This window comes from Curtobacterium sp. NPDC090223, assembly GCF_044746585.1.
Classification (GTDB): domain Bacteria; phylum Actinomycetota; class Actinomycetes; order Actinomycetales; family Microbacteriaceae; genus Curtobacterium.
This window is the reverse complement of record NZ_JBIVCN010000005.1, coordinates 225,405-451,328: the sequence shown is the minus strand read 5'-3', so window position 1 is coordinate 451,328 and position 225,924 is coordinate 225,405. Positions and strand designations below refer to the sequence as shown.

Sequence of the window (225,924 nt, the reverse complement as noted above, 5' to 3'; positions counted from 1 at the left end):
TCGCCGTCGTCATCGTCGGCTTCGCGCTGCGCGTCAACGCGCTCCTCGTCGTCACCGTCGCGGGCATCGTGACGGCGGCCATCGGCGGCATCGGCCCCGTCGGCATCCTCGATGCCTTCGGCAACGGGTTCGCCTCCAGCCGGTCCGTCACGACCTTCGCCCTCGTGCTGCCCGTCATCGGCCTGATCGAGCGCTACGGCCTGCAGGACCAGGCGAAGCGGCTCATCGCGAAGCTCGGCAAGCTCACGACCGGCCGGATCCTGGCCGCGTACCTCGCCGTGCGGCAGATCACCGCCGCCGTCGGCCTCACGAGCATCGGTGGCCCGGCGCAGACCGTCCGACCGCTCGTCCACCCCATGGCCGAGGGCGCCGCCATCAAGAAGTACGGGCGCCTCGACGACCGGATGCGCGAGAAGATCAAGGGCTTCTCGGCGTCGTCGGACACCGTCGGGGTGTTCTTCGGTGAGGACGTCTTCGTCGCGGTGGGGTCGATCCTGCTCATCACGACGTTCGTCGACTCGACGTACGACCTGGCGCTCGAGCCGATCGACCTCGCGCTCTGGGCGATCCCGACGGGCGTCGCCGCGCTCCTGGTCCACGGCACGCGGCTCCTGCTGTTCGACCGCCGGCTCGACAAGATGGCCGCCGACGTCCGCGAACCCGCCACGGCAGGAGCACCGGCATGATCACCAGCGAATGGCTCTACTGGCTCATCGGCGCGTTCTTCATCGCCGTCGCGGTCCTCATCGTCACCGACACCACGCACGCCAAGCGCCTCGGCAACGCGGCGTTCTGGGGCATCCTCGGCCTGTCCTTCTTCTACGGCACGTTCGTCGCCGCGAAGACCGCTCCGGCGTGGGCGCTCGGCGTCGCCGTCCTGGTCATGGTGGCGCTCGCCGGGCTCGGCTTCACGGGGACGACGGCGCGGGGCGGCGCACCGAGTCGCACCCGGGTCGCGAGCATCCCCGGCGCGGGCACGGGCGCCGAGACCGGTCCCGCGGAGCCGACGGGCGTGACCGCACGACCGAGCAGCGGGGGTGCCAGCACCAGCGTCCTCGCGACCACGACGGCGGACGAGCGCGCGACGTTCGCCAGCCGCTTCGGCAACCGCCTGTTCATCCCCGCGCTCGTCGTGCCGGTGGTCGCCGTGCTCGTCGCGACCCTGGGCCCGCTCGTCTCCTTCCGCGGGAAGCCGCTCCTGGCCGAAGGCAGCGCGACGCTGACCGGCCTCGGCATCGGCTCGGTCCTCGCGGTGGTCGTCGCCGTGTTCATCCTGCGCCCGCCGAAGGTCGCCACCCCGATCCGCGAAGGCGGCCGGCTCCTGCAGGCGATCGGCTGGGCAGCCCTCCTGCCGCAGATGCTCTCGACCCTCGGCATCGTCTTCACCCAGGCCGGCGTGGGGGACGCCGTCGGGACGATCATCAAGTCGGTCCTGCCCGGCGGTTCGCTCCTGGCGGCGGTCGTCGTCTACTGCCTCGGCATGGCGCTGTTCACGATCATCATGGGCAACGCGTTCGCCGCGTTCCCGATCATGACCGCCGCGATCGGCTGGCCGGTCCTGGTGCAGGGCTTCGACGGCAACCCCGCTGCGATCTTCGCCATCGGGATGCTCGCCGGCTTCTGCGGCACCCTGGTCACGCCGATGGCCGCGAACTTCAACCTCGTGCCGGCCGCGCTCCTGGAGATGCGCGACAAGTACGGCCCGATCAAGGCGCAGATCCCGACCGCCGCCATCCTGCTCGTCGTCAACACCGGAGTCATGTACCTTGTCGCATTCTGATCTCGCACGCGCCGCCTGGGCTGACCGCTTCGCGGCCGTCGCCGCCGACAACACCACCCGCGAGTACCCCTACGCCGCGCACCACACCACCTCTGGTCCGGACGACCGCGCGCTGCCCGTCGAGCTCCACCCGGCCTTCGCCACCTCCTACGACTGGCATTCGTCGGTCCACATGCACTGGCTCGCCGCGCGGTTGGTCGCGTTCGGGCTGACGCCCACCCTGGAGGCCCGGCTCGTCCCCGTCCTGCAGGCCCACCTGAGCGCGGACCACCTCGCGACGGAAGCCGCCTACCTCCGGCAGACCCCGCACTACGAGCGTCCGTACGGCTGGGCATGGCTGATGCGGCTCGCGGCCGAGGTCACCACGTCAGAGGTCCCCGCGATCCGGGCACTCGCGCCCGGGTTCGTCCCGGTGGTCGACGTACTGGAGGACCTCGTCACCCGGTGGGTCTCGGGCGCAGCGCACGCGGTCCGGCACGGGGTGCACGCGAACTCCGCGTTCGGGCTGCTGCTCGTGCTCGAGGCCGCTCGTTCCCTCGGCCGGGACGACCTGGCGGCGACGATCGAGCGCACGGCCCGAGCCTGGTTCGGCGACGACACCGGATGGCCCTTCGCCTGGGAGCGCAGCGGCCACGACTTCCTGTCCGCCGGGCTCGCCGAGGCCGATCTGATGCGCGCGGTGCTGCCGGCGGCGGAGTTCGCACCATGGGCTCGGGGCTTCTTCGCCGAGGTCCGCTCCGGAGACTCGGTCCTGAGCTCCACCGTGGTCGTGGACGAGAACGACCCGCAGCAGGTGCACCTCTTCGGCCTCGACCTCTCCCGTGCCGGTTCGGCGCGACGGATCGCGGACGCGCTGGCGGGCTCGGACAGCGCCGAGCTCGTCGGTCTGCTCGATGACGCTGCCGACCGTCTGCTCGCGTCCGGCCTCGAAGCGAGCGTCGGCGAGGAGTACTACTCCACGCACTGGCTCGCGAGCTTCGCGTGGGACGCGATGGAGGCCCGGGAGCACTCGCGCTGAGCCTGCCGCCGCCGCAAGATGGACCATGGCCAGCGCACAGGACGACATCGTCGAACTCGTGGAGTACGCGTCGCAGCGGCTCGCGGACCGGATGACGACCCTCGACGACGACGAGTGGGCGTGGGAACCGATCCCCGGCAACGCCGAGGTCACGATCCGCTGGCGTCTCGACCACATCGCCCACACGCTCGGTGAGGAACGGAACTGGGCCTGGCTCGGGGCCGACCCGGCGGGCGCGCCGGCACTGGCGCCCTCGACCTCGGCGGCGACCGCGCTGGCCGCCGTGGAACTCGCGACCGAACGCTTCCTCGGACTGGCTCGCGGGCTCGGCGTGGCGGCCGACGAGCCGATCGGTGCCGTGGCCGGACCGTACGGCGACAGCTCGAAGCGGTCGCTCGTGCTGCACGTCGTCGACGAGCTGGTGCACCACGCGGCCGAGGCTGCGCTGCTCCGCGACCTCTACCTCGCCCGCGCAGTCCTGCTCTCGCAGTAACCGCCGTTCTTGCAGATGTGGCAGAAAAACCTGCCAATATGAGCACATTCTGGCATGATTTGGTACCAGGAGGTCGTCATGGTCCAGCGCACATCACCTCGTCGCCGCCGTCAGCTCGTGGCCTTCGGAGAGAACATCAGGCGATGGCGAGCCGTGAACGGTCTGTCGGCAGCGGAACTCGCTGAGCGGGCGGCGGTGACCAGGCAGACCCTGCGGGCGATCGAGGCGGGCGAGGGTGGCCGGATCGATTCGCTGTTCGCCGTGTTGGGTGCGCTCGGTATCGCGGACGCCGCGATCGACGGGATCGATCCCTATCGGAACGAAGCGGCTCGAGCGCGGATCGACGACCTGCTGAGCAGCGGTGGCGTGCTGTGACCGCCCATGAGGTCGAGGTCTGGACCACCGATGCGGCGGGGGACCGGAGGGTCGGGACCCTGCGCCCGTCCTTCATGGGAGGGCGCGCGCTCGCATCGTCGTCGTTCGAGTACGACGAGCCGTGGCTGCGGGGTGGTGGTTGGCGGATCTCGCCGGACCTTCCCCTCCGATGGGGGCGGACCTACGCCGCTGAGAACCAGACCCTGCCCGGGGCGTTCAGCGATGCGGCACCGGACGACTGGGGTCAGAAGATCATCCGGGCGGACAACGCGCGGCGGCGCCAGCACGACGACGCGCTCCCCGCTCGCCTCGGCGAGTTCGACTACCTCCTGGGTGTTGCTGATCACACACGGATCGGGGCACTGCGGTTCCGCGACGACGGTGGATGGCTCTCGAGTGAGGCCGGAGTCGCGAACCTGCACGACCTGCAGCGGATCGTCGACACGGCACAGCGGTACGAGGACGACGAGGCGACGGACGAGGACATCGCCTACCTCAACGACGTGGCGACGTCCCCAGGCGGCGCGCGACCGAAGGCGAACGTCGTCACAGGCGACGGCCGCCTTGCGATCGCCAAGCTGCCGCACTCCAAAGACGGCCGTTTCGACGTCGAGCGCTGGGAAGGTGTCGCCCTCTCCATCGCTGCAGCGGCGGGTCTGCGTACCCCGCGGTGGTCGATCGCGCCGTCGGGAGCAGGCAGGGCAGTCCTCGTGTCCGAGCGGTTCGACCGCGACGGTGGCGGCGTTCGTCTCGGCTACATGTCGGGCCGCACCGCGCTCGGCCTCGGAACTCACGACAACGGCTCTCGTGAGACCTACGAGGACTTCGCGGACACGATCGCGGAATGGAGTGTCGAGCCGGTCGCGGACCTGCAGGAGATGTTCGGGCGCATCGCGCTGACCGTGCTGATCAACAACGTCGACGATCACTGGCGGAACCACGCGTTCCTCCACGACGGAACCGGATGGCGACTGTCACCGCTCTTCGACGTCAACCCGAGTCGACAACGAGGCGTGATCGACTCGCGAAGGATCAGTGACAAGGACGATCCCACCGACCGTCAGCTGTCCCATCTCATCGAGGTCGCAGGAGCGTTCCGGCTCAGATCCGCACCGGCTCGCGACGTTGTGCGTCGCGTCGCACGGGCAGTCACGCTGTGGGACGCAGAAGCACAGGCCCTCGGGATCGGAGCGGACGAGCGGGGCGCACTCCAGAGCGTCTTCGAAACGCCGCAGCTCGACTGGGCGCTCGCGCTCTGAACAGCAGACGGACCCGATTCGTCAGGGGAGCGTGATCGTCCGCTCGAACGTGCGCGTCACGGGTGGCTCGGCGAGGATCGCGGCGAGCGCCTCGGCGCGGCCCTCCGGCGTCGCCCGCCACGCGACGTAGGCGTCGTGCGCGGCGGTCGACTCCCAGACCTCGAGGACGACGAGCCGGTCCTGGTCGGCGTCGTCGACCAGGACCTCGAGTGACTCGTTGCCCGGGAACGCGGCGGTCTGCGCGAGCGTCTCGCGGATGGCGGACTCGATGGTCTCGGCGGCGAGGTCGTCGCGGAGTCGGACCTCGAGGAACACGGTCGTTGCCATGGGGAACACCTTTCTCAGGGGGCGATGTCGCAGTAGGTGATGCGGAAACGGACGACGTCGCCCGGGCGGAGCTGGGCGGCGCGATCGACGGACTCGGGGGTGAGGACGGCGACGACGGGGTAGCCGCCGGTCACCGGGTGGTCGGCGAGGAACAGCACGGGGAAGCCGTCCGGAGGGACCTGCAGGGAGCCGGTCTCGACGCCCTCGCTCGGGAGCTCGTGCGTGACGGTGCGGACGAGCGGCGACGAGGCCGTGGTGCGCACCCCGACGCGATCGCTGTCCGCGCTGACGTGGTGGTCCTGCCCGGTGAGGGTCGCACGCCACTCCGGGGTGAACCAGTCGTCGCGGGGGCCGGGCGTCACGTCGAGGACGACGGGCTCCCACGGCCACGGCTCGAGCGGTGGCGGGACCGCGTCGACGATCGGCCACGTGTCGGCGTCCGCCCCGACGGGGAGCACGTCGTCGATCGTCAGGGGAGCCGGGCCGAGCTGCGCGAGGGAGTCCCACGAGCGGCTGCCGAGCACGGGCTCGACCGCGAAGCCACCCCGGACGGCGAGGTACGCACGGAGCCGGGTGGCCGGGACGCCGACGCGCAGGGTGTCGCCGGGCTCCAGCGCGATGACCTCGTAGGAGGCGCAACCGCGGACCCGACCATCCGCCTGCTCGACCTCGACCGGGCACTCGGCCCCGGTGACGGCGGCGACCACGTGCGAGTCGGAACGGAGCGCGACGGAGCCGAGCACGGCCTCCAGGACGGCTGCTCCGGGACGGTTGCCGACCATGCGGTTGGCGAGCGCGGCGGATGCCCGGTCGGCTGGACCGGCCGCGCCCAGGCCCATGTCGCTGAAACCGGGCCGACCGAGGTCCTGCGTCGTCGCGCCGAACCCGACCTGCACCACGGTGAGTGCGCTCATGCGTCGGCCTCGACGAAGCGGATCCGGGTGCCGGCCGGGGCCAGCGCGGGCGGGTCCTGGTCGAGCGACCACATCGCGACGTCGGTGCGGCCGATGAGCTGCCAGCCACCGGGGGAGGTCCGCGGGTAGACCGCGCTGAACTCGCCGGCCAGTGCGACGGCACCGCTCGGGACGGCGGTGCGCGAGGTGGTGCGGCGGGGCAGGTGGAGTGGCGTCGCAGTGCCGGTCAGGTAGCTGAACCCGGGGGCGAAGCCGCAGAACGCGCTCGTCCAGACCTGGCCCGTGTGCCAGGCGACGAGTTCCTCGCGGGACATGCCGGTGACCGACGTGACGGCGTCGAGGTCGTCGCCGTCGTACGTCACGGGGACGACGACCGGGCCGGCGGCATCCGGGTCGACGGCATCCGGGTCGGCGGCATCCGGGACGACCGCGGACGGCGCCGGGACGACGGACGCCAGGGCGGCCCGGAGCCGGGCCGCGTCCGTGTGGGCGGGGTCGTAGCGGACGAGCAGTGTCCTCGCGCCGGAGACGACCTCCGTCACGCCCGGCAGGCCGTGTGTGGGCAGGCCCCTGCGGAACGCGACGACTGCGTCGAGCGAGTCGAAGGTGGCCAGCAGTGCGGCACCGCCGGCGGGACGGACGTCCGGCGTCACGGCGCGGCCGGTCCCGCAAGGTCGGCGGGCGCGAAGGGCGCGATCGTGATTCCGGCTTCGGTCAGCAGCATGCGGATCGCTCGCGCCATCGCGACGGCGGAGGGAGAGTCGCCGTGCACGCAGACCGAGTCGGCCCGGACCCGGACCTCGGAGCCGTCGACGGCGGTTGCGACGCCGTCGGTGACCATGCGCAGGACGCGCGATGCGACCTGGTCCGGGTCGTGCAGGACCGATCCGGGGCGGCTGCGGGCGACGAGCGACCCGTCGGGTTCGTAAGCGCGGTCGGCGAAGGCCTCGCTGACGGCGCGGAGCCCGTGGCGCTCGGCAGCCCGCAGGAGCTCGGAGTCGGGCAGCGCGAGCACCGCCAGGGTCGGGTCGACGTCGGCGATCGCCCGGGTGACGGCCTCGGCCTGGACCGGGTCGGCGCAGGCGGTGTTGTAGAGCGCGCCGTGCGGCTTGACGTACGTGACGCGCGTGCCGGCGACGTGCGCGGTCGCGAGCATCGCGCCGAGCTGGTGGACGACGTCGGCGTGGAGTTCGTCCGGCGTGACGGAGACCGGACGGCGACCGAAGCCGGCGAGGTCGCGGTAGGCGACGTGTGCCCCGACCGCGACGCCACGGTCCGCTGCTGCTCGGCAGGTCGCGAGCATGATCGTCGGGTCGCCGGCGTGGAAGCCGCAGGCGATGTTGGCGCTCGAGACGACGTCGAGCATCGCGGTGTCGTCGCCCGTCGTCCAGACGCCGTAGCCCTCACCGAGGTCGCTGTTCAGGTCGATCGTCGTCACGAGGACTCCTGTCGTCGTCGGGCCGCTCCGGGTTGTTCAACAATCTACCGGCGTTGGATGCCGTTGCGGAAGCCCCGCACCTCGGGTGCCGACTCAGACCGCCCGGGCGCCCGCCCACTCGCGGACGCGCACCAGGCCTTCGCGACGCCAGCGCCAGTACGGCGCGAACTTCGTCCCGTCGTCGACGTACGCCGGGCGGAAGACCCAGAGCGCGGTCCGTCGTTCGCGACCGTCCGGACTCCGCCACTCGACCGTGCAGTCGTCGAGCACGGTGGTGATGGCGCTCTTCGGGATCGTCGTCGAGGCGAAGAAACCGGTGTAACGGAGTTCGTCCACGTCCAGGACGACCGCCACGCGGATTGCGCGGACGGTGAGCACGATCCCGGCGATCGCGAGCAGGCCGCCGAGGACGACACAGAAGACGCGTGCGCTCGACCCCGGCACGACGAAGAGGAGCGGCGAGCTCAAGCCCATGAGCGCGAGCACCGCGCCCATCACGAGGTTCGCGATGCGCTCCCACCGCGAGGCGCGGAGCACCTCGACCGTGGGTTGCTGCATGGCTCGGAGCCTACGCGTGTGCTTCACTGAGCCATGGTCAGCTCACTGGTGCTCGCGTCCTGCGCCACCGCCCACCCGGACTGTGAGGACACGTTCTCCACCGACGGGACGGGGATGGTCGTCGTCATCGTGGTGGTGGTCGCCGTGATCGTCCTGTTCGGGGTGGTGCTGCTCGGGAACGGCCGCGGTCGCCGCTGACGGTCGGAGTGCTCAGTCGCGGTCGAGCGCTGCCGTCAGCTTGTCGAGCACTCCCGCCGCCCGCGCGAGCACCTCGCGTTCCGCCGGCGTGAGCGCCGACTCCGCGGCGGTCAGGATGCGCGTCGACCGTCGGGTGCGTGACTCGTCGATCATCGCGCGCCCGGCGTCGGTCAGGGTCACGAGCACCCCGCGCGCATCGGCCGGGTCCGGGGCGCGCTCGACGAGCCCCAGTGCCTCGAGATCCGCGACCGTCACCCGCATGCTCTGGTGCCGGACGCGGCGCAGTCGGGCCAGTGCCGCGATGCTGTACGCGCCGTCGCGTGCGAGGAACCCGAGCACCTCGATCTGCCCCTCCGGCGTCGTCTCGGAGCGCCGGATCGCGCGGACGCTCTCGCCGATGGCGCGGCGGAGCTCGTTGGCATCGTCGAGGCCGAACGTCCGAGGGGTGTCCACACGAGGAACTGTACAGGTTCCCTGTGGAGATTTGTACAGTGCAGCTGTATGGTTCGGAGTCATGGAACTCACGAAGTACACCCACGCCACCGTCGTGCTCACCAAGGACGGCACCTCCCTGGTGATCGACCCGGGCGCGTACACGCCGAACTCCGCCGACCTGGTCGCCGCCACCACCGCGGTCCTCGTCACGCACGACCACCCCGACCACTTCGACGCGTCGATCCTCTCGGCAGCGCTCGACGCCCGGCCCGAGCTCCGCGTCTGGGCACCGGCGAGCGTCGCCGCCGAGCTCGGCTCCCACGACGGGCGCGTCACGACCGTCGCCCCGGGTGACACGTTCGAGGCCGCCGGCTTCGCCGTGCAGGTCGTCGGCGGTGACCACGCGGTCATCCACGCGGACATCCCGCTGATGAGCAACGTCGGCTACGTCGTCGACGGCGCGGTCTACCACCCGGGTGACGCCTACTTCGTGCCCGAGGTCGCCGTGGATACCCTCCTGGTCCCGACCTCCGGTCCGTGGGCGAAGCTCGGTGAGCTCGTCGACTTCGTGCGCGCCGTGCACCCCTCCCGCGCGGTGCAGATCCACGACCTCATGCTCAGCGACGTCGGCCGCGGCTCCTTCGCCCAGTTCACCGGGCAGCTCACCGACACCGAGCTGGTCACGCTGGCCGACGGCGAGTCGGTCACCGTCTGAGACGTGGCGACTGACGCAACGGGAGGCCCGGTGCCAGCTGGCACCGGGCCTCCCGTTGCGTCAGGTGGTCACCGGAGCACCTTGCCGGGGCCGAGCTCGATCGGCGCGGCGAGGCCGCCGTCGATCGTGACGGCCGTGTCGGCCGCGATGCGGTCGGTCGTCGGCAGCCACGGCCGACCGGGCGCGACGAGCACCAGGAGGCCGTGGACGTCCCCGACGGCGGCGAAGGCCGGCGACGGTGCCGCTGCGTACGGAGCGACGCCGTTCCGCCCGAGTTCCGCGGCCGTCCGGAGCACGTCGGTGGTGACCACGCCGACCTCGCTCACGCCGGTGATGCTCGACACGGTGAAGGGGCCGTCGTGGTCCGGTGTCAGGTCACGGCGTTCGATGAACTCGAGCACCTGTCCGTCGGGCCCGTCGAAGTACACCGAGCGGGAGTTCCACCCGGCCGGTCCCGCGAACTCGCGGACGCCGTCGCGGGTCAGCACCGCGGCCCGCTCACCGATCCAGCGGTCCGCCTGGTCGAACGAGCCGGTCGGGATCGTGAACGCCAGGTGGTGGTCGCCGTCGAAGTCCGCCTCCACGTGGACGACCTCGGTGTGCCCGACGCGGACCCGGACCGCGGCGTCATCTTGCGCGACCCGGGCGTCGAGGGCCTGCCAGAACGCGGCGACGGCGTCGAGGGAGCGGGTGGGGAGGGTGACCGTGGTGATGCGCATGCCGGGATTCAACGACCTCAACCGTCGTTGAGGTCAAGGGCAGACCGATCCGTCCTGCGCACCCCGGCCGACATCGCGTGACGGCGACGTATCCTGGCTGCGGAAGCAACGAGGGTTCCGGCAGGGTCCTGCGCGCGGTCTCACCTCCCGTGTCAGGACGTGGACCCCGAGCACGAGCGCAGCATGGCCGAACACATCATCGAGTACGTCGCCCGAGACCGAACGGGCATCACCGCCGTCATCACCGAGACCGGCGTCGTCGACGTCGACACCGTGATCCGCAACATCCACTCCGGGCACTCGGGGTACTTCGTGCGCGCGGGGGACTGGCGCCGGGCTCCGGTCCGCAGCCTGTCGGTGCTCGGCAGCGCCTACCTCTTCGCGAACTGGGACGGTTCGAAGCGGAACAACCTGCACGACGTCGCGTTCCCCGCGCCGCAGCGCGCCGTGCGGCCCGTCCGGCAGCGACGGTGGTCCGGCTTCCTGAGCGCGCTGCTCGGGCAGTCCGCCCGGTAGCCGACCACGCACGGAGGCCCGCCTTCGCGTCGTGACGCGGGGCGGGCCTCCAGGCTGGCGGGTCGGCAGGACCCTACTTCGTGACCTCGTCGAAGTCGGTGACCCCCGACGCGACCGCGGCCGCGCGGCGGGCGCGCATCGACGGCGCGACGAGCGCTGCGAGCACCGCGAGGACGGCGACGCCGGTGCAGGCCCAGAAGCCGATCGTGAACGCGTCGTCGGTGGGCAGCCCCTGCGGCGTGCTGTGCGAGGTGATCAGCGCCGCGATGACCGCGGTGCCGACGCTCGAGCCGATGGTCCGGACGACGGTGTTCGCGCTGATGGCCTCACCGGTCTGGTTCGCCGGGACGCTCTCGATGATCGCGTTCGAGCACGCTGCGAGCGCCAGGCCGATGCCGATGCCGGTCAGGATGCCGGAGGCGACGACCTGCCAGAGCTCACCGTGGGCGATCGCGGGGAGCAGGAACGCTGCGACGATCGCGACGCCACCGATGAGCATCGGCGGCTTCGGCCCGACCTTGCGGACGAGGATGCCCGCGATCGGCCCGGCGATGATCATCATCACGACGGTCGGCAGCAGGAAGAGCCCGGCCTCGGTGACGTCCTTGCCGAAGCCGTAGCCGACCGCGGTGGGGAGCTGCAGGAGCGTCGGGACGAGCACGAAGGTGCCGAACATCGCGAAACCGAAGACGAGCGCGACGACGTGGGCGGTCCAGACGCCGCGGACCCCGAAGAGCCGCACGTCGATGAGGGGCTCGGCGACACGGAGTTCGACGAACACGAACGCGATCAGCGCGATGCCGCCGAGGATCAGCAGCCCGATGGTCTTGCCGTCGCCCCAGCCCCAGGTCTCGCCCTCGCTGATGGCCAGCAGGATCGCCACGAGCGAGACCGCGAGGACGAACGTGCCGGCCATGTCGAGGCGGCCGGGCTTGCGCACCGGGGACTCCGGCATGCCGAAGACCGCGCCGAGCAGGGCGATGACGACCAGCACGGCCGGAAGCCAGAACAGCCAGTGCCACGACAGGTGCTCGACGATCGGGCCGGCGGCGACGATGCCGACACCGGCGCCGATGCCGAAGATCGCGGAGAGCAGACCGATCGTCACGCTCACCTTCTCCTTCGGCAGTTCGTCGCGGACGATGCCGATCGAGAGCGGCATCACCGCGCCGGCGGCACCCTGCAGCGCCCGGGCGACGATGAGCGTGCCGAGGTTCGGTGCGAGCGCGGCGAGCACGGCCCCGACGAGCAGGATCGAGAGGACCACGATGAGGACCTTGCGCTTGCCGATCATGTCGCCGAGACGACCGAGGATCGGTGTCAGCACCGAGGCGGAGAGCAGGTACGCGGTGAGCACCCAGCTCGCGGCGCTCGTGGTGGCGCCGAGGTCCTTGCCGATCGTCGACAGGGCCGGCGCGACGAGGGACTGCAGGACCGCGAACGACAGGCCACCCAGGGACAGGTAGACGATGATCGCCGTGCTGTTCGGACGGCGGCCGTCCGTCGTCGGGTGGGAACCCGTGCGGGGGTTCTCCGTGGTGGTGGTCATCGTGCTCCGCTTCGATGTAAACGATTGCTGACTTGTCGAGGGTACGCGGATCCGGCCAGATGTCAACACTTGCTTACATCACGGTGCGGGCCGGTACGCTTCGGGCATGAGCAAGGACGCCGCGGCCACACGCATGCTCCTCGTGCAGGCCGCCAGGCGACGCTTCGCCTTCGACGGGTACCGGGCGACGACCGTGCGGGACATCGCCGCGGACGCCGGGGTCAACGTGGCCTTGATCAACCGGTACTTCGTGTCGAAGGAGGGGCTGTTCCGCGCGTGCCTCGACCGCGTGGTGCGGGACCTCGGCGCCGAGGAGTCGCCCACGACGGTCGGTCTCGACCGGGCGCTCGGTGACCTGATCGGGCACATCGTGCGGTCGCCGACGGACGAGGACTCGATGCAGCTCATGCTGCTGCTGCGGTCCTCGGGGGACGACGGCGCTGATGCGATCCGCCGTGAGACGCTCCGTCGGTACGCCGAGCGGTTGGCGGTCGTCGTGGGGGGCTCGGTCACCGAGGACCTGTTGCTCCGCGCCGAGATCGCGCTGTCCGTGGTGCTCGGGATGACGATGCTGCGGACCTCGACGCGGGTGGAGCCGCTGGCCACCGCGTCCGAGGCCGAGGTCGCCGGCCCACTCGAGGACGCGCTGCGCGCGCTGCTCGCGGGGCGCGGGTGACGGGGCCGTTTCGCGCGTAGGAAGGTGAATCGCGCGTAGGTGGTCGTTCCTTTCGACCTCCTGCGCGCGATTCACCTTTCCAGAGCGCGTGGCATGGGTGGGAACGCGCGTGGGTGCCGGACGGGAGGACCGGGTCGGGCTGGCACCGAGCCTCCAGGCCGGTGGGTGGCGGGGCAGGCGAGCCAGGCGGGCCAGGCGGGCCAGGCGGGTCGGGCGGGTCGGGCGGGTCGGGAGGGTCAGGCGGGTCGGGCGGTCAGGCCGCGAAGCGGCGGGCGGCCGTCAGGCCGACCAAGGACACGACCGCGACCACGAGGGCGAACACGACGCCCGCGGCGACGAGCCCGATGCCGGCGGCGAGGAGTCCGGCGCCGATCGCGGGGATCGAGATCGACAGGTAGGCGAGGACGAAGTAGGAGGTCGTCGCCTCGGTCCGGCGGGACGCGTCGGTCGCGCCGGTGATCGCGCGGAGTCCGGTCATGAACAGCAGGCCCTGGCCGACACCGGCGAGGACCGAGGACTCGACGAGCAGCGCCAGCGACGTGGCGAGGAGTGACCAGACCAGCACGCCCATGCCCGCGGCCAGGGCGACGGCGCCGATGACGATGAGGGTGCGGTCGGCGAGGCCCCGCAGGGCGATCTGCGCCGCGGCCGACGCCCCGAACAGCGCGAAGACGACGACCCCGACCACGAACGGGGAGTCGACGCCGAGCACCTGGCCCATGAAGTTCGGCGCGACCGAGGAGTACAGGCCACAGACCGCGAAGCCGACCACGGCGCCGACGGCCGACGCGGCGAAGACCCCGCGGCTCTCCGGCGGGATGCCCGGCAGCTGCAACCGGATGCGGGAGCGGTCGGGGGTGACCGGGTCCCGCACGGCCAGCATCGCGACCCCCGCGACGACGAGCAGGACGGCGTGCACGACGTACGGCGCGCGGAGCGGCCACGGGGTCACCGTGGCGATCGCACCGGCGAGGAACATCCCGATCCCGAGTCCGCCGATGTTCGCCGCGGTCGCCAGCGCGCTCGCCAGGCCCTTGCGGCGCTCCGGTGCGTTCTCGAGCACGGTGACGGTGCCGGTGGCGGTGAAGACGCCCGCGGACAGCCCGGACAGGACCCGCGCGGCGAAGAGCATCCACTCGGCGGTGCCGATCGCGAACACCACGGCCGACGCCAGCGAGAACACGATCCCGGCGAGGAGCACCGGACGGCGGCCGATCGCGTCGGACAGACGCCCGCCGAGGACCAGCGCGAGGATCACGCCGCCCGCGTACACGGCGAACAGCACGGTCGTGGTCGTGCTGCCGAACCCGAACCGGGACTCGTAGGTCGGGTAGAGCGGCGTGGGGATCGTCGTCCCGATCATCACGACCGCGAACACGTAGGTCGCCGCGACGAGGGACCAGCCGGTGGCGGGACGAGCACTGGTAGCGGTTCCGGCGGTCATGCCGTCAACGGTAGTCGCGGGTAGCCTGGTCCCGACGGACGGAGGAACACGTCATGAGCGAGTTCACCGCCGCTGCGAGCGCGTTGCAGGGAGCCCCGGACGGGGCCGACCTGTGCCGACCGTTCCTCGCCGTCTTCGACGTGTCCGGCGTCGGTGTCTCCACACTCGGTGCGCCCCTCGGGTCCGGCACCGTCTGCGCGAGCGACGCCGTCGCGGAACGGGTCGACGAGATCCAGCTCGACCTCGGCGAGGGACCGTGCTGGGAAGCCCTCAGCATCGGGCGTCCGGTGCTCGAACACGACCTGGCGACGACGCAGTCCACGCGGTGGCCCGCGGCACTCGAGGCGCTCCTGCGTGCCGGGGTCGGGGCCGTGTTCTCGTTCCCGATGCGCGTCGGGACGATCCCCGTCGGTGCCGTCGACCTCTCGGTGGACCGGGGGCACGTCCTCACCGCCGACCAGGTCCGCGGCGCGGTGGAGCTCACCGAGGTCGCGGCGCGCCGGGTCCTGCGGAACGCCATCCTCGAAGCAGCTGCGGACGGTCGGGCCGACATGGCGGGCGGCCGCTACTCACGACGCGAGGTCCACCAGGCGACCGGCATGGTCGCCGCGCAGCTCGACCTCGGGGTGGCAGACGCCCTGCTGGTCCTGCAGGCGCACGCCTTCGCGACCGAACGGACCGTCCGTGACGTCGCAGCCGACATCGTCGATCGGCGCATCGACCTCGGGGCCGACCAGGCCGACCGCGGGTCAGGACACTAGGGAGTACACACATGGCAGCGACACGCGAGCACCGCCTCGTCGAGACCTTCGTGGCGCTCACCGACACGCTCGTCGATGACTACGACCTCGTCGACCTGCTGCAGAACCTCGTCGAGACCGCCGTCGACCTGTTCGACGCGTCGGCGGCGGGGATCCTCCTGGTCAACCAGCAGCAGGAACTCGAGGTGCTGGCGTCGACGAGCGAACGGTCCAGCTTCGTCGGGCTCCTGCAGCTGAACGCCGGAGAGGGGCCGTGCGTCGAGTGCTTCGCGACCGGGCGTGCCGTCTCCGTGCGGAACCCCGAGGAGATGCGGCGACGCTGGCCGACGTTCGCCACGGCATCGGCACAGTCCGGGTACGCCTCCGTGCACGCGATCCCGATGCGGCTGCGCGACACCACCCTCGGGTCGCTCAACCTGTTCCGGGGGACCGAAGGGGTCCTGAACGCCGAGGACGCCCTCGCCGCGCAGGCGCTCACCGACGTCGCGACGATCAGCATCCTGCAGCAGCGGACGCTCGAGCACGCGACCCTCGCGCAGGACCAGCTCCAGCGGGCACTCGACAGCCGGATCCTCATCGAGCAGGCGAAGGGCTTCGTGGCGCACACCCACCAGGTCGACATGGAGGCCGCCTTCGCGATGATCCGTCAGTACGCGCGGGCCCACCGTGAGCCGCTCGCCGACGTGGCGCGTGCCCTGATCGAACGGCGCCTGGACCTGCCCTGATCACCGCGATGGCCCCCAGGGTCGCGGCGTAGCGTCACACGCGAGTGACCCCGGTCCCCGGTCACGGCGACGCCGCCGATCCCGGGAGGACATCATGAGCGGGTACATCACGACAGGACCGCGTGCCGGCAGTTCCGGCACCTCCAGTTACTCCGCGCTCCTCGCCCGGATCAAGGACGAAGGACTCCTCCGACGCCGGACCGGCTGGTACTGGGGACTCGTCGGCGTGCTGACCGCACTGCTCGTGCTCGCGGGGACCGCGTTCGCGGTGCTCGGCGACGCATGGTGGCAGCTGATCGTCGCGGGGGTCCTCGGGCTCCTGTTCACGCAGTTCGCCTTCCTGTCGCACGAGGCCGCGCACCGGCAGGTCTTCGCCTCCCACAACTGGAACGACCGGGCCGCGCGGTACGTCGGCACGTTCCTGACCGGCGTCAGCTACGCGTGGTGGATGAACAAGCACACCCGGCACCACGCCAACCCGAACACGGTCGGCAAGGACCCGGACATCTCCTTCGACGCGATCTCGTTCCGCCCCGAGGACGCCGCGCGGCGAACCGGGTTCCTCCGCGTGCTCGTCCGGGTGCAGGGCTACGCGTTCTTCCCGATGCTGCTCGTCGAGGGCGCGAACCTGCACTGGCAGTCGATCCGCACCTACACCACTGGCACGGGCGTGAAACGGCGCTGGGCCGAGGGGTCCGTGTTCCTCGGACGCTTCGTGCTCTACCTCGGCGCCGTGTTCTGGTTCCTGCCGCTCGGCATGGCGTTCGCCTTCGTCGGCGTGCAGCTCGCCGTGTTCGGGTTCTGCATGGGGATCGCGTTCGCGCCGAACCACAAGGGCATGCCGATCATCGAGCCGGGCCGTCGGGTGGACTTCTTCTCCCGCCAGGTCCTGACCTCGCGGGACATCACCGGCGGCGCCTGGGTCGAGTACTTCATGGGCGGCCTGAACCACCAGGTGGAACACCACCTCTTCCCGAGCATGGCGCGGCCGAACCTCCGGGCGGCTCGGGTGATCGTCAAGGAGTACTGCGCCACGCAGGACGTCCCGTTCACCGAGACGTCGATGGTGCGCTCGTACGCGATCGTGGTGCGCTACCTGAACGAGGTCGGGCTCGCGGCGGCGGACCCGTTCGCCTGCCCGATGGTCGAGCGGTTCCGCTGACCGCGGCACGCCGGCCGAGACCGGCGCGCCGCGGCGCTCAGCCGCAGAACTCGTACGGTGGGACCGGGTCGCTGCTGACCCAGACCATGCCGACGTGCACGTCGTCCGATCCCAGCTCGAAGGTGATCGAGTACCCGCCCCGCTCGATGGTGAAGAACGGGAACAGCCCGGCGGACGCCGACTCCGGAACCGTGGTGCCGTTCGCGGCCCCGGTGTACCGAAGGTCGGGGTAGGTCGCCCGGAGGTCGTCGATGGTGCTCCCGACGCCGGCGCCCTCGGCGGTCTTCGGCGACGCCGCGAGGCTCGCGGGATCGAACCCACCCAGGAGTCCGATCGCGACACCGTCGACCTTGCCGTCCCGGCTCGTGACCGTGAGCACGGGGCCGTGGTCCGGGTGGAACAGGGACACGTCCGGGTTCGGACACGCCGACGCCGGTTCCTCGGCGTATGCGCCGGCGAGGTCGTCGGTCTCGGCCGTCGTGTCGCCGCCCAGTGCCACCGGACCGACCTCGTCCCCGCTGATCGTCCACGTGGCCGGGTCGTCGGGTGCGTAGGCCGGGCGTGTGGACGTCGGACCCGGGGTCGCCGTCGGGGTGTTCTCGATCGGGGCCGCCGCCGGTGTGCTCGGAGCAGGGGGTTCCGTCGGCGTCGGACTCGGTGACGGTGCCGCGGCCTCGAACGGCTGCGGCACCAGGCCGAGCGCCACCGCGCCGCTGCCCAGGCCGATGCCGAGCACCGCGATGACGCCGATCACGATGCCGACGTGCCGTCCACGGCGCTTCGGGAGCGGGCGCTGCTGGTCCGCTCGCGTCAGCACCTCGTGCTTCATCGAGACGAGCATGCGCTGCAGGTCGTCTCCCTCGGGAGGTTCAGTGTTCATCGTGCGTCACCGCCTTCCTCAGCCTGGCCCGCGAGCGGGACACACGCTGCGTGACCGCGCCGACGCTCAGTCCGAGCATGCTGGCGGCCTCCTGGTACGAGTGCCCCTCGAGGAGGCAGAGTTCGCAGATCCTGCGGTCGGTCGTCGCCATCGCGGCGATCTCGTCCCGGACCCACCTGAGCCGTTCGCGGGCGTCGTCGGCCTCGGCGGGCGCAGCGAGTTCCTCGGGGAGGTCGTCGCTCGCGGCCTTCATCGTCCGGCGCGCCTGGTTCCTGGCGTGGTTCCGGCAGACCACGAGCAGCCACGGCACGAGCGACCGTGTCGCCAGGTCGATCGTGTCGGTCTTCTGCCAGAGGGTCAGGAACGTGTCCTGCACGAGCTCCTCGACGTCCTGGCGGCTGCCCGCGAGTGCCCAGGCGTACCTGGTCAGTGTCGGTGCGAACCGGTCGAAGGCCTCGGCCAATGCCCCGGGCTCACCGCGTGCCATCCGTCGCACGAGTGCGACGTCGGCTTCGTTCGTGTCGTCCAACGATGCCCCCTCTCACCCCAGAAGTGTCGGCGATCGTCCGATCCTGACAGCGCCGCGTCAGATCCGTCCGCGGTTCCGCCGACGGATCTCCTTCGGAGCCCGCCCGGCGAGGAACGACCGCGCCGGGTCGACCACGAAGCCCTGCCGCAGGGCCTCGCGCCCGATCAGCATCCGGAAGCCCATCTGGTCCCGGTTGCTCAGCGTGACCTCGGCCTCGACCGTGCGTCCGGCGAGCTCGATGGCGGTCAGCACGACGATCCGCTCCTGGGTGTGCCCGGACGAGCTCCGGATGACGCGGCGGTCGTGGACGTCGCACTCCACGGTGCCCGGGTCGGCGTCGGACTCCTGCCAGGGGTGCACCGAGAACCGCACCCGGTCGCCGGGGAGCTCCTGCAGGTCGAACGCGTGCAGCGCCGATGTCCGGGCGCCGGTGTCGAGCTTGACCTTGATCCAGGGGACGTCGAGGTCCGGCAGCGCCGCCCACTCGCGCCACCCCGCCACGAACGGCGTGCGCCTGGCGGTCTTCTCCTGGGACATGCGCCCATCCTGGCAGGCGGCGGGGCAGCGCGGCGCCCGCGATCCTCCGCGGGATGTCAGGATGGAGCGTCCCCGACCCCGCGGAGCTCACCGATGAAACTCGCCATCCTGTCGCGCGCCCCGCAGGCGTACTCCACGCAGCGGCTCCGGGCCGCCGCACTCGACCGCGGCCACGACGTCAAGGTCCTCAACACGCTGCGGTTCGCGATCGACCTGACCGGGGACGCGCCCGACCTGCAGTACCGCGGCAAGCTCATCTCCGACTACGACGCGATCCTGCCCCGCATCGGGAACTCGATCACGTACTACGGCACCGCGGTCGTCCGGCAGTTCGAGCAGATGGACGTGTACACGCCGAACACCGCGAACGGCATCACGAACTCGCGCGACAAGCTCCGCGCGAACCAGATCCTGTCCCGGCACGACATCGGCATGCCGGCGACGACGTTCGTGGCCGGCCGCGCGGACGTCCGCGGCGCCATCGAGCGTGTGGGCGGGGCGCCCGTCGTCATCAAGCTCCTCGAGGGCACGCAGGGCATCGGCGTCATCCTGGCCCCAGAGGCGAAGGTCGCGGAGTCGATCGTCGAGACCCTGCACTCCACGAAGCAGAACGTCCTGATCCAGAGCTTCATCTCCGAGAGCCGCGGCAAGGACATCCGGGCGCTCGTCGTCGGCGACCGCGTGGTCGCCGCCATGCGCCGGAGTGCCAGCGGTGACGAGTTCCGCTCGAACGTGCACCGCGGCGGCACCGTGGAGCAGGTCACGCTGACCCCGGAGTACGAGGAAGCGGCGGTCCGCTCCGCGCAGATCATGGGTCTGCGCGTCGCCGGGGTGGACATGCTCGAGGGCAACGACGGCCCGCTCGTGATGGAGGTCAACTCGTCCCCGGGACTCGAGGGCATCGAGCGCGCGACCGGCCTGGACATCGCCGGTGCGATCATCGACTTCATCGCGAACCAGGTCGCCTTCCCCGAGATCGACGTCCGGCAGCGCCTGTCGGTCTCGACCGGCTACGGGGTCGCCGAGCTCCTGGTGCACACGAACGCGGACCTGGTCGGCAAGACGATCAAGGAGTCCGGGCTCTGGGACCGCGACATCACGGTGCTGACCCTGCACCGTGGCGCCGACGTCATCCCGAACCCCCGCAGCGGCGTCGCGCTCGAGCCGGGCGACCGCCTGCTCTGCTTCGGCAAGCTCGAGGAGATGCGCTCGATGATCCCCGAGCGCCGCAAGCGTCGCGCCAAGCTCCGCAAGCTCCCGAAGGAGTCGCTGCCGGAGCAGTGACGACGCCTCGGCTGCGCCGAAACACCGCCATCCATGCGAGGCGCCGCAGATTCTGGCGGCGCCTCGGTATGGAAGCGGCGTCTCGCGTGAACGACGGTGCGCCTGGCCGGACGGGAGGCCCTGGTCGCCTCCGACAGGTCGACTCGCGTCGCCACCGGCGTGTCGTGCCCCGGACCACGGGTGCAGGATCGAGGGGTGACCGACCTCCCCGCACCGCTCCGCAGCCCCGTGCACGTCGCCCCGATGGCCGGCGGCCCCACCACGCCCGCACTGGTGGTCGCCGCCGCACGTGCCGGGCACTTCGCGCAGCTCGCCGCCGGGTACCGCACGCCGGCGGACCTCGCAGCGCAGATCGCCGAGGTCCGCGACGCGACCGACCGGTTCGGCGTGAACCTCTTCGCGCCGAACCCGGTGCCGATCGGCGACGCCGAGTACGACCGCTACCGCGACGCACTCGGCGTCGACGGGCTCCCGGACAAGCGCGAGGACGACGACGCCTGGGCGGAGAAGGTCGCGCTGCTGCTCGACGACCCGGTGCCGGTCGTGTCGTTCACCTTCGGGCTGCCGGACGCTGACCTCGTGTGGGAGTTCCGGAAGCGGGAGACCGTCACGATGCAGACGGTGACGAACCGAGCCGAGGCGCTCGCCGCGGCCGAACGCGGGGTCGACGTCCTGGTGGTCCAGGGCGAGGCGGCCGGCGGCCACTCCGCGACGCTCGACCCGACGGCTGATCCGCTGTGGGAGCCACTGCCCGAGCTGGTCCGCGCGGTGCGGCACGCGGTCGACCTACCCGTGATCGCGGCGGGCGGGATCGGCGGCGCCGACGACATCGAGGCCGTCCGGCTCGCGGGAGCCGGCGCCGCGATGGTCGGGACGCTCGTGCTCCGCGCGGACGAGGCCGGCACCGGGGCCACGCACCGTGCGGCGCTCGCCGACCCGGTGTTCGACCGCACCGCCCTGACCCGGGCGTTCACCGGCCGTCCAGCCCGGGCGCTGGTGAACCGCTTCGTCCGCGAGCACGAGGACGCTCCGCTCGGGTACCCGGCACTCCACCACCTCACCAAGCCGATCCGCACTGCGGCAGCCGCCGCCGGGGATCCGCACGCGCTGCACCTGTGGGCCGGACGGTCCTGGCGGGCGGCGGCCGACCGGCCGGTCGCGGACGTCCTGGAGGCTCTGCTGACGTGACGCGCGCGCGTCACCCGACCCCGGCCTCCCGTCCGGAGCTGTGCACACGCCGTCCCGCAGCGCACTACGCTCGGATGCGGCCCGCGTCGCAGCGTTGCGGAGGTCCGCGGACCAGTTCAGCTCAGGCGTTCAGGAGGACCGAAGTGACCGAAACCGCACCCGTCGACCCCACATCGACCGAGGGTTGGAAGCAGCTCGCCGGCATCGCCGACGGCTTCTCCCCAGACCTCCGCGGATGGTTCGACGCCGACCCGGAGCGGGCCGCGAAGTACACGTTCCAGGCCGGTGACCTCACCGTCGACCTGTCGAAGGGCCTGGTGACCGAGGACATCCTCGCCGCGCTGCTCAAGGTCGCCGAGGACACCGGCGTCGCGGAGCGCTACCAGGCGATGATCTCCGGCGAGCACGTCAACCCCACCGAGGACCGCGCCGTCCTGCACACCGCGCTCCGTCGTCCGAAGGGCGGCGACCTCACCCCGGCCGCGCCGTTCGTGGTCGACGGCCAGGACGTCGACGCCGACGTGCACGCCACGCTCGACAAGGTCTACGCGTTCGCGGACCAGGTCCGCTCGGGCGCCTGGAAGGGCGTGACCGGCAAGCGCATCGAGACCGTCGTGAACATCGGCATCGGTGGCTCCGACCTCGGTCCGGTGATGGTCTACGAGGCCCTGAAGCCCTACGTGCAGGCCGGCATCGACGCGCGCTTCGTCTCGAACATCGACCCGACCGACATCTACGAGAAGACCGTCGACCTCGACCCCGAGACCACGCTCTTCATCGTCGCGTCGAAGACCTTCGGCACCCTCGAGACCCTGACGAACGCCCGCCTGGCGCGCCAGTGGCTGTGGGAGGAGCTGGGCCTCACGGACGCCGGCGACGACGAGAAGAACGACGCCGTCGCGAAGCACTTCGTCGCCGTGTCGACCGCGCTCGACAAGGTCGCCGCGTTCGGCATCGACCCGGAGAACGCGTTCGGCTTCTGGGACTGGGTGGGCGGTCGCTACTCCGTCGACTCCGCGATCGGCACCTCGGTGATCATCGCGATCGGCAAGGAGAACTGGCAGGACTTCCTCGCCGGCTTCCACACCATCGACGAGCACATGCGCACGACCCCGCTCGCGCAGAACGTCCCCGTCCTGATGGGCCTGCTCAACGTCTGGTACTCGAACTTCCTCGGTGCCCAGAGCCACGCGGTCCTGCCGTACACGCAGTACCTGCACCGCTTCGCCGCGTACCTGCAGCAGCTCACCATGGAGTCGAACGGCAAGCGCGTCCGCTGGGACGGCTCGCCCGTCACGACGGACACCGGCGAGGTCTTCTGGGGCGAGCCCGGCACGAACGGCCAGCACGCGTTCTACCAGCTCATCCACCAGGGCACGCGCCTGATCCCCGCCGACTTCATCGCCGTGGCGAACCCGGCGCGTCCGCTCAAGGACGAGACCGGCGACGGCAAGGCCGTGGAGCCGGGCCAGGACGTCCACAACCTGTTCCTCGCGAACTTCTTCGCGCAGACCAAGGCGCTGGCGTTCGGCAAGACCGCGGACGAGGTCCGCGCAGAGGGCACCACCGACGAGGCCATCGTCGCGGCGCGCACCTTCACGGGCAACAAGCCGTCGACGTCGATCCTCGCGCCGGCGCTCACCCCGAGCGTCGTCGGACAGCTCATCGCGCTGTACGAGCACATCGTCTTCACCGAGGGCACCATATGGGGCATCGACTCGTTCGACCAGTGGGGCGTGGAGCTCGGCAAGCAGCTCGCGCTGCAGATCGCTCCGGCGGTCGACGGCGACCGGGCCGTGCTCGAGTCGCAGGACTCGTCCACGAAGGCGCTCATCGCGAAGTACCTGGAGCTGCGCAAGTAGCACCCACCCCTCCGCAAGAACGACAGCTCCCCGCCGGGTCCCGGCGGGGAGCTGTCGTCTTCGCGGAGCACTCGGTGGGCGTCAGCGTCGCACGGGGTCCAGGTTGAGGGTCGTGCCCTCGTACAGGTACTGCAGGTTGCCGTAGACGCGCATCGACGGGTTCAGCCAGATCAGCGTCTCGACGGAGATGCCGAAGCGGGCCGCGACGTCGGCGATCAGGTCGTCCGGCGCCACCACGTACGACGCCGGCGCACCGGCCGCCGACTTCGCGGACACCGAACCGGACGCGTTCGCCGCCGCGCCGTGGTCGACCGGGTGCACGTTCGTCGTGCGGGCGGGCACCGACCACCGCACGGGGTTCACCGCGAGGACCTTGCCGTTCGCGATCTCGATCGGCAGCGAGGCGTCGTCGGTGGTCGCGGAGGAGTACGTCACGAGTGCGCCGAGCCACGACGGGTCGTACCCGGCGGAGTCCATCGGGACGGCGACCGCAGCGGGTGCGGACGTCGTCGGGCCGCCGAGCTGGTCGTCGCCGGGGCCGAGGTGGGTCAGGCCGTCGCCGACCTGTGGTGCATCCTCGAGGAACGTCGCCGAGACGGGCACGGGCAGCGTCGAGGTGAAGCCGGAGTACTCCACGACGAACCGGTCGTTGCTGCCGGCGACGACGCGGTAGTGGAAGTGGATGCTGCCCTTCGGCGACGCGACGTCACCCTGCGCGACGACGGTCCCCGCCGGGATCGCCGTGATCGTCGGGGCGGGCAGGGACGCCTGCGTCGGCTCGGCGGTCGGCGGCCGGGGCGACGCGGACTCCTGGAGCAGTTCGGCGTCGCTCTGGCCCGGCGTGGTCGCGGACGCGGAGGGCGTCGCGGACGCGCTCGCGCTCGGCGTCCGGGACGGCGCGGGCACACCACCGGTGTCCCCGCGCAACAGCGAGCACCCGGTGAGCCCGACGGCCACCACCGCCACCAGGCCGACAACGATCCCTCTGTGCACGATTCCCCCTCCGTCCGGGAGCGTAGCCGACGGTTCGTCACTGCCGGATCGCCGTGACCAGACTGTGTCCAACGATCCATCGACCGCCCGTCGGCCCGGCTCCGGCGGCCCTGCCGAGGGCGGATCGGGGATCCGTCCCCCACCGCACAGCGCATCCGGATCGCGCATCCAGCACGAATGCGGAAGTATGTATCGGTGACGATCATGACGGAACGGCCGGTCGACCAGGCGACGAGCAGCGAACCGGAGCGCCCGGGCAACGCGACGGCCAGGCACGACAACGTCGCACTGCTCTCGGTGGCGACCACCGTGGCCGAGCGTGTGACGACCTCTGCGGACATCGAGGAGAAGCTCCGCGGGGTCCTCCGACGCCTTCGTCTGCCGATGGGTCTCCTCGAGCGCGTGGCGGGCGTCAAGGAACGCCGGAACTGGGGCGAGGGGCAGTCTTTCCAGGACGCCGCCATCGACGCCGGACGCCGGGCCATGGCCGAAGCGGGCATCCGCCCCGAGGACGTCGGCCTGCTCATCAACACGTCGGTGACCCGTCCGCACCTCGAGCCCTCGGTGGCCGTGCGGCTGCACCACGGGCTCGGGCTGCCGTCGTCCGCGATCAACTTCGACATCGCGAACGCCTGCCTCGGGTTCGTCAACGCGATGAGCGTCGCCGCGGGCATGATCGACTCCGGGCAGATCAAGTACGCGCTGGTCGTCGACGGCGAGGACGCCGACCAGGTGCAGCTCAACACGATCGAGCGCCTGAACCAGGGCGGCCGGAACCGCAAGGACTTCATGAGCGAGTTCGCGAGCCTGACGCTCGGCTCCGGCGCCGCCGCTGCCGTGCTCGGCCCGGCGGACATGCACCCGGGCGGGCACCGGATCGTCGGCGGGGTCACCCGCGCCGCGACCCAGTGGTACGACCTGTGCGTCGGCAGCGTGGACGGCATGTTCACCGACGCCAAGATGCTGCTCAAGGGCGGCATGGAGCTCGTCGTCGCCGCCTGGAACGAGGCCCGATCGCACTTCGACTGGGCCGACATGGACCGCTACGTCCTGCACCAGGTCTCCGACGTGCACACGAACGCCTTCGTCGAGGCCATCGGCGTGCCGCGCGACAAGGTCCCCACCACCTACCAGCGGTTCGGCAACGTCGGCCCGGCGTCGATCCCGATCACCCTCGCCGACGAGGCCGCCGCCGGCCGCATCCGTCCCGGGGACCGCGTCTTCCTGGGTGGCGTCGGCTCCGGCATCAACACGGCGATGATGGAACTCCGCTGGTGACATCGGGTCTGCCCCGCGTCGCCGCGAGCACCGCTCCGGCGACGCAGCCGCCCTCCCTGCCAGGACTCGACCCCGCGTGGTCCCGTCTGGTCACGGTGCCGACACGGTCGGGGAACCAGCCAGGAGGCCGGGCTCACCACGAGCGCACCTGGCACCTCCTCGACACGGCCGGGTCCCTGGCCGCGCTCGGCGTGCAACCGGTCGGCACGCTGCTCTGCGTGCACGGCAACCCGACGTGGTCGTACCTGTGGCGATCGGTGCTCCGCACCTCGCTCGAGGTCGCCGCGTCCGGTGGGCCGGCCTGGCGCGTCATCGCGGTCGACCAGCTCGACATGGGCTTCTCGGAGCGCACCGGGCACCAGCGGGGGCTGCCGCAGCGCGTCGCGGACCTCGGCGCCCTCACCGACGAACTCGGGCTCACCGGCCCCGTGGTCACCCTCGGGCACGACTGGGGCGGTGTGGTGTCCCTCGGCTGGGCCGTCGACCACCCGGACCTCGTGGTCGGAGTCGCGACGTGCAACACCGCCGTGCACCAGCCCGACGACGCCCCGATCCCGGCGCCGCTCCTTCTGGCACTGCGCCCGGGCATGCTCGGCCATGCGACGGTCGTGACCCCGGCGTTCCTCGAGACCACCCTGGCCATCGCGCACCCGAAGCTCGACCGCCCCGTCGCGGACGCCTTCCGTGCCCCGTACCGCGGTGCTGCCCGTCGCGGCGGCATCGGCGGCTTCGTGGCGGACATCCCCGTCGACGCCGCCCACGCGAGCGCGCCCGAACTCGACCGGATCTCCGCCGGCGTCGCGGCGCTCGACGTCCCGGCGCTCCTGCTCTGGGGCCCGCGCGACCCGGTGTTCCTGGAGCGGTACCTCGACGACCTCACTGCCCGGCTCCCGCACGCGGACGTGCACCGCTTCGAGGGCGCCGGCCACCTGCTCCCAGAAGACGCCGACGTCGCCGGGACGGTGTTCGACTGGCTGGGTGACCGCCTGCCGGACGGCCACGCGCCCGCCGGAGGCGACCAGAGCCTCCCGGCCAGCACCGGCGACGCGTCCGACGTGAGCCGCCCGCTCTGGGCCGCACTCGACGAACTCCGCGACTCCGAGGAGCCCGCGCTCGTCGAGATGGCGGCACCGGGCGGGACCCGCACGATCAGCTGGCGGTTGCTCGCCCGCCGGATCGACGAGGTCGCTGCCGGCCTGGTCGACATCGGTGTCCGGCACGGCGACCGCATCTCGTTGCTCGTCACCCCGGGAGCCGACCTCACCGCCGCGCTCTACGCCAGCATCCGCATCGGTGCGACCGTCGTCGTGGCGGACGCCGGGCTCGGGCTCCGCGGGCTCACGCGCGCCGTGAAGGGCGCGCGGCCCGCCTGGGTCATCGGTGCGCTGCCGGGCCTCGCGGCGGCACGCGCGCTCGGGTGGCCCGGACGTCGGATCGCGACGCTCGCGCTGCCGGGCCCGGCCCGTGCGGCGCTCCGCGTCGAGTACACGCTCGCCTCGGTCGCCCGTCGTGGGGCGCGTCGTCTCGCAGCCGGGATCCCGCTGCCGGCGGCTCCGTCCTCGGACACCCCCGCTGCCGTGCTGTTCACGTCGGGCTCCACCGGGCCGGCCAAGGGCGTCGTCTACACGCACGGGCAGCTCGGTGCGGTGCGCGACGTGCTCTCGGCGCAGTACGACGTCGGCATCGGGACCGGTCTCGTTGCCGGGTTCGCGCCGTTCGCGCTGCTCGGACCAGCGCTCGGCGCCCGGTCCGTGGCACCGGACATGGACGTCACCGCCCCGCGGACGCTGACCGCGCGTGCGGTCGCCGCGTCGGTGTCGGCCGCGGACGCCACGGTCGTGTTCCTCTCACCCGCCGCACTGGCGAACGTCGTCGCGACCGCGGGGGACCTGACCGGCGATGACCGCTCGGCGTTGGCGCGCGTGCGGTTGTTCCTCTCCGCAGGAGCCCCGGTGTCGGCGGCGCTGCTGACGGCAGCCACCGACCTGATGCCGAACGCGAGCGCGCACACGCCCTACGGGATGACCGAGGGGCTGCTCATGACCGACGTCGACCTGGACGGGATCCGGGCCGCTGCCGGTGCTGTCGGTGCTGTCGGGTCCGAGGGGGCTGCTGCCGGTGCGGCTGCTGCCGGCGGCGTCTGCGTGGGTCGGCCGGCCGCGTCCGTGCAGGTCCGGATCGCGCCGCTCGACCCGTCGGGGCTGCCGACGGGCGCGCTCACGGACGAGCCCGGCGTCACCGGCGAGATCGTCGTCGCCGCACCCCACGTCCGTGACCGGTACGACCGGCTCTGGCGGACGAACCGGGCATCGCGCCTCGGGCTCGACGACCCGCGCGGGCACCGCACCGGGGACGTCGGGCACCTCGACGCCTCCGGGCAGCTCTGGGTCGAGGGTCGCCTGCAGCACGTGATCACCACGCCGTCCGGTGTGCTCACGCCGGTCGGACCCGAGCAGCGCGTCGAGCAGCTCCGCGACGTCGGTCGTGTCGGCGTCGCCGGGATCGGTCCGGTCGGGACGCAGCAGGTCGTGGTGGTCGTCGAGACCGTCCCCCCGGTGCGCCGACCCGGGCTCGCGCCCGCCGCCCTGACCGCTGCGGTCCGTGCGGCCGCCGGGGTGCCCGTCGCCGCCGTGCTCGTCGTGCCCGTGCTGCCGACCGACATCCGGCACAACTCCAAGGTCGACCGGGCCCGGCTGTCGCGGTGGGCGTCGTCGGTGCTCGGCGGCGGACGGATGACCCGGCCGTGAGGGTGCTCGTCACCGGCGCGAGCGGGTTCCTCGGTCGTGCCGTCGCGGCGGCCGTCCGGGACGCCGGCCACGAGGTCCGGACGTTCCAGCGCCGGCCGTCCGGGGTCCCCGGGGTGACCGACGTGCTCGGCTCCATGACGGACCCCGAGGCCGTGCGCGCGGCGGTCGGTGGTGCGACTGCCGTCGAGGCCGTCGTGCACCTCGCGGCGAAGGTGTCGCTGGCGGGGGACCCGGCCGACTTCGAGCGCGTGAACGTCGACGGCACGCGGTCGCTGCTGGCCGCCGCCCGGGACGCCGGCGTGTCCCGGTTCGTCTTCGTGTCGTCCCCGTCCGTCGCACACACCGGCTCGTCGATCGCCGGCGAGGGCGCATCACCCGCATCGCCGGCGGGTGCCCGCGGGGACTACGCCCGCACCAAGGCCGCCGCCGAGCTGCTGGCGCTCGCCGCGGACGCCCCGGACTTCGCGGTCGTCGCCGTCCGGCCGCACCTGGTGTGGGGGCCGGGCGACACGCAGCTCGTCGGGCGGATCGTCGATCGCGCGCGCCGTGGCCGCCTGCCGCTGCTCGACTCGGGTGCCGCGCTGATCGACTCCTGCTACGTCGACAACGCCGCGTCCGCGATGGTCGCCGCGCTCGCACACGCGGCCGACGACGGGGTGCACGGGAACGCCTACGTGGTCACGAACGGGGAGCCGCGGCCGGTCGCCGACCTGCTCGACGGGATCTGCCGGGCGTCCGGGGTGCCGACGCCGCGGTGGCACGTGCCGGCGGGGGTGGCCCGAGCCGCTGGATCCCTCGTCGAGGCCGTGTGGCGGGTGCGCCCGGGAGCGGACGAGCCGCCGATGACGCGGTTCCTCGCCGAGCAGCTGTCGACGTCGCACTGGTTCGACCAGCGCCGGACCCGGCAGGACCTGCAGTGGGAGCCGTCCGTGTCGATCGACGAGGGCCTGCGCCGCTTGGGTCGGTCGAATCCCGCGTAGGAAGTTGAATCGCGCGTAGGAGGTCGTTCCTTCCGGCCCACCACGCGCGATTGCTCTTCCCAGTGCACGTGTCATGGGAAGGATCGGCGGCTGAGGGGCACGAGGTCGCCCGTCCGTACGCTCGGGAGCATGACCACCACCGTCCTCGTCGCCGGCGCCACCGGTGACCTCGGGAACCGCATCGTCCACGCCCTGCTCGACCACGACGTCCACGTCCGGGCGCTCACCCGGGGTGCCGGCAGCGCCGCCCTGGACGAGCGGGTCGAGGTGGTCACCGCCGCGTACGACGACCCGGAGGCGCTCCGACGGGCACTGGACGGCGTCGAGGTCGTCGTCTCGGCGGTCAGCGGCACCCGCTCGGTCATCGTCGACGCGCAGCGGGCGCTCCTCGCGGCCGCGGTCGAGGCCGGCGTGCAGCGCTTCGTCCCCTCGGACTACGCCGCCGACTACCGCTCCGTCACGCCGGGCACGAACCGGAACTTCGAGCTCCGCCGGGAGTTCGCCGCCGACCTCGACGCGGCCCCGATCCGTGCGACCTCGGTGCTGAACGGCGCGTTCACGGACATGCTCACCGGGCAGGCGCCGATGATCCTGTTCGACCGGCAGCGCGTGCTGTTCTGGTCGTCGGCCGACCAGGTGCTCGACTTCACGACGAAGGACGACGTCGCCCGGGTGACGGCGCTCGTCGCGCTCGACCCCGCTGCTCCGCGGGTCGTCGAGGTCGCGGGGGACCGCGTCACGGCCCGGAGCGTCGCGGACATGATGTCCCGGCTGACCGGGAAGCCCTTCCGGCTGCAGTGGGCGGGGACCGCGGGGACGCTCTCGGCGATGGCCAGGGTCGGGCGGCGTCTGTCGAAGGAGACCGACGAACCGTTCCCGGCGTGGCAGGGGATGCAGTACTTCGTGAGCATGTTCAGCGGGGAGGCGGAGCTCCACCACGTGGACAACGACCGGTACGGCGCGCACCGGTGGACCACGGTCGAGGACGTCCTCGCCGCCCACGTCGCCTGACCGGGAGGCGCCGCCGGTTGCTCGAGGCGCCCCCGGAGTCCCGAGACGCCCCCGAATCCGGCGGCGTCTCGGCGGGGGAGCGGCGTCTCGGGAGCCGAGCGGCGCCACGGCCCGCCCGCCCGGACCGGCGCCCGGCCCCCGCGACCGGCCTCGGTGCCGTCCGCGTCGGCCGTCGGCGGTACCGTCGTCGCATGGACAGGTCCGAGATCCTCGCAGCCGCCGCGGCCGCACACGCCGCCCGCATCGCCGCCGCCGGCGGTGACGACACCGCCGCACGCGACCGAGCGGACGCCGCGGCCTCCGCCCCGCAGGACCACAGCCGCGTCGACGAGTCGGACCGCGCAGCCGAACGCACCGAGGGTGCGCTGTCCGACTGGCGCCGGATGGGCACCCGCCGCGGGGTCTCCCCGGACGAGCAGGTCCGAGCGGCCTGGTCGGTCGCCGGCGTCCCGGACCGCGGAGCCGGCCGTGCACTGGCGAACGTGCTCCTCTCCACCGCGGGGCACGCCGGTCGCGTGGCGGACGCCGCCCGTCGCAACCAGGCACTGAGCGGCGCCGCCCGCACGGCCGCGCGCCGCACCGTCCGCCGGTACACGGACCACGGCGCCGAGATGTCGTCCCTCGGGGACGTCCTGGGTGAGCAGCAACCACGCGAGTGACCGCTGACCGGGACTTTCGTTGGACCGATCCATTCCGCCTGACATGAGAATGTGTGGTTGACAGGACAAAGTCAGCGGCTACGATCGGACCAGCCACGACGCACGATCTCTGACGAAGGAGTCACCCGATGGTCGACATCAAACCGACAGCACCGAGCACGAAGCTCCCTCCGCTCGGACACGGCCCGTACCGCCGCCGTCTCGGCGTGCTCGCCCTGGTCGCCACGTTCGGTGGGCTGCTCTTCGGGTACGACACCGGCGTGATCAACGGCGCCCTGCTCCCGATGAAGCAGGAACTCGGCCTGACGAACCTCACCGAGGGCATCGTCACCAGCTCCCTGCTGTTCGGCGCCGCCATCGGTGCGATGCTCGGCGGTCGCATCGCGGACGGCTGGGGCCGACGCAAGACGATCATCGCGCTCGCCGTGATCTTCTTCGTGGGCACCCTGACGTGTGTCTTCGCCCCGGCGTTCGGCGTCATCGTCGTCGGGCGCGTGCTCCTCGGCCTCGCAGTGGGTGGCGCCTCGACCGTCGTACCGGTGTTCCTCGCCGAACTCGCGCCGTACGAGATCCGCGGTTCGCTGTCCGGCCGGAACGAGCTCATGATCGTCATCGGGCAGCTCGCCGCCTTCGTCGTCAACGTCGTGATCGCCGGGCTGTGGGGCGAGGGACACGGCGTGTGGCGCGTGATGCTCGCCGTGTGCGCCCTGCCCGCGATCGCCCTGTTCGTCGGCATGCTCCGGGTCCCGGACTCGCCGCGCTGGCTCGCGTCGAAGGGCCGGAACGACGAGGCCCTCGCGGTCCTGCAGCAGGTGCGGTCGTCAGAGCGGGCCAGCGCCGAGCTCGAGGACATCACGCGCACGAACGAACTCGAAGCGAAGATCGAGCGTCAGAGCGGCTGGCGCACCATGATCGGCAACAAGTGGCTCATCCGCATCGTGCTCATCGGCGCCGGCCTGGGCGTCGCGCAGCAGCTCACCGGCATCAACTCGATCATGTACTACGGCCAGACGGTGCTCATCGAGTCCGGGTTCCAGGCATCGGCGGCGCTCATCGCCAACATCGCGCCCGGCGTCATCGCCGTGATCGGTGGCGTGATCGCGATCTACAACATGGAGAAGATCAACCGCCGGACCACGCTGATCATCGGGTTCTCGCTGACGACGGTGTGCCACTTCCTGATCGGCATCGCATCGGTGGCGCTGCCCGAGGGCAACCCGGCACGCCCGTGGGTGATCCTGTTCCTGGTCGTCGCGTTCGTCGGCTCGATGCAGACCTTCCTCAACATCGCCGTGTGGGTCGTGCTGTCTGAGATCTTCCCGACCCAGATCCGCGCGCTCGGCATGGGCATCTCGGTGTTCTGCCTCTGGATCGCGAACGCGCTCCTCGGGCTGTTCTTCCCGACGATCGTCGCCGCGACGGGCATCACCGGCACCTTCTTCGGCTTCGCGGTCGTCGGCGTGCTGGCCCTGCTGTTCATCTGGAAGTTCGTCCCGGAGAGCCGGGGCCGCACCCTCGAGGACGTCGAAGAAGGCGTCACCACCGGCAACATCTTCACGGTCCCCGAGAAGAAGGCGCGTCGCTGACGCCCTGGACACACGACGGGAGGCCCGGTGCCAGCTGGCACTGGGCCTCCCGTTGCGTCGTCGACGTCCGGACCGTCCCTCCGCATCGCCCGTCGCGTGGCACGATCGTCGGGTGAGCCCCGAGACGACCGCACCGCGCCGACGGCGCACGGCCGACCGGCTCCGCGCCGCGGTCGGCGTCGGGGTACTGGTCGTGCTGCCCCTGGTGATCGCCGGCGGGTTCGTCCTCGACCGCACGACCTCGGCGGCGCTCGGCCAGGAGGTGCGCGTCGACGTCCAGGACGAGCACGCGCGGATCGCGATCCGCATGGACTCCTTCCGTGAGATCACGCACCGTCGGGCCGCGTCGCTCGGCATCGCCCTCGACGAGTCAACGCGTGCGTACATCGCCCGTGGCACCGCACGGCTCGTGCGGGGTTCGCTCGACGACCGGCCGGTCCTCGCGGCGCCCCACTGGCGGATGGAGGAGCGTCGGTGGGGCGGCAAGGGCGGCACGGGACCGGCCTCCTGGTTGCCTGCGCCGCCGGATGCCCTGCCCGTCGGGGACCCTGCGTTCGACCGGGTGTGCCCCGTTTCGGCGGCCGGCGGATCGGACGCCCGCGCGATGCGTCGCGGCGCCACGGTCCAGGTCTGCGAGATCGTGTTCGTCGGGACGACCATCCAGCCCGGTGCCCTGCAGTGGGACGGTGACGCCGGAGACGGGATCCTGCACCGCACCACCCGCTGGCGACTCCCGCTGCACCCGGCGCCCCTGACCTGACGTGCCCGGCGGCGCGGGCCGGCCGCGGTGGTGGACGGGACCACAGCATGACGGGAGGCCCGGTGCCAGCTGGCACCGGGCCTCCCGTCCGTCTGCTGGTCGCGTCAGGGACGCAACAGGACCTTGCCGACCCGGCCGGCGGTGTCGGACGCGCGGACCGCGTCCTGGACGTCCTCGAACGCGAAGGTCTCGGCGACGGGGAGCGTCAGCGAGCCGTCGAGCACCCGCGTGATGAGCTCGCCGAACAGCTGCTGCTTCGTCTCGGACGGCATGGTCTTGGAGACCACGCTGCCCCAGAAGCCCTTCACGGTCAGCTGACCGAAGATGACCTTGCCCGAGGGGATCTCGAGCGTCGGCGACGCCATCGCGCCGAAGACGACGAGCGTGGCGTTCTCGTCCAGGACGGACGCGATGTCACCGGCGGCCTTCCCGCCGACGGACTCGACGCCGGCGACGATGGGCGCGCCACCGGTGATCGCGGTGACCTGGTCCTTCCAGTCCTCGGCGTCGGTGGCGACGATGCGCTCGATGCCCTGGCCACGGAGCTCCTCGACACCGGCGGCGCGACGCACCAGGCCGATGACGTTGATCCCGCGCGCCGCGCCGAGCTGCGCGACCATCCGGCCGACGGCGCCGTTCGCGGCGTTCTGGATGAGCCAGTCGCCCTCGTGCAGGTCGAGCGAGTGCAGCAGGCTGATCGCGCTGAACGGCATCGAGACGAGCTGCGACGCGGCCTCGTCGGTCATCGCGTCCGGCACGGGGACGAGCCCGGCGGCGTTCGCCGTGTAGTACTCGGCCCAGACGCCGAACGCACCGCCGGCAACGCGCTGGCCGACCTGCAGGTTCGTGACGCCCTCGCCGAGGGCCTCGACGACGCCGAGCGCCTCGGTGCCTGACGCCGCGGGGAGCTCCGGCTTGAAGCCGTAGGTGCCGCGGACCGTCCAGAGGTCGTGGTTGTGGATGGGGGAGAGGACCGTGCGGACCAGGACCTCGCCGGGGCCGGGCGTGGGGACCGGACGCTCCTCGACGTGCAGGACCTCGGCCGGCTCGGCGAAGGTGTCGTGGACGACGGCGCGCATGGTGGTGTTCGTCGCCGGCATCAGTCGTCCGCCACCGTGATCGTGACGTCGATGTTGCCGCGCGTCGCGTTCGAGTACGGGCACACCTGGTGTGCGGCGTCCGCGAGCGCCTGGGCCTCGTCGTGCTCGATGCCGGGCAGGACGACCTCGAGCAGCACGGCGAGCTGGTAGCCGCCCTGGCCGTTCGGGCCGATCTGGACGCGGCCGCCGACGGAGGACTCGTCGATCTTGACCTTCTTGGCGCGCGCGACGCCCTGCAGTGCGGAGTGGAAGCACGCGGCGTAGCCGGCGGCGAAGAGCTGCTCGGGGTTGGTGCCGTTGCCGGAACCGCCCATCTCCTTCGGGATCGCGAGGTCGAGCTCGAACGATCCGGTGCTGGTGGCGACGCGGCCGTCGCGGCCGGCGCCCGTGGAGAGTGCCTCTGCGGTGTAGAGGACGTCCATGTGGTGTTCCTTCCTTCGTGGGGTCAGTGGTGTGCGGCGGCCGGCTCGGTGGGTACCGGCCGTGCGGCGGCCGGGTCGGTGGGCACCGGCCGGGCGGCGGCGTGCATCGTCTCGGTGAGGCGCTGCAGCGTGTGGATGAGGTCGGCGGCGGCCTGCTCGTCGGGGAGCCCGGTGCCGCTGGCGATGCGCGCGGGGATGTCGGCGAGCTCGGCGCGCAGGGAACGCCCGCGCTCGCCGATCGTCACGGTGACGACCCGCTCGTCGGCGCTGCGGCGCTCACGGCGGACCAGGTCGGACTGCTCCATGCGACGGAGCAGCGGCGACAGGGTGCCGGAGTCGAGCTGCAGGTGCTCGCCGAGGCCGGAGACCGTCTGGTCACCTTCGACCCAGAGGGTGACGAGGACGAGGTACTGCGGGTAGGTCAGGCCCCACGGCTCGAGCATCGTGCGGTACGCCTGGGTGGTGGCCCGGGTCGCCGCGTAGAGCGAGAAGCACACCATCTCGTCGGTCACCGGCATGGACCAAGCATTGCACGCAACTCAGTTGTGCACAACTGAGTGTGGTGGCGGCGTCGAGGTGCGGGATGGGGGCGGGGCGCGACGTGCGGGGTGGATGCGTGCGACACCCCGCTGCCGATCGCGCGGCGCATTCGGCTGGTGCCTGTCGCTTCTGTCGCGCGGTACTTGGTGCGTGCGCATCGAGCGACATCGCGCTGCCGATTGCGCGGCGCATTCGGCCGGCGGGCGTCGCTTCGTCGCGCGGCATGCGGCACGCGGGTGCGCGCGTCGGCAGCCCCGCGCGGCGGCGGGTGCCTCAGTGCGCGCGGGCGATCGTCTCCTGGACGAGCGAGGCGCACGCGACGGGTTCGTCCTCGACCAGCATGTGGCCGGTGTCCGGGACGACCACGAGCCGGGAGTCCGGCACAGCGTCGGCGATCGCCCGGGTGTGCTCGGGGCGGATCACGTCGCGCTCACCCACGGCGACGAGCACCGGCACGGCGATCCGGGCGACGTCGTCCACCGTCATCCGGGGTTCGGTCAGCCAGAGCTCGATCGTCTTCGCCGCCACGGTCCGGAAGTACGCCCGGTCGTGCGGCGCGATCGTCGCCCAGTCGTCCCCGATCGCGCCGTCGAGGTCCTCCACGGTCACGGTGCCCTCGACGTACCCGGACGGGTCGAGGTTGCCGGAGAACGCCGTGACCGACGCCACGAGGGACGGGTGCCGGACGGCGAGCAGGAGTGCCGTGTTCGCGCCGTCGCTGTGCCCGACGACGTGCACGGGTGCGCCGATGCGGTCGGTGACGAGCGCGGCGGCCTCGGACACCATCGCGTCGAAGCCGAGCGGGTCGTCGGTGTCCGGCGTGCGCCCGTGGCCCCGCCGGTCGTAGGTCCAGAGCTCGAGCGTGTCGGGGAGCGCTGCGGCGATGCCGTCGAACACCCGGCCGTCGGACACCCCGCCGTGCAGGAGCACGACGCGCGGCGCGTCCGGCACCGAGGCGGCCCGTCGGCGGAGGAACACCGGGACGCCGTCGACGTCGTGGACGCCGGACTCGAAGTCGCGCATCCGGCAAGCCTAGGTGCCGGGGCGCGTGCCGCCCGCGCATCCGGCAAGCCTTGGCGCCGGGGCGCGTGCCACCCGCGCATCCGGCAAGCCTCGGTGCCGGGGCGCGTGCCGCCCGCGCAGTTGGTACCGTTCTGGAATGACCGCCGACGTTCCCGTGGCCGTCGCTCCCCGCCGGTTCGCCGCGCTCCGCGACCGGCACTCCCGCCCGTACCTGTTCAGCGCGGGGCTGTCGATGATGGGCGACAACATCGAGCACGTCATCACCTACTGGGTGCTCTGGCAGGAGTTCCACTCGCCGGCCCTCGTCGGCTTCGAGGTCATCAGCCACTGGCTGCCGTTCCTGCTCCTGTCCGTGTGGTTCGGCGGCCTCGCCGAGAAGTACGACTGCCGGCGACTCATCCAGATCGCCCAGGGCCTGTTCATGCTCGTGTCGGTCTGCTGGGGCGTGCTGTTCCTCACCGGCACGCTGCAGGTCTGGGAGGCGTGCGTGCTGCTCGTCCTGCACGGCTGCGCGGGGGCACTGTGGGCACCGGCCGAACAGCTGCTCCTGCACGACTACGCGGAGCCGGCGGACCTGCCCGGCGCCGTGCGGATGAACGCCACGTTCCGGAGCCTCGGGATCCTGGCCGGTCCGGTCGTCGGGTCGGCGCTCCTGCTCGGGCTCGGGCCGACCTGGGGCATCTTCGCCAACGTGCTGTTCTACCTGCCGATGACGCTGCTGATGCTCCGGACGCCGTACACCGGGCACACCCGCAGCGGCTCCGTGCTCCGCGCCCGTCTGACGATCGTCGACGGCTTCCGGACGCTCCGCGACGTCGCGGGTGACCGGGTGCTCGTCGCGATGATCGTCCTCGCCGGGCTCGTGGCGCTCTGCGTCGGCGGGTCGTTGCAGGTGTCGATCCCCTCGTTCGCCGACGCCCTCGGTGCGGGCAGCGCCGGGCTCGGGTACGGGGTGCTCCTCTTCGCGAACGGTGCTGGCGGGGTCCTCGGCGGGTTTCTCCTCGAGGCCACCGGTGTCCTCAAGCCGAGCACCCGCGTGGTCGTCGTGACGACGATGCTGTTCGGGGCGACCACCGCGGCCGTCGCCCTCACCGGGAGCTTCGCCGTCGCCGTGATCGTGCTGTTCGTCGGCGGGGTCGCGAACATGGCGAGCACCTCGATCGGCCAGGCCGTCGTCCGGCTCCGGGCGCCCGTCGAGCAGCGCGGCCGGGTCGTCGGGGTCTACAACATGTTCGGCAGCGGCCTCCGGACGGGCAACGGCGTGACCCTCGCGCTGCTCGGCGCGGCCCTCGGCGTCGGGACCGCCGTGTGGATCGGCGGCGCCGCGCTCGTCCTCGGTGCCCTGGTCGTCGCGATCGTGATCGCCACCGCCGACCGGCGACGGAAGCGAGTCGGCTGACCGGCGACGGAAGCGACTCGGCCGACCCGCGACGGCAGTGGCCCGGGCGACCGGCGCGGGAATCGTCACGGCTGAGCGGGTCCGCAGCGAGCCGGTTAGGCTGGCCACACCAACGATGACCAGCAACCACCCAGCCACGGCACGATCAGCGACCAACCGAGTCGGTACGTCGTCGTCCCACGGCAAGACGATCCTGATCGGCGAGCACGCCGTGGTGTACGGCGCACCCGCGCTCGTGCTGCCGGTCAACGACGTCCGCGTCACCGCGACGGTCACCCCGATCGCTGCCTCCGGGGACGGCCACCGCCTCGAGTCCACCGTGCACACCGGCCCGCTCGACCTGGCACCGGCGGCCGTGATGCCGACCGTGACCGCCGTCACCGCGACGCTCCGGCACCTCGGCTCGACCGACCAGCACTTCCACGTCCGCGTCGACAGCGACGTCCCGACCGCCAGGGGGATGGGGTCGAGCGCCGCGGTCGCCGCCGCGGTCACGGCAGCGGTCGCCGACGCGCTCGGCGTCACGCTCGACGTGGAGACCCACCACGAGCTCATCCAGGAGTGCGAGCGCGTCGCGCACGGCCGCCCGTCCGGGCTCGACGCCCGCGGGGTCGTCGCGGACGTCCCGGTGTGGTTCGAGGGCGGCCACGTCGAGCCCGTCGAGCTCGCCGGCGAGTTCGTCTTCGTCGTCGCCGACACCGGCGTCCCCGGGCACACCCGCGAGGCCGTCGCAGCCGTCCGCGACCACCACGACCGCGACCCCGAGCGCGTGGACGCCGTCGTCGCGCAGATCGGCGACCTCGCCCGACGTGCCCGGGGGACACTCGTCGACGGCGACGCCCAGGCACTCGGTGCCACGATGGACGCCGCGCACGAACTGCTCATCTCCCTCGACGTGTCGAGTGACGACCTCGACCGGCTCGTCGGCGCCGCACGAAGCGCGGACGCCCTGGGCGCGAAGCTCACCGGCGGCGGCCGGGGCGGTTGCGTCCTCGCACTCGCCGCCGACGGCGAGCACGCGGACCGCATCGCCGCCGCACTGCGCGGCGCCGGAGCGACCGCCACCTGGACCACTCGGATCGGAGACCGCGCTTGAGCACAGCCACCGCCGTCGCGCACCCCAACATCGCGCTCGTGAAGTACTGGGGCAAGGCGGACGCCGACCTCGCGCTGCCCGCGACGGGCAGCGTCTCGATGGGCCTCGACGTCTTCCCGACGACCACCACCGTCTCGCTCGTGGCCGGTTCCGGCGACGGCCAGGAGGCTCGGGACGCGTTCGTCCTGAACGGTCACGTCGTCGAGGACGGTGCGCTCACGCGCGTCGAGCGGTTCCTCGACATCGTCCGGCAGCTGGCCGGGTCCGACGCGCGTGCGCGCGTGGAGTCGACGAACACCGTGCCGACGGGCGCCGGGCTGGCCTCGAGCGCGTCGGGCTTCGCGGCGCTCGCCACGGCCGCGGCCGCGGCCTACGGCCTCGACCTGTCCGAGCGCGACCTCAGCAGGCTCGCCCGGCGCGGCTCCGGGTCGGCCACGCGGTCGATCCCCGGCGGGGTGTCGGTCTGGCACGCCGGCGACGACCAGGGCTCCTACGCCGAGACGATCCCGGCACCGCCGATGGCCATGGTCGTCGTGACGATCAACGACGGACCGAAAGCGATCGGCTCCCGCGAGGCCATGCGCCGCACCATCGCGACCTCGCCCTTCTACCCGGCCTGGGTGACCTCCACCACCGAGACGGTCGGCGACATGCTCACCGCCTGCGCCGCTGGGGACTTCACCCGCATCGGCGAGCTCACCGAGAGCAACGCGCTCCGGATGCACGCCACGATCGAGGGCGCATTCCCGCCGATCCGCTACCTGAACGCCCGGAGCGTCGCGGTCTTCGACGCCGTCGCCGAACTCCGTGCCGCCGGGCTCGAGGCGTACGCCACCGCGGACGCCGGCCCGAACGTCGTCGTCCTGACGAAGCCCGAGGACCGCAGCGCCGCGGCCACCGCGCTCGCACACCTCGGTGACGTCATCGAGTCCGGCACCGGACCAGCCGCCCGGGTCGTCCGCTCCGAAGGAACGGGGGAGCACCAGCACCCCGACCAGAAGGAGTCCGCCGAGTGATCGAGTTCCGTGCCCACGGCAAGCTGTTCGTCGCGGGGGAGTACGCCGTCGTCGAACCCGGGCAGCCGTCCGTGATCATCGCGCTCGACCGCGCGATCACGGCCCGTGTCGCCGAGGGCCACGGCGCCGGCAGCGTGCACTCCGAGGAGTACGGGCACCTGCCGCTGACGTGGACCCGCGCCGAGGACGGCCTGGCGCTCGACCGCGAGCACCACCCGTACGACTACGTGATGGCGACGATCGACCTGGTCGAGAAGCTCCGCGCCGAGCTCGGCATCGAGCCGCGCTTCCACGACCTCCGGATCTCCAGCCAGCTCGACGACGCCAGCGGGCGGAAGTTCGGGCTCGGCTCCTCCGCCGCCGTCACGGTCGCCACGGTCGGGGCGCTCGATCGGTTCTACGGACTCGGGCTCTCCCAGCGCCAGCGGTTCCAGGTGGCGCTCCTGGCGACGATCCGGGTGAACCCCCGTGCATCCGGCGGCGACCTGGCGGCGAGCACGTTCGGCGGCTGGTTGCGGTACAGCGCGCCGGACCGCGAGCACCTCGCAGCACAGCTCGACGACCGCACCGTCTCGGACGTCCTGCACGACGCGGCCGCGTGGGAGGGCTTCGACGTCCAGCGGCTGCCCGCGCCGGAGAACCTGCGCCTGCTCGTCGGCTGGACCGGTTCGCCGGCATCGACCACGAAGCTCGTCGGCGTCGTGCGTCGCCACCGCAACGGGGGCTACGCGGCGTTCCTCGACGAGAGCCGGGCGTGCGTCGACGACCTGACCAACGGCCTCCAGACCGGCGATGCCGAGCGCGCGCTCGGCGCCCTCCGTCGCGCCCGCGGGCTGCTGCAGCGCCTCGGCGACTCCGTGGGCTCCCGGATCGAGACCGACCGCCTGACCACCCTCTGCGACGTCGTCGAGTCGGCCGGCGGGGCGGCGAAGCCGTCCGGCGCCGGTGGCGGCGACTGCGGCATCGCGCTCGTCCCGGTCGAGCACGACACCGCCGGCATCCTCCGCGAGTGGGAGGCGCACGACATCCGGCACCTCACCATCGCCGTGCAACCCCCGGAAGGCCCCATCGAATGAGCACTGCGGAATGAACGACAAGACGATCACCCAGACACCGATCCCGACACGGTGGGTCGGTCCGGTCCGGGTCAGCGGCAACGCGGTCGAGGGCGAGCACGAGGTGCCCCTGGCCACGTACGAGTCGCCCCTCTGGCCGTCCGTCGGGCGCGGCGCACGCATCTCGCGCATGGTCGAGGGCGGCATCGTCGCGACCGTCGTCGACGAGCGGATGACCCGGTCGGTCGTCGTGCGCGCCACGAGCGCCGCCGCCGCGCACATCGCCGCCGGGCAGATCCTGGCGCGCCAGGCCGAGCTCGAGGCCGTCGTCGCCGGGCAGAGCCGGTTCGCCAAGCTCATCGAGGTACACCCGGAGATCGTCGGGGACCTGCTGTTCCTGCGCTTCGCGTTCACCACGGGCGACGCCTCCGGCCACAACATGGTCACCCAGGCGGCGGACACGCTCCTGCCGACGATCCTCGGCTGGCACCCCGACCTGTCCTACGTGTCGATCTCCGGCAACTTCTGCTCCGACAAGAAGGCCACCGCGGTGAACGGCATCCGCGGCCGCGGGCGGAACACGATCGCCGAGATCGTGCTGCCCGGGATGGTCGTCGAGCGGTTCCTCAAGTCCTCGACCCAGCGGATCGTCGACCTGAACACCGCGAAGAACCTGGTCGGGTCGACGATCGCCGGAGCGCTCCGCTCGGCGAACGCGCACTACGCGAACATGCTCCTCGGCTTCTACCTGGCGACCGGGCAGGACGCCGCGAACATCGTGGAGGGCTCCCAGGGCATCACGTTCGCCGAGGCCCGCGGTGACGACCTGTACTTCTCGTGCTCGCTGCCGCACCTCATCGTCGGCACGGTCGGCAACGGCAAGGGCAACGACCTGCCCGTGGTCGAGGACGCCCTGGTGCGCCTCGGCTGCCGCGAGGACCGCGAGCCCGGTGCGAACGCCCGTCGACTGGCAGCACTGTGCGCCGCGACGGTCCTCTGCGGTGAGCTCTCCCTGCTCGCCGCGCAGACGAACCCCGGCGAGCTGATGGCGGCACACGTCGCCATGGAGCGCGGCGGGAAGAAGGGCGCAGCATGACCGGCATCGGCATCCACGACATCGCGGTCGCGACGGGGCACCACGTGCTCGAGCTCGACGACCTCGCGGTGCAGCTCGGGGTGGACCCCGCGAAGTACCACGTCGGCATCGGCCAGGACGCGTTCAGCGTGCCCGCTCCCGACGAGGACATCGTCACGATGGGCGCGGCCGCCGCGAAGCAGGTCGTCGACCGCCACGGGGTCGAGGGCATCCGCACGGTGCTGTTCGCGACCGAGTCGGGCATCGACCAGTCCAAGGCCGCCGGCGTCTTCGTGCACGGGCTGCTCGGACTCCCGCAGAACGTCCGCACGGTCGAGCTGAAGCAGGCCTGCTACGGCGGGACCGCGGCGCTGCAGCTCGCGCTCGGTATCGTCGCTCGCGACCCCCGGGAGCGCGTGCTCGTCATCGCCGCCGACGTCGCCCGCTACGACGTGGACACCGCGGCCGAGCCCACGCAGGGTGCCGGCGCGGTCGCGATGCTGGTGAGCGCCGACCCCGACCTGATCGAGATCGAACCGGTCGCCGGGCTCTTCACCGCCGACGTGGACGACTTCTGGCGGCCGAACGACCGCTCCACCGCGCTCGTCGACGGGCGGCTGTCCGTCAGCGCGTACGTGGACGCCTTCCTCGGCGCGTGGGACGACCTGGCGTCGCGGGGCGGTCCCGCGTACGCGGACATCGACCGCTTCGTGCACCACCAGCCCTTCACGAAGATGGCCCTCAAGGCGCACCGGAAGCTCACCCAGCACGTGGGGGTCCCGTTCGACGAGACCGAGCTCGTGACCGGCTTCACGTACAACCGCCAGGTCGGGAACACCTACACGGCGTCGCTCTGGATCGCCCTCGCGGCGCTCCTCGACCTCGACGACGACCTGGCCGGGGCGCGCATCGGCATGTTCAGCTACGGCTCGGGCAGTGTCGGCGAGCTCGTCACCGGCGTCGTTCGGCAGTCCTACCGGGACCACCGTCGTGACGGTGCGGTCCGGGCCGACCTCGACGCGCGCGTGCCCCTCACCGTGGCGGAGTACCGGGCGCTGCACGCGGCCGGAGCGGCGACCAGCCAGGACACCGAGCGCCCACGCGTGACGGCGGCCCCGTTCCGCTTCGCGGGCGTGCTCGGCGGCGCACGGCACTACGAGCCGACCACCCCCGCGGCCTGACGCGCCCGGCGGGGGCGACCCGGGCCTCCCGTCCGGCGCCCGCGCCCCGCGCCCTCCGGAACGCCCCGCGCCCGCCGGAACGCCCCGTGCCCGCCGAGCCGCCGCGCGCCCGCCGTGGCGCCCCGCGCCCGCCGGAACGCCCCGCTGCGGCCGAGACGCCGCGGAATCCGGCGGCGTCTCGGCAACTCGGCGGTGTCTCGGTGGGTCGGCGGCGCCACACGGCCGACCCCGGGCGCGGCCCGCGTGCGACCGGACGGAGTAGACAGACGCATGGGACAGCTCATCTACGCGGGGGAGGCACTCGACCTCCACATCGATGACCGCGCCCTGACCCACCTGCAGGTCGTCATCGTGAACATGCTCCGCCGCGACCACCGCTTCCTGTTCTCGTGGAAGGACGACGCCACGCACGGGGACGGTCGCAGCAGCATCTGGCTGCACCCGCACGCCAGCCTGCACTTCAAGTTCGCCGGAGGCCGGATCCCCTCGATCAACCGGTCGTGGCTGGACCAGCTGTACGCGTCGGCCGCCTCCGGGTCCGGACTCGTGCTGACGCCGGAGCCGCCGGACACGAGCATCGGCGAGGACTCCCCGTGGTCGCGCGCGGTGGTGCCCGGGTCGGGGACCGGAACGGCTGCAGATGCATAGCACAGCGTAGTAACGCGGTCAACGGGTACCGGCAAGACGTGCAATTCCCGTACATTGTCCAGTGACCGCTCGACGCGTTTCCCACGTCGGCTCAGGGTGCCACGTGGGTTCGAGAGACCCGGATCAGGGGGCTCTCGAACACGCTGTGCGGTCACAGGTCGTCGTCCCGCCCGAGGATTCGGGTTCCACAAGGCGGGACGACGCCCGCACCGTGCGAGGTACGCCCGCACCGTGCGAGGTTCCGGACAGTGTGCGGCGCGCTGCCCCTCGCACGCTGTCCGGAACCTCGCACACTGCGGGAGCGCGAGCGCGCGCGAGCGCGGCGCGCGCGCGGCGCGCGAGCGCGCGCCGCGCTCAGTACACGTCGCGCACGTACCGCTTGGCGCGGCGCATGTCGGCCAGGTACTCCGCCGCGTCGTCGTCGCCCCTGCCGCGCTGCTCCGCGATGACCGCGAGCAGCGCCGACTCGACGTCCTTCGCCATCCGTGAGGCGTCGCCGCACACCGTGAAGGTCGCGCCGTCCTCGAGCCACCGGTAGAGCTCCGCCGACTGCTCGCGCATCCGCGTCTGCACGTACACCTTCTCGGCCTGGTCCCGCGAGAACGCCAGGTCCAGCCGGGTGAGCACCCCGGACTCCTGCAGCGAAGTGAGCTCGTCCTGGTACACGAAGTCGGTGTCGCGGTGCTGGTCGCCGAAGAACAGCCAGTTGCGCCCGGTCGCCCCGCGGGACGCACGTTCGTGCAGGAATCCACGGAACGGTGCGATGCCGGTGCCGGGTCCGACCATGACGAGCGGCGCGTCGTCGTCCGCGGGCACGCTGAACGCGGCGTTCGGCTGCAGGTAGATCCCGACCTCGTCGCCGACCTCGACCCGGTCCGCCAGGTGCGTCGACGCGACCCCGGAGTGCCGGCGGTTCACGTCGCCGTACCGCACGGACGCGATGGTCAGGTGGATCCGGTCCGGGTGCGCGAGCGGGCTCGATGAGATCGAGTACTGCCGCGCCTGCAGCGGCCGGAGGAACGGCAGCAGCTCGTCGAGGCCCGGCGCCGTCGGCCCGGCGTCGCGGAGCAGGTCGAGGACGTCCCGACCCCACAACCAGCGGTCCAGCTCGTGCTTGTCGCCGTGCGCCACGACCGCGGCGAGCTCGCTCGACGGGGTGCGCTGCACCAGGTCCGCGATGAGGTCCTTCGACGGCGTGCGGATCTCACGATCGGTGCGGAGCAGGTCCCGCACCGCCACGCCGTCGAACACCTCGTCTCCGGTGGCGCCGAGGTGTGCCAGTAGCTCGCCGACGAGCCCGTCGTCGTTCAGCGGCACGACGGCGAGCGCGTCGCCGGCCGCGTACGTGATGCCGCTGTCGCCGAGGTCGAACTCGTAGTGCCGGATCTCCTTCGCGCTGCGCGGGTCGGAGAGCAGGCGGTTCTCCACCAGACGCGCGCGGTACGGGTTGCGCTTGTTCCACTGGGAACCCGGCCTGGAGGCCCGGCTCGCGCCCGCCCCGTCGGCTGCGGTGGCCGTGTCGCCCGCTCCGCCACCCTGGCTCCCGCCCGGCTGTGCGCCGGGGTGGGCGCCGGTCTCCGCGGCGATGCGGTCGAGGACGGCCGCGGTCCAGAGCGCCGCGGGGTCCTCGAAGTCGACGTCGCAGTCCACGCGGTCGTGCACGCGGCTCGCGCCGAGCTGCTCGAGGCGGGTGTCGATGAGCTTGCCGGCCTGGCAGAACTCGTCGTAGCTGGTGTCGCCGAGGCCGAGGACGGCGTACTGCAGAGCCTCGAGCCGCGGCACGGTGCTGGCCTGGATCGCGTCCCAGAACAGGCCCGCGTTGTCGGGCATCTCGCCCTCGCCGTACGTCGAGGTGACGACGAGCACGTGCGACATCCCGGCGAGCTGCTCGGGGGAGACGTCGTCGAGCGCGGTGGTCCGGCCGCCGAGCCCGCGTGCCGTCGCACCGGCGACGAGCTGGTCGGCGAGGAACTCCGCGTTCCCCGTCTGGGTGCCGAAGAGCACGTCGATCGTCGTCGTCGGCGCGGGGGCCGCCGACTTCTTGCCGGCGGCGGCGATCCCCGCGATGAACCCGGCGAGCCAGGACTCCTGGGCGGCGGAGAACGGGGCGTCGACCGGGATCAGCGAGCCGGTCGGGGGCAGGAGGCTCACGCGGTCACCGCCTCGACCGGCGCCTGCGGGGCACGGCCGGCGATGTCCTCGAGCGCCGCGGTCGCGAGCAGCTCGTCGAAGCGTGCCGCGCGGACGCGGCCGTCGTTCTTGGCGTTCTGGTGCATGATCCAGCCGGTCGTTCCGGGTGCGTCCATGCTGCGGTTGTTCCGCTGCGTGAGCGCACGCTTGTAGTCGTCGAGGCGCTTGATCGCGATGAGCGTCGCGAGCTCGTCATCGCTGAAGCGGTCGAGCGTGCCGCGGAGGTACTTCACGACGCGCTGCTTCACGAAGAAGTCCTCGGTGAGCACGAGGTTCTTCACGGCCTCGGCCACGCGGGGGTCGTTCGGGCTCGTGGCGCCTGGGACCCGCTCGAGCGCGAGGTCCTGGGCGACGCCGAGCACCGTGTACGAGGACAGGAGCGAGAACATGTCGTCGCCCTGGTCGCCGAGCGCCGGGGCACGGCCGTCCAGCACCGTGCGGCGGTCGCGGTAGTCGACCTTGAACGCGCGGAGCTTGTCCGTCGCGGTCGAGGTGGCGAGCTCGTCGAGGAGCTCGTTCCGGGTCGCGGCGGCGAGGATCGCCTCGGCGTCCTGGGTGAGCAGGAGCGCGCGGGGCATGCCGACGAAGACGTGCGTGCGGGTCGTGTCCCAGTCCGCGAGCAGGCGGGCCGCGAGCTCGGAGCCGGTCGCCTCGAGGTGCCACTCGAGGAGCAGCCGTGCGGCGTCCTCGTGGAACGCGCCGCGCGCCGTGTCGGTGACCGGGAAGACGAGGAGCGAGTCGGTGCTCGCGCGCTCGGCGACCTGGCCGGACGGGTCGTACTGGTACAGGAAGCCGCCGGACATGCCGTTGCCGAGACCCTTGCCGAAGCCGCCGAGGTTGAACACCGCGCCGCCCGTCATGTACTCGCAACCGAAGTCGCCGACGCCCTCGACGACCGCGGTCGCCCCGGAGTTCCGGACGGCGAAGCGGTCGCCCGCCTCACCCTCGACGAACGTGCGGCCACCGGTCGCGCCGAACAGGGCGAAGTTGCCGATCAGGACGTTGCCACCGCGGACGCTGCTGCCACCGCCCGGTGCGCGGACCACGATCCGGCCACCGCTCTGGCTCTTGCCGACGCCGTCGTTCGCGGTACCGGTGTGCTCGAGCAGGACTCCGTCGTTGTTGAAGACGCCGTAGGACTGGCCGGCCGAACCGCTGGTGCGGATGGTCACGGCGCCGTCGACCAGGCGACGACGGCCGCGGTCGTCGGTCGTGACCGCGGGGACGTCGTCGAACGACGCGTCGCGGAGCTCGTGGTTGAGGATCCGCTCGACGTCGATGCCGAACTGGCCGCCGACGGACTTGTCCGCGTTGCCGAGGTGCACGCCGTCGATCGTGACGGTGTGCTCGTGGCGCGTCAGGAGCGCCGCACGGACCTGCTCGATGAGCGCGTCGTCGGTGCGGAAGTCCTTCTCCAGGTACTCCGGGTCGGTGACGACCTTCTCCGGCACCTGCGCCAGCAGGTTCCGCACGTCGAGACGCCCGACGCTCGCCGGGTGGTCGAGCAGCTGGAGCAGGTCGGTGCGTCCCCGTGCCTCGCGCAGGGAGCGCAGGCCCAGGCGCGCGAGGATCTGCCGCACGTCGTGCGCGATGTTCAGCAGGTACTGCGCGAGCGCGCGGGGGTCGCCCTCGAACGCCTCGGCGTTCGTGGTCAGGCCCGCCGGGCACTTCACGTTGCAGTTCTTCGCCATCACGCAGCCGAGCATCATCAGCGCGGTCGTGCCGAACTCGAACGAGTCGCCGCCGAGCAGCGCGCTCGTGACGACGTCGCTGCCGGTCTGGTGCGCGCCGGAGCAGCGGAGCGTGACCTTCTGCCGCAGGCCGTTCGCGACGAGGGCCTGGTGCACCTCGGCCACGCCGATCTCCGCGGAGCGGCCGGCGTACTTCAGGCTCGTGACGGCCGCGGCGCCGGTACCGCCGGTGTTCCCGGCGACGTTGATGACGTCCGCACCGGCCTTGGCGACACCCACGGCGATGGTGCCGATGCCCTCGGAGGACACCAGCTTCACGATCACCCGGACGCGGGCGGCCTTGCAGTCGTGGATGAGCTGCGCGAGGTCCTCGATGGAGTACGTGTCGTGGTGCGGCGGCGGCGAGATGAGCTCGACGCCGGGCGTGCCACCACGGGCAGCGGCGATGTCGACCGTGACCTTCGGCGCGGGCAGTTGACCGCCCTCGCCCGGCTTCGCGCCCTGGCCGATCTTGATCTCGAGCTCCTCGAGCATCGGGTCGGCGAGGTAGCCCGCCCAGATGCCGAACCGACCGGAGGCGAACTGCTTGATGCGCGAACCGCGGATGGTGCCGTAGCGGGAGTGGTGCTCGCCGCCCTCGCCGCTGTTCGACATGCCGCCGACCATGTTCGTGCCGTGCGCCACCGCCTCGTGTGCGGTGGCGACGAGCGCACCGTGGCTCATCGCGCCGGACGCCAGGGTGCGGGTGATCTCGTGCGCCGGCTGGACCTCGGTGAGCTCGACGCTCTCCGGGGCGCTCTCGAGCAGCGCGAGCATGTCCGCGGCGAAGCCGGTGGCGCGGAGCGTCACCTGGTCGGCGTCGACGGAGTCGACGTCCACCTGGCCGGGGAAGAGCAGGCCGAGCCCGTGTGCGAGGGCCTGGTGGCGCTCGGCACCCAGCGACCCCGTCGACGTGAGCTGCAGGCGGAACTGCTCCGGGCCTCCCGACCGGCTGTCGTCAGCAGACGGACGCGAGCCGAGCAGGCCGCGCACCGTGATGCTGCTGTTGCCGGTCAGTGAGAACCGGCCGAGCTCGCGGGCGAAGTCCTCCGCCGTGTCGATGCCCGTGACGTCCGCGGGCAGCGCGAGCACGTCGCGGAGCGCGCTGGGGCGGCGGGAGCGTTCCTCGTGCGTGGTCTGCAGGAACGTCCGGTAGCCGGGCGTGATGCGGAAGTCGTCGATCTCGGACGCACTGAGGCGGTCGTAGCCGGTGTTCCGGTACGCCGCGTCGGTGATGCCGAAGGCGTCGTCGAGCTGGCCGAGCGTCAGGAGCCGGAGCGCCTCGGAGTCGCCGGAGCGCTCGAAGGTCGGCCGCTCCTCGGTCATGCCGCCGAAGCCGCGGACGCTCGCGACGCCGAACGAGTGCCCGGCGCCGTCCGAGCGCTCCTTGAAGAGCCCGAGCAGCGGGACCTGGGCGTCGCCCTGCACGCTCCTCGCACGTTCGTGCCAGTCCGTCGCCGCCTGGGCGATGCGGGCGAAGCCCACGCCGCCGACCGGGGCGTCCATGTGCGGGAAGACCCTGGCGAACAGGTCGTCACGGGTGTCGAGGTAGTTCGGCTCGAAGAACTCGCCGCCGATGTAGCTCTCCGCGGTGCAGAGGCCGACGCGACCCATCGTCTTGGCGAGGGCCTTCTCCGCCGCCTTCCGGAACTTCGCGAGCGCCTTGTCGGTCTCGGTGTACTCGCCGGCCGGTGCGGCGGCCGCCGGGTACTTCTCCTCGGCGCGGAGCCGTGCGGAGAGGCTGTAGACGGCCGCGGCGCCGAAGCCGAGCGCCGTCGCGACGTGGTGCGAGGACGGGAGCTGGCCGCTCTCGGCGACCACGGAGACCCGCAGCCGCAGGCCGGTCTCGATGAGTCGCTGGTTCACGGCGGCCACGGCGAGGATCACCGGGAGGGCCGCGGCGGTCGACGACACGGCACGGTCCGAGAGCACGGCGATGCCGCCGGTCTCCTTCGCGAACCGCTCGACCGCGTCGCTCAGCGCGTCGACGGCGGCGCGCATCGCGTCCGCGTTCGCCTGCTCGTCGCCGAGCACCGGCACGTAGAGCATGTCGAAGCGCTCGAGCGGCACGATGTCCTGGTCGCGCAGGCGGACCATGTCGAGGTGCCCGAGGATCGGGGACTGCACGACGAGCTGCCGGGTCGGCGCGCCCGTGCCGTCGGGCTTGGCGCCGAGGGCGACGCGCATGCTCATGCCGTCGGCCTCGCGGATGGAGTCGAGCGGCGGGTTCGTGACCTGGGCGAAACGCTGCGAGAAGTACTTCGCCATGCCGCCCTCGGTGTCGCTGAGCGCGTTGATGGCGTTGCCGTAGCCCATCGCCGAGATCCGCTCCGAGCCGTTCTGGAGCATCGGGTCGAGCATGAACCGGAAGCTCTCCTGGTTCAGCGAGTACGCCACGTAGCGGCCCTGCAGCGACAGGTCGCCGTCGTAGCCGAGGGTCGACGTGGTGCGGTCGTACGCGGGCGCGGGGAGGTCGTCGAGGTTCACCCGGGCGGCCTCGAGCAGGGTGCCGTAGTCACGGCGGGCCGCGAGCATCTCCAGGACCTCGCCGGTGCGCATCAGCGTCCCGGTGCGGTGGTCGACGACGAGCATGCCGCCGGCCTCGATGCGGCCGCGGTGCGTGACCTCGGCGTCCGGGAACGTGACCTGGCCGGCCTCGGACGACACCATGAGGTACTCGTCGGTCTGCACCGAGCGCAGCGGGCGCAGGCCGAGTCGGTCCAGGCGCGCGCCGACGACGTCGCCGTCGCTGAAGATCACGGCGGCGGGGCCGTCGTTCTTCTCCTCGTACAGCGAGAAGTACTCGAGCATCGCGCGGACGTCGTCCGTCAGGGTGTGGTCGTTCTCCCACGCCGGAGGCATGAGCGACACCACGGCCTCGACGATCTCGAGCCCGTCGTCGAACACCCGGCTCTGCAGGGTCTGGTCGAGCCGGCTGGAGTCCGACTGCCCGGGAGGCCGCACGATGCTGCGCGTGCGGGCCCGCGCCAGCGCCTCGTCGGACAGCCGGTTCTTCCGGTCGGTGTTCAGCTCGCCGTTGTGCGCCATCAGGCGGAACGGCTGCGCCATCGTCGGGTGCGGCTCGGTGTTCGTCGAGAAGCGGGTGTGGAAGTAGAGCGTCCGGACCGAGTGGCGCGGGTCGCGGAGGTCCGTGAAGTAGCCGATGACCTCGCCGGAGTTCAGGCGGCCCTTGAGGATCTGCGTCCGGGCGCTGAGGGACAGCGGGTACAGGGCCGCGTGCTCGGCGTGCTGTTCGGCCGCCTGGCCGTAGGAGACCGACTCCACGGCGAGCAGGGCGCGGTTCGCGGCGGCGTCCACGTCCTGGCGGGTCCAGGCCTGCGGGGCACGGAAGACCCACTGCACGATGGGGAGCTGGTACTGCTCGGCCTCTGGGCGCGCGACGGTGTGGTCGACGGGGACGTCGCGGACGAGGAGGAGCTCGAAGCCCTCGTGCTCGACCGCTTCGGTCACCGTGCGCACGGCGTCCGCGCGCTCGGCGGGGTCGCTCGGGACGAAGCAGTTGGCGACGCCGAAGTGCCCGGCTTCCAGGTCGGTGCCGGTGATCGCGCTGAAGAACTCCACCGACAGGTCGATGCTCACACCGGCGCCGTCACCGACGCCCTCGGCCGACTTGCCGCCGCGGTGCGGGATCGCACAGAGCGCTTCGTCGCCCTTGCGGATGACGTCGTGGCTCGGCGTCCCGTCGAGACGGGTGATGAAGCCGACGCCGCAGTCGGAGGATTCGCGGGCAGGGTCGTAGAGACCGAAGGGGGAGGGGTTCACGAGCGGGTCCAGTGGAGCGTGTGCCGGCAGCGGACGACGGAGGCTGCAACGGTGGAGCGCTCGCCGCGGGCAGACCGATGGTGGCAGTCGGGCCCTGTGGGGTTGTGGTGCGGTGAGGCGATGCTACGGCGCGGTATACCGCGCGCGCAACATCCCGCCCGGACGGTGCGGACGGGGCGCGCGGCGGGGCGCCCGGCGGGGCGCCCGGCGGGGCGCGCGGCGGGGCGCGCGGCGGGGCGCCCGGCGGGGCGCGCGGCGGGGCGCCCGTGGTGCGCTCCGGTGCGGCGCCCGTGGTGCGCTCCGGCGCCGGACGACGGAAACCGATCCGCACCACGGTCTTCCGCGGTTCGGATCGGTTTCCGTTGTGCTGCGTGCCTCGGCGTCGGCCTCGGCGTCGGCCTCGTTACTCGGCGTCTTCGTCCTCTTCGGGGTTGAAGTGCGAGTCCTCGTCGGTGATGCCGGCGGCGACACCCTCCGGGTCGTTCGGGATCGTGCCGTCCTTGCCGAGGCCGTCCGTCTTCTCGGTGCCGTCCGGGTCCGGGGTGCTGGTGTCCGTCATGAGGTGCTCCTTCGCGTCACGGGACGCTCACGGTACCCGCGCCGCCTCAGCGCCTCGTCGGAGCGGTGCGCGTCGTGGCGTCTGCGACGGGCAGCACCTCCGTCGTGGCCTCGGCGGCGGGGGTCGTGCCGGCGCGGATGATCTCCGGGCGTCGCCGTGCCCGGAACACCCACGCCTTGAACAGCACGAAGCGGACCAGTGTCGCCACCAGGTTCGCTCCCGTCAGCACCGCGATCTCCGCACCGTGCGAGGACCCGGGTGCCGCGGCGTGCAGCACCACGAGCGACCCGGAGGTGATCGCCCAGGCGATCCCGAACACGACGAGCCCCTGCACGTGGTGCCGCCCGGCGCCGGTCCGCCCGCGCACCCCGAAGGTGAAGCGGCGGTTCAGTGCGGTGTTCCCGATCGCGGTGAGCAGCAGCGCGATGAAGTCCGCCGTCTGCGCGCCGATCGCCGGGCGGAACAGGGCGTAGAGGACGGCGAACGCGATGGTCGATGCGACCCCGATCGCGCCGAAGCGCAGCACCTGCCCGACGATCCCGACGTGCGGCGGCGTGAACGGCCGACGCCCGATCGCGTCGTAGACGTCGGCGATCGGGATCCGCCCGGTCGCGAGACCCCGGGAGACGCGCCACATCCCCCGGAGGTCCTCCGTTGCGGTCGACGCGATCTGCACCGACGAGTTCACGTCGTCCACCCAGTCCACCGGCACCTCGTGGACGCGAAGGCCGGCGTGCTCGGCCAGGACGAGCAGCTCGGTGTCGAAGAACCAGGCGTCGTCCTCGCAGAGCGGCAGGACGTGCTCCGCCGCCTCGCGCGTGATCGCCTTGAACCCGCACTGCGCGTCGGAGAAGGAGACGCCCATCGTGGTGCGGAGCAGCAGGTTGTACGAGCGGGAGATGAACTCGCGCTTCCCGCCGCGGACCACGCGTGCCGAGTCCGCCAGCCGGGTGCCGATCGCCAGGTCCGAGTGCCCGGACAGCAGCGGTGCCACGAGGGGCTCCAGTGCGGCGAGGTCGGTCGACAGGTCCTCGTCGACGTACACGAGCACCCGGGCCTCCGACGCGCCCCAGACGGCCTTGAGCGCCCGCCCCCGGCCCTTCTCGGGCAGGTGCACCGCGTCGACGCCGTCGAGCATCGCGGCCAGGTCGTCGGCGATGCGTGCGGTGTCGTCCGTCGAGGCGTTGTCGGCGATCGTGATCCGCCAGGTGTGGTGCAGCGACGTCCGGCAGAAGGTGTGCAGGCGCCGGACGTGGGCGGCGAGCGTGTCCTGCTCGTTGTAGCAGGGGACGACGATGTCGATGTCGAGGGTCTGGTTCGTCTCCGTCATACCGCTGATGCTCGGCAGCGGGCCTACGGGAACCGATGCACGGTCCTGTGCCGACGGTAAGAACCCCGATCGGACCCCGGAGCGCGGTCAGCCCTGGCGCGGGGCGGGCAGCGACACCGTGAACGCCGTCCGCGCCGGCTCGGACACCACCCGCACCGACCCGCCGTGCGACTCCACGACCGCGCGGACGATGGCGAGCCCGAGTCCGCTCGTCCCGTGCTCCCGCGACCGCGAGGCCTCGCCGCGGGTGAACCGCTCGAACAGGGTCGGCAGCGCGTCGGCGGGGATCGGCGGGCCGTCGTTCGCCACCACGAAGCGGACCTCGTCGGCGACCCGCTGCAGCGACACCACGACGGCCGTCCCGGGCGGTGTGTGCGTCCGGGCGTTCGCGAGCAGGTTCGACACCACCCGGCGCAGCTGCACCTCGTCGCCCGTCACCACGATCGGCTCGTCGTCGACCTGCAGCGTCCAGCGGTGCTCCGGTGCGGTGGCACGGGCGTCCATCGTCGCCTCCACCACGACGGACGTCAGGTCCACCGGGTCCGAGGCGGGCACGGGTGCCGCGGCCGCGTCCAGCCGGGCGAGCAGCAGGAGCTCGTCGACGAGCGACCCCATCCGGACGGCCTCCCGCTGGATCCGGTCGACGTTCTCGTGCAGGGCGTCGACGTCGTCGGACGACGAGGACAGCTCGGCGTACGCGCGCACGGTCGCGATCGGGGTCCGGAGTTCGTGCGAGGCGTCGGCGATGAACGTCCGCATGCCGGCCTCGGCGTCCCGGCGGACCGTGAGTGCGCGGGCCACGTGCCCGAGCAGTCGGTTGAGTGCGGAGCCGACGGCCCCGACCTCGCGGTTCCGGGTGAGGTCGGCGGACTCGACCCGGACGGGGATGTCGGTGTCGCCGCGCTCCAGGTCGAGGGAGGTCACGCTCGAGGCGACCGCCGCGACCCGTTCGAGCGGTCGGAGCGCGCGGCGGACCGTCATCGCACCGGCCCAGAGCGCGACGAGCAGCCCGACGAGCGTCACGCTGCCGATCACGGCCACCAGCCGGACGATGGAGGCGCGGAGGTCGCCGAGCGGGAGCGCGGTCACGTAGACGTCGCCGTCGGACCCGATCGCCTGCGCCCGGTACGTGCCGAGGGAACCGAGGGACACCGTCACGGGGGAGCCGTCCGCGCTGACGGACGACATCGTCGACTCCTGCGCGGCGGTCAGGCCGTGCTGCTGCCCGCGGTCGTCGGTGTACCCGGCGAGCACCGAGGACCCGTCGCGGAAGATCGCGACGACGGTCCCGGCGGCCTGCCCCGGTGCCCCGATGAACGCGTTCGACGGATCCGGACGGTCGGCATCCGTAGACGAGCCAGACCCGGACCCAGACCCGGACCCGGACGACCCGTCCGCAGACGAGCCAGACCCGGACCCAGACCCGGACCCGGACGCCCCGTCCGCAGACGAGCCAGACCCGGATCCAGACCCGGACCCGGACCCCGGCGGACTCCCGTCCCCGGGCCCGAGCGTCCGGCTCGCCGCCGTCGACAGCTCCGCGTCGAGCCGCTCGACCAGGTAGCCCCGGTACGCCACGACGGTGACGACCCCGACGACGACGTTGGTGAGCACGAGCAGCAGTGCCACCGCGCCGACGATCCGCCACCGCAGCGACGGGACCCGACGCACCCCGGCCCTGCTCACGCGACCGGCCGCAGCACGTACCCGGCGCCGCGGACGGTCTGCACGAGCGGCGACCGCCCGGCGTCCAGCTTCCGCCGCAGGTACGACACGTACATGTCGACCAGGTTCGACGACGACCCGAAGTCCATCCCCCACACGTTCGTCAGGATGTTCTCCCGCGACAGCACCCGGTTCGCGTTCCGCGCGAGGTACCGCAGCAGCTCGAACTCGGTCGGGGTCAGCTCGATCGGGGATCCCGCCCGGGTCACGGTCCTGGCGTCCTCGTCGAGCACCATGTCGCCGACGGTGATCCCGGCCGCGGCGCTCGACGCCACCCGGGCCGACGTGCGTGCCAGGATCCGCGCCCGCACCAGCAGCTCGGCCACCCCGAACGGCTTCGTCAGGTAGTCGTCGCCGCCGCGGGTGAGTCCGGCGAGCCGGTCCTCGGACGAGTCCCTGGCGGTGAGGAACAGCACCCGGACGTCGTCGCGGGCGTCCCGGAGCCGGTCGAGCACCTCGAACCCGTCGATGTCGGGCAGCATCACGTCGAGCACGATGACGTCCGGCTGGAAGTCCCGCGCCGCGAACAGCACGTCGCGGCCGCGGTGGACGGCACGCACGGACCAGCCGTCCGCCTCGAACGCGAGGCGGACGGCTTCGGCGAGCGCGTGCTCGTCGTCGACGACGAGGGCACGGACGGGTGTCCCGTCGGTGCGCTGCAGTGGTCGGTCGGCCATCGGGCCGAGCCTACTCACCGCTCGTCAGGTCGTAGACGGTCTGGCCGCCGACGGTCGTGGACTCGTAGTTCGCCGCGACCCACTCCTGGATGGCACTCGCGGTGGACGATCCGCCGCCCATCCCGCCGCCGTTCCCGGAGGTGATGTAGTACGAGATCTCCCCGTCGGCGACGTACGCCTTGAACTCGGCCAGCGTCGGCGTCGGGTCGCTCGACCAGCCGCCGATCGCCATCACGGCGGTGTCCGTGTCGAGCTCCAGCTGCGCCGCGGACTGCGATCCGTCGACGGCGGCGGCCCACGTCGTGTCCGTCGCCTCGAGCAGCTTCTGCAGTGCCGAGGACGTCGAGGCGCTCTCGCCTCCGCCACCGGGCGCGTCGCCACCGGACGGGAGGCTCGTCCCCGACTCTGATCCGCTGGTCCCGTCACCGGGCGCCTCGCCCGCAGTGCCGCCCGGCATCTCGCCGGTCGTCCCGTCCGGCATCTCCGGCGGCGTGCCGCCGGGACCCGTCTGCGAACCGGAGTCCGCGCTGTCGGAACCGCCGTCCTCGGAACCGGAGGTGGTCCCGCCGGGCCCACCCGTGCCTCCCGGCATGCCGCCGCCGCCCATCCCGCCACTGGACGAGCCCGACGGACCGACGCTCGGGATGGAGCCGGAGTGCGCGACGGTGGTCGTGGCCACCGCGTAGGCGGTGGTGCCGGTGAGGCCGAAGAGCGTGCCGGCGAGGACGCCGACGGCGACGAGCTTCCGGAGCGAAGGGACGCTGCCGACGACGATCGCGATCGCGGAGAGCAGACCGCCGGCGAGCATCACCCAGCGCAGCCACGGCAGCCATGTCGGGTTCTCGTTGAGGAGGCACCAGCCCCAGAATGCCGTGATGCCGATCATGGCGGCCAGGCCCAGGCGCCCGGTCATCCGGTTCCTGGCGTTCCAGAGCAGCGCGCCGCCGGTGCCGACCAGGCCCGCGATCGCCGGGGTGAGGGCGACCGTGTAGTACGGGTGGATCGTGCCGGACATGTACGAGAACACGAGGCCGGTGACGATGAGCCACCCGCCCCAGAGGACGAGTCCGGCGCGGACGGGGTCGGCGAGGTGCCGGCGTCCGACGACGACCAGGCCGAGCACGAGTGCGATCAGTGCCGCGGGGAGCAGCCAGGAGATCTCGAGGCCCATCTCCGAGGAGAACAGCCGGTTCAGGCCGGTCGACCCGCCGAACGACGACCCGGCGGTGCCGCCGGTCATCCCGCCTCCGCCGCCGCCGTTGCCCGAGCCGCCGAAGATCCGGCCGAGGCCGTTGTAGCCGAACACCAGGTCGAGGACGGTGTTGTTCGTGGAGCCGCCGATGTACGGCCGGGCGTCCGCGGGCCACAGTGCGACCGCGAGGACCCACCAGCCGGCACCGACGACGAGCGATCCCGCGGCGATCAGGAGCCCGACGATGCGCTTCGGCCACGTCGTGCGGGCCGCGATGAGGTACACGAGGCCGAACGCCGGCAGGACCAGCAGCCCCTGCAGCATCTTCGTCAGGAACGCGAACCCGAGGGCGACGCCGGCGAGTGCGATCCACTTCCAGCTGCCCGTCGGGAGCGCCCGCACGGTGCAGTACGCACCAGCGGTCATCAGCAGGACCAGGAGTGCGTCGGGGTTGTCGAACCGGAACATCAGCGCCGCGGCGGGGGTGGCCGCGACGACGAACCCGGCGAGCAGCGCCCCGACGTTCGCCGTGGTCGCACCGAGGCGGACCAGCGTCCGGCGGACCGTGCCCCACACCAGCGCGACGGACCCGACGGCCATCAGGGCCTGGGGGAGCAGCAGGCTGAAGCTGGAGAAGCCGAACAGCCTGGCGGAGATCACCATCACCCACAGCGATGCCGGCGGCTTGTCGACCGTGATGAAGTTCGACGAGTCGAGGGAGCCGAAGAAGAAGGCCTCCCACGACTTGGTGCCGGCCTGGACGGCGGCGGCGTAGAAGCTGTTCGCGTACCCGGACTCGCTGAGGTTCCAGAGGTACACGACGGCGGTGACGACGAGGAGCAGCCAGAACGCCGGCCGGAGCCAGCGGGCGTCCTCTCGCTCGCCGAGGAAGAGCCGCGCGGCGGCTCGGCGACGGGTCGGCGCACCCGAGTGCGCGCGGTCGCCTCGATCGGTCACGGGTATCGGGTACGTGGTCATGTCAGTGAGCATCCGGGGTGTTCCCCGAACGCCGCCATGCGCTCCCTGTGGCCCGTCTAAGGACTCCGCGCGGAGGTCCCTTCGCGCGTAGGCGGTCCTTTCGCGCGGAGGAAGTCGATTCGCGCGTGGTGGGACGTTCCTTCCGTCCCCCTACGCGCGTTTCGACTTTCCTGGGCGCGCGCGATGGGAAAGAACGGGCGTGGTGGTCAGGCGTAGCGCCGCGCGGCTCGGAGTGCCGCACCCGTGTAGGAGCCGCCGAACAGGAACACGTGCAGCAGCAGCGGGGCGAGCTGGTGCAGCTCGACGCGCTCCTGCCACCCGGACGCCAGCCGGGACTCGGCGTCGTACGCCGCCAGCACGGTCTCCAGTCGCGGCAGCCCGAACAACCCGAGCAGCGCCAGGTCGGTCTCCGCGTGCCCGCCGTGCGCGATCGGGTCGATGAGCACGGCCCCGGTCGGTTCGGTGCTGTCGGTCGGCCAGAGCACGTTGCCCGCCCAGAGGTCCCCGTGCAGTCGCGCCGGCCGGTCCCCGACGAGCGCCGGCTGCGGGGAGCCCAGCGTGCCGTCCTGCACCCGGTCGGCGACCCGGTCGAACACGGCCGCCTCGGCAGCGTCGAACCCGCCGGCGTCGACGATGCGGCGGACGAAGTCCCGGATCCGGTACTCGGCGAAGAACCCGCCCCAGGTCGAGGGCGCGTCGGCGGCGCTGACGAACGGTGTCCGCGATCGGCCCATCCGGAGCGGCCCGTCGGTCGGGAACCCGGGCGGCGGCGCTCCCCAGTGCGGCGCCCCGGCGGCGTGCGTGTGGGCGAGGGAGCGGCCGAAGCGTTCCGCCTGCGCCACGGTCGGGGACCCGTCGGAGATCAGCTCGAGGTCCAGCACGGTCGAGCGTGGGCGGTCGAGCACGCGGGCGGTCCTGGTGCCACCGGCGTCCTCGGCCTCGGCGAGCCACGCCAGGCCGGCGGCCTCGGCTGCGGCTTCGTTCGGGTCGGCGAAGGTCTTCACGTGCGTCTCGGCCATCACCTCATCCTGCCGAGGCCGCCTCCGTGGCGGGTCAGACCGCGTCGACGAGCGCGCTCGTGAGCGGGTTCCACGGGCGGGACGACGGTCCGCTGAGGACCAGCGTGCGCTCGAGCCTCGGGAGCGTCGGCACCATCACCAGGTCCGGCGGCAGCATCACGCGGCCGAGCGTCGGCACGATCGAGACCCCCTCGCCGCGCTGGATCATGCCGAACATCGTGCTCATCTCGCGGACGCGGTGCGCGTAGCGGAAGGGCTGCCCGGCGAGCTCGTGCATCCGCTGGATCTGGTACTCGCACCCGCCGCCGCCCGCGACCAGGCCGTCCTCGTGCAGGTCGTCGAGCGTCAGCGCACCGGCGTCCGCGAGCGGGTGGTCGCGGCGCACGACGGCCGCCATCTCGTCCCGCGCGACCACCACCGCGCCGTCCGGCATCGTCGCGGGGTCGACCAGGACCGCGGCGTCCACCGTGCCGGCCTCGAGCCACTCCGGCATCTCGTCGTCGTCACCCTCGTAGACCTGCACATCGACACCGGGCAGCGTCACCGCCCACAGCTCGCGGAGCCGCGGCAGCAGGCCCTGGCAGACGGTGGGGACCGCGGCGAGCCGCACGGTGCCGCGCGCCGTGCCGGGCCGGACCACGGCCTCCAGGCTGTCGACGGAGGCGAGCACGCTGCGGGCGTGCGGCAACAGGCGTTCACCGAGCGGGGTCGGTGCTGCGGCTCCGCCGCGGCGGAGCACGGGGCCGCCCACCTCGCGCTCCAGGCCGGCGACGGCGTGCGAGACCGCGGACTGCCCGACGCCGAGCGCGGTCGCGGCGAGCGTGAACGAGCCCCGGTCGACGGTCGTGACCAGGGCGCGGAGCTGCGCGATCGTGACGGGCATGTGGTCTCCTCATGGGCGCATGAGGCGGATGCGTTTGCCTCATGCCGTTCGGTGGCTCGACACTAGCGGCATGAACGGCATCCTGTTCGTGCTCGTCGCACTCACCTGGGGATCGAGCTTCCTCTTCATGAAGATCGGCCTCGAGGGTCTCTCGCCCCAGCAGGTCGCGCTCGGTCGGGTCCTGCTCGGTGCCCTGACGCTCGTCGCGATCCTGCTCGTGACGCGTCGTCGGTGGCCCCGGTCGATCCGGCTGTGGGGACACCTGCTCGTCGTGGCGGTGTTCCTCAACGCGGTGCCGTCGTCCCTCGTCGCGTGGGCCGAGCAGACCGTGCCGAGTGGTCTCGCGAGCATCTACAACGCGACCACGCCGATCATGGTGCTGCTCGCGCTGCCCCTGCTGCTGCCGGCGGAACGCCTCCGAGGGCGGCAGCTCGCCGGTGTGCTGCTCGGGATCCTCGGGGTGCTCGTCCTGGTCGGTCCGTGGAGCCTGATCGGCGACCCGGCGGTCCTGGCGACCGTGCCGGGACAGGTCGCGCTGCTCGGGATGACGGCCTGCTACGGGTTCGGTCTGGCGTACATGCGCCGGTTCGTCGCCGGCAGCGGGTACGACGCGATCACCCTGACGACCGTCCAGCTCACGTTGGGCGCGGGGCTGATGCTGCTGGTCGCGCCGTTCACCGCGACGGGCGCCGTGCACCTGGACTGGAGGATAGTGGCCGCGATGGTCGCGCTCGGGTGCCTCGGCACGGGGCTGGCCTACGCGTGGAACACCGGGCTCGTGCAGGCCTGGGGCGCTGCGCGGGCGTCCACGGTGACATACCTGACGCCGGTGGTCGGCGTGGTGCTCGGCGTGCTCGTGCTCGGCGAGCGCGTGCGGTGGAACGAGCCGGTCGGTGGCGTGGTCATCCTGCTCGGCATCGCGCTGGCGTCGGGGGTGCTCCGGCGGCGGGCGCCGCGCGTGCCGCGCGACGCTCGCACCGTGCGAGGCGCCCCCGCAGCGTGCGAGGTTCCGGACAGCGTGCGGGGCTCCTGACGTCGCACGGTGTCCGCAAGCTCGCACACTGCGTGCCCGCGCCCCGCTGCCCCGCGCTCAGCCGATCCGCTCGACCGTGACGTGCCAGCCGAGGGCGGTCGCGCGACGCTCCAGCTCGGACGCGTTCGACCGGCACCGTGAGCCGCCGCCCTCGGGGTAGTACCGCCGGATCGCGGACTCCGGCACGAAGCGTCCGCCGAGCGGGTCGCCCCCGCGGCGCACCTGCCACCAGCGCTCGGTGGCCTGCTCGAGCGCGGACGCGAGCGGCACCTCGACGTCGACGATCCGCAGGCGGTCGTACCCGGCCTCGTCGAGCTCGGAGAGCAGGTCGTCGAGGTAGTCCACGCTCGACAGCGTCCCGTGCACGACCACGTTCTCGCCGTCGCGCAGGGACCGGCGGCGCAGGGTGTCGGCGACGGCGGTGGACTCGGCGTGCACGTACCCGGCGAGCTCGCGACGCTGCACCGGTCGCCCGTCCGCCAGCACCCGGCTCGTCCAGGCGTCGAGCAGCCCGTCGGCCGCGGCCCGGTCGAGCAGGGCGTCCTTGAAGTCGTCGGCGTCGATGTGCCGGTAGTCGTCGAGCTCGGGCATCCGCGCCAGGGCCGTCGTCTTGCCCGCACCGGGCGGACCCGCGGTGACCACCACCGCGAGGGTGCCGTCGTCCGTCGGCGCCGGCGTCCGTGCGGCGTGCTCGGCGAGCAGCGCCTCGTGCAGGCGCAGCCGTTCCGCGGTGTAGAGGAAGCCGTCCGGGGCGTACCGGAGCCGGCTGCTCGCGGCCGGGTCGTCCGTCCACGGGTCGTCGAGGCAGGCCTCCCGCAAGAACGCGGCGAGCTCCGTGGCCGTGCGGTCGCGCAGCTCGCGGTCGCCCAGGTCGGTGGTCACCGGCGGTTCGCCCGGCCGAGTCGGCCCGCGATCGCCTTGCGGACGGTCTCGTACTCGCCCTCGCTGATGAGCCCGTCCTGGAACGCGGCGGCGAGCTCCTTCGCGGTGCCCGTCTGGGCGGCGGCGCTGTCGTAGCCGGCGTCCCGTGCCGGGGTCCGGTGGGTCATCGCCATCGTCGAGAGCTCGCGCACCATGGTGTCCGAGTCGATCAGGCCGGCCTGGCGCTGCGAGATGACCTCGCGCGGTGACGGCCGGGCCGCGGTCAGCCCGCGCCGGGTCAGGCGTCGGGACACCTCCGGCTCGGCGAGGCCCGCGAGCCGGGCGATGTCGCGCTCGGCTACGCCGAGGTCCGCGAGCTCGAAGATGCCGCGGCGGAGCTCCATCTCGGCGAGGTGCTGCTGCTCCCGGCTGTGCAGGACACGGAGCACGGCGGCCCGGACCGAGGCGGCATCGCCGTCCATCCGCGCGGTGAGGGCGTCCACCAGGGACTCCACGTCGTGTCGTGGTCGGCGCCCGGCTCCGCGCCGGGGATCGAGACCCTGCATCTGTGACTCCGTTCCCGCTGCTGCGATCGTATCGCCGTGCGACCGGTGGGGTCCCGAGCCCCGAGGTGGGAGGATCGGGGCATGTGGTGCGGCGGACGACGGTGAGCGCCCGGGACGAGCTCGCGGCACTCGTCACCGACGGCGTCGCGCCGTGGCCGGTCGACATGCCCGCGGCCGAGGACCCCCGGCAGGCGGCGGTCCTCATCCTCTTCGGCGAACTCGACCGGGTCCCGAGCAAGCACAGCTCGCAGGACCCCGACCTCGACGTCCTGCTCCTCGCCCGCGCCGACACCCTCCGCGCCCACCCGGGCCAGGTCGCCTTCCCCGGCGGCCGGCTGGACCCCGGCGACGCCGGCCCGGTCGCCGCCGCACTCCGTGAAGCGCGTGAGGAGACCGGCCTCGACCCGTCGGGCGTGGAGGTGCTCGGCCCGCTCCCCGCGGTCCCGCTCGCGTTCTCCCGGCACATGGTGACCCCCGTGCTCGGCTGGTGGCGCGACCCCTCGCCGGTCCGGGTCGTCGACGTCGCCGAGTCCGCCGCGGTGTTCCGTGTACCCGTCGGTGACCTCCTGGCGCCCGAGCAGCGTGGCGTCACGGTGGTCCGCCGCGACGGCAGGGAGTGGCGTGGCCCGGCGTTCACGGTCACCACCGAGGGCGGCGACCACGTGGTCTGGGGCTTCACCGCGATGCTGCTCGACGCCCTGTTCGACCGCCTCGGCTGGACGGAGCCGTGGGACCACACCCGCGAGATCGCCCTGCCGTCCGTAGGGTGAACGGATGACGTCCCCGGTGCGCCTGCTGTTCGCGTCGTCGCACCCCGGCCCGACGGTCACGGTCACCGTGCTCGCCGCCGTGATCGCCGCCGCCGTCGGTCACCCGTGGTGGCTGGTGCTCCTCGTGGCGCTCACGGTCGTCGCCGGGCAGCTCTCGATCGGCCTCGCGAACGACTGGATCGACGCGGACCGCGACCGCGCCGTCGGACGGTCTGACAAGCCCGTCGCACAGGGGCTCATCGCGGTCGGCACGGTCCGGTCCGCCGCGTTCGGCACGGCCGGGGTCGCGGTGGTCCTCTCGCTGTTCCTCGGACCGGTCGCCGCGGTCGCGCACCTGGTCCTGGTGGCCGCGGGCTGGGCCTACGACGCCGGGCTCAAGCGCTCGGTGTGGTCGGTGGCGCCGTTCGTGGTGGCCTTCGGGCTGCTCCCCGTCGTCGCGGTCTCGGCCGGTCCCGGGCAGCAGTTGCCGGCGGCCTGGGCGATCGCCACGGGAGCCGTGTTCGGCGTCGCCATCCACTGCACGAACGTGTTGCCGGACCTGGTCGACGACGCCGCCACCGGGGTCCGCGGCTTCCCCCACCGGCTCGGCCTGCACGCGTCCGGGATCGTGGCGTTCGGGTCGCTCGTCGTCGCGGCCGGCCTGGTGCTGTTCGGGCAGCTCGCCGGGGACGAACCGGTCCACGGCGTCGGCGTGGCCCTGGCGGTCGCCGGCACGGTGGTCGTGGTCGTGCTGGCCGCGCTCGGCGTGCGCCTGGTGCTCACCGGGCCGCCGACCAGGACGCTCTTCCGCCTGGTCATCGTGTCGTCCCTCGTCCTGGTCGTCGAACTCGGTCTGGCCGGCGCCCGCCTGGTCGCCTGACGCGGGTCAGGCCCACCGCATCGCGTACAGGCGCGCGAGCGCGTCCGCGGACGGGAGGCCCAGCACCGTCCGCAACAGCACCTCACGACCCAGCTGGGTCGGCCCCGGCGCACGCCCACCGAGCGCCATGTTGGCCTCCGCCTGACGCGCCGCCCTGCGGGCAGCCGCCTGCCGGCGGCGGGCGTACGCCGGCCACGGTCCGGCGCTGCCGGTCCGGACGCCATCGGCAAGCAGGGGTGCGAGCTCGGCGGCGTCGAGCCACCCGAGGTTCATGCCCTGTCCGCCGATCGGGCTGATCTCGTGCGCCGCGTCCCCGACCAGGACGACCCGACCCACGCCGACCCGGACGGCCTCGCGCCGCCGGACCCGGAACCCGCTGAGCATCGTGCAGGTGTCCGCGTCGACCCGCGCACCCGTCCGCTCCCGGATCGTCCGCGCGAGCGTGGCGGCATCGACCTCGTCGTCGGCCGTGTCCCCGCGTCCGACGAGTGCGACGTACCGGCGACGCCCGTCCGGCAGCGGGAAGGACTCCACGACCCCGTCCGGCCCCACGTCGACCAGCGCCGAGGACCGCGCCGACCAGGGCTCCGGGTCCGCGAAGTCGCCCATCACGTAGCGGTCCGGGTAGTCCCGCCCGGTGGTCCCGATCGCGAGCAGGTCCCGCACGGTGCTCCGAGCGCCGTCCGCACCCACGACGAAGGACGCACGCGCCGTGACCGGTTCGCCGTCTGGCCCGGTGCCGACCGCGTCGACGTGGTCCCGGCTCCGCTCGAGCGCCGTCAGGGCGACCCCGGTCCGGAGCGCATCGGGAGCGGCAGCGGCGAGACGCTCCCGCAGGATCCGCTCCGTGCGGTGCTGGTCGAGGGTGGCCACGTACGGGTGCGTGTCCGATGCGCGGTCGAACGACAGCGTGCCGAGCACCCGTCCGCGGCTCTGCGCCACGCCGCGGTGCACCAGCGCCGCCTCGGCCAGGACCGGCGCGGCCGCGTCGATCGCGGCGAACGCGTCCAACGACGGCGGGTGGATGCCGATGGCCCGCGAGCCAGCCGGTGCGGCGGTCCGCCGCTCCCACACCTGGACGTCGACGCCCGCGTGCGCGAGGAGCGCGCCGAGGAAGACGCCGACGGGGCCGCCACCGACGACCAGCACGTCGGTCCGCGCTGCGCGCGGCGCCCCGCGCATCACCCGGACGTCCGCGCGGCGGAACGCTCCGCTGCCAACAGGTGCCTGGCCTCCCGGAAGCGACGGCGGAGCCGTTCGACCGGCACCTCGACCGCGTAGGCCGCACCGACGGCGACGAGCACCGCGGCACCCAGCAGCCACGCCCAGGCCCAGTCGCCGAACAGCCCACCGGCGACGGTGCCGAGCAGGGCGATCACGAGCGGGTGCCAGAGGTACGCGGAGTACGAGACACGACGGCCGAACCAGGCCATCGGCGTCCAGGAGAGCGCGATCGACACCGGGCTCCGGACCGAGACCAGACCGCCGATGAGGACCGCCGAGACGATGCCCGTCGCGGGCAGCAGGAAGCCGAACGTCCAGGCGTGCTGCGTCCAGTCGTCGTCGATCCAGAACTGCACGGCCGCCAGCAGCCCGATCCCGACCCAGGTGCCGACGTGCCCGGCGACGCCCGCCGCCCAGCGCCGCACGCGCTCGTCGTCGAGCAGCAGCGCCAGCAGGCACCCGGTCGCGAGCGGCACGACGCCGAGCACGGGGGAGAAGTACACGTCCGGCGTCGAGCCGCCGTGCGGGGTCCGGTAGCTCGCCCACGAGGCGACCGGTGCGCCGACGATCAGCACACCGAGGCCCGCCACCAGGAGCCGGCGTCGTGCCCGGACCGCGAACAGCAGCACCAGGACCGGTGGCCAGACCAGGTAGAACTGCTCCTCCATCGACAGGCTCCACGTGTGCGCGAAGACGCCCTGCGTGGTGTCCCAGAACGAGCGGAACAGGTTGCCGGTGTAGCTCAGCGCGATGAAGGCGGCCTCGCTCGCCGAGAACGTCGCACCCTTGTAGTCGCCGACCCACGACCACAGGGCCAGGCCCGCCACGACCATCACCAGGAGCGCGGGGTAGAGCCGCAGCAGGCGCTTCCCCCAGAACCGGCCGAGGCGCACGCGTCCGGTGCGTCGGCGCTCGCCGAGGAGCAGCGTGGTGATCAGGAAGCCGGAGAGCACGAAGAAGACCGTGACCCCGATGAAGCCGCCCTCGAAGCCGGTGACGTGCAGGTGGTAGAGCATGACGATCGCGATGGCGACGGTGCGCAGGCCGTCGAGCGCCGTGGCGCGTCGGGCGAGCGGTGTCGCGGGTGCGGTGGCCGTCGACCCGGCCGGGGCCGTCGTCGGGCTCGCGCGACGGTCGAGGGTGGTGGTCGTCGACAAGTCGCCTCCCTGGCGCTCCGGGTTCCTGGGACTGCCAGGATGCTCCGGTTCGCCATGAACGGCCTCAGTGTCGGGTCGGCGCGACCAGGCTCGTCAGGGCGTCGAGACGCTCGCGGGCGATGGCAGCGAGCGACCGGTCCTCGGCGGGGGCGATCCACTGCTGGAAGGACAGGTGGAACACCGTCACCCCCGTCTCGGCCGCCAGGGTCGCCGCGGGTTCGGGGACGCCGCGGTCCCGCAGGACCTCGCCGAGCCGCATCTTCAGCGTGGCGAGCTTGCCGAGTTCGCGTTCGCCCAGGGACGGCTCGGCGTCGATGATCGTCTGACGCATCCGGGAGAACGGTCGTCGGTCGTCGGGGAAGTAGTCGCCGGCCGCGGCGAGTGACCGGGCGATGAGCTCGAACGGCGCCGTGTCCGCCGGAGCCGCGGTGATCGGGTCGATGAACAGCGCGAGGAAGTCGTCCTGCCCGGCGAACAGCACCTCGCGCTTGTCGGCGAAGTGCCGGAAGAAGGTGCGCTCCGTGACCTCGGCTGCGGCCGCGATCTCGACGACCGTCGTGCGCTCGAACCCCTGCTCGGCGAACAGCCGCAGCGCGACGGCCTGCAGTCGCTCGCGTGTTCCTGGTTGCCATCGGGCCATGGGGAGAGTCTACTGATGACAGCGGCTGACATCGAGGTGTACAGTGATGTCAGTTGATGACATCACTCGTCACCGACAGTGCGTCAGGAAGGACACACCATGCGCGTATTCGTCACCGGAGCATCCGGCTGGATCGGCTCCGCCACCGTCGACGAGCTCGTCGCCGCCGGACACCAGGTCACCGGGCTCGCTCGCTCGGACGCCTCCGCCGCCGCGGTCCAGGCAGCCGGCGCCACCGTGATCCGCGGGGACCTCGACGACCTCGACGCGATCCGTCACGGGGCCGAGGACGCCGAGGGTGTCGTGCACCTCGCCAACAAGCACGACTGGGCGAACCCCGCCGCCACGAACGCGGCGGAGCGTGCCGCGGTCGAGACCATCGGCACCGCGCTCGTCGGCACCGATCGCCCGTTCGTCGTCGCATCCGGGATCGCCGGGCTCGCCGGGGACCGCCCGGCGCTGGAGACCGACCCGAACCCGTTCGTCGGCCCGGACGCCATGCGCGGCGGCAGCGAGAACCGTGCCCTCGACTTCGTCGACCAGGGCGTGCGCTCCATCGCCGCCCGGTTCGCCCCGACCGTGCACGGCGCCGGTGACCACGGCTTCATCGCGCTCATCGTGGCCGCTGCGCAGCGGCACGGCGTCTCGGCCTACGTCGGTGAGGGCACGAACAACTGGTCGGCTGTGCACCGCTCCGACGCCGCACGACTCGTGCGACTCGGGCTGGAGGGCGCTCCCGCCGGCACCCGCATGCACGCCACCGCCGAGACGGCCGTCTCGACCCGGTCCATCGCCGAGGCCATCGGTGAGGGACTCGGGCTGCCGGTGACCTCGGTCGACCCGGCCGATGCCGTCGAGCACTTCGGCTTCATCGGGCAGTTCTTCGGCATGGAGATGTCCGGCGACTCCACGGCGACGCGGGAGCTCCTGGGCTGGGAGCCCACCGGACCGACCCTCGCCGAGGACATCGCCGCGGGCGCGTACTTCGACGTGCGCGTCGCGTAGCAGCCGCCGACGCCCGCGACCGGACCCTGGCGGGACCTGCTCGGCCTACTCGGCCTTCTGCATCTGCCAGGGCTCCGGCTCGCGGTCGCCGTTCGGGCGCACCGGACGGACGTCGCCCACGATCGGGATCGAGCGCTTCCGCATGAACCACAGGTAGCGCACGAAGAAGTGCGACAGCGTCGAGAGCCGGTTCCCGTTGCCGAGCAGCGACGCGATGTGCACCGCGACCCACGCCGCCCAGGCCACCGGCCCGACCATCGTGATGCCGCCGCGCAGCTGTGCGACCGCGGCGTTCGTGCCGATCGTCGCCATCGTGCCCTTGTCGTGGTACTTCAGGTGCTCGGTCGGCTTGCCCTCGAGCACCCGGACGATCTGCTTCGCGATGTGCTTGCCGCCCTGCAGCGCCGGCTGGGCGAGCTGGGCGAGGGCGTCGTCTTGTGCGGCGATGTCCCCGGCCGCCCAGATGCCGTCGACGCCCTGCACGCTGAGGTCGTCGTTCACCTTGATGCGGCCACCGTTCGTCTGCGGCATGCCCCAGTTCGAGACCTCTTTGTGGGCGGCCACGCCGGTCGCCCAGATGACCTGCGAGGCCGGGATGAACTCCCCGCTCGCGGTCATCACGCCGTCCTGGCGGACCTCGGAGACGCCGGTGTTCAGGCGCAGGATCACGCCGCGCTTCCGCAGCACCTTCGCCGCGTACCGACGCAGTCGCGGGGCGAATGGCTTCAGCAGCTCGCCGCTCCGGTGCACGAGCGTGATGGTGATGTTGCCGCGGAGGATCTCCGGGTACGCGCCCTCGAGTGCCTGGTCGCGGAGCTCCGCGAGCGCGCCGGCCATCTCGACGCCGGTCGCGCCGCCGCCCACGATGACGATCTTGATCTCGTCGGGACCCTGGTTCGCCGCGGCTTCCTCGAGCCGGGTGAACAGCTCGTCGCGGATGCGGAGGGCCTGCGAGCGCGAGTACATCGAGTACGCGTACTCGTACGCTCCGGGCGTGCCGAAGTAGCTCGTGTTCACGCCGTTCGCCAGGATCAGCTGGTCGTAGTGCAGGTGCTCGCCGTCCGACATCTCGGCGACCTTCGCGACGGAGTCGATGCCGGTGAGCAGGCCGTGCCGGAACTCCGCGTTGTCCTGTCGGGCGCGCAGGCTCCGCAGGAAGTACGTCACGTCGCCGGCGTTCAGACCGCCGGTCGCCACCTGGTACATGAGCGGCTGGAACATGTTGTAGACGTGGCGGTCGACGAGGGTGACCCGGACCGGGGCGTCCGCGAGCTCCCGCATGGCGGCGACGCCGGCGAATCCACCCCCGACGATGACGACGTGCGGGCGGGTGTCCTGCGGCATGGTGAGCTCCGGGGTTGTGCGGTGAACGGCACCCCCAACGGTACGCCGGTTCCGGCGTCCGTCGGTCCACGGCCGTTCCGGACGGGAGGCCCGGCTCGGCCCCGTCAGTCGGCGCGCAGCCCGTAGGTGCTCACGACGTTCCCCTTGCTCGTCACCGTCGAGTCGACCAGACGCAGGCGCGTGGCCGGGTCGGTCGACTCGAAGAGCTTCCGGCCTCCGCCCGCGATGGCCGGGTGGACCATCAGCTGCAGCTCGTCCAACAGGCCGGCGAAGAGCAGGCTGCGGACGAGGGTGATGCTCCCGCACACCGCGATGTCGGCACCGTCCCGCTGCTTGAGCTCCCGGACGAAGTCGTGGACGTCACCCGGGATCCTGGTGGTGTTCTGCCACGCGAGGTCGTCGCCGAGCGTGGTCGACGCCACGTGCTTCTCGATCGGGTTGATCCACTGCCCGAACGGGTCATCGGGGTGGGCCGGCCACCACTCGGCCCACTCCAAGTAGCTGTTCCGGCCGAGGAGCACGGTGTCGGTGCGGGCCATGAACGCCCCCATCCCGGCACCGAGCTCGTCGTCGAAGCTGTCGTACTGGAACTTGAACGGGTCCTGCACGACGCCGTCGACCGACGTGAACAGCCCTGCCGTCACCTTGCGCATGCTCGGAGGGTAGCGCTCAGCTGTTCGAACCGGAACCGCTCGTCCCGGTTCCGGTTCCGGTTCCGGTTCCGGTTCCGGTTCCGCTGCCCTGGCCCGGCAGCTGGTTGGTGCCGCCGTTCGTCCCACCGTTCGTCCCGCCCATCCCGCCCGTCCCGCCGGGGAAGCCGCCGGTGCCGTTCCCCGGCACCTGCGTCGTCGACTGGCTCTGGTGCGCACCGATGGCATGCCCGATCGCGAAACCGGCACCGCCGCCCGCCAGGAGCGCGGCCAGCCCGACCGCCACCGCGATCACGGGCCAGAACCACGGCGGCCTCGGCTTGCCGGCGCGCTGTCCGTACGGCGCCGCGTTGCCGTACCAGGCGGTCGGTCCGGCCGCGGCGGACGGCTGCCCGTTCCAGGCGCCGGTGTCTGCGCGGGAGGACGGCTGGCCCCACTGGTGCTGCTCGTACTGGGACTGCTGGGACTGCTGTCCGTACTGGTCGTACTGCTGTCCGTACTGTCCGTACTGGTCGTGCGCGGCCGCCGGCTCGGCGGTCGCGGTGGTGGTCGACGACGGCGCCGGTGCCGCTGCCCACCCGCTCGTCGTGTCCGTCGGAGTCGGCTCGGCGGCCGTGGCCTGCTCGTGCTGGTTCTCACTCATGGACGCAGTCCAGCGCGTCTGTCTATGGACAGACGATGACGACGCTGCCGTCCCGCTGCGAATGGACGGTGGCCACCAGCCGCCGGTGCGTACGGTCGAGGTGTGGGTGCACTCGTGGAGCCGGTCGGTGGAGACGGAGCACCCGTCCGGGTGGGACTCCTCCGGCGGGCGTGGTGGGCCGTGGTCGACTGGTTCTACGCCGCGCTCTGGCAGGTCCGGAGCCTCGGGCCGACCACCGCCGACGACTACCGGACCGGGGACGGGCAGCCCGTCGTGGTGATCCCGGGCGTCTACGAGACCTGGCACTTCATGCGCCCGCTGATGGACGCGCTGCACGACCGAGGGCACCCCGTGCACGTGGTCGCGGTCTTGCGGCACAACCTCCGGCCGGTCCCGGAGTCGGCGGCGGACGTGATGGCGTACCTCGAGGACCACGACCTGCGCAGCGTCCTCGTCGTGGCGCACAGCAAGGGCGGGCTGATCGGGAAGTACGCGATGACGCAGCTCGACCACGACGGCAGGATCGACCGGATGGTCGCCGTGTCGACCCCGTTCGGCGGTTCCGCCTACGCGAACCTGGCGCCCGTGCCGCACCTGCGGGCGTTCCGCGCGACGGACCCGGTGCTGTCGGCGCTCGGTCGGGAGCGCGAGGCGAACGCCCGGATCACCTCCGTCTACGGGGTCTTCGACACGCTCATCCCCGGGGGCAGTGCGCTCACCGGGGCCTCGAACGTGCGGGTGCCCGTCGGCGGCCACTTCCGGATCCTGGCGGACGCCAGGGCCCGCGACGCGGTGCTCGCCGCGGCCGCCCCGCGCTGACGCGCCCGCGCCCGGGCCGCGCCCGCGCGCCCGCGCGCCCGCAGTGTGCGAGGTTCCGGACAGTGTGCGGCGCGCGGGGCCTCGCACACTGTCCGGGAGGCCGCACACTGCGGGTGCCCCCTCGCACGGTGCGAGGGTCAGGCTCCGGCCCAGTGCGGGTGCCCCCTCGCGCGGTGCGAGGGTCAGGCTCCGGGGAGGAACAGGCAGAAGGGGTGCCCGTCGGGGTCGAGCAGCACCCGGACGTCGTCCTGCGGCTGGTACTCGGCCTGCGTCGCGCCGAGGGACTCCGCACGCGCGACCGCTGCCGGCAGGTCCTCGACCTGGAAGTCGAGGTGCAGCTGCATGCCCGGGGCGTCCTTCGTCCCGGGCCACGTCGGTGGGACCCACTCCGGTTCGAACTGCACCGAGAGCCCCGGGCCGTCCTCGGGGCGGATGCGCGCCCAGGTCGGGTCGTCCTCGTACACGGTCCAGCCGGTCAGCGCGCCGTAGAACCGGGCGAGCTCGAGCGGCGACGGGGACTGGAGCACGGTGGCGGCGAGCGTCGGCATCGACGGGTCGGTGGCGGTCATGCCGCGGAGCGTACGCCCGCGGCCGCGCCATCGTGCGGCGGGTCGGCGTGCGGGGGTCAGCGGCGGCCGACGCTCGCGCGCTCGACGATGCGGTGCGGGATCACGACGGTCGACGGGGGAGCGTCGCGGTCGGCGATACGGGCCGTGAGCAGGTCGAGCGCGGCGTCCGCGAAGGCCCGGCGGTCGAAGGCCACCGTCGTCAGTGCGGGGATGGCGTACGCGGCCCCGTCGATGTCGTCGAACCCGACCACGCTGACCTGGTCCGGCACGCGGATGCCCCTGGCCGCCAGGACGTGCAGCACGCCGAACGCGATCGAGTCCGTGAACGCGAAGACCGCGTCGGGCAGCGGGTCGTCGCCGAGCGTGTCGAGCCAGTCGGCGAACGCGGTCGCCGCATCGCCGGTCGACCAACCCGTCAGCGGGATCCGGAGTGCCGGGTCGAGTGGCAGTCCGGCGTCGAGGAGCGCGGACTCGTACCCGCGCACCCGCAGTTCGCTCGTCGCCGTGACCCGGGTCCGGTCGGCGGCCATGTCCGGGGCGCCGATCGCGGCGATGCGCCGGTGCCCGCGGTCGAGCAGGTACGTCGTGACCTCGTGCGCCGCGGCCCGGCTGTCGACGTGCACCTGGTCGACGTGCTCGGGCTCGACCTCGCCGATGACGACGGTCGGCGGCAGCCCCGCGGTGGAGGCCAGGACGCTGGCGCTCAACGACACCGGGTTGAGCACGAGGCCGTCGACCAGGTGCGCCCGCGCCCGGGAGACCAGCTGTCGCTCGCGTTCCGGGTCGTTCGCGGTCTGGTCGAGCTGCACCACCCAGTCGCGGTCACGGGCGAGCTCGACGAACCAGCGCGCGAGTTCGGCGGAGTACGCGCTGCTCATCTCCGGCAGGGTCAGCGCGATCGCTCCCGAGCGGCCGTTCCGCAGGCCGCGAGCGGAGAGGTTCGGCACGTAGTCGAGTTGTTCGAGCGCCCGCTCGACGCGTTCCCGGGTGTCCGGGCGCACGACCACGCCGCCGTTGATGACGTTGGAGACGGTCTTCGGCGAGACCCCGGCGAGGGCCGCGACGTCCCGCACGGTCGCACGCATGGAGCAACCGTAGCGCGGCGGTCAGGGACGCACGTACCGGTGCACGTGCGTGACGTACGGCACGGGTACCGTTGAGCGGCCGGCGGTCTCCGGTGCCGTGTCGAGCAGCTCATCGACGTCGCGGAGCAGTGCCGCCCGGGCATCGGACGGCATCACGATCACGTAGCTCCGCGATGCCACCATGTCGAGGAAGTCCGACCGGGACTGCTCGTGCACCCAGGGGAACGTCCGGTACTCGACGGCGTCGAAGGGCTCGCCGACGAGCGGGTGGTCGTACTGGGTGATCCGGGACTCCGGGCGGGTGAGGAGTTCCCCGAGCCGCGCCGACCACGGCAGGGTCTCGTCGCGGATGTTCCAGACAAGGCCGAGGACGCCTCCGGGGCGCAGCACGCGGGCGACCTCGTGTGCGCCGGCCGTCGGGTCCACCCAGTGCCAGGACTGCGCGAACGTGACGAGGTCGGCGGCAGCGTCCGCGAGCGGGATCGCCTCGCCGGAGCCGTCGAGCACCGAGACCCCGGGCAGCGCGTCGGTCAACCGTGCCCGCATCGCGGCGTCGGGCTCGACCGCCGTCACCTCGGACGCCCGGGGCAGCAGCGTGCGTGTGAACTTCCCGGTGCCGGCTCCGACGTCGACCGCTCGCGCCACCGGCTCGGGTGCCAACCACTCCGCCACCGCGGCCGGGTACCCGGGGCGGCCCCGCTCGTACGCGTCCGCCGCGGCTCCGAACGAGTGTGCGTGCTGCTCGAAGGTCATGCGACCAGCCTGCCACCGAGCGTCCGGGTGCGGGTGAGCGGTCACTGGATCGCTACAAGTCGCTACAACGATGGAAACGGATGGCAACGGGTTGCCATACGTTGCCATCCCCGTCAGGGTCACACCAGGAATCCAACGGAGGAGGCCAGGAGTGACGAAGCTCGACGACCGCGTGCGACCAGCGGCGACACCGACCGACGGGACGTCGCCCCCGTCCACGGTCCACCGGCGCCGGACGGCATGGGAACGCATCCGCCGCGACCGGGTGCTGCTCTGGATGGGACTGCCCGGAGTCGCCCTGCTCCTGGCGTTCCAGTACCTGCCCCTCCTCGGGAACCTCATCGCGTTCCAGGAGTACCTGCCGTTCGTCCCGCTCGGCCGCAGCCCCTGGGTCGGGTTCGAGAACTTCGCGGTGGTGTTCAACGGCGACCCGGAGTTCCTCGGAGCGCTCCGCAACACCCTCGTGATCACCCTCGTGCAGGTCGTGTTCGTGTTCCCCGCGCCGATCGTCCTGGCGCTGATGCTCAACTCGCTGCTCTCCGACCGGATCAAGCAGGTCGTGCAGTCGATCCTCTACCTGCCGCACTTCCTGTCGTGGGTGATCGTCGTCGCGGTGTTCCAGCAGATCCTCGGCGGCTCGGGGCTGATCAACAACGCCATCCGGGCGTCGGGTGGCACGGCGATCGACTTCCTCGGCAACCCGCACGGCTTCATCGCGCTGCTCACCAGTCAGGTGATCTGGAAGGACACCGGCTGGGCGACGATCCTGTTCCTCGCGGTGCTCAGCCAGATCGACACGAGCCTGTACGAGGCCGCGAAGGTGGACGGTGCGAGCCGGTGGCGGCAGCTCTGGCACGTCACCCTGCCCGGGATGCGCGGGATCATCATCCTGCTGCTGATCCTCCGGCTCGGGGACTCGCTCACCGTCGGGTTCGAGCAGATCCTGCTGCAACAGGCCTCGGTCGGACGCGCCGCCAGCGAGGTCCTCGACACCTACGTCTACAACAACGGCGTGCTCGGCGGTCAGTGGGGCGTCGCCGCTGCCGTCGGACTCGTCAAGGGCGTGGTGGGCGTGCTGCTCGTCCTCGGCGCCAACAAGGTCGCGCACGTCTTCGGTGAAGCGGGCGTCTACCAGAAGGAGACCCGATGACCGCCACGCACAGCGTCACCGTCCCGCCGACCGAGCAGCGCCGGAAGCACCGGCACGGCGGCCCCGATGTGGCACCGCTCCCCGGTCGCCTGCTCACCGGCTTCGTGCTGCTCGTCATCTGCCTGGTCGTGCTGCTGCCCTTCCTCGGCATCGTGTCCACGAGCGTCGCCCCGTCGAGCCAGGTGAACGGCGCCGGCGGGTTCGTGATGTGGCCGACCGGACTGGACTTCGGCGCCTACGAGAGCATCTTCGCCGGCGGCGTCGTCACCCGCGCCCTGGTCGTCAGCATCGGCATCACCGTCGTCGGCACCCTGATCAGCCTGTTCGTCACCGCGATGCTGGCCTACGCGCTCAGCCGCCCCGGGTCGTACGGTCACGGCGTCGTGCTCAGCCTGGTGCTCGTCAGCCTGCTGTTCGCCCCTGGGCTCATCCCGAACTACCTGGTCGTGAAGGAGTTCGGGCTGCTCGACTCGTACTGGGCGCTCATCCTGCCGACCGCCCTCAGCGCGTTCAACGTCATCGTGATGCGCTCGTTCTTCATGGCGATCCCGAAGGAGCTCGTCGAGAGCGCCCGCATCGACGGCGCCGGGGACTTCGGCGTCTTCCTGCGGATCGTGCTGCCCCTGTCGAAGGCCGTCCTCGCGGTGATCGGCCTGTTCTACGCGGTGGGCTACTGGAACGCGTTCTTCAACGCGCTGCTGTACATCAACGACACCGCGAAGTGGCCCCTGCAGCTCGTGCTCCGCACCTACGTGATCAACAACGCGCAGCTCGGTGGCGCCGACCTCGGCACCAGTTCGGACGCGCTGCCCCCGCAGGCATCGATCCAGATGGCGATCCTCGTCGTGTCCATCGTCCCCATCCTCATCGTCTACCCGTTCCTGCAGCGGCACTTCGCCAAGGGTGTCCTGACCGGCGCCGTGAAGGGCTGAACCCATGACCACCAACGCACCATGGCAGCTGAGCCGCCGCGCGCTCATCGCCGGCGGTCTCGGGATCGCGGCCACGAGCCTCCTGGCCGGTTGTGACACCGTGACCCGATCGACGGACGTGAAGGCGATCAACAAGGCCGTCGCGCTGCCGGACTACGTCCCGTGGACCGGCGGACCGGAACCGGTCCTGCCGAAGACGAGTGCGCTCATGCCGAGCGCGTTCCGGAAGATCCCGGGCAGCCTGGTGAAGACCGCGAAGGTCCCCGGCGACGGGTCCACCCTGCACGGCAGTGTCCCGACCAACTCGCCCGTCCCGCCCGCGAAGGGGAGCAACCCGTACTGGCAGGGGCTCGACGAGCGGATGGGTGTCGACCTCGACCTGACGATCACGCCGAACGCCGACTGGGGCAACAAGTTCGCCACGCAGGTCGCCGGCGACACCCTCGGCGACGTGTTCACGGTGTTCGGGACGTTCTCCTACCTGCCGCAGTTCCTCGAGGCCAAGGCGCAGAACCTCACCGAGTACCTCTCCGGCAGCGGCATCCGCGAGTGGCCGTACCTGGCGAACCTGCCCACCGCATCGTGGCGCGGCACGGTCTTCTCCGGCGGCATCTACGGCGTCCCGGTGCCGCGCGGCCCGCTCACGACCGGCGTGCTGCACCGTCGGCAGGACCTCTTCGAGCGGCTCGGCGTCGACCCGTCCTTCAGATCCGTCGACGAGTTCACCGCGCTCTGCCGCGAGCTCACCGACCAGAACCGGAACCGGTGGGCGCTCGGTTCCGTCCCGACGAACATCCTCGCGTCGATGCTCGGCGTCCCGAACCAGTGGGACGAACAGGGCGGGAAGCTGACGCACATGTACGAGGTCGGCGCCTACCAGGACATGCTCGAGGTCTCGCGGAAGCTCCTCGCCGACGGACTCGTGCACCCCGACAGCGTCACGGCCTACAACGGCAAGGTCTGGTTCGTGCAGGGCTCTGCGGTGATGCTGCAGGACAGCTACAGCGCCATCCCCGGGCTGCTGCAGCAGGCGGAGCCCGGCAGCGGCTTCGCGATGACGCAGGCGCCGTTCGTCGGGCCGTCCGGAGCGAAGCCGAAGCCCTGGCTCGGTGACCCGAACAACGCGATCACGGCGCTCGCCGCGGGCAGCGAGGACCGCATCCGGATGGTGCTCGACGTGCTGAATTGGTGTGCGTCGCCGTTCGGCACCGAGGCGTGGATGTACCGCAAGTTCGGCATCGAGGGGCGTGACTTCGAGTACCGCGACGGCGCGCCCGTCCTGACCAAGACCGGCAACAGCGAGACCGCCCTGGGTGAGTTCCCGCTGCAGTACTTTACCGAGTGCCCGCTGCCGCTCTTCTACTCCGGGTTCCCGGAGATGACCGACACCGTGTACGAGTCGCTCGCCTCCTGGCTCGACGACGGGATCACGAACCCCACGTACGGTCTCTACTCGCCGACGAACTCGACGAAGGGACCGGCCGTCGGCACGTACGCGACGAACGCGATCAACGACGTGCTGCTCGGCCGTGCGCCGGTGAGCTCCTGGAAGGGGGTCGTCCGCGAGTGGCGTCGCCGGGGCGGGGACGCGATGCGGAGCGAGTTCGAGGAGGCGCTGGCTGCGCGCGCTGGGTCCTGACGTCGCGGTTCGGCGCTCGCCCGGTGGTGTGGTGCTCGCTCGGTGGTGTCGTGCTCGCCCGGTGGTGTGGTGCTCGCTCAGCGGGGCGTCGCGAGCCAGGTCGGGTCCGCGAACAGCGCCTCGACGTCGCGGAGCAGCCTCGTCGTGTGGAAGCCGTCCGCTGCCGCGTGGTGCACCTGCACGGACAGCGGGAGCAGGGTGCGACCGCCGTCGTCGTGGTGCCCACCCATGGTGACGATCGGCAACAGGTGGTCCCAGCCCTCGTGGACCTGCAGCGAGAACCCCGAGAACGACGCCCACGGGATCGTCGACACGTCGAACAGGTTCGCCGGGCGCGGCTGCTGGGGGAACATCGTGGTGGCCGAGCGGTACGTGGCGAGCGCGTCCACCGCCGCGTCGTGGAACGCGCCGAAGTCCTCGTCGTAGGGCACGAACACGGCGCAGAACGTCTCGCGCTCGGGGTTGAACACGGTGAAGGCCGGGTGCACGACGTCCCATGCGGCGGGGGAGCGGTCGGGCAGCAGGGTCATCCGGAACTCACGGTGGCGGTTGACCGCGGTGGCCAACGCCCAGATCTGCGACGCGTACGTACGACGACCCGTCCGACGGAGCTCGGCGACGAACGCGGTGACGTCGACCTGCACGGTGAGCTCGTACCGGCACGGGACGGTGTCGCGGTAGTGCTCGAAGTGTTCTCGGCGCGGCCAGGTGTCGAGGTCGATCGGCGTCGGTGCCGGGGTTGTCGTCATGGGCCCATCCTGCACCCCTTCCGCCGGACCCCTTGTGTGATGTGTGATGTTCTGCAATCGAGTCGACCAAGGAGGCCACATGAAGAAGTCGCTCTCGGCAGTCGCCGCACTCACCGTCGTGGTGACGAGCACCGTCGTGACCGCCGAACCCGCTGCGGCGGTTGCCGACGCAGTCGAACCGTTGTCCATCCAGGCCATCGACCTCGACATTGCACGTGCTGCCGGTGCAACCGTTCGGGATGCGGGCGACGGTCAGGAAATCGTGACGCTGCCTTCCGGGCGGACCCTCACCGTTCGCGACGGCGAGGTGCAGCGGGGTGGTCACCGGGGTACTTCCGTCGGGAACTGTGGAACCTCGACCGTGGCAGGGAACCCAACGAGCCGGAAGTACAGCACCGCCTACGTGATCTCGCCGGCATGGGGCGCGCCGGTGTCGCACACCTGGAGCGTCACGGTGTCGACCTCGAACTCCGTGCGCGCTGACAACAACTCTGGCCTTGCACCGATCTCGTCATCGTGGAACTCGGGGTGGAAGTCGATCAGCCAAGCGGGCAGCATCACCTCGATGATGGCGTCTGGCAGCGTACTCACGTCGTGGGGCATGATCTGCTCGCTGGGGAATCCCACGTGGAAGTGAGCGGAGGGACGGTCGATCCTGCGCGGTACCTGCCGTTCGACCGGGAGCAGCTGCGCGCAGTGGAGCGCCGGTTCGGCCACGCGGTCGCGGTACCGGAGACATCCGAGCGGTTCGAACCTGCCGGGGTCGGGCACTACGACGTGGACGGTGTGATCGAGTACGTCGATGTCTTCGCCTTCGACCACGACGCAAATCAACGGGGTACGGCGTGGTACTGGCCCCGTGTCCGCACCGAGCTGATCAAGCCGGGGGACGACCCGATCGCCGCACTCGAGCGGGCCGCCCGCGAGTTCATGCAGGGGGTGCTCCGCGGCGACTCGATCGACGAGGACGTGATGCGCTCCGTCGAGCGAGAGTCCGAGCGCCGACTGTGTGAGTCTCCTCGGGGCGGAGCCGAGCTGACACTCGAAGGGCGGCCCGCGCGCGGTCACCGGATCACCTGGGGCACGTCCTGGTTCACGGCGGTGGACACGGGCGATCCGTGGCTCGCCATCACGGTGCTGGGCCCCGAACGATGGTCACCGGTGCTGAGGAGAAGCCCCTCGTAAGGTGGTGCGATGCCGAGCCTGCACCGAGTCCCCGCTGCCGGAGCCGTCGAGCTCCTCGCCGTTCCGGTCGCCGACGCCGTCGCCGCGCTGCCGCCCGACGTGGTCGAGCGGATCGAGGTGTCGCCGATCGATGCTGACCTCGCCGACACCGCGGCGTTCTCCGAGGCGTACGGGTACCCGGTCTCCGGCGGGGCGAACTGCATCGTGGTCGCCGGCAAGCGCGGGGACGTCGTCACCCACGCCGCGTGCATCGTCCTCGCGTCCACCCGTCTCGACGTAAACCGGACCGTGAAGCAGCTGCTCGGGGCGCGGAAGGCGAGCTTCGCGCCGATGACGGACGCCGTCGCTCTGACCGGGATGGAGTACGGCGGGATCACGCCGATCGGGCTCCCGTCCGCGTGGCCCGTCTACGTCGACGCCCGGGTCCGGGACATGCCGGAGGTCGTCATCGGCGCCGGCATCCGCGGCGCGAAGCTGTTCCTGCCCGGGGCCGTGCTGGCCGCGCTGCCCCACGTCCAGGTGGTCGAGGGGCTCGCCACCGCGATCGAGGACTGAGCGGTGTCGGCCACGATCGCACTCCTGAGCGGTGCCCCCGGCAGTGGGAAGACGACGCTCGCTGCGGCGCTCGCCGCGGAGCTCGGCTGGCCGCAGGTGCACCGGGACGAGCTCTACGCTGGGCTGATGGCGGGCGGCTCGTGGTCGCGCGACGAGGTCGTGCCGCACGGCGTCCGGCTGTTCTGGACCGCCACCGCTGCGTACGCCGGCGCCGGGTGCAGCGTGATCGCGGAAGCGACGCTCTACCGGGACCAGTCCGAAGCCGAGGTACGGGAGCTCCTCGAACCCGCCGGGACGGTGCGGAACGTGCACTGCACGACGTCCCTCGCGCACGGCCGGTTCGTCGCCCGGGGACACGACCAGGCGCTGAACGCGCGGACGCTCCAGAACCTGCCGCGGGTGGCCGAGCCGCTCCACCTCGGCGTCCCGGTGCTCGAGGTCGACACGACGGACGGGTACCGGCCGGGGCTCGACGCCGTCGTGTCGTGGCTGCTCGAACCGAACGTGGACTAGCTCGTCACCGGTCGGATGCCAGGGCCGCGAAGCCGTCCAGTCCGGCGAAGCGGTCGAGCGCCGCGGTCAGTGCTGCGCTCTCGCCCGGGCCACCGTGGGCCTCGTCCTCGACGATCGTCAGCGTGCTCGCCGGCCATCCTCGGTGCAGCCGCCACGGCGTGATCGCCGGCCCGCTGACGTCGCGACGTCCGTGGACGAGTGCGGCAGGGAGTCCGGCGAGTTCCCCGATCCGCGCCGCGATCGCTCGATCGCCCGCCAGGAACCCGTCGTTCGCCCAGTACCGGGTGACGAGCGTGGCGAACGCTTCCCGAGCCTCCAGGCCGGTGTGACCCAGCCCCCGGCTCCCCGGAGCGTCGAGGGAGACGTGGACGCTCTCCCAGCGGTCCCACTCCGCGGCGGCGAGGGCGCGGTCCGCCGCGTCGTCGCCGGCCAACCGGCGCGCGTACGCGTCGACGACCCGCTCGCCGGGGGCGCGGCGCGACGCCCGCTCGAACCGGTCCCAGTCCTCGGGGAAGACCCGACCGATGCCCTCGGTGATCCAGTCCACCTCGTCGCGGCTGGTCGTCGTGACCGCCAGGAGTGCGAGCGCCCGGACCCGGTCGCGGTGTTCCAGCGCGTAGGCGAGGGCGAGGGTCGTCCCCCAGGAGACGCCCGCGACGACCCACGACTCGATGCCGAGTGCCTGGCGGACCTGTTCGATGTCGGCGATGAGTCGCTGGGTGGTGTGCTCGGCCAGCCGCTCGCGGGCGTCGAGGACGTTCGGCGTGCTGCGGCCGCTCCCGCGCTGGTCGATGCCGACGAGGCGGTAGCGCGCCGGGTCGAAGTGCGTCCGGTACCAGCCGGACCCGAGCGACCCGCCGGGGCCGCCGTGCAGCCACAGCGCCGGGACGCCGTCGGGCGTGCCGCTCTCCTCGACGTACAGCGAGGCGCCGACGTCGGTCGCGATCGTCGTCGTGCGGTACGGCTCCGGGTGGGGATGCGTCACGTCAGTCGGCATGGAGGGCGGTCCACTGCCGGAACGGCAGCGTCGGGTCCTCGGTGGAGACCTGCTCAGCGGGCAGTGCCCGCTCGTGTGCGGGCTTCGTGTACTCGCCGTAGAAGGTGTCGAGCCGCATCAGCCGGTTGCCGTCCTCGTAGTGCTCGGACTCCTGGTCGCGGGTCACGGCGAAGACGACGCGCGCCGGCTGCGCGTAGTACAACGCGCCCAGACACATCGGGCACGGGTAGGCGGTCACGTAGACGTCGAGGCCGGTGAGGTCGGTGATGCCCATCTCGGCAGCGGTGCGGATCGCCGTGATCTCGGCGTGCGCCGTCGGGTCGCCGGACTGGCTGACCAGGTTCGCCGCCTCGACGACGACCTTGCCGTCGCGGACGATCAGGCAGGCGAAGGGCTTGCCGCCCTCGCGGACGTTCTGGAGGGCACGGGCGACGACGCGCTCGGTGAACCGGGTGTCGGTCTCGGTCGGGCTCATGCGGTGGCCGGCTCCTGCTGGGTGCTCTCGGTTGGTTGCTCCTGCTGGGTGCTCACGGTGGGTTGCTCCGGCTCCGGCTCCTGCTCCTGCTCCTGCTCCTGCTGGGCGAAGCGGGCGACGAGGTCGCGCTTCAGGACCTTCCCGCTCGGGCCGAGCGGGAGCGCATCGAGGACGTGCACGACGCGGGGGAACTTGTAGGCCGCGATCTCGTCGGCGACGAACTGGACGAGTGCTTCCGGGGTGACGGTCGCGTCGGGACGCAGGACCACCGCGGCCTCGATCTCCTGCCCGTGCACCTCGTGCGGGACGCCGAACACGGCCGCCATGGTGACGTCGGGGTGGGTCGCGAGGATCTCTTCGACCTGACGTGGGTACACGTTGTAGCCGTTCCGGATGATCATGTCCTTCGTCCGGTCGACGATCGTGATGTACCCCTCGTCGTCCTTCGTGCCGAGGTCGCCTGTGCGGAACCAGCCGTCGACGATCGCCTCGGCGGTGTCGTCGGGGCGGTCCAGGTAGCCCTTCATCAGGTTGTGGCCGCGGATCACGAGTTCGCCGATCTCACCGTGCGGCAGGAGCACGATCGCGTCGTGCGTCTCGGCGTCGGCGATCTCGACGTCGACGCCCCAGATGGGTGTGCCGATCGTGCCGGGGTGCGGCGGACGACCGACGTGGTTGAACGTCGCGACGGGGGAGGTCTCGGTGAGGCCGTAGCCCTCGTGGATCGGTGCGTCGTAGACGCTCTGGAACCGTTCGAGCACCGCGAGCGGCAGAGAGGCACCGCCGGAGATCGCGTAGCGGAGCGCCGGTCGGGCTTCGCTGCGGGTCGCAGCGTCGAGCAATGCCATGTACATCGTCGGGACGCCCATGAAGATCTCGCAGCCGTGCTCCACCATCGCGGCGAGGGCGGAGTCGCCGTCGAACTTCGGCAGCATCACGATCGTGGCGCCGGCTCGGAACCCGGTGTTCATCGTGCAGGTCTGGCCGAAGGTGTGGAACAGGGGGAGCGCTCCGAGCAGGACGTCGCCGCGACGCATGTCGAAGGTGCTCATGAGGTTCGTGTTCACCTGCTCCAGCAGGGCGAAGTGCGTGCCCTCCGCGCCCTTCGGCTTGCCGGTGGTGCCGCTCGTGTAGAGGATCGTCGCGGTGTCGAACGGGTCGCGGGGGACGTAGGTGTCGAGGGGCTCCGCCTGGGCCGCGAGGTCCTCCAGGCGTTCCGGGACCTGCTGGACGTCGGGCTGCTCGCCGGCACCCGCGGCGGTCGTCCCGCCGTCGGCCGGCGCCGGTGCCAGCACGGTGACGACCTCGACGCCCGCGAGCGCTGCCCCCGCCGCACCCTCGGCGAGCAGCGGTGCAGCGCACACGAGCAGGGTCGCGCCGCTGTCGCGCAGGACGTACTCGACCTCGCGGCGCTTCAGCAGTGCGTGCACGGGGACCGCGACGGCGCCGAGCGCGAGCGTCGCGTAGTACGCGCGGGGGAAGTCGGCGACGTTCGGCACGAGGATGGCCACACGTGACCCCTCGGCGACACCCTTCGCCCGGAGCGCCCCGGCGTAGGCGAGCGTCTGTTCCCAGAGCTCGGCGTAGGTCGTCCGCTGCTCCCCGACCACCACCGCGACGTCGTCCGGGTACCGCGCGGCGGACTCGGCGAGGATCGCGGCGACGGAGGCGGTGGCCCCGGTCGGTCGCGTCGTGCGTGGGGCGCTGCTCGAGCTGGTCTGGGTGCTGGTCATGCCGGCCTCCGTCTCCGATGACGACTGGTCTCTCGGATCATACGTGCGGGCCCTGGCGGGCCGGTGAGCGCGCGTGGCACACGTCAGGGGGACAGGCGGGAGAGGAGCGCGAGGACGCGGGTGCACATCTGGTCGAAGTCGGCGGGGGACCGGTGTTCCGCCCACCAGGCCAGGTTGTCGATGCTCACCGCGGCGAGGCACGTGGCGAAGACCGCAGGACCGGCGACCGCGACGGCCTCGTCCTCCAGGACCCGCTCGGCGGCGGGAGCGGGGTGCCGCGAGATCGCGTCCTGGCGGTACAGGTCGGCGAGGTCCCGGACGCGGGTGCCGCGGCCCACGGTCTCCGTGTCCACGAACCGGATGGCGCCGTTCTGGTCCCGGAGCAGGTTCCCGGCGGTGGCGTCGCCGTGCACGACGTCGTCGGTCGGCAGGGTAGCGGTCCCGCGCGCTCGGTGCAGTCGCGTCGCGCGTTCCACGACCGCCGCGCCGGTGGGCGTCCGCTGTGCGACCGAGGTCCGCCACGGGTGGTCCGTCAGGACCGCGAGCAGCTGCGCGGAGTCGTCGAACGCACCCGGGGAGCCGATCCCGCGCTGCAGTCGGTTCGCTGCGACGACCGCCAGTGCAGTGCCCTCGTCCAGGCCCTCGATCGGTTCGGCATCCAGGTACTCCTGGAGGACGAACGCGCCGCCGTCCGGCAGCGATCCGGTGCGCAACCACGCGGCGGCCGGCCAGCCACGGGCGACGGCGTCGCGCATGACCGGCGCCGCGGACAGCAGCCGTTCCACCTTCCACGGCTCGTGTTGCGTGGTGACCACGAACCTGGTGTGATCGGCGTCCTCGACGAGGAGCGCACCACCCTGCTCGCCGCCCGGCAGCGGGCCGACATCGCGCAGCGCCAGACCGGTCGCACGGGCGACGTCGTCGACGAGATCGGACACGCGGGCGGCGGCTCAGTCGTTCGGGTGGATCAGGCAGAACGGGTGGCCTGCCGGGTCGAGGAACACCCGGAAGGTGTCGGTGCCGGAGCCCGTCGCCGTCGCACCGATCGCCAGGACGGCGGCCTCGGCGGTGTCGAGGTCGTCCACCTTCACGTCGATGTGCATCTGCTGCGGGACGTCCTGGCCCGGCCACTCCGGGGCGCGGTAGTCGTCGACGTGCTGGAAGGCGACGAGGGGACGGTGTCCCTCGATGGGCAGCACGACCTCGGACCAGTCGTCGTCGGAGCCGACGACCTCGCCGCCGAGGAGTTCCGCGTAGAACCGAGCCAGGGCGCGGGTGTCCGGGCAGTCCAGGACGAGGACGTCGAAGGTGCCGAACACGGTCGGGCCGCCGCTGCGAGCAACGTGGTCGTGAAGATGACCCAGTCGTTCAGGATGTGCGCTCCGGTGCTGACGGCGATGTTCTTCGTCCGGATGTACGCCAGCGTCAGCACGAGGCGGGCGACGCCGATGATGAGGAAGGCCTGGGCGACGTTCCACCCGTAGGTCGGCAGGTGCGCCGCACCGAACCAGACGGCCGTCGCGAGCCACGCGATGAGGATCGCCTGGGTCCTGGTCAGTCCGATCCGGTGGCACAGGGACATGACGGCCAGGAACGGCAGGATCGTGAAGAGTTCCTCGCCGAAGAGCTGGATCGCCGTCCCGACGTAGAAGGCGATGATCTCGCCCGCTCCGTGCAGGCCGCTCGTCACGGTGTTCGGGTTCGCGCCGAACAGGGCCTTCACGATGATCCCGACGGCGAAGGTGACGATGATGTTGGCGATCGCGAACAGCACCATCAGTCCGACGTCCCGGCCGGTCGTGCGCTGGAAGATCCGCGACCAGTGCCGCCGGGTGAAGGCGATGAACACCGCGAGCGGGATCGCCGTGAACAGGAACCGCGGGACCAGCGACTGCACGTCGTCGGCCGCGGGGTAGAAGCTCAGGACCGTGATGCCGACCACGCACGCGACGACGATCGTGATCCACTGCCATGCGGGGATCGGGATCGGGTCCCCGTCGTAGAACGGGAAGTCCCGCCCGTCCGCGCGTTCGATCGCTCTGCCGTACCGCCTCGTGTCGTCCGACATCGGGGCCCCCCTCGTTCGTGATGACGAAGGTACCGGGTGGCCGGACGCCGCGACAAGACACGGTCTCGTGCGCGGACGCGCTCAGGCGGACGCTGCCGCGAGCACCTTCGTGATCCGCTGCAACGAGACCGTCTCAGCCGTCCCGAGTTCCTGGGCGAACAGGCTCAGACGGAACTCCTCGAGCATCCACCGTGCGTGCACGAGCTCGGGGTGCGAGCCCACCGCCGGCGGGAAGGTGCCACCGGCGTCTTCGTAGCGGCCGGTCGCCACCGAGACCTCGCGCATCCAGGTCGCATCGCGCCCGGGGTTCTGCAGGAGCTTCGTGACCCGGGCCTCGATGCCCTGCAGGTACACCCGGATGCGCCGGAGGCGATCGAGCCCGGCGACGGAGACGAACCCGGGGAACACGAGTCGGTCGAGCTGCTGGCGCATGTCGTTCAGCGCCGGCAGCAGGGCCATGCTGTTGGCCTGCTTCAGGGCCCGCTCGGCCTTCCGTTGGGCGGCAAGCACCGCGGCGACCTCGGAGACCGCGCCGAACATCGTGTCGACGATCGTCGACGAGACCGCGTCGCGCGCGGCCTCGAACTCGGCCTTCGTGAAGAGCAACCCGGACGGGTGCGCTGCTCGGATGCCGGCGTCGACCACCGCGGCGAGGACGTCGTCGAACAGCGCGTTCGTCGACGGGTACGGACTCGCCGCGAGCGCGAGTTTCTCCTGGGCGGTCAGGTGCGACTGGATGTACGAGACGGGTGAGGGCACCGCGAGCATCACGAGCCGTCGGACGCCCGCCGGCATGCGGACCGCTCGGTCGGACGGGGTCGCGAGCAGCTGGACGCCGACCGTCGCCTTCGGTCCGACGCCTTCTTCGACCAGCGCCGGGTAGGCGCGGATGACACCACCCGACTGCTTGGTGTCGAGGACCTCGGGGAGGTCGCTGTCCGGCCAGGCGGTGAGCCCGGACCGTTCGATGCGGCGATCCGCTGCGTCCCCGGCCGCGCGGCTCTGGCGTCCTGTCCGCTGGGAGGCAGCAGCGACGCTCTGCTGGGTCCGGTCCTTCAGTTTGGTCTGCAGGGCGCTGAGGTCCTTGCCGGCCTCGACGCGGCGACCCCGTTCGTCGACGACGGCGTAGGTCGGCAGGAGATGTGCCGGCACCCGCGACATGTCGAAGTCCGACTCGGAGACGGGCACGTAGGTCATCCGCTGGATCGTCTTCGCCAGGGTGGCCCGGAAGCTCTCCGTCGGCGTGGTCGGGGCGTCGTCGGGGAGTTCCTCGACGATCTTCTCGGCCCAGTCGGCTGCTGGGACGACGTTCTTCCGGATCTGCTTCGGGAGCGCCTTGATGAGCGCGGTCACGAGTTCCTTGCGGAGCCCGCGGACCTGCCAGTCGAAGCCCTCTTCGCGCATCCGCGGCAGCAGCGCCAGCGGGACCTGCACACTGACGCCGTCGTCCTCCGCGCCGGGCTCGAAGCGGTACCGCACGGCGAGCCGCTGGTCGCCGGAGCGCCACTGGGTCGGGTACTCGGTGTCGTCCTCTGCGGCTTCGGCGGCGGAGGCGTCGAGCAGGTCCTCGCGGCGCATCGTGAGCAGGTCGGGCTGGTCGCGGCGGGTGCGGCGCCACCATCCCTCGAAGTCGCGCGTCGTGGCGATCTCGGCGGGGATCCGGGCGTCGTAGAACTCGAAGACGTTCTCGTCGTCGAGCAGGATGTCCCGGCGCCTGGTGCGTTCCTCGAGCTGTTCGAGTTCCTTCCGGAGCTTCCGGTTCGCGCGGTCGAAGGCCTGCTGGGAGTCCCACTCGCCCTCGATCAGGGCGTGCCGGATGAAGAGTTCCCGCGAGTGCACGGGATCGATCCGGGAGTACTGCACCCGACGGCGCTGCACGATCGGCACGCCGAAGAGCGTCACCCGCTCGTACGCGACGACGGCGCCCTGCTTCTTCTCCCAGTGGGGCTCCCCGTAGGTGCGCTTGAGGAGGTCGCCGGCCAGCTGCTCGGTCCACACCGGGTCGATCCGCGCCGCGGTGCGTGCGAACAGCCGACTCGTCTCCACGAGCTCCGCGGCCATCACCGCGTCCGGCTGCTTCTTCGCGAGGACACTGCCCGGGAACAACACGAACCGGGTGTTCCGCGAACCGAGGTAGTCGCGCTTCTCGCGGTCCCGCAGGCCGATCTGGCTGAGGAGCCCGGCGAGCAGCGAGCGGTGCACCGCGTCGGGGTCGTCCTTGCGCTCCTTGCCGACGTGGATGCCGACCTGCTTGGCGGCGCGCGAGAGCTGCCGGTACAGGTCCTGCCACTCGCGGATGCGGAGGTAGTTCAGGAACTCGGCCTTGCAGAGCCGTCGGAACGCACTGGAGGAGAGCTCGTCCTGCTTGTCCTCGATGTAGTTCCAGAGCCCGAGCAGGGTCAGGAAGTCGCTGGTCGGGTCGGCGAAGCGCGCGTGCAGCTGATCGGCGTGCGCCCGCTTCTCGAGGGGGCGTTCGCGCGGGTCCTGGATGCTCAGCGCCGAGACGACGGCGACGACTTCACGCCCGACGCCCTGCCGGCCGGCCTCGAGCACCATCCGGCCCAGGCGCGGGTCGATCGGCAGCCGGGTGAGCTGCCGTCCGGACTTGGTGATCGCACCGGCCGCGTCGACGGCGCGGAGTTCGCGGAGCAGGTCGAGACCGTCCTTCACACCCCGCGAGTCCGGCGGCTGCAGGAACGGGAACGACTCGATGTCGCCGAACCCGAGCGAGATCATCTGCAGGATCACGGCGGCGAGGTTGGTGCGGAGGATCTCCGGGTCGGTGAACTCCGGTCGGCGGCCGAAGTCGTCCTCGGAGTAGAGCCGGATCGCGATGCCGGCGCTCGTCCGGCCGGCACGACCAGAACGCTGGTTCGCGCTCGCCTGCGAGATCGCCTCGATCGGCAGGCGCTGGACCTTCGCGCGCGGGGAGTAGCGGGAGATGCGCGCCGTACCGGTGTCGATGACGTACTTGATGCCCGGCACCGTGAGTGAGGTCTCGGCGACGTTCGTCGCGAGCACCACTCGTCGGCGGACACCCGGTGTCGCGCTGCGCTGGAACACCCGGTGCTGGTCGGCGGCGGAGAGCCGTCCGTAGAGCGGCAGGACCTCGGTGCCCTGGTACCGCTTGCCCTCGATCGCGTCCTGGGCGTCGCGGATCTCGTTCTCTCCGGAGAGGAAGACCAGGACGTCGCCAGGGGCGTCCTGCGCGAGTTCGTCGAGCGCGTCGGTGATCCCGGTCAGGTAGTCGCGGTCGTCGGAGCCGTTGCCCGCGTCGGCCGTGCGGGAGTCGGTGTCGTCGTCACCGTCGTCGTCCTCCGGGTCTTCGGCCACGAGCGGGCGGTACCGGATCTCCACCGGGTAGGTCCGTCCCGAGACCTCGATGATGGGGGCGCCGCCGAAGTGCTGCGAGAACGACTCGGGGTCGATCGTGGCACTGGTGATGATGAGCTTGAGGTCGGGCCGGCGGGGGAGCAGCCGCTTCAGGTACCCGAGCAGGAAGTCGATCGTCAGGGAGCGCTCGTGCGCCTCGTCGATGATGATCGTGTCGTAGCGCTTCAGGTCACGGTCGAAGTGGATCTCGTTGAGCAGGATGCCGTCGGTCATCAGCTTGACCCGGGTGTTCGCGCTGACCTTGTCGGTGAAGCGGACCTGGTAGCCGACCAGGCCGCCGAGCTCTCCGCCGAGTTCCTCGGAGACGCGCTCGGCGATGGTGCGCGCGGCGATCCGTCGTGGCTGGGTGTGGCCGATGTGCTCGCGTCCGAGCTCGAGGCAGATCTTCGGGAGCTGGGTCGTCTTCCCCGAGCCGGTGGCACCGGCGACGATCACGACCTGGTTGTCGCGGATCGCCGCAGCGATGTCGTCCCGCCGCTGCGAGACCGGCAGCTCGGGCGGGTAGGTGATGACGGGCGGCGTGGGAGACATGAGCATTCCAGGATACCGTCCGGCGTCAGCTCGACGCGAGCTGTGCGATGAGCTCCCCGACGGAACGTGCTGGCAGGGCGCACACGCGGTCGTGGCAGACGTAGGCGGCTGGTGCCTGCGCGTCACGGCCGTCCAGGAGCGCGAACCCGGTTGCAGACCAGTCCCGGGCCTGGGTCGGGGTCACGACGAGCACCAGGGTGCCCGGCCGCCGGGCGCCGAACGCCGCGTCGCCGAGGTCGGACGGGTGCTCCGACACCACCACGACTTCGCGCGAGGGACGCTGCAGCGCGAGGGCGAGGCCCAGCGCGTCCGCGTGCCCGAGCGGGCGCTCGATGCCGGCTCGGGCACGGTCGGCGACGAGGCGCACCGCAGCAGCGCGGTACGCGTCGTCGCCGGTGAGCGTGCCGAGGGTCGCCGCGGCGCTGGCCAGGGCGACCGTGCCGGACCGAAGAGCGGTCTGCGGCTGTTCGCCGGTCGCCGTCCCTGCTGCGGCCAGGACGGGGTCGACCGCGAGAGCGCCCCGGAGGCCGTCGTCCACCAGTGACCGCGCGACCGTGGCGTACCCGACCTGCCCGGTGACGAGTGCGAGTTGCAGGAGCCCTTCGGCCAGGAGCCCGATGTCCTCGATGGTGGGCGGCGCCGTCGACGTCCCGCGCGGGGTGCTCGAGCGGACCACGACGTGGCCGTCGCGCACGTGGGCGACCGCGATGGCGTCGGCGGCGGCACGCGCGGCCGCGACCATCGTGTCGTCACCGTGTCGTGCCCCGGCGATCGCGAGTCCGCGGATCGCGAGCCCGTTCCAGCCCGTCAGGACCTGGTCGTCCAGGGGCGGGGGGTCCAGGTGCGCACGCTCGGCCACGGGCCGTCGGTACCACTCGCCCTCGACGCGGCGGCCGTCGATGGTGGACTCGCTGTCCTGTGCGGCCACGAACGCGCCGTCCCGCCGGCGCAGCGTGTCACGGAGGAAGTCCGCGATGCCCCGTGCCTGTGCCGACGGCGCCACCGCGAGCAGGTTCGCGTTGTCGTAGAGCATCCGCTCGTAGTGCGGCACGGTCCAGTCGCGGCGGGTGGCGTACCGGAACACCCCGCCGTCCGGGTCGGTCAGTTCGGACTCCGCGATCACCCGCAGGGTGCGGTCGGCCAGCGAGGCCGCTGCGGCGACGCCGTCGGCACCGACGTCCGCCAGGAACTCCACCAGGGGTGCCGAGGGGAACTTCGGGGCGCCACCGAACCCGCCGTACTCGGTGTCCTCGGAGCGCTGCAGCGCCGTCACGACGTCGCGGATCGTCTCGACCGACGGGAGGCTCGGCTCGGCCCCGGCAGGAGCGCCCGGCACGTCCTGTGCCGCGTCCAGTGCCCCCTGACGGATGGCCGTCGCGAGTGCCGTCGCGTTGGCGTCGACCTCTTCTCGGCGGTCGCGCCAGGCATCGAGCACCGCGCCGAGCACCTGCCGGAACGACGGATGCTGGCCGACCGCTGTCGGGGGGTAGTAGGTGCCCGCGAAGAACACGTGGGCGTCTGGCGTCATGAAGGCGGTCAGGGGCCAGCCGAGCTGCTCGGTGAACGCCGCGGCCGCGGCCATCGTGCTGGCGTCGACGTCGGGGCGTTCTTCACGGTCGACCTTCACGGCGACGAAGTCGCGGCGGAGGAGCTCGGCGACCTCCGGATCAGCGAAGCTCTCACGCGCCATGACGTGGCACCAGTGGCAGGTCGCGTAGCCGATCGACACGAGCACGGGGACGTCCCGTTCGCGCGCTTCGGCGAAGGCGTCCGGCCCCCACTCACGCCAGTCCACCGGGTTGTCGGCGTGGATGCGGAGGTAGGGGCTGACGGCGGTGCCGAGCCGGTTGTCGTTCATGCCCCCAGCGTGCCCGGTCCGCGCTGGGCGGGTGCGTCGGCAGGGCGAACTGTGGACGGACCTCGCTGTCCACAGGGCGTCAGGCGGGAAGCCACCCCGTCAGGGACGCGAGCCGACGTGCCACCTCGTTCGGGGCCATGGAGTCCGTGTCCACCCGCTGGACGTGGTCCGTGGTTGCCGAGTCCAGCCTCCCGGCTGTCCGCGTGCTGTGCGCGAGCTGCTCCACCGGCAGTGCGCCACCTGCCCGACGTCGCAGGCGTGACGCCGTGACGGCGTCGCCGGCGCGGAGCAGGACCGCGACGACGACGGGATCGTCACCCATCGCACTCGCGAGCCGCTCGGTTTCGAGGACCGACACCGTGTTCGTGTAGACGAGGCGGTGGTGGCCGAGCTCGCGGTAGTTCGCCCAGATCGCGGCGAGGTTCCGCTCTGCCAGACGGGCATCCGGGTGCTCCACGTGCGGTGCCGGGTGGGCGAGGTCGAGTGTGTCGCCCTCGATGACCGCGTGCCGGACGTCGGCCGCTGCGAGGAGTTCGTGCAGGGCGTCCGCGGCGGTCGACTTCCCGACGCCCGACCGGCCGCCGATGAACAGGACCTCGGACCGTGGCACGTCAGCTCCCGAGCGAGAGCATGAGGAGCGCTGCGTCCTCGGGGCCGTAGTCGAACAGGCGGTCCCAGAACGGGTCGTCCGCCCACGGCACGTCGCCGTCGACCGGCGTGCGGTGTGCCGTCTCCACGAGCCAGTCGAGCTCGGGGACCACCGCGTCGGCGAAGGCCGGCGGCTGCCAGCCGAGCGACCGTGCCGCCGTCGTGTCGAGCACGTACGGGGTCGGGGACGACCACGGCGTCAGCCCGACGAAGGCCGGGGCGTCCGCGTCGAGCAGGACTTCCTCGAACGTGTGGTCGAGGTGGCCGGCGATGGTCCGGACGATCTCGAGCACGGACGGTGCGGTGTCGTCGGCGACGTTCAGGATGCGCCGGTCGGGGGCGTCTGCGAGCAGTCGTACGAGCGAACCGATGCCGCTGGCCGCGGTCGTGTGGTCGACGCCGCGACCGCGGTCGGCGAGCAGCACCCGCTCACGGCCGTCGAGTGCGCGACGGACGACGAACCACTCCCGCGGTCGGCCGTTGCCCGGGCCGTACACCTTCGACGGCCGGAGGACGGTGACCGGGGCGCCGTGGTCCAGGAGCAGCTGCTCGGCTGCGACCTTCTGCGCCGCGTAGCCGTCCCGGCTGGTGGGGTCGGCGTCCGCCGCCGTGACGGTCGGCTGCAGCTCCGTGACCGCGCCGGGGAAGACGGGCTTGTCGAGGGAGTTCGCGTGCCGACCTTGTTCGTCGACGTAGACGGCCTTCGACGAGATGAACACGGTCGACCCGACGTCGCCGAGGTACGGCAGGAGCTGTGCGGCGTCGTCCCTGGTGGCGCCGACGGTGTCGACGAGCAGGTCCGCGCCGGGGCGGAGGAGCGCCCGGAGGACCGTCGTGTCGCGGCGGTCGCCCGGGGTGAACGTGGCGCCGGCTGCGGTGAGTGCGTCTGCTGTGTCGCCGCCGCGTCGGGCGACGACGTCGACCTGCCAGTCGTCGCCTCCGCGTCCGGAGCTGTCGAGGAGTTCGCGCGCCACGGCAGAGCCGATGCCGCCCGTTCCACCGAGGACGACCGCGCGCTTGGTGCTCATGTCGCCAACGCTAGTGCCGAGGGGTGTGCGCGGCGTGCGCGTCCGGCGTCCGCGTCCGGAGGTGTGCGCGGCGTGCGCCTCAGGAGGCGATCGGCTCGCGCTGCCACCAGTCCGCGAGGGATCCGTCGTACACCTGCACGTGGTCGTGGCCGAGCACCGTCAGGGCGAGGGCGTCCACGCACGCCGCACTGCCGACGCCGCAGTACGTCACGATCTCGTCCGAGTCGAGCACAGGCGCGAAGACCTCGGCCAGCGCGGCGGGCCGGAGCAGGGCGTTGGAGTCCGGGTTGAGCACCCGGCGCAGGGGGATCGGCGTCGTGCCCGGAACGACGTCCGGGTGGGATGCGCCGAGCACTGATTCGTCGACCGCCAGCACGAGCGCTGCCGGTTCGGAACCATCGACAGCGCGTTCCACGCGGGCGCGGTCGACCCAGAGCGGACGTTCTTCGCCGGCGAGGAACGCCGCCGCCTCGACGTGGACCGGGGGTGCGCTGGTGAGGGCACCGACGCGAACCGGGCGTCCTTCGTCGCGCCACTTCACGAACCCGCCGTCGAGCACGGCGACGTCGTCGAAGCCGAACGAGCGGAAGATCCACCACAGGCGTGCCGACCACTCGCCGACGCTGTCGTCGTAGACCACGACGGTCGAGGTGTTGGTGATGCCGAGTGCACGGGCGGCCTGTTCGAACCGCTCGGCGCAGGGGCGGGTGAAGGGGACCTCGGCGTCGGGCGCGGAGAAGTCCTGCACGAGGTCGGCGAACCGGGCGCCCGGCACGTGACCGTGTCGTTCGTAGGCGTCCCGCGCGCTCTGCCACGTCATGGCTCGGCCGGTCCCCGCGGCGTGCACGGAGGCGTCGAGCACGACGAGCTCGTCGGCACCGAGGTGGTCGGCGAGCCACTGCGTCGACACGAGCGGCGAGGTCAGGACGGGGGCCATGGCGATCACCATAATGCGGACCTCTGACGACCGGGGGAGGAACAGCAACACTGCGCAATCGGGGCGGCGTGGCGGCCGCTGTGGACGAACAACGTGCGGTGCTCGGGGCGTCTCGAGCGACGCGGAGCGGGCGGTGGTGCGGTGGGGGCGGGGTGGGGGTGGTTGGGGGGAAGTCGCCGTGGGGTCGGTGTGGCGTCTCCCTGTTCGGGAGACGCCCCCGTGCTGCCGAGACGCCGCGGAATTCGGCGGCGTCTCGAGGACCCTGCGGCGTCTCGGCGACATCGCGGTGCCCAGGCACCCGCCGGCCGCCCGCCCGCACCCCGCCGGCCGCACGCCGCCGCACGGCCCGCACACGGACGGCCCGCCCGACCGGAGTCGAGCGGGCCGTCGTACGGCTGGGCGCCGCAGTGTCAGTGCGCGGCGGCCGGGATGCTCCCCGTCGCGTTGGCGCTGAGGTGCTCGAGCTTGGCGAGCCGCACCGACTGGCGGTTGATGAGCAGCCCGCTCGCGATCGCCACGAGCACCAGCACGCCGGCGGAGATCGCGAACGCGACGTGGTAGCCGTCGAGCGTCGCCTGCGCCTGCTGCAGCTTGGTCGGCGCGGCGGTCAGCCCCGAGAGGCTGTTCTTCACCACGTCGGCGAAGATCGTCGACAGCAGTGCCGTGCCGATCGAGCCACCGATCTGCTGCATCGTGTTCACCGTGGCCGACGCGACACCCGCGTCCGCACGGGCCACACCGGTCGTCGCGGTGTTCATCGCGGACGAGAAGATCGTGCCCATGCCGAGGCCGATCACGATGAGCGCCGGCAGGACCGTACCCGCGTAGGAGCTGTCGAGGTCGGTGCGGAGCAGCAGGAGCAGACCCGCGGCGGCGACGAGGCCACCAGAGAAGATCAGGACCTTCGGACCGACGCGGGGCAGCAGTCGCCCACCGATCTGCGTTGCGGAGATCATGATCGACAGCGGCATCGGCAGGAACGCCAGGCCCGTCTGGAGCGCGGAGAACCCGAGGGTCTGCTCGAGGTAGTAGGTCAGGAACAGGAAGATGCCGAACATGCCGATGGCCACCAGGCCGATGGCGATGAACGAGCCACCGCGGTCACGGTCGAGCACGACGCGCAGGGGCAGCAGCGGGTGTGCGACCCGGGTCTCGATCACGATGAACGCGGCGATGAGCACGACGCCCGCGGCGAGCATCACGATGGTGACGGGCGAGTCCCAGCCGTTCGTCTCGGCGTTGGAGAAGCCGTAGACCACGCCGACGAGTCCGGCGGTGATGGTCAGGACGCCGGCGACGTCGATGCGCGGGCGCTCGACCTTCGGCGGCTTCGCCATGAAGACGAGTGCGCCGATCACGCCGAGGACGGCGAACACGACGTTGACGTAGAGGCACCAGCGCCACGAGGCGTACTCGGTGAGGACACCGCCGAGCAGCAGACCGATGGCCGCGCCGGAGCCGGCGATCGAACCGAAGATGCCGAACGCACGACCGCGTTCCTTCGGGTCGCGGAAGGTGGTGGTCAGCATGCCGAGGGCGGACGGCGCGAGCAGCGCACCAAACGCGCCCTGGAGCGCACGGGCCGCGACGAGGAGCCCGAAGGAGTCGGCCAGACCGCCGAGGACCGAGGCGACGGCGAAGCCGACGAGCCCGATGATGAACGTGTTCTTGCGGCCGAAGAGGTCACCGAGGCGACCGCCGAGCAGCAGGAGGGAACCGAACGCCAGGGAGTACGCGGTGACGATCCACTGGCGCTGGTCGGTACCGAACCCGAGGTCCGACTGGGCCGAGGGCAGCGCGATGTTGACGATGGTGGCGTCGAGCACGACCATCAGCTGCGCGAGGGCGATCACCGCGAGGGCGATCCACCGGTGCTCGGTGCGGCCGGTCGGGGCGGGGGTGGTGGTCGGTGCGGCGCCCGTACGGGCGGGCGAAGTCTGTTCTGCCGTCACGGCAGCCTCCTCGGGGGTGAGTGGAGGGAAGAAGCGCACACCGTCGGGCGTTTCAGGAGGGGAGGAAGTGGATGCGATGCATCCGCTTCGAGTCAGTGTAGACCGAAACGGAAGGTCCGCATCCACTTATTCCCAGAAAGTTCAACTAGGTTCGGCATCGTGAGCACCATCGACCAGCACGCCGATCTCGATCGGCCCCTTCGCGCTGACGCAGCACGCAACCGCGAGCTGATCCTGCAGACGGCACGCAAGTGCTTCGCGGAGCGCGGGCTGTCGGTCACCCTCAACGACATCGCGCACGAAGCCGGTGTCGGCGTCGGCACGGTCTACCGGCGCTTCGCCGACAAGGACTCCCTGATCGAGGCACTGCTCGCGACCAAGTTCGACGCGATGAACGCGGCGGCGGCTCGTGCAGCAGAGGAGATCGACCCCAGGGAGTCCCTCCGCCTGTACCTGATGGGCGTGTTCGAGTTCCGGGCGCGTGACCGTGCCCTGGCCGACGCCATCGTCCGCGCCGGGAAGTCGCGGCCGTCCATCGTGCAGGAGCGCGACCGCCTCGAGACCCAGGTCAGCGACATCATCGGCCGTGCCCGGGACGCCGGCGTGGTGCGTGAGGGCTTCGACTACCGGGACCTGCCGATGCTCACTGCGATGATCGGTGCCGTCGCCGACGCCACCCGCGCGCACGACCCGGACGCCTGGCGACGGTACGCGCAGGTCGTCATCGACGGGGTACTGCCGCCGATCGAGCCGGACGTCATGCTCGGTGCCCCGCTCGACCGCGAGATGATCGAGCGCGCCCTCCACGCCCAGTCCTGACGGGCGCATCCCACGGGCGCATCCTTCGACACCGCAGAAGTCGAACGACTCACACGGTGTCGACGATTGCGAACGCATCACCTGCGAACGCATGATCCGACACCGCAGAAGTCGAACGACTCACGCGGTGTCGATCAACCCGTGCGACAACCGAACACCGCCCGAGCGCCGCGCCCGAGCGCCGCGCCCGAGCGCCCGCGCCACCGCCCGAGCGCCCCTACAACCAGCTCGGCAGCCAGTAGTGCGACCGGATGAAGTCCCACGGCGCCTGCATCGCCGTCCACATCGGGTACCAGTACGCCGACGCGAGCAGCACCACCCCGAGGTACACCCCCACCCAGACGATCGCCCGCGTCCGCCGTGGCCGCGGGTCCTCTCGTGACCCGAGCACCAGCCCGACCGCCGCGGCCAGCGCCATCACCATGAAGGGCTCGAACGCGATCGTGTAGAACTGGAACACGGTCCGGTTCACGTAGAGCAGCCACGGCAGGTAGCCCGCCGCGACGCCCATCACGACGAACCCGTACTCCCAGCGCCGACGCAGCACGAAGAGCACGAGCAGCGCGATCACGGCGGCGACCGACGGGTACCAGATGAACGGGTTCGCGATGCCGGTGATCGCCGCGCCGCACCGTTCTGCCGCGCAGCCGTCCTGCCCGGCGTTCGTCCCGACGTAGTACATCGAGGTCGGTCGCTGCATGAGGAGCCAGAGCAGCGGGTTCGCCTGGTACGAGTGCGGGGTGTGCAGGCCGATGTTGAAGCCGTAGATCTCGGACTGGTAGTGCCACCAGTTCTGCACGCTGTCCGGCACCCACGACAGGACCCCGCCCCAGCGCTGCCCACCGGAGGCGATCCAGTCCCGGTCCCAGCCGTCCTTCGACACGAACCAGCCGGTCCACGACGCCAGGTAGGTGGCGGCCGCGATCGGCACGGTCAGGACGAACGACACCGGTGCCTGCTGCAGGAGCGCGCTCGACGACCAGAACTCGATCCCCGCCCGTCGGCGCATCATCATGTCGCTCGCCACGGAGTACAGCGCGAAGAACGCCAAGAAGTACAGTCCGGTCCACTTCGTGCTGGTCGCGAGTCCCATCGCGAGCCCCATCGCGATCAGCCACGGACGCCACCAGAGCGCCGGCCCCCAGAGCGTGTCCCGCCCGGCGGCCGCACGTCGCGCGACCCAGGCGTCCAGCCTGCGGGTCGTCCAGCGCCGGTCGAGCAGCAGCGCCCCGAACCCCAGGACCACGAAGAACGTGACGATCCCGTCGAGGAGCGTCACCCGCGACATCACGATCGCCTGTCCGTCGACCGCCATGAAGCCGCCGGCGAGCGTGCCGACGAGCGTCGACCGGAACAGCGACCGTGCGATCACCGCGACGAGGAACACCGTCGCGATGCCGAGCACGGCGACGGCGAACCGCCAGCCGAACGCGTTGTCCGGCCCGAACAGCAGCATCCCCATACCGATCAGGTACTTGCCGAGCGGCGGGTGCGCGATGAACTCGGCGGCACTCGTGAAGAGCGAGGTCTCACCGGACGCGAACCGCTCGTCGGTCGTCGGCGCCGTGTCGTCGGTCGGGTTCGCCGGCCACGTGCCCTCGTACCCGAGGTGCACGATCGACCAGCCGTCCTTGACGTAGTACGTCTCGTCGAACACCAGCGAGTGCGGTCGTCCCAGGTCGATCAAGCGGAGCAGCGCGGCCAGCACGGTGACGGCGATCGGACCGCCCCAGCGCCACGCGGCGACCCGCCACGAGACGGACATCAGGCGCACCCACCAGTCGTCGAGGCGCGACCCACGGGGTACTGCGGGCGCAGTGTCGAGTGCGTCGGCCAGGTCCGTGGTCACCCGCAGCATCCTACGGATGCGGCGCATGGGCTCGCTGCGTCCACAATGGGGCGTGTGATCGTCCTCGCAGCAACTCCCATCGGCAACCTCGGCGACGCGTCCCGCCGACTGGTCGAGACCCTGTCGAACGCGACCGTCGTGGCGGCGGAGGACACCAGGACCGCGATCCACCTGATGCGCGCGCTCGGCATCGAGAACCGCCCTCGGCTGATCGCCCTCCACGAGCACAACGAGCGGGCGAAGGCGGCCGAGGTCGTCGAGCTGGCCAGGGACGAGGACGTCGTGGTCCTGACCGACGCCGGCATGCCCGCGATCAGCGATCCCGGCTTCCCCCTGGTCGAGGCCGCCGCGGCAGCGGGGGTCACGGTCACGGCGCTGCCGGGTCCGTCCGCGGTGCTCATGGCGCTCGCCGTGTCCGGGCTGCCGACGGACCGCTTCACGTTCGAGGGCTTCCCGACCCGCAAGGCGGGGGAGCGCCGCCGGACGTTCGAGGCGCTCGCCGGGGAGCAGCGCACCATGGTCTTCTTCGAGTCGCCGCACCGGCTCGCGGACACGCTGACCGACATGGCCGCCGGCTTCGGGGACGACCGCCGTGCCGTCGTCTGCCGCGAGCTCACCAAGCTGTACGAAGAGGTCAGGCGCGGTTCGCTGTCCGAACTGGCCACGTGGGCATCGGACGGTGTGAAGGGCGAGATCTGCATCGTCGTGGGTGGAGCGTCCGGATCCGCGGAGGACGTCACGATCGACGAGGGCGTCCGCCTCGTCCTCGAACGGGTCGCCGCCGGCACCCGGATGAAGGAGGCGTCAGCCGCCGTCGCGGATGCGACGGGGCTGTCCCGACGGGACCTGTACGAGGGCGCGCTGGCGGCGCGCTAGACGCGACGGACGCCGGACGGGAGGCCCGGGTCGGGCCCGGCACAAGCCTCCCGTCCGGCTTTTCCACAGTCCGCCGGCCGGCGCGTCATCCGCTTGCCGCGCGCCCGTAGGATGGTCCGCATGTCCGACGGCTCCTCGTTCAGCATCACCACGCCGATCTTCTACGTGAACGACGTTCCCCACATCGGGCACGCCTACACCGAGGTCGCCGCGGACGTCCTCGCGCGCTGGCACCGCCAGCGCGGCGACGACACCTGGCTCCTGACCGGCACCGACGAGCACGGGCAGAAGATCCTGCGCACCGCCTCGGCGAACGACGTCTCCCCGAAGGAGTGGGCCGACCGGCTCGTCACGGACGCGTGGAAGCCGCTGCTCGACACCGTCGACATCGCGAACGACGACTTCATCCGCACCACCGACGAGCGCCACGAGCGCGGCGTGACCGCGTTCCTGCAGAAGCTCCACGACGACGGCTACATCTACGCCGGCGAGTTCGAGGGCTTCTACTGCGTGGGGTGTGAAGAGTACAAGCAGCCGAGCGACCTGGTCCCCGGCACCGGTGCGTACGACGGCCAGCAGGTCTGCGCCATCCACTCGATCCCGGTCGAGGTCCTGTCCGAGCGCAACTACTTCTTCCGGATGTCCGACTTCGAGCAGCGCCTGCTCGACCTCTACGAGTCCAACCCGGAGTTCATCCAGCCGGAGAGCGTCCGCAACGAGATCGTCTCCTTCGTCAAGCAGGGCCTGCGCGACCTCTCCATCTCACGGTCCAGCTTCGACTGGGGCATCAAGATCCCGTGGGACCACGACCACGTGCTCTACGTGTGGTTCGACGCGCTGCTCAACTACGTCACGGCGCTCGGCTACGGCAGCGACGACGATGACGCGTTCCGGCGCCTCTGGCCGAGCGTGCACATCGTCGGCAAGGACATCGCCCGGTTCCACGCGGTGATCTGGCCCGCGATGCTCATGGCGGCGGGGCTCCCCGTCCCGAAGCGCGTCTTCGGCCACGGCTGGCTGCTCGTCGGCGGCGAGAAGATGTCCAAGTCGAAGCTCACCGGCATCGCCCCGTCGGAGATCACCGACACGTTCGGTTCGGACGCGTTCCGGTACTACTTCCTCCGCGCGATCACCTTCGGGCAGGACGGCAACTTCAGCTGGGAAGACATCTCGGCGCGGTACCAGGCCGAACTCGCGAACGGCTTCGGTAACCTGGCGTCACGCATCCTGGCGATGCTCGACAAGTACTTCGACGGAGCCGTGCCCGAGCGCGGTGCGCTGTCGGCGTCCGACGGGGCGATCGACGACCTCGCGAAGGACGTAACCGAGCGCGCCGACGCGGCCATCGCGTCCTTCGCGCCGCACGACGCCATCGCGACCACGTGGGAGCTCGTCGACGCGCTGAACGGGTACATCACCGAGCAGCAGCCGTGGGCCCTCGCCAAGGACGACGCCCAGCGTGAGCGCCTCGGCACCGTGCTGACGACGGCGCTCCGTGGGCTCGGCACCGTCGCGGTGCTCGCGTCGCCGGTGATGCCGAAGGCCACCGAGAAGCTCTGGGCGTCCATCGGCGCCGGTGGATCGATCGCCGAGCAGCGCGTGGACCGCGCGTTCGAGTGGCAGGGCGCCGCGCAGGTCACGCCGCTCGAGTCCGGGCTCTTCCCGCGCATCGAGCAGGCGGAGCAGGGCGCAGCGTGACCGACGCCCACCTCCGCTCGCGTGGCGACGGCGACGGGTCGAAGCGCGACCTGACCTACCCGCCGCTGCCCGAGGCGCTCGTGGTGCCCGTCTACGACAACCACACGCACATGGAGATCGCCGACGGCGGTCCCGACGGGGCGCTCGACTACCGGGAGCACCTCGACCGTGCGTCGAGCGTCGGCGTGCGCGGTGTCGTGCAGGTCGGCACCGACCTGGCGACCTCACAGTGGTCCGCGGCGATCGCGGCGCGGGAGCCCCGCGTGCTGGCAGCCGTCGCGCTGCACCCGAACGAGGCACCGGTCCTCGCGGAACGGGGGCTCCTCGACGAGCACCTCGCCGGCATCGAGGCACTGGCCGCGTTGCCGCGCGTCCGCGCCATCGGGGAGACCGGACTCGACTTCTTCCGCACCGGCGAGGACGGCCGCGACGCCCAGGTCCGCTCCTTCGAGGAGCACATCCGCATCGCGAAGGAGCACGACCTCGCGCTGACCATCCACGACCGCGACGCGCACGACGCCGTGGTCGAGGTCCTGGACCGCGTCGGCGCCCCGGAGAAGACGGTGTTCCACTGCTTCTCGGGTGGACCGGACCTCGCACGCCTCTGTGCCGAGCGCGGCTGGTACATGTCGTTCGCCGGCACCGTGACGTTCAAGAACGCCGCGCTGCTCCGCGAAGCCCTCGAGGTCGCCCCGCGTCGGCTGCTCATGGTCGAGACGGACGCGCCGTACCTCACGCCGACGCCGTACCGCGGTCGGCCGAACGCGCCGTACCTCATCCCGCTCACGCTCCGGTCGATGGCGGACACCCTCGGTACCGACGCGTCGATGCTCGCGGCCCAGATCGCGTCGAACACCGAGCTCGTGTACGGCGCCTGGGATGCCGAGCCCGTGACGGTCGACGAATGAGCGCACTGCTCGGTCCGGCCGAGATCCGCGAGCTCGCGGCGCAGCTCGACGTCACGCCGACGAAGAAGCTCGGGCAGAACTTCGTGCACGACGCCAACACGGTCCGGCGCATCGTCGCCGCCGGTGGGGTGACCGCTGACGCGCAGGTGCTCGAGGTCGGTCCCGGCCTCGGATCGCTGACCCTCGGACTGACCGAGACCGGCGCTCCCGTCACCGCGGTCGAGATCGACGCCCGGCTCGCCGCGCAGCTGCCGACGACGGTGTCCGCGATGCAGCCGTCCGCACGGCTGACGGTCGTGCACCAGGACGCCCTGCAGGTCGCCGCGGACGACCTGCCCGCGGCGCCGACGCACCTGGTCGCGAACCTGCCGTACAACGTCTCCGTGCCGGTGCTCCTGCACCTGCTCGCGACGTTCCCGTCGATCGAGCGGTCGCTCGTGATGGTCCAGGCCGAGGTCGGCTACCGCCTCGCCGCGGACCCGGGCAGCAAGGTGTACGGGTCGCCGAGCGTCAAGGCCGCCTGGTACGGCACGTGGCGCATCGCCGGGCAGGTCAGCCGTCAGGTCTTCTGGCCGGTGCCGAACGTGGACAGCGTGCTCGTGGGCTTCCAGCGCCACGATCCCCCCGGGGACGAGCGTCTCCGTGCGCAGGTCTTCGCGCTCGTCGACGCGGCGTTCCAGCAGCGCCGGAAGATGCTGCGGCAGGCGCTGTCGGGCATCCTCGGCGGCAGCGCTCACGCGTCCGAGGTGCTCGAGGCTGCCGGGATCGCGCCGACGGCACGTGGTGAGGCGCTCGGGGTCGACGACTTCGTCCGCCTTGGTCGCACGGTCCTCACCGAGGCGTAGCCGCACAGCGCCTCAGGACGTCCAGCACGTCTCAGGACGTGCTGACGTCCAGCACCGTGCCACCCGTCAGCGAGACGAGCTGGTCGAACGTCAGCGGCATCACCGAGTTCGCCGTCCCCGCGGCGGACCACACCGGGTCGTACTCGGCGAGTGCGCGGTCGACCACCGTCCGGATCCGCTGCGGGTGCCCGACGGGCGACACCCCGCCGATCGGCTGACCGGTGACCTCCCGCACCTGCTTCGCGGTGGCCATCCCGAGTTCCTCGACCCCGAGCGCCCCGGCGAGCAACGCGGTGTCGACACGGTGCCGGCCCGAGGTCATCACCAGGAGCGGGTCGCCGTCCGCGAAGAAGAGCAGGCTGCTCGCGATGGCACCGACCTCGGTCCCGAGTGCCGCCGCTGCCTGCGCTGCGGTGTGCGTCGAGTCCGGCAGCTCCCGGGCCTCGGTCTCGACGCCGGCCTCGGCCACGATCTGCTGGATCTCCTGCATGCGTGCGTTCACGGCACCATCCTGCCGAACCCGGCCACGGCGCGTTCGAATGTCGTATACCGATTCCTTGCTCGCTGGTTCTCGAGCCCTCTACCGTCGGTGCACTCGACCACGAACCGGAGGACCCATGCGGCAGAGCACCCACCCCCGCGGCACTCGACGGGCACGACTCATCGAACGACGGATCGCACAGCGCGACCGTGAACGACGAGCGGCACGGCGACGGATCATCGCACGACTCCCGTCGATGTCGACCGACCAGCGCGTGCAGGTCGTCCACGAAGCGACGAGCGGCCTCCGCTTCCGTGCCTCGTTCGACGGCATCGTGTAGCCGTGGCCGCTCTCGCCCATCTCGATCGGCCCCGCGACCACAACGTCGCCGCCTACTCCGTCCTCGACGACCTACCCGACGCCGTGGTCCTCGACACGTCGTTCGTCGTGCGAGCCCTCGTCGACTCCGAGTGCGGGCACGACGAAGCACAGGCGTTCATGGAACGTCTGACCCGGTCACGGTCGTTCATGCTCCACAGCGCGCTCCTCGAGATCGAGCTGGCCGAGGCGGCGTTCAAGATCGCCATCAAGGAGCGCCACGGCAACCGAGGCTGGCCAGCGAAGCGTTCGGACGGTCGTGTCCGACGGCGGGCGGCGCGCGCGGCAGAAGAGCTCATCCACCGGTGGCGGACGGCGGTCGGCCAGTCGCCGAGCACGAGCATCAGCCTGTCGAGTGTCACGGACTCGGCCTTCGAACTCATGCGCCGCTACGGTCTCGGCTCGTACGACGCCGTCCACGCGGCGACCGTCGCGTACACCGGTGCGGCCGCCCTCGTCACGAACGACTTCGGCTTCGCAGCCGTGCCGGCCGACGAACTCCGGCTCCTCGTGGACGAGAGCCGCCTCGATGCTGCACGCCGACGCCGAGCGATCACCGGCGCAGGGGTGCTCGCCGTGTGAACCGCCCGAGTCGGAAACCGAGACTCAGTTCCGACGCGACGCCAGCACCTCGATGAGCTGCTGCTGGTTCCCGTCGCGCTCCGCCCACCGCAGCGGCAGCACGTTCTGCACGAGGATCTCCGGCGACGCTCCCGCTGACAGCAGCGAGATGACCTCGTCCAGGAAGTCGTCGAGCGGCATGCCGCCGAAGTCCACGCCCTCGCCCTGCAGGTCGGTGGCGACGGCCGGCGGGACGAGCTCCAGCACGGACACCGGGGTGCCCACGAGCTGCTGCCGCAGGGACAGCGTGTACGAGTGCACCGCGGCCTTCGTGGCGTTGTACGTCGGCGTGGCGGCGAGCGGGGTGAACGCCAGCCCGGACGACACGGTCACGACGGTGGCGGCCGGCCGCGACAGCAGCTGCGGCAGGAAGGCGTCGATCAGCCGGATGGTGCCGAGCAGGTTCGTCGACACGGTGTCGACCGCGTCGGCCAGGTGCGACGCCGACCGGAGGTCCTCCTGCCGCATGATTCCGGACATGGTCACGAGGGTGTCGAGCGCCGGGTACGCCTCGAGCACCGATGCGGCGGCCGCGGTGATCGACGCCGGGTCGCTCACGTCGATCTCGACCGTGCCGAAGCCGTGCTCGGCGGCGAGGGACTCGAGCCGTGCACGACGGCGCCCACCGATGACGACGGTGCTGCCCGCTTCCTGCAGGCGGAGCGCGAGCCCGAGGCCGATGCCGGAGGTCGCGCCGGGGATGAAGACGGTTGCGTTGGTGATGTCCATGACGACCACCTTCCGCCTCCCGCACGAGCGCAGCCAGAGCCCGGTCATCGGGGGACCGCCGATCCCTGGCAACCGCCGCCCGGCAGCAGCAGACTGGACACCATGGACCGCCCAGCGCTCGCCGACTTCCTCCGCCGTCGCCGCGAACTCCTGCGTCCGGAGGACGTCGGCCTCGGCACCGGTGCCAGGCGCCGGACGCCTGGGCTCCGCCGCGAAGAGGTCGCCGCACTCGCCGGGATGTCCGCCGACTACTACACGCGCCTCGAACAGCAGCGCGGCCCGCAGCCGTCCGAGCAGATGGTCGCCGCGATCGCCCGTGCACTCCGCTGCTCGCTCGACGAGCGCGACCACCTGTTCCGCCTCGCGGGGCACAACGCCCCGGTCCGGGTGCACCGGAGCGACCACGTCGACCCGGCGATCCTCCGGGTGCTCGACCGACTCGAGGACACCCCGGCCATCGTGGTGAGCGACCTCGGCGAGACCCTGGTCGAGAACCGGCTGGCCGTCGCGCTCCTCGGCAGCGGGGTCGGGCTGACGGGCAACGAGCGCTACCAGCCGTGGCGTTGGTTCATGACCAGGTCCGAGCGTGCCAAGTACGCGCCGGAGCAGCACGAGCGACTGGCGCGGGCACAGGTCGCGGGACTCCGGGCTGCGGTCGGAGCAGCGGGACCGAGCGACTCCCGGGCGGTCGAGCTGATCGCGGACCTCGAGGCGAACAGCGAGGAGTTCCGGGCGATCTGGACGCTGCACGAGGTCGCTTCCCGCTGGGAGGACCACAAGACGTTCGTGCACCCCGAGCTCGGGCGCATCACCGTGGACTGCCAGGTCCTGCACGCGACCAACCAGGCGCAGGCGCTGCTGCTCTTCACCGCTCCCACGGGCAGCGAGGACGCGCAGAAGCTCGAGCTCCTCGGCGTCGTCGGCCAACAGGTGTTCAGCAGCTAGCCCTGGCGAGCAGAACGGCTAGTATGTCCCATGCAGGACGCTTCGAGCCTCCCGCACCCAGCCAACGCCCCGCCCACGAGCGGGGCGTTGTGTCGTCAGCAGGCTCAGCATCGTTCACGGCCGCCAGATGTACTCCTTGCACGTGATGGAACGGATTCGGCGAACGATGTCCTCCATCGCCTTCGCTGACCGCGGATCGGTCTCTGCGACGGTGTGGGATCGGTTCAGGAAGTACGTCGCGACGTCGGCCGCCTGCAGCATCCGGCTCTCGTGCGACGGACCGAAGTAGATCGTGTCGGCGATGTGCGTGAGTGGCCGACTCGTGTAGCCAGCGACCTCGGCGACCTTGAAACTGCGCAGACTCCGGCGAGCACCAGCCGCACCGTGGTGCTCGTCGGCGAGCACGAGACCGAGGTGGTCCGGTCGATCGATCCACCCGAGCCGGTCGTCGACCGACTGCAGGAGCTGTGCGAGTGTAATCTCGTGCGGAGGGAACGCACGGTCCCGGTACCGCGCGCGGTGCGCTCCGAGGTCGATGCCGCGCAAGACGAACGAGGCCGACGAACGCGCGAGGACCTTGGCGACGAGCCGGCACACCTTCACGCGCCACCCGATGGGAACCGACCGCCAGGGTCCTGTGCCGTGGAACATCTCCACCGCGTGGAACTCCGTTGCGGGGTCGAAGCCGCTCACTTCGTGGGCGACGAGCTCCGCGATGCCGTCCAGTCCGCGTTCGATCGAACGGACTGCGTCCGCGTCCGCGATGAGCGCGCCGAAGAAGTAGTAGGCGTCGTCACGGGCTGATTCGTCGATGAAGATGAGCCGCACGCCAGAACGTTACCGCTGAAATACCGATCAGTGTGGTCAGCAACACCGCGTCACACACCTGGCAACCCCTCCGAAGCCGTGCCTAGTGTGGGCGTGTGAGCACTCCGCGCGTGTACGTCATCCACGAGAACCCCGAGTGGTTCCCGCCGCTCGCCGCTGCCTTCGAGGCCGAGGGCGTCCCGGTCCAGGAGATCCTGCTGACCGAGGGCCAGATCGACCTCGCCGCAGAGCCCGAACCCGGCGTCTACTGGAGCCGGATGTCGGCGTCGAGTCACACCCGCGGACACGAGCACAGCAAGGAGTACACCCGCGCGGTCCTCGGCTGGCTCGAGCGGGCCGGTCGCCAGGTGGTCGGCGGCAGCCACGTCCTCGAGCTCGAGGTCTCGAAGGTCGCCCAGCACGGCCTGCTCCGGCAGGCGGGCTTCGACGTGCCCCGCACCACGGCGGTGTTCGGCACGACGACGCTGAAGCAGGCGGCGAAGACGTTCACGGACGGCCAGGACGTCCCCTTCATCACCAAGCACAACCAGGGCGGCAAGGGTCTCGGCGTCCGTCGCTTCGACTCGTTGGCCGAGTTCGACGCCTACGTCGACTCGCCGGAGTTCGAGGAGCCGGTCGACGGCATCACCCTGCTACAGGAGTTCCTGACGGCCCGCGAGCCCTTCATCACCCGGCTCGAGTTCGTCGGCGGCGAGTTCGTCTACGCCGTCCGCGTCGACACCAGCGCGGGCAGCTTCGAGCTCTGCCCGGCCGACGCCTGCGAGGTCCCGCAGACCCAGGTCATCGCGGGTGCGGTCTGCGAGGTCCCCGGTACCGGTCAGCAGAGCGCGTTCTCCGTCCGCACGGAGGTCACGGCCGCCCACCCCCTGGTCCAGCGGCTCCGCACCTTCTTGGCCGACCAGCGCATCCAGATCGCGGGCGTCGAGTTCATGGAGACCACCGACGGCCGCACCGTCGTCTACGACATCAACACGAACACCAACTACAACCCCGCCGTGGAGGAGACCGCGCCGGCCTCCGGCCCGCGCTCCATCGCGCGGTTCCTCGGCGGTCTGCTCGCGGCCGAGTACGCGCCGCTCGTCACGGCCTGAGAACGCAAGAACCACCGGACTGGAGGCCCGTGGCGGGCCCGCCACGAGCCTCCAGTCCGTCCCTCCCCACCTCCCCAAGGAACTCACCCCGTGCGATTCGGATACTGGACCCCGCTCTTCGGCGGCTGGCTGCGCAACGTCGACAACGAGCACATGCCTGTCACCTTCGACTACGTCAAACGGCTGGCGCAGCGCGCCGAGCGCATCGGTTTCGACCTGACGCTCGTGCCGGAGCTGAACCTCAACGACATCAAGGGGGTCGCGGCGCCGTCGCTGGAGGCCTGGGCGCTCGCCGCGGCCATCGCGGCGACGACCGACCGCCTCGAGATCATGGCGGCGATGCGCCCCGGCTACCACCTGCCGGCCGTGACGGCCAAGCAGGCGGCGACGATCGACGACATCTCCGGTGGCCGCTTCACCTTCAACGTGGTGAGCGCGTGGTGGGCGGAAGAGGCACGGCAGTACGGCGGGATCTTCTCCGAGCACGACGACCGCTACAAGCGCACCGCCGAGTTCGTGGAGATCATGAAGGGCCTCTGGCGGGAGACCCCGTACTCGTTCTCGGGCGAGTACTACGACATCCAGAACGCCCACCTCGAGCCGAAGCCGCGCGTCACGCCGCGCATCTACGCGGGCGGTGAGAGCGAGGCCGGCAAGGCGAGCATCACCCACTACGCCGACGCCTACGTGACCCACGGCGGCACGGTCGAGGAGCTCCGGGGGAAGATCGCCGACATGCGACGCCGTCGCGACGAGGCCGGTCTGCCGCCGTTCGAGGCGTTCGGGATGGCCGCGTACGCGATCGTCCGCGAGACCGAGGAAGCAGCGCAGGCCGAGCTCGCGCGGATCACCGACGTCCGGCACGGCAACGCGTACGAGTCGTACCAGGACTTCATCTCGAAGTCGCAGCTCGAGCACGTGCCCTCGCTCGAGGACTACTCGGTGTCGAACCGGGGGCTGCGGCCGCAGTTCGTCGGGACGCCCGAGCAGGTCGCCGCGCGGATCCGGGAGTACGAGGACGCCGGCGTGGACACGCTGCTGCTGCAGTTCTCCCCGCAGCTCGAGGAGATGGAGCGCTTCGGCGAGCAGGTCATCCCGCTCGTGCGCCCGTCGGTCGTCCCCGCGGGAGCCACCTCGTGAGCGAACACGACTGGAAGTTCGAGACCCGGCAGATCCGCGCCGGGTTCACGGCCGACCCGGGGTTCGGCGCGAACGTGCCGCCGATCGCGCAGAGTGCCGCCTTCGTCTACCCCTCGGGCGAGGACGCCGCCGACCGGTTCATGCTCAACGCGCCGGGGCACACCTACTCCCGCGTGAACAACCCGTCGGCAGCAGCGCTGGAGCGGCGGATCGCGGATCTCGAGGGCGGTGTCGCCGCGCTCGCACTCGCGTCGGGCCAGGCAGCGACCTCGCTCGCAGTGCTCGGCCTCGCCCGCGCCGGGGACCACATCGTGTCGAGTGCATCGCTCTACGGGGCGACGTACACGCTCTTCGCATCGACGCTGAAGGACCTCGGCATCGCGTTCACCTTCGTGCAGGACCCGACCGACCTCGGCGAGTGGGCCGCGGCCGTCCGTCCGGAGACCCGGGCGTTCTTCGGGGAGTCGATCCCGAACCCGCGCGGCGACGTCCTGGACTTCGCCGGGGTCGCGGGCGTGGCGCACGAGGCCGGGGTGCCGCTCATCGTCGACAACACGATCGCGACGCCGTACCTCGTCCGTCCGATCGAGCACGGCGCGGACATCGTGGTGCACTCGGCGACGAAGTACCTCGCCGGCCACGGCAGCGCGATCGCGGGGCTGATCGTCGACGGCGGCACGTTCGACTGGGCGGCGTACCCGGAGAAGTACCCGCAGCTCACGTCGACGGAGCACTCGGGGTTCGCGAACACGAACTTCGCGGAGAAGTTCGGGCCGCGCGCGTTCATCCAGCGCACCCGGTCGAAGCTCTCCGCGGACCTCGGTCCGGCGATCGCACCGTTCACGGCGTTCCTGGTGTTGCAGGGCATCCAGACCCTGTCCCTGCGGATGGACCGGCACGTGTCGAACGCGGCGGCGGTCGCGTCGTGGCTCGACGCCCACGACCAGGTCGAGCACGTGCACTACGCCGGACTGCCGGACTCCCCGTGGCACCACCTGCAGCAGCGGTACGTCCCGCGGGGACCGTCCGCCGTGCTGGCGTTCGACCTGGCCGGCGGTGTCCCGGCCGGCCGCCGGTTCGTCGAGGCGCTCGAGCTGTTCGACCACGTCTCGAACATCGGCGACGTCCGCTCGCTCGTCGTGCACCCGGCGTCGACCACCCACGTCCAGATGACGACCTCGGAGCGTGCGGCAGCTGGCGTCGGCGACGGACTCATCCGCCTGTCGATCGGTCTCGAGCACCAGGACGACATCCTGGCGGACCTGGAGCGCGGTTTCACCGCAGCGCGCGCGGGATAGGTTGGTCGCATGACCTCGCTGGCCGCACCCACGCGCGTGCGGACGCGCGCTCCCGGCAAGATCAACGTCTTCCTGTCGGTCGGTGCGCTGCAGGACGACGGGTACCACGACGTCGCGACGGCGTACCAGGCGGTCTCCCTGTTCGAGGACGTCACCGCCGAACCCGCCGACGACTTCTCGGTGACGTTCACCGGGCCGATCGACACGTCCTCGGTACCGGTCGACGGCTCCAACCTCGCGATCCGCGCGGCCCGGCTCGTCGCCGAGTCCGCCGGGTACACCGGTGGTGTCCGCCTGACCATCGACAAGCAGGTGCCCGTCGCCGGCGGCATGGGCGGGGGATCCGCGGACGCCGCGGGCACGCTCCTCGCCGTCGACACGCTGTGGGGCACCGGCCTCGGCCGCGAGGAACTGCTCCGCATCGCCGCCGAACTCGGTGCCGACGTGCCGTTCGCCTTCGCGGGCGGGACCGCGGTCGGCACCGGACGCGGCGACGAGCTCAGCCCGGCGCTCGCGAAGGGCGAGTTCCACTGGGTGCTCGGCCTGAGCGACGACGGGCTCTCCACCCCGGCCGTGTACCGCGCACTCGACGCACACCGGGAGCGCTACCGGGCGGACATCGCGCCGGCGCCCTCGACCCCCGTGGTCGAGGCGAACGTGCTCCAGGCCCTGCGTGCCGGCGACCCGGACCTGCTGGCGGACTGCCTGCACAACGACCTGCAGGCACCGGCCATGCGGCTGCAGCCCTCGCTGGCGAAGACGCTCGAGCTCGGGGAGCGCTCCGGTGCGCTCGCCGGGCTGGTCTCCGGCAGCGGGCCGACGGTGGCGTTCCTGGTGGCGGACACCGACTCCGCGCTCGAGGTGCAGGTCGCGCTGAGCGCCGCCGGACTCGTCGCCGTCCGGGCGACCGGCCCGGTGCACGGCGCGCGCGTCGTGCACTGACCCCGGAATCGTTGGGACGTGCTCAGTCGGCGGTGCGCTGGAACAGCACGTGGTCCTGCCACTCGCCGGCGATCCGCAGGTACCGCGGGGCGTACCCGTAGCGCTCGAACCCGTTCTTCGCGAGCACCCGCTGGGACCGCTCGTTGTGCGGGAGCGTCCCCGCCTCGACCCGGTGCAGTCCGAGCCGGTCGAACGCCATCCGGGTCGCCAGGCCGACGGCGGCGGTCGCTGCCCCCTTGCTCCCGGCGTCCTCCGACACCCAGTAGCCCAGGGTCGCGGAGCAGAACGCGCCCATCACGATCGAGTTGAGGTTCATCCGACCGACCACGGCGCCGTCGGTGGTGATCACGAGCGGCATCATCGTGCCCTGCTCACGGCGGCGGATCGACGCCAGGACCTCGGCGCGCTGGCCGTCCTCGGTGAAGAACGAATTCGGTCGGTAGGGGTCCCACGGGGCGAGCCACGCGCGGTTCCGTGCGAGGAGGGACGCGAGCGCCGGGGCGTCGGCGGGTTCGATCGGGCGGACGTCGTGCTCCATCCCGGCAGCATGGCACACGCCGGGCGGCCCGCGCCGTCAGTGCGCTCGGACGTACTCCGTCATGATCACGGTGCCGGTCTTCCAGTGCTGCTCGGCGACGAAGCCGTGCGCCCTGAGCACCGCGGCGGCCTCGGGTTCGATGTTCCGCGACGTGCCGCCCACGAACCAGACGGTGTCGATGTCGTCCAGCCGCGCGGGGATCGTCGTCGCGAGGTCGCCTCGTCGGTTCCACAGCACGCCGGACTCCGCGCCGTTCTCGCTGACGCCGAGGTCGGTCATCCCGGTGAACGCCCACGGGTAGGCCACCCGGATGACCTCCGCCGTGGTGCCCGGGTGCCCGTAGACGCTGCCGAACACGACGCCCTCGTCGGCGTCCGGGCGGGCGTCGCGCGTCGCGTTGATGATCGACGCGGCGTTCGCCCACGTCGAGTCCTGCTTCGAGCGGGGGGTCTTCACGTCGATCGCGGTGGGGACGGACAGCACCAGGGCGAGCACGACGGCGCCGGCCAGCACCGCGCGGGGCCGCACGAGCGTGATCGCGAGGGCGATCAGGATCGCGACGAACGGCAGGCTCAGGCTGGCGTACTTCGGCGAGTAGAGGTGCTCGCCGAGCGCGGTGACCCCGACGAGCACGGCGGTCGGGACGACGGCGAGCGGCAGGGCCACCCGGACCGCCTGCATCCGGAACAGCGCGCGTACGCTCGGCGACCGGCGGTGCGCCTGGACCACCGAGGTGACGACGCCGATGCCCATGAGCGTCCACGCCCCGGCGGCGTACCAGTCGACGCCACCGAACCAGGCGGTGGCGAAGACCTGTGCGTCGGTCCGCCCGGTGATGCCGGCGATCCAGGACACCTGCTTCGACTGCGACGACACGGCGAGCACGAACGGGGAGGCCACGACGGCGGCGGAGGCGGCCGCGATCGCCCACAGCACCCACGTCCGCCGGGAGACCAGCGGTGCGGGGAGCTTGTCCGAGCGCCGGGTCATGGTGGCCCGGCGGACCTCGAACCGGCGAGCGAGCGTGATCCAGAGCAGCACCACGGCGTGCGCGACGACGGCGAGGGCGAGGTACACGTTGAAGGTGACGGCGATCAGCGCGAGGACGCCGTAGGTGATCCACCACCGGGTCGGACGCATGCCGGAACGGGTCCGGCGGACCGCGGTCAGGGCGACGAGCGTCAGGCACACCGACAGCGTCGTGATGGTGGCGTAGGGACGGCCCTCGCCGCCGGCCCACTGCACGCGGGGCAGCGCCATGAACACCAGCCCGGCGGTGATGCCGAGCCGCTTCCCACCGAGTCGGCGGCCGAGCGCGACGACGAGGCCGGCTGCGACGCCGATCGCCAGCGCGCTCGGGAACCGGAGCGTGAAGGGGGTGTACCCGACGAGCCAGAACCAGACGTGCATCAGCGCGTAGTAGAACCCGTGCACGGCGTCCACCGAGTGCAGTTCCGCCCACAGCTGCGCCCAGGTCCGCTGTGCGCTGGTGACCGTCGCCGCTTCGTCGTACCAGAGCGACGGCACCCACGAGAACGCCGCGGTGACGATGACCGCGATCGACCCGACCGTCAGCTCGGGGGTGCGGACGACCGCGACCCCGAGCGTGCCGAGGGCACCGCGCAACCGTGTCCGCACCGAGGGTGCGGACACCGGGGCGGGGATGCGGACGGCACCGGTCCGGGGGGAACTCACGCGCTCGACGGTATCGAGGCCCCCTGGGCGAGGACCCGGGGCCGATCCCGGTGCGGCTGTGAACGTCACGTCGTGATTCGGAGTGCTCTCAGGATCCGACGGGTCGTCCGGGAGCGGCTACCATCCGGGGCATGAGTCGGTTGCGGATCAGGGACGCTGCGCGGTACCTCGGGGTGAGCGACGACACGGTCCGGCGGCTGGTCGACGGCGGGACGTTCTCACGCCTCACCGACGAGGCCGGCCGCGCCGTGGTCGACGGGCGGGAACTCGCCCTCCACGCGAAGGACCACGGGGCCGCGCTGCCCGACCCGGCGGCCGGGGTGCGGAGCTCGGCGCGGAACCGGTTCGTCGGCATCGTCACGGACGTGGTCGTCGACACCGTGATGGCGCAGGTCGAGCTGCAGTGCGGTCCGCACCGGGTGGTGTCGCTGATGAGTGCGGAGGCGGTCCGTGACCTCGGGCTCGAGGTCGGTTCCGTCGCGGTGGCGTCGGTGAAGGCGACGATGGTCACGGTGGAGACGCCGGATGCCGACGACTGAGCCCACCGCGACGGGCCCAGCGGCGACGGGCCCAGCGGCGACGGGCCCAGCGGCGACGGGCCCAGCGGCGACGGGCCCAGCGGCGACGGGCCCAGCAGCGACGGGCCCCACGGCGACGGGAACCCTGAGCAGCGCGCGCCGCCGCCTGGGCTCCCGCACCGCCGCCCTGGACGGCATCGGCGAGGCGACCCTCGAACACCTCGCCGCCGCGCGCGTGCTCGTCGTCGGTGCCGGTGGCCTCGGCGCCCCGGTGATCGCGTACCTGGCCGGCAGCGGCATCGCCCGCCTGACCATCGTCGACCCGGACACCGTCGACCCGTCGAACCTGGCACGCCAGACCCTCTTCGCCGCCGCCGACGTCGGCCGCCCGAAGGCGCAGGTCGCAGCCGAGCGTGCCCGGGCCGTCGATCCCGAGTGCCGCGTCGAGGTCGTCGTCGCACCCTTCCACGCGGGCCTCGTCGCCGGACACGACGTCGTGGTGGACGCCGCCGACTCGGTGCTGGTCACCCGGGCGGTCTCGGACGCCTGCGCCACCGAACGGGTGCCGTTCGTCTGGGGGAGCGTCCTCGGCTACGACGGACAAGTGTCGGTGTTCGACGACGCCGGCAGCACGGGTCGGGCCGCGGTGGACTTCCACGACCTGCACCCGGAGGTCCAGCCGGACGAGGGCTCGTGCGCGCTCGACGGCGTCCTGCCCGCCCTGTGCGGCGCCGTCGGCTCGGTGATGGCCGCCCAGGTGACCGCGCTCGTCGCCGGGCTCGGGGAGCCCCTCGTCGGACGGGTCCTCAGCGTCGATGCCCGCCGGTGGCGCTGGACGGAGAGCACCCTGCGCCGCGGACCGGACTCGGCGCGACCGGCAGCTGCACCCGCCGACGCGCACGAACCCGACCGCATCGCACCCGCGGCGCTCGCGGCCCGGATCGCCGACGCGTCCGACCGGGTCACGATCGTGGACGTCCGCACCCCGGCCGAGCTGGCGACGGGCGTCATCCCCGGCGCGGTCACCCCCGACGAACTGACGACCACCGACGACGGCGCCGCCCTGGTCGTGGTCTGTGCCCGCGGCCCACGAGCCGTCGCCTGGGCGGCCACCACCTCCCGCCCGACGACGGTCCTCGACGGCGGCATGGAGGCCTGGCGTCGCGAAGGCTTGCCAACGGCGTAGCCGCACCTGCGGATAGGCTGGGGGTGAAGGTGCCGTAGATGCGGCTCGATCGGGGAGATCCACATGCGCGCAAGGTCCATCGCCACCGTCGTCGTCGGCATCGCAGCCGTCGCGCTCCTGGCCGGGTGCAGCACCGGCGACACGGGCAGCGGCAGCACGAGCAGCGCGAGCGGCCCCACGGGCAAGATCATCGTGTTCGCCGCGGCCTCGCTCCAGAAGACCTTCACCGAGCTCGGCAAGGACTACGAGCAGGCCAACCCCGGCGCGTCGGTCACGTTCTCCTTCGCCGGCTCGAGCGACCTCGTCACCCAGATCCAGAACGGCGCACCGGCCGACGTCTTCGCCAGCGCCGACGAGCCGAACATGCAGAAGCTCACGAAGGCCGACCTGATCGCCGGCAGCACGCCCGCGTTCGCGACCAACGTGCTCCAGATCGCCGTGGCGCCGGGCAACCCGAAGGGGATCGACGACTTCGCGGACCTGAACGCCTCCGGGCTGCAGGTCGTCACGTGCGCCGCCCCGGTCCCGTGCGGCGCGGCCACGCAGAAGGTCGAGACCGCGACGGGCATCACCCTGCACCCCGTCAGCGAGGAGCAGTCGGTCACCGACGTCCTCGGCAAGGTCGAGTCGGGTCAGGCGGACGCCGGGCTCGTCTACGTCACCGACGTCAAGGGTGCCGGCGACAAGGTGCAGGGCGTCGACTTCGACGCCGCCGACGAGGCCGTGAACACCTACCCGATCGGCGTCGTCAAGGGGTCGGCGAACGCTGCGCTGGCGAAGTCCTTCAGCGCCTACGTCCGATCCGCGGACGGCGAGAAGGTCCTGCAGGCGGCTGGCTTCGGCAAGCCGTGAGCGGCCCCGTGAGCGCGCCGTGACCAGGGCCCCGTGGTGGCTGCCGATCCCCGCGGTCCTCGGCGGCCTCTTCGTCGTCGTCCCGGTGCTCGCGATGGTCGGCCGCGTCGACTGGTCGTCCTTCGTCGCCCTGGTCACCTCCCCGGCATCGCTCACGGCGCTCGGCCTGAGCCTCGGCACCGCGGCCGCCGCGACGGGCATCGCCTTCGTCCTGGGGCTGCCCCTGGCCGTCGTGTTCTCCCGTGTCCGATCCCGCTGGGTCGGGCTCGCCCGGGCCGTGGTGCTGCTGCCGCTCGTGCTGCCACCGGTCGTCGGCGGCCTCGCACTCCTGGCGGCCTTCGGCAGGATCGGTCCGGTCGGCGGGTTCCTCGCGGACCACGGCGTCCGGATCGCGTTCACCACCGTCGCGGTGGTGATGGCGCAGACCTTCGTCGCGATGCCCTTCCTGGTCAGCGCGATCGAGGGCTCGCTCCGCATCGGCGGCGACCGCCTCGAGCGCATCGCGTCGACCCTCGGCGCGAGTCCGACGCGCGTCCTGGTCACCGTGACCATCCCGCGTGCACTGCCCGGGATCGCCTCCGGCCTCGTGCTCTGCTTCGCGCGGGCACTCGGTGAGTTCGGTGCGACGCTCACCTTCGCGGGCAGCCTGCAGGGCGTCACCCGCACGCTCCCGCTGGAGATCTACCTGCAGCGCGAGGTGGACCCGGACACCGCGGTCGCGCTGGCGCTGGTCCTCGTCGTGGTCGCCGTCGTCGTGATCGGGCTGACGTCCGTCCGCGCCGGAGCCCGGACGGTCGCCACGTGAGCGGGCTGCGTGCGCACGTCGTCCTGCGCGACCGGGACGTCGACGTCACGATCGAGGTCGGCCCCGACGAGTGCGTCGCGCTCATCGGCCCGAACGGCGCGGGCAAGTCCACCGTCGTGGAGGCGATCGCCGGTCTCGTCGCCCTCGACGCCGGCAGCATCGAGATCGACGGCCGCACCGTCGACGGTGCGCGACGACCGGTCCCACCGCACCGCCGCCGGGTCGGCCTGGTCGCGCAGCGCCCCGACCTCTTCCCGAACCTGTCGGTCGCCCGCAACGTCGGCTACGGTCCGCGCGCATCCGGACGGTCCGGACGGGAGGCCCGACTCGCCATCCAGGACGCGCTGGCCGTCGTCGACGCGGTCGGCCTGGCAGACCGCGCCCCGGCCACCCTGTCGGGCGGGCAGGCGCAGCGGGTCGCGATCGCCAGGGCCCTCGCCGCGGAACCCGCGGTGCTGCTCCTCGACGAACCGACCTCGGCACTCGACGTCGAGGCCCGGGAGAGCGTCCGGGCGGCCCTCGGCACCGCGATCACCGGCCGACCGAGCGTCCTCGTCACGCACGACCCGATCGAGGTCGTCGCACTCGCGTCCCGCGTGGTCGTGGTCGACCGCGGGCGGGTCGTGGAGTCCGGCACCACCGCGGAGGTCCTCGGCCGCCCGACCAGCGCCTTCGGCGCCGCGTTCTCCGGACTCGTGCTCGTCCCGGGGACGGCCACCGGTGGTGGCATCGCGCTCGACGGCGGCGGCGAGCTGACGTCCGTGACGCACGCCCGGCCTCCCGTCGGACCAGCGCTGGCGGCCTACCACCCGACGGCCGCCGTCCTGACACGGGACGGTGACGGACCCGTGCGCCGCGTGCGCAGCATCGAGCCACGCGACGGACTCGTCCGCGTCCGGGCCGGCGAACTCGTCGCCGACGTCACCGTCGCGACCGCGGGTCGCCTCGGACTCGCGACGGGGGACGAGGTCCGGATCACGCTCCCGCCCGGCGAAGTGGACGTCTACGCGCCCGGACGGTGACAGGATTACCCGGTGACGAGGATCTTCCGGGCCTGGCCCACCGCCGTGCCCGTGATCGCCGCGATCGTGCTCGTGTTCACCTTCGGCCGCCACGACCTCGGGACCTTCCCGGTCGCGCTCGTCGCGGTGGTCCTCGCGGGGACGGTGCTCGCGGCGGTGCACCACGCCGAGGTCGTCGCGCACCGCGTCGGCGAACCGTTCGGGTCGCTCGTGCTCGCGGTGGCGGTCACCATCATCGAGGTCGCGCTCATCATCGCGCTGTCGAGCTCCGGGGGCGCGAAGGCCGAGACGCTCGCTCGGGACACCGTGTTCTCCGCGGTGATGATCACGATGAACGGGCTCGTCGGGCTCGCGATCCTGATCGGCACGATCCGGCACCACACCGTCCGCTTCAACCAAGAGGGCGCCTCCGCCGCCACGATGACCGTCGCGGCGCTCGCCGTCCTGACGCTCGTGCTGCCGACGTTCACGACCGGCACCGACGACTCCTCGTTCACCGCGGTGCAACTCGTCTTCGTGGCGCTGGCGTCCCTCGCGCTCTACGGACTGTTCGTCGTCACGCAGACCGTGGCGCACCGGGACTTCTTCCTGCCCGTGAACCGCGCCGGCGGGGTGCTCGCGGAGTCCGAGGACGCCCACGCCGAGCGCCCCCGGGGTCGTGCCACGCTCGTGTCGCTCGGGCTGCTGCTGCTGGCGCTCGTCACCGTGGTGGGCCTGGCGAAGGTGGAGTCGCCCGCGATCGAGGCCGGCGTCGCAGCCGTGGGCTTCCCGCCGTCGTTCGTCGGCGTGGTGATCGCGCTGCTGATCCTGCTGCCCGAGGGCATCGCGGCGTCGAAGGCCGCGGCGCGGAACCGGATCCAGACCAGCCTGAACCTGGCGATGGGGTCGGCGATGGCGTCCATCGGCCTGACCATCCCGGCCATCGCGATCGCGTCGTTCTTCACCGACGGGGTGCTGCTGCTCGGGCTCGGCTCGGCGCAGATCGTCCTGCTGGCGCTGACGATCGTCGCGGCCGTCCTCACGGTGCTGCCGGGGCGTGCGACGCGCCTGCAGGGCGGCGTGCACCTGGTGATCTTCGCCGCTTTCATCGTCCTCTCGGTCAGTCCCTAGCCCCGGGGCACCCCCGAAGGAAGTCGAATCGCGCGTAGGGGGTCGTTCCTCCCGACTGCCCACGCGCGATCTCTCTTCCCAGTGCGGATGCGATGGGAAGGAACGCACGCGGGTCAGCCCCCGGCGAACGGGGGCATCACGTCCACCAGGGCGACACCGGCGAGCGGGGTCGACCGGTCGCGGGTGCTGATGCCGTCCACCAGGTACGAGCACCGTTCCTGCAGCGCCTCCCACCGCTCGGCGTCGACGGCGTGCACGCTGCGCAGGGCATCGTCGAGTGTCCCGGCGTCGGAGGTCGTCTCGTCGACCCCGACGGCCGCACGGGCCGCCGCGAAGAACCGGATCGTGGTCATCGTCACCCGCCGATCGCACTCATGCCGCGCGCCGGGTGCACCATGCCGTCGGCGTCGTCCCCGTGGTCGCGCGGCTTCGCCCACATCGCCCGACGCCAGCCGTCGAGGACCTCGGCGTCGGTGGCACCCGACCGCATCGGGCCGAGCAGGTCCGATTCCTCGTCGGAGAACAGGCAGCTGCGGACGTGCCCCTCGGCCGTGAGCCGGGTGCGGGTGCAGTCCGCGCAGAACGACTCCGTGACGCTGGCGATGATGCCGACCGTGCCGAGGTGCGCACCGGTGGCGCGGGAGGCCACCCGGAAGCGTTCGGCCGGGGCGCCGTCGCGCGGGGCGTCGTCCGGGGTCAGGACGTACTCCGCGCCGAGGATCTCGCGGGTCTCGGCAGCGGTGACCATCGTCGGGCCGTCCCAGGCGTGCCCGGGGTCGAGCGGCATCTGCTCGATGAAGCGCAGCTCGTGCCCGCGCTCCAGGCACCAGGCGAGGAGTTCCGACGCCAGGTGGTCGTTCACGCCGCGGAGGAGCACCGCGTTGACCTTCACCCCGAGGCCGGCCGCGTCCGCTGCGGCGATGCCGTCGAGCACCCGGTCGAGGAACGGGCGCCGGGTCACCGTGGCGAAGACGTCGGGGTCGACGGTGTCGAGCGACACGTTCACCCGGGTCAACCCGGCGTCACGCAGGGCCTGTGCACGCCCGGCCAGGCCGATCGCGTTCGTCGTCAGCGACACCTCGACGGGGAGCGCGGCGCAGCGGGCGATCACGTCGACGAGGTCCCCGCGCAGGAGCGGCTCACCGCCCGTGAACCGGACCTTGCGGATCCCCAGGTGCTCGGCGCCGAGCCGGACGAGTCGCTCGATCTCGGCCGCCGTCATCAGGGCGTCGCTCGGGATCACCGGCAGTCCCTCCGCCGGCATGCAGTACGTGCAGCGGAGGTTGCAGCGCTCCGTGAGGGAGACCCGGAGGTCGATCGCGCGACGACCGAAGCGGTCGACCAGCGCGTCGTCGCCGTCCGGCCGGGGCGGGACCGCGGTCGACGAGCGCACGTGTCGCAGCAGCCCGGTCGATGGGAGTGCGACGGCCGTCATGGCAGCGATGATACGTGCAGCCGCCGGTCCCGCCCGGGGAGGAGCCGGTCGCGCCACCGGACCCAGTCGGAGCGGTCCGTGCGGATCAGCGTGACGACGACGATCACCACGACGGCGGCGCCGAGCCACCACCGGTAGGCGTCGACCGACGGCCACACCCCGCGCAGGGCGATGGCGAGCGCGACGGACATCCACTCCCAGCGGCCGGAGAGCACCACGAACGGGATCAGGAGCAGCGCGTACCAGGGGTAGCGGGGCGTCACCGCGAGGAACGTCACGCCGATCATCAGCACCTCGCCGGACCACGGCCGCGACGGGTCGGACAGCCGCCATGCGAGCACCGCGGCGACCAGGACGAGCAGCCCCACCACGACCGTGCCCGCGTCCCCCTTGACCACGAGCGAGACCAGGGCGAACCGGGAGCCGTCCTCGTAGCCCTCTTCGGTGAGGTAGCCCGGCAGGTACCCGAGGACCTTCGTCCCGGTGACCGCGACGTAGGGGACGTAGAGCAGCCCGAACACCGCGATGCCGACCGGGATCGCCCACCAGTTCCGCCACCGCCCGAGGAGCGCCGGGTACACGATGGCCGGGATGAGCTTCGCGCAGGTCGCGGCACCGAGCATGATCCCGCCCCAGATCGGCCGACCGAACGCGACGAGCACGGCACCGCCGGTCGCGAGCGCCGCGCCGATGACGTCCACGTGCGAGTTGGTCACGGCCTCGGATGCCACGAGCGGCGACCACGCCCAGATCGCGGCCCACCACGCCGGGCGGCCGGTGCGGCGGAGCACGGCGAGCAGACCGACGGTGACGCCGAGCGACACGAGCAGGCCGGCGACCTGGAACGGCCAGTACTGCACCGTGACCGGAACGAAGGCCCGGACGAGGGCGAACCAGAGCTCGGCCATCGGTGGGTAGATCGTCGGCACGTCCGGACGGTTGATCGCGGTGCAGTGCCCGAGCGCCCCGTCGCCGAGGCCCCGGTAGCGCGGCTGCAGCGGGTCGCACGTGCCGTCGATCTTGTCCGGGAACAGCCACTCCGGACGCAGCGCTGCGAGCGCTTCGGACTGCGGGGTGTGCGCGTACGGCGAGATCCCCGCGTGCTGCACGATGCCGTCCCAGGCGTACCGGGCCGAGTCGGTGCTCGTGTTCGGCGGCCCGGCCAGTGCGGCGAGTCCCACCACGACGGCCCCGCCGAGGACGATGATGGTCACCAGACGCGTGGGCACGAACCGGAGCGCGACGACAGCGATGACGAAGACCGCCCAAGCGATCAGGGTCCACGCAACGAATGGTTGACGATGACCCGACCGGAGGAACCCCAGATGCGTGACGCCGACGGCGATGACGCCCGCGAGGGCCAGCACGCCGACGACGGCGAGCACGGTCGTGAACGGGTGGCCGAGTCGCAGTCGCATGGTCCGTCGAGGCTACCGACGATCGTCCGGACCGCGTTGCACGACGCGAGGGCGGCGATGGCCTCCCCGAACCGCAACGCCCGCTCGGCCGTCGTCCTCGGACGCCTGCTCGGCATCGCGTTCCTGATCTGCTTCGGCACCGGGCTCTACAGCCACCTGCTGCAGGACCCGCTGCCGTGGATGCACTTCGCGACCCGACCGGTCCGGCTCTACCAGTTCACCCAGGGCCTGCACATCACCGCCGGGATCGCGATCATCCCGCTGCTCCTGGCGAAGCTCAACACGGTGATGCCCGCGCTCGCCCAGGACCCGCCGGTCCGCGGGGCGCTGCACCTGCTCGAACGGCTCTCCATCGCGGTGTTCGTCTCCGCCGCGATCGTCCAGGTCGGCACCGGCCTCGTGAACACCTACCAGTGGTACCCGTGGCCGTTCCCGTTCCGCCAGGTGCACTTCGCCCTGTCGTTCGTCCTCATCGGCTCCCTGGCGATCCACATCGGGACGAAGCTGCCGATCATCGTGCGGTACTGGCGGGCGCGGCACTCCTACGACCCGGACGGCCGGTTCGTCCACGACGACACCGTCGGCAGCGAACTGCCGGAGTACCACGGCACCGGCACGTACCCACGGGGCATCACCGGCCGTGTGATGCGCTGGGCCGACGGGGCGGAGCCGCGCCGAGCCTCCAGGCCGCAGCCCACCGTGAGCGCCGGACGACGCGAGCGGATCGCCCGTCGCGGCTTCTTCACCGGCGTCGCCGCGGCGACGGCCGGGGTCGTCGTGCTCACGGCCGGCCAGTCCTCGAAGCTGGCCGAACCCTTCAACGTCTTCGCGCCCCGCAAGCGCGGCCTCGGCCCGAACGGTCTCCCCGTGAACCGCACCGCCCGCGCGGCCGGGGTGCTGGCGACCGCGACCGCGGCGGACTGGAGCCTCACCGTCGTGGGACCCGCCGTCACCAGGACGTTCTCGCGGGCCGAGCTCGTCGCACTCGGCACGACCGAGTCGGCACTGCCGATCTCCTGCGTCGAGGGGTGGAGCCAGATGGCCAGGTGGAAGGGCGTCCGGATGCGCGACCTGCTCGCGGCCGTGCAGGCCGACCCGGCGTCGCACGTGCGCGTGACGAGCCTCGAACGGCACGGCGGCTACCGGATCATGGACATGGGGCCGGAGTACGCGTCGGACCCGACGACGCTCGTCGCCCTCGAGCTGAACGGCGCCACCCTCGACCTCGACCACGGGTTCCCCGCCCGGATCATCGCACCCGGACGACCCGGGGTGCTGCAGACCAAGTGGATCGAGCGGATCGAGGTGCTCTCGTGAGGGCCGCCCGGATCGTCCTGGTCGTCCTCGGCGTGCTGGTGCTCGCGTTCGGCGCGTACGTGATGGTGACCACCGTCAAGCCGAACCGGATCGGCGGCCTGGCGACGTGGCTGCTCGGCGCGGTGATCCTGCACGACGCGATCCTGTCGCCGTTCGTCGTGCTCGTCGGCCTCGGGCTGCGCCGCGCCGGACGGGCCCTGCACGCATGGGTGCTCGTCGTCGTGCAGGGCGCGATCGTGCTCGGGAGCGTCCTGGCGCTCGTCGTCATCCCGGAGATCGGCGCGAAGCACCACGGTGCGAAGAACCCGACCGTGGTGCCGTTCGACTACGGCGCCAGGTTGCTCGTGGTCGAGGGCGTCCTGCTCCTCGTGGTCATCGCCGCACTCGTCGTCGGGTGGCGCACCGCCCGGCGTCGACCGGCACTGGTTGAATCGACAACCATTTCGTAGGATGGGGGCATGACCGACGAGACCCCCTGGCTGACGCGCGAACAGCTGCGCGCCTGGATGAAGCTCGTCGCCGTCATGGAACTCCTGCCGGCGGCCCTCGACCAGCAGCTCCAGCGCGACGCCGACCTGACGCACTTCGACTACATGGTCATCGCGATGCTCTCCGAGACCGACACCAGGACGCTCCGGATGTCGGCGCTCGCCGCGGCCACGAACGCGTCGCTGCCGCGGTTGTCGCACGTGGTGTCCCGGCTCGAGAAGCGCGGACTCGTGTCCCGCTGTCCGTCCGCCGACGACCGGCGTGCGACCGACGTCCGGCTCACCGACGCGGGGTACGCCACCATCGTCGAGGCGGCGCCCGACCACGTCCGGACCGCGCGGAAGTACGTCATCGACGCACTGTCCGACGAGCAGGTCGCGCAGCTCGACGGGATCGCGAAGTCGCTCCTGTCGACCCTCGACCCGGAGAAGCGGTTCGCTGCGCTCACCTACCCGAGGGACGACGACGACGCGGCCATCTGCGAGGCCCGCCTGACGGGGACCGCGGCCGACTGACGGGAGGCCCGGTGCCGGCCCGCCCGGCCCTCCCGTCCGCCCCGTGGTGCGGCCCGCCGCCCCAGTCCTGCGCCGTCGAGCGGCGCGCCCCGTGCAATAGGCTCGGCGGCATGAGCCAGCCCGACGCAGCGTCCGACACGTACAGCTACCTCGGACCCGCCGGCACCTTCACCGAGGCGGCGCTCAAGCTGGTCGAGGCCGCCGCCGGCAAGCCCTGGCGGAGCGTCAACAACGTCGGGGAAGCGCTCGACGACGTGGTCTCCGGCCGCTCGGTCGGCGCGGTCATCGCGATCGAGAACAGCGTCGACGGCGGCGTCAGCGCCACCCAGGACGCCCTCGCCCGGATCCCCGGCGTGCGGATCGTGGGGGAGTACCTGGTCCCCGTCGACTTCGTGCTCGTCGCCCGGCACGGTACGGTGCTCGCCGACGTCCGCACGGTGAACGCGCACCCCGTCGCGTACGCCCAGACCCACCACTGGCTCGAGGCGAACGTCCCCGGCCACGGGCACATCCCCGCGTCGTCGAACGTCGCCGCCGCGACCGCCCTGCTCGACGCGAACCCGACCGCGGACGCCGCCGTGGCACCCCCCGGGATCACCGACCACCACGACCTCGTGGTCCTCGCGGACTCGATCGGGGACAACGCCAGCGCCGTCACCCGGTTCGTGCTCGTCTCGAGGACCCTGGCGATCCCGGAGCGGACCGGCTCGGACAAGACGAGCGTCATCGTGGAGCTCCCCGCCGACCACCCGGGTGCCCTCGTCGACATGCTCGAGCAGTTCGCGACGCGGGGGATCAACATGGGGTTGCTGTCCTCGCGGCCGATCGGCGACGAGCTCGGCCGCTACCGGTTCGTCATCGACCTGGACGGGCACGTGCTCGACGAGCGGGTGGCCGACGCGCTCCTCGGCCTGCGGCGGTTCAGCCCGCGTGTGACGTTCCTCGGGTCGTACCCGCGGGCCGATCGGCAGGAGTCCGACGTGCCCCTGCGCTACTCGGACGAGGCCTTCGTCGAGGCCCGCGACTGGCTCCGCGCCATCGTGTCCGGCGAGCGCGCGTAGCGCGCGCGGGCGCGCGCCGCGCCGCGCGCGCCGCGCCGCGCGCGCCGCGCGCGCCGCGCGCGCCGCGCGCGCCGCGCGCGCCGCGGTGTGCGGGGTTCCGTACACCGTGCGAGGCACCGCGGCTCGCACAGTGTCCGGAACCTCGCACAGTGCGGGCTCACTACCCGCGCCTGCGTCCCTTCGCGGGAGCGTCCGACGGCGCGGGCACCCGCACGCGCAACGCCCCGGCGTCGATGCGCGCCCGGAACGCCGAGATCTCGCCCACCGGGTCGCCGTCGATCTCGAACTCGTCGGGCTTCTCGAGCCGGAGCACGAACTCCTCGCCGCGCAGGTACCGCAGCGGCCGCTCCTGCTTCGCGCGCGAGATGATCCGGCGACCGACGATGGAGTTGCCGAACGACGACCGGCGGAACCACCGCAGGATCGCGTTCTCCCAGAAGATCCGCGCGCCGATCCGCACCCAGCCGAAGAAGCCGCGGGGACGCATCACGACGATGTCGAACACGCCGTCGTCGATCTCGGCCTCTGGCAGCAGCATGGCGTTCGCCTGGAGCATCCCGCAGTTCCCGACGATCACCGAGTGCCCGCGGACAGACTTCGTCGTGGACTCGTCCAGGCGGTACCGGAAGTCGAAGCCGTCGATGTCGCGGAGCGACCGGAACAGCGAGTCGACGTAGGCCAGCCACCCGACGCGCTTCTTCAGCCCCGGGCGGGTGTTCGCGAGCATCCGGGCGTCGAGCCCGAGCCCGGCCATCACCAGGAACCCGAACTGCTCCCGGGTGCCGTCGGGTCGCTCCAGACCGAGCAGCCCGAAGTCGATCGGCCGGTCGTGCCCGCCGAAGATCATCTGCGCGCTGGCGTCCATGTCGTCGAGCGGCAGCTTCATGTTGCGGGCGAGCAGGTTGCCCGTCCCGCTCGGCAGCAGTGCCAGGGCGGCATCGGAGCCGTGCACGACCTCGGCCACCGCGCGGACGGTGCCGTCACCGCCGGCCGCTGCGACCACGTCGGCGCCGGCGTCGAGCGCCTGGCGGGCCATCCCTCCGCCGGGGTCCTCCTCGGTGGTCTCGAACCACAGCGTCTCGTGCCAGCCGGCTTCGCGCTCGTACTTCGCCACCGTCCGCTTCAGTGTGGGGAGGTGCACCTTGACCGGGTTGTAGACGACGGCGGCGGTGCGGTGCTCGGTGGCGAGGGCGTCCGACTGCGCGGGCGCGGTCTCCGAGGGAGATGACATGGACCAACGGTACCGGCGGGGCCTGCGTGTCGCGCCCTGGCCGGGGCACCTGGTGCACACCCGAGCCGCAACGCGGTCTGGCTAGGATGAACCGGTGATTGACCCCCAGCTGCTGCGCGACGATCCCGATGTCATCAAGGCCTCACAGGCTGCGCGCGGCGCCTCCGTCGACGTCGTCGACGAGGCGGTCGCCGCCGACGCCGCCAGGCGGAGCGCGATCTCGTCGTTCGAAGCCCTCCGTGCCGAGCAGAACGCGTTCGGCAAGACCGTCGCGAAGGCCCCGAAGGACGAGAAGGCCGCGCTCGTGCAGCAGGCCCAGGCACTCGCCGCCCAGGTGAAGGAAGCCCAGGCCGCCGTCACCGCGTCAGAGGAAACGTTCAACCGGGTCGTCCGCTCGATCCCGAACGTCGTGCTGCCCGGCGTGCCCGAGGGCGGCGAGGACGACTTCGTCACGCTGAAGACCGTCGGCACCAAGCCGGAGTTCGACTTCGAGCCGAAGGACCACGCGGACCTCGGCGAACTGCTCGACATCATCGACATCCCGCGCGGGGTGAAGGTGTCCGGCTCGCGCTTCTACTTCCTCAAGGGCCTCGGCGCCCGGCTCGAGATCGCGCTCATGTCGCTCGGTCTCGACCGCGCGATCCAGCACGGGTTCGTCCCGCTCATCACGCCCACGCTCGTGCGCCCCGAGACGATGGCCGGCACCGGCTTCCTCGGCGAGCACGCGGCCGAGGTCTACCGCCTCGAAGCCGACGACCTGTACCTGACCGGCACCAGCGAGGTGGCCCTGGCCGGGTACCACGCCGACGAGATCCTGGCGTTCCCCGCCGCCGAGGACGGCGACCAGGCGCTCCGCTACGCCGGCTGGTCGACCTGCTACCGCCGCGAGGCCGGTTCGGCGGGCAAGGACAACCGCGGCATCCTGCGCGTGCACCAGTTCAACAAGCTCGAGATGTTCTCCTACGTCCACCCGGACCAGGCGGACGCCGAGCACGCGAAGCTCATGGCGTACCAGGAGTCGATGCTCCAGGACCTCGGGCTGCACTACCGCGTGATCGAGACCGCCGCCGGCGACCTCGGCACGAGCGCCGCCCGCAAGTACGACCTCGAGGCGTGGGTCCCGACGCAGGGCACCTTCCGCGAGCTCACCTCGACCTCGAACTGCACCACGTTCCAGGCCCGGCGCCTCGACATCCGGTACCGCACCGAGTCAGGCAAGACCGCCCCGGTCGCCACGCTCAACGGCACCCTCGCGACCACCCGCTGGCTCGTCGCGATCCTCGAGACGCACCAGCAGGCCGACGGCTCGGTCGTCGTGCCCGAGGTGCTCCGTCCGTACCTCGGTGGCGTCGAGGTGATCGAACCCCGATGAACAACGCGCACGGCACGGCCACCACCCGCGTCAAGCGCTGGCTCGTCGCGCTCGACATCGACGGCACCGTGATGCGCGAGGACGGCGTCGTCACCCAGGCCACCGTGGAGGCGATCCAGTCCGCCGCTGCCGCCGGCCACCAGGTCATGCTCTCCACCGGGCGCAGCGAGGGCATGACCGTGCCCGTCCTGCAGACGCTCGGCATCGAGCCCGAGTACCTGGTCTGCGCGAACGGCGCGGTGACCCTCCGTCGCTCGGACGCCCCGCACGCGATCGACGGCTACGTGCGCGTGCACGTCGAGACCTTCGACCCGACCGACGTGCTGCAGACCATCCGCGGCGCCCTGTCGAACGCGGCGTACGGCGTCGAGTCGCCCGACGGCCACTACCTGCTCTCCGGTGAGTTCCCCGACGACGCGATGACGGCCTCCGGGGAGCACGTCGACTTCGAGCAGCTGCTCGGCGTGCAGGCCACCCGTGTCGTGGTCATCTCGCCGGAGCACGGGCTCGAGGAGTTCTTGGCGATCGTCGACCGGATGGGCCTGCACAAGGTCTCGTACAACGTCGGCTGGACGGCATGGCTCGACATCGCTCCCGAGGGCGTGACGAAGGCCACCGCGATGGAACGCGTCCGCGAGTGGTTCGACATCCCGCGCTCCCGGGTCTTCGCGGCCGGCGACGGGCGCAACGACATCGACATGCTGCGGTGGGCCTCCACCTCTGGCCGCGGCGTCGCCATGGGACAGGCTCCGGAGGACGTGGTCGACGCTGCGAGCGAGATCACCGGCGGCGTGACGGACGACGGGCTCGCCGCGGCCCTGGACACCCTGCCCCGCTGACATCCCCGCCCGTCGCCTGAGCGACGAAGAGCAACGCCGAAGGGCACCGCATCCGCGGTGCCCTTCGGCGTTGCTGCATGCGACGCAGCATCCATGATGATATCTAAATCTTGCATGTCAACTCTCGTATTGATATATTTCAGTACGAGAGTCTCCGAGCCGTGTCACGGCGCCACCTCTCGAACCCCGAATCGATCAGAGAGGTCCCATGTCGTCCCCGTCGCCCAAAACCCATCTCATGCGACGCCGCCCCGTCGTGCGCGTCGTCCTCGTGCTCGTGTCGCTCATCGCGGCGTGGCACATCTTCGCCCAGCTGCTCTGGATCGCCCCGTACTCGGCGGCCATGCGCTCGCTCGTCCCCGGCAACTTCCTGACCAGCTGGCAGATCCCGTTCTTCGGGCAGAGCTGGTCCGTCTTCGCCCCTGATCCCATCAACGGCAACTACCACTTCTACGTCCGCGCGGTCGAGACCGTCGACGGCAAGCAGCAGAACAGCGAGTGGATCGACGCCGCCGAGGACGAGCTCAAGCTCTCCCGCCACAACCTCCTCCCGCCGCGTGCCGCCGGCCTCGCCAACGAGCAGGCCAGCAAGTACCGCGACGCCTACAGCAAGCTCAACGCGAAGCAGCAGGAAGTCGTCGAGGCGAACTACTACACCGGCGCCGACTGGAAGTCCCGCTTCGAGACCGCGCTCTACAAGGCGTCGGGCGACGACGCGACGGCCAGGGCGAACGCCGGCTCGTTCATCACCCAGCACGCCTACACGAGCGCCTACGCCACCCAGGTCGCCAAGACCATGTGGGGTGAGGACGTCACGACGATCCGCTTCGCCATCTCCCGCCAGAACGCGGTGCCATTCGACGAGCGCAACAACCCCGACGCGAAGCCAGAACCCGAGCAGTGGTCCCCGACGGGCTGGCGCGGCACCTTCATCATGCCCGGCCAGTCCCACAAGGACTTCGCCGACACCTTCAAGAAGCTCGCAGAGGAGAAGTGACCATGGGCAACACCGTCACCGCCGGGGCCACTCGCCTCGGCCGCATGCTCAAGGACCTCGCGTGCGCGGGTCGCGCCGGCGTCGTCACGCTCGCCAGCCGAGGCGCCGCCTTCTCCGAGGACTGGCTGCTCGGCAAGAAGCGAGCCCTGTACGGCCTCGCCGTCTTCCGCATCCTGATCGGCGTGATGGGGATGGGCATCCTCGCCGCCAACTGGTCGACCCGCCTCTACGCGTACGGCGCCGGCTCCGCGTGGACCGGGCAGCACCTCTACCCGGGCAGCGACTTCGAGAAGATCTGGCTGTTCAAGTGGTTCAACTTCGTCGGCCCGGACAACGTCGGCTTCACGCTGAGCTACATCGGCCTGTTCGTCATCGCCTTCCTGGTGGCGATCGGGTGGCGCACGAAGTTCGTCCTGCCGGTGTACCTGGTCTTCTACGTGTCGTTCATCGAGATGAACGACCTGCTCAGTGACCAGAGCGACAACCTCCTGCGCATGGTCATGATCTACATGCTCTTCGCGGACACCTCGGCCCGGCTCTCGCTCGATGCTCGCCGCCACGCGAAGTCGCACGACGCCCTGCGCCGCTTCGACCGCCGCAGCCGCATGGTCCGTCCGTACACCGCGATGTTCCACAACTTGGCGATCGTCGTCACCACCATGCACGTCGGCTTCGTCTACATGTCCGGCGCGCTCTACAAGGCACAGGGCGGAACCTGGGGTGCAGGCACCGCGGTCTACGGCCCGCTCATGGTCGACCGGTTCTCCACCTGGCCGGAGATCGCCAAGATCATCACCACCTGGGGTCCGATGGTCGCCGCCTTCTCGTGGGGCACGATCATCCTGCAGATGATGTTCCTGCCGATGCTGCTGAACCGCATCACCCGCATCATCGTCCTGATCGGCATCATGTCGTTCCACGTCGGTATCGGCGTCCTGATGGGCCTGCCGTTCTTCTCCATGGCGATGATCGCCGTCGACGCGATCTTCGTCCGCGACCACACCTGGCGCGCCATGGGCCGCGGCCTCAAGCGGGCCTGGGCCAACGCGGCGCGACGCTCGCCCGGGGTCACCCTGGCGGAGCGGCGGACGACGGCGGACGCCGTCGCAGCCACCCCGGTGGACGACGCGTGGTCCGGTGCGGCTCCCGTCTCGCCGGTGGTCGCCACTGACGACCTGGAGGCCGGGGTCGCCCCCGTCGCGACCGCGACGGACGTCGACGTGGTCACCACGACTCCGGAGCCGGCCACCCTGTGGACGCGACGCCCTGCCGAGAGCGCGAGCCGTGCCTCCAGTCCGGACGACGCGGAAGCGGACGCGACCGACCGTCGCGACGACTCCGTGGTGGTCTGAGCGTGCGGGCCGTCGTCGTCGGCAGCGGGCCCAACGGGCTCGCCGGTGCGATCCGGCTGGCGCAGGCCGGCGCGAGCGTCACCGTGCTCGAGTCGCACTGGCGGGTCGGGGGAGCGGTCGGTTCCGCGGAGCTGACCGCCCCCGGCCTGGTCCACGACCTGGGAGCGTCGTTCATGCCGCTCGCCGCTGCCTCGCCGTTCCTCCGTTCCCTCGAGCTCGAGCGGTACGGCGTGCACTGGGACGAGGCGCCCGCCGCGCTCGCCCACCCGCTCGACGACGGCAGCGTCGGCCTGCTGTACCGCGACATCGCGGCGACGGCCGAGGGCATGGGTGTCGACGGGTCCACCTGGCGCAACCTCTTCGGACCCTTCGCCGAGCGGTTCGACGACCTGACCGCCGATGCCCTGCAGCCCCTGGCGCGCATGCCTCGGCACGCGGCGTTGATGGCGCGGTTCGGGGCACTGGCCGCGCAGCCTGCGCTGCGGCTCGCCGGCTCCTTCCGCGAGGAACGGCACCGCGCGCTGTTCGCCGGCATCGCCGCGCACGCGTTCGGACGGCTCGACACGACGTTCTCCTCCGCCATCGGTGTGATGCTCGCGTCCGCCGGGCACGCGGTCGGCTGGCCGGTCGTCCGGGGCGGTGCGCAGGTGCTCGCCGACGCCCTGGTCACGGAACTCGAGTCGCTCGGCGGGCACGTCGAGACCGGCCGCACCGTCACCGACATCCGCGAGCTCGGGGACGCCGACGTCGTGCTCCTCGACGTCGCACCGAGCGCTGCCGTCGAGATCCTGCACCACCGGATCTCCGAGCGCTCCCGCCGGGCGTTCACCGAGTACGCGCACGGTCCCGCCGCCTACAAGGTGGACTTCGCGATCGACGGCGACATCCCGTGGACCGCCGCCGAGTGCCAGGAAGCCGGCGTCGTGCACCTCGGCGGCACCGCGGACGAGGTTGCTGCCGCGGAGGCCCAGGTGGTCGGTGGCAAGTCCTCGCGGGCGCCGTTCACCCTGGTCGGCCAGCAGTGGAAGGCCGATCCGACGAGGTCCGCGGGCGGACGCAACCCCGTCTGGGCGTACGCCCATGTGCCGTACGGGTCGACCGTCGCCGCCGAGAACCGGATCACCAGCCAGATCGAGCGCTTCGCGCCCGGGTTCCGGGAGCGCATCGTGTCCACCCGCGTCACCAGTGCGATGGGTTTGGCGGCGGCGAACTCGAACTTCGTCGGAGGTGACATCAACACCGGGGCGAACACCTTCCGGCAGCTGATCGCCCGGCCGACGTTCGGGCCGAACCCCTACCGGACGGGCGTGCCCGGTGTGTACCTGTGCTCCGCTGCCACTCCGCCAGGGCCTGGCGTGCACGGCATGAGCGGTGTCAACGCGGCGAACCGGGCACTCAACGCCGCATGAACGACTTCCGGCCCGGGTGCCATCGCCCGGGCCGGGCTCGACCGGAGCATCCCCCATGTGCGCCGGCCGGGGACCCCTGCGCGTGATGAGCGTGTGCAGGGATCAACCAGGAGCTGCCGGCAACGGTGCTCCGCTACAGAAAGAAATCAATCACATGAGCAAGCACAAGCGCTCTGCCACACGCAAGATCGTCGCAGCGTCGACGATCGGTGCGCTCGCGGCATCCGGTGCCGCGTTCGGCGTCATCTCGTCTGCTAATGCAGATGCTGCGGACTCGGCATCAACGGTCACACCCTCGTCTGCTGTCTCGGTCAACGCCGCTTTCAGTGGCCCGTCGATCCGCGGTCAGCTACTGATGCAGTGGGGCAGTTACTGGGGGGTCCTGACGGACCGGTTCAACACCAGCGCGGATCCCATTTACGAGCGCGTCAGCGGTCCCACTGATCCGGCGATCGCTCAGAAAAGTGTTTTCACCTATCCTGCGCCTGGCAGTACCGGTCCGGTGATCAATGCTGCCGGTCAGTGCCTCGAAACGAACATCTCGGTTCTGCGAGACAACATTCCGGTGCCCGTCTATAGTTCAGCTAGTAAATGGACCAGCTGTGAAAGCGCAACGCCTCGCGGTTCCGCGAAGCAATTCCGCATCAATGCGGACGGGCGCGGAATCTTCGGCGTGGGTTGGCCGACGTTGAATGGCCAGGCGACGTGGTGGGGGCTGGACGGTATCAATAGCGGAGCCCACTATTGGTACGGGTCGTACGGGGGCAAGGTCACCCCCGTTCCGGACAACGGGAGCTCGAACACAAATGCTTCAGCGTCCGCTGCGGCGTCCGCTCGTGCTGACGGCAACAACAACCCCGCCGCCGTCGCGGCCGCTCAGGTCGCTGGTAACAACGACGCAACTTCACAGGCGTCGGCTGCGCAGGACATCTCGGCGAACACTGCTGCTCGGGCAGCGGCGAACCCCGACGCCTCGACGGCTGCGACCGCCAACACCGCCGCCAACCCCAGCAGCTCTGCGAACGTCGCGGCAAAGGGCGCCGCGAATGATGACAATTCGTCGAACACGAATGGTGCTGGTTCGGTTGCGGCGAATGCGTCGCCGAACTCGGCGTCGAAGGGTGCTGCGGTCGGGACGTCGTCGACGAATGCGTCGGCTGAGGCGAACGGGAACCGGAATGCGTCGGCGTCGGCGTCGGCATCGGCGGATGCGGATGGGAACAACAACCCTGCGGCGGTTGCTGCGGCGCAGGCGGCTGCGAATGATGACGGGACGTCGGCGGCGTCGGCGGCTGCGGACATCTCGGCGAAGGCTGCTGCGGAGATCGCGGGGAACCAGCTGACGGCGGCGTCGTCGAATGTGACGCAGAACGCGGACACGGACCCGGGGAGCTCATCCAAGGCTGCGGCGCAGGCTGCGGCGAAGGCGGACAACTCCACGAAGGCCAATGCTGTGGGTTCGGTTGTCGGTACGGCGAATCCGTCGACGGCGTCGCAGGGCGCCGCGATCGCGTCGTCCTCGTCCAACGCTTCGCAGGAAGCGGCTGCGGATGTGGACGGGAACGAGGACGGTACGCCCGAGGGCAACACTCCGGTTGGGGACCCGCAGGGTACCCCGGTTGGTGACCCGCAGGGCACCCCGGTCGGGACGCCGGTTGGTGATCCGCAGGGGACGCCGGTTGGTGACCCGGTCGGGACGCCGGTTGGTGACCCGCAGGGGACGCCGGTTGGTGACCCGGTCGGGACGCCGGTTGGTGACCCGCAGGGCACCCCGGTTGGTGACCCGGTTGGTGATCCGCAGGGGACGCCGGTTGGTGACCCGGTTGGTGACCCGGTCGGGACGCCGGTTGGTGACCCGCAGGGGACGCCGGTTGGTGACCCGGTTGGTGACCCGGTCGGCACGCCGGTTGGTGACCCAGTGGGTGACCCGGTCGGGACGCCGGTGGGCACCCCGCAGGGCACGCCGGTTGGTGACCCGCAGGGCACCCCGGTTGGCGATCCGGTTGGTGACCCGGTCGGGACGCCGGTTGGCGATCCGGTTGGTGACCCGCAGGGCACCCCGGTTGGCGATCCGGTGGGTGACCCGGTCGGGACGCCGGTTGGTGACCCGCAGGGCACTCCGGTTGGTGACCCGCAGGGCACCCCGGTTGGCGATCCGGTTGGTGACCCGGTCGGGACGCCGGTTGGTGACCCCGTTGGTGACCCGGTTGGCACTCCGCAGGGCACGCCGGTGGGTGACCCGCAGGGCATCCCCGCAGGCAATGTTGACGGGACGCCTGAGGGTGACGTGAATGGTGATCCGGGTGCGAATGTGAACGCGGGTGCGTCGGTGTCGGCGTCGGCGGCTGCTGATGGTGACAACAACCCGGCTGCGAAGGCGGCGTCGGAGGCGGCTGCGAACAACGACGGCACGTCGGCGGCGTCGGCTGCTGCGGACATCTCCGCGAAGGCGGCGTCGGAGGTTGCGGGTAACCAGAAGACCACGGCGTCGGCGGACGCGTCCAAGAACGCGGACTCCACGCCGAATGCGTCGTCGAAGGTTGCGGCGAAGGCTGCTGCTGAGGCGGACAACTCTTCCAACACCAATGGTGGGGCCTCGGTTGAGGCGTCGTCCAAGACGCAGGCGTCGTCGAAGTCCGCAGCGATCGCGGACGCGTCGAAGAACGCGTCGCAGGATGCTGCTGCTGACGTGAATGGTGACCCGGGTGCGAATGTGAACGCGGGTGCGTCGGTGTCGGCGTCGGCGGCTGCTGATGGGGACAACAACCCGGCTGCGAAGGCGGCGTCGGAGGCGGCTGCGAACAACGACGGCACGTCGGCGGCGTCGGCTGCTGCGGACATCTCCGCGAAGGCGGCGTCGGAGGTTGCGGGGAACCAGAAGACCACGGCGTCGGCGGACGCGTCCAAGAACGCGGACTCCACGCCGAATGCGTCGTCGAAGGTTGCGGCGAAGGCTGCTGCTGAGGCGGACAACTCTTCCAACACCAATGGTGGGGCCTCGGTTGAGGCGTCGTCCAAGACGCAGGCGTCGTCGAAGTCCGCAGCGATCGCGGACGCGTCCAAGGATGCGTCGCAGGATGCCGGCGCGAACGTCAACGTGAACGGCACGCCGAACTCGTCGGCGTCGTCGAACCCGGGGGCGAACGGCAGCCCGAACTCCAGCGCGAACGCGAACCCGAACCCGAACACGAACGCCTCGGCGTCGGCGGGTGCGTCGGTGGATGCGGACGGGAGCAACAACCCGGCTGCGAAGGCGGCTGCGGTGGCGGCGGCGAACAACGACGCCACCTCGCAGGCGTCGGCTGCGACGGACGTGACGGCGAAGGCTGCTGCGAAGACCGCGGGCAACATGGTCACGACCGCTTCGGCGAACGCGACCAAGGACGTCGCTGCGGACAAGAACGCGGCGGCGAGTGTCGCGGCGAAGGCTGCGGCGAACGCGGACAACTCGTCCTCGACGCGCGCGCAGGCGTCGGCGGCGAAGAACGGCAACGCGAGTGCTGCTGCGTCGTCGGCGGCGACGGCGGATTCGTCCTCGAACGCGTCGGGTGCGGCTGCTGGGAACGCGGCCGGGCAGAAGGGCGAGCTCGCGTTCACGGGTTCGGACGTCCTCCCGGTCGTGGCGCCGCTGGCGGGTCTGCTGGTCCTGCTCGGCGGGGCGGTGCTCTTCATCGCGAAGCGCCGCAAGGCCACCGACAAGGCCTGACCTCAAGTGGGGAGCCCGCACCGCGGGCTCCCCACTTCCGTGCGTCCTGGTGGGGACCACTGCACACCGCAGCGGTCCCCACCACCGCAAGCCGAGCCTCCCGGCTCATGGTCACGACTTGTCTATGTGACACTTGAAATATATAAATATCAATGTTATTTTTTGATGGTGCCTCGATGCGGTGGAGCGACCGCTCTCCTGCTGACGCACGCGGCGCCCGACTGCTGACGGCTGGTCGGCTTCCTCGATCCGCCGACACACCCTCTCCACCTCTGCATCACACTCCGAAAGTGACGACATGAAACACAACGCACCCCCTGGCGCTCGACGCAAGGGAATCCTCCTCGCGGGCGGCGCGCTCGGTCTGACGACCGCGCTGCTCGGAACGGTCGCGGTGTCAGCTGCAACGCAGCCGACCGGCGGCACCGGACAGGAGGCTCGGCCCGCCTCCGCAGCGTCGGCCGACGTCACGGCACGCGACCCCGAGCTCCTGCTCGTCGAGGACTTCGAGAACGGGAACTGGACCGCCGCCAAGCTCGTCAGCGAGTACGTCGGTGCCGCCGGTGAGACCTACACGGGTGACCCGGTGTGGATCAACGGTGCACGATGCAACGGCATCGTGACGAGTCAGTCGAGCGCCTCACTGGCTGCGTGCGACTCCGCGGGCAACACCGGCCTGAAGTTGATCGCGAACGCGCTCGGGCAGATCACTGGTACGGACCCGTCGACCAACCACATCGTCAGCGCCTACACCCAGGGTGGCGACCCCGGCGCGGACAAGGTCCAGCTCGAGGCTGAAAAGCCGTTCGCCCTGCCCGAGAAGGGTCGATTCGTGTCGTTCGGTGTCAGCGGCGCTGCCGTGAACTGCAGCCGCAACGCACCTCTGCTGGACTTCTCGCTCGTCGATGGGGCAGTGGAACACAAGATCGCCGACACCCCGATCAATCCGTGCACTGATCCGGGGTCATCGGAGTACGTCGTCTCCGGCTCGACGATCCGGGGCGGTGAATTCGTGTCGAAGGGTGGGTTGCTCTTCGACGGAGACACGGTGCGCTGGATCATGCGCAACCAGCAGTCCTCCGGGACCGGGAACGACGGCGCCGTGGACCGCGTGTCGATCGTCGACTCGACGCCGACGATGACGCAGTCGTTGTCCGGGACGCCGATCGTGGGCGACACCGCTCGTCTGACGTACCGGGTGATCAACACGACCGAGCACGGGCAGAAGCGCGGCTGGTCGTTCGCCGCTGACCTGCCGGATGGGCTCACGGTGGCGCCGACGCCGAACACGTCGACGACCTGTGCGAATCCCGAAGTGACCGCAGCTGCGGGCGCGACGTCCGTGACCGTGGAGGGTGACCTCGCCGAGGGCGCTGTGGACTGCACGATCTCGGTGGATGTCACGACCACGACGCCCGGGACGTACTCGGTCGACACCGACCTGGTGACGGCGCACAAGGGGCTCGACCTCGCGGGGACGGACTCGGTGGAGTTCGCTCCGGAGCGCAACGCACTCACCGTGACCGGCACCCCGGTGATCACCGGTGGCAACGGCGACGCGGTCGCGGATCTGGGCGAGAAGATCGCGTTCCGGTACGACGTGAAGAACGACGGCAACGTCGCGGTCCACGACCTGGCGATCGGCGAGTCGGCCGACTCCTGCGCTGCGACCGACATCGCGGTGGGTGCGACGGTGTCGTGCACCACGCCCGCTCGTGACGTCACGCAGGACGACGTCGATGCCGGCAGCATCGACGACTCGGTGTCGATCTCCGCGCTCTCCCGGCTGGACGCCCCCGTTGCGGGCGCTGGCACGGCGACGGTGAGCACCAGTGAGCAGAACGCCGGCGCGGGGCTTGCTCTTGCACCGGTCGTGAAGACCACCGGTGACCCGGGCGTCGGCGACACGGTCACGCTGAGTGTCCGCGCCTCGAACACCGGCAACGTCACGCTCCGCGACACGAGCATCGTCATCGCCGGGCAGCGTGGCATGACCGTGACCTGCCCGGCGACCATCGCTCCGGGGAAGTCGGTGGACTGCGAGGTCGAGGGTTCCTACAAGGTGACCCAGGCTGATGTGGACAACGGTTCGGTTGCGTTCGCGGCCACCGCGACGAGCACCGCGCCGAAGGGTGTCGAGGTCGAAGCCACGGCGACGACCACGCAGGCCACGGTTGCGCAGGCGCCGGCGGTGTCAGCGACGATCGACGGCGAGCTCTCCGGGAAGGCCCCCAAGGCTGGGGACAAGGTCTCCTTCACCGGCGCGATCCGCAACAGCGGCAACGTCACGCTGCACGGCGTGACCGCCGCTGTCCCGGGCTTCGACGGACTGACCGTCGGCGTGTCCGACGAGCAGCTCGCCCCCGGCGCGTCGACCGAGGTCACCGTGTCCGACTACGTCCTGACCCAGGCGGACATCGACGCGGGCACGCTGACCGTCCCGATGCACGTCGCCGCGATCGGTCCGAAGGACCAGCAGGTCCAGGACGACGCGCGCACCGTCGTCGAGATCGAGCAGCGGACCGCGCTGACCGCCCGGTTCGGTGCGTCCCTCGACGCGAAGGGCACGCCGAAGGCCGGCGACACCGTCGCGCTGACGGGCTCGCTGACCAACAGCGGCACCGTGACCCTGTCCGAGATCACCGCGTCGATCCTCAACCGCGACGATCTCTCCGTCGAGGTGCCGTCCGGTGCGCTCGCACCCGGGGCCGACGTCCCGGTGACGATCGCCGCGTACTCGTTGACGCAGGATGACATCGACGAGGGTTCCGTCTCGTTCACCATGCGTGGTGAGTCGCAGGGGCCGAAGGGTCAGGTCGCGAACAGTGAGGCCGGCGCGAGCCTGGACCTCGAGCAGGCTGCCGGTGCGGGGCTCGCACTGGCGCCGGTCGTGAAGACCACGTCGGACCCGGGTGTCGGCGACAAGGTCTCGCTGGGTGTGACTGCGTCGAACACGGGCAACGTCACGATCCGTGACACGACGATCGTCATCGACGGTGACCGTGGCATGACCGTCACCTGCCCCGCGACCATCGCGCCTGGCAAGTCCGTCGAGTGCGCGGTCGAGGGTTCCTACAAGGTGACGCAGGCCGATGTGGATCGTGGGTCGGTCACGTTCGACGCGACCGCGACGAGCACCGCGCCGAAGGGTGTCGAGGTTGAGGCATCTGCCACGGCGACGCAGGCGACGGTCGCGCAGGCTCCGGCCGTGTCGACGAAGTTCAGCAGCGAGCTGGACGGCAAGAAGGCACCCAAGGCCGGCGACACCGTGTCCTTCACCGGCTCGATCCGGAACAGCGGCAACGTCACCCTGCACGATGTGACCGCCGCCGTCCCCGGCTTCGACGGGCTTCGGGTCTCCGTCGCCGAGGAGCGTCTCGCGCCCGGTGCGTCCACCGCCGTGTCGGTGTCGGACTACACGCTGACCCAGGCCGACATCGACGCGGGCGTGCTGAGCGTCCCGATGCAGGTCGCCGCCGTTGGTCCGAAGGACCAGCAGGTCCAGGACGACGCCGAGACCGAGCTCGAGTTCGAGCAGCAGGCGACCATGAGCGCGCGCTTCGGCGCCGTGCTCGACGCGAAGGGTGCCCCGAACGCGGGCGACACCGTCACGCTGACGGGTGCGCTGGCCAACACCGGCACCGTCACCCTCGCGGACGTGCAGGTTGCTCTGCCCGGCCACGAGGACCTGACGATCGAGGCGCCGGAGACGATCGCTCCGGGCGCGACGGCGAAGCTCACCATCGCCGGACACACCCTGTCCCAGGCGGACGTCGACGCCGGCACGGTGCGCTTCTCGCTCGCCGCTGCCGCCACGGGTCCGAAGGGGCAGGCGATCTCGGCGGACGAGTCCGCTGACGTGACGCTGCTGCAGGAACCGCAGGTGCAGTCCGTGCTCTCGGCGCACCTGGCCGAGACCGAGCACGGTTCGGCTCCGCGCGTCGGCGACGAGGTGCTGCTCTCCGCGACCGTCTCGAACGCGGGGAACGTGACGCTCGAGGGCCTGGAGTCCGTCGTGTCGGACGGCGACCCCGAGCAGGTCGGCGAGGGCACCCTGGCCCCGGGGACCGACGTCGTCACCGAGCTGGCGCCGTATGCGCTCACCCAGCAGGACATCGACCGCGGGACCGTCGGGTTCGACCTGACCACCGCGGGCACGACGCCCACGGGTGACTCGGTCTCCTCGGGTGACCACCGCGACGTGTCGCTGGAGTCCTCGGCCAGCATCGACATCAGCGGCGACTACACCGCGTCGACCTCGACCTCGACCTCGACCTCGGACACTGTGCTCCGTGCTGGTGATGTCGTGACCGGCTCGTTCCGGTTCGCGAACACCGGCAACCGGACCCTCGACCGCGCCGAGGTCGAGCAGCAGGTCGGATCGTCGATCTCCTGTGGGATCGAGGCACTCCAGCCCGGGCAGGTCGAGTCCTGCGAGACCAGCTACACCGTCACGGAGGCCGACGTCGCGGCCGGTTCGCTGACCTTCACCGCGAAGGCGAAGGGTCAGTACACGGTCGCCGACGAGACGGACACCACCACTCGGGCTCGCGCGGCAGCTCCGCAGAAGACGGTGTGGGTGTTCTCGAAGGAGATCACGAAGAAGTTCACCGTCGAAGCCGCTCCGCAGGAGCTCGCGTTCACCGGCACGAACATCGTCATGATCGGTGTCCCGGCAGCGATCGTCGTGCTGCTGCTCGGCCTCGTGCTGCTGCTCACCGCGCAGCGCGCGCGCCGGCGCCAGGACGACCGTCCGCAGGCCTGACCTGACAGGCCCGGCCTGACGTCGACACGACGACCCCCGATCGCTCCGATCGGGGGTCGTCGTGTTCCAGGTCCCGGCCTGGAGGCTCGGCTAGACTCCTCGGGACGCGGTCACGTCTCGCCACGTGGCCGCGTCGTGGAGGGTTGTCCGAGTGGCCGATGGAGCCTGTCTTGAAAACAGGTGGGCAGCGATGTCTCGTGGGTTCGAATCCCACACCCTCCGCTCGATCCACGTCCGAGTCGCGGTCACCCCGCGCTGAGGCGGTCCGCGTAGCGTCGTTGCAATGAGCGACATCATCATCTTCGGCGGCCACGGCAAGGTCGCACTCCTCGCGACGCGCATCCTCAGCGAGCGCGGCCACCACGTCACGTCCGTCAACCGGAACCCCGACCAGGCCGACGAGATCCGCGCCCACGGTGGTGAACCGGCGGTGGCCGACATCCAGGAGCTGACGCTGTCGGGCTTCGAGGACCTGGTCCGCGGGCAGGACGCCGTGGTGTGGTCCGCCGGTGCCGGCGGGGGATCGGTCGACCGGACCTGGGCGATCGACCGCGATGCAGCAGTGCTGTCCGTGCAGGCTGCCAAGCGCGCGGGCGTCGAGCGGTACGTGATGGTCTCGTGGTCCGGCTCGGTGCTCGACCACGGGGTGCCGCAGGACAACGACTTCTTCGCGTACGCGCAGTCCAAGATGATCGCCGACGCGGTGGTCCGTGACTCCGGCCTCGAGTGGACCATCGTCGCGCCGAGCACCCTGACCGACGACGAGCCCACCGGCGCGATCGACTGGGACGGCGAGGGCGCGAAGGTCTCCCGCGGGGACGTCGCGCACGTCATCGCGGACGTGCTCGAGAAGAGCGGCACCGCGGGCAGCACGTACCGCTTCAACAGCGGCAGCACCGAGATCGCCGAGTTCCTCCGCGCAGACCAGGCCTGATCCGGCGGCGCGCGAGATCGGCGAGGTGCAGCGTGGGTGAGGCCATCGTGGCGGGACGACGCTCGACGATCGTCGAGGCGGCCGCTCGGGAGTTCGACCGCGGCGGCTACGAGACCGCGAGCATCGCCGGGATCGCGCGCGCCGCGGCCGTGAGCCAGGGTGCACTCCACCGGCTGTTCCCGACGAAGCGGTCCCTGGCCCTGGCGGTGATCGACGAGCAGAACGCGCGGACCTTCGCCGCGATGAGCTCGACTGACCCGTCGCCGTTCGCCATGCTCGTTCGCGCGTCACGGGGGATCGCCGACCTGCTCATGACCGACGTGGTCGTGCGCGCCGGGATCCGGATCTCACTGGAGCACGGCGTGCTCGCGGGGCAGACGTCGAGCTTCTACGAGCAGTGGATCGCCGGCGTTGTGGACGTCATCCGGCTCGCGGTCGCGAGCGGTGAGGTGCAGTCGACCGTGCCAGCGGAGGCACTCGGGGCCACGCTCGTGCCGTACTTCACGGGCGTGCAGCTCTTGTCGAACGTGCGCTCCGGGCGGGCTGACCTGCTGCCGGCGGTGGCGACGATGTGGACGGTGCTGGTGCTCGCGGTGGCCGAGCGCGACCACCGTGACCGCCTGCTCAGGGTCGTCGACTCGGTGTTCGCCTGAGCCGGACCCGTTCGGTCAGACGTCGCGGAGTTCGCGGTCCCGGAACCACTTGAGCAGCCACGCGGCGCTCGTCCGGTCGAAGGAGCGCGGGAAGTCCGACGTGCCGGACAGGAACGGGCTGAAGCCGTCCTCCGCCGCCAGGTCGGCGTCGTCCAGTCCTCGGTACGCCATCGACCAGCCGTCGAAGCGGCGGCGCTCGATGTCCTCGCGGATCAGGGAGGTGACCTCGTGGTGTCGCGGGTCCTGGGCGATCGCGGTGAACCGGTCGTCCACGCTGATGGCCGGGCCCTCGAGGAGCTGCATGAACCGGCCGTCCTTCGCCACGAGCAGGCCCGAAACGCCGAGTGCCTCGTTCCGGAAGCGGGACCCCCGCAGGAGCTCGGTCATCGCGGCATCGTCGAACGGCTCCACCGCGCGACTCATGTAGACGATCGAGACCAACACCCCACCATCTTGTCGGCTCTGGCGGTCGAGTGTCGCATCGAGGACCGGAATCGGATGGCCGAGCTCGCCGGATATCTGATGTACCACTAGCATGATCGGCATGGGGTCTCCGGGGAACGACGTGCTCACCAGGTTCGCCTTCGTCTGCATCCACGGGGTCGGGATGCAGCAGCAGGGCGACACACAGACGGCCGTCGCCGACTCCTTCGCCGCCGGGGTCGCGCGACTCGGCGGCGAGTACACGACGCTGCCGGACGGCGTGTCCGACGGGGACGGCGTGTCCGACGGGGACCGCGTGCTCCGCGGACGTGCCGCGATCCCCGGGCAGCAGCCGTTCGTCGCCGAGTTCCACGACGGCTGGTGGGACGAACGCGCCGCCGTCCCCGCTGCGCGCAACGTCCTCGGCTGGGTGCTCCGGGTGGTGCCGTTCGCGCTCTGGAGCACCGCTGCGCTGTGGGCCTGGGACCTCGAGGCCATCCGGGGTGCCGGCGCCAGGCGATCCCCGCTCCCGCTGCCGTTCACGGCGTTCGTCGGCATGCTCGGTTTGGTGTGCGCGCTGCCGCTGATCGGACTCGTGCTCCTCGGTGCCGGGATCGTGTCCCTGTTCTCCCGGTCCGTCGCCGCGCGCACCAGGACCGTGATCACCCGGTTCGTCGGCGATGCGTGGAGCTACCGCTCCGACGGACTCGACGACAGCGTGATCGCACCGCTCCGAGCGACGACCGCACGGGCCCGGGCGACGGCCGACGCGGTCGTGCTCGTCGGGCACTCGCTCGGCGGTGAACTCGCACGGCGGGTGGCGATCACCGAGGACGTGGACGCGTGCGTCTTCGTCGGCTCGGGGGAGGCGCAGCTCGGGTTCTTCCGGATGCTCCGGCGGAGTCGATGGCTGCCGGTCGCGCTCTGGGGGTTCCTCGTGGTCTTCCCGCTCGTGATGTCCGCGATGGTGGGCTCGGGCATCGGCGTCGTCGTCGAGATGGTCCGAGCCGTGGCCGTCACCGTCGAGCACATGGTGGCGGCGCTCTCGGCAGCCACACGCACCGAGGTGACCCCGGCGATCCTGGCACTCGATCCGTCCGCGGTGCTCGACGCCGCGCTCCGGGACCTCGCCGTCACGCTCGTCGGCGGCGCCGTGCTCTTCGTGGTGGCGCTGCTCGTCACCAAGCTCGTCCGGCGCCCGGAGGACATCGAGCAGCAGCCGCGATGCGAGACGTTCGCCGTGAAGTCGCTCGTCGATCCGGTGAGCTTCGGGCCGACCGCTCAAGGCGCCTTCGTGCGGTACGTCCCGATCAGCGCGCGTCGCCCGTGGACCGAACACGTGACGTACTTCCGGAAGCCCGAGGCGGGGGTCGTGCTGGTCGAGTCCGTCGTCGGGACGGCGGCGGTCGAGGGAGCGCCGGCCCTCCCCAGGCTGTCATGGGGTGCAGAGGCGGCCGGGGTCGTTGCGGCGTTCGTGCTGATCGGCGCGACGTGGGCCGCGGGACGCTGGCTCGCCACGCTCGTCGGGCTCTGACCCGACCCGCGCCTAGGATCGAGCGCATGGCGACCGTCCTCCTCGTCCGGCACGGACGCACCACCGCGAACGCGACCGGACTCCTCGCGGGCCGCACGGCCGGCGTCGCGCTCGACTCCGTCGGCAAACGGCAGGCGGCGACGACCGCGGAACGCATCGCGGCGGTCCCGCTCGCGGCCGTCGTGTCCAGCCCCCTCGAACGCTGCCGACAGACGGCCCGGGCGATCACGGCGTTCCAGCAGGGGGAGCCGCAGCAGTTCGTGGAGCGAGCGATCACCGAGGCGGACTACGGGGAGTGGCAGAACCGGAAGCTCAGCGACCTGGCGAAGGAACCGCTCTGGCGCGTGGTGCAGTCCAACCCGAGCGCCGTGGTGTTCCCCGGCGGTGAGTCGATGCAGGCCATGCAGTCGCGCGCGGTCGGTGCGATCCGGCGGCTCGACGCGCAGATCGAGGCCGAGCACGGCGCGAACGCGGTGTGGGTCGCGGTGAGCCACGGCGACATCATCAAGTCCGTGCTCGCCGACGCACTCGGCATGCACCTCGACCTGTTCCAGCGGATCACGGTCGGGCCGGCGTCGGTGTCGGTCGTGCGCTACGGCGAGCACCGGCCAGAGGTCGCGGCGACGAACACCGAGTCGGGCGACCTGTCCTGGCTCGCGAAGGCGCCGGCTCCGACGGGCGATGCCCCGGTGGGCGGAGGCGCGGGCAACGAGACGGGTACTGCCAGACCCTGAACGGTCGCAGCCTGCCGCTCCTACAATGCGGGTATGCCCACCATCGTCCACGGCTTCGACTGGCCGGACCGTCTCGTCGTCGGCACCATCGGGCGCCCGGGCGAGCGGTCCTTCTACCTGCAGGCCCGTGACGGCCGCCGCGTCGTCAGCGTCGCGCTCGAGAAGGAGCAGTCGGCGGTGCTCGCGGAGAAGCTCGACGAGCTCCTCGACGAGGTCGCCACGGTGGAGGAGAACCGTTTCAGCGTCCCGCCGTCGGTCCCGCGCGAGCTGTACGACGTCGAGCCGCTCGACCAGCCCGTGGAGCCCGAGTTCCGAGCGGGCGCCCTCAGCCTGGGCTTCGACCCGGCGACGGCGCAGGTCGTCATCGAGGCGTACCCGATCGACGACGAGATCGAGATCGTGTCCGAGGAGGACGAGGACGGCATCGAGGTCGAGGCGGTCGTCGAGATCCCCGAGCCCGCCGAGCTCCTGCAGGTGAAGATCCCCGTCGGCACGGCTCGTGCCTTCGTCGAGCGCACCCGCGAGGTCGTGGCCGCTGGACGGCAGCCCGGCGACGCATGAGCACAGCCGACACGAGCGGCATGGAGCTCGTCGCCCGCATCCGTGAGGCCTCGAACGCCACCTTCCTCGCCGAGCTCGACGGGCACGAGGTCGTGTACAAGCCCGTCGCCGGCGAGAAGCCGCTGTGGGACTTCCCGGACGGCACCCTGGCCGGCCGTGAGGTCGCGGCGTTCCTGGTCTCCGAGGCGTTCGGCTGGCGGGTCGTCCCGCCGACCTGGCTCGGCGACGGACCGCTCGGTCGCGGCATGATCCAGCGCTGGCAGGACGTCGACCCGGACCAGGACGCGGTGGACCTGCTGCCGACCGAGCAGGCCGAGCAGGACGAGCGCGTGAAGACCGTCCTGGAGGCGATCGACGAACACGACCGCCCGGTCACCCTGGTCCACGAGGACACGGCGGCGCTCCGGCGGATGGCCGTCTTCGACGTCGTGGTGAACAACGCGGACCGCAAGGGCGGGCACGTGCTGGCGATGGCGGACGGGCACCGCCACGGCGTCGACCACGGGCTCACCTTCCACGTCGAGCACAAGCTCCGGACGGTGCTGTGGGGGTGGACCGACGAGCCGCTGCACGACGACGAGCTCGCCGGGATCGACCGCGTGGTGACCGCGCTGCACGGCGACCTGGGGGAGCAGCTCGAGGAGCACCTCACCGTCGACGAGATCGACAACCTGGAGGCGCGCTGCGCCGCCCTGGCGGCCGTCGGCCGCTTCCCGCCGCCGGCGGGGTACGGCCCAGCGGTCCCCTGGCCGCTGTTCTGACGCGTCCTGCGCAGCAGGACGACAAGTGCGCATGCGGGCGCGTGCGCGGTTGTCGTCACCGCGCGCAGAACGCGAGAGACGACGGACGGGAGGCCCGGTGCCAGCTGGCACCGGGCCTCCCGTCCGGTGGGTGGTCCCGTCAGCCGAACCGGCCGAACCCGCCCCAGTCGTCGTCGCGGAAGAGCGCGCTGCCGCGCCGCGAGCCGAGGTACGAGCCGACCACCGCGACACCCAGGTCGTCGTTCTCCGGCGCCGTGACCGTCCCGTCGACCCGCCGGGCCATGCCGTCGATGAACCGGGCGAGCCCCGGGTCGTCGCCGAGGCGGAAGAACGTCGTCTGCGCCCCGAGCCGGTGCGCGTTGTCGAGTTCGCGCACGCTCAGCGCGATCGTCATCGGGTCGGGCGGGTAGCTGAAGTACACCTGCCCGTTCGGCTCCAGGTGCGACGTCGGCTCGCCGTCGGTGACGATGAGCAGCACGGGCTGCGCGGTCGGGTGCTTCCGGAAGTGCCGGTTCGCCAGCAGGAGGGCGTGGTGCAGGTTCGTGCCCTTGTCCCACATCGCGTCGAGACCGACGAGCTGTTCGACGTCCATCACCTCGGCCTCGCGACCGAAGGCGATCAGCTGCAGGTCGTCCCCGCGGAACCGTGTGGAGATCAGGGTGTGCAGGGCGAGCGCGGTGCGCTTCATCGGGACCCAGCGGTCCTCCATCGCCATCGAGAACGACGTGTCGACGAGGAGCGCCACGCAGGCCTGGGTGCGGGCCTCGGTCTCCTGCACCTCGACGTCGTCGATGGTGAGGCGGACGCCGGCCCCGGTGCGTCCCGTCGCGGCCGTGCGGGTGACGGCGTTCGTGATCGTCCGCGGGATGTCCCACGGCTCGGTGTCGCCGAACGCCCACTGCCGGCTCGCTCCGGACGGTTCGCCAGAGGCTCCCGAGCGCTGCAGGTCGCGTGCCCCCTGCCGGCCGGACATCTTCTGCGCGACGTCCTTGAGCAGGCTCTTGCCGAGCTGGCGCATGGCCTTCGGGGTGAGCTTGAACTGGCCGTCCGCGCCGCGGCGCATCGTGCCGGACTGCTTCAGGGCCTTCTCGAGTTGCTGGAGCGTGCGCGCGTCGACGGCGGCCTCGGAGCCGAGCTGGCGCGCCAGGGACTCGAGGTCGAGGTCGTCGAGGTCGGATCCGGGGCTCGACTGCGCGAGTTGCTCGGCAAGGGAGTCCAGGTCGGCGATGTCCTGGAACACGCCGGTGCCGTCGCCGAGGCCGAGACCCTGCTCGCCCTCCATCTGCTCCGATCCGCCCCAGTCCTCGCCGGGGCGCAGCGCGCGCAGGTTGCCGTCGAGCTGGGACAGAGCGCCCATCAGGTCGGGGGAACCGAACGCCTGCTGTGCCAGGGCGTCGAGCTCGTCGCGCTGCTCCTGCGTCATCGAGTTCCGCATCCGCTGGGCTGCGGCGGAGCGGGCGGCGAGGTCGTCGAGCAGCTCGTCGACGTTCTGCGGGTCCGAGGGGAAGTACTCGCCGTGCTTCGCCATGAACTCGTCGAACTGCTCCTGCGAGTCGGTGCCGGCGCGGTGGTCCTCGAGCAGCTGGTTGAGGTCCTGCATCATCGCCTGGACGTCGGCGCGGTCCTCGTCGCTGGCGTTCTCGAGCGCCTGCTTCATCCCCGCGAAGCGCTGGTCGAGCATCTCGCGGCCGAGCAGGTCCTTGATCTCCTCGTACTTCTGGCTTGCCGTGGGGCTCTTCCAGTCGTAGCTGCCGAGTTCACTCACGGCGGCTGCGGGCGATGGGGGCAGGCTGTCGAGCTGCATCTCGGCGAGGGCACGGTCGCCGTCGTCCATCTCGGTGTCGCGCGCCAGCTGGCCACGCTCGGCGAGCAGGGCCTCGTCGAGCAGCTGCTTGACCTGCTGCAGCGAGCCGTCGAGGTTGTGCTTCGCGGTGAGTTCGCGGCGCTTCTCGGCGACCCGGCGAGCGAGGTCGTCGAGGCCGCGCTGGTCCCGCCCGCCGCGACGCAGGAACTCCCGCATCGCACGCTCGGGGGAGTACCCCGCCATGACGTCCTGGCCGATGGCGTCGAGCGCCTCGGAGAGGTCCGCCGGCGGGGCGAGCGGGTCCGGGCCGCCCTCGTACCGGCCGTACCGGGTGTCACGGGTCAGCCGGCGGTTCTGCCGACTAGCCATAGACCGCTTCGCCCCCGCCCGACTCCTTGCTGATCTTCCGCGCGAGGAACAGTCCCTCGAGCGCGAGCTCGATCGCGCCGGCGCGTTCGCCGTCGTTCGTGGCACCGAGTCGCTCGCAGATCTGGTCGTACAGGTCGGACTCGCCGAGGGACGGCAGCCCCTCGAGGAAGGCCCGCGCCGAGACCTGCTCGCCGGTGGTCACCATCGTGCCGCCGTCGAGCGCCTCCACGAGCTGACCGAGGTCGAGGCCGCGGAGCCGGGAGCGGACCGTCTCGGCGGTGGCGGTCCGGAGCAGGTGCTCGAGGACCTCGTCGGCACGGTCCTCTTCCCCGGACTCGAACTCGATCTTGCCGCCGAGGACGTCGACCGCGGTCTCCAGGTCGATCGGCCGTGCGACGGCTTCGGTCTCGCCCTGTCGCGCGGCGCGGTGGACGGCCGCGGCGGAGACCGTCTCGGCTCCGGCGATCGAGAAGCGGGCGCTGACACCGCTGCGCTGGTCGACGGCGCTGGACTCGCGCAGTGCCCGGGTGAACCGGGCGAGGATCTCGACCAGGGCGTCCGGCACGTCGGCGGTGAGGTGCGCCTCTTGCCGGATGACGGCGATCTCGTCGTCGAGCTCGATCGGGTAGTGCGTGCGGATCTCGGCGCCGAAGCGGTCCTTCAGCGGCGTGATGATGCGGCCGCGGTTCGTGTAGTCCTCGGGGTTCGCGCTCGCGACGACGAGGACGTCGAGCGGCAGTCGCAGCACGTAGCCGCGGATCTGCACGTCGCGCTCCTCCATCACGTTGAGCATCGCGACCTGGATGCGCTCGGCCAGGTCGGGCAGCTCGTTGATCGCGACGATGCCGCGGTGCGCCCGGGGGATCAGGCCGAAGTGGATGGTCTCGGGGTCACCGAGGCTGCGGCCCTCGGCGACCTTCATCGGGTCGACGTCGCCGATCAGGTCGGCCACGGAGGTGTCGGGCGTCGCGAGCTTCTCGACGTAGCGGCCGTCGCGGTGCCACCAGTCGATGGGCATCGCGTCGCCGAGGTCGGCGGCGCGGCGGATCGACGCCGTGGTGATCGGTTCGTACGGGTGCTCGCCGAGCTCGGACCCGGCGATCACCGGGGTCCACTCGTCGAGCAGGCCCTGCAGGGTGCGCAGCAGTCGGGTCTTGCCCTGGCCGCGTTCGCCGAGCAGGACGACGTCGTGGCCGGCGATGAGGGCTCGTTCGAGCTGCGGGATGACGGTGGTCTCGAAGCCGTGGAGGCCGGGCCACGGATCGGTGCCCTCACGGAGGGCGCTCAGCAGGTTGTCGCGGATCTCGGCGCGGACCGTCTTCTGGACGTGACCAGAGGTGCGGAGCTCGCCGACCGTTCGGATGTCAGGTCGGGTCACCTCTTCGAGCGTACGCGCCGTCGGCCGAGGTGCCGTCCTTGTGCGTTCGCATAGCATCCGCAATGATCAAGGGCAGGGTCTGTCCGGCTGCCAGTGCGCCGACGGATCCGCGAACGGCGACGGAGCCGGATCACGAGATTAGGGGGATTCGGCTCCGCGCCGGACACCGGTCGTTCTGGACGTGAACCATCCGCGCGATCCGCGCGTACGTTCTCCTTCTGTGCCGGTCCGCGGGGGCCGGCGAGTGAGGAGCATGCCGCGATGACGAGCGCGAGCGGGTTGCAGGAGGGACAGGTCAGGAGCCTGGTCCCGGCCCGGATGGACCGACTGCCGTGGACGAAGTTCCACTGGAGCGTCGTGGTGGGACTGGGGATCTCGTGGGTCCTCGACGGCCTGGAGATCCAGATCGTCTCGAACGCCGGGTTCCAGGCGGACCTCGGGCTCTCCACCCAGCAGGTGACGTCCCTCGGCACCATCTACCTCTTCGGCCAGGTGATCGGTGCGCTGGTCTTCGGGCGGCTGTCCGACCGCCTCGGCCGTCGCAAGCTCTTCATCCTGACGCTGGCGATCTACCTCATCGGCTCGGGCATCGCGGGCTTCGCGGGGGACTTCTGGTTCCTGGCGGTCTTCCGGTTCGTCGCCGGACTCGGCATCGGCGGTGAGTACGCCGCGATCAACTCCGCGATCGACGAGCTGATCCCGTCGAAGTACCGGGGGCACGTCGACATCGCCATCAACGGCACGTACTGGGGTGGCGCTGCCCTCGGCGCGTTCGCCAACATCTACCTGCTCGACACGTCCTACTTCGCGGAGAACGTCGGGTGGCGCATCGGGTTCTTCCTCGGCCCGGTGCTCGGCATCGTGATCATCTTCCTGCGGCGGCACATCCCGGAGAGTCCACGCTGGCTGATGACGCACGGCCGCGAGGAAGAGGCGGACGCCACGGTCGCCCGGATCGAGGCGGAGGTCGAGCGGGAGTCCGGCAAGCCGCTGGAGCCCGTCGACGAGTCGAAGGCGATGACCGTCACGCCGATGGAGAAGGTCCGCTTCACGACCATCGTGAAGGTGCTCTTCCAGCAGTACCCGACGCGCACGCTCGTCGGCGCGACGATGATGATCACGCAGGCGTTCCTCTACAACGCGATCTTCTTCACCTACGCGCTCGTGCTGACGAACTTCTTCGGCCTGAAGACCTCGGAGACCGCGGTCTACTTCTTCCCGTTCGCGATCGGCAACCTGCTCGGCCCGCTCGTGCTCGGCCGGCTGTTCGACACGTGGGGCCGTCGGCAGATGATCTTCAGCACCTACCTGATCTCGGGGCTCGTGCTGGCGGTGTCCGCGTTCCTGTTCCAGGCGGACGCGATCAGCGCGACGGTCCAGGTCGTGTTCTGGTGCATCTCGTTCTTCTTCGCATCAGCCGGTGCGTCGAGTGCGTACCTCACCGTGAGCGAGATCTTCCCGCTCGAGCTGCGGTCCCAGGCGATCTCGTACTTCTTCGCCCTCGCGCAGATCTTCGGGGCGATCGCGCCCTCGATCTACGGCGCGTTCATCGGCGACGGGTCGTCCCGCGAGCCGCTCTTCTGGGGGTACCTGCTCGGTGCGGGCATCATGATCGCCGGTGGTGTGGTCGCGCTGATCTTCGGCGTCGACGCCGCTCGGAAGGGGCTGGAGGACATCACGCAGCCGCTCTCGGTGATCGCCAAGGAGGAAGAGTCCAAGCGCTGATACTCGAAATACGGAATGTTTAGCGACTGACGCTCGATCCTGCTCTACTCCTGGGAACGACCTCCGCCGGGGGTCCTCGACGGCGGGAGAGCAGTGATGCGGAACCGGGTGGCGCACGGCCTCCACAGGGTGACGATCGGTGGATCCGTCCACCGATCCGACCGACGACACGACGGTGGGATGCACCGTGCGTGACGCTGGTGGCATGGGATTCCACGAGATGACGGAGTTCCCGGACGTGCACGCGGGCCGCGGTCGGGATGCCCTCGGTGTGCCGCGCAGCCTGTTGCGGGACGCCGTGTTCCTCCGGCTGCTCGACCGGATCCTGCGCGGTGACTACCGGCGCGGGCAGCGGCTCCGGCTCGATGCGTTGGCCTCGGACATGCGGGTGTCCCGCACTCCCGTCCGAGAAGCCCTCGTCCCGCTCGAGGCCCTGCAGCTCGTCTCGGTCCAGCGGTACGTCGGGGTGGTCATCACCCAGTGGTCGCTGGAGCAGATGAAGGAACGGATCCGCCTCGGGTGCACGATGCTCGCCGAACCCCCGGCGAACGCCGGCGCCACGACCGACCCGTTCGACCCGGCGTGGATCCGCGACTGCATGACCGAGGCCGGTGCGTTCGTCGAGCTGACCGCGTGGCTGCTGCGTCGCTCGGGGGCGTCGGTCAGCGCGGACCTGCTGGCGTCGCAGCGGCCGGTGCTCGACATGTTCTACACCGACGACATCGCCATGGCGAACGGGATCGACGCCGTGGTCGACCGACGACAGCGCCTGCTGCTGGTGGAGCGGGCGCAGGACGCCGCCGCCGCGGAGGACCTCGTCGAGTGCACCCGGCTCGTCCGTGCCCTCGGGGCCGCGCTGATCGCGCTGCCGGACCGGTTCCGGGCGGCGGCATCGGCGTGAACAGCGGCACACACGGGGCACCCCCCGAACGAGGCACGCCGAGCCGACTCGGTTGCCCGGTGGCGCGCGTGTGCTCGGGTATCGTCCCCCGGCGAGTGGCCGGAACCCGCGGCCGCTCGGAGGGAGCGTGCCCGTGCCCGACTTCGACGACGTCCTCGACGCCCGGCGTCGCCCGACCGTGGTGTCCGGCCCCGGCCACCGCGTCAGTGGTGCCCGCCACAACCGCGGTCGGCGTGACCTCGGCGTCACCCGGCTCGTCACCGGCATCGGCATCGCCGCGGCGGTCGCCGTGACGAGTGCGACCTCGCTCTCCGCCTACGCCGCCTACGACGTCGGGCACGGGTTCCAGCAGCGCGCGGTCGACGTCGGCGGAGGAACCGCATCGACGGACGGGGCGTTCAACGTGCTCGCGATCGGCGCCGACAACGACCCCGACCAGGGCACGGCGTACGGGGATCGCGGCGCCACCCTCAACGACTCGAACGTCCTGCTGCACGTCTCCGCCGACCACACCAGCGCGGTCGCGGTGAGCTTCCCGCGTGACCTCGTGGTCGACCAGCCCGCGTGCGGCAAGGAGCCTGCGGTGGCGGACGCTCCGATCAACCTGGCGTACGGCCGCGGCGGCATGGACTGCGTCGTGCGGACCGTCGAGCACGTGACGGGCATGGACATCCCGTACGCGGCGCAGGTCAGCTTCCAGGGCGTCATCCGGATGTCCGACGCCGTCGGCGGGGTGCCGGTGTGCGTCACCGACGCCGTGGACGACCCGTACACGGGGCTGCAGCTGTCGGCGGGCGAGCACACGGTGTCCGGCGCGACCGCGCTCGCGTTCCTGCGTGACCGGCACGGCGTCGGGGACGGCAGTGACCTGTCCCGGATCTCGAGCCTGCAGCAGTTCCTGTCGTCCCTGCTCCGCAAGGTGAAGAGCGACGGGACCCTGAGCGACCCGACGAAGCTCTACGGCCTGGCGAAGTCGGCATCGAAGAACGTGACGCTGTCCACCTCGCTCGCGAAGCCCTCGACGATGGTCGACATGGCCGGTGCGTTCGAGGGCATCGGACTCGGCGACATCACCTTCGTGCAGTACCCGGGGAGCGTCGACGACCCGGCGTTCCCGGGGAAGGTCGTCCCGGACCACGCCACCGCCGACCGGCTGATGCGGGCGGTCCGGACTGATCGTCCGTTCAGGCTCGACGCGGGGGCGACCGGTCGGGGCGCGACGGACGCGTCCGCTCCCGCCGACTCCGCAGGTGACCAGGCGGCGGACGCAGGCGCCGCGGACCAGGGGAGCACGGCCTCCAGACAGGGTGCTGCAGATGCCGCGGCGGCCGACCGAGCCGACGCGAAGTCGACCGCGAAGCCCCAGGAGATGTCGGGGGTGACGGGGCAGACGGCCAAGCAGAAGACCTGTGCGGTGGCTGCCGGGTAACAGCGCTCACCGGAGATCCACGCCGGTTCCACACTGAATCGCAAGGCGCGTCTGTGGCAATCTTGACCGGTTGCCGTCCCCGCGGCGCGGCCGACCGGTCGTCGCGAGGGTCCCTCGGCGGCGTCGATCAGGGCGTCCGCCATCGTGTCCGCCGACGACAGGAGTGCCCGTGAACGACGTCCGTGATCGATCTCACCGCCTGAACCGAGCGAACGGGATCGCACGCCACGGACGCCTCCGCCGGCACAGCCCCTTCGGGACCATCGCGAAGGTGCTCTCCGGCGTGGTCGCGGTCGCCCTGGTGAGTTCGTTCTCCGTCGCGGCGATCGCGGCGAAGCAGGTCACCGACGACCTCGGCGACGGCGTCGCGATCCAGGGGCAGCCCGTCACGAAGGCGAAGGGCACCGGCACGGCGCTGAGTGCCTACAAGGGCGGGTTCAACATCCTGGTGGTCGGCACGGACAACGACCCGGACCAGGGGACCGCGTACGGCGAGCGCGACGCCACACTCAACGACGTCAACATCCTGCTGCACGTGTCCGCCGACCACACGAACGCCACCGCCGTGAGCATCCCGCGGGACCTGGTCACCCCGATCCCCGCCTGCCAGAAGGCCGACGGTTCGGGCAGCACCTCCGCGATGGCCGCGCAGCCGATCAACACGGCGTGGGCCGACGGCGGGCTCAACTGCGTCGTGCAGACGGTGCAGGGGCTCACGGGCCTGGACATCCAGTACTCGGCAGCGGTGTCGTTCAACGGCGTGATCGAGATGTCGAACGCGATCGGTGGCGTCCCGGTCTGCGTCGCATCGCCGATCCACGACCGCTACACCGGACTCGACCTGCCCGCCGGCACCACGACGCTGCAGGGGTCGCAGGCGCTGGAGTTCCTGCGCACCCGGCACGGCGTCGGTGACGGCTCGGACCTCGGGCGCATCTCGAGCCAGCAGGTCTTCCTATCCTCGTTGCTCCGCACGGTGAAGTCGAACTCCACGCTGACCTCGCCGACGACGCTCTACAAGCTCGCCCGCGCGGCGGCGTCGAACATGCAGCTGTCCCAGAGCCTGAACGACATCGGGACGATGGTGCAGATGGGCCGGGCGCTGCAGGACCTGCCGCTCGCGCAGGTGAACTTCGTGCAGTACCCCGGCGACACCGGGGGGACCGGTGTGTACGCGGGCAAGGTGCAGCCGACGAAGTACCTGGCCGACGAGCTCTTCGCGAAGATCAAGTCCGACCAGTCCTTCTCGCTCGGGGCGGACAGCACGGGCATCGGGTCGGAGGCGGCACCCAGTGCATCGGCGACGTCCGCGCCGGCGGCACCCGCGAAGTCCGCTGCGCCCGCGGCTCCGTCGTCCACCGAGGCTGCGGCGCCGTCCACGAGTGCGCCGTCGGCATCGGCATCGGCGACGTCGTCCACGATCGACGGGCTGCAGGGGCAGTCGGCGGACGAGGAGACCTGCTCGAAGGCGTTCGGCTCGTAGCCCGGGCGGTTCTTGCGGGGAAAGCGACAGCGCACGGGGGGATGCGCGGCGCAGAGGTGTACGCGGTGTCGCTTTCCCCGCGACACCGCGCCGCGCCCCGCCTGCCGCCACCCCCGCCGCCGCCCGCGCCGCCGGCCCCGGACGCAGAAGCGGGGACGCGGCCGGAGCCACGTCCCCGCGGAGTCGCTCCCCGGCGGTCCCGGTCATCGGGCGAGCCGGTTCCAGGCCAGGGGAGCGACGCTGGGTGCTGTGTCGCGACGACGGGGCGGACCCCGGAATGTGATGCCGCGTCCCGACGAGACTAATGACCGGGGTACGTCCCGACAACCCCCTCGCGTCCCCACTTCGGGGGACCGGGCCCGAGCGGGGCGAAACGCCGTGCGGGTCGAGAGGACCGTCGACCTCCTGTATGGTTGTGTGAGCGTCCGCGAGGGCGCATGGAGACGTCGCATAGTCCGGCCGAGTGCACCACCCTGCTAAGGTGGAGTCCCCTTTGAGGGGACCGAGGGTTCAAATCCCTCCGTCTCCGCACTCCTAGAAGCCCCTCAGATCCCCAGCAGTGCGCGGATCTGAGGGGCTTTCCTGTTCACCGTGTCGGGGCTTCTGCCCACGCTCTGCCCACAACCGAAATGCGCGCAGCCTGATCGAGGCCATCCGCAAGGGCATCCAGGTCGTCGTCGAACAGGTCGGCGTACACATCGAGAGTCCTCGCGGCGGAAGCGTGTCCGAGAATGCGTTGGACCGCCTTCACGTTCGCGCCGGAGCTGATCGCGAGCGACGCCACGGTGTGCCGCAGGTCGTGCAGCGTCATCGGTTCGAGGCGACCGTGGTCAACGCCGTCTTGAACCACGAGCGCGAGCCAGTAGAGACTCGGGTGCGGCGCAGGTGCTGACCGTGGGCGTCTGCGAAGAAGAGCTCGTCGCGGCTCTTCCCCTCGATCGACGCTGCGAGGCCGGCGTGGAGGAACGCGGGGAAGACGACGGAGCGCCGCTTGTGGGTCTTAGGGGAGTCGATCGCAGAAGATAGGCCTTCCTGCAGCAGCGCTTGCACGCGCACGGAACGCAGCGAAGCGCTGCTGCACGTCGGCGCCGGCGTCTGTGGCTGTCACCGTCACGCGCGCCGCGAGGTAGCGCTGACGATCTTCGTCGTACTCCGCCTGGATTTCGACGAGTGCCGTTCCGTCGATGGCGCCAAGGAGAACCCCGCCGGGTCCGGGCTCACGGACTTCCAGAACGCGCTCGCCTTCGGAGTTCGGTCGCTGCAGCAGAACGGGATCGCAGCTGCCCTGGTAACGCCCCCGCCGAGCGGTAACGCGAACCGCCCCGTTCCGCAGGTCGTGGGCTTCGACTACTCCATCAGCGACGCAGTCCCAGTGCCCTGGTGAACGTGAACCGCCAACTCGCGACCTGGGCGAACGTCCAGGCGCACGGCTGGGTCCCCGCCACCGACAGCCAGTACGTCCACTTCAACAAGTACGGGTACGAGGAGATCGCACGGCTGGTGCGAGTCGGACTCGGGATGTAGCCCAACGCGATCATGAGAAGACCCCCTCGGATTCCTTCAGGAGCTCGAGGGGGTCGTTCGTAGTGTGTCGCTAGTTCGACAAGCGAGCGTGCAGACGTCGGTTGCGTCGCCGAGCGGACTCAGTGCGGACCAGCTTCTCGGCTTGCTCACGGAGCTCCTTGACGACCTCCGGATTCGAGAGGTCCGGACGCTTCTTGGAGGGGCTCTGTGTCTTCGTGGTTGCCATGGCTGATTCCTCCCTTGGGTTGAGTGTAACTCGACCCAATGACGTTTTTACGCGCGATCCCTTGGCGTGTGCAGAGCAAACGCGACGCCGACCAGAGCCGCGAGAGACTCGACGAGGCCGCGGTCTGTTTCGTCGAGGTCACCAGGTGTCGGGGCGTCGACGGTGAGCATGCCCTTCGGTGTTCCGTCGATGACAACGGGCGCGGAGATGAAGGTTTTGTAGCCCTTCCCGCTACCACGCCACCCGGGCAATTGGGCAACCGTGAGATCCGCTACGAACAGAGAAGCGCTGTCCTCGAGCCAACTGAAGACGGCGTCACCGCGACCATCGTCGCCTTCTTTGAAGGGCTTCGGCTTCCCGCGACGACCGTGACTGTTCTCGACCGCGAGCTCGCGTGAGCCGGTCCGGGGCTCAGCCTTGAGTCGATAGACCACGACGCGGACGTCGGCAGAGAAGCTGATACTCAACACCTGGCTGGCACGATCGATCACTCGCTGGTAGTCACGCTGCCTACTACTCTGCGGCTTCCCCACCATCTTGGCGAGGTCCTCGAGGCTCGGAACGAAGCCCTGTTCGAGCGCGATCTGGAACGTGCCTCCTTCGGTGCTGAGGTTGTCGGTGGTTCGTCGTCGCGAGCGCTCGACGAGCGCGGACATTGTGATGCCGAGAGCGGTCGAGACGATCCCCGTCGCAAACCACCCGCCGGCGAAGTCCGCGGTACCGGGGGCGCCCGACACGACGAACGCCACCCCTCCGGAAGTTGTGGCGATACCACTCACCCAAGCCGGAAGCCAACCGAGGTGCTGGAGGCACCATTCGATCTTCGAATAGATCGGGCGTGCGGGCACGCTGTCCCGACCTTCGGTAGTCACGAGTGACGAGACTATCTCAGCACCAGCGTGGGACGGCACGTGTCCTCACTGTGTCAACGACGACTGCGTTTGGCCGGTTCGAACAGCATCGCGCCACACCGACGCGCAGTCGACTCCCTGCCCGTGTCCCCACTCGACGAGCACAGCGCGCTCCGTGTAGGCGATGACATGGGCTTCGATCTCGAGGCAGCGGTCGGGGAACTCGACCCAGGCGAGGACGAGGTCGGGCTCCGGGAGATCGTAGACGGGGCCGCCGTACGCTGCCTCGGGCAGGCTGAGCGCCGGGCCGCGAACCCACCTGTCGCGTCGGCGCCGGCCCATCAGCGGGCGTGCGGGTCGAGCGTGCGGGTAGTGACGACGCTGCGGATCACCCATGCGCGCTGCAGGCGTCCCTGCCAAGAGATCTCGAGGTACACCGCGAGGTCGGAGCGGGCGATCGCGAACGCCTTCACGCGGAGTGGCCCGACGTGGTCGAAGACGACGGGGTCTGCCCAGACGGGCTCCGGTGCTAGGAGCGCCTCGGGTTCGCCGATCTGATCGAGTGGGAGGCTGTGGACGGCGTGGACGGGGATGTCGCGGGGTTCGGGCGGCGCCCACCGGTTCTCGGCAGTCATCGCCGAGGAGCGTGGCAGCGGGTGCTGATCTGAGCATCCGTGGAGTCAAGGTCGGCGGGTACCCACACGTGAACGCACGGCTCGTCAGGCGCCACTGAGTGTTGGCTCCTCTTCTGGGTAGGTCCAGAAGTTCTTGCCGAAACCGGCGCCGGTCAGCAGGAGGAGGAACAGGCCGATGACGCTGGTCGGGATCCACCACCAGCCACTCACCTGCAGTGCGAGGACGACGCCGAAGTAGATCACCGCGGCCGTGAATATCCCGACGACGATCAGCGCAGACAGGTTGCCGCCGTTGAGTTTGCGCCGGGCACGGTCGAGGGTGCGGTCGGCGTAGCGGCGGGTCTCGGCGACGATGACTTCCTCGAGGGCCGGTTTCGCAGCGGCGGGGAGCTCTGCGAGGAGCTGTGCGTGGCGCTTGATGCTGCGGAGGGGGCGCGACTCGGTGAAGAGCAGTCGGCCGAGGACTCCGAGAACCGCAGGACCGATGGCGGTGGCGAGTGCGATGAGTGAGGTCGACATCGGTCTAGAGAACGGTGACCGTGCGAGGAGGTCGGGATTCATCGCGCGCCGGCAGTTCTTCAAGCGCGATCGCGATACCGGGTCCTGTCGTGATCGTCAGGAACCCGCCGGCTTTCGTGCGCACCTGGATGGTGCCCGTTTCCGTGGTGAGGTCAGCGCTGGTGACGCTGTCGCCGACGTCGAACGTGTGGCCGGCGTAGTGGAGCTTGGACAAGGCATCTCCTTCGGTGTGAGGCGGTGGGGGCACGCTACACAGACCGTGCGACACCGCCGGCCCCCAGCCGCGTTCCCCGATGCAACGAGCGATACTTGCGGCATGGGTCGAGCTCACCGTCGGAACACCCCGCAGACAGCCATCAAGCGTGCACGGGAGCAGGAGTACCGGGACCGCCGGCGCCGGGCCGCGCTCGAGCGGGAGCAGTACCGGGAACTCGCGGAGCAGCTGCGTCCCGTCGACTCGTCTGGCGCGGAGCTCGTCGTCGAGCTGCTGATGCGGATGGCGGCTGCCGGCGACGAGAGCGCGCTGCGGATCCTGACGTGGCGAGAGCACCTGAACGCGATGGGCGTGGAGTACGCCGACGAGCTCGACGACCGCACCTTCGACGCCGTGTGCCGCACCCACGCCGGCAGCGTTCCTCAATCGTCCGCGAGCGGCGCAGCGTCGGTGGTGCCCGAGATGATTACCCCGTGAACCCGGACCCGTGCTACATCTGCCAGGAGCCCGTCGTCCTCACGCTGCCGAAGCCGCCGCAGCTGCAGCGCGATCGATACGGCACGCCCATCGGCTTCGGTGAGGTCTGGGAGTGCCCGAACGGCCATCGCCGAGAGCTGACCTCGGTCGAGAACGCTCTGCTGAACTGACTGGCCCCGCCCTTCCATGCCCACAATCGGCGCGAATCGGAAGTGGTCATCGACTGCTTGTGTGATCGGGGATGCCCGGATTCATGCGGATCGCGATGGCAATGGCCGGGAAGTCGCGGCACGTGGCAGGGTTCAAATCCCTCCGTCTCCGCTCGTATCGCTCGAGCGACATCGACGAAGCCCCTCCAGTTCTCACCGGAGGGGCTTCGTCGTTCCGAGGGGCGGCACCGTGCGGGTCAGGCGGGCCCGGTCGAGTCGACCCAGCGCATCCAGCCCTCGAGCTGCGCCTTCGCGCTGTCGAGTGTCCGGTGCTGCCCGTTGATCTCGCCGCCGGTGGAGTGCACGGCGTACCCGTCGTCCCAGGAGACCTCGCCCACCAGGTCGACCCCGGACGAGCCCTGCCAGTGGGAGTCGTCGATCTCGACCCAGAGGATCCCGTCGCCGAGGCTCATCGGCGTGCTCTCGGGCAACGGTGCGAGGCGGTGCGTGGTGATTGCATGAGTGCTTCCGGTCGGCGTCGGACGAGAGTTCGTACCAGCGGCCGGGGGTCTCGGGTCACCTGACGTGGACAGTAGTCCGATCGGCTGCGGGTGAGCACATGACGGACGGGAGGCCCGGTGCGGCAACCGCACCGAGCCTCCCGTCCGTCACGTGGTCACCGCTCACACGGCGGTCGCGATGCTCCCGGTCGTCGCGGGGTGTGCCGCGCGGCTGCGCCGGGCGGCCGTCGCCGCGATCGTCACCAGCACGAGCCCGGCGAGCGTGATCGCGGCGCCGGCCCAGATCGGCGACGTGTAGCCGAGTCCGGCGGCGATCGTGAGGCCGCCGATCCAGGCGCCGAACGCGTTGCCGAGGTTGAAGGCGGCGATGTTCGCCCCGCTCGCCAGGGTCGGTGCGTGCTCGGCGTGGTGCATCACGCGGGTCTGCAGCGCCGGCACGGTGGCGAAGCCGAACGCGCCCATGAGCACGAGGGCGATCACGGTGAGGACCGGGTTCGCGGCGACGAGCGCGAACAGCCCGAGCACGACGGTGAGTGCGGCGAGGACGACGACGAGCGTGCGGTCGATGGACTTCGCGGCGAGTCGGCCGCCGGCCCAGTTGCCGACGAAGAGGCCGATGCCGAACGCCACGAGGAGCCACGGGACGGCGGCCGAGGCGAACCCGGAGACCTCGGTCAGCGTGTAGGCGATGTAGGTGAACGCGCCGAACATGCCGCCGTACCCGAGCACCGTGACGCCGAGCGAGAGCCAGACCTGCCCGGACCGGAACGCGCCGAGCTCCCGGACCAGGGACGGCGCGGTCTCCTGCCGGACCGCGGGGACGAGCACGGCGACACCGACGAGTGCGACCACGCCGATGACGGCGATCGCCCAGAAGGTCGCGCGCCAGCCCAAGGCCTGCCCGAGGAAGGTGCCGAACGGGACGCCGAGGACGTTCGAGGCGGTGAGGCCGGTGAACATCAGGGCGACGGCGGACGCACGTTTCTCGCGGGGGACCATGTTCGACGCGACCACGGAGCCGATGCCGAAGAACGCGCCGTGGCAGAGGGCGGCGATCACCCGGCCGAGCATCATCACGCCGTACTCGGGGGCGAGCGCGGAGAGGGTGTTGCCGATGACGAAGAGCACGAGGAGCCCGATGAGCACGGGCTTCCGGGGGAGTCGCGTGGTGGCGGCGGTGAGTCCGAGCGCGCCGACCACGACGGCGAGTGCGTACCCGGTGACGAGCCATCCGGCCGTGGTCTCGGTCACGCCGAAGTCGGCCGCGACCTCGGGCAGCAGCCCGGTGATGACGAACTCGGTGAGTCCGATGCCGAACCCGCCGAGGGCGAGTGCGATGAGTCCCGCTGGCATGCGTGGTCCCTCTCTGTTTCCCGGCGCCTGTTGTCCGCGGCGGGTGTGCCGCGTACGCTGGTAGTTGCAGACGCGGGACAAATAGTTGCACACGCTAGGTGTGTGCGCAAGCCGATAGCGCGCGTCTGCAACTACTTCCGGGAGGATCCATGAGCGTCGACGACACCTCGGTCGCCGTCCGAGCCCACGGTTGGCGCACCCTCGGCGCGCTGCACGGACTGATCGAGACGCACCTCGAGCGGGCCCTGCGCGCGGTCGACCTGTCCGTCGTCGAGTTCACCGTGCTCGATGCCCTGCGGCGCCAGGACGGCTTCCACATGCGGATGCAGCAGCTCGCCCGTGCGGCGGCGCTCAGCCCGAGTGCGACGACGCGGCTCGTGAACCGGCTCGAGGAGCGGGCGCTGTTGACCCGGGTCCTCTGCGCCGACGACCGACGCGGGCTGTACACGGAGCTGACGCACGCCGGCTCGGTGCTCTTCGACGAGGCCGCTCCGATCCACGCCCGCGCGCTCGAGGCGGCGCTCGCCGAGGCGCACGGCGTCCCGGAGCTCGACGAACTCGCCACCGCGGTGGAGCGCCTGGAGTACGAGCGGGTCTGACGCGCCGACCCGCTACGGTTTCGACGTGTCCCGTCGAACCGCCCGCCTGCGAGCCGTGCTGTGCTGCGCCGGGCTCGTCGCCGTGGCGTTGCTGGACACCGGGTGCTCGTCGACGGGTGGGGACGGCCTCGCCGTCGAGGCGTACGTCGAGCCGGGCGGATCTGCGTCGGCGCGGGTGTCCGCCGCGGCGCCGGACGCGACGACGATCGGCATCGACGGGGTCACCGTCACGGACGACGGCGCCGGGCTGGACGACCCGCCCGGGGGTGTGGCCCGGCTCGCGGCCGCTGCGGCACGGGGCGGTGCGACCTCGGAGCTGCTCGTCAGCAACTACTCGTCGAGCATCGGTGACTTCTCGCCGGAGTCCGGCACGGCGCTGCTCGGTTCCGCCGCGAACCGAGACCGCGTCGCCGCCCTGGTCGCTCACGCTGCCGATCGGGCGGGTGCGGACGGGGTGCAGATCGACCTCGAGTCGTTGCGGGCCCGTGACCGCGCCGGACTCGTGGCGTTCGCCGGGGCCGTCCGCGACGCCGTGCGCTCCCGGATCGGTGTCGACGCGACGGTCTCGATGGCGGTGATGGCGTCGACCAGCGCGGACGGGTACCGCAGCACCGGCTACGACCTCGGTGCGCTGTCCGACCACGTCGACCGGTTCGTCCTGATGGCCTACGACCAGCACGGTCCCTGGAGCGGTGCGGGCGCGGTCGGCGCACTGCCCTGGGCGGAACGCGTGGTGCGCGCCGCCGAGCGCCAGGGGCTGCGCGCCGACCGGATCGACCTGGGGGTCGCCGGGTACGGCTACGTCTGGGGTGGGCGCGGGGACCCGCAGGTCACGCCGGCTGCGGCGCGGCGGGCTGCGGGTGGTGCGGCGCACTGGTCGGAGCGTGACGGGGAGTGGTCGGCCTCGCTCGACGACGGCCGTGTGCTGCACTGGTCCGACGAGCGGTCCTACCGGGCACGGACGGCACTCGCGGAGCGCCTCCACCTGCACGGTGTCGCGCTCTGGTCCCTCGACTCGATGCCCCTGCCGCGCTGACGGGCGGGGCTCGGGCGGCCGGGGCGCGTCAGGCGCGCGGGGGCGCCGTCGTGTGGCGGACGACGAGTGACGGGGACACCAGGGCGTGTGTCGGCTCGGGGCGCGGGGTCACGCCGATGAGCGACACGAGCCGGTCCGCGGCGAGCCGGCCGACCTCCTCGCTGTGCGGGTCCACCGTCGTCAGCTGCAGGAGCGGCGAGGACGCGAGCGGGCTCTCGTCGTGGCCGATCACCGACACGTCCTGCGGCACCCGGAGCCCCCGCTGCTGCACGGCCGCGATCGCACCCATCGCCATCACGTCGTTCGCGGCGAACACCGCGGTGGTGTGCGGGTGCGCTTCGAGTGCGGCCCGGGCGGCCTGGTACCCGGCCTGCTCCGAGGTCGGTCCGTCGCCGAACACCCGGGGCGCGATGCCGGCGGCGACCATCCGCTCGACGGCGGCGGCGCGGCGGGCTGCTGCCGGGCCTCCCGTCCCGCTCAGGTGCACGAGGTCCCGGTGACCCAGGGTGATGAGGTGATCCGTCGCCAGGCGGCCGCCGGCGGCCTCGTCGGAGGCGACCACGTCGACGCCGGACGGGGCGAGTGCGCGTTCACCCGCGACGACCACCGGGGTGTCGGCCGGGACGACCAGGTCGGGTGAGCTCTCGGCGGCCAGGACGACGCCGTCGACCCGGAGCGAGACGAGGTCGTCGAACGGCGACGAGCCGAGGTGGGCGTTGGCGAACGTGTCGGCGAGGGTGAGGCGGAGTCCGTGTGGTTCGAGGGCCGTGCGGACGCCGTCGAGGAGCGGGACGTACCCGGGGTTCCGGAAGTCGTCGATGACGATGCCGATCGTCCGGGTCCTGGTGCCCGCGAGGATCGCGGCCGCGCGGTTCGGGCGGTACCCGAGCTCGTCGGCCGCGGCGAGCACCGCGGCCCGGCGGGCGTCGGACACCCCGGGGTCGTCCCGCATGACCATCGAGACGAGGGACTTGGACACCCCGGCGCGGGCGGCGACGTCGATGATCGTCGGCGGGCGTCGGTGCGACACGGGGACTCCTTGACAGGACATGGGGTGGTGGGGCTACAGTCTACCGACCGGCTCTGGACCGTTCCAGAACCCCATCGGACCCAGCTCGAAGGAGAGCACATGCGCGACAGCATCGGCGTCGCCGTCATCGGCGCAGGCATGGCGGGCAAGGCCCACATGGCTGCCTGGCGGAACGCCCCCTCCCTGTTCACCCCGTCCCTGCCGCCCGTGCGCCTGGTCTCGGTCGGCGACGTGTTCGAGCCCCTGGCGGAGGAGTCCGCCCGGCGCTTCGGCTACGAGCGGCACGACGCGGACTGGCGTGCCGTCGCCGCAGCGGACGACGTCGACGTGGTGAGCGTCGTCGTCGCGAACCGCCTGCACCGCGAGATCGTCGAGGGACTGCTCGCCGCGGGCAAGCACGTGCTCTGCGAGAAGCCGCTGGCCGACTCGCTCGAGGACGCCCGCGCGATGGCCGACGCCGCCCGCACCGCCGAGCAGCGGGGGACGATCGCACGCGTCGGGTTCACCTACCGCCGCGCTCCCGGCCTGGCGGCGATCCGGGAGCTCGTCGAGGACGGCACGCTCGGGCAGGTCCTGCACCTCTCCGGCCGGTACTGGACGGACTACGGCTCCTCGCCGGACGTCCCGTTCTCGTGGCGCTACGCCGGGGCCCCCGGTTCCGGCGCGCTCGCCGACGTCGGATCGCACCTGACGTACATCGCGGAGTTCCTCGCCGGGGACGTCGACCGGGTGAGCGGCGGGGCGTTCAGCACCGCGATCACGAAGCGCCCGGTCGCGGCCGGGTTCGCGCTGCGCGGCCAGGCGGCCCCGCTCACCGGGGAGGTCGCGGACGTCGAGAACGACGACTCCGCCACGTTCACCGCCCGGTTCGGCGAGCGTGCGGCACTCGGCTCGCTCGAGGTGTCGCGCGTCGCGACGGCACACCCGAACGGCCTGGTCATCGAGGTGTTCTGCGAGAACGGTGCGGCGCGCTGGGACCAGGAGCGCCCGTCCGAGATCGCCTGGCGCTGCAGTCCGACGGCTCCCGCCTCGGCGGGTACCGCCAGGTCGTGCTCGGCCCGGACCACCCCTACGTCGCGGGCGGCATGGCGATGGACGCCCCCGGTGTGGGCTGGGGTCAGAACCAGATGTTCGAGTACCAGGCCCGTGCGTTCCTCGACGAGGTCGCCGGGGTGGACAGCCCGCTCCCGCGCAACGCCACGTTCGACGACGGGGTCCACAACATGGAGGTCCTGGACGCGGTCGTCCGGTCCGCAGCCGCAGACGGCGCCGCCGAAGCGGTGCCCCCCGCGGTCACCGCCGCCGTCGTCACCACGAAGGAGTCCGTCGCATGAATCTCGGTCTGTACAACGCGATCTTCCACGACCGCCCGCTCGCGGACGCCCTGCGCGCGATCGCGGACAACGGTCTCACCGGCATCGAGCTGAACACCGGCGGGTTCCTGCCCCCGGTGCACGTGCCCGCGATCGACGACGTCCTCGAGTCGGACGCGGCCCGCGACGCGTTCCTGGCGCAGTTCGACGGGACCGGTGTCGCGATCGCCGGCCTGAACTGCAACGGCAACCCGCTGCACCCGGACCCCGCGATCGGGCCGGCGCACGCGGAGGACGTCCGCCGCAGCATCCGCCTCGCCGCACGCCTCGGCCAGGACCGCGTCGTCACGATGTCGGGTCTGCCCGCGGGGGAGCCCGGTGGTGCGCGGCCGAACTGGATCGTGAACGCGTGGAACTCCGCCGCTCTCGACGTCATCGAGTACCAGTGGAGCGTCGCCGTGCCGTTCTGGCAGGAGATCGACGCACTCGCCCGGGAGCACGGCGTCAAGGTCGCGCTCGAGCTGCACCCGCAGAACGTCGTGTTCAACCCGGCGACGATCCGCGAACTCGTCGAGCGGGGCGGGCTGACGAACGTCGGGGTCGAGCTCGACGCGAGCCACCTGTTCTGGCAGCAGATGGACCCGGTCGCGGTCGTCCGTGACCTCGGTCCGCTGGTGTTCCACGCCGCCGCGAAGGACGTCCGGATCAACCCGCACGCGGCGATCAACGGGGTGCTCGACAACGCGTTCCGTCGGCTGTCGCCGGACGAGGCGCGCACGAACCTCGGCGGCGACGAGTGGGCCAACGAGTGGCCGAAGCCCTCCGCGTGGGACTTCGTCGCACTCGGCAAGGGCCACGACGAGGCGTACTGGTCCGCGTTCCTCGAGGCGCTGGGCGAGGTGGACCCGGAGATGTGGGTGAACATCGAGCACGAGGACACCGAGCTCGGCCGCGAGGAGGGCGTCGCCGTCGCGGCACGCGTCCTGCGGGCGGCCGACGCGTCGCTGGCGGCCCGCCGCTAGCGAGCCGCTCCGGACAGGAGGCCCGGATCACGTCCGCCGATCGGCGCACGTGACCCGGGCCTCCCGTCCGTCGGTGGACCCGGCCATCCGTCGTCCGCTGGTCGGTGACACATCCTCCGCCCGCTGTCACCGGCCCGATGTAGCATGCGCGGACATCCCAACACGAGGAGACCTGCGTGCCGGAAGCCCCCGACCTCGCCTTCCCCATCGACCGGGTCCGTGACGCCGGTGCGGCGATCATGTCCGCCGTCGCGACGGTGGTGGACGGCAAGACCGACGCCATCCGCACGGCGCTGACGGTGATGCTCGCCGAGGGCCACCTGCTCGTCGAGGACGTCCCTGGGGTCGGCAAGACCGTGCTCGCCAAGGCGCTCGGCGCCTCGGTCGGCGGGTCCGTGAACCGCATCCAGTTCACCTCGGACATGCTGCCCTCCGACGTCACCGGGGTGAACATCTTCGACCAGTCCTCCGGGACGTTCCGGTTCTCGCCCGGCCCGGTGTTCGCGAACGTCGTCATCGGCGACGAGATCAACCGCACCAGCCCGAAGACCCAGTCCGCCCTGCTCGAGGCGATGGCCGAGTCGCAGGTGACGGTCGACGGCGTGACCCGCCCGCTCGAGTCGCCGTTCATGATCGTCGCGACGCAGAACCCCGTCGACATGGAGGGCACCTACCCACTGCCAGAGGCGCAGCGCGACCGCTTCATGGCCCGCATCGCGATGGGGTACCCCAGCGTCGAGGCCGAGCGGCGGATGCTGACGGCCCGCGGCGGCCGGGACCCGCTCGAGTCGGTCCGTCCCATCGTCGACGTCGCCACCCTGCGCGCCATGGTCGACGCGGTCCATCAGGTCCACATCGCGCCCGACGTCGAGGCGTACGTCATCGCCATCGTCCGCGCGACCCGCACCCACCCGGACCTGGTGCTCGGCGCCAGCCCCCGTGCGACCCTGCACCTGGCGCAGGCCGCCCGGGCGCACGCCGCGCTGCAGGGCCGTCCGTTCGTCACCCCGGACGACGTCGCCGAGCTCGCGCCCATCGTCCTCGCCCACCGGCTCGTGCCCGTCGCACGCGGGCTCGGCGGTTCCACCGAGGACACCGCACGGGAGATCGTCGTGCGGGTCGTCGCGGAGACCTCGGTGCCGTTCACCGCGGCACCCGTCCGCTCCTGAGTCCCCGGTCCTGATGTCGCAGTCGCCGTTGCCCGCTCCGGTCCTCCGTCGTGCCGGCGCCGCACGGTCGGTGGTCGCGCGGTGGACCCGTCGCGGTGCTGCCATGCTCCGCCGCACACCGTTCCCGCTGCCGACCGCCCGCGGGTGGACCGTCATCGCGGTGGGCATCGGTCTGGTCGGCGGCGGCCTCGTCGCGACCACGAGCGTCGCGGTGTCGGCCGGGCTGCTGCTCCTGGTGCTGGTCGTGCTGGGGATCGCGATGGCGTTCCTGGTCGCGGCACCGCTCCGGGGCACCCGCGTGGCACCGCGGGCGATGGTGCAGGTCGGCGAGGTGTACCGCGAGCGGATCACCCTGCGCGGGTCGACCGTCGCGATCGGACCGCGCTCGACGCTGCTCGTCCGGGAACAGCTCGAGGACGCCTTCGCCAGCGTGTCCGACGCCGAGTCGTACGTCCAGGTCGGTCCGAACGTCCCGCCGGCGACCTTCGACGTCGAGGCGCTCGCGATGCACCGTGGCCGGACGACCGTCGGGCCGGTGACGATCCGCGTCGAGGACCCGTTCGGGCTGCTCCGCATCGACCGGCCCGTCGTCGCCCCGGAAGAGGTGGTGGTCGTCCCCGCGTCGACCGCGCTCTCCGCGATGGACACCGGCGCGCTCGCCGGTGCCGTCTCCGCCGACGAGGGACGCGTCGGCCAGGGCGGCTCCGCCGACGACAGCGAACTCCGCCCGTACCGCCCCGGCGACCCGATCCGCCGCGTGCACTGGGCCCAGAGCGCCCGACGCGGCGAACTCCACGTCCGCCAGACCACCCAGGCCCAGCCCCCTGAGGCCGTCATCGCGCTCGACCTGCGTCGCGAGTCGTACCAGCAGCTCGGCCGCGACGACCTCGCGGAGCTGTCCGACCTGGGCGGCGACGCGGCCTTCGAGCACGCGGTCGTCGTCGCGGCGAGCATCGCCAGGGCCCTCGCCGCCCGGACGTCCCGGGTGGTGCTGGTCACCGACGACCGGGGCAGTGACTCCCGGCACACCGGTGACGCCGGTGGGCTCACCGACGTGCTGGTCGGCCTCGCCGACGTGCACGTGCGGAGCGACGCCCGCGCCGTGACCGACGTGCTGCCGGAGGTCCGCGGCCGGGACGTGCACGGCATGACGGCGGTCGTCACCGGGCACTGCACCGCGGAGCAGGCCGCCGAGCTCGTCTCGGCCACCAGCGGGTCGAGCCGGGGGATCCTGGCGACGATCGTGCCACCGGACCCGGTCGTGCGGGGGATCCTCGACCGCGGCGGGTGGCGGACGATCGTGGTCCCGGTCGCCGGGGCGGGGGCGATCCGATGACCACGGCGCGCCCGCAGGACACCCGCTCCGCCGCGCAGCGGACCGACGTCCGGGCGATCCTCGACCGAGCGGACGACCGGCCGGCCCCCTCCGCGTGGGTCGTCGGACTCGCGCCGGTCCCGGTGCTGATCGCCGCGCTGGCGTTCCGGCCGCTCGTCCAGGGCATCGCCTGGTGGACGTCGGCGCTCGTCATCACGGTCGTGCTCGTCGCGGTCGTGCTCAGCGTCCGCCGTCGTGCACCCGGGGTCCGCTTCATCGCCCTCGTGGCGACCCTGATCGCCTGCTCGTGCGCCGCCGCGCTCGTCAACGACATCCAGCCGCTCGGCTGGATCGACGGCGACGGTGCACTCGGCCAGACCATCGCGGCGATCCGCCTGAACCCGGCGCCGCTGCCCCAGACCGACCCGATCCGCCTGGTCGTCACGGTCGCGATCGCCTGGGTCGCCGCCGCGTCGATCTTCCTCGCCACCGTCGCACCTGCTGCCGCGCTCGCGGCGGCACCGGCGCTCGTGATCCTCATCGTCCCGGGCGTCGTCACCGGCACGCCGGCCGGCACCGGGCTCGTCATCGCGACCGGCCTGGCGTTCCTCGCGCTGCTCTGGCTCTCGGTCCGGCCGGTGCAACGGGCCCTGCCCGCGACCGTGATCGGTGCGATCGCGCTCGTCGTCGCCGTCGGGCTGCCCTCCGTCGTGCCGTTGAACGCGAGCTGGCTGTCCGGCGTGACGGGAGCGATCCAGTCCCCGATCCTGCCCGGGCGCCCGGGCACGCTGCTCAACCTCGGGCAGGACCTCCGCCGGCCCAACGAGCTCGAGGTGTTCCGGTACCGCACGTCCGACGGGCAGCCGGAGTACCTCAAGCTCGCCGACCTGGACGACTTCGGCACGGGGGACTGGGTGCCGACCGTCACCGACGTCAGCGACGCCCCGACGGCGGACCAGCAGCAGTGGGCGGTCGGCGTGAACCCGCGGCTGGCGAGCCGCGGCGACGTGACCGTGCGGATCACGGGGCTCTCGAGCAACTACCTGCCGGTGCCCTCCGGCGCGGTCTCGATCGAGTCGAAGTCGACGAACCTGGAACTCGACCAGTGGCGCTGGATGGGGGAGTCGAACACGGTGCGCTCCACCGGGCCGGCGACCCGGCGCGGTGCCACGTACGAGGTCTACGGCGCCTCGACGTTCGCGAACGCCTACCTCGACGCCGTCGACGCGTCCGGCCGACTCGCGCGCTTCGACGGGCAGGGCTACCCGACCCCGTCCGCCGCCGAACTCCGCACCGACACCGCGCTGCCGGACGACCTGCCGAAGAGCATCGCGACCACCGCGAACCGCGTCGCCGGCAGTGCCTCGAGCGACTACGAGGAAGCGCGGGCACTCGAGCAGTGGTTCCGGAGCGACCTGTTCACCTACTCGGAGACCGCGCCCGTCGAGCAGGGCTACGACGGCGACAGCATGGACGTCGTCGCGAAGTTCCTGCAGGTCCGCGAGGGCTACTGCGTGCACTTCTCCTCCGCGATGGCCGTGATGGCCAGGACGCTCGGCATCCCCTCGCGCATCGCGGTCGGCTACCGCGCCGGCGGCACGGCGGAGGACGGCGAGTACTCGGTCTCGAACCGGCAGCTGCACTCCTGGCCGGAGCTGTACATCAAGGGCGCCGGCTGGGTCGCGTTCGAGCCCACCCCGGACTCGGACTCGGCGGCGGTCCCGAGCACCGAGCCCTCGGCGACCCCGTCGGCGGCCGCGCCCGAGACCCCGCTGCCGGCGCCGAACGAGACCACCGAGCCGTCGACGTCGGCCAGCCCCACCCCGAGTGCGTCCGCCGAGGCCGGTGCCACCGGCAGCGGTGGCGGCGGCGGGAGCGGGCCGTTGGGGCTCGTGCTCGGCATCCTCGTCGCGGCCGCCGTGCTGCTCGCCCCGGCGCTCGTCCGCGCCTTCCGGCGACGCTCCCGGCTGACGGCGATCGGTGCCGGGCGGGCGCCGGCGGTCACCGCGTGGCGCGAGCTGCTCGACGACGTGGCCGACCACGGGTACGCGCCGGGGCTCGCGCCGCCTGGTGACGCCGCCGCGGTGGCGCGGACCGCGCGGGCGGTGCTCGGGCGGCTCCGGGGCGCGGTGCCGGCGTCGGTGGTCGGAGCGCTCGAGGAAGTGGTCGACGCGGTCGACCGGGAGCGGTACGCGGCGACGGTCGCGGAGTCCGGGCCGGGGTCCGTCGTCGGGGCTCGGCTGGTCACGGTCCTCCGGGAGGCCCGGGTCGCCCTCGACGCGTCCGTCCCGACGGCGAGGCGGGTGCGTGCGCGGCTCCTGCCGCCGAGCCTGGTGCCGTCCTCGGCGTGGTCCCACGAGGGGCGGCGGCGCCGGACCGCGTGAGGTTCGCGGGCGCCGTCAGCGGGGGCGCCGGACCGCGTGCGGCTCGCGTGCGGCGTCAGCGGCGGCGCCGGAACGCGTGCGGCTCGGCATGCGGCTCGCGTGTGGCGTCAGCGGCGGCGGATGACGGCCTCGACGAGGGCGGCGACGACCTCCCCGGGGTTCACCCCGTCGAGCGCGGGGGAGTCGAACACGATGCCGACGTTCGCGCCGATCAACGCCGTCGAGAAGACGTCGAGCGGCATCCCGGCGTCCACCTCGGGGTGCGCGCCGAACCACAGACGGACCAGGCGCTCGACGCCGTCCTGCAGCAGCCGGCGCTGCCGGACGAACTCGGGCATGAACTCGGGGTGGCGGATCGCGAACCCGCGGAACTCGGACAGCAGGGCGAACTGCGCGCTCTGGTCGTGCCGCCCGAAGGCCGCGCGGACGACGTCGGCGATGTCGTGTGCCGCGACGTCCTCACTGACGAGCTCCTGCAGCGACCCGAGCACCAGGTTCGTCGCGCGCTGCATGACCTGCGCGACCAGGTCTTCCTTCGAGGAGAAGTTCGAGTAGACCGCGCCCTTGCTGAACCCGGCGCGGGCGGCGACGTCGTCGAGCCGGGCCCCGTGCACGCCCTGCTCGGCGAAGACCTGGGCGCCGGCCGTCAGCAGGCGCTCGCGGACCTCCGCCCGAGGGGTCCTGGCGGTGCCGCCGGTCATCGGGCGGTCGTCGTGGTCGGCGGCGTCGCTCATGTCGTCATTCTGGTCACTGCGCTGCGGCCGGGTGGACCTGCCGCGCCGTGCGTCTGATCACGCGCGGAACGGTCGAGCCCCCGTGGCTGCACACCTCGGTCGACGCCACCGCCGTGGGGCCCGTCGTGATCGGGACCGCCGCGTTCGGGTCGCGTCGGTTCCTGACCGTGGGTCCCCGTCGCCACCGCCCGTGCCGAGGTGAGGGATGCCGGGCTCCGATACCCGGCGGTCTCGATGCTACGCCGCGCGGTCGCGGGGCAACAGTCCCGTACCGGTCAGGCTGCTCCGCCCGTAGTCGAGACGGCCGGGAGCCGCCAGCCCGGCCGGACGAAGTGGCAGGTGTAGCCGTGCGGGTTCTTGACCAGGTAGTCCTGGTGCTCCGGCTCGGCTTCCCAGAAGGCGCCGGCGGGTTCGACTTCGGTGACGACCTTCCCGGGCCAGCGCCCGGACGCCTCGACGTCGGCGATGGTGTCACGCGCCACCTGCTCCTGCTCGGGGGACTCGAAGAAGACCGCCGACCGGTAGCTCCGACCGACGTCGTTGCCCTGGCGGTCGAGCATCGTCGGGTCGTGGATCTGGAAGAAGAACTCGAGGATCTCCCGGTAGCTGATGACCGTCGGATCGAACACGACCTCGACGGTCTCCGCGTGGTCGCCGTGGTTGCGGTAGGTCGCGTTCGGGGTGTCACCCCCGCTGTAGCCCACACGGGACGAGATGATGCCGGGTCGCTTGCGCAGCAGGTCTTGCGCTCCCCAGAAGCACCCACCGGCCAGCAGTGCGGTCTCCGTCGTGCTCGTGTTGCCCACGGTGTTCCTCCTCGCGTCGTGGCCGTCCTCCGGCCCGGTCGTCCGCGCTGGACGCCGTGGCACCCATCATCCTCGGCCGACCTGGTCGCGCTCGGAACGTGGCGGCCGAGCCGAGGTCGAGGCGTCCGCGTTCACCGCTCCTCGTCGTCCGTGTGCACGCTCCCGGCCCCCTCGCGCCGCCCAGGGCGCCGGAGCAACCGCACCGCGTCCGGGCGCACGCCGCGCCGCGGCCGACCCCGTCGCCGACCCCGGCGGAGCAGCGAGGCGAGCGTCGACTGCGGCTGCCACTCGCGCCCGTTCGGCAGCCCCCAGCCCCAGCGCACGGCACCCCAGCGGAGCACGAGCGACAGCACCACCGCGGCGACGATCCCGATCGTGGGGGAGCCGAGCGCGGACGCGACGACCATGACGACGGACGCCGCGACCGCCACGGACGCGTAGAGCGCGTTGCCGCCGAACACGGCGGGCACCCGGCGGAGCAGCAGGTCACGGCCGACCCCGCCGCCGACCGCCGTGATCGTGCCCATGATGACCGCGGCCGGCCACTCGAGACCGGCGTCGAACGTCCGTTGCACACCGACCACCGCCCAGAACCCGATGACGGCGGCGTCGAGGAACGTGAAGAGCCGGTCCCACCCGCGTTCGGAGAACGACACGAAGAAGGCGATGAGCGCACCGGCGACCGCGACGGGCACGTAGAGCGGGTCGGTGAGGGCGACGGGCGGCCCGTTCTGCAGCAGCACGTCGCGGAGCATGCCGCCACCGAGCCCGGAGACGAAGCCGACGACGAGGAACCCGAACAGGTCGAGGTTCATCGTCCGGGCGACGGCGCCGCCGAGGAGCGCGGACGCGAAGACCCCGGCGAGGTCGAGCACGTTCGTGACGGCGGCGAGTCCGTCGACCGAGAGCAGGTTCATGAGAACCATCAAACCCCACGCCCGAACGGTCGACGGGAGGGATGAGGTAAGGCTAACCTTGCCTTCGTCATGCTCGCCACCCTCGTCATCGGCCTCCGCGAAGGCCTCGAAGCCACGCTCATCGTCGGCATCATCGCGGCGTTCCTCCGGCGCAACCGCGTGCCGCTGGCACCGATGTGGCTCGGGGTCGGCGTCGCCGTGCTGCTGAGTGTCGCCGTCGGCTTCGGTCTGCAGCTCGTCGAGCAGGCGCTCCCGCAGGCCCAGCAGGAGGGCATGGAGGCGGTCATCGGCATCGTCGCGGTCGTCTTCGTCACCGGCATGATCGTGTGGATGCGCACGCACGCGCGCACCCTCACGAAGGAGCTCGAGGCGAGTGCGACGCAGGCTCTCGGCCGCGGGACCGCCTGGGCGCTCGCCGGCATGGCGTTCCTGGCCGTCCTCAAGGAGGGCTTCGAGACCGCGGTCTTCCTGCTCGCCACGTTCCAGGCGTCGAGCGACACCGGCCTCGCCGCACTCGGCGCCGTGATCGGCATCGCCGCCGCGGTCCTCATCGGGTACGGCATCTACACCGGCGGGGTCCGCCTGGACCTGTCGAAGTTCTTCACCGGCACCGGGGTCTTCCTGGTGTTCGTCGCCGCAGGGCTCGTCCTCACCGTGCTCCGCCGCGCGCACGAGGCCGGGTGGATCGTCATCGGCCAGCAGCGCACGGTCGACCTCACCTGGCTCGCGCCGAACGGCTCGGTGCAGGGCGCGCTGGTGACGGGCGTCCTCGGCATCCCGCCGGACCCGCGCGTCATCGAGGTCCTCGGGTGGGTCCTCTACGTCGTGCCGGTCCTGGCGCTCTCGCTGTGGCCGCGTGCCTGGCGTCCGGCCCCCGCACGCGTCCCCGTCGTCCGCACCGCCGTCGCGGCCACCCTGGCGGTCGCCGCGGTGGCGCTCGCGATCGCGGTCCCGAGCGGCGGCGTGCACGTCCCGAGCACGGTCACGGCGACCGGCGACCAGACGACCGTGTCCGCCGAGGTCCACGGCACCACCGCCGTCCTCCGCAGTCGGGGGAACGGCCGCCAGACGCGCGTGGACTTCCCGGCGTCGACGCACCGCACGGTGACGCGCGCCGGGGTGAGCGCGGACCGGTGGCGGTCCAGGACCGATCCGACGAGCGACGGCGAACCGACGAGCCTGACGCTCGACGACCTCGTCGGACTGTTCGGCCGCGTGCCGGTCGGCATCTCCCCGTCGACGAACCCCGGCCCGTTCCGGGCACGGTGGTCCGTCTCGGAGACGACCACCCTCTGGAGCGTCGCGGGCGGTGTCCTGGACGCGACCAGCTCGCAACGTTCCGTGCTCACGCTGACCGGTGGCGGCCTCCCGTCCGCTCGGACCACGACGATCGACCGCAGTGTCTTCGCGGTCCCGGCCACCCGCGTGCAGGCGACCGCGACGGCCGTCGCGGCCGACCGGACCCGCTCCGCCGAACTCGCGCTCTGGAAGACCTGGCTGCCGATCGCCCTCGGTGTCGCCGCCGTCGCCCAGCTCGCCCTCGCGCTCCGCGACCGTCGCCGTCTGGCGGCACCCGCATCCCCCGACCCCGCACCAGTCCCCGCCCGCGGCCCGCCCGCCGGGAACCCGACAAGGAGTTACGACCATGCCGTTCGGTAAGCAGACCGCACGACCCCTCATCACGCTCGGCGCGCTCGGCGTCGTGACCGCGCTCGCCCTCACCGGCTGCGCCGCGACCTCCTCGTCCGCGACGGACGACGCGACCGACTCCGGGAAGGTGTCGCGCGTCTCGATCACGCTGACGAACGACGGCTCCGACAAGTGCGCCGTGTCCACCACGAAGGTGCCAGCCGGCCCGGTGACGTTCACGGTGAAGAACGAGTCGTCGACCGCGATCACCGAGGTCGAGCTGCTGCAGGACCAGCGGATCTTCGGCGAGAAGGAGAACCTCGCACCGGGGCTCGACGCCGTCTCGTTCACGAGCACCCTCGGCGGCGGGAAGTACCAGGTGTACTGCCCCGGCGCGGCGACCGAGCTGACCGACTTCACCGTCACCGGCAAGGTGGCCTCGACCGCGAACAGCAGCGCGGCGACGCTCCTGAAGTCCGGCGCGACCGGCTACTCGAAGTACGTCGACGCGCAGGTCAGCGACATGGTGACCGCCGTCAAGCAGCTGCAGACCGACGTCGACGCGGGTGACCTCGAGGCGGCGAAGACGGACTACGCCGACGCCCGCCCGTACTACGAGCACGTCGAGAGCGACGTCGACGGCTTCGTCAAGAAGGGCTACAAGGCCACCGACAACGCCGGCAACCTCGACTACCTGATCGACATGCGCGCGTCGAACCTCGACGACGCCGTCGGGTGGAGCGGCTTCCACGCCGTCGAGCGCGACCTGTTCCAGACCGGTGCGATCAGCGACGGCACGAAGCAGTACGCGAAGGACCTCACGACGAACGTCGAGCTCCTCGCGAAGCTCGTCCCGACCCTGGACTACAAGCCCGAGGACCTGGCGAACGGTGCTGCTGGTCTCCTCGAGGAGGTCCAGTCGAACAAGATCACCGGTGAGGAAGAGGCGTACAGCCACATCGACCTCGTCGACCTCGCCGCGAACGTCGAGGGTGCCCGCCAGGCCTTCGCGTACCTGAAGCCGGGTCTGACCAAGCTCGACCCGACGCTGACGAAGCAGATCGCCACGCAGTTCGACCAGACGAACACGCTGATGGACGGCTTCCGGAACGCCGACGACCTGGGCGGGTTCGACAGCTGGGACGCCGCGACCAAGTCCGCGCACGCGAACGAGATCTCGCAGCGCGTCCAGGCCCTGCAGGACCCGCTGTCCCGCCTGGCCGAGAAGGTCGCCACCGCGTGACGGGACCCGACGAGCCCGCAGCCCGCGCCGTCTCCCGGCGCGGGCTGTTCGGCGCGGGCCTCGGGGCCGGCGCCGGCCTGGTCGCAGCGGGCGCCGGTGTCGGTGCCGCGGCGGGCATCGCGGGCGCGACCGCCGCGACCGGCGTCAACCCGTTCGCGGCGGCCACGAACGGCGACGAGTCGATCGACCTGTCGCAGAGCCACCCGTTCTACGCGACCGCCGCCCGGCAGCCGCAGGGCGGGATCCGCACCGCCCCGCAGCGGTACTGCGTCTTCATGACGTTCGACATGTCGTCCTCCGTCGCCACCGACCTGCAGGTCCTGCTGGCGCGCTGGTCCGCGTCGATCGCGCAGCTGCAGGCCGGCAAGACCGTCGGCTCGGTCGAGCCGGCGCACGGTGACGGTGTCGGTGCGGACACGGGGGAGGCCCTCGACCTCGGCCCGGCGTCCCTCACCGTGACGGTCGGCCTCGGTCCGGGGATCTTCGACGAGCGGTTCGGCCTCGCGGGCAAGCGCCCGGCGTCGCTCGCGCAGATCCCGACCCTGCCCAGTGACCGGCTGCAGGACGAGCTGAGCGGCGGCGACCTGTCGTTGCAGGCCTGCGCCGACGACCCGCAGGTGGCGTACCACGCCGTCCGCGACCTCGCGCGGATCGCCCGCGGCACCGCGACCGTGCGGTGGACGGTGCTCGGCTTCGGGCGTGCGTCCGCCGGACCGTCGCAGACCACGCCGCGCAACCTGATGGGCTTCAAGGACGGCACCAGGAACGTCACGACCGACGAGGAGTACGACCGGTTCGTCTGGCTCGACGAGGACGCCGGGTGGATGGCCGGCGGGACCTACCAGGTGGTCCGCAAGGTCCAGATGAACATCGAGATCTGGGACGCCGACGTCGTCAGCGACCAGCAGCGGGTGTTCGGCCGGACGAAGATCGAGGGTGCCCCGCTCTCCGGCGGCAGCGAGCACACGACGCCGGACTTCGCGGCGAAGGCCACGGGCGACGCCGGTGGGACCGCGATCGACCCGACGTCGCACATCGCGCTCGCCGCACACGAGAACAACGGCGGGGTGAAGATCCTGCGGCGGCCGTACAACTACACGGACGGGTTGAACTCCTACGGGCAGCTCGACGCCGGCCTGCTCTTCGCGGCCTACGTGAACGACCCGGAGCACTTCACCCGGATCCAGCGGCGCCTCGGGGCCGTCGACCGGTTGAACGAGTACATCGCGCACATCGGGTCCGGTGTGTTCGCGATCCCGCCGGCGCCCCGGAAGGGGTCCTACATCGGCGAGCGGCTGTTCCGCTAGCGAGGTGCCAGCGGTGGGCCCACCGGGCCGCGAGCGGTGCTGACGAGGCGCGCACGGCCTCCGGACCGGGCCGGAGAGAGTGGGTGCCCTCCGCCGTTTCCCTGGAGACGGAGGACACCCGCGCCGCGGAGTCTCGCGATCGGAACCACCGCTCGCGATGAGAGGCGACCCTGCGCGGCGCGTCGCGGTGCGACAGGGCCGAGATTACCCGCCACCACCGCGAAAACACAGGAAGCGGTCGTGACCGGATACGCCCTCGGCGGACGTCGCGTCCGGACGGGACGGTGACGGCCTGGAGGCTCGGTGCGGGCCCGTCAGGCCCCGCACCGAGCCGCCGGTGTCAGTCCAGGGCCGTGACCTCGCGTCGGGCGCGCTGCCGACGGGCGACCACCATGGCGGTGACGCCCGCGAGGAGCAGGAGCCCGGCGACGACCGCGGGGGCCGTCAGCTCCGCGCCGGTGTACGCGAGCTCGCCGTTCGCCGTGGCGTCCGCGGCGGTGTCCGCCACCGGGTCCGTGCCGGTGCCGGTGCCGTCGCCGCCGGCCACCGGGTCGGTGCCCGGGTCCACGGGGTCCGTGCCCGGGTCGACCGGGTCCGTGCCGGGGTCGACCGCGGCCGCGAGCGGGATGGTGACGGGCAGGACGATCCGGGTCGCGCCGACGGTGACCACGAGCGGCTCGTCGGTGGTGGCGGCCGCGGTGACGGCTGCCGCGCGGGTCACGGTGGCCGGAGCCGTCCGGTCGGTCGTCCCCGCGGTCGGGACCGAGAACGCGAGCGTCGCGGTGCCCTGCTCGTCGGTGGTGTCGACGATCCGGGGGTCGATCGCGCTGGTCGCGAGGACGCGGTCACCGGCGCTCACCTGCACGGACGTCGGCTGGTCGCCGGCGTTGCTGAACACCAGCGAGGACAGGTCCATCGTGACGTCGTCGCCGGGCTGGAAGCCGCCGTCCGGCGTCGGGGTCATCGTGACGCCGACCGAGCGCTGGTCCGCGGCGACGGTGACGTCCGGGTGCGCCTCGAAGTACTCGACCTGCGCCTCGAGGTCGACCTTGCCGCTGTCCTGCTTGGCGGCCGCAGCGGCGAACGCGGTGAAGTTGTCGCCACCGCTGGCCAGGAACGAGTTCACGGTGACCTTGTACGTCGTCGCCGCGTCGATCGGCGTGCCGTCGAGCGTCATCGCGGTGATCCGGGAGCCGCTGGCGGCGTCCGGGTCGTAGGTGTACGCGAAGCCGTCGGAGACGCCGAGCTTCAGGAACGGGCGGCTCGCGGTGGACGGCTGCCACTGCTGCTCCAGTGCCTGCTCGATCTGCGCGCCCGTGAGGTCGAGGACGACCAGGGTGTTCGCGAACGGCTGGACGACCGCGGCCTCCTTGTAGGTGACCGGCCCACCGGCCAGGTCGGCACGCAGGCCACCCGGGTTCATGAAGGCGATCTGGGCGCCCTGACGCTCCTCGGTGGCGCTCCGCTGGACCTCGGCGACGAAGTTGCCCAGCGTGGACTCGCCCCCGCGGTTCTCGCTGCCGTCCCGCTGCACGGCACGGCGCATGTCGGTGTCGGTGGTACCGAGCTCGACCGCACCGAGGACGTCGGCCTCGGCGACCGCTGCGTCGACCGTGGCGGCGACGGCGGTGTCCGGGGCGAACGTGCCGTCGACCAGGCGGATGTTCTCGGCGGCCGTCGCAGCGACCGAGCCGTCGGCGGCCACCGTGAGCTGCAGGTGCCCGAGGTTGAAGCCGTACGAACCGGTCTGGATCACCGGGCGGGCGACGGTACCGCCGTCCGGGACGACGCTGTGGACGTACGTCTGGTGGGTGTGCCCGGAGAGGATCGCGGAGACCTTCGGGGAGACGGCGTGCACGGCGTGCGCGAAGGCGCTGTCGCCGTCGAGGTCGGTCGCGGCCGCGGTCTCGGCGCCGTCGTGGACGAGCAGCACGAGGACGTCGGCCTCGCCGTTGCCCGTCTCGCCGTCCGTCAGGTCGTCGGCGACCGCGTTCACGGAGTCGGTGATGTCGGCCATCTCGAGCGACTCGATGCCGGCGGGGCTGACGAGGCCCTCGAGGTCGACGGTCGCGCCGATGAACCCGACGCGCTTGCCGCTGATCTCCTGGATCGAGTACGGCTCGAACGCGGGCTTCCCCGTCGCCCGGTCGATGATGTTCGCGGAGACGTAGTCCCACTCCGCGTTGCGGGCGTCCTCGGGGCCGATGACCCGGTCGGCGAGGTCCGCACGGCCCTTGTCGAGCTCGTGGTTCCCGATCGCGCTGACCGAGAGGTCCATCGCGTTGAGCACGTCGATCGTCGGCTGGTCCTGCTGGATGAAGGACTCGAACGTCGATGCGCCGATGTTGTCGCCGGCGCTGACGAAGGCCGAGGTGGAGGTGTCCTCGCCACGCAGCTGCTCGAGCGCGCCGGCGACCACCGCGGCGCCGGCTGCGTCACCGGCCCGCGGCGCGGGGGTGCTCAGCGACTGCGCGATGCGGCCGTGGAAGTCGTTGACGTCGTAGATGTCGATCGTGGTGTCACCCTCGGCAGCGAGGGCAGCGGAGGGGACGGAGAGGGCGACGAGGACGCCGGCGGTGGCCAGGGCGGCTCCGGCGACGACGCCGCGTCTGCGGGAGGTGGGTTTCGTGTTCATCGCCGACGAACCTATGAGGACGTACAGCGGGCACGCCAGGGCGTTGCCGATCTCGTCACACGAAGTTCACACACTCAGTCGCGTCCGAAGGCACCCTTCACGCGCTCCACGGCCTCGGCGGCCATCGCCTTCGCGGAGTCCTTCACGACACCGAGCTCCACCGGGTCGCCCTTGAGCAGGCTCTTCGCGGTGTTGATCGCGTACTCCTTCGTGATGTGCGGCGGCAGCGGTGGCACGTTGCGGCTGACGTACGCGTCGATCAGCGTGACGCCCTGGTGCGCGAACGCCCGCTCGACGGCGGCGTCCACCTCGGCGTCGTCGTGCACCGCGATGCCCTGGAACCCGAGCAGCGTCGCGTACCCGGCGTAGTCGATCGACTCGACGTCCTGCGAACCGGGCCACATCGGGTTGCCGTCCTCGGTCCGCATCTCCCACGAGACCTGGCCGAGGTCGTCGTTGTGCATCACGACGATCACGAGCTGCTGGTTCGGCCACGCGGCCATGTACTTCTTCACCGTGATGAGCTCGTTCATCCCGAGCATCTGGAACGCGCCGTCCCCGATCGTGCAGACCGCCGGACGGTCCGGGAACGCGAACTTCGCGGTGACGGCGTACGGCATCGCGGCGAGCATCGTCGCGAGCCGTCCGGACAGGTCACCGCGCATGCCCTTCCGGAGCCGGATGTGGTGGCCGTACCAGTCCGCCGTGGTGCCGGCGTCGGCCGTCACCGTCACGCCGTCGGGCAGACGGTCGTTCACCGCCTGGATGACGCGACGCGGGTTCACACCGTCGTCGTACGCGACCTCGGCCTGGGCACGCATTTCGGACTCCCACTCGCGCATCTCCCGCGCGACGGTCTCCTGGAAGGACCGGTCCTGCTGCTCCACGAGCAGGGGCAGCACCGCGTCGAGGGTGGCGCCGACGTCGCCCCAGAGGTTGAGCTCGGTCGGGTAGCGCAGGCCCAGCTGCTCCGGCTTGACGTCCACCTGGATGCCGCGCGCCTGCCCCGTCGGGGGCATGTACTCGCCGTACGGGTAGTTCGTCCCGAGGAGCACGATCGTGTCGCAGTCGCGGATCTGGTGGAGCGAGGGCAGCGACCCGAGCAGGCCGAGCTGCTGCGAGTGGTGGGGCACGTCCGACGGGATGACGTCCTTGCCACGGAGCGCCGTGATGATGCCCGCCCCGGCCTTCTCGGCGGCGGCGAGCACCTGCTCGGTCGCCCCGCGGGCACCGGCGCCGACGAGGAACGTCACCTTCGACCCGGCGTTGATGATCTCCGCCATCTTCCGGATCTCGTCGGCCGGCGGCGTGATCCGGGTGGAGGCGGGGACGTCGCTCGAGCGCGAAGCCCAGTGCTCGAGCGGCGGTGCCTCGTACGCCATGGCCTGGACGTCGTGCGGCAGGACGACGACGGCGGGCTGCTTGCGGAGGGCGGCCGTACGGAACGCGGTGTCGACGACGACGCCGACGGCCTCCGGGGTCGTGACCGTCTGGACGTAGCAGGCGACGTCGGCGAAGACCCGCTCCAGGTTCGACTCCTGCTGGGTGAACGACCCGAGCGACGCCAGACCCTGCTGGCCGACGATCGCCACGACGGGCTGGTTGTCCATCTGCGCGTCGTACAGGCCGTTCAGCAGGTGGAACGCGCCGGGGCTCGAAGTCGCGATGCAGACGCCGACCTCGCCGGTGAACTTGGCGTGCGCGGTCGCCATCAGGGCGGCGATCTCCTCGTGCGTCGGGCGGACGTACTCCAGCCCCTCGCCCTTCGCCGCTGCTTTGCCGAGCGCTCCGTCGAAGGCGCCGATCCCGTCCCCCGGGTACCCGAAGACGCGCGAGACGCCCCATGCCTTGATGCGGTCGATGACGAAGTCGCTCACGGTCGTGCTCATGCTCCCAGCGTGCGCGGGACGGCCTGAGCGCGCTGTCACTCGACGGCGATGAGCGGACGCAGCGTCCGGTGCGCGATCCGCAGACCCTCGAGGACCTTCTCGTCGGTCCCGCCCCACAGCGGGTCCTCGTGCTCGACGCTCAGCGTGCCGTCGAAGCCGGCCTCGTAGAGCCGGTCGACCACGTGCGGCCAGTCCACGACCCCGCGGCCCGGCACCCGGAACCGCCACCAACCCATGTCCCACGGGTCGTCGCCCTTGTCGACCTTCCCGAAGAAGCCGTACGCGTTGCGCTCGGCCGGGAACAGCTCCAGGTCCTTCGCCTGCGCGTGCACGATGTGCTCCGCGAACGGCAGGATCGTCTCGACCGGGTCGATGCCGATCCACGTCAGGTGCGACGGGTCCCAGTTCAGTCCGAACCCGAGCCCGGTCACCCAGTCCCAGAGCTCGGGGGAGTACGCCAGGTTGCCCGGGTAGCCGTCCGGGTGCCAGCCCTCCATCACGCAGTTCTCGATGATGAGCCGCACGCCGCGCTCGCCGGCGTAGTCGACGAGTTCCGGCAGCACCCGGTCGCCCTCCGCCATGTTGTCGCGGACGGACTTCGTGTTGTCGCGGCCGATGAAGGTCCCGACGTACGGCACCCCGAGCACCTGCGCGGCGTCGATCGCGTGCTTGAGGTGCACGCGGACCTCGTCGCGCCGTGCCGGGTCCTGGTGCAGGTTGTTCTCGTAGTACGCGAGCGCGGAGATCTCCAGCCCCGTGCGGTCCAGCAGGTCCCTGGTGGCGGCAGCGTCCTCGTCGGTGAAGGTCGCCACCGGCAGGTGCGCGGCCTCGAAGTCCCGGCCGCCGGTCCCGGGCCAGACTCCGACCTCGAGCCGCTCGTAGCCCTGCGCGGCCGCGAACTCCGCGATCCGGTCGAGGGACCACCCGGGCAGGCAGGCGGTCAGCATCCCGAGCTTCATGCGATCTCCTTCCAGGCGTCGTCGCCCGCACTGGCGACGACGGCGTCGATGATCTGCGCTGACCGGGCGCCGTCGGCGAAGGTCGGGAGGCCGTCGGGAGCCGTCCCGGTCCGGACGGCGGTGTACGTGTCGGCGACGAAGGCGGCGAACGCGTCCAGGTATCCCTGCGGGTGCCCGGACGGCACGATCGCCAGGCGTCGTTGGTCGGGGGAGCCCTGTGCCGGGTCCCGCACGAGGACCTGCGCGCCCCGCTCGTTGCCGAACCACGCGGACTCCGGGCTCTCCTGGTCGAACGCCGCGGAGCCCCTGGTGCCGTCGACCTCGAACCACAGGCGGTTCTTCCGGCCCGCCGCGACCTGGGAGATCACCACGTTGCCGATCCGGCCGGAGCCGGTGCGGAACGTCGCCACGGCGGTGTCCTCGGTGGTGACCTCGGCCCTGGTGCCGGCGTCGCCCACCGGGTCCGGGTCCGGCGAACCGGAGAACGACGGGCCCGACGCGGCCGGCCGGGTCGGGTAGACGATGTCGGTCACCGCGCTCACGGTCGCGAAGCGCTCGCCGGTGACGAACTCGACCAGGTCGCACCAGTGCGAGCCGATGTCCGCGAAGGCGCGGGACAGCCCACCGGAGCCCGCGTCGACCCGCCACGACGAGGAGTCCTCGTCGAGCATCCAGTCCTGCAGGTAGTGGCCGTGCACCGCGAGCACGCGCCCGAGGTCCCCGTCGGCGATCTTCGCGCGGACCTCCCGCACCATCGGGTGGAACCGGTAGACGAACGGGACCGTCGCCACCACGCCCGCCTCGGCAGCGGCGCGCTCGAGCTCGAGGGCCTGTGCGCTCGACACCGCGAGCGGCTTCTCGCACACGACGTTGATGCCGGCGCGGATCACCGCGAGCGCCTGCGGGTGGTGCTGGTCGTTCGGCGTGCAGACGTGCACGACGTCGGGGGCGTCCGCGATCACCTCGTCGAGGTCGGCGTACCCGCGGGGCAGGTCGAGCTGCGCGGCGACCTGGACGGACCGCTCGGCGTTCCGGCCGAGGACGCCCAGGACCTCGGCTCCCGCGGCCCGCGCGGCGCGGACGTGCACCGCCGCGATCATGCCCGTCCCGACCACGACCACGCGCAGTCGTCGTCCGGTGTCCTCAGTCGTCATGGTGCTCCCTCGCGCCGTTCCGGTTCCCACAGTATTGGAACGACGTGGAGTCGTGACCACTACGTTCTGGGTCATGGCGACCCTCCAGACCACACTCCTCATCCTCGGTGCCAGCGGGGACCTCTCGAAGCGCCTGCTCCTGCCCGGGCTCGCGACCCTGCTGGAGGTGAAGGAGGACTGGGACGTCCAGCTCGTCGGAGCCGGCACCGAGGACCTCGACGACACCGCGTGGAAGCAGCTCGTGCACGACGCGTTCACGAACGCCCAGGCCTCGAAGAACGAGGAGGACGAGGGCGCCTCCGGCTCCTCGAAGCTGTCCGACCGACTCCAGCGCGTCGTGGACGCGTCCCGCTACCGCAAGGCCGACGTCACGAGCGCCGACGACCTGACGACCCTGCTCGCCGACTGCGACCACGACCCGGCCGTGTACTTCGCGCTGCCGCCGGCCGTCACCGAGAAGAGCTGCGAGGTGCTCGCGCACCTCGACCTGCCGACGGGGACCCGTCTGGCGCTCGAGAAGCCGTTCGGCACCGACGCCGCCAGCGCCGAGCACCTCAACGACGTGCTGCACTCGTTCCTCCCCGAGGAGCGCATCCACCGCGTCGACCACTTCCTCGGGCGGTCCACCGTCCTGAACCTCCTCGGCCTGCGCTTCGCGAACCGGATCGTCGAGCCGCTGCTGTCGTCCGTGCACGTCGCGCGTGTCGACATCGTCTACGACGAGACCCTCGGGCTCGAGGGCCGGGCGCGCTACTACGACAAGGCCGGCGCGCTCGTCGACATGATCCAGAGCCACCTGCTGCAGGTGCTCGCCGTCGTCGCGATGGAGGCACCCGCCTCGATCGACGCCGACGACCTCCGCACGCAGAAGGAACTCGTCCTGCGCGCCGTCCGTCCGTGGGGCGGCGACCCCCTGACCGCCGGCAAGCGCGCCCGGTACACCGCGGGCCAGGTCGGGGACCGGAGCCTGCCGTCGTACGTGAACGAGGACGGCGTCGACCCCTCGATCGGCACCGAGACGCTCGCCCAGATCACCCTCGAGATCGCGAACTGGCGCTGGGCGGGCGTGCCGTTCACGCTCCGCTCGGGGAAGGCGCTCGGGCGCCAGCGCCGCGAGGTCATCGTCACGTTCAAGGACTCGCCGCACGTCCCGGACGGGCTGACGGGCGCGCAGCGACCGGACCGGCTCCGCATCTGGATCGCCCCGGACCAGATGCAGCTCGAGCTCAACGTGAACGGCCCGGGCGACCCGTACACGATCGACCACACGACGCTCGAGACGACCTTCAACCCGGGACGGCTGAGCGCCTACGGCGAAGTCCTCGCCGGCGTGCTCGAGGGCGACGCGACCCTGTCCGTGCGCGGGGACAGCGCCGTCCAGGGCTGGAAGGTCGTCGAGCCGTTCCTCACCGCGTGGCGCGCCGGCAAGGTCGACCTCGACGACTACGCGGCCGGGTCGTCGGGCCCGGACGGATGGGACAACATCGACGCGTAGCGTCGGCGTCATGACCACGATCGACGACGTCCTCCAGACCGTTCCCGAGCCCGCCGGTGCCGACATCCGTGTCGAGCCCGTCCGCTACGACCACGACGGCACCGCGCTCCTCGGCGTCCTCGCGAAGGACGTTGCCGTCACCGGTCCCCGTCCGGCCGTCCTCGTCGTGCACGACTGGCACGGGGTGAACGAGCACGTCGAGGCCCGGGTGACGATGCTCGCGCGCCTGGGCTACGTCGCGTTCGGGGCCGACGTCTACGGCGAGGGCATCCGTCCCGGTGACGACACCGCCGGACAGGTGGCCGGATCGTTCTACCAGGACCTCCCGCTGATGCGCGCCCGCGTCCAGGCCGGGCTCGACCGCCTGCGTGCCGACCCGGACGTGGACCACTCCCGCGTCGTCGTGATGGGCTACTGCTTCGGCGGGTCCGCCGCCCTCGAGCTCGCCCGCACCGGCGCCGACCTCGCCGGAGCCGTCTCCTTCCACGGCAACCTGGTCACCCACGACCCGTCCGACGCGACGGAGATCCGCGCGAAGCTGCTGGTCCTCACCGGCGCCGCGGACCCCGTCGTCCCGGACGCGAAGGTCGCCGCGTGGCAGGAGGAGATGCGGGGAGCGCCCGACGTCGACTGGCAGGTCGTCACCTACGCCGGGGCGATGCACGCCTTCGCCGTGCCGGGGACGGACGCGCCGGACCACGGAGCGCAGTACCAGGCGCGCGCCGACCACCGTTCGTGGCAGGCACTCGAGGTCTTCCTCGCCGAGGTCTTCGACGAGGAGCTCGCGGCGCTCTAGTCCGGCGACACGCCGAGCGTCCGGGCGGGACGGCCTCGATTGGCGCCCGCGCCGCACCTGTTGTAGAGTCTTCCACGGCCGCTACGGCAGCCATGCGCTCGTAGCTCAATGGATAGAGCATCTGACTACGGATCAGAAGGTTGGGGGTTCGAGTCCCTTCGAGCGCACGGAACACCGAACAGACGAAGGGCCCCGGCGATGCCGGGGCCCTTCGTCGTATAGCGGGACTACTGCGAGACTTCCCTGTCCAGGCGGTCGAGCAGCGCCTCGAGGGAGACCTCGAACTCCTCGTCGCTGCGGTCCTCGCTGAGCAGTGCACGCAGTCGACGGACCTCTGGTGCGGTGTCGAGGGACATGGAGCCGTCGCCCTCCGGGACGTCCGCATCGCCCTCGTCGAGTGGCTCCTCGGCCGGACTGGTCTCCGCCCCGCGCACCACGGACTGCAGCAGCAGCTGGCCGAGCAGGAAGCTGCTGAACGCCCGGTAGGCGTTGACGGCCTGGCCGTCGGAGAACCCCGCGGTCGTCATCGCGCTGAGGAACGTGTCGACGACCTCGACGCTGCGCAGCGGGGGACGGAGCCACGGGGCAGCAGGGTGTCGGGTCGCGACGAGCGGGAAGGCCCTGGGATGGTCCGTCGCGATGCGGCGGACCTCGTGCGCGACGGTCTGCAGGAACGTCTGCCAGTGGTCGCCCTCGGCCTCGTCGAGGCGCGCGGTCAGTTCGCTCATCAGTGACGCGACGACGCCCTCGAGCAGGTCTTCCTTCCCGTGCACGTACCGGTACAGCGACATCGCCTCGACGCCGAGTTCCTGCGCGAGCGACCGCATCGAGAGCCCCTGCGTCCCGGAGCGGTCGATCTGGTGCAGTGCCGCCGCGACGATCAGGTCCCGGCTGAGTCGTGGACCCGAGGATTCGGAGCGGTTCGTCGTCGAGCGTTCGGCCACGGAGGGGTCCTCGCAGATCTGCCGTTCGCCGGCGGTGGTGCGGCTCCGGATGTCCATCGGTGCCAGGGGCTTCACTTTACCGGGGCTTACGCTGTAAGCTCCAGGCCTGGCTTACACCGTAAGTCTCCTGAGGTGGCCCTTGTGCCGGCATGCGGATCCCGTCCGTGTCGCTCTGCCGCACAACGCCGATGGTCTCCACCGCACATCGAGGACTGCAGGTCCGACCCGGACCGAAGCCGTCGCCTCGTCTCTCCGCACCATCGAACCCCGTGCGTCATGCCGGGGAAGGAGCATCACCATGATCGACAGCAGCACCCTCGACCAACTCGCCGGCACCGACGTGCGCGGCAGCGACGACGCCAAGATCGGCACCGTCGGTCAGGTCTACGTCGACGACGCCCAGCGCCCGACCTGGGTGACCGTCCGTACCGGCCTGTTCGGAACGTCCGAGTCCTTCGCACCGCTCCAGGACGCCTCGTTCGACGACGGGGTCCTCCGGATCACCCATGACAAGGCCGTCGTCAAGGACGCACCGCGCGTCGAGGTCGATGGTGAGCTCGACCCGGCCGACGAACAGGCGCTCTACACGTACTACGGCATCGGTGGCGGCTCCGACGAGGGCGCACCGGCCGGGTCGCCGCTGTACGACCAGGACGCTGACGGCCACGCGATCCAGGGGCACGACACCTCCGGTCCGACGACGGACGACGCGATGACGCGGTCCGAGGAGCGCCTCCACGTGGGGACCGAGCGCGTCGAAGCCGGCCGGGCACGCCTGCGGAAGCACGTCGTCACCGAGCACGTCACCACGAACGTGCCGGTCAGCCACGACGAGGTCACGCTCTCCCGCGAACCGATCACCGAGGCGAACGCGTCCGATGCGCTGAGCGGTCCGGACCTGAGCGAGGAGGAGCACGAGGTCGTCCTCACCGCGGAGCGGGTGGTCACGGCGAAGGAGACGGTCCCGGTCGAGCGCGTCCGCCTGGGTACCGAGACCGTGACCGAGCAGCAGGCGGTCGACGCGGACGTCGCCCATGAGGAGATCGACCTCGTCGAACCCGATGCCGACCGCACGACGACGCACGACACCTCCGCCGTCGACCCCGACACCCGTTCCTGACACCGCACCCGAAAGGCGCTCCCATGGACTTCCCCGCTGCCCTGCAGAACGGACTCGCCGCGGTCATCGCGTTCGTCCCGCTCGCGCTCCTGTTCCTCCTCATCCTGGTCGTCGGCCTGATCGTCGCGAAGCTCATCGAGAAGGGACTCTCGCGGCTGCTCTCGAAGGTCGGTTTCGACCGCGCAGTCGAGCGTGGCGGCATCAAGAAGGCGCTGTCGAACTCGAAGCTCGACGCCTCCGACATCGTGTCGAAGATCATCTACTACACGCTGGTGCTCTTCGTGCTCCAGTTCGCCTTCGGCGTCTTCGGGCCGAACCCGGTCAGTGACCTGCTGGCCGGGATCATCGGATTCCTCCCGCGGATCATCGTCGCGATCATCATCGTCGTGATCGCTGCCGCGATCGCCGCGGCCGTGAAGGGCCTGATCCAGAACACCCTGGGCGGGCTGTCCTACGGCCGGGTCCTCGGTACCGTCGTCGCGGTCTTCATCCTGTTCCTCGGGGCCACGGCGGCGCTGAACCAGGTCGGGATCGCGACGACCGTCACCACCCCGATCCTGATCACGGTCCTCGCCATCATCGCGGGCGTGGTGATCGTCGGAGCCGGCGGCGGCCTCGTCAAGCCGATGCAGCAGCGCTGGGAGTCGATCCTGGACCGGGCGGAGGCAGAGGTGCCGAAGATCCAGCAGCACGCGCAGGCGGCACCGTCCGTGACCGAGCAAGCGAAGCAGGCGGCCGACACGGCGAAGCGCGCCGTACCGGCGTCGAGCGGGAGCGGCCACCGGACCCGCTGAGACACCCTTCGGGCGTCGGCTCTGCGCACTTCGAGCGGAGCCGACGCCCGTCCCGCACGAGCCCCCATCGCGCAGCCGTAACGGAGAGACCATGAACGCCCCCAACGACAGGCACCACCGGCACCACCGACACCACGCGTTCGGCGACGACGAGGGCATCGACGTCGTCCGACGCGAGGAACGACTGCTGGTCAGCACCGAGGTGTTCGCCACCGAACGGGTCCGCCTCGAACGATGCATCATCACCGAGCAGCGGACCGTCACCCTCGACGTGCGTCACGAGGAGGTCCGCCTGACGCGTGAGCCCCTCGACAGCGGGGCGTCCCTCCCGGGAACCAACCAGCCGTCGGCCGACCGTGCGCCGGTCGTCGTCGTCCTGCGTGAGGAGCAGGTCGTCGTCACGACGACCGTCGTGCCGGTGGAGCGCGTCACCCTCACCGTCCACTCGGTCACCGAGGACCGTCTCGTCGACGCTGTCCTCGGCCACGACGAGGTACGTGCGGAGTTCGAGCCAGTGACCAGAGCCGCAGGGGACGCGACGCGAGCGCAGGCCGACGCGTCCTGACGCTCGAACCAGCCCCAGGACGACGGGAGGCCCGTGGCGGGTCCGCCACGGGCCTCCCGTCCGTTCCCGGGCCGGGGACTACGCGACGGTCGCGCCGCGCACGTCGGCCAGCGTCGGGTAGTCGGTGTAGCCCTCGGCGCCCTGACCGTAGAAGAGCTCGGGGCGCGGCTCGTTGAGCTCGGCGTCCTGCTCCCAGCGGTGGGCGAGGTCCGGGTTCGCGATCGCGGCGCGGCCGACACCGACGCCGTCGGCGTGGCCGCCGTCGACGAGTGCGAGTGCCTCGTCACGGGTGGTCAGCGCGCTGAAGCCGGAGTTCGCGATGAACGGGGCGCCCACCGTGCGGCGGACGTGCTGCACCAGGTCGCCCGTCGGCTCGGCGTGCAGGACGTCGAGGAACGCCAGGCCGAGCGGCGCCAGGCCCTCCGCGACGGCGGTGTAGGTGGCCAGCACGTCCGCCGGGTCGTCCTCGACGACGCCCTGGATGCCGTGCTCGGGGGAGAGTCGGATGCCCGTGCGGTCGGCGCCGATGGCCTGGGCGACGGCGGTCGTGACCTCGATCGCGAAGCGCGCGCGGTTCTCCGGCGAGCCGCCGTACTGGTCGGTGCGGGTGTTCGACGCCGACGACATGAACTCGTGCACGAGGTAGCCGTTCGCGCCGTGCACCTCGACGCCGTCGAGTCCGGCGGCGATCGCGTTGCGGGCGGCCTGCACGAAGCCCTGGACGGCGTCCTGGACCTCGGCGGTGGTCAGCTCGTGGGGGACCGGCATGTCGACCTTGCCGGTCGCGGTGTGGGTCTGACCCGGGGCGGCGAGTGCGCTCGGGGCGACGATGCGCGGGGTGCCGGAGATCTCCGGGTGCGAGACGCGGCCGCCGTGCATGAGCTGCATCACGATCGTGCCGCCCTCGGCGTGCACGGCGTCGGCGACGCGGCGCCAGCCGGCGATCTGCTCGTCGGTCTCGATGCCGGGCTGGCCGGGGTACGAGCGGCCCTCCTGCACGGGCCAGGTGCCCTCGGTGACGATCAGGCCGAGGCCAGCGCGCTGGCGGTAGTGCTCGACCAGGAGGTCGTTCGGGATGCCGTGTTCGCCGGCGCGCACACGCGTGAGCGGGGCCATGACGATGCGGTTCGCGAGGGGGAGTGCGCCGAAGGTGGCGGGTTCGAAGAGCTTCACGTCGAAGGGGAACGACGTGTTGCGCGGTGCAATTCCGAGACGGGGCGGATTGTCAGGCGCAGTGCGGTGCAGTGCAGCGCGGTCGGGCGCGGTGCGGTGCGCTCAGTCGCGCGGGCAGACCAGGGTGGACGAGCGGATCTGGCCCTCGGGTCGGATCACCTGGTGCCGGGACAGGGGCTTGCCGCACATCGGGCACGGTCGGTCGACGCTGCGGTCGTCGACGCCCTCCGGGTGTCCGGCGCCGATCTGCGACGGGCCCATCTTGCGGATGAGGGTGGTGTTCCACCGCTCGTACCAGCTGCCGAAGCGTCCCACGGTCGTCCTTTCGTTCGTGCACTCACCATTGTTGCACGAACGAGCTCCGATCGTCAGAGCTCGTCGACGACCGTCAGGAGTTCGGTGAGCTCGTCCTTGAGTGCCTCGAGTCGCGCGAGCGGCCAGCCCAGGCGGTCGGCGACGGCGAGGGGGGCCTCGCGGGCGCGGTCGCGGAGTGCTCGTCCTGCGGTCGTCAGGGACACCTCGAGCTGCCGCTCGTCGGCGGTGCTGCGGCTGCGACGGAGGTAGCCGGATGCCTCGAGGCGCTTGAGCAGTGGGCTCAGCGTCGCGGAGTCGAGCCGGAGTTCGCCGGCGATCTCGCGGACGGAGCGGGGATCGTGTTCCCAGAGGGCGAGCATCACGAGGTACTGCGGGTGCGTCAGGCCCATCGGTTCGAGCAGGTCGCGGTAGAGCCCGATCACGCTGCGGCTGGTGGCCGCGAGCGCGAAGCAGAGCTGCCGGTCGAGGGCGAGCGGGTCGGTCTCCGTCTTGGCCATGCGGACGAGTGTACCGTTCGCCCACGAACGATCGACGGGAGGCCCGGTGCCGGTCTCGTGGACCGGCACCGGGCCTCCCGTGGTGCGTCGACGCGGTGCGCCGGCTAGGCGCGGTGCGCCGGCGGGTGCCCCGATTCGTGCGCGTTGGCGTCCGGCTCGACGGGGAGCGCGTGCGTCCCGGTGTGCGTCGACTCCGACTCGTGGCCGGCGACCGGGTGGGAGCGCTCGAGCTTCGCGCCCTCCACGTCGACGTCCGGCACGATGCGGTCGAGCCACTTCGGGAACCACCACGCGCTCTTGCCGAGCAGGTGCATCGCCGCCGGGATGAGCAGCATGCGGACGACGAACGCGTCGACGAGCACACCGAACGCCAGGCCGAAGCCGATCGGCTTGATCGTGGACGAGTCCGAGAAGATGAAGCCCGCGAACACCGAGATCATGATGATCGCCGCTGCCGTGACCACCGCTCGGCCGGCGTGCAGACCACGCTGGACGGCCACCTTGGCGCTGGCGCCGTGGGCGTACGCCTCGCGCATGCCGGACACCAGGAACAGCTGGTAGTCCATCGCGAGCCCGAACAGGATGCCGATCTCGATGATGGGCAGGAAGCTCAGGATCGGTGCGGGGTCGTGCACCCCGAACACGCTGCCGAGCCATCCCCACTGGTAGATCGCGGTCAGGCCACCGAAGGCCGCCAGGACCGACAGGATGAAGCCCGCGGTCGCGGTGATCGGGACCAGGAACGACCGGAACACGATGATCAGGATGATCAGCGACAGGCCGACGACCACCGCGAGGTAGAGCGGCAGCACGTTCGAGAGCTTCTCGGACACGTCGATGTTCGCGGACGCGTTGCCGGCGACGCCGAGCGTGGCCTTGCCGTCGTCGACGGTCACCTTCTGCGTCCGCAGGTCCTTGACGAGCTCCTCGGTGGAGACGCTGTCCGGACCGCCGTTCGGCTTCACCTGGAAGGCGATGATCGAGCGGTCCTTCGACGCGCCGATCGGCAGCACGGCGTCGACGTCGGAGTTCTTCGCGATCGCCTGGCCGATGGTGACCTCGGTGGCGGTCACGTCGTCCTCGCTGATCGACGACGGCAGCGTGGCCACGACGAGCAGCGGACCGTTCTGGCCGGCGCCGAACTCGTCGCTCAGGCTCTTGTACGCCTTGTACTGGCTGGAGTCGACGGACTCGGACGCGCCGGTCGGCAGGCCGAGGCGCATCTGCGTGGCGGGGAGTGCGATCGTGCCGAGCACCGCGATGCCGGCGACGAGCGTGATGACCGCGCGCCAGGTCGACATCGGCTTGTTCGGGACCCGCGTGGAGTCCGTGTTGCCGATGCGCTCCCGCTCCTTCTTCCGGAGGATCCGCATGCCGATCAGCGAGAGCAGCGCGGGGGTGAAGGACGTGGCGATCAGGATGGCGAAGAACACCGCGACGGCACCGACGGTCCCCATCAGGCCGAGGAACGGGATCCCGGTGATGTTCAGCGCGAGCAGGGCGACGATGACGGTCGCACCCGCGAAGACCACGGCGTTGCCCGACGTGCCGTTCGCCAGACCGATCGACTCGTGCACCTGCATGCCCTGCTTGAGCTGGGTCCGGTGCCGGTTGAGGATGAACAGCGAGTAGTCGATGCCGACCGCCAGGCCGAGCATCACCCCCAGGACCGGCGTCACCGAGATGAACTCGACGAGGCTCGAGAACGACAGCGCGGCGAGCGATGCCACGCCGACGCCGAGCAGGGCGCTGACGAGCGGCACCGCGGCGCCGATGACGGTGCTGAGCATGAAGAACAGCACGAGGGCGGCGATGATGACACCGGCGATCTCGCCCGGGCCCAGGATCGACGGGACGCCCTGCGCGATGTCGTTCGAGACGAACACGTCGACGCCGTCGATCTTCGCGGCGTCGGCCTTGTCGGAGATCGCGGTCTTGGTGCTCTGCGGCACCTCGTAGGTGGACTTCGTGAACTGCACGGTGCCGATCGCGGCGCTGCCGTCCGAGGAGACGAAGCGGATGTCCTTCGACAGGTCGAGGAGCTTCGTGCCCTGCTCGAGCTCCTTCTCGCTGTCGTCGAGCTTCTGCGTGTTCGTGTCGATCGTCTTCTGCGCCTCGGCGATCTGCTGCTCGCCCGCGGTGATCTGTGCCTGCTGGGCGTCGATCTGCGCCTGGGCCTGCGCGAGCTGCGCCTGCGCGGCCTGGGCTGCGGCACCGGTGGCCGCGGCACCCTCCGCCGCTGCCTGCTGCTTCTGCGCGTCGAGCTGGGCCTGGGCGCTCGCGATCTGGGCCTTGCCGTCCTCGAGCTGCTGCTTCTGCGCGTCGAGCTGCTTCTGGCCGTCCTCGATCTTCGTCCGGCCGTCGGCGATGTCCTGCTTGCCGTCGACGAGCTTCTGCCGCTGGTCGTCGAGCTGCTTCTGGGTGTCGAAGCCCGACGTGGCGCCCTTGACGCCGTTCAGGTCCTCGAGGTCCTTGAGGAAGTCGGCGACCTCGGTCTTCTGGGAGTCCGTGAAGGCCTTGCCGTCCTTCGTCTCGAACACCAGCGTGCCGTTGCCGCCGTTCGCGCTCGGGAACTTGTCCGCGAGCTCGTCCTGCACCTGGCTGGTCTTGGTGCCGGGGATGGTGATCGACGAGGAGATCGAGCCGGAGAACAGGGCGTACGTGCCGCCCGCGATCCCCATGATCACGATCCACGAGATGATCACGAGCCAGTGTCGCCGTGCGGAGAATCGTCCGAGGCGGTAGAGCAGACCGGCCATGCGGTGCCCCGTTCCTTTCGTCGTGGTTGGTGCTGGATGGGCGGGGTGCGCCGGTGGACCCCTGGTGGTGCGGTCTCAGTGCGCGGGCATGTACCCGCTGCGAACGCTGTGCACGAGTCGTGCGAGCAGGGCGTCCCAGTCGTCCAGGGCCTCTTGGTCGAGGCGCGGGCCGGTGGTCTGGAGCCAGTGTTCGGCGATGACGACGATGCCGCTCATGAGCGACTCGACGAGCAGCGCCGCGTCGAGGGCGTCCGCGGCGGGGTGCCGCCGGCGGACCTCGACCCGGAGGCGCTCGGTCACCCGGGCGAACGCCGTCTGGGTGAGGATCGCGGCGCGGGCGTCCGCGACGTCGTCGGGTTCGCCGATGATCGACTTCATCTGCACGATCGCCCGTGCGAGGTCTGCGCCGCGCGCGGCGGACTCGATCTCGTCGAACATCGAGGACCGCGAGCCGTCGCCGATCGGGGTGTTCGCCATGTCTGCGAGGAACCGGTCGATGATCACCGAGAGCACTTCCTCGCAGACGGTGAGCAGCACCTCGTCGAGCGAGGAGAAGTGGTTGAAGACCGTCCGGCGGGCGACGTCCGCTCGCGCGGCGAGTTCGTCGACGCTGAAGCCGCGTCCGCCGCGCTCCTCGACCAGGTCGCGCGCCGCCTGCAGGATGGCCGCGCGGTGCTTCGCCTTGAGGGCAGCACGGCGGTCGATCGACAGGGTCACGAGAGAGCACACTAAGTGCATCGATGCACTCGGTGCAACAAGTCCGAGCGGACGCTCAGATTTGTCCCCCGCGCAGTGGGAGACTGGCGACACCGACCGCCCGTACGAAGGAGTACCGATGCCCGTCCGCCTGTCCCCGGAGACCCTCGACGAGATCGCATCGAGTGGCGTCGCCGTCCCGACCTACGACCGCACGGGCATCACCGCCGGCATCGTCCACTTCGGCGTCGGCGGCTTCCACCGCGCACACCAGGCGATGGTCGTCGACCGGCTCCTGCAGCGCGGCGAGGCCCGCGAGTACGGGATCTGCGGCGTCGGCGTCCTCGAGCAGGACCGTCGGATGGCAGCCGCGATGGCCGACCAGGGCGGGTTGTACACGCTCGTGCTCAAGCACGCCGACGGCACCCGTGAGGCCCGGGTGATCGGCAGCATAGTCGACTACATGCTCGCCGTCGACGACCCGGACGCGGTGGTCGAGAAGATGGCCTCGCCGGAGACCAGGATCGTCAGCCTGACCATCACCGAGGGCGGCTACAACTTCGACCACGTCACGGGCGAGTTCGTCGCCGACGAGCCCGGCGTCGTCGCGGACCTCCGCGGAGACGGGCCCCCGCACACCGTGTTCGGTCTGGTCGTCGCGGCGCTCCGACGCCGCCGCGACCGGGGGATCGAGCCGTTCACGGTGATGTCGTGCGACAACATCCAGGGGAACGGGCACGTCGCCCGAGCCATGTTCACCGCGTACGCGCGACTCCAGGACCCCGCCTTCGCGGACTGGATGGACGAGCACGTCAGCTTCCCGAACTCGATGGTGGACCGGATCACGCCGGTCACCACCGACGACGACCGAGCCGCCGTGCGCGACGACCTGGGCATCGAGGACGCCTGGCCCGTCGTCGCGGAACCGTTCTTCCAGTGGGTGCTCGAGGACGCGCACCCCGCCGGCCGCCCGCCGTACGAGCACGCCGACGTGCAGCTCGTCGACGACGTCGAGCCGTACGAGCTGATGAAGCTGCGGCTGCTCAACGCGAGCCACCAGGGCCTGTGCTACTTCGGGTACCTGTCGGGGTACCGCTACGCGCACGAGGCCACGCAGGACCCGGCGATCGCGACGTTCCTCCGGCGCTACATGGACGAGGAGGGCACCCCGACGCTCACGCCCGTCCCCGGGATCGACCTCGAGGACTACAAGTCCACGCTCATCGAGCGCTTCCAGAACCCCGAGGTGCGGGACACCCTCGCCCGGCTCTGCGCCGAGTCGAGCGACCGCATCCCGAAGTGGCTCCTGCCGGTCGTCCGCGAGAACCTCGCGTCCGGCGGCCCCGTCGCGCTGTCCGCCGGCATCGTCGCCTCCTGGGCACGGTACGACGAGGGCACGGACGAGTCCGGCGAACCGATCGAGATCGTCGACCGGCTCGCCGAGTCGCTCACCGCGATCGCACGGACGCAGCGTGACGACCGGCTCGCCTTCATCGCGAACCGGCAGGTCTTCGGTGACCTCGTCGACGACGAGCGCTTCGTCGCGGCGTACCGCGACGCCCTCGACGGACTGATCGCCGACGGCGCGCACGCCACCGTGGAACGCCTGTCGTGTTCCTGACGCGGGTCGCGCCCCGCGCGCGCAGCGGGTGGATCGCGCCCCGCCGCGGACATCGCGCCCTGTCACGCCGGGGCGCGATGTCCGCAGCGGGGCGCGACGGCCGCGACGGCGGACGGGAGGCCCGTGGCGGCGCCGACCCGGGCCTCCCGTCCGGCCGTGGCCGGCCCCGGATCACGTGACGAGCGCGCGGACCCTGGTCGCGAGTTCCTGCTGCGCCGGGTCGGCGCGGACCGCCGCGTCGACGACCGCGACGATCCGCTCGGCCACCGATCCGGTCGGGGCAGGGGCACCGAGGCGCGCCGCTCCGCGTGCCAGGAGCCCGTCGACGTCGCCGCCCCCACGGCGGTCCGCCTTGACCGCGGCGATCGCGTTCATGAGTGCGCTCTCGGCCGGTGACCACGGTCGGACCCACGACGGGGTCGTGTCGCCGAACGCTCCGACCACCTCGAGGTCGACGCGTTCGAAGAGCGACCAGCCGGCGAACCGGACGAAGACGAGTCGTCGTTCCGGTTCCTCGTCCGGATCGAGACGCAGGGACTCCACCGTGCCGACGGTGGCCAGCGCCGACGGCAGGTCCGCGAGTGCGCGGTCGCCGCTCCTGCCGACCTGCCAGCGGACGTCGACGTCGCTGAACTCGTCCGCCGTGCCCGCCGCTCGCGATCCCCGCAGCACCACGACGCTCCCCGGCACCGTGTCGGCCAGGGCGGTCGTGAGGGCGCGGATCCGGTCGTCGACGCTGACGGAGAGTCCCATGGCGCGAGGCTAGCCGCCGCGCTGCCGTAGGGTCCTGGTGTGAACCGGACCGACCGCCTCTACGCACTGGTCGAGGAGCTCCGTGCTGCGGCACCGGCCCGCCGGAGCGCAGCCCGGCTGGCGGAGCGGTTCGGTGTGAGCACGCGGACCGTCGAGCGGGACCTCCGCGCGCTGCAGGAGGCGGGCGTGCCGATCTGGGCCGACGCCGGGCGGACCGGCGGGTACACGATCGACGCGCGGGCGACGCTCCCGCCGCTCGGACTCACGGTCGACGAGGCGCTCGCCGTGTCGATCGGACTCGGCACGCTCGCCGGCAGTCCGTTCCGGGACGCCGCTGCGAGCGCGGCCCGGAAGGTGACGGCGGTGCTGGCGGACGACGACGCGGCGCGGACGGCCAGGCTCGCGAGCCGGGTGCACCTGCTGGAGTCGGGCGATCGCGTCGCGCCACCGACCGGACTCGCACACGCGCTCGCCCACGGACACGTGGTGCGGATGACCTACCGGGACGCGCACGGTGCCGAGTCCGAACGCCTCGTCGAACCGCTCGGGTACATCGGGAAGGGCGAGGACTGGTACCTCGTCGCGTGGTGCCGGCTGCGCGAGGCCGTCCGGGCGTTCCGCGGCGACCGGGTGCTGCGGATCGAGGAGACCGGGGAGCGGGCACCGGCCAGGGCGGTCGCCGTCGAGGAGCTCGACATCCCGCACGGGGTGCTCCGCCCGGTACTGCGGTCTGCGGGTTCCTGAAACACCGACAGGACGCTGTCGCCACCGCGGAGCATGCTCGGCTCGTCGGTCACCGCGGCCGACGGAAAGGCCACCATGCAGTTCGCATCCATCCGCATCATCACCGACGACCTCGACCGGATGACCGCGTTCTACGAGCGCGTGACCGGCACGACCGCGAACCGTCCGGCTCCGGTCTTCGCGGAGATCGTCACCGGCGGCCTGGTGCTCGCGTTGGCGTCCCCGGCGACCGTCGCGATGCTGGCGAGCGATGCGCCGATCGCGCAGTCGAACGGCAGCGTGGTCGTCGAGTTCCTGGTGGACGACGTCGACGCCGCGTTCGACGCGCTGCAGGCCGACCTCGACGACCTGGTGCTGCCGCCGACGACGATGCCGTGGGGCAACCGGTCGACGCTGTTCCGCGACCCGGACGGCAACCTCGTGAACCTGTTCTCCCGTCCAGCCGGCTGAACCGCTCCGACGGTCAGCGCGGATCGCGGAGCCGGTCGTGCAGCTCGCGGGCGGCGGCGCCCAGTGCGGCCTCGGCGGCCGGCTGGGTGCTCGCCGCCACCTCGGACGCGCTCAGTGCGGCGACGGCGAACCGGGATCCGTCGGCGTGCTCGACCACGCCGATCTCGTGCCGGAGGTTCAGGAGCGTCCCGGTCTTCGACGCCCAGGTCGATGCGTCGGACGCGAAGTCGGGGGCGAGCCGGTGCCGGATGACGTTGCCGTGCAGGTGCTCGCGGAGCCGGCGCGCGACCGCGGGCCGGACGCACCGTTCGTTCCAGATCGCCGCGAGCAGGTCGACCCACGCCCGTGCCGTGCCGGTGTTGGTCCGCGCGACGTCGAGCTGCCGGACGGGGTGCCCGTGCGCCGGCGTCGACCCACGGATCGCGAGGGTGTGGGCGAGGTGCGCCTCGTCGGGTGCGAACCGTTCGAGCGGGGTGTCGGACAGGTCTCGGAACGGGTGCCGGACGGCGATGCCGGTGAGGTGCAGCGCGTCGAGGTCGGCCGTGACGTCGGCGGGCGGCACGAGGTCGAGCAGGGCGTCCGCGGCGCCGTTGTCGCTGATCGTCAGCGCCAGGGAGACCAGGTCGTCGAGAGCGATCACGGCCGCGTGCCGGAACCGTCCGGTGCCGGGTGTGCCCTCGGTGGGGTTCCCGGCCGGCACGGTCACGGTGAGCGCACCGTCGAGACGGCCGTCCTCGACACGGTCCAGCACGGCGAGGGCGATCGGCAGCTTCGTCAGCGAGGCGGCGGGGAGCTGGACGTCCGCGTCGAGCGCGATCTCCTGGCCCGTGTCGAGGTCGCGGACGAGGACCGACGCGCGGAGCCCGGCCGCACGCAGGCCCTGCCGGACGCCGGCGAGGAACCGCTCATCGGACATCGGGCACCCCCAGCGCCACCGCGAGCTCGTCCGCGGCCGCCCGCTCCACGGCCTCGGCATCGTGCTCGCTGTCCGCGACGACGGCGTAGCCGCGAGCCAGGTCGATCCCGACGAGCGGGCGCCAGTGCAGTCCGTACGCCGCGGACTCCGCCTCGGAGCAGAGCAGCAGGTCCCCGTCGGCGAGGACCGCGGCGAGCGAGGACGTCGTCGTGGCGTCCGTCGGCAGCTGGGCCGGCAGGAGTCCCGCTGCCTCCGCCGCCCGGGCGAGGACGTCGCGGACGTGCGGCACGTCGTCCTCCGGCCCGATGCGGAGGCGACTCCCGTGGTCGTCGTCGTGGTGGCGGACCGTGCGACGCGTGCGCAGGCCCTCCAGTCGGAGCGTCCGGTCGTTGTCGCGTCGCCCGGCCGCGCCGAGCGGCACCCGCCACCGTGCGCCGGCGGCCGGGACGGCGACGATCGCGACCCGCACCGTCCGTGCCGCCGCGAGTTCGGCGCGTCGTGCCGGCGGTTCCCGCCGCAGGTCGAGCCGCACGCCGGCGCCTCGTGCGGCGGCTTCGGCGACCGCGAGGTCCCGCGTGGTGCAGGTCTCCGGCACGGCGATCGACACCGGTCGGAGCCGGGCGCGGTCGGCGTCGAGCTCGAGTTCGTCCGCGAGCCGCACGAGCCGGCGGGCGGAGGGCACGAGGTCCTTGCCGAACGGGGTCAGCACGGCGCTCCGGGCGCTCCGTTCGAGCAGCGGCCCGCCGAGGTGTCGTTCGAGGGCCACGATGCGACGGCTCGCGACCGACTGGGCGATGTCGAGGGCGGCGGCCGCACGGGTGACACCACCGCGTTCGTCGACCTCGACCAGGACGCGGCAGGCAGCGACGACGTCCATGCGGTGCAGCGTATCCCATGCCGATGTGGCATGGATCGGTGTCGTCCGGTCTTCGACAGCATCGGACGGACGCACGATGCTGGGACCATGCGAACCAGGAACTCCATCACCGCCGGGGCGGTCGTCCTCGCGGCGGCCATCGCGCTCACCGGGTGCAGTGCGTCACCGATCGCCGGAGCCGGAGCCGGAGCCGGAGCCGCGACGGCGAGCGCGTCCGCGTCGGCGAGCGCGTCCGCGTCGGCCGGGTCCAGCGGGTCCACCGGGTCCACCGACCGCGCCTTCGCCGCACTCGAACGCCGGCACGACGCCCGACTCGGCGTCACCGCGATCGACACGGCTTCTGGGCACCGTGTCGCGTACCGGTCGGGCGAGCGCTTCCCGTTCGCGTCGACCAACAAGACGTTCATCGTCGCGGCGGTGCTCGCGCACGACTCGGACGCCGACCTCGACACCGTCGTGCACTACGACCGCAGCGACCTGCTCGCGTACGCCCCGGTCACCAGCCGGTTCGTGGACACCGGCATGACCGTCCGCGAGCTCATCGACGCCGCGATGCGGTTCAGCGACAACACCGCGGCGAACCTGCTCGTCGAACGGGTCGGCGGGCCGGCGGCCGTCGAGCAGTACCTGCGCGGCATCGGCGACCGCGTGACGAACGTGGACCGCACCGAGCCGGACCTGAACCAGGCGACGCCGGGCGACGACCGTGACACCACCACGCCGACGCAGTTCGCGACGGATCTGCGGAAGGTGCTGCTCGGTGCGACGCTCGGGACCACCGACCGGACCTTCCTGCGCGACACGATGCTCGACAACACGACCGGGGCGGGCACGGTGCGCGCCGGGGTCGATGCCGCGTGGCCGGTCGCCGACAAGACCGGAACGGGGGAGTACGGCGTCCGGAACGACATCGCTGTCGTGTACCCGGCAGGCCGCGCTCCGCTCGTCGTGATCGTGATGACCTCCGGCCGGCAGGCGGACGCGAGCGCCGACGACGCCCTGGTCGCGGCCGCCACGACGACCGCGGTCGCCGCCCTGCGCTGATCCGGTCCGCGTCAGTGGTCCAGGGAGTGCGCCCATCGCCCGATGACGTCGTACGCCTGCTCGCGCACCGGGCCAGCGGAGAGCACCACGTCGTGCAGGGCGCCGTGGAGTCGCCGCACCGTCACCTCGTCCCCGAGCGACAGCGCACGGTGCGCGACCGCGTCCACGTTGAGCGCGACGTCCGCGTGCGCCATGCCCTCGTCCCACCGGGGCTGCAGCATGCTCTTGTCGCTGAGCATCACCAGGACCGGCATCGTGAGCCCGAGGCCGCGCTCCACCGTCCCCTGGCCGTCGAACACCGCCGCGAGCCACCCCGGGTGCAGCGGGAACCCCCGCTCCGGACGCCACTCCTGGTCGTACGTCCACCGCCCCTCGCCGGTGGCCGAGACGGTGCGCGTGTAGAACCCCGGGTCGACGGCCGGCAGCGGCGCGAGCGGGTTCCGTCGGGCCCCGAGCTTGATCACCGGCGCGACGAGCGCGCGCCCCACCGCGGATGCCTGGAACTCCAGCCACGGACTGTTCAGGACCAGCCCGTCCACGGCCTCCTGGTGCCGGGCGGCCCAGAGCGACAGCGTGAGCCCGCCGGTCGAGTGGCCCATCGGCACGAGGCGGCGGCGCTCGCCGTGGTGCTCGGCCCGGATGACGTCGAGTGCTGCTGCGATGTCCGCGTCGTACGTCTCGAGCGAGTCGACGAACCCGGGGGTCTGCCGTGGGCGCAGGCTCCGGCCGTACTTCCGCAGGTCGAGGGCGTGGAAGCGTGCGCCGAGCCGCTCGACGCGCTCGGCGAGTTCGGTCTGGAAGAAGTAGTCCGACCACCCGTGCACGTACAGCACGTCGGTGCCACGCAGGGGCCCGCCGGCGTGCAGCAGGTCCGCGGGGGAACGTCGTCGCCGCACGAGTGTCGCGACGACCTCTCCCTCGGAGTCCTCGCCGAGCGGGAGCTCGAGTCGCTCGTACGGCGCACCGAGGACGTCCTCCATCCACCCGGTGCGCGTCATCCCTCGTTCCTACCGCGATCCGGCAGCGCGCGCCCAGTGGTCAGCACGTACGCTCGGCGGCATGGCTGACTTCACCGAGGCGCAGGCCGCCGTCGTGCGGATCGAACGGGCAGAGGAAGGGCGCTGGGACCTCACGGTCATCAGCGACAGCGGCGTGAAGATGGGGCACGGCGTGTACCTCTTCGAGCCGGAGCGCGACGACGCCCAGGACGAGGTCGCCGGCGCCGCGGAGTTCGTCCGCGACTACGGCTTCCGCTTCGAGGCCGACGCCGTCGTCGCCGACGGCCCCGATGCGTTCTGGGCGCCGCTGCTCCCGCTGGACTAGGACAGCTTCTTGCTGTCGTCCAGCCAGCCCGCGAGCTTCGTCATGTACGCGGCCTGGGACGCGTAGTCGAGCGCCGGGAAGGTCCAGCTGTGGACCTGGCCGGCCTGCAGGGCGGCGTTGTCCGCGAACGTCGGCTGCTTCTCGAGGTCGGCGACCTGGTAGCCCTGCTGTGACAGCAGGATCACGTCACCGGTGATCTGGCCCGCGTTCTCCCAGCTGTAGATGCCCCAGTAGAAGCCCTTCGGCTTCGGGTTCACCAGGTCGACGCCGAAGTCGGTGTACATCTGCAGCGTCGGCTCGTCGGCCGGACGGGTGACGTAGGCGCCGTCACCGTCGGCGTACATCGACACCACGGTGAGGTCGCTGTCCTTCGCCGCGGTCTCGAGCTCGCCCTTGGCGGTGTCGAAGCGCTTCTCCGCGGCGTCCACCTTCGACTGCTTCGCGCCGAGCGACTCCGCCAGGCCGGTGATGTCCTTGATCACGTCGAGGCCCTTGCCGCCCCACTTGACCTGGGCGACCGGCGCGATCGCGGCGATCTGCTTCTGCTGCGCCATGTCCTTGAACCCGTACCCGGGCTGCTTGGTGTCGATCGTGCCCTGCTCGTCCGTCGGGTAGACCGAGGTGACGACGAGGTCCGGCTTGAGCGCGGCGAGCTGCTCGAGGTCGATGTCGCCGTAGCCGGTGCCGAGCTGCGTGATGCCGTCGGTGTCGAGGCCCTTGAACCGGGCGTCGTCGGCCATCGTGAGCTGCCCGAAGGTGCCGACCGGGTGCAGGCCGTACTCGACGAAGGAGATCGCGATGTCGTTGAGCACCACGACGCGCTTCGGCGTGTGGTCGACCTTCACTGTGGTGCCGGTGGCGTCCTCGTACGACCAGGGGCCGGAGGACGCGCTGGCATCGGAGCCCGCGGAGTTCGACGACCCGGTCGACGAGCAGCCGGTGAGGAGGAGGGCCGACACGGCCACGGCGGTGAGGAGTACGGAACGGAGCTTCACGTTAGGAGAGGCTAACCTAATAACGACGCGCTGGCGAGTCCGGAGACGTGATCGAGGTCGTGTTCGTCTGCTTCCGGCACCACCATCGGCGCACCGGTCACCGGGTCGGGGACGACCCGCGCGTGCAGCCCGAACGCCGACTGCAGCACCGCCGGGGTGAGCACCTCGGCGGGGGAGCCGTCGGCGACGACGCCGCCGTCGTGCAGCACGACGAGCCGGTCGGAGTAGCGCGCGGCGAGCGAGAGGTCGTGCAGGACCATCACGACCGTGGCGCCCTGGTCGCGGTTGATCCGCCGCACGAGCCGGAGGACCTCGAGCTGGTGCGCGAGGTCGAGGTACGTGGTGGGTTCGTCGAGCAGCAGGGTGTCGGCGCGCTGGGCGAGCACGAGCGCGATCCAGGCGCGCTGCCGTTGCCCGCCCGAGAGGCTCGCGACGTCCCGGTGCGCGACGTCGGTCAGGCCGGTGGCGGCGATCGCCTCCTCGGCGACGCCGGCGTCCTCGGCGGTCCACGGCTTCGCCCACGACTGGTGCGGGTTGCGTCCGCGCATCACGAGGTCGAGGACGCTCGTGCCGGCCGGGGCCACCGGGGACTGCGGGAGGATCGCGAGCTTCCGCGCGACCGCACGGTTCGGCTCCTTGCGGATCGGGACGCCGTCGAGGTGGACCTCGCCCGCGATCGGCTTGAGCACGCGGCCGAACGCCTTGAGGAGCGTCGACTTGCCGCAGCCGTTCGCGCCGAGGAACGTCGTCACGGTGCCGCGCTCGATGCGCAGGTCGAGTCCGCTCAGCACGGCGTGCCGCTCGTAGCCGACGGACAGGCCGCGTGCTTCGAGGACCGGGGTCGTCGTCATCGGGACATCTCCTTGCGGTGGCGGATGAGGAGCCAGATCAGGTACGGCGCACCGATCACGGTCGTGACGATGCCGACGGGCACCTGCCACGGGAAGGCCGAGCGCGCGAGCAGGTCCGCGGCGAGCACGAGGACCGCACCGAGTGCGGCGGAGAGCAGCAGCGGCGGGCGGTTCGTGCCGGCGAGCCGCAGGGCGATCTGCGGGACGACGAACGCCACGAAGCCGACCGGTCCCGCCGCGGCGACGGCGGCCGCGGTGAGCACGACGGCGAGGGCGATGACGAGCAGACGGTGCCGCTGGATGCCGAGCCCGACGCCGACCGCGACCTCGTCCCCGAGCTGCCCGATGCCGAGTGCCGCGCTGGTCGCGAGGGCGATCGGGACGGCGACGCCGGCGACGACGAGCAGGGGCCAGACACTCGCCCACGAGGTGCTCGACAGGCTGCCGACGAGCCACTGCGACGCTGCGGCGGCCTGGGTGATCTGTGCCCGGACGAGCAGGTAGCTGGTGACCGCGTCGAGCGTGGCACTGACGCCGATCCCGACGAGGACGAGCCGGTAGCTCTGCACGCCGCCGCGCCACCCGAGTCCGTACACGACGATCGCGGCGACGAGTGCGCCGATGGTGGCCGCGATCGGGATCCCGCTGCCGAGGACGACCGCGCCGATGGCGTACGAGCCGCCGCCCAGCACAACGGCGGCGACGGCACCGACGCTGGCGCCCGAGGTCACACCGATGATGTCCGGGGTCCCGAGGGGGTTGCGTGTGAAGGTCTGGGTGAGGGCGCCGGCGACCGCGAGCGTCAGGCCGACGAGTGCGCCGGTGAGCACGCGGGGGAGTCGCAGCACGGTGATGATGAACGCGTCGGGGCCGGTCTCCAGGCCGACCAGGGAGCGGATGACGGTCCCCGGGGCGATCCACGTCGACCCGATCGCGACGCCGAGCACGACGAGGAGCAGCGCCGCGACGATCGCCGCGATCGTCATCCCGAACACGCGGGGTCGCCACGCGAGACCGATCGGGCCGACCCGCACACCGCGGCGCACGGACGGGCCCGCGGTGCCGGTCACGTCGGTCGTCCCGGCCGCGGTCACAGCGCCACCAGCGATCGCCGGCGGGCGACGGCGACGAACACCGGGCCGCCGATGACGGCGAGGATGATCCCCACCTCGACCTCCGCGAAGCCCCCGACGAGCCGGCCGATCACGTCGGCGAGCAGCACGAGCGCGGCCCCGAGCAGTGCGGAGGCGGGGAGGGCCCAGCGGTGCCCGGTGCCGACGAGCGCCCGGGCGACGTGCGGCACCGTGAGCCCGACGAACCCGATCGGGCCGGCGGCGGCGGTGGCCCCGGCGGCGAGCAGCGTGATCCCGCCGAGCCCGACGAGCCGGGCGACGAGGACGTTCTCGCCGAGCCCCTTCGCCAGGTCCGCACCGAGGCCGAGCGCGTCGAGCGACCGGACGTTCAGGACCGCGAGCACCAGCCCCGCGACGAGGAACGGCCACACCGCCTGGAGCACGTCGATCTGCCGGCCGGAGAGCGAACCGACGACCCACAGGCGGTAGGCGTCGAGGGAGTCCCGGTCGGTGAGCACCAGGAACGAGGTCAGCGCGCCGAGCAGTGCCGAGACCGCGGCACCGGCGAGGGCGAGCGGCACGGGGCTCGCGGTCCCGCTGCCGGCGATCGTCACCGAGAACACGACGACGCTCGCCACGACGGCACCCGCGAGCGCGAACCACACCGTGACACCGGTGTTCGTGATCCCGAAGACGTAGACGCCGATGACGACGGCGAGCCCGGCGCCCGCGGAGACCCCGAACAGGCCCGGGTCGGCGAGCGGGTTCCTGGTGTGTCCCTGCATGAGGAGTCCGGCGATCCCGAGCGCCGCTCCGACCGCGGCCCCGATCGCCGTGCGCGGGATCCGAGACCCCCAGACGATGGCCTCGTCGGTGCTCGACCCGGTGTGCACCAGCCCGGCGAAGACCTGGTCGACACCGATCTGGTTGCTGCCGAGGAGCATGCTGGCGACCACGACGAGGGCGAGCCCGACGACCAGGCCGAGGACGATCGCCGCGCGACGCCGGAACGTCGTGCGGTGCACACCGACGGCACCGACACCGGGGTCGCGAGCGCCGCGGGCGGGGTCGGCGAGGGCAGGGGCGGGGGCTGGCACGCGGACCATCTTAGGTTAGCCTTCCCTCATGGCGAAGAACCCGCGGCTCCTGCCCGTGAACCCCCGGCTCTTCCGTGCCCGGGTCGTCCGGACCGAGCGCGTGACCCCGTCGATGCACCGTGTCACGGTGACCGGGGACGACCTGCACGAGTTCGGGTACCTCGGCTTCGACCACTGGTTCCGCCTGTTCATGCAGCATCCGCACCAGGACGCGTTCCGGCTGCCGGAGCTCGACGGCACGAAGTGGTGGCCGACGTTCCTCGCCATCCCCGAGGACACCCGCCCGCACTGCGCGAACTACACCGTCGCCGCGTTCCGTCCGGCGACCGCGGACACCCCGGCCGAGATGGACATCGACTTCGTCGTGCACACGACCGCCGACGGCTCGCTCGAGGGACGCGCGGCGATCTGGGCGTGCAACGTCCGCCCCGGCCAGCAACTCGCGATGCTCGACCAGGGCTGCATCTTCGACTGCCCCGACGACGCGACCGAGGTGATCGTCGTCGCCGAGGAGACCGGGCTGCCGGGCGTCGTCGGCATCGCGGCCTCGCTGCCGCGGGACGCGGTTGGCCGCATCATCCAAGAGGTCCCGCTCGCCGAGGACATCCGCCCGCTCGACGCCCCCGCCGGCGTCACCGTGACCTGGCTCGTCCGCGACGACGTCCACGCGGTCCCCGGTGCCGCCGCGCTCGAGGAACTCCGTCGGCACACGCCCACCGACGAGCACGCCTACGCGTTCGTCGTGGGGGAGTCCACCCTGGCCACCGAGGGCCGTCGCCACCTGCACCGCGCGGGGCTGCCGAAGTCCCGCATCACGTTCTCGGGCTTCTGGAAGCGCGAGGCGAAGGAGCCGGTCCCGGCCTGACGGCGGGACAGCGGCTGGGCGGCGGTCCGGACCGCACCACATGACGGACGGGAGGCCCGGTGCCAGCTGGCACCGGGCCTCCCGTCCGTCGTGTGGTGGCGTCAGCCCTTGAGGCCGGAACCCGTCACGCCCTCCACGATCTGCCGCTGGAAGATCAGGTAGAGGATGATCAGCGGCAGCGCCGCGAGCAGCGCGCCGGCCTGGATGTCGGCGTAGCGCTGACCGAAGCTGCCCTGCACCGTGGCGAGCCCGACCGGGATCGTCATGAGGTCCGGGTTCGACAGCACGAACAGCGGCAGGAGCAGGTTGTTCCACACCCCGACGAACGTCAGGATCGTCACGGCGGCGATGACCGGACGCGACAGCGGCAGGATCACCGACCAGTACACCTTCCAGATGCCGGCACCGTCGATGCGGGCGGCTTCCTCGAGCTCGCGCGGGATGCCGTCGAAGAACTGCTTGAAGATGAACACCGCGATCACGGCGGGCACCTGCGGGAAGATGACCGACCAGTAGGTGTTCAGGAGGCCGACGGCGTTCAGCTCCTGGAAGATCGGGATGATCAGCACCTGGGTCGGGATCATGATCCCGAGGATGATCAGCAGGAACGCGACGTTCCGGCCACGGAAGACGAGCCGCGACAGCGCGAACGCGGCCATCGACGCGAACAGCACCGTCAGCAGCGCGGTGATCACGCTGGTGATCGCGCTGGCGAGGTACCAGTTCCAGATGTCGCCGGCCTGGAACAGCGCCGCGTAGGAGTGCAGCGTCGGGTTCCAGTTCGACAGGATCGAGTTCGCGCCGAGTGCGGCGACGCCGTTGTCGGACAGCGACGTCTTCAGCGCGAACAGGCTCGGGATCAGCCAGATGATCGCGAAGACGGTCAGGATGATCCCCGACGCGATCGTGAAGCCCTTCCCGCTGACGCCGATCTTCGCGGCGCTCGTGGGTGCGGCCGACGAGACGCCGGTGCGGAGCTTGGGGCGGTCCGTCGTGATGCTCTCGGTGGCGGTCATGTCAGGCACCGATCTCTCGCTTGGCGGCAGCGCGCTCGACGAGCTGCCGGATGACCGCGATCGCGACGATCACGATGAACAGGAGCACCGACGCTGCCGACGCGGCGCCGAGGCGGTTGTCGGTGAAGCCGACGCCCGTGATGAGCTGCAGCGAGACCTGGGTCGAGATGCCGGGGCCGCCGTTCGTCATCAGGTACACCTGGTCGAAGATCTTCAGGCTGGCGATGATCTGGAGCAGGATGACGAGCGTCGTCGTGCGGCCGAGCAGGGGCAGCGTGATCGACTTGATCTGCTGCCAGTTCGACGCACCGTCGACGGCGGCCGCTTCGTACAGCTCGCGGGGGATCTCCTGGAGACCCGCCAGGTAGAGCACGAAGTTGAAGCCGAGCGTCCACCACACGGTGGCGATCGCGACACCGATCATCGCGGTGTTCGGGCTGGACAGGATGCCCGACCCGGGCGTCATGCCGAGGAGCGACTGCATGCTCGCCCAGAGACCCGTCGCCGGCGTGAAGATGAACACCCAGATCAGGGAGATCGTCGCCGACGGCAGGATGAACGGCAGGAAGAACGCCAGGCGGAAGAACCACTGGCCGCGGTTCATCCGGTTCGTCAGGACGGCGAACACGAACGCCAGGATGACGAGCGGCGGCGTCGTGTAGAGCGTGAACTGCAGGGTGTGCCAGAGCGCGGACCAGAAGTCGCTCCGCCCGAGCATCTCGGCGTAGTTGGCGAACCCGGCGAAGCTGCCGAGTCCGGTGCGGACGGTCGAGGTGTTGAAGAAGCTCGAGACGAGCATCCAGACCGTCGGACCGAGGAGGAAGGCCAGGTAGAACAGGCCGAAGGGGGCGAGGAACAGCCAGCCGCTGCGGCCCTGGCCGCGGGTCAGGCTGGTCCGGTAGGTGCGGATGCGTCGGGGAGCGGTGGTCGCATCCGTGGGACGGGTGAGGACTGGTGCTGCAGTCACGTCATCGTGCCTTTCGCGCGGTGTTCACGTCGATCGGGTACCCGGTGCGGTCGGTGTCGATCACAGGGGGCTCGGGGTGTTGAGGTAGGTCGCGAGCTGGGACTTGATCGCCTTCAGCGCCTGGGCGGGGGACGAGCTGCCCTGCTGGACGAGGGCGAGCTGGGCGCCGACGGTGCCCTCGAAGGTCGAACCGGACCCGCCGTACCAGGCGGCGTCGTCGAACACGGCGGTCTCGGCGGCCGCTGCGTAGTTGGACTGCGGCGTGAGCTTCTTGTACGCGGTGCTGTCGAACGTGGGCATGTAGGCGGGGACGTGACCGCCCTCCGCCCAGGTCATGCTCTGCTCGAGCATCTGCTTGATGAACAGCATCGCCTGCTTGCGCTGCGCGGGCGTGCGGTCCTTCCGGGGGAGCACGAACGTGTGCGAGTCGGCCTGGGTGGCCGGCTTGTCGTAGAGCTGGGGGATCGGGGCCATGCCGAACTTCAGCCCCTTGATCGACTGCGCGGTGCTGATCTCCCACTCGCCCTGCATGAAGAACGCGGACTTGCCGGTGAACATCTGCGACTCCGCGGTGGCGTAGTCGAGCGCCTTGTTCAGCCAGCCCTGCTGCACCCACTTCTGCGTGCGGCTGGTGACCTCGTTGTAGGCGTCCTCGTTCACGGTGAGCTTCGCGCCACCGTCGCTGAGGAACGGGGTCGCGCCGTTGATCTGGTTGTAGAGCGTCCAGAAGAAGCGCCACGGGGTCGCCGTCTCGGGGACCACGTTCGCCACGTTCAGCGCGGTGCCGCCGGTGACCTTGGCGGCTGCGGCGAGGGCGGCCTCGAACGTGTCCATGCCGGACAGGTCCTTGAGGTTGTCGTCCGCATCGAGCAGGCCGGCCTTGCGGCAGATGTCAACGTTGTAGAACAACACGAAGGGGTGGGTGTCGAGCGGGATCGCGATGTTCTTGCCATCGGTCTTCTGCGCCGTCCAGGCCTTCTGGTTGAAGTCGGCGGCGCTGAGCCCGACGCTCGCCAGGTCGTCGGACGTGATGGGGTCGAGGAGGTCCCCGTCCCACAGCGGCTTCGCCCGGGTCAGGTGGGCGACCGCGACGTCCGGCGGCTTGTTCCCGACGGTGGCCAGTGTCAGCTTCGAGTAGTACGGGTTGCCCCAGGCGAACGTCGTGGCCTGCAGCGACGAGGATCCGCCGTGCTGCTTGGCGTAGCCGGCCTCCATCGCCTGCATGCGGGCGCCGTCACCACCGCCGAACAGGTTCCAGAAGACGAGGGTCTCGGGGTTGAGGGCGCTCCCCGCGAGTCCGGCCGAGAGCGGGCTGGAGCAGGCCGCCAGGGGCAGGACGGTCGCGGCAGCAGCACCTGCTGCCAGGAAGCCGCGTCGCGTGAGCCGCGATGCGGGTGGGGTCGGTCGATTCGGCATGGCATCACTCCATCGGGATGGGCCGGGCTGGGAACACCTGGGCCGGTGCTCCGTGAGCGCTCACATTAGCCCGCAGTCCGTCGGCGCGCCACCCCTTTCGTGTCGGGCCGGATACCGGTAGCGTTGCAATCAGGTGAGCGCTCACTTTCGTGACGGGGTGCCACCGTCCCGGGTTCGCCCGGACCCGTACGCCGCACGCACGATCGAAGGAGATCCATGCCTCGCACACACCTCGTCCTGGACGCCGCGTTCACCGTGGGGCCGGTGCGCCGCCGTCTGTTCGGTGGGTTCGTCGAGCACCTCGGACGCCACGTCTACGACGGAATCCACGAGCCCGCGCACGAGACGGCCGACGAGCACGGCTTCCGCAAGGACGTCATCGAGCTCGTCAAGGAGCTCGGCGTCACCACCATCCGCTACCCCGGCGGCAACTTCGTCTCCGGCTACAAGTGGGAGGACGGCGTCGGGCCCGTCGACGAGCGTCCGCGGCGCCTCGACCTCGCCTGGCACTCCACCGAGACGAACGAGGTCGGCCTGCACGAGTTCCAGCAGTGGCTCGACTCGGTCGGCTCCGAGATGATGCTCGCCGTCAACCTCGGCACGCGCGGCACCGAGGCCGCCATCGAGCTGCTCGAGTACGCCAACATCCCCGGCGGCACCGCCCGCTCCGAGGAGCGCAAGCGCAACGGCCGCGAGGAGCCCTTCGGCGTCACCATGTGGTGCCTCGGCAACGAGATGGACGGGCCCTGGCAGCTCGGCCACAAGAACGCCGACGACTACGGCAAGCTCGCCGCGATGACCGCGAAGGGCATGCGGCAGATCCAGCCGGACCTGGAGCTCGTCATCTGCGGTTCCTCCGGCGCGTCGATGCCGACGTTCGGCGAGTGGGAGCGCACCGTCCTGGAGCACGCCTACGACGACGTCGACTACATCTCCGCGCACGCCTACTACGAGGAGGGCGACGACCTCGCCACCTTCCTGGCATCCGGCGTGAACATGGACCGCTTCATCGACACCGTCACCACGGCTGCCGACCACGTCCAGGCGCACAAGAAGTCCGACAAGCGCATCGACATCTCGTTCGACGAGTGGAACGTCTGGTCCATCTCGAAGTGGAACGAGCAGCAGAAGGAGTTCACGATCGACGAGTGGCCCGTGGCCCCGCGCCTGCTCGAGGACGTCTACACCGTGGCGGACGCCATCGTCGTCGGTGGCCTGCTCATCTCGCTGCTGCGGCACGCGGACCGCGTGGCCTCGGCGTCGATCGCGCAGCTCGTCAACGTGATCGGCCCGATCATGACCGAGCCCGGTGGCGAGGCCTGGCGCCAGACCACGTTCTTCCCGTTCTCGCTCACATCGCGCCTGGCCCACGGCACGTCGCTGCAGGTCATCGCCTCGGGCGACACCGTCGACGGCGGCACCTACGGGCAGGTCCCGGTCGTGGACTCCGCGGCCACGGTCGCCGAGGACGGCACGGCTGCGGTCTTCCTGGTGAACCGCCACCCGTCCGAGAGCACCACGGTCACGATCGACCTCGGTGGCCTCGCGGTCTCCGGTGACGTTCGCGCCGAGGGTGTCTGGGACGACGACCTGCACGCCGTGAACGACCTGGCGAACACGTCGCGCGTCGGGCTCCGCACGAACGAGACGGTGCGCCGCGAGGGCGACACCGTGACGATCGAGCTCCCCCCGGTGAGCTGGACGGCGCTGTCGATCGGGTAGCGCGGGGCGGGGGCGCGCGCCAGCGCGCCGGCGCCTAGGCAGTCGAAACGCGCGTAGGGGGTCGGTTCTTCCGGCTCCCTACGCGCGTTTCGCCTTTCCAGTGCGCGCGGGATGGGACGAAACGTGCGGACCACCGGACGGGAGGCCCGGTGCCGGGCCGGCACGAGCCTCCCGTCCGCAGCGTGCGAGCTTGCAGACAGGGTGCGGCCCGCGGCGCCCGTCACGGTGTACGGAACCGCGCACACTGCGGCGCCGCGCGCCGCGCGCCGCGCGCCGCGCACACTGCGGCGCCGCGCGCCGCGCGCCAGCGCGTCAGCGCGCCGGCGGCGCGGCCGTGCTCGCGCGCACGACCAGGCGCACGGGGACGAAGTCCGTCGCGGCGGTGGCCGGCGCGCCCTCGATCTGGGTGAGGAGCGTCGACACCGCGCGGCGCCCGACCTCGTCGAAGGACTGGTGCACGGTCGTGAGGGGCGGCCAGAACGAGTCGGACTCCGGCATGTCGTCGAAGCCCACGATGCTGAGGGACTCCGGCACGGCGCGCCCGAGCTCGTGGCAGGCGCGGAGGATCCCGAGCGCGGTCTGGTCGTTCGCGGCGAAGACGGCGGTGATCTCCGGTCGGCGGGCGATCTCGAGCCCGACCCGGTAGCCGGACGACGTGCCCCAGTCGCCGTGGAACACCGGGGGGACCGTGCGGCCCGCGTCGGTGAGCGTCGACCGCCAGGCCGCGAGACGCCGGCTCGACGAGTACGAGGACGACGGGCCCGCGACGTGCCAGACCGTCTCGTGGCCGAGGTCGAGCAGGTGCTGCGTGGCGAGCCGTGCGCCCTCGGCCTGGTCGGTGTCGATCGCCGGGTGCTCGGTCGTGCCCGTGGAGTCGACGACCACGACCGGGACGCCGTCGGGCAGTGCGACCTCGGCGGTGTCGATGACGTGCGACTCGATGATGATCACCACGCCGTCGACCGCCTGTTCGTGCAGGCGTGAGAACGCCGAGCGCACGCCTTCCTCGGTGCGGGACGCCATCGGCAGCAGCGTGATCGTGAAGTCGGCGGCTCCGGCGGCGTCGGCGATCGCCTCGAGCGTGCGCATGTTGCCGAACGACGCGAGCGTGAACATGATCACGCCGATCGTGCGGAAGCGGCCGGAGCGCAGGGCCCGAGCGGCGCGGTTCGGGCGGTAGCCGAGCGAGGTCATCGCCGCCTGCACGCGGTGCCTGGTGTCCGGGCTGACGTTGTCGAAGCCCCGGGCGACGCGGGAGACCGTCTGCATCGAGACCCCGGCGGCCTCGGCCACGGCGGCGAGCGACGGTGCCCGTTTCGCGGACGACAGGTCGGTGCTCATGTCGTCCCCTCCGTTCGCCACGACCGCAGGAAACCCGGCGGCTGTCCCGAACGCTAGCGCATGTTGACGTTGCCATGCTATCGTCGCGCCGTTCGATGTTGACGTCAACATGACCGCGGGGGAACGCGCCCCGCACGCAGCACGAACGCACCCGAACGCAGCAGACGAAGGAGTCACATGAGCACGCTCGCAGCGCGCCCGGCAGCGGCCACCGCTCCCGCCACGCCCCCGCGACGTCGGCCGAAGCCCCGCGGTCGGTTCACCGGATGGCTGTTCGTCGGCCCGTTCGTGGCCGTCCTGGTCCTGATGCTCATCGTCCCGATCGGGTACGCGCTCTGGCTCAGCCTGTTCCGCGACCAGCTCGTCGGCGGCAACCAGTTCGTCTGGTTCGCGAACTACGTCCAGCTGTTCCAGGACTCGCAGTTCTGGACCGGGTTCGGCCGGGTCGCGATCTTCCTCGTGATCCAGGTGCCGATCATGCTCGGTCTGGCGCTCGTCGCGGCGCTCGCACTCGACAGCGCCCGCCTGTGGGGCACGAGCTTCTTCCGCATCGCGGTGTTCCTGCCCTACGCGGTCCCCGGTGTCGTCGCGGCGCTCATCTGGGGCTTCATCTACGGCAACCAGTTCGGCCTGACCGGTGCCGCGAACCACGCGCTCGGGATCGACCTGCTGCAGCCGTTCAGCCCGACGTGGGTGCTGACGTCCATCGGGAACGTGGTCACGTGGGAGTTCCTCGGCTACAACATGCTGATCTTCTACGCGGCCCTCCGCACCGTCCCCGGCGAGCTCTACGAGGCCGCCGAGCTCGACGGTGCCGGCCCGATGCGCACGGTGTTCTCGATCAAGCTCCCCGCGCTCCGCGGCCCGATGGTCATCGCCACGATCTTCTCCATCATCGGCAGCTTCCAGCTCTTCAACGAGCCGAACCTGCTGAAGACCCTGGCCCCGAACGTCATCGGCAGCTCCTTCACGCCGAACATGTACGCCTACTCGCTGTCCTTCAGCGGCCAGCAGTTCAACTACTCCGCCACCGTCGCCATCGTGATGGGCGTCATCACCGCCGTGATCGCCTACGTCGTGCAGGTCCGCGGCACCCGACAGGAGAACCGATGAGCACCCTGCAGAACCCGGCCACGGTGACCGAGGCGACCACGACGCAGCGCGACGTGCGCGGCGGAGCGGGACGAGCCTCCCGTCCGGCCCGGCCGACCCGACGCGCACCGCAGCCGGTGGACGGACGCAAGCCGAAGCGGTCCGGTCTGCTGACCGCCGTGATGATCGTCTTCGTCGTCTACTCGTTCGCGCCGCTGTTCTACCTGCTCGTGAACAGCACGAAGACGCAGTCGTCGCTGCTGTCCACCTTCGGACTCTGGTTCGGCGGGGACTTCAACCTGTGGCAGAACATCGTCGACACGCTGACCTACAACGACGGCATCTTCCTGCAGTGGTTCGGCAACACCCTGCTCTACGTCGTCGTCGGGGCCGGCGGGGCGACCCTGCTCGCCACGGTCGCGGGCTACGGCATGGCGAAGTTCGCGTTCCCGGGCCGGCGTGCGGTGTTCGCGATCGTGCTCGGTGCGATCGCGGTGCCCGGCACGGCGCTGGCCGTCCCGACCTTCCTGCTGTTCTCGCAGGTCGGCCTGACGAACACCCCGTGGGCGATCATCCTGCCGTCGCTGATCAGTCCGTTCGGCATGTACCTGATCTGGACCTACGCCGTCGACGCGATCCCGACCGAGCTCATCGAGGCCGCCCGGATGGACGGTGCGGGCGAGTTCCGGATCTTCTTCACGATCGCGCTCCGGCTGCTCGCGCCCGGTGTGGTCACGGTGCTGCTCTTCGCGGTCGTCGCCACCTGGAACAACTACTTCCTGCCGCTGATCATGCTGAGCGACCCGAAGTGGTACCCGCTCACGGTCGGCCTGAACCAGTGGAACGCGCAGGCCACCGGGTCCGGTGCGCAGCCGATCTACAACCTCGTCGTCACGGGATCGCTCCTCACGATCATCCCGATCGTGGTCGCGTTCCTCTTCCTCCAGCGCTTCTGGCAGTCCGGCCTCGCGGCCGGGTCCGTCAAGGCCTGAGCCCCGGACGGGAGGCTCGTGGCGATCCCGCCACGCGCGCCCGCCGACCACCACAGCAGCACCACTCCCAACACGAAGAAGTGAAAGGCACCCGAATGAACAAGCGTCTCCGGCGCGGGCTGAGCGCCCTCGCCATCGGCGTCACCGCCGCCATCGCCCTGGCGGCCTGCGCCTCCGGCGGATCGTCCGCCAGCGGTTCCGCCTCGGACATCGACAAGGCCCTCGAGAAGGGCGGCACGCTGACGTACTGGTCCTGGACCCCGTCCGCGAAGGCCCAGGTCGCCGCGTTCGAGAAGGCGTACCCGAAGGTCACCGTCAAGCTCGTCAACGCCGGCACCGGTGCCGACCAGTACACGAAGCTGCAGAACACGATCAAGGCCGGTTCGGGCGCCCCCGACGTCGCGCAGGTCGAGTACTACGCGCTCCCGCAGTTCTCGCTCTCCGAGTCGCTCCTGGACCTGTCGAGCTACGGCTTCGGCGACCTGAAGAGCAAGTTCGCGGCCAGCACCTGGAGCTCCGTCACGGACGGCTCGAAGATCTACGGCCTGCCGCAGGACTCCGGCCCCATGGCGCTGTTCTACAACAAGAAGGTCTTCGACGAGCACGACATCGCCGTGCCGAAGACGTGGGACGAGTACGTCGCCGCGGCCGCGAAGCTGCACGCCGCCGACCCGGACGCGTACATCACCGCGGACTCCGGCGACGCCGGTTTCACCACGAGCATGATCGCCCAGGCCGGTGGCACCCCCTTCACCACGAAGGGCGACAAGGTCACCGTGAACCTGCAGGACGCCGGCACCAAGAAGTGGACCGCGACCTGGAACGAGCTCGTCGAGAAGGGCCTGGTCTCCAAGACCGTCGGCTGGACCGACGACTGGTACAAGCAGCTCGGCAACGGCCAGATCGCGACGCTCATCACGGGCGCGTGGATGCCGGGCAACCTCGAGGCGAGCGTCGCCGACGCGTCGGGTGACTGGCGTGTGGCCCCGATGCCGACCTACGACGGCACCACCGCGGTCACCGCGAACAACGGCGGCAGCGCCGAGGTCGTCATGAAGCAGACGAAGGACCCGGCCCTCGCCGCGGGCTTCCTGAAGTGGCTGAACTCGTCGAAGGCGTCCACGAAGGTCTTCATGGAGTCCGGCGGGTTCCCGTCGACCACCGCCGACCTGGAGTCGTCGTCGTTCCTCAACGAGGAGCCGTCCTACTTCGGTGGGCAGAAGATCAACGAGGTCCTCGTCGACGCGTCCAAGAGCGCTGACAACGACTTCACCTACCTGCCGTACCAGGTGTACGCGAACAGCGTCTACGCGGACACCGTCGGGCAGTCCTACGAGAAGGGCACGTCCCTCGACGCCGGCCTCGAGGCCTGGCAGGCTGCGCTCGTGAAGTACGGCAAGCAGCAGGGCTTCACGGTCTCGACCAAGTAGGTCCTGCGCACGAACCGAGGGACCGCACGGGCTTCCCGTGCGGTCCCTCCGCCGCTCGGGCTCCCCGCGCGGTCCCTCCCTCCTCCTCAGAAAGGGCGCGTGATGCGCTTCGCCATCGGCGACACCGACTTCCTGCTCGACGGCGAGCCGCACCGGGTCCTGTCCGGCGCGATCCACTACTTCCGGGTGCACCCGGACCTCTGGGCCGACCGGATCCGCAAGGCGCGGCTGATGGGCCTCAACACCATTGAGACCTACGTCGCCTGGAACGCCCACGAGGCCACCCCCGGAACCTTCGACTTCACCGACGGTCTGGACCTCGGCCGGTTCCTCGACCTCGTCGCGGCCGAGGGCATGCACGCCATCGTCCGCCCCGGCCCGTACATCTGCGCGGAGTGGACGAACGGCGGGCTGCCGTACTGGCTCTTCGCCGACGGCACGGTCGGCATCCGCCGCGACGAGCCGCAGTTCCTCGCGGCGGTGTCGCGGTACCTCGACGCCCTCGCCCCGATCCTGGTCCCGCGGCAGATCGACGCCGGCGGTCCGATCGTGCTCGTGCAGGTCGAGAACGAGTACGGCGCGTACGGGTCCGACCCGGTGTACCTGACCAAGCTCGAGCAGATGCACCGCGCGATCGGCCTCACCGTGCCGTTCACGAGCGTCGACCAGCCGATGGGCACGATGCTCGAGGACGGGTCGCTGCCGTCGCTGCACAAGACCGGGTCGTTCGGCTCACGCGCGGCATCGCGGCTGGCACGACTCCGCCAGGCGCAGCCCACCGGTCCGCTGATGTGCTCCGAGTTCTGGGACGGCTGGTTCGACAGCTGGGGCGAGCACCACCACACCACCTCCGCCGCCGACAGTGCCGCGGAGCTCGACACGCTCCTCGCCGCCGGCGGCTCGGTCAACGTCTACATGTTCCACGGCGGCACGAACTTCGGCTTCACCAACGGGGCGAACGACAAGGGCGTGTACCGGCCGATCTCGACGTCGTACGACTACGACGCCCCGCTCGACGAGGCCGGTCGGCCCACCCCCAAGTTCCACGCCTTCCGCGAGGTGATCGCACGCCACGCGCCCGTCCCGGAGCTGCCGGACTCGATGCGGCCGGGTGGGTCCGGCCTGGAGGCCCGGGTCACCCCCGCCACGGACGTCGCCGTCCGACTGGGACGCTCCGGCGCCCTGCACGCGCTGCTCCCGCAGCTCACGTCCTGGACCGCGCACGACGACGTCCCGACCTTCGACGCACTCGGCGCCGCATCGGGCTTCGTCCTGTACCGCACCGAGGTCGACCTGCCCGCCGGCGGTGTGCTCACCGTCGGCGAGGAGGTCCGCGACCGCGCGATCGTCAGCGTCGCCGGGCGGCCCGTCGGGGTCCTGGAGCGCGAGCACCACGACCGCGCGATCGTGCTCCCGCCCGTGACGGGCACGCTGGAGCTCCTCGTCGAGGACCAGGGCCGGGTCGACTACGGGCCCCGGATCGGCGAGCCGAAGGGCCTGATCGGCGGGGTGTCCGTCGACGGGGTACGGCTCGAGCGCTGGACGGCGTCGCCGCTCGCGCTCGACCCGCTGCCCGACGTGGCACTCGATGCCCTGCGTGCGACGGCGCCGACCGACGGGGACGTGCTCGCCGGACCGGTGCTCGCGCTCGGGTCGTTCGACCTGGCGGAGCCGGGGGACCGGTACCTGTCGCTCGACGGGTTCCGGAAGGGGGTCGCCTGGGTGAACGGGTTCTGCCTCGGCCGGTACTGGTCGCGGGGGCCGCAGCAGACGCTCGCGGTGCCGGGGCCGGTGCTCCGGGCGGGCGCGAACGAGGTCGTCGTGCTCGAACTGCACGCGTCGGCGTCGCGCACGGTGTGCCTGCGCACGGAGCCCGCGCTCGGCCACACGGAGGCGTAGTCCCGCGGTCGCTGCCGGTCCCGCGTGGTGAGTCGAATCGCGTGTAGGAGGTCGGTTCTTCCGACCCCCTACGCGCGATTCGACTTTCCAGGGCGGGTGCGATGGGAAGGAACGCGCGTCAGTCGTCGAGCGCGTCGAGCTCCGTGACGGCCCGCTCGGCGTCGGCGACGCGGTCGGCCTCGGGGCGTTCCCACCACTCCGGACCGCGCTCGCCCAGCCCGTGCTTCGCGATGCCGTTGCGGTGCCGTGCGGCGGCGAGGGCCTCGTCGTCGCCGGCACGCTTCGCCCGCCCGACGGCGTTCCGCCCGCGCCCGAGGTGGGAACGCAGCCGAGCGGCGAGCTCCTCGGGGATCGCCGGGTCGGTCCGGCGCCACCGCCGACCGTCCACGACGAAGAAGTGGTCGTCCGGCTCGCTCATACCTGCGAGTCTGCACCGTCGGTGGTGTCGGGTAGACAGGGTGGGATGACCGAGTCCCGCGTCCGCCCCCTCCTCGACGTCCGGCGGATCTACGCCGAACCCGCTGCGCTCGAGCTCCCGCGCGGCGCGGAGGTCGTCGGACGCTGGCCGGACGCCGAGATCGTCCCCGTCGACTCGCACTGGAACATCCCCGAGGTCCACGGCGACGAACGGAACGTGTCGCGCTGGGTCCGGATCAAGACGGAGGCGCTCGTCCTCGGCGTGAAGAAGTCGCTCGTCACGCGGCCGAACGGGCGGTCCGCCGACTTCATCGCGCCCTCCACCGCGAACGGCTGCGCGATGGCGTGCGCGTACTGCTACGTCCCGCGCCGCAAGGGCTACAGCAACCCGGTCACCGTCTTCGCGAACATCGAGCAGATCACGAAGCACATCGCCCGCAACGTCCAGAAGCAGGGGCCGAAGACCGAACCGAACCAGTGCGACCCGGACTCCTGGGTGTACGACATCGGCGAGAACAGCGACTGCTCGGTCGACGCGGTGCTCAGCGACAACGTGCGGGACCTCTGCGACCTGTTCCGGATGACCCCGACGGCGAAGGCGTCCTTCGCCACCAAGTACGTCAACCGTGACCTGCTCGACTGGGACCCGATGGGACGCACCCGGATCCGGTTCTCCCTGATGCCGCACGAGACCGCGAAGGTCACCGACATCCGGACGTCCCCGATCGCCGAGCGGATCGCCGCGGTCAACGACTTCGTCGACGCCGGGTACGAGGTCCACCTGAACTTCTCGCCGGTGATCCTGACGCCGACGTGGGAACGGGACTGGGCTGAGCTCCTCGACCACGTGGACGCCGTGCTGTCACCCGCGGCCAAGGCGCAGCTCGCCGCCGAGGTCATCTTCCTCACCCACAACGAGCCGCTGCACCAGGTCAACCTCGGCTGGCACCCGAAGGCCGAGGACCTGCTGTGGCGACCCGACCTGCAGGAGTCCAAGGTGTCGCAGAACGGCGCCGTGAACGTGCGCTACCGCTCCGGCATGAAGGGGCAGCTCGTCGAGCGGTTCCGCGGACTCGTCGCCGAGCACCTGCCGTCCTGCCGCATCCGCTACGCCTTCTGAGTCGTCAGGGGACCAGCCGGTCCTGGCGGTAGCGGGCGAACAGGTCAGCGAACGCCTGCTCGGTGCGGCGGTAGCCGGTGAACCCGGCGTCGCGGCTCTTGCCCATGTCGGTGACGACCTCCATCGCACGCCCCAGGTCGGCGTCGGTGTGCCACCACGACGCCACGCGGGTGATGTCCGGCTCGGCGAGCCCGTGGCGCTCGGCGATGCCGGCCCACGCGGACTCGTACGGCGCCATCTGCTGTTCGAGCGGCCGTGGTGCGTCCTGGTACCCGACGACACGAGCCGGGTCCACGCCGAGGTGTGCAGCGAGCCGTGGCCACATCCACCGCCACCGGAAGACGTCCCCGTTGACGATGTTGAACGGCTCGTCCGCGCCCGCTGGCGTGGTCGACGCCCACACCATGTGCTCGGCGAGGAGCCCGGCGTCGGTCATGTCCGTCAGCCCGTTCCACTGCGCCTCGCTCCCGGGGAACACGAAGTCCAGGTCGAGCTCCTTGGCGATGGTGGCCTGCACGGCAAGCGTCAGACCCATGTTCATCGCGTTGCCGACCGCGTGCCCGATGACCGTGTGCGACCGGTGCACCGACCAGGTGAAGCCCTGCCGCTCGGCCGCGGCGAAGAGCTCGTCCTCTTGTGCGTAGTAGAAGTTCGGGGTGTCCAGGCGGGGCTCCTCCTCGTGGAAGGGCGTGTCCGGCATCTCGCCGGCGGCGTACGCCTCGAACGGGCCGAGGTAGTGCTTCAGGCCGGTCACCAGCGCGACGTGTGCCAGCGGTGCGTGCTCGAGCGCGGCGAGGAGGTCGCGGACCATCGCGCCGTTCACGGCGATGTTCTCGGCCTCGGTCGCCTGCCGCTGCCAGGCGGTGAAGAAGACGTGGGTCGGACGCTCCTCGGCCAGCGCGGCCCTGAGCCCGTCGGGGTCGCGGAGGTCGGCAGCGATGCCGCGCACGCCGTCCCGGTTCCCGGCGCGGCGAGACAGTGCCGCGACGTCCCACCCGTCGCCGATCAGGTACCGCACGAGCGCGGAGCCGGTGATGCCGCTCGCACCCACGACGAGGGCGCTGCGACGGTCGGTGGACTGCGTGGAGGTGGTCTCGTCGGAAGTCATCGGTTTCTTCAACACGTGTCGTCCCGTGGATCTTCCCGCCCCGCCGATCTACCAGTGCCGGTTCAGGCAGTCCGCCACTGCGGAGTACGTTGCTCCGCTCCACTCCCCGTTGACCGGCAAGCGATGTCCGTTGGCATGCGCCCAGCGTTGCAGCGCTTTCACACTGATCGAGTCGTTCTTGCCCGTGATCCAGTTCCATTGGTAGTAATTGCCGACGTCCAAGCGAGACTGGACGCCGGTCCACGAGTTCACTGCCAGATCACCGTCGATCGGGCCCGTGTACGGGTGATGCGATGCCATGCTCCCCATGCACTGCAACCGTTTCCAGAAGACGGGACCCGGCACCCCATCGGAGACAGTGGTCGTCTTCGGTACGGAATAGCAGACTGCCGGCATCGATCCGTGGATGACTCGTGACTGCTTGGGTGCGTCGACTTCCGTGGCGGCTGCTGGCGCGGCGATCCCCAGGGCGCTCACCCCAGCGAGAACCGAGACGAACAGCACGGATCGTTGGACCTTGTGAAACATGTATACCCCATTTCAGTTTCGGTCACGCTATCCCCCCTCGCCGCACTGCGCAACGCCCGCGTTCGTCTGCTCCTCGACGCGCTGCACGTGCTCGGTCTCGTTGTCGCGGATGGTCGGACTGCGCCTCAGCGCGGACGACGGATCCGGATCGGCCCCTTCGCCGTGGAGGGATCGACGACGTTCCCGCCCTGGGTGATCTCGACCTCGCCCCTCGCCACCATGCGACGTGCCGCCCGGCGTGCCGGTTCCATCAGGTCGCGCCAGTCGTCCGGGTCCAGGGAGCGTGCCACCTCGGAGGGGCAGATGCTGGACGTCCGGGCGCGAGCGGCGAGCATCTCGTCGATGCGTTGCTCGAGTGCGCGGTCGGTGGCGTCGACGCCGTGCTTGCGGCAGGCGGCCGAGCACCACTTCGCTTCCGGCGCTGCAGACGAGGGCATCCGACGGCCGCACGCGGCGCAGGTCCTCTCGGCTCGCTCGGACTCCGCCCGGTCGGCGTCCGCCGTGGTCCTGATCGCTCGTCCCATGGCCGCCATCCTCGTCCCCGTGTCCTGTCCGGTACACAGCACAGGTACGGCTGGCACGATCGTGGCGGTGAGCACCGACGACGCAGCCGCCCGCCCGCCCGAGCCGGACTGGGTCCGGCACGTCATGTGGTGGCACGTCTACCCGCTCGGCTTCGTCGGCGCGGAGATCCGCCCCGAGACGCCCGTCGGGGAACGGCCCGTCGAGCACCGCCTCGGCCGGATCGTCGGGTGGCTCGACCACGTCGTCGACCTCGGGTTGAACGGGCTGCTCCTCGGCCCGGTGTCCGCCAGTTCGACGCACGGCTACGACACCGTCGACCACCTGCGGATCGACCCGCGGCTCGGGGACGACGACGACTTCGACGCGCTCGTGACCGCGGCGCACGAGCGCGGTGTGCGCGTGCTGCTCGACGGCGTGTTCAACCACGTGGGGCGGGAGCACCCGGCGTTCCGCGCGCTCGAGTCGGACGGGCCGACGGCGGAGTCCGCCGCGCTGTTCGACATCGACTGGTCCGGCTGGACACCGGGCGACCCGGTGCCGGTCGGACTGTTCGAGGGGCACGACATCCTGGTCGCGCTCGACCACGGCAGCGCCGCGACCGAGGACCTGGTGGTCGACGTCATGACGCACTGGCTCGGTCGCGGCATCGACGGGTGGCGCCTCGACGCCGCCTACGCGGTGCCGCCGGCGTTCTGGGCGCGGGTGCTGCCCCGGGTGCGCGAGCGGTTCCCGGACGCCTGGTTCACCGGCGAGGTGATCCACGGCGACGCGGCCGCGATCGTCCGCGAGTCGACGATGGACTCCACCACCCAGTACGAGCTCTGGCAGGGCATCTGGCACGGCATCGCGGACCGCAACTGCCACGAGCTCGCCCACGCCATCGACCGGCACGACGCACTGCTCGACACCTT

The 225,924-nt window shown here is 71.5% G+C and carries 212 protein-coding genes, 3 tRNA genes and 2 pseudogenes (2 of these 217 running past the window's edge); 116 read left to right on the top strand and 101 right to left on the bottom strand.

Translation table 11 applies throughout. The features are described 5' to 3' along the window. The 6 genes from ACIPJY_RS14775 to ACIPJY_RS14750 form a co-directional block, all read left to right on the top strand. Nucleotides 1–686: the 3' portion of a DUF969 domain-containing protein gene (locus ACIPJY_RS14775; protein ID WP_400460986.1), read on the top strand. The gene continues 19 nt to the left of window position 1, outside the view; 686 of the gene's 705 nt are visible here — the last part of the coding sequence; its start codon lies beyond the left edge, outside the window; the stop codon is at nt 684–686. Beyond that, nucleotides 683–1,780 carry a DUF979 domain-containing protein gene (locus ACIPJY_RS14770; RefSeq protein WP_400460988.1) on the top strand — a complete coding sequence of 366 codons (1,098 nt, stop codon included), beginning with the start codon at nt 683–685 and terminating at the stop codon, nt 1,778–1,780. Before ACIPJY_RS14775 ends, ACIPJY_RS14770 begins: the two co-directional genes overlap by 4 nt. Further along, nucleotides 1,767–2,798 carry a DUF2891 family protein gene (locus ACIPJY_RS14765; protein ID WP_400460989.1) on the top strand — a complete coding sequence of 344 codons (1,032 nt, stop codon included), beginning with the start codon at nt 1,767–1,769 and terminating at the stop codon, nt 2,796–2,798. The genes ACIPJY_RS14770 and ACIPJY_RS14765 overlap by 14 nt, the downstream gene beginning before the upstream one ends. A 25-nt stretch (nt 2,799–2,823) precedes the next feature. Next, a complete protein-coding gene (locus ACIPJY_RS14760; protein ID WP_400460990.1) occupies nt 2,824–3,291 on the top strand; it encodes a DinB family protein in 468 nt (155 codons plus the stop codon). 78 nt (nt 3,292–3,369) lie between these two features. Further along, a complete protein-coding gene (locus ACIPJY_RS14755) occupies nt 3,370–3,666 on the top strand; it encodes a helix-turn-helix transcriptional regulator (protein WP_400460992.1) in 297 nt (98 codons plus the stop codon). Then, a complete protein-coding gene (locus ACIPJY_RS14750) occupies nt 3,663–4,925 on the top strand; it encodes a type II toxin-antitoxin system HipA family toxin (protein ID WP_400460993.1) in 1,263 nt (420 codons plus the stop codon). Before ACIPJY_RS14755 ends, ACIPJY_RS14750 begins: the two co-directional genes overlap by 4 nt. Nucleotides 4,926–4,946: 21 nt before the next feature. On the opposite strand, the gene ACIPJY_RS14745 is transcribed toward ACIPJY_RS14750, so the two are convergent. From ACIPJY_RS14745 to ACIPJY_RS14725, 5 genes are all read right to left on the bottom strand, one after another. Further along, nucleotides 4,947–5,252, bottom strand: coding sequence for a putative quinol monooxygenase (locus ACIPJY_RS14745; RefSeq protein ID WP_400460994.1), 306 nt, complete (start codon nt 5,250–5,252; stop codon nt 4,947–4,949). Nucleotides 5,253–5,266: 14 nt separating this feature from the next. Beyond that, nucleotides 5,267–6,166 carry a biotin-dependent carboxyltransferase family protein gene (locus tag ACIPJY_RS14740; protein WP_400460995.1) on the bottom strand — a complete coding sequence of 300 codons (900 nt, stop codon included), beginning with the start codon at nt 6,164–6,166 and terminating at the stop codon, nt 5,267–5,269. Further along, nucleotides 6,163–6,819: an allophanate hydrolase subunit 1 gene (locus tag ACIPJY_RS14735; RefSeq protein ID WP_400460997.1), complete on the bottom strand. Its 657-nt coding sequence runs from the start codon at nt 6,817–6,819 to the stop codon at nt 6,163–6,165. The genes ACIPJY_RS14740 and ACIPJY_RS14735 overlap by 4 nt, the downstream gene beginning before the upstream one ends. After that, nucleotides 6,816–7,604, bottom strand: coding sequence for a LamB/YcsF family protein (locus tag ACIPJY_RS14730; protein ID WP_400460999.1), 789 nt, complete (start codon nt 7,602–7,604; stop codon nt 6,816–6,818). Before ACIPJY_RS14730 ends, ACIPJY_RS14735 begins: the two co-directional genes overlap by 4 nt. Before the next feature lie 93 nt (nt 7,605–7,697). Continuing rightward, the gene (locus tag ACIPJY_RS14725; RefSeq protein WP_400461001.1) at nt 7,698–8,162 is read right to left on the bottom strand and encodes a hypothetical protein; all 465 of its coding nucleotides are present in this window, start codon (nt 8,160–8,162) and stop codon (nt 7,698–7,700) included. 33 nt (nt 8,163–8,195) lie between these two features. Here ACIPJY_RS14725 and ACIPJY_RS14720 point away from each other — a divergent pair, with 33 nt between their 5' ends. Continuing rightward, nucleotides 8,196–8,360: a hypothetical protein gene (locus ACIPJY_RS14720; RefSeq protein WP_400461003.1), complete on the top strand. Its 165-nt coding sequence runs from the start codon at nt 8,196–8,198 to the stop codon at nt 8,358–8,360. A 12-nt stretch (nt 8,361–8,372) separates the two neighbouring features. Here the strand turns inward: ACIPJY_RS14720 and ACIPJY_RS14715 are convergent, their stop codons facing one another. After that, nucleotides 8,373–8,813 (bottom strand): MarR family winged helix-turn-helix transcriptional regulator, encoded by a 441-nt coding sequence (locus tag ACIPJY_RS14715; protein WP_400461004.1) that lies wholly within the window; start codon nt 8,811–8,813, stop codon nt 8,373–8,375. Nucleotides 8,814–8,874: 61 nt separating this feature from the next. On the opposite strand from ACIPJY_RS14715, the gene ACIPJY_RS14710 reads away from it, so the two are divergent. Then, nucleotides 8,875–9,510 carry an MBL fold metallo-hydrolase gene (locus ACIPJY_RS14710; RefSeq protein ID WP_400461006.1) on the top strand — a complete coding sequence of 212 codons (636 nt, stop codon included), beginning with the start codon at nt 8,875–8,877 and terminating at the stop codon, nt 9,508–9,510. 68 nt (nt 9,511–9,578) lie between these two features. Here the strand turns inward: ACIPJY_RS14710 and ACIPJY_RS14705 are convergent, their stop codons facing one another. After that, nucleotides 9,579–10,229, bottom strand: a complete 651-nt coding sequence (locus ACIPJY_RS14705) for a VOC family protein (RefSeq protein ID WP_400461008.1) — start codon at nt 10,227–10,229, stop codon at nt 9,579–9,581. A gap of 183 nt (nt 10,230–10,412) precedes the next feature. Between ACIPJY_RS14705 and ACIPJY_RS14700 the strand changes: the two genes are divergently transcribed. Continuing rightward, a complete protein-coding gene (locus tag ACIPJY_RS14700) occupies nt 10,413–10,745 on the top strand; it encodes a hypothetical protein (protein WP_400461010.1) in 333 nt (110 codons plus the stop codon). A gap of 73 nt (nt 10,746–10,818) precedes the next feature. On the opposite strand, the gene ACIPJY_RS14695 is transcribed toward ACIPJY_RS14700, so the two are convergent. Further along, nucleotides 10,819–12,294, bottom strand: a complete 1,476-nt coding sequence (locus ACIPJY_RS14695) for an MFS transporter (RefSeq protein ID WP_400461012.1) — start codon at nt 12,292–12,294, stop codon at nt 10,819–10,821. A 106-nt stretch (nt 12,295–12,400) separates the two neighbouring features. On the opposite strand from ACIPJY_RS14695, the gene ACIPJY_RS14690 reads away from it, so the two are divergent. Then, entirely contained in the window at nt 12,401–12,970 is a 570-nt protein-coding gene (locus tag ACIPJY_RS14690) for a TetR/AcrR family transcriptional regulator (protein ID WP_400461013.1), read from the top strand. Between the two features lie 253 nt (nt 12,971–13,223). Here the strand turns inward: ACIPJY_RS14690 and ACIPJY_RS14685 are convergent, their stop codons facing one another. Continuing rightward, nucleotides 13,224–14,414 (bottom strand): MFS transporter, encoded by a 1,191-nt coding sequence (locus tag ACIPJY_RS14685; RefSeq protein WP_400461015.1) that lies wholly within the window; start codon nt 14,412–14,414, stop codon nt 13,224–13,226. A gap of 53 nt (nt 14,415–14,467) precedes the next feature. Between ACIPJY_RS14685 and ACIPJY_RS14680 the strand changes: the two genes are divergently transcribed. The 3 genes from ACIPJY_RS14680 to ACIPJY_RS14670 all read left to right on the top strand — a co-directional run bounded on the left by ACIPJY_RS14680 (nt 14,468) and on the right by ACIPJY_RS14670 (nt 17,062). Then, the gene (locus ACIPJY_RS14680; protein ID WP_400461017.1) at nt 14,468–15,175 is read left to right on the top strand and encodes a GAF and ANTAR domain-containing protein; all 708 of its coding nucleotides are present in this window, start codon (nt 14,468–14,470) and stop codon (nt 15,173–15,175) included. Between the two features lie 11 nt (nt 15,176–15,186). Beyond that, nucleotides 15,187–15,900 (top strand): ANTAR domain-containing protein, encoded by a 714-nt coding sequence (locus ACIPJY_RS14675; RefSeq protein WP_400461019.1) that lies wholly within the window; start codon nt 15,187–15,189, stop codon nt 15,898–15,900. Between the two features lie 94 nt (nt 15,901–15,994). Next, complete coding sequence (locus ACIPJY_RS14670) at nt 15,995–17,062, top strand: fatty acid desaturase family protein (protein WP_400461021.1); 1,068 nt, start codon at nt 15,995–15,997, stop codon at nt 17,060–17,062. A 37-nt stretch (nt 17,063–17,099) separates the two neighbouring features. Here the strand turns inward: ACIPJY_RS14670 and ACIPJY_RS14665 are convergent, their stop codons facing one another. Genes ACIPJY_RS14665 through ACIPJY_RS14655 form a run of 3 tightly spaced genes read right to left on the bottom strand, consistent with a single transcriptional unit; the run spans nt 17,100 to nt 19,008 of the window. Beyond that, on the bottom strand, nt 17,100–17,942 hold the full coding sequence (locus ACIPJY_RS14665) for a hypothetical protein (RefSeq protein WP_400461022.1): 843 nt from the start codon (nt 17,940–17,942) through the stop codon (nt 17,100–17,102). Further along, the gene (locus ACIPJY_RS14660; protein WP_400461024.1) at nt 17,932–18,471 is read right to left on the bottom strand and encodes an RNA polymerase sigma factor; all 540 of its coding nucleotides are present in this window, start codon (nt 18,469–18,471) and stop codon (nt 17,932–17,934) included. The genes ACIPJY_RS14665 and ACIPJY_RS14660 overlap by 11 nt, the downstream gene beginning before the upstream one ends. Before the next feature lie 57 nt (nt 18,472–18,528). Further along, nucleotides 18,529–19,008: an ATP-dependent zinc protease gene (locus tag ACIPJY_RS14655; protein ID WP_400461026.1), complete on the bottom strand. Its 480-nt coding sequence runs from the start codon at nt 19,006–19,008 to the stop codon at nt 18,529–18,531. A gap of 93 nt (nt 19,009–19,101) precedes the next feature. On the opposite strand from ACIPJY_RS14655, the gene rimK reads away from it, so the two are divergent. The 3 genes from rimK to pgi all read left to right on the top strand — a co-directional run bounded on the left by rimK (nt 19,102) and on the right by pgi (nt 23,342). Beyond that, nucleotides 19,102–20,292: a 30S ribosomal protein S6--L-glutamate ligase gene (rimK, locus tag ACIPJY_RS14650; RefSeq protein ID WP_400461028.1), complete on the top strand. Its 1,191-nt coding sequence runs from the start codon at nt 19,102–19,104 to the stop codon at nt 20,290–20,292. 195 nt (nt 20,293–20,487) lie between these two features. Next, nucleotides 20,488–21,480: a nitronate monooxygenase gene (locus tag ACIPJY_RS14645; protein WP_400461030.1), complete on the top strand. Its 993-nt coding sequence runs from the start codon at nt 20,488–20,490 to the stop codon at nt 21,478–21,480. Between the two features lie 143 nt (nt 21,481–21,623). After that, nucleotides 21,624–23,342, top strand: a complete 1,719-nt coding sequence (pgi, locus tag ACIPJY_RS14640) for a glucose-6-phosphate isomerase (protein WP_400461032.1) — start codon at nt 21,624–21,626, stop codon at nt 23,340–23,342. A gap of 81 nt (nt 23,343–23,423) precedes the next feature. Here the strand turns inward: pgi and ACIPJY_RS14635 are convergent, their stop codons facing one another. Beyond that, entirely contained in the window at nt 23,424–24,335 is a 912-nt protein-coding gene (locus ACIPJY_RS14635) for a LysM peptidoglycan-binding domain-containing protein (RefSeq protein WP_400461034.1), read from the bottom strand. Nucleotides 24,336–24,539: 204 nt separating this feature from the next. Between ACIPJY_RS14635 and ACIPJY_RS14630 the strand changes: the two genes are divergently transcribed. The 7 genes from ACIPJY_RS14630 (at nt 24,540) to ACIPJY_RS14600 (ending at nt 33,356) form a co-directional block, all read left to right on the top strand. After that, nucleotides 24,540–25,613 carry a 3-oxoacyl-ACP synthase III gene (locus ACIPJY_RS14630; RefSeq protein ID WP_400462312.1) on the top strand — a complete coding sequence of 358 codons (1,074 nt, stop codon included), beginning with the start codon at nt 24,540–24,542 and terminating at the stop codon, nt 25,611–25,613. After that, on the top strand, nt 25,610–28,360 hold the full coding sequence (locus tag ACIPJY_RS14625; RefSeq protein WP_400461036.1) for an alpha/beta fold hydrolase: 2,751 nt from the start codon (nt 25,610–25,612) through the stop codon (nt 28,358–28,360). Before ACIPJY_RS14630 ends, ACIPJY_RS14625 begins: the two co-directional genes overlap by 4 nt. Continuing rightward, entirely contained in the window at nt 28,357–29,340 is a 984-nt protein-coding gene (locus ACIPJY_RS14620; protein WP_400461038.1) for an NAD-dependent epimerase/dehydratase family protein, read from the top strand. The genes ACIPJY_RS14625 and ACIPJY_RS14620 overlap by 4 nt, the downstream gene beginning before the upstream one ends. 129 nt (nt 29,341–29,469) lie before the next feature. Beyond that, nucleotides 29,470–30,351, top strand: coding sequence for an NmrA family NAD(P)-binding protein (locus tag ACIPJY_RS14615; protein ID WP_400461040.1), 882 nt, complete (start codon nt 29,470–29,472; stop codon nt 30,349–30,351). 191 nt (nt 30,352–30,542) lie between these two features. Beyond that, entirely contained in the window at nt 30,543–31,010 is a 468-nt protein-coding gene (locus ACIPJY_RS14610) for a hypothetical protein (RefSeq protein ID WP_400461042.1), read from the top strand. A 128-nt stretch (nt 31,011–31,138) separates the two neighbouring features. After that, on the top strand, nt 31,139–32,596 hold the full coding sequence (locus ACIPJY_RS14605; RefSeq protein ID WP_400461044.1) for a sugar porter family MFS transporter: 1,458 nt from the start codon (nt 31,139–31,141) through the stop codon (nt 32,594–32,596). A gap of 112 nt (nt 32,597–32,708) precedes the next feature. Continuing rightward, nucleotides 32,709–33,356 carry a hypothetical protein gene (locus ACIPJY_RS14600; protein WP_400461046.1) on the top strand — a complete coding sequence of 216 codons (648 nt, stop codon included), beginning with the start codon at nt 32,709–32,711 and terminating at the stop codon, nt 33,354–33,356. Between the two features lie 104 nt (nt 33,357–33,460). On the opposite strand, the gene ACIPJY_RS14595 is transcribed toward ACIPJY_RS14600, so the two are convergent. From ACIPJY_RS14595 to ACIPJY_RS14580, 4 genes are all read right to left on the bottom strand, one after another. Beyond that, nucleotides 33,461–34,435: a zinc-binding dehydrogenase gene (locus tag ACIPJY_RS14595; RefSeq protein ID WP_400461048.1), complete on the bottom strand. Its 975-nt coding sequence runs from the start codon at nt 34,433–34,435 to the stop codon at nt 33,461–33,463. A 20-nt stretch (nt 34,436–34,455) separates the two neighbouring features. Next, a complete protein-coding gene (locus ACIPJY_RS14590) occupies nt 34,456–34,878 on the bottom strand; it encodes an organic hydroperoxide resistance protein (protein ID WP_400461050.1) in 423 nt (140 codons plus the stop codon). A gap of 23 nt (nt 34,879–34,901) precedes the next feature. Continuing rightward, on the bottom strand, nt 34,902–35,396 hold the full coding sequence (locus tag ACIPJY_RS14585) for a MarR family winged helix-turn-helix transcriptional regulator (protein WP_400461051.1): 495 nt from the start codon (nt 35,394–35,396) through the stop codon (nt 34,902–34,904). A 295-nt stretch (nt 35,397–35,691) separates the two neighbouring features. Further along, nucleotides 35,692–36,441, bottom strand: a complete 750-nt coding sequence (locus ACIPJY_RS14580; protein ID WP_400461053.1) for an alpha/beta fold hydrolase — start codon at nt 36,439–36,441, stop codon at nt 35,692–35,694. Nucleotides 36,442–36,577: 136 nt separating this feature from the next. Here ACIPJY_RS14580 and ACIPJY_RS14575 point away from each other — a divergent pair, with 136 nt between their 5' ends. The 7 genes from ACIPJY_RS14575 to ACIPJY_RS14545 all read left to right on the top strand — a co-directional run bounded on the left by ACIPJY_RS14575 (nt 36,578) and on the right by ACIPJY_RS14545 (nt 43,911). Next, nucleotides 36,578–37,840 carry an MFS transporter gene (locus ACIPJY_RS14575; RefSeq protein WP_400461055.1) on the top strand — a complete coding sequence of 421 codons (1,263 nt, stop codon included), beginning with the start codon at nt 36,578–36,580 and terminating at the stop codon, nt 37,838–37,840. Between the two features lie 115 nt (nt 37,841–37,955). Further along, nucleotides 37,956–38,936 carry a mevalonate kinase gene (gene mvk / locus ACIPJY_RS14570; protein WP_400461057.1) on the top strand — a complete coding sequence of 327 codons (981 nt, stop codon included), beginning with the start codon at nt 37,956–37,958 and terminating at the stop codon, nt 38,934–38,936. Continuing rightward, nucleotides 38,933–39,952 (top strand): diphosphomevalonate decarboxylase, encoded by a 1,020-nt coding sequence (gene mvaD, locus ACIPJY_RS14565; protein ID WP_400461058.1) that lies wholly within the window; start codon nt 38,933–38,935, stop codon nt 39,950–39,952. Before mvk ends, mvaD begins: the two co-directional genes overlap by 4 nt. After that, entirely contained in the window at nt 39,949–41,028 is a 1,080-nt protein-coding gene (locus tag ACIPJY_RS14560; protein WP_400461060.1) for a phosphomevalonate kinase, read from the top strand. Before mvaD ends, ACIPJY_RS14560 begins: the two co-directional genes overlap by 4 nt. 10 nt (nt 41,029–41,038) lie before the next feature. Further along, nucleotides 41,039–42,103, top strand: coding sequence for a hydroxymethylglutaryl-CoA reductase (locus ACIPJY_RS14555; RefSeq protein WP_400461062.1), 1,065 nt, complete (start codon nt 41,039–41,041; stop codon nt 42,101–42,103). Next, nucleotides 42,100–43,263 carry a hydroxymethylglutaryl-CoA synthase gene (locus ACIPJY_RS14550; RefSeq protein ID WP_400461064.1) on the top strand — a complete coding sequence of 388 codons (1,164 nt, stop codon included), beginning with the start codon at nt 42,100–42,102 and terminating at the stop codon, nt 43,261–43,263. The genes ACIPJY_RS14555 and ACIPJY_RS14550 overlap by 4 nt, the downstream gene beginning before the upstream one ends. Nucleotides 43,264–43,533: 270 nt before the next feature. After that, nucleotides 43,534–43,911, top strand: a complete 378-nt coding sequence (locus ACIPJY_RS14545; protein ID WP_400461065.1) for an ATP-dependent DNA ligase — start codon at nt 43,534–43,536, stop codon at nt 43,909–43,911. Between the two features lie 354 nt (nt 43,912–44,265). On the opposite strand, the gene ACIPJY_RS14540 is transcribed toward ACIPJY_RS14545, so the two are convergent. The 9 genes from ACIPJY_RS14540 to ACIPJY_RS14500 all read right to left on the bottom strand — a co-directional run bounded on the left by ACIPJY_RS14540 (nt 44,266) and on the right by ACIPJY_RS14500 (nt 59,977). Beyond that, complete coding sequence (locus ACIPJY_RS14540; protein WP_400461067.1) at nt 44,266–46,062, bottom strand: sulfite reductase subunit alpha; 1,797 nt, start codon at nt 46,060–46,062, stop codon at nt 44,266–44,268. Next, nucleotides 46,059–51,614 (bottom strand): glutamate synthase-related protein, encoded by a 5,556-nt coding sequence (locus ACIPJY_RS14535; protein WP_400461069.1) that lies wholly within the window; start codon nt 51,612–51,614, stop codon nt 46,059–46,061. Before ACIPJY_RS14535 ends, ACIPJY_RS14540 begins: the two co-directional genes overlap by 4 nt. Before the next feature lie 403 nt (nt 51,615–52,017). Beyond that, nucleotides 52,018–52,173 (bottom strand): hypothetical protein, encoded by a 156-nt coding sequence (locus ACIPJY_RS14530; RefSeq protein WP_400461070.1) that lies wholly within the window; start codon nt 52,171–52,173, stop codon nt 52,018–52,020. 46 nt (nt 52,174–52,219) lie between these two features. Continuing rightward, on the bottom strand, nt 52,220–53,503 hold the full coding sequence (locus ACIPJY_RS14525) for a glycosyltransferase (RefSeq protein ID WP_400461072.1): 1,284 nt from the start codon (nt 53,501–53,503) through the stop codon (nt 52,220–52,222). A gap of 87 nt (nt 53,504–53,590) precedes the next feature. Further along, nucleotides 53,591–55,174 carry a sensor histidine kinase gene (locus ACIPJY_RS14520; RefSeq protein ID WP_400461074.1) on the bottom strand — a complete coding sequence of 528 codons (1,584 nt, stop codon included), beginning with the start codon at nt 55,172–55,174 and terminating at the stop codon, nt 53,591–53,593. Nucleotides 55,175–55,185: 11 nt separating this feature from the next. Then, nucleotides 55,186–55,905, bottom strand: a complete 720-nt coding sequence (locus ACIPJY_RS14515) for a response regulator transcription factor (RefSeq protein WP_400461075.1) — start codon at nt 55,903–55,905, stop codon at nt 55,186–55,188. Nucleotides 55,906–55,915: 10 nt separating this feature from the next. Beyond that, nucleotides 55,916–58,075: an ArnT family glycosyltransferase gene (locus ACIPJY_RS14510; RefSeq protein WP_400468213.1), complete on the bottom strand. Its 2,160-nt coding sequence runs from the start codon at nt 58,073–58,075 to the stop codon at nt 55,916–55,918. A gap of 206 nt (nt 58,076–58,281) precedes the next feature. After that, nucleotides 58,282–59,094: a fructosamine kinase family protein gene (locus ACIPJY_RS14505; protein ID WP_400461077.1), complete on the bottom strand. Its 813-nt coding sequence runs from the start codon at nt 59,092–59,094 to the stop codon at nt 58,282–58,284. Between the two features lie 34 nt (nt 59,095–59,128). After that, entirely contained in the window at nt 59,129–59,977 is an 849-nt protein-coding gene (locus tag ACIPJY_RS14500; protein WP_400461078.1) for a LysR family transcriptional regulator, read from the bottom strand. A 70-nt stretch (nt 59,978–60,047) separates the two neighbouring features. On the opposite strand from ACIPJY_RS14500, the gene ACIPJY_RS14495 reads away from it, so the two are divergent. Next, nucleotides 60,048–61,010: a DMT family transporter gene (locus ACIPJY_RS14495; RefSeq protein ID WP_400461079.1), complete on the top strand. Its 963-nt coding sequence runs from the start codon at nt 60,048–60,050 to the stop codon at nt 61,008–61,010. 57 nt (nt 61,011–61,067) lie between these two features. Here ACIPJY_RS14495 and ACIPJY_RS14490 read toward each other — a convergent pair whose 3' ends face one another. Both ACIPJY_RS14490 and ACIPJY_RS14485 read right to left on the bottom strand, forming a co-directional pair. Next, nucleotides 61,068–61,892 carry a zeta toxin family protein gene (locus ACIPJY_RS14490; RefSeq protein ID WP_400461080.1) on the bottom strand — a complete coding sequence of 275 codons (825 nt, stop codon included), beginning with the start codon at nt 61,890–61,892 and terminating at the stop codon, nt 61,068–61,070. Then, a complete protein-coding gene (locus ACIPJY_RS14485; RefSeq protein WP_400461081.1) occupies nt 61,889–62,374 on the bottom strand; it encodes a hypothetical protein in 486 nt (161 codons plus the stop codon). Before ACIPJY_RS14485 ends, ACIPJY_RS14490 begins: the two co-directional genes overlap by 4 nt. Nucleotides 62,375–62,601: 227 nt before the next feature. Here ACIPJY_RS14485 and ACIPJY_RS14480 point away from each other — a divergent pair, with 227 nt between their 5' ends. Together ACIPJY_RS14480 and ACIPJY_RS14475 are read left to right on the top strand one after the other, a co-directional pair. Beyond that, nucleotides 62,602–63,207, top strand: a complete 606-nt coding sequence (locus tag ACIPJY_RS14480; protein WP_400462315.1) for an NUDIX hydrolase — start codon at nt 62,602–62,604, stop codon at nt 63,205–63,207. Between the two features lie 4 nt (nt 63,208–63,211). Next, a complete protein-coding gene (locus tag ACIPJY_RS14475; protein WP_400461082.1) occupies nt 63,212–64,066 on the top strand; it encodes a UbiA family prenyltransferase in 855 nt (284 codons plus the stop codon). 6 nt (nt 64,067–64,072) lie between these two features. Here ACIPJY_RS14475 and ACIPJY_RS14470 read toward each other — a convergent pair whose 3' ends face one another. From ACIPJY_RS14470 to ACIPJY_RS14460, 3 genes are all read right to left on the bottom strand, one after another. Further along, nucleotides 64,073–65,248 carry an FAD-dependent oxidoreductase gene (locus tag ACIPJY_RS14470; protein ID WP_400461083.1) on the bottom strand — a complete coding sequence of 392 codons (1,176 nt, stop codon included), beginning with the start codon at nt 65,246–65,248 and terminating at the stop codon, nt 64,073–64,075. Beyond that, on the bottom strand, nt 65,248–66,447 hold the full coding sequence (locus tag ACIPJY_RS14465) for an acyltransferase family protein (RefSeq protein ID WP_400461084.1): 1,200 nt from the start codon (nt 66,445–66,447) through the stop codon (nt 65,248–65,250). The genes ACIPJY_RS14470 and ACIPJY_RS14465 overlap by 1 nt, the downstream gene beginning before the upstream one ends. Before the next feature lie 64 nt (nt 66,448–66,511). Next, nucleotides 66,512–67,087, bottom strand: a complete 576-nt coding sequence (locus tag ACIPJY_RS14460; RefSeq protein WP_400461085.1) for a TetR/AcrR family transcriptional regulator — start codon at nt 67,085–67,087, stop codon at nt 66,512–66,514. A 99-nt stretch (nt 67,088–67,186) separates the two neighbouring features. Between ACIPJY_RS14460 and ACIPJY_RS14455 the strand changes: the two genes are divergently transcribed. Further along, the gene (locus ACIPJY_RS14455; RefSeq protein ID WP_400461086.1) at nt 67,187–68,092 is read left to right on the top strand and encodes an SDR family oxidoreductase; all 906 of its coding nucleotides are present in this window, start codon (nt 67,187–67,189) and stop codon (nt 68,090–68,092) included. Nucleotides 68,093–68,137: 45 nt separating this feature from the next. Here ACIPJY_RS14455 and ACIPJY_RS14450 read toward each other — a convergent pair whose 3' ends face one another. From ACIPJY_RS14450 to ACIPJY_RS14440, 3 genes are all read right to left on the bottom strand, one after another. Further along, on the bottom strand, nt 68,138–69,436 hold the full coding sequence (locus tag ACIPJY_RS14450) for an NAD(P)/FAD-dependent oxidoreductase (protein ID WP_400461088.1): 1,299 nt from the start codon (nt 69,434–69,436) through the stop codon (nt 68,138–68,140). 104 nt (nt 69,437–69,540) lie between these two features. Continuing rightward, nucleotides 69,541–70,089: a dihydrofolate reductase family protein gene (locus tag ACIPJY_RS14445; RefSeq protein WP_400461090.1), complete on the bottom strand. Its 549-nt coding sequence runs from the start codon at nt 70,087–70,089 to the stop codon at nt 69,541–69,543. Nucleotides 70,090–70,105: 16 nt separating this feature from the next. Then, nucleotides 70,106–70,729 (bottom strand): hypothetical protein, encoded by a 624-nt coding sequence (locus ACIPJY_RS14440; RefSeq protein WP_400461092.1) that lies wholly within the window; start codon nt 70,727–70,729, stop codon nt 70,106–70,108. A gap of 102 nt (nt 70,730–70,831) precedes the next feature. Here ACIPJY_RS14440 and ACIPJY_RS14435 point away from each other — a divergent pair, with 102 nt between their 5' ends. Further along, nucleotides 70,832–71,548, top strand: coding sequence for an esterase/lipase family protein (locus ACIPJY_RS14435; protein ID WP_400461094.1), 717 nt, complete (start codon nt 70,832–70,834; stop codon nt 71,546–71,548). A 182-nt stretch (nt 71,549–71,730) separates the two neighbouring features. Here the strand turns inward: ACIPJY_RS14435 and ACIPJY_RS14430 are convergent, their stop codons facing one another. From ACIPJY_RS14430 to ACIPJY_RS14420, 3 genes are read right to left on the bottom strand one after another with little or no spacing between them, the layout of a single operon-like run. Then, nucleotides 71,731–72,117: a VOC family protein gene (locus ACIPJY_RS14430; RefSeq protein WP_400461096.1), complete on the bottom strand. Its 387-nt coding sequence runs from the start codon at nt 72,115–72,117 to the stop codon at nt 71,731–71,733. Nucleotides 72,118–72,173: 56 nt separating this feature from the next. Beyond that, a complete protein-coding gene (locus ACIPJY_RS14425; RefSeq protein WP_400461098.1) occupies nt 72,174–73,202 on the bottom strand; it encodes a LacI family DNA-binding transcriptional regulator in 1,029 nt (342 codons plus the stop codon). Between the two features lie 21 nt (nt 73,203–73,223). Continuing rightward, nucleotides 73,224–73,955, bottom strand: a complete 732-nt coding sequence (locus ACIPJY_RS14420) for a class I SAM-dependent methyltransferase (protein ID WP_400461100.1) — start codon at nt 73,953–73,955, stop codon at nt 73,224–73,226. A 151-nt stretch (nt 73,956–74,106) separates the two neighbouring features. On the opposite strand from ACIPJY_RS14420, the gene ACIPJY_RS14415 reads away from it, so the two are divergent. The 3 genes from ACIPJY_RS14415 to ACIPJY_RS14405 are packed head-to-tail and all read left to right on the top strand — an operon-like array spanning nt 74,107 to nt 77,676. Continuing rightward, nucleotides 74,107–75,105, top strand: coding sequence for an ABC transporter permease (locus tag ACIPJY_RS14415; protein WP_400461102.1), 999 nt, complete (start codon nt 74,107–74,109; stop codon nt 75,103–75,105). Next, nucleotides 75,102–76,037: a carbohydrate ABC transporter permease gene (locus ACIPJY_RS14410; RefSeq protein WP_400461104.1), complete on the top strand. Its 936-nt coding sequence runs from the start codon at nt 75,102–75,104 to the stop codon at nt 76,035–76,037. The genes ACIPJY_RS14415 and ACIPJY_RS14410 overlap by 4 nt, the downstream gene beginning before the upstream one ends. Nucleotides 76,038–76,041: 4 nt before the next feature. Then, on the top strand, nt 76,042–77,676 hold the full coding sequence (locus ACIPJY_RS14405) for a hypothetical protein (RefSeq protein ID WP_400461106.1): 1,635 nt from the start codon (nt 76,042–76,044) through the stop codon (nt 77,674–77,676). A 77-nt stretch (nt 77,677–77,753) separates the two neighbouring features. Here the strand turns inward: ACIPJY_RS14405 and ACIPJY_RS14400 are convergent, their stop codons facing one another. After that, nucleotides 77,754–78,425, bottom strand: a complete 672-nt coding sequence (locus ACIPJY_RS14400; protein WP_400461108.1) for a CatA-like O-acetyltransferase — start codon at nt 78,423–78,425, stop codon at nt 77,754–77,756. 79 nt (nt 78,426–78,504) lie between these two features. On the opposite strand from ACIPJY_RS14400, the gene ACIPJY_RS14395 reads away from it, so the two are divergent. Genes ACIPJY_RS14395 through ACIPJY_RS14380 form a run of 4 tightly spaced genes read left to right on the top strand, consistent with a single transcriptional unit; the run spans nt 78,505 to nt 80,678 of the window. Next, nucleotides 78,505–79,062 carry a hypothetical protein gene (locus ACIPJY_RS14395; RefSeq protein ID WP_400461110.1) on the top strand — a complete coding sequence of 186 codons (558 nt, stop codon included), beginning with the start codon at nt 78,505–78,507 and terminating at the stop codon, nt 79,060–79,062. Continuing rightward, on the top strand, nt 78,954–79,610 hold the full coding sequence (locus tag ACIPJY_RS14390) for a hypothetical protein (protein WP_400461112.1): 657 nt from the start codon (nt 78,954–78,956) through the stop codon (nt 79,608–79,610). Before ACIPJY_RS14395 ends, ACIPJY_RS14390 begins: the two co-directional genes overlap by 109 nt. A 9-nt stretch (nt 79,611–79,619) precedes the next feature. Then, nucleotides 79,620–80,165 carry a YbaK/EbsC family protein gene (locus tag ACIPJY_RS14385; protein ID WP_400461114.1) on the top strand — a complete coding sequence of 182 codons (546 nt, stop codon included), beginning with the start codon at nt 79,620–79,622 and terminating at the stop codon, nt 80,163–80,165. A 3-nt stretch (nt 80,166–80,168) separates the two neighbouring features. After that, nucleotides 80,169–80,678 (top strand): AAA family ATPase, encoded by a 510-nt coding sequence (locus ACIPJY_RS14380; protein ID WP_400461116.1) that lies wholly within the window; start codon nt 80,169–80,171, stop codon nt 80,676–80,678. A gap of 4 nt (nt 80,679–80,682) precedes the next feature. Here the strand turns inward: ACIPJY_RS14380 and ACIPJY_RS14375 are convergent, their stop codons facing one another. The 12 genes and pseudogenes from ACIPJY_RS14375 to ACIPJY_RS14320 form a co-directional block, all read right to left on the bottom strand. Beyond that, on the bottom strand, nt 80,683–81,663 hold the full coding sequence (locus ACIPJY_RS14375; protein WP_400468211.1) for an alpha/beta fold hydrolase: 981 nt from the start codon (nt 81,661–81,663) through the stop codon (nt 80,683–80,685). 1 nt (nt 81,664) lies between these two features. After that, the gene (locus ACIPJY_RS14370; RefSeq protein ID WP_400461120.1) at nt 81,665–82,150 is read right to left on the bottom strand and encodes a nucleoside deaminase; all 486 of its coding nucleotides are present in this window, start codon (nt 82,148–82,150) and stop codon (nt 81,665–81,667) included. Continuing rightward, on the bottom strand, nt 82,147–83,883 hold the full coding sequence (locus tag ACIPJY_RS14365) for a long-chain fatty acid--CoA ligase (protein ID WP_400461122.1): 1,737 nt from the start codon (nt 83,881–83,883) through the stop codon (nt 82,147–82,149). The genes ACIPJY_RS14370 and ACIPJY_RS14365 overlap by 4 nt, the downstream gene beginning before the upstream one ends. Nucleotides 83,884–83,966: 83 nt before the next feature. Next, on the bottom strand, nt 83,967–84,821 hold the full coding sequence (locus ACIPJY_RS14360; RefSeq protein ID WP_400461124.1) for a phosphotransferase: 855 nt from the start codon (nt 84,819–84,821) through the stop codon (nt 83,967–83,969). Nucleotides 84,822–84,833: 12 nt separating this feature from the next. After that, nucleotides 84,834–85,202, bottom strand: a complete 369-nt coding sequence (locus tag ACIPJY_RS14355) for a VOC family protein (RefSeq protein WP_400468209.1) — start codon at nt 85,200–85,202, stop codon at nt 84,834–84,836. 50 nt (nt 85,203–85,252) lie between these two features. After that, nucleotides 85,253–85,660 (bottom strand): annotated as a pseudogene (locus tag ACIPJY_RS14350) (type II CAAX prenyl endopeptidase Rce1 family protein); the annotation flags it as partial. Nucleotides 85,661–86,032: 372 nt separating this feature from the next. Then, nucleotides 86,033–89,875, bottom strand: a complete 3,843-nt coding sequence (gene hrpA / locus ACIPJY_RS14345; RefSeq protein WP_400461126.1) for an ATP-dependent RNA helicase HrpA — start codon at nt 89,873–89,875, stop codon at nt 86,033–86,035. Nucleotides 89,876–89,900: 25 nt separating this feature from the next. Continuing rightward, nucleotides 89,901–91,733 carry a thioredoxin domain-containing protein gene (locus tag ACIPJY_RS14340; protein WP_400461128.1) on the bottom strand — a complete coding sequence of 611 codons (1,833 nt, stop codon included), beginning with the start codon at nt 91,731–91,733 and terminating at the stop codon, nt 89,901–89,903. Between the two features lie 79 nt (nt 91,734–91,812). Then, a complete protein-coding gene (locus ACIPJY_RS14335; protein ID WP_400461130.1) occupies nt 91,813–92,343 on the bottom strand; it encodes an AAA family ATPase in 531 nt (176 codons plus the stop codon). Between the two features lies 1 nt (nt 92,344). Beyond that, the gene (locus ACIPJY_RS14330) at nt 92,345–93,409 is read right to left on the bottom strand and encodes an NAD-dependent epimerase/dehydratase family protein (protein ID WP_400461132.1); all 1,065 of its coding nucleotides are present in this window, start codon (nt 93,407–93,409) and stop codon (nt 92,345–92,347) included. 79 nt (nt 93,410–93,488) lie between these two features. Next, nucleotides 93,489–94,346, bottom strand: coding sequence for a sulfurtransferase (locus tag ACIPJY_RS14325; protein ID WP_400461134.1), 858 nt, complete (start codon nt 94,344–94,346; stop codon nt 93,489–93,491). A 410-nt stretch (nt 94,347–94,756) separates the two neighbouring features. Beyond that, on the bottom strand, nt 94,757–96,298 hold the full coding sequence (locus ACIPJY_RS14320) for an MFS transporter (protein ID WP_400461135.1): 1,542 nt from the start codon (nt 96,296–96,298) through the stop codon (nt 94,757–94,759). 159 nt (nt 96,299–96,457) lie between these two features. Here ACIPJY_RS14320 and ACIPJY_RS14315 point away from each other — a divergent pair, with 159 nt between their 5' ends. Continuing rightward, entirely contained in the window at nt 96,458–97,117 is a 660-nt protein-coding gene (locus ACIPJY_RS14315) for a TetR/AcrR family transcriptional regulator (RefSeq protein ID WP_400461137.1), read from the top strand. Nucleotides 97,118–97,334: 217 nt separating this feature from the next. Here ACIPJY_RS14315 and ACIPJY_RS14310 read toward each other — a convergent pair whose 3' ends face one another. Next, entirely contained in the window at nt 97,335–98,966 is a 1,632-nt protein-coding gene (locus ACIPJY_RS14310) for a dolichyl-phosphate-mannose--protein mannosyltransferase (protein WP_400461139.1), read from the bottom strand. Nucleotides 98,967–99,020: 54 nt separating this feature from the next. Between ACIPJY_RS14310 and rsmI the strand changes: the two genes are divergently transcribed. The 4 genes from rsmI to rsmA all read left to right on the top strand — a co-directional run bounded on the left by rsmI (nt 99,021) and on the right by rsmA (nt 103,293). Next, nucleotides 99,021–99,842 carry a 16S rRNA (cytidine(1402)-2'-O)-methyltransferase gene (gene rsmI / locus ACIPJY_RS14305; protein WP_400461141.1) on the top strand — a complete coding sequence of 274 codons (822 nt, stop codon included), beginning with the start codon at nt 99,021–99,023 and terminating at the stop codon, nt 99,840–99,842. A gap of 120 nt (nt 99,843–99,962) precedes the next feature. Beyond that, the gene (metG, locus tag ACIPJY_RS14300) at nt 99,963–101,540 is read left to right on the top strand and encodes a methionine--tRNA ligase (protein ID WP_400461143.1); all 1,578 of its coding nucleotides are present in this window, start codon (nt 99,963–99,965) and stop codon (nt 101,538–101,540) included. Beyond that, nucleotides 101,537–102,448: a TatD family hydrolase gene (locus tag ACIPJY_RS14295; RefSeq protein WP_400461145.1), complete on the top strand. Its 912-nt coding sequence runs from the start codon at nt 101,537–101,539 to the stop codon at nt 102,446–102,448. Before metG ends, ACIPJY_RS14295 begins: the two co-directional genes overlap by 4 nt. Continuing rightward, nucleotides 102,445–103,293, top strand: coding sequence for a 16S rRNA (adenine(1518)-N(6)/adenine(1519)-N(6))-dimethyltransferase RsmA (gene rsmA, locus ACIPJY_RS14290; protein WP_400461147.1), 849 nt, complete (start codon nt 102,445–102,447; stop codon nt 103,291–103,293). Before ACIPJY_RS14295 ends, rsmA begins: the two co-directional genes overlap by 4 nt. Before the next feature lie 31 nt (nt 103,294–103,324). Here rsmA and ACIPJY_RS14285 read toward each other — a convergent pair whose 3' ends face one another. Continuing rightward, nucleotides 103,325–103,795, bottom strand: a complete 471-nt coding sequence (locus ACIPJY_RS14285) for a YbaK/EbsC family protein (protein ID WP_400461149.1) — start codon at nt 103,793–103,795, stop codon at nt 103,325–103,327. Nucleotides 103,796–103,910: 115 nt separating this feature from the next. Between ACIPJY_RS14285 and ACIPJY_RS14280 the strand changes: the two genes are divergently transcribed. Together ACIPJY_RS14280 and ACIPJY_RS14275 are read left to right on the top strand one after the other, a co-directional pair. Further along, complete coding sequence (locus ACIPJY_RS14280; RefSeq protein WP_400461152.1) at nt 103,911–104,114, top strand: hypothetical protein; 204 nt, start codon at nt 103,911–103,913, stop codon at nt 104,112–104,114. A gap of 2 nt (nt 104,115–104,116) precedes the next feature. Then, nucleotides 104,117–104,734, top strand: coding sequence for a type II toxin-antitoxin system VapC family toxin (locus tag ACIPJY_RS14275; protein ID WP_400461155.1), 618 nt, complete (start codon nt 104,117–104,119; stop codon nt 104,732–104,734). Nucleotides 104,735–104,758: 24 nt separating this feature from the next. Here the strand turns inward: ACIPJY_RS14275 and ACIPJY_RS14270 are convergent, their stop codons facing one another. After that, on the bottom strand, nt 104,759–105,502 hold the full coding sequence (locus ACIPJY_RS14270; protein WP_400461157.1) for an SDR family oxidoreductase: 744 nt from the start codon (nt 105,500–105,502) through the stop codon (nt 104,759–104,761). A 102-nt stretch (nt 105,503–105,604) separates the two neighbouring features. Here ACIPJY_RS14270 and ACIPJY_RS14265 point away from each other — a divergent pair, with 102 nt between their 5' ends. After that, nucleotides 105,605–106,447 (top strand): helix-turn-helix transcriptional regulator, encoded by an 843-nt coding sequence (locus ACIPJY_RS14265; protein WP_400461160.1) that lies wholly within the window; start codon nt 105,605–105,607, stop codon nt 106,445–106,447. 114 nt (nt 106,448–106,561) lie between these two features. On the opposite strand, the gene ACIPJY_RS14260 is transcribed toward ACIPJY_RS14265, so the two are convergent. Then, a complete protein-coding gene (locus ACIPJY_RS14260) occupies nt 106,562–107,275 on the bottom strand; it encodes a DUF3800 domain-containing protein (RefSeq protein ID WP_400461163.1) in 714 nt (237 codons plus the stop codon). Between the two features lie 95 nt (nt 107,276–107,370). Between ACIPJY_RS14260 and ACIPJY_RS14255 the strand changes: the two genes are divergently transcribed. The 4 genes from ACIPJY_RS14255 (at nt 107,371) to ACIPJY_RS14240 (ending at nt 111,746) form a co-directional block, all read left to right on the top strand. Continuing rightward, nucleotides 107,371–108,366 carry a RimK family alpha-L-glutamate ligase gene (locus tag ACIPJY_RS14255; protein ID WP_400461166.1) on the top strand — a complete coding sequence of 332 codons (996 nt, stop codon included), beginning with the start codon at nt 107,371–107,373 and terminating at the stop codon, nt 108,364–108,366. Between the two features lie 90 nt (nt 108,367–108,456). After that, complete coding sequence (locus tag ACIPJY_RS14250) at nt 108,457–109,506, top strand: LLM class flavin-dependent oxidoreductase (protein ID WP_400461169.1); 1,050 nt, start codon at nt 108,457–108,459, stop codon at nt 109,504–109,506. After that, entirely contained in the window at nt 109,503–110,804 is a 1,302-nt protein-coding gene (locus ACIPJY_RS14245; protein ID WP_400461172.1) for an O-acetylhomoserine aminocarboxypropyltransferase/cysteine synthase family protein, read from the top strand. The genes ACIPJY_RS14250 and ACIPJY_RS14245 overlap by 4 nt, the downstream gene beginning before the upstream one ends. Nucleotides 110,805–110,813: 9 nt before the next feature. Beyond that, nucleotides 110,814–111,746, top strand: a complete 933-nt coding sequence (locus ACIPJY_RS14240) for a 4-(cytidine 5'-diphospho)-2-C-methyl-D-erythritol kinase (protein WP_400461175.1) — start codon at nt 110,814–110,816, stop codon at nt 111,744–111,746. Nucleotides 111,747–111,768: 22 nt separating this feature from the next. On the opposite strand, the gene ACIPJY_RS14235 is transcribed toward ACIPJY_RS14240, so the two are convergent. Continuing rightward, nucleotides 111,769–112,284, bottom strand: a complete 516-nt coding sequence (locus ACIPJY_RS14235; protein WP_400461178.1) for a GNAT family N-acetyltransferase — start codon at nt 112,282–112,284, stop codon at nt 111,769–111,771. Between the two features lie 36 nt (nt 112,285–112,320). Next, nucleotides 112,321–113,979, bottom strand: coding sequence for a hypothetical protein (locus ACIPJY_RS14230; protein ID WP_400461180.1), 1,659 nt, complete (start codon nt 113,977–113,979; stop codon nt 112,321–112,323). A 131-nt stretch (nt 113,980–114,110) separates the two neighbouring features. Between ACIPJY_RS14230 and ACIPJY_RS14225 the strand changes: the two genes are divergently transcribed. The 6 genes from ACIPJY_RS14225 to ACIPJY_RS14200 all read left to right on the top strand — a co-directional run bounded on the left by ACIPJY_RS14225 (nt 114,111) and on the right by ACIPJY_RS14200 (nt 119,472). Then, nucleotides 114,111–114,518, top strand: coding sequence for a molybdopterin-binding protein (locus tag ACIPJY_RS14225; RefSeq protein WP_400461183.1), 408 nt, complete (start codon nt 114,111–114,113; stop codon nt 114,516–114,518). Next, entirely contained in the window at nt 114,505–115,683 is a 1,179-nt protein-coding gene (locus ACIPJY_RS14220) for a ThiF family adenylyltransferase (RefSeq protein ID WP_400461186.1), read from the top strand. Before ACIPJY_RS14225 ends, ACIPJY_RS14220 begins: the two co-directional genes overlap by 14 nt. Nucleotides 115,684–115,746: 63 nt before the next feature. After that, a complete protein-coding gene (modA, locus tag ACIPJY_RS14215; RefSeq protein WP_400461189.1) occupies nt 115,747–116,535 on the top strand; it encodes a molybdate ABC transporter substrate-binding protein in 789 nt (262 codons plus the stop codon). A gap of 19 nt (nt 116,536–116,554) precedes the next feature. After that, complete coding sequence (locus ACIPJY_RS14210; RefSeq protein WP_400461192.1) at nt 116,555–117,340, top strand: ABC transporter permease; 786 nt, start codon at nt 116,555–116,557, stop codon at nt 117,338–117,340. Then, nucleotides 117,337–118,362, top strand: coding sequence for a sulfate/molybdate ABC transporter ATP-binding protein (locus tag ACIPJY_RS14205; RefSeq protein WP_400461195.1), 1,026 nt, complete (start codon nt 117,337–117,339; stop codon nt 118,360–118,362). Before ACIPJY_RS14210 ends, ACIPJY_RS14205 begins: the two co-directional genes overlap by 4 nt. Before the next feature lie 12 nt (nt 118,363–118,374). Further along, nucleotides 118,375–119,472: a calcium:proton antiporter gene (locus tag ACIPJY_RS14200; protein ID WP_400461198.1), complete on the top strand. Its 1,098-nt coding sequence runs from the start codon at nt 118,375–118,377 to the stop codon at nt 119,470–119,472. A gap of 113 nt (nt 119,473–119,585) precedes the next feature. Here ACIPJY_RS14200 and ACIPJY_RS14195 read toward each other — a convergent pair whose 3' ends face one another. Genes ACIPJY_RS14195 through ACIPJY_RS14185 form a run of 3 tightly spaced genes read right to left on the bottom strand, consistent with a single transcriptional unit; the run spans nt 119,586 to nt 122,325 of the window. Continuing rightward, nucleotides 119,586–119,825 carry a MoaD/ThiS family protein gene (locus tag ACIPJY_RS14195; RefSeq protein WP_400461201.1) on the bottom strand — a complete coding sequence of 80 codons (240 nt, stop codon included), beginning with the start codon at nt 119,823–119,825 and terminating at the stop codon, nt 119,586–119,588. Between the two features lie 2 nt (nt 119,826–119,827). Then, nucleotides 119,828–120,907, bottom strand: coding sequence for a GTP 3',8-cyclase MoaA (gene moaA / locus ACIPJY_RS14190; RefSeq protein ID WP_400461204.1), 1,080 nt, complete (start codon nt 120,905–120,907; stop codon nt 119,828–119,830). Then, entirely contained in the window at nt 120,904–122,325 is a 1,422-nt protein-coding gene (locus ACIPJY_RS14185) for a glycosyltransferase 87 family protein (RefSeq protein WP_400461207.1), read from the bottom strand. The genes moaA and ACIPJY_RS14185 overlap by 4 nt, the downstream gene beginning before the upstream one ends. 57 nt (nt 122,326–122,382) lie before the next feature. On the opposite strand from ACIPJY_RS14185, the gene ACIPJY_RS14180 reads away from it, so the two are divergent. From ACIPJY_RS14180 to pheA, 4 genes are all read left to right on the top strand, one after another. Next, the gene (locus ACIPJY_RS14180) at nt 122,383–123,642 is read left to right on the top strand and encodes a molybdopterin-dependent oxidoreductase (RefSeq protein WP_400461209.1); all 1,260 of its coding nucleotides are present in this window, start codon (nt 122,383–122,385) and stop codon (nt 123,640–123,642) included. Beyond that, nucleotides 123,639–124,091 carry a hypothetical protein gene (locus ACIPJY_RS14175; RefSeq protein ID WP_400461212.1) on the top strand — a complete coding sequence of 151 codons (453 nt, stop codon included), beginning with the start codon at nt 123,639–123,641 and terminating at the stop codon, nt 124,089–124,091. Before ACIPJY_RS14180 ends, ACIPJY_RS14175 begins: the two co-directional genes overlap by 4 nt. Before the next feature lie 9 nt (nt 124,092–124,100). Next, complete coding sequence (locus ACIPJY_RS14170) at nt 124,101–124,646, top strand: MarR family winged helix-turn-helix transcriptional regulator (RefSeq protein ID WP_400461215.1); 546 nt, start codon at nt 124,101–124,103, stop codon at nt 124,644–124,646. 110 nt (nt 124,647–124,756) lie between these two features. Continuing rightward, entirely contained in the window at nt 124,757–125,707 is a 951-nt protein-coding gene (pheA, locus tag ACIPJY_RS14165) for a prephenate dehydratase (RefSeq protein ID WP_400461218.1), read from the top strand. Between the two features lie 160 nt (nt 125,708–125,867). Here the strand turns inward: pheA and ACIPJY_RS14160 are convergent, their stop codons facing one another. Further along, nucleotides 125,868–126,938, bottom strand: a complete 1,071-nt coding sequence (locus ACIPJY_RS14160) for a diacylglycerol/lipid kinase family protein (RefSeq protein WP_400461221.1) — start codon at nt 126,936–126,938, stop codon at nt 125,868–125,870. Nucleotides 126,939–127,032: 94 nt separating this feature from the next. Here ACIPJY_RS14160 and serS point away from each other — a divergent pair, with 94 nt between their 5' ends. The 5 genes from serS (at nt 127,033) to ACIPJY_RS14135 (ending at nt 132,907) form a co-directional block, all read left to right on the top strand. Beyond that, nucleotides 127,033–128,310 (top strand): serine--tRNA ligase, encoded by a 1,278-nt coding sequence (gene serS, locus ACIPJY_RS14155; RefSeq protein WP_400461224.1) that lies wholly within the window; start codon nt 127,033–127,035, stop codon nt 128,308–128,310. Further along, nucleotides 128,307–129,149 carry an HAD family hydrolase gene (locus ACIPJY_RS14150; RefSeq protein WP_400461227.1) on the top strand — a complete coding sequence of 281 codons (843 nt, stop codon included), beginning with the start codon at nt 128,307–128,309 and terminating at the stop codon, nt 129,147–129,149. Before serS ends, ACIPJY_RS14150 begins: the two co-directional genes overlap by 4 nt. 238 nt (nt 129,150–129,387) lie before the next feature. After that, nucleotides 129,388–130,146, top strand: a complete 759-nt coding sequence (locus tag ACIPJY_RS14145) for a DUF5819 family protein (protein ID WP_400461230.1) — start codon at nt 129,388–129,390, stop codon at nt 130,144–130,146. 2 nt (nt 130,147–130,148) lie between these two features. Continuing rightward, nucleotides 130,149–131,498 carry an HTTM domain-containing protein gene (locus tag ACIPJY_RS14140; RefSeq protein WP_400461233.1) on the top strand — a complete coding sequence of 450 codons (1,350 nt, stop codon included), beginning with the start codon at nt 130,149–130,151 and terminating at the stop codon, nt 131,496–131,498. A 2-nt stretch (nt 131,499–131,500) separates the two neighbouring features. Next, a complete protein-coding gene (locus tag ACIPJY_RS14135; protein WP_400461236.1) occupies nt 131,501–132,907 on the top strand; it encodes a phytoene desaturase family protein in 1,407 nt (468 codons plus the stop codon). Between the two features lie 876 nt (nt 132,908–133,783). Here the strand turns inward: ACIPJY_RS14135 and ACIPJY_RS14130 are convergent. Further along, nucleotides 133,784–134,434, bottom strand: a complete 651-nt coding sequence (locus tag ACIPJY_RS14130) for a hypothetical protein (protein WP_400468207.1) — start codon at nt 134,432–134,434, stop codon at nt 133,784–133,786. A gap of 25 nt (nt 134,435–134,459) precedes the next feature. On the opposite strand from ACIPJY_RS14130, the gene ACIPJY_RS14125 reads away from it, so the two are divergent. The 5 genes from ACIPJY_RS14125 (at nt 134,460) to ACIPJY_RS14105 (ending at nt 142,965) form a co-directional block, all read left to right on the top strand. Beyond that, nucleotides 134,460–136,613, top strand: coding sequence for a hypothetical protein (locus ACIPJY_RS14125; protein ID WP_400468205.1), 2,154 nt, complete (start codon nt 134,460–134,462; stop codon nt 136,611–136,613). A 298-nt stretch (nt 136,614–136,911) separates the two neighbouring features. Beyond that, entirely contained in the window at nt 136,912–141,378 is a 4,467-nt protein-coding gene (locus ACIPJY_RS14120) for a hypothetical protein (protein ID WP_400461241.1), read from the top strand. 137 nt (nt 141,379–141,515) lie between these two features. Beyond that, nucleotides 141,516–141,600: transfer RNA gene (locus ACIPJY_RS14115), tRNA-Ser, on the top strand. 61 nt (nt 141,601–141,661) lie between these two features. Next, a complete protein-coding gene (locus ACIPJY_RS14110) occupies nt 141,662–142,312 on the top strand; it encodes an SDR family oxidoreductase (RefSeq protein WP_400461244.1) in 651 nt (216 codons plus the stop codon). A gap of 32 nt (nt 142,313–142,344) precedes the next feature. After that, the gene (locus ACIPJY_RS14105) at nt 142,345–142,965 is read left to right on the top strand and encodes a TetR family transcriptional regulator (protein ID WP_400461247.1); all 621 of its coding nucleotides are present in this window, start codon (nt 142,345–142,347) and stop codon (nt 142,963–142,965) included. A 15-nt stretch (nt 142,966–142,980) separates the two neighbouring features. On the opposite strand, the gene ACIPJY_RS14100 is transcribed toward ACIPJY_RS14105, so the two are convergent. After that, entirely contained in the window at nt 142,981–143,409 is a 429-nt protein-coding gene (locus ACIPJY_RS14100; protein WP_400468203.1) for a BLUF domain-containing protein, read from the bottom strand. A 100-nt stretch (nt 143,410–143,509) separates the two neighbouring features. Between ACIPJY_RS14100 and ACIPJY_RS14095 the strand changes: the two genes are divergently transcribed. From ACIPJY_RS14095 to ACIPJY_RS14080, 4 genes are read left to right on the top strand one after another with little or no spacing between them, the layout of a single operon-like run. Beyond that, the gene (locus ACIPJY_RS14095) at nt 143,510–144,922 is read left to right on the top strand and encodes a hypothetical protein (RefSeq protein ID WP_400461253.1); all 1,413 of its coding nucleotides are present in this window, start codon (nt 143,510–143,512) and stop codon (nt 144,920–144,922) included. Between the two features lie 26 nt (nt 144,923–144,948). Then, complete coding sequence (locus tag ACIPJY_RS14090) at nt 144,949–145,656, top strand: histidine phosphatase family protein (RefSeq protein ID WP_400461256.1); 708 nt, start codon at nt 144,949–144,951, stop codon at nt 145,654–145,656. Nucleotides 145,657–145,689: 33 nt separating this feature from the next. Then, nucleotides 145,690–146,217: a DUF3090 domain-containing protein gene (locus ACIPJY_RS14085; RefSeq protein WP_400461259.1), complete on the top strand. Its 528-nt coding sequence runs from the start codon at nt 145,690–145,692 to the stop codon at nt 146,215–146,217. Then, the gene (locus ACIPJY_RS14080) at nt 146,214–146,978 is read left to right on the top strand and encodes an SCO1664 family protein (protein ID WP_400461262.1); all 765 of its coding nucleotides are present in this window, start codon (nt 146,214–146,216) and stop codon (nt 146,976–146,978) included. The genes ACIPJY_RS14085 and ACIPJY_RS14080 overlap by 4 nt, the downstream gene beginning before the upstream one ends. A gap of 139 nt (nt 146,979–147,117) precedes the next feature. On the opposite strand, the gene ACIPJY_RS14075 is transcribed toward ACIPJY_RS14080, so the two are convergent. Further along, nucleotides 147,118–149,151, bottom strand: coding sequence for a VWA domain-containing protein (locus ACIPJY_RS14075; RefSeq protein WP_400461265.1), 2,034 nt, complete (start codon nt 149,149–149,151; stop codon nt 147,118–147,120). Further along, a complete protein-coding gene (locus ACIPJY_RS14070; RefSeq protein WP_400461268.1) occupies nt 149,144–150,529 on the bottom strand; it encodes a sigma 54-interacting transcriptional regulator in 1,386 nt (461 codons plus the stop codon). Before ACIPJY_RS14070 ends, ACIPJY_RS14075 begins: the two co-directional genes overlap by 8 nt. Nucleotides 150,530–150,790: 261 nt before the next feature. Here ACIPJY_RS14070 and ACIPJY_RS14065 point away from each other — a divergent pair, with 261 nt between their 5' ends. The 5 genes from ACIPJY_RS14065 (at nt 150,791) to ACIPJY_RS14045 (ending at nt 156,596) form a co-directional block, all read left to right on the top strand. Beyond that, complete coding sequence (locus ACIPJY_RS14065) at nt 150,791–152,254, top strand: MFS transporter (RefSeq protein ID WP_400461271.1); 1,464 nt, start codon at nt 150,791–150,793, stop codon at nt 152,252–152,254. 205 nt (nt 152,255–152,459) lie between these two features. Beyond that, nucleotides 152,460–153,155 carry a GntR family transcriptional regulator gene (locus tag ACIPJY_RS14060; RefSeq protein WP_400461274.1) on the top strand — a complete coding sequence of 232 codons (696 nt, stop codon included), beginning with the start codon at nt 152,460–152,462 and terminating at the stop codon, nt 153,153–153,155. Between the two features lie 133 nt (nt 153,156–153,288). Then, complete coding sequence (locus tag ACIPJY_RS14055) at nt 153,289–154,584, top strand: LCP family protein (protein ID WP_400461276.1); 1,296 nt, start codon at nt 153,289–153,291, stop codon at nt 154,582–154,584. Between the two features lie 169 nt (nt 154,585–154,753). Further along, nucleotides 154,754–156,067, top strand: coding sequence for an LCP family protein (locus ACIPJY_RS14050; RefSeq protein WP_400461279.1), 1,314 nt, complete (start codon nt 154,754–154,756; stop codon nt 156,065–156,067). A gap of 439 nt (nt 156,068–156,506) precedes the next feature. After that, nucleotides 156,507–156,596 (top strand) — tRNA-Ser (locus tag ACIPJY_RS14045). Between the two features lie 57 nt (nt 156,597–156,653). Here the strand turns inward: ACIPJY_RS14045 and ACIPJY_RS14040 are convergent. Continuing rightward, entirely contained in the window at nt 156,654–156,917 is a 264-nt protein-coding gene (locus tag ACIPJY_RS14040; RefSeq protein WP_400468201.1) for a tyrosine-type recombinase/integrase, read from the bottom strand. Nucleotides 156,918–157,453: 536 nt separating this feature from the next. Between ACIPJY_RS14040 and ACIPJY_RS14035 the strand changes: the two genes are divergently transcribed. Continuing rightward, a complete protein-coding gene (locus ACIPJY_RS14035; protein ID WP_400461287.1) occupies nt 157,454–157,591 on the top strand; it encodes a hypothetical protein in 138 nt (45 codons plus the stop codon). Nucleotides 157,592–157,864: 273 nt separating this feature from the next. On the opposite strand, the gene ACIPJY_RS14030 is transcribed toward ACIPJY_RS14035, so the two are convergent. The 4 genes from ACIPJY_RS14030 to ACIPJY_RS14015 form a co-directional block, all read right to left on the bottom strand. Next, entirely contained in the window at nt 157,865–158,566 is a 702-nt protein-coding gene (locus ACIPJY_RS14030) for a GAF domain-containing protein (RefSeq protein WP_400468199.1), read from the bottom strand. Between the two features lie 443 nt (nt 158,567–159,009). Continuing rightward, entirely contained in the window at nt 159,010–159,303 is a 294-nt protein-coding gene (locus ACIPJY_RS14025) for a hypothetical protein (RefSeq protein ID WP_400461293.1), read from the bottom strand. 84 nt (nt 159,304–159,387) lie between these two features. Beyond that, on the bottom strand, nt 159,388–159,822 hold the full coding sequence (locus tag ACIPJY_RS14020) for a hypothetical protein (RefSeq protein ID WP_400461296.1): 435 nt from the start codon (nt 159,820–159,822) through the stop codon (nt 159,388–159,390). Nucleotides 159,823–159,826: 4 nt separating this feature from the next. Further along, nucleotides 159,827–160,036, bottom strand: coding sequence for a hypothetical protein (locus ACIPJY_RS14015; protein ID WP_400461299.1), 210 nt, complete (start codon nt 160,034–160,036; stop codon nt 159,827–159,829). Between the two features lie 102 nt (nt 160,037–160,138). Here ACIPJY_RS14015 and ACIPJY_RS14010 point away from each other — a divergent pair, with 102 nt between their 5' ends. Continuing rightward, the gene (locus tag ACIPJY_RS14010; RefSeq protein ID WP_400461302.1) at nt 160,139–160,513 is read left to right on the top strand and encodes a hypothetical protein; all 375 of its coding nucleotides are present in this window, start codon (nt 160,139–160,141) and stop codon (nt 160,511–160,513) included. After that, a complete protein-coding gene (locus tag ACIPJY_RS14005; protein ID WP_400461305.1) occupies nt 160,510–160,683 on the top strand; it encodes a hypothetical protein in 174 nt (57 codons plus the stop codon). The genes ACIPJY_RS14010 and ACIPJY_RS14005 overlap by 4 nt, the downstream gene beginning before the upstream one ends. A 236-nt stretch (nt 160,684–160,919) precedes the next feature. Here ACIPJY_RS14005 and ACIPJY_RS14000 read toward each other — a convergent pair whose 3' ends face one another. Together ACIPJY_RS14000 and ACIPJY_RS13995 are read right to left on the bottom strand one after the other, a co-directional pair. After that, nucleotides 160,920–161,135, bottom strand: coding sequence for a hypothetical protein (locus tag ACIPJY_RS14000; RefSeq protein WP_400461308.1), 216 nt, complete (start codon nt 161,133–161,135; stop codon nt 160,920–160,922). A 210-nt stretch (nt 161,136–161,345) separates the two neighbouring features. Then, nucleotides 161,346–162,536, bottom strand: a complete 1,191-nt coding sequence (locus tag ACIPJY_RS13995; RefSeq protein ID WP_400461311.1) for an MFS transporter — start codon at nt 162,534–162,536, stop codon at nt 161,346–161,348. 149 nt (nt 162,537–162,685) lie between these two features. Between ACIPJY_RS13995 and ACIPJY_RS13990 the strand changes: the two genes are divergently transcribed. Both ACIPJY_RS13990 and ACIPJY_RS13985 read left to right on the top strand, forming a co-directional pair. Beyond that, complete coding sequence (locus ACIPJY_RS13990) at nt 162,686–163,135, top strand: MarR family winged helix-turn-helix transcriptional regulator (protein WP_400461314.1); 450 nt, start codon at nt 162,686–162,688, stop codon at nt 163,133–163,135. Nucleotides 163,136–163,160: 25 nt separating this feature from the next. Further along, complete coding sequence (locus ACIPJY_RS13985; RefSeq protein ID WP_400461316.1) at nt 163,161–164,171, top strand: glycosyl hydrolase family 18 protein; 1,011 nt, start codon at nt 163,161–163,163, stop codon at nt 164,169–164,171. A 28-nt stretch (nt 164,172–164,199) separates the two neighbouring features. Here ACIPJY_RS13985 and ACIPJY_RS13980 read toward each other — a convergent pair whose 3' ends face one another. After that, complete coding sequence (locus ACIPJY_RS13980; RefSeq protein WP_400461319.1) at nt 164,200–165,201, bottom strand: LacI family DNA-binding transcriptional regulator; 1,002 nt, start codon at nt 165,199–165,201, stop codon at nt 164,200–164,202. Nucleotides 165,202–165,300: 99 nt separating this feature from the next. On the opposite strand from ACIPJY_RS13980, the pseudogene ACIPJY_RS13975 reads away from it, so the two are divergent. From ACIPJY_RS13975 to ACIPJY_RS13950, 6 genes and pseudogenes are all read left to right on the top strand, one after another. Next, a pseudogene (locus tag ACIPJY_RS13975) lies at nt 165,301–166,128 on the top strand (Gfo/Idh/MocA family protein); the annotation flags it as partial. A gap of 122 nt (nt 166,129–166,250) precedes the next feature. Beyond that, entirely contained in the window at nt 166,251–166,535 is a 285-nt protein-coding gene (locus tag ACIPJY_RS13970; RefSeq protein WP_400461322.1) for a hypothetical protein, read from the top strand. Continuing rightward, on the top strand, nt 166,532–167,536 hold the full coding sequence (locus ACIPJY_RS13965; RefSeq protein ID WP_400461325.1) for a sugar phosphate isomerase/epimerase family protein: 1,005 nt from the start codon (nt 166,532–166,534) through the stop codon (nt 167,534–167,536). Before ACIPJY_RS13970 ends, ACIPJY_RS13965 begins: the two co-directional genes overlap by 4 nt. A 239-nt stretch (nt 167,537–167,775) precedes the next feature. Then, nucleotides 167,776–168,705: a MoxR family ATPase gene (locus ACIPJY_RS13960; protein WP_123656010.1), complete on the top strand. Its 930-nt coding sequence runs from the start codon at nt 167,776–167,778 to the stop codon at nt 168,703–168,705. Between the two features lie 103 nt (nt 168,706–168,808). Beyond that, the gene (locus ACIPJY_RS13955) at nt 168,809–170,041 is read left to right on the top strand and encodes a DUF58 domain-containing protein (protein ID WP_400468197.1); all 1,233 of its coding nucleotides are present in this window, start codon (nt 168,809–168,811) and stop codon (nt 170,039–170,041) included. After that, nucleotides 170,038–172,404, top strand: a complete 2,367-nt coding sequence (locus ACIPJY_RS13950) for a transglutaminaseTgpA domain-containing protein (RefSeq protein WP_400461330.1) — start codon at nt 170,038–170,040, stop codon at nt 172,402–172,404. The genes ACIPJY_RS13955 and ACIPJY_RS13950 overlap by 4 nt, the downstream gene beginning before the upstream one ends. A 107-nt stretch (nt 172,405–172,511) precedes the next feature. Here the strand turns inward: ACIPJY_RS13950 and ACIPJY_RS13945 are convergent, their stop codons facing one another. The 3 genes from ACIPJY_RS13945 to ACIPJY_RS13935 form a co-directional block, all read right to left on the bottom strand. Further along, the gene (locus tag ACIPJY_RS13945) at nt 172,512–173,138 is read right to left on the bottom strand and encodes a TetR/AcrR family transcriptional regulator (RefSeq protein WP_400461333.1); all 627 of its coding nucleotides are present in this window, start codon (nt 173,136–173,138) and stop codon (nt 172,512–172,514) included. Between the two features lie 275 nt (nt 173,139–173,413). Further along, nucleotides 173,414–173,944, bottom strand: coding sequence for a peptide-methionine (S)-S-oxide reductase MsrA (gene msrA, locus ACIPJY_RS13940; RefSeq protein WP_400461336.1), 531 nt, complete (start codon nt 173,942–173,944; stop codon nt 173,414–173,416). A 131-nt stretch (nt 173,945–174,075) separates the two neighbouring features. Continuing rightward, nucleotides 174,076–174,861 (bottom strand): trimeric intracellular cation channel family protein, encoded by a 786-nt coding sequence (locus ACIPJY_RS13935; protein ID WP_400461339.1) that lies wholly within the window; start codon nt 174,859–174,861, stop codon nt 174,076–174,078. 69 nt (nt 174,862–174,930) lie between these two features. Here ACIPJY_RS13935 and efeU point away from each other — a divergent pair, with 69 nt between their 5' ends. From efeU to ACIPJY_RS13920, 3 genes are read left to right on the top strand one after another with little or no spacing between them, the layout of a single operon-like run. Beyond that, nucleotides 174,931–176,520 carry an iron uptake transporter permease EfeU gene (efeU, locus tag ACIPJY_RS13930; protein WP_400461342.1) on the top strand — a complete coding sequence of 530 codons (1,590 nt, stop codon included), beginning with the start codon at nt 174,931–174,933 and terminating at the stop codon, nt 176,518–176,520. Continuing rightward, complete coding sequence (efeO, locus tag ACIPJY_RS13925) at nt 176,507–177,733, top strand: iron uptake system protein EfeO (RefSeq protein WP_400461345.1); 1,227 nt, start codon at nt 176,507–176,509, stop codon at nt 177,731–177,733. Before efeU ends, efeO begins: the two co-directional genes overlap by 14 nt. Continuing rightward, the gene (locus ACIPJY_RS13920) at nt 177,730–179,040 is read left to right on the top strand and encodes a Dyp-type peroxidase (protein ID WP_400461348.1); all 1,311 of its coding nucleotides are present in this window, start codon (nt 177,730–177,732) and stop codon (nt 179,038–179,040) included. Before efeO ends, ACIPJY_RS13920 begins: the two co-directional genes overlap by 4 nt. Nucleotides 179,041–179,380: 340 nt before the next feature. Here ACIPJY_RS13920 and ACIPJY_RS13915 read toward each other — a convergent pair whose 3' ends face one another. From ACIPJY_RS13915 to ACIPJY_RS13900, 4 genes are all read right to left on the bottom strand, one after another. Further along, the gene (locus ACIPJY_RS13915) at nt 179,381–181,675 is read right to left on the bottom strand and encodes a bifunctional metallophosphatase/5'-nucleotidase (protein ID WP_400461351.1); all 2,295 of its coding nucleotides are present in this window, start codon (nt 181,673–181,675) and stop codon (nt 179,381–179,383) included. Nucleotides 181,676–181,749: 74 nt separating this feature from the next. Then, nucleotides 181,750–183,564: a thiamine pyrophosphate-requiring protein gene (locus ACIPJY_RS13910; protein ID WP_400461354.1), complete on the bottom strand. Its 1,815-nt coding sequence runs from the start codon at nt 183,562–183,564 to the stop codon at nt 181,750–181,752. Nucleotides 183,565–183,599: 35 nt separating this feature from the next. Continuing rightward, a complete protein-coding gene (locus tag ACIPJY_RS13905) occupies nt 183,600–184,523 on the bottom strand; it encodes a sugar phosphate isomerase/epimerase family protein (RefSeq protein WP_400461357.1) in 924 nt (307 codons plus the stop codon). Further along, the gene (locus tag ACIPJY_RS13900) at nt 184,520–185,677 is read right to left on the bottom strand and encodes a Gfo/Idh/MocA family protein (protein WP_400461360.1); all 1,158 of its coding nucleotides are present in this window, start codon (nt 185,675–185,677) and stop codon (nt 184,520–184,522) included. The genes ACIPJY_RS13905 and ACIPJY_RS13900 overlap by 4 nt, the downstream gene beginning before the upstream one ends. A 73-nt stretch (nt 185,678–185,750) precedes the next feature. Between ACIPJY_RS13900 and ACIPJY_RS13895 the strand changes: the two genes are divergently transcribed. The 3 genes from ACIPJY_RS13895 to ACIPJY_RS13885 all read left to right on the top strand — a co-directional run bounded on the left by ACIPJY_RS13895 (nt 185,751) and on the right by ACIPJY_RS13885 (nt 188,135). Further along, nucleotides 185,751–187,172 (top strand): glucose-6-phosphate dehydrogenase, encoded by a 1,422-nt coding sequence (locus tag ACIPJY_RS13895; RefSeq protein ID WP_400461362.1) that lies wholly within the window; start codon nt 185,751–185,753, stop codon nt 187,170–187,172. Nucleotides 187,173–187,182: 10 nt separating this feature from the next. Beyond that, nucleotides 187,183–187,968 (top strand): dienelactone hydrolase family protein, encoded by a 786-nt coding sequence (locus ACIPJY_RS13890; protein ID WP_400461365.1) that lies wholly within the window; start codon nt 187,183–187,185, stop codon nt 187,966–187,968. Nucleotides 187,969–188,062: 94 nt separating this feature from the next. After that, a tRNA-Arg gene (locus ACIPJY_RS13885) sits at nt 188,063–188,135 on the top strand. 60 nt (nt 188,136–188,195) lie between these two features. On the opposite strand, the gene ACIPJY_RS13880 is transcribed toward ACIPJY_RS13885, so the two are convergent. Continuing rightward, nucleotides 188,196–188,987 (bottom strand): TetR/AcrR family transcriptional regulator C-terminal domain-containing protein, encoded by a 792-nt coding sequence (locus ACIPJY_RS13880; protein ID WP_400468195.1) that lies wholly within the window; start codon nt 188,985–188,987, stop codon nt 188,196–188,198. A gap of 223 nt (nt 188,988–189,210) precedes the next feature. Here ACIPJY_RS13880 and ACIPJY_RS13875 point away from each other — a divergent pair, with 223 nt between their 5' ends. The 3 genes from ACIPJY_RS13875 (at nt 189,211) to ACIPJY_RS13865 (ending at nt 191,391) form a co-directional block, all read left to right on the top strand. Next, nucleotides 189,211–190,032, top strand: coding sequence for a DUF2382 domain-containing protein (locus tag ACIPJY_RS13875; RefSeq protein ID WP_400461370.1), 822 nt, complete (start codon nt 189,211–189,213; stop codon nt 190,030–190,032). 23 nt (nt 190,033–190,055) lie between these two features. Continuing rightward, nucleotides 190,056–190,826 (top strand): hypothetical protein, encoded by a 771-nt coding sequence (locus ACIPJY_RS13870; RefSeq protein ID WP_400461373.1) that lies wholly within the window; start codon nt 190,056–190,058, stop codon nt 190,824–190,826. A gap of 91 nt (nt 190,827–190,917) precedes the next feature. Beyond that, on the top strand, nt 190,918–191,391 hold the full coding sequence (locus ACIPJY_RS13865) for a DUF2382 domain-containing protein (RefSeq protein WP_400461376.1): 474 nt from the start codon (nt 190,918–190,920) through the stop codon (nt 191,389–191,391). Nucleotides 191,392–191,469: 78 nt separating this feature from the next. Here the strand turns inward: ACIPJY_RS13865 and ACIPJY_RS13860 are convergent, their stop codons facing one another. From ACIPJY_RS13860 to ACIPJY_RS13840, 5 genes are all read right to left on the bottom strand, one after another. Beyond that, a complete protein-coding gene (locus ACIPJY_RS13860) occupies nt 191,470–192,564 on the bottom strand; it encodes an alkene reductase (protein ID WP_400461379.1) in 1,095 nt (364 codons plus the stop codon). A gap of 102 nt (nt 192,565–192,666) precedes the next feature. Further along, complete coding sequence (locus tag ACIPJY_RS13855; protein WP_400461381.1) at nt 192,667–192,879, bottom strand: hypothetical protein; 213 nt, start codon at nt 192,877–192,879, stop codon at nt 192,667–192,669. Nucleotides 192,880–192,932: 53 nt separating this feature from the next. Beyond that, nucleotides 192,933–193,376, bottom strand: coding sequence for a MarR family winged helix-turn-helix transcriptional regulator (locus ACIPJY_RS13850; protein WP_400461384.1), 444 nt, complete (start codon nt 193,374–193,376; stop codon nt 192,933–192,935). Between the two features lie 104 nt (nt 193,377–193,480). Beyond that, nucleotides 193,481–196,135 carry an MMPL family transporter gene (locus tag ACIPJY_RS13845; RefSeq protein WP_400461387.1) on the bottom strand — a complete coding sequence of 885 codons (2,655 nt, stop codon included), beginning with the start codon at nt 196,133–196,135 and terminating at the stop codon, nt 193,481–193,483. 75 nt (nt 196,136–196,210) lie between these two features. Further along, nucleotides 196,211–196,852, bottom strand: a complete 642-nt coding sequence (locus tag ACIPJY_RS13840; protein ID WP_400461390.1) for a TetR/AcrR family transcriptional regulator — start codon at nt 196,850–196,852, stop codon at nt 196,211–196,213. 118 nt (nt 196,853–196,970) lie between these two features. Between ACIPJY_RS13840 and ACIPJY_RS13835 the strand changes: the two genes are divergently transcribed. Then, entirely contained in the window at nt 196,971–198,452 is a 1,482-nt protein-coding gene (locus ACIPJY_RS13835; RefSeq protein WP_400461392.1) for a mannitol dehydrogenase family protein, read from the top strand. A gap of 171 nt (nt 198,453–198,623) precedes the next feature. On the opposite strand, the gene ACIPJY_RS13830 is transcribed toward ACIPJY_RS13835, so the two are convergent. Next, entirely contained in the window at nt 198,624–199,205 is a 582-nt protein-coding gene (locus ACIPJY_RS13830; RefSeq protein WP_400461395.1) for a hypothetical protein, read from the bottom strand. A gap of 39 nt (nt 199,206–199,244) precedes the next feature. Here ACIPJY_RS13830 and ACIPJY_RS13825 point away from each other — a divergent pair, with 39 nt between their 5' ends. After that, nucleotides 199,245–199,949, top strand: coding sequence for a helix-turn-helix transcriptional regulator (locus tag ACIPJY_RS13825; RefSeq protein ID WP_400461398.1), 705 nt, complete (start codon nt 199,245–199,247; stop codon nt 199,947–199,949). Nucleotides 199,950–200,024: 75 nt separating this feature from the next. Continuing rightward, nucleotides 200,025–200,399: a VOC family protein gene (locus ACIPJY_RS13820; protein ID WP_400461401.1), complete on the top strand. Its 375-nt coding sequence runs from the start codon at nt 200,025–200,027 to the stop codon at nt 200,397–200,399. Nucleotides 200,400–200,412: 13 nt separating this feature from the next. Here the strand turns inward: ACIPJY_RS13820 and ACIPJY_RS13815 are convergent, their stop codons facing one another. Then, nucleotides 200,413–201,315 carry a serine hydrolase gene (locus ACIPJY_RS13815; RefSeq protein ID WP_400461404.1) on the bottom strand — a complete coding sequence of 301 codons (903 nt, stop codon included), beginning with the start codon at nt 201,313–201,315 and terminating at the stop codon, nt 200,413–200,415. Then, complete coding sequence (locus ACIPJY_RS13810) at nt 201,305–202,192, bottom strand: LysR family transcriptional regulator (RefSeq protein WP_400461407.1); 888 nt, start codon at nt 202,190–202,192, stop codon at nt 201,305–201,307. Before ACIPJY_RS13810 ends, ACIPJY_RS13815 begins: the two co-directional genes overlap by 11 nt. A gap of 87 nt (nt 202,193–202,279) precedes the next feature. On the opposite strand from ACIPJY_RS13810, the gene bla reads away from it, so the two are divergent. Further along, nucleotides 202,280–203,236, top strand: a complete 957-nt coding sequence (bla, locus tag ACIPJY_RS13805) for a class A beta-lactamase (protein WP_400461410.1) — start codon at nt 202,280–202,282, stop codon at nt 203,234–203,236. An 11-nt stretch (nt 203,237–203,247) separates the two neighbouring features. On the opposite strand, the gene ACIPJY_RS13800 is transcribed toward bla, so the two are convergent. Then, a complete protein-coding gene (locus ACIPJY_RS13800) occupies nt 203,248–204,234 on the bottom strand; it encodes an alpha/beta hydrolase (protein ID WP_400461413.1) in 987 nt (328 codons plus the stop codon). Nucleotides 204,235–204,295: 61 nt separating this feature from the next. Here ACIPJY_RS13800 and ACIPJY_RS13795 point away from each other — a divergent pair, with 61 nt between their 5' ends. After that, nucleotides 204,296–204,559 carry a hypothetical protein gene (locus ACIPJY_RS13795; RefSeq protein WP_123701943.1) on the top strand — a complete coding sequence of 88 codons (264 nt, stop codon included), beginning with the start codon at nt 204,296–204,298 and terminating at the stop codon, nt 204,557–204,559. Here the strand turns inward: ACIPJY_RS13795 and ACIPJY_RS13790 are convergent. The 4 genes from ACIPJY_RS13790 to ACIPJY_RS13775 are packed head-to-tail and all read right to left on the bottom strand — an operon-like array spanning nt 204,556 to nt 208,575. Further along, on the bottom strand, nt 204,556–205,554 hold the full coding sequence (locus tag ACIPJY_RS13790) for an ABC transporter substrate-binding protein (protein ID WP_400461416.1): 999 nt from the start codon (nt 205,552–205,554) through the stop codon (nt 204,556–204,558). The two genes, ACIPJY_RS13795 and ACIPJY_RS13790, sit on opposite strands and share 4 nt — an antisense overlap. An 11-nt stretch (nt 205,555–205,565) precedes the next feature. Continuing rightward, on the bottom strand, nt 205,566–206,405 hold the full coding sequence (locus tag ACIPJY_RS13785) for an ABC transporter ATP-binding protein (RefSeq protein ID WP_400461419.1): 840 nt from the start codon (nt 206,403–206,405) through the stop codon (nt 205,566–205,568). Beyond that, nucleotides 206,402–207,475 carry a FecCD family ABC transporter permease gene (locus ACIPJY_RS13780; RefSeq protein ID WP_400461422.1) on the bottom strand — a complete coding sequence of 358 codons (1,074 nt, stop codon included), beginning with the start codon at nt 207,473–207,475 and terminating at the stop codon, nt 206,402–206,404. Before ACIPJY_RS13780 ends, ACIPJY_RS13785 begins: the two co-directional genes overlap by 4 nt. Nucleotides 207,476–207,495: 20 nt before the next feature. After that, a complete protein-coding gene (locus tag ACIPJY_RS13775) occupies nt 207,496–208,575 on the bottom strand; it encodes a FecCD family ABC transporter permease (RefSeq protein ID WP_400461425.1) in 1,080 nt (359 codons plus the stop codon). 28 nt (nt 208,576–208,603) lie between these two features. On the opposite strand from ACIPJY_RS13775, the gene ACIPJY_RS13770 reads away from it, so the two are divergent. Beyond that, nucleotides 208,604–209,440 (top strand): siderophore-interacting protein, encoded by an 837-nt coding sequence (locus ACIPJY_RS13770; RefSeq protein ID WP_400461428.1) that lies wholly within the window; start codon nt 208,604–208,606, stop codon nt 209,438–209,440. Nucleotides 209,441–209,541: 101 nt separating this feature from the next. On the opposite strand, the gene ACIPJY_RS13765 is transcribed toward ACIPJY_RS13770, so the two are convergent. The 3 genes from ACIPJY_RS13765 to ACIPJY_RS13755 are packed head-to-tail and all read right to left on the bottom strand — an operon-like array spanning nt 209,542 to nt 212,839. Then, nucleotides 209,542–210,456, bottom strand: coding sequence for a carbohydrate ABC transporter permease (locus ACIPJY_RS13765; protein WP_400461431.1), 915 nt, complete (start codon nt 210,454–210,456; stop codon nt 209,542–209,544). A 1-nt stretch (nt 210,457) separates the two neighbouring features. Then, the gene (locus tag ACIPJY_RS13760) at nt 210,458–211,423 is read right to left on the bottom strand and encodes a carbohydrate ABC transporter permease (RefSeq protein WP_400461434.1); all 966 of its coding nucleotides are present in this window, start codon (nt 211,421–211,423) and stop codon (nt 210,458–210,460) included. 60 nt (nt 211,424–211,483) lie between these two features. Beyond that, nucleotides 211,484–212,839: an extracellular solute-binding protein gene (locus ACIPJY_RS13755; RefSeq protein ID WP_400461437.1), complete on the bottom strand. Its 1,356-nt coding sequence runs from the start codon at nt 212,837–212,839 to the stop codon at nt 211,484–211,486. Nucleotides 212,840–213,055: 216 nt separating this feature from the next. Here ACIPJY_RS13755 and ACIPJY_RS13750 point away from each other — a divergent pair, with 216 nt between their 5' ends. Then, on the top strand, nt 213,056–214,561 hold the full coding sequence (locus tag ACIPJY_RS13750; RefSeq protein WP_400461440.1) for an alpha-N-arabinofuranosidase: 1,506 nt from the start codon (nt 213,056–213,058) through the stop codon (nt 214,559–214,561). Between the two features lie 312 nt (nt 214,562–214,873). On the opposite strand, the gene ACIPJY_RS13745 is transcribed toward ACIPJY_RS13750, so the two are convergent. Beyond that, entirely contained in the window at nt 214,874–215,902 is a 1,029-nt protein-coding gene (locus ACIPJY_RS13745) for a LacI family DNA-binding transcriptional regulator (protein ID WP_400461443.1), read from the bottom strand. 177 nt (nt 215,903–216,079) lie between these two features. Here ACIPJY_RS13745 and ACIPJY_RS13740 point away from each other — a divergent pair, with 177 nt between their 5' ends. The 4 genes from ACIPJY_RS13740 to ACIPJY_RS13725 all read left to right on the top strand — a co-directional run bounded on the left by ACIPJY_RS13740 (nt 216,080) and on the right by ACIPJY_RS13725 (nt 221,315). After that, complete coding sequence (locus tag ACIPJY_RS13740; protein ID WP_400461445.1) at nt 216,080–217,015, top strand: carbohydrate ABC transporter permease; 936 nt, start codon at nt 216,080–216,082, stop codon at nt 217,013–217,015. Further along, nucleotides 217,012–217,986 carry a carbohydrate ABC transporter permease gene (locus tag ACIPJY_RS13735; RefSeq protein WP_400461448.1) on the top strand — a complete coding sequence of 325 codons (975 nt, stop codon included), beginning with the start codon at nt 217,012–217,014 and terminating at the stop codon, nt 217,984–217,986. Before ACIPJY_RS13740 ends, ACIPJY_RS13735 begins: the two co-directional genes overlap by 4 nt. A 95-nt stretch (nt 217,987–218,081) precedes the next feature. Beyond that, nucleotides 218,082–219,416 carry an ABC transporter substrate-binding protein gene (locus ACIPJY_RS13730; RefSeq protein ID WP_400461451.1) on the top strand — a complete coding sequence of 445 codons (1,335 nt, stop codon included), beginning with the start codon at nt 218,082–218,084 and terminating at the stop codon, nt 219,414–219,416. A 102-nt stretch (nt 219,417–219,518) separates the two neighbouring features. Beyond that, entirely contained in the window at nt 219,519–221,315 is a 1,797-nt protein-coding gene (locus ACIPJY_RS13725; RefSeq protein ID WP_400462321.1) for a beta-galactosidase family protein, read from the top strand. Nucleotides 221,316–221,433: 118 nt separating this feature from the next. Here the strand turns inward: ACIPJY_RS13725 and ACIPJY_RS13720 are convergent, their stop codons facing one another. Next, entirely contained in the window at nt 221,434–221,733 is a 300-nt protein-coding gene (locus ACIPJY_RS13720) for a biopolymer transporter Tol (protein ID WP_400461454.1), read from the bottom strand. A 45-nt stretch (nt 221,734–221,778) separates the two neighbouring features. On the opposite strand from ACIPJY_RS13720, the gene ACIPJY_RS13715 reads away from it, so the two are divergent. After that, the gene (locus ACIPJY_RS13715; protein ID WP_400461457.1) at nt 221,779–222,852 is read left to right on the top strand and encodes a spore photoproduct lyase family protein; all 1,074 of its coding nucleotides are present in this window, start codon (nt 221,779–221,781) and stop codon (nt 222,850–222,852) included. A gap of 4 nt (nt 222,853–222,856) precedes the next feature. Here the strand turns inward: ACIPJY_RS13715 and ACIPJY_RS13710 are convergent, their stop codons facing one another. The 3 genes from ACIPJY_RS13710 to ACIPJY_RS13700 all read right to left on the bottom strand — a co-directional run bounded on the left by ACIPJY_RS13710 (nt 222,857) and on the right by ACIPJY_RS13700 (nt 225,012). Then, the gene (locus ACIPJY_RS13710; RefSeq protein WP_400461460.1) at nt 222,857–223,960 is read right to left on the bottom strand and encodes an SDR family oxidoreductase; all 1,104 of its coding nucleotides are present in this window, start codon (nt 223,958–223,960) and stop codon (nt 222,857–222,859) included. 48 nt (nt 223,961–224,008) lie between these two features. Next, nucleotides 224,009–224,488: a hypothetical protein gene (locus ACIPJY_RS13705; protein ID WP_400461463.1), complete on the bottom strand. Its 480-nt coding sequence runs from the start codon at nt 224,486–224,488 to the stop codon at nt 224,009–224,011. 125 nt (nt 224,489–224,613) lie between these two features. Further along, entirely contained in the window at nt 224,614–225,012 is a 399-nt protein-coding gene (locus ACIPJY_RS13700) for a DUF3253 domain-containing protein (RefSeq protein WP_400461466.1), read from the bottom strand. A gap of 124 nt (nt 225,013–225,136) precedes the next feature. Between ACIPJY_RS13700 and ACIPJY_RS13695 the strand changes: the two genes are divergently transcribed. Beyond that, nucleotides 225,137–225,924, top strand: the 5' portion of a protein-coding gene (locus ACIPJY_RS13695; protein ID WP_400462324.1) for an alpha-amylase family glycosyl hydrolase. The gene runs 493 nt beyond the window's last position; only the first 788 of its 1,281 coding nucleotides appear in the window; it begins with the start codon at nt 225,137–225,139; its stop codon lies beyond the right edge, outside the window.

Coding starts and splice junctions, on each gene's coding strand:
- ACIPJY_RS13710 (WP_400461460.1), bottom strand. CDS start 223,960: ATGACTTCCGACGAGACCACCTCCACGCAGTCCACCGACCGTCGCAGC.
- ACIPJY_RS13960 (WP_123656010.1), top strand. CDS start 167,776: ATGTCCGCCGTCGCGACGGTGGTGGACGGCAAGACCGACGCCATCCGC.
- ACIPJY_RS13995 (WP_400461311.1), bottom strand. CDS start 162,536: ATGCCAGCGGGACTCATCGCACTCGCCCTCGGCGGGTTCGGCATCGGA.
- ACIPJY_RS13720 (WP_400461454.1), bottom strand. CDS start 221,733: ATGAGCGAGCCGGACGACCACTTCTTCGTCGTGGACGGTCGGCGGTGG.
- ACIPJY_RS14610 (WP_400461042.1), top strand. CDS start 30,543: ATGGACAGGTCCGAGATCCTCGCAGCCGCCGCGGCCGCACACGCCGCC.
- ACIPJY_RS14740 (WP_400460995.1), bottom strand. CDS start 6,166: ATGAGCGCACTCACCGTGGTGCAGGTCGGGTTCGGCGCGACGACGCAG.
- ACIPJY_RS13835 (WP_400461392.1), top strand. CDS start 196,971: ATGCCCGTCCGCCTGTCCCCGGAGACCCTCGACGAGATCGCATCGAGT.
- ACIPJY_RS14065 (WP_400461271.1), top strand. CDS start 150,791: ATGACGAGCGCGAGCGGGTTGCAGGAGGGACAGGTCAGGAGCCTGGTC.
- ACIPJY_RS14095 (WP_400461253.1), top strand. CDS start 143,510: ATGGGGTCTCCGGGGAACGACGTGCTCACCAGGTTCGCCTTCGTCTGC.
- rimK (WP_400461028.1), top strand. CDS start 19,102: ATGAAACTCGCCATCCTGTCGCGCGCCCCGCAGGCGTACTCCACGCAG.
- ACIPJY_RS13770 (WP_400461428.1), top strand. CDS start 208,604: ATGGCGAAGAACCCGCGGCTCCTGCCCGTGAACCCCCGGCTCTTCCGT.
- ACIPJY_RS13795 (WP_123701943.1), top strand. CDS start 204,296: ATGGCTGACTTCACCGAGGCGCAGGCCGCCGTCGTGCGGATCGAACGG.
- modA (WP_400461189.1), top strand. CDS start 115,747: ATGCGCGCAAGGTCCATCGCCACCGTCGTCGTCGGCATCGCAGCCGTC.
- hrpA (WP_400461126.1), bottom strand. CDS start 89,875: ATGTCTCCCACGCCGCCCGTCATCACCTACCCGCCCGAGCTGCCGGTC.
- ACIPJY_RS13890 (WP_400461365.1), top strand. CDS start 187,183: ATGACCACGATCGACGACGTCCTCCAGACCGTTCCCGAGCCCGCCGGT.
- ACIPJY_RS14020 (WP_400461296.1), bottom strand. CDS start 159,822: ATGTCGACCTCACTCATCGCACTCGCCACCGCCATCGGTCCTGCGGTT.
- ACIPJY_RS13705 (WP_400461463.1), bottom strand. CDS start 224,488: ATGTTTCACAAGGTCCAACGATCCGTGCTGTTCGTCTCGGTTCTCGCT.
- ACIPJY_RS14505 (WP_400461077.1), bottom strand. CDS start 59,094: ATGGCCGAGACGCACGTGAAGACCTTCGCCGACCCGAACGAAGCCGCA.
- ACIPJY_RS13810 (WP_400461407.1), bottom strand. CDS start 202,192: ATGGACGTCGTCGCTGCCTGCCGCGTCCTGGTCGAGGTCGACGAACGC.
- ACIPJY_RS14080 (WP_400461262.1), top strand. CDS start 146,214: ATGAGCACAGCCGACACGAGCGGCATGGAGCTCGTCGCCCGCATCCGT.
- ACIPJY_RS14665 (WP_400461022.1), bottom strand. CDS start 17,942: ATGAACACTGAACCTCCCGAGGGAGACGACCTGCAGCGCATGCTCGTC.
- ACIPJY_RS14225 (WP_400461183.1), top strand. CDS start 114,111: ATGAGTCGGTTGCGGATCAGGGACGCTGCGCGGTACCTCGGGGTGAGC.
- ACIPJY_RS14705 (WP_400461008.1), bottom strand. CDS start 10,229: ATGCGCATCACCACGGTCACCCTCCCCACCCGCTCCCTCGACGCCGTC.
- ACIPJY_RS14425 (WP_400461098.1), bottom strand. CDS start 73,202: ATGCGTGCGACCGTGCGGGACGTCGCGGCCCTCGCCGGGGTCTCGCCG.
- ACIPJY_RS13950 (WP_400461330.1), top strand. CDS start 170,038: ATGACCACGGCGCGCCCGCAGGACACCCGCTCCGCCGCGCAGCGGACC.
- ACIPJY_RS13750 (WP_400461440.1), top strand. CDS start 213,056: ATGCCTCGCACACACCTCGTCCTGGACGCCGCGTTCACCGTGGGGCCG.
- ACIPJY_RS14500 (WP_400461078.1), bottom strand. CDS start 59,977: ATGCCCGTCACGATCGCGCAGCTCCGCGCCCTGGTCACGACCGTCGAC.
- mvk (WP_400461057.1), top strand. CDS start 37,956: ATGACCAGCAACCACCCAGCCACGGCACGATCAGCGACCAACCGAGTC.
- ACIPJY_RS14685 (WP_400461015.1), bottom strand. CDS start 14,414: ATGACCGCCGGAACCGCTACCAGTGCTCGTCCCGCCACCGGCTGGTCC.
- ACIPJY_RS14010 (WP_400461302.1), top strand. CDS start 160,139: ATGGGTCGAGCTCACCGTCGGAACACCCCGCAGACAGCCATCAAGCGT.
- ACIPJY_RS13990 (WP_400461314.1), top strand. CDS start 162,686: ATGAGCGTCGACGACACCTCGGTCGCCGTCCGAGCCCACGGTTGGCGC.
- ACIPJY_RS14460 (WP_400461085.1), bottom strand. CDS start 67,087: ATGGCCCGATGGCAACCAGGAACACGCGAGCGACTGCAGGCCGTCGCG.
- ACIPJY_RS14385 (WP_400461114.1), top strand. CDS start 79,620: ATGCCGAGCCTGCACCGAGTCCCCGCTGCCGGAGCCGTCGAGCTCCTC.
- ACIPJY_RS13815 (WP_400461404.1), bottom strand. CDS start 201,315: ATGTCCGATGAGCGGTTCCTCGCCGGCGTCCGGCAGGGCCTGCGTGCG.
- ACIPJY_RS13900 (WP_400461360.1), bottom strand. CDS start 185,677: ATGACGACTGAGGACACCGGACGACGACTGCGCGTGGTCGTGGTCGGG.
- ACIPJY_RS14585 (WP_400461051.1), bottom strand. CDS start 35,396: ATGCCGGTGACCGACGAGATGGTGTGCTTCTCGCTCTACGCGGCGACC.
- ACIPJY_RS13785 (WP_400461419.1), bottom strand. CDS start 206,405: ATGACGACGACCCCGGTCCTCGAAGCACGCGGCCTGTCCGTCGGCTAC.
- ACIPJY_RS14545 (WP_400461065.1), top strand. CDS start 43,534: ATGGGACAGCTCATCTACGCGGGGGAGGCACTCGACCTCCACATCGAT.
- ACIPJY_RS14060 (WP_400461274.1), top strand. CDS start 152,460: ATGGGATTCCACGAGATGACGGAGTTCCCGGACGTGCACGCGGGCCGC.
- ACIPJY_RS14455 (WP_400461086.1), top strand. CDS start 67,187: ATGCGCGTATTCGTCACCGGAGCATCCGGCTGGATCGGCTCCGCCACC.
- ACIPJY_RS14510 (WP_400468213.1), bottom strand. CDS start 58,075: ATGACCACGTACCCGATACCCGTGACCGATCGAGGCGACCGCGCGCAC.
- ACIPJY_RS14330 (WP_400461132.1), bottom strand. CDS start 93,409: ATGAGCACCAAGCGCGCGGTCGTCCTCGGTGGAACGGGCGGCATCGGC.
- ACIPJY_RS14170 (WP_400461215.1), top strand. CDS start 124,101: ATGACCGACGAGACCCCCTGGCTGACGCGCGAACAGCTGCGCGCCTGG.
- ACIPJY_RS14280 (WP_400461152.1), top strand. CDS start 103,911: ATGCGGCAGAGCACCCACCCCCGCGGCACTCGACGGGCACGACTCATC.
- ACIPJY_RS14145 (WP_400461230.1), top strand. CDS start 129,388: ATGCGACGCCGCCCCGTCGTGCGCGTCGTCCTCGTGCTCGTGTCGCTC.
- ACIPJY_RS14725 (WP_400461001.1), bottom strand. CDS start 8,162: ATGCAGCAACCCACGGTCGAGGTGCTCCGCGCCTCGCGGTGGGAGCGC.
- ACIPJY_RS14240 (WP_400461175.1), top strand. CDS start 110,814: ATGACCTCGCTGGCCGCACCCACGCGCGTGCGGACGCGCGCTCCCGGC.
- rsmA (WP_400461147.1), top strand. CDS start 102,445: ATGAGCGCACTGCTCGGTCCGGCCGAGATCCGCGAGCTCGCGGCGCAG.
- ACIPJY_RS13965 (WP_400461325.1), top strand. CDS start 166,532: ATGAATCTCGGTCTGTACAACGCGATCTTCCACGACCGCCCGCTCGCG.
- ACIPJY_RS14270 (WP_400461157.1), bottom strand. CDS start 105,502: ATGGACATCACCAACGCAACCGTCTTCATCCCCGGCGCGACCTCCGGC.
- ACIPJY_RS14140 (WP_400461233.1), top strand. CDS start 130,149: ATGGGCAACACCGTCACCGCCGGGGCCACTCGCCTCGGCCGCATGCTC.
- ACIPJY_RS14595 (WP_400461048.1), bottom strand. CDS start 34,435: ATGCGCGCCGTCGTCCACGACACCTTCGCCGAGCCGGCCGAGGTCCTG.
- ACIPJY_RS14235 (WP_400461178.1), bottom strand. CDS start 112,284: ATGGAGCACGACGTCCGCCCGATCGAACCCGCCGACGCCCCGGCGCTC.
- ACIPJY_RS13875 (WP_400461370.1), top strand. CDS start 189,211: ATGATCGACAGCAGCACCCTCGACCAACTCGCCGGCACCGACGTGCGC.
- ACIPJY_RS14760 (WP_400460990.1), top strand. CDS start 2,824: ATGGCCAGCGCACAGGACGACATCGTCGAACTCGTGGAGTACGCGTCG.
- ACIPJY_RS13895 (WP_400461362.1), top strand. CDS start 185,751: ATGGCGACCCTCCAGACCACACTCCTCATCCTCGGTGCCAGCGGGGAC.
- ACIPJY_RS14480 (WP_400462315.1), top strand. CDS start 62,602: ATGCCCGCGGCCGAGGACCCCCGGCAGGCGGCGGTCCTCATCCTCTTC.
- ACIPJY_RS13845 (WP_400461387.1), bottom strand. CDS start 196,135: ATGGCCGGTCTGCTCTACCGCCTCGGACGATTCTCCGCACGGCGACAC.
- ACIPJY_RS14710 (WP_400461006.1), top strand. CDS start 8,875: ATGGAACTCACGAAGTACACCCACGCCACCGTCGTGCTCACCAAGGAC.
- ACIPJY_RS13735 (WP_400461448.1), top strand. CDS start 217,012: ATGAGCACCCTGCAGAACCCGGCCACGGTGACCGAGGCGACCACGACG.
- ACIPJY_RS14150 (WP_400461227.1), top strand. CDS start 128,307: ATGAACAACGCGCACGGCACGGCCACCACCCGCGTCAAGCGCTGGCTC.
- pheA (WP_400461218.1), top strand. CDS start 124,757: ATGAGCCAGCCCGACGCAGCGTCCGACACGTACAGCTACCTCGGACCC.
- ACIPJY_RS14120 (WP_400461241.1), top strand. CDS start 136,912: ATGAAACACAACGCACCCCCTGGCGCTCGACGCAAGGGAATCCTCCTC.
- ACIPJY_RS14440 (WP_400461092.1), bottom strand. CDS start 70,729: ATGAGTGAGAACCAGCACGAGCAGGCCACGGCCGCCGAGCCGACTCCG.
- ACIPJY_RS14575 (WP_400461055.1), top strand. CDS start 36,578: ATGACCGCCGACGTTCCCGTGGCCGTCGCTCCCCGCCGGTTCGCCGCG.
- ACIPJY_RS14555 (WP_400461062.1), top strand. CDS start 41,039: ATGAACGACAAGACGATCACCCAGACACCGATCCCGACACGGTGGGTC.
- ACIPJY_RS13745 (WP_400461443.1), bottom strand. CDS start 215,902: ATGAGCACCGACCTGTCGTCCGCGAAACGGGCACCGTCGCTCGCCGCC.
- ACIPJY_RS13820 (WP_400461401.1), top strand. CDS start 200,025: ATGCAGTTCGCATCCATCCGCATCATCACCGACGACCTCGACCGGATG.
- ACIPJY_RS14525 (WP_400461072.1), bottom strand. CDS start 53,503: ATGACGGAGACGAACCAGACCCTCGACATCGACATCGTCGTCCCCTGC.
- ACIPJY_RS14085 (WP_400461259.1), top strand. CDS start 145,690: ATGCCCACCATCGTCCACGGCTTCGACTGGCCGGACCGTCTCGTCGTC.
- ACIPJY_RS13830 (WP_400461395.1), bottom strand. CDS start 199,205: ATGGGACTCTCCGTCAGCGTCGACGACCGGATCCGCGCCCTCACGACC.
- ACIPJY_RS13935 (WP_400461339.1), bottom strand. CDS start 174,861: ATGAACCTGCTCTCGGTCGACGGACTCGCCGCCGTCACGAACGTGCTC.
- ACIPJY_RS13715 (WP_400461457.1), top strand. CDS start 221,779: ATGACCGAGTCCCGCGTCCGCCCCCTCCTCGACGTCCGGCGGATCTAC.
- ACIPJY_RS13945 (WP_400461333.1), bottom strand. CDS start 173,138: ATGAGCGACGCCGCCGACCACGACGACCGCCCGATGACCGGCGGCACC.
- ACIPJY_RS13800 (WP_400461413.1), bottom strand. CDS start 204,234: ATGACGCGCACCGGGTGGATGGAGGACGTCCTCGGTGCGCCGTACGAG.
- ACIPJY_RS14605 (WP_400461044.1), top strand. CDS start 31,139: ATGGTCGACATCAAACCGACAGCACCGAGCACGAAGCTCCCTCCGCTC.
- ACIPJY_RS13725 (WP_400462321.1), top strand. CDS start 219,519: ATGCGCTTCGCCATCGGCGACACCGACTTCCTGCTCGACGGCGAGCCG.
- ACIPJY_RS14420 (WP_400461100.1), bottom strand. CDS start 73,955: ATGACCTTCGAGCAGCACGCACACTCGTTCGGAGCCGCGGCGGACGCG.
- ACIPJY_RS14195 (WP_400461201.1), bottom strand. CDS start 119,825: ATGACCACGATCCGGTTCTTCGCGGCGGCCCGTGCGGCCGTCGGGGTC.
- ACIPJY_RS14395 (WP_400461110.1), top strand. CDS start 78,505: ATGAAGAAGTCGCTCTCGGCAGTCGCCGCACTCACCGTCGTGGTGACG.
- ACIPJY_RS14090 (WP_400461256.1), top strand. CDS start 144,949: ATGGCGACCGTCCTCCTCGTCCGGCACGGACGCACCACCGCGAACGCG.
- ACIPJY_RS14655 (WP_400461026.1), bottom strand. CDS start 19,008: ATGTCCCAGGAGAAGACCGCCAGGCGCACGCCGTTCGTGGCGGGGTGG.
- ACIPJY_RS14075 (WP_400461265.1), bottom strand. CDS start 149,151: ATGGCTAGTCGGCAGAACCGCCGGCTGACCCGTGACACCCGGTACGGC.
- ACIPJY_RS14495 (WP_400461079.1), top strand. CDS start 60,048: ATGAACGGCATCCTGTTCGTGCTCGTCGCACTCACCTGGGGATCGAGC.
- ACIPJY_RS14470 (WP_400461083.1), bottom strand. CDS start 65,248: ATGCGCGGGGCGCCGCGCGCAGCGCGGACCGACGTGCTGGTCGTCGGT.
- ACIPJY_RS14770 (WP_400460988.1), top strand. CDS start 683: ATGATCACCAGCGAATGGCTCTACTGGCTCATCGGCGCGTTCTTCATC.
- ACIPJY_RS14400 (WP_400461108.1), bottom strand. CDS start 78,425: ATGACGACAACCCCGGCACCGACGCCGATCGACCTCGACACCTGGCCG.
- bla (WP_400461410.1), top strand. CDS start 202,280: ATGCGAACCAGGAACTCCATCACCGCCGGGGCGGTCGTCCTCGCGGCG.
- ACIPJY_RS14410 (WP_400461104.1), top strand. CDS start 75,102: ATGACCGCCACGCACAGCGTCACCGTCCCGCCGACCGAGCAGCGCCGG.
- ACIPJY_RS13755 (WP_400461437.1), bottom strand. CDS start 212,839: ATGCCGAATCGACCGACCCCACCCGCATCGCGGCTCACGCGACGCGGC.
- ACIPJY_RS14675 (WP_400461019.1), top strand. CDS start 15,187: ATGGCAGCGACACGCGAGCACCGCCTCGTCGAGACCTTCGTGGCGCTC.
- ACIPJY_RS13730 (WP_400461451.1), top strand. CDS start 218,082: ATGAACAAGCGTCTCCGGCGCGGGCTGAGCGCCCTCGCCATCGGCGTC.
- ACIPJY_RS14475 (WP_400461082.1), top strand. CDS start 63,212: ATGACGTCCCCGGTGCGCCTGCTGTTCGCGTCGTCGCACCCCGGCCCG.
- ACIPJY_RS13905 (WP_400461357.1), bottom strand. CDS start 184,523: ATGAAGCTCGGGATGCTGACCGCCTGCCTGCCCGGGTGGTCCCTCGAC.
- ACIPJY_RS14690 (WP_400461013.1), top strand. CDS start 12,401: ATGAGCAAGGACGCCGCGGCCACACGCATGCTCCTCGTGCAGGCCGCC.
- ACIPJY_RS13850 (WP_400461384.1), bottom strand. CDS start 193,376: ATGGCCAAGACGGAGACCGACCCGCTCGCCCTCGACCGGCAGCTCTGC.
- ACIPJY_RS14325 (WP_400461134.1), bottom strand. CDS start 94,346: ATGGCCCCCGTCCTGACCTCGCCGCTCGTGTCGACGCAGTGGCTCGCC.
- ACIPJY_RS13870 (WP_400461373.1), top strand. CDS start 190,056: ATGGACTTCCCCGCTGCCCTGCAGAACGGACTCGCCGCGGTCATCGCG.
- ACIPJY_RS14450 (WP_400461088.1), bottom strand. CDS start 69,436: ATGCCGCAGGACACCCGCCCGCACGTCGTCATCGTCGGGGGTGGATTC.
- ACIPJY_RS14180 (WP_400461209.1), top strand. CDS start 122,383: ATGGCCTCCCCGAACCGCAACGCCCGCTCGGCCGTCGTCCTCGGACGC.
- ACIPJY_RS14580 (WP_400461053.1), bottom strand. CDS start 36,441: ATGCGCGACTTCGAGTCCGGCGTCCACGACGTCGACGGCGTCCCGGTG.
- ACIPJY_RS14630 (WP_400462312.1), top strand. CDS start 24,540: ATGACGGAACGGCCGGTCGACCAGGCGACGAGCAGCGAACCGGAGCGC.
- ACIPJY_RS14365 (WP_400461122.1), bottom strand. CDS start 83,883: ATGACCAGCACCCAGACCAGCTCGAGCAGCGCCCCACGCACGACGCGA.
- ACIPJY_RS14185 (WP_400461207.1), bottom strand. CDS start 122,325: ATGCGACTGCGACTCGGCCACCCGTTCACGACCGTGCTCGCCGTCGTC.
- ACIPJY_RS14550 (WP_400461064.1), top strand. CDS start 42,100: ATGACCGGCATCGGCATCCACGACATCGCGGTCGCGACGGGGCACCAC.
- ACIPJY_RS14370 (WP_400461120.1), bottom strand. CDS start 82,150: ATGAGCCCGACCGAGACCGACACCCGGTTCACCGAGCGCGTCGTCGCC.
- ACIPJY_RS14025 (WP_400461293.1), bottom strand. CDS start 159,303: ATGACTGCCGAGAACCGGTGGGCGCCGCCCGAACCCCGCGACATCCCC.
- ACIPJY_RS14000 (WP_400461308.1), bottom strand. CDS start 161,135: ATGAGCCTCGGCGACGGGATCCTCTGGGTCGAGATCGACGACTCCCAC.
- ACIPJY_RS14615 (WP_400461040.1), top strand. CDS start 29,470: ATGACCACCACCGTCCTCGTCGCCGGCGCCACCGGTGACCTCGGGAAC.
- ACIPJY_RS14110 (WP_400461244.1), top strand. CDS start 141,662: ATGAGCGACATCATCATCTTCGGCGGCCACGGCAAGGTCGCACTCCTC.
- ACIPJY_RS14445 (WP_400461090.1), bottom strand. CDS start 70,089: ATGCGCAAGGTGACGGCAGGGCTGTTCACGTCGGTCGACGGCGTCGTG.
- ACIPJY_RS14515 (WP_400461075.1), bottom strand. CDS start 55,905: ATGGCCGACCGACCACTGCAGCGCACCGACGGGACACCCGTCCGTGCC.
- ACIPJY_RS13955 (WP_400468197.1), top strand. CDS start 168,809: ATGCTCCGCCGCACACCGTTCCCGCTGCCGACCGCCCGCGGGTGGACC.
- ACIPJY_RS14755 (WP_400460992.1), top strand. CDS start 3,370: ATGGTCCAGCGCACATCACCTCGTCGCCGCCGTCAGCTCGTGGCCTTC.
- ACIPJY_RS14265 (WP_400461160.1), top strand. CDS start 105,605: ATGGACCGCCCAGCGCTCGCCGACTTCCTCCGCCGTCGCCGCGAACTC.
- ACIPJY_RS14530 (WP_400461070.1), bottom strand. CDS start 52,173: ATGACGGACACCAGCACCCCGGACCCGGACGGCACCGAGAAGACGGAC.
- ACIPJY_RS14700 (WP_400461010.1), top strand. CDS start 10,413: ATGGCCGAACACATCATCGAGTACGTCGCCCGAGACCGAACGGGCATC.
- ACIPJY_RS14720 (WP_400461003.1), top strand. CDS start 8,196: ATGGTCAGCTCACTGGTGCTCGCGTCCTGCGCCACCGCCCACCCGGAC.
- ACIPJY_RS14680 (WP_400461017.1), top strand. CDS start 14,468: ATGAGCGAGTTCACCGCCGCTGCGAGCGCGTTGCAGGGAGCCCCGGAC.
- ACIPJY_RS14745 (WP_400460994.1), bottom strand. CDS start 5,252: ATGGCAACGACCGTGTTCCTCGAGGTCCGACTCCGCGACGACCTCGCC.
- moaA (WP_400461204.1), bottom strand. CDS start 120,907: ATGACGGCCGTCGCACTCCCATCGACCGGGCTGCTGCGACACGTGCGC.
- ACIPJY_RS14590 (WP_400461050.1), bottom strand. CDS start 34,878: ATGGACGTCCTCTACACCGCAGAGGCACTCTCCACGGGCGCCGGCCGC.
- ACIPJY_RS13865 (WP_400461376.1), top strand. CDS start 190,918: ATGAACGCCCCCAACGACAGGCACCACCGGCACCACCGACACCACGCG.
- ACIPJY_RS14220 (WP_400461186.1), top strand. CDS start 114,505: ATGCCGACGACTGAGCCCACCGCGACGGGCCCAGCGGCGACGGGCCCA.
- ACIPJY_RS13915 (WP_400461351.1), bottom strand. CDS start 181,675: ATGAACACGAAACCCACCTCCCGCAGACGCGGCGTCGTCGCCGGAGCC.
- efeU (WP_400461342.1), top strand. CDS start 174,931: ATGCTCGCCACCCTCGTCATCGGCCTCCGCGAAGGCCTCGAAGCCACG.
- ACIPJY_RS14430 (WP_400461096.1), bottom strand. CDS start 72,117: ATGACCGCCACCGACCCGTCGATGCCGACGCTCGCCGCCACCGTGCTC.
- ACIPJY_RS13740 (WP_400461445.1), top strand. CDS start 216,080: ATGAGCACGCTCGCAGCGCGCCCGGCAGCGGCCACCGCTCCCGCCACG.
- ACIPJY_RS14670 (WP_400461021.1), top strand. CDS start 15,995: ATGAGCGGGTACATCACGACAGGACCGCGTGCCGGCAGTTCCGGCACC.
- ACIPJY_RS14405 (WP_400461106.1), top strand. CDS start 76,042: ATGACCACCAACGCACCATGGCAGCTGAGCCGCCGCGCGCTCATCGCC.
- ACIPJY_RS13765 (WP_400461431.1), bottom strand. CDS start 210,456: ATGACCGCCACCGAGAGCATCACGACGGACCGCCCCAAGCTCCGCACC.
- ACIPJY_RS14695 (WP_400461012.1), bottom strand. CDS start 12,294: ATGACCACCACCACGGAGAACCCCCGCACGGGTTCCCACCCGACGACG.
- ACIPJY_RS13910 (WP_400461354.1), bottom strand. CDS start 183,564: ATGAGCACGACCGTGAGCGACTTCGTCATCGACCGCATCAAGGCATGG.
- ACIPJY_RS14340 (WP_400461128.1), bottom strand. CDS start 91,733: ATGAACGACAACCGGCTCGGCACCGCCGTCAGCCCCTACCTCCGCATC.
- metG (WP_400461143.1), top strand. CDS start 99,963: ATGTCCGACGGCTCCTCGTTCAGCATCACCACGCCGATCTTCTACGTG.
- ACIPJY_RS13700 (WP_400461466.1), bottom strand. CDS start 225,012: ATGGGACGAGCGATCAGGACCACGGCGGACGCCGACCGGGCGGAGTCC.
- ACIPJY_RS14160 (WP_400461221.1), bottom strand. CDS start 126,938: ATGTCATCTCCCTCGGAGACCGCGCCCGCGCAGTCGGACGCCCTCGCC.
- efeO (WP_400461345.1), top strand. CDS start 176,507: ATGCCGTTCGGTAAGCAGACCGCACGACCCCTCATCACGCTCGGCGCG.